Raw genomic sequence first — 230,686 nt, forward strand, 5'->3', positions numbered from 1 at the left:
TTGCATCAGTTTTTTCTTTATTAAAGCTACGGCTATTTCCTTTTGTATCTTGCCAAGTTAGCTTTAATCTCTCAGCTGTTTGAGCTTCGATACCATAGTAAGTTTGAGCTTTGAAATGTTTGATTTCATCTTCACGACTTGCAATCATGGCTACAGTAGGTGTTTGAACACGACCACAATTTAGTTGGGCATTAAAGCGAGTAGTTAATGCTCGAGTCGCATTAAGCCCGATATACCAGTCAGCCTCTGAACGTGCGACAGCTGAAGCGTATAGATTGTCATATGCTTTTCCTGGTTTTAAATTTGAGAAGCCATCTTTAATTGCTTTATCGGTAACAGATGAAATCCATAGACGTTTAATCGGTTTCTGCATTTTAACTTTATCGATAATCCAGCGTGCGACCAACTCTCCCTCACGACCGGCGTCAGTAGCTATAATGATTTCATTTACATCTTTTCTAAGAAGCTGACTTTTTACAGCGTTAAACTGTTTCCCTGTTTGTTTAATAACGGTTAGTTTTAAACGCTCCGGTAGCATTGGTAAATCTTCTAAATTCCACTGTTTATATTTCACATCATAGCTTTCTGGATCAGCTAATGTAACGAGATGACCTAAAGCCCAAGTAACAATATATTTACTACCTTCAAGATAGCCGTTCCCTTTTTTATCACATTTCAGTACACGTGCGATATCACGTGCAACAGAAGGTTTTTCAGCAATTACAATACTTTTTGCCATATTTAAAAACATCCTTTCAAATTTCCATACGTTAAATATAGCATACATCTTTGTTCTATTCAGTCTTGCTGACGGTTTGAGTTATTTGTGATGAAATATACGTGTGAGAGTTTTACTTATATAAAGGCGAAGAATGGTTGAACCAGGAGAGTTAGGATCTCTATCATTTTATAAAAGTAAAGAACTTGTTATTTTACTAGAATAAGAGTAGACTTTGAAGTAGATGAATAATAAACACATGGGAGTTTGTGGATGCAAACTGAGAGTATGACTAATCCGTCATTGACCATTTGAACCTGTTGGATAATGCCAGCGTAGGGAGAGTGTAAAAGCACATGTTCAGGCACTTTGCGTACGCGCAAAGTGCCTTTTTGTGTATCTCCCATCATTAAAGTTAGGAGATGAATAGAATGAATGTACAAGAAATTAGTAAAATAGTGGAATTGGTGAGAGGGTCTAATCCACTCGTGCATAATATTACAAATGTTGTTGTAACAAATTTTACAGCAAACGGTTTGTTAGCATTAGGAGCATCACCTGTAATGGCGTATGCAAAAGAAGAAGTAGCTGAAATGGCTAGCATTGCGGGAGCCCTTGTTTTAAATATGGGTACACTTCGTCCTGAAGAGGTAGAAGCGATGTTACTTGCTGGTAAATCAGCAAATAAGAATGATGTACCAGTATTATTTGATCCAGTTGGGGCAGGAGCAACTTCTTATCGAACAGAAGTTGCGAGATATATTCCAGCTGAAATCGATTTAGCTGTTATCCGCGGAAATGCAGCTGAAATAGCGAACGTTATTAATGAGAGATGGGAAATTAAAGGGGTAGACGCCGGTGCTGGAAATGGCAATGTCGTAAGTATTGCAAGGCAGGCAGCGGATGAATTAGATACAGTAGCGGTGATTACTGGAAAAGAAGATGTTGTTACAGATGGAGAACGAACGATTCTTATTCGAAATGGTCACCCTATTTTAACGAAAGTTACTGGAACTGGTTGTTTACTAACTTCTGTAATAGGAGCATTTGTAGCAGTAAAAAAGGATTATGTAAAGGCAGCGGTAGCCGCATTAACATTCTATGGAGTAGCAGCAGAAATAGCGGCTTCGAAAACAGTAGAGAGTGGACCAGGAAGCTTTCAAATTGAATTTTTAAATCAGTTAGCGAATACAACTTCAGATGATATTGAGAAGTATGGAAAGATTGAGGTTATACAGTAGGGAGAGGAACTAGATGTCGCGCATTACAATGGATGAAATGTCTAGGTTATTACCAGTATATTTTATTATGGGAAGTAACAATTGTACGAAGGAGCCACTACAAGTATTGAGAGATGCACTAGAAGGTGGTATAACAATTTTTCAACTTCGTGAAAAGGGAGAAGGGGCTTTAACGGGAGAGAAACGTATTGATTTTGCGAAAGAACTACAAGCGCTTTGCAAGGAGTACGGTGTACCATTCATCGTAAATGATGATGTGGAACTAGCCCTCGAGTTAGATGCAGATGGCGTGCATGTTGGACAAGATGATGAAGGAATTACATCTGTTCGTAAAAAAATGGGAGATAAAATTATTGGAGTATCTACACATACAATTGAAGAAGCACGCTGGGCGATTGAAAATGGAGCCGATTATTTAGGAGTTGGTCCAATTTTCCCGACGAGTACGAAAAAAGATACAAAAGCGGTTCAAGGAACGAAAGGTCTAAAGTATTTTAGGGAACAAGAGATTGCAATACCGATCGTTGGGATTGGTGGGATTACAATTGAAAATACAGCTTCTGTTATAGAAGCGGGTGCGGATGGTGTTTCAGTTATTTCAGCGATTAGCTTAGCGGAATCTGCGTATGAAGGTACGAAGAAATTAGCTGAGGAAGTAAATAAGAGCTTGTAGATAAAAGACCATGTAGTATGAAAATACTGCGTGGTCTTTTGTCGTATAAAACAAAATATGCCGCCTAAACTAGTATGTATAAACATAGATTGTTTCGGAGGCGAAAGCATGATTGTATTTCAGGATATTATAGCTGCGTATGAAAAAATGAAGGGCATTGTACATATGACACCATTAGATTATTCAAGTACATTTAGTGAATTATCACAGAATGAAGTGTATTTAAAGCTGGAGAATTTACAAAAGACAGGCTCTTTTAAAGTACGTGGTTCTTATAATAAAATGGTTTCTCTTGAGAAAGGTGATTTAGAAAATGGTGTTGTTGCGGCATCTGCTGGAAATCATGCGCAAGGAGTCGCTTATTCTAGTAATATGCTTAGTATTCCTTGTACGATTGTGATGCCAAAAGGTGCTCCGTTAAGTAAGGTGCTTGCGACAAAAAGGTATGGCGCGCGTGTAGAATTGCAAGGTGATGTATTTGATGATGCATTAGCTTATGCACTAGATTTAAAAGAGAAGACAGGAGCGAAATTTGTACATCCATTTGATGATGAAGCAGTAATTGCTGGTCAAGGTACAGTCGGTCTGGAAATATTACAACAGCTGGAAGATGTAGAGGCTGTTATTTGTCCTATTGGAGGTGGGGGATTAATTGCAGGGGTTGCGATGGCAATTAAAGAACAAAAGCCATCAGTAAAAATATACGGTGTGCAGACACTTGCTTGCCCAGGAATGAAACAATCACTTGAGGAAAAGAAAGTAATAACAGTAGATTCTGCGCCAACTATGGCGGATGGAATCGCGGTTAAAAGGCCAGGTGATTTAACTTTTGAACTTGTACAACGCTATGTGGATGATGTGTTTTGTGTAGATGAAATGGAAATCGCACGAACGATGTTAATGCTTCTTGAACGGAATAAATTGTTGGTTGAAGGGTCTGGTGCGAGCTCATTAGCTTCTTTGCTTTATCACAAAATCCCAATAAGAGAAAAAAAGGTCGTATCCGTACTAAGTGGTGGAAATGTCGATGTAAACTTTATTTCGCGTATTATTGAGCATGGAATGGTTGAAGCAGGACGCTTCATTCACATTGCGACAATGATTAAAGATAAGCCAGGCTATTTGCAACATTTACTTGAGATTGTAACAAGTTTTGAAGCGAATGTATTAAATATACATTTAGAACGGATTGGTACAAAGGTATTTCCAGGATATGCGCAATTGCACTTGTCATTAGAAACGAAAGATAGAAATCATATTGAAGAAATATTGAGTGGTTTAAAAAAGAAAGGGTATGTTGTAGAAGTTATTGATTGAAAAAATTAAACAAACGTTTGATTAAAAAAGCACAAACCCTTATGTATCGTAGGTTTGTGCTTTTATTTAAAACATAATTGAAATTAAGAGCATTCCAATTCCGATAGAAGTAAAGGTTGCGATCAGGCCCGGAATCATAAAGCTATGATTTAAAACATATTTACCAATTCCTGTTGTACCAGTACGGTCAAAGTTAATTGCAGCAACGATTGTCCCGTAGTTTGGAATGAAGAAATATCCATTTACTGCAGGGAACATCGCAATAAGTAATGCCGGCGGAATACCAAGTGATAGTCCGAGTGGCACTAAAGCACGAACTGTTGCTGCTTGGCTATACAGTAAAATAGATAGAATGAATAGTGCAATAGCAAATAGCCATGGTGCACTTGTCACTAAGTGTTGAATTGATCCTTGAATTATATTTAAGTTTCCGTTGAAGAAAGTATCTCCCATCCAAGCGATACCAAAAATAGCAACAACTGCTGTTGCGCCTGCTTTAAAGACGTTACCAGTTACAATGCTTTCCACATTTGGTTTACAGAAAATAATAATAAGAGCAGCAATGGTTAACATGACCATTTCAATTGTGTTTGGCATGGAAAGACGAGCTAACTTCCCGTCAACCATCCATCCCGGACGAAGGGCTTCAAATGAACCAAGAAGTACGACAAGGAAAGTTCCTACTAGGAAAAGGATAACTGATAATTTAGCGCCTTTTACACCCGCAAATTCTTTTTTCTCTTCAAGTTTAGGGATCATTCCCTCTTTTAATCGCTTCAAGTATTCAGGGTCTTCATTTAATTCTTTTCCCATTTTACTAGCAACGAATGCAGCTACCATACAAGCAATAAAAGTAGAAGGGATACTGACTTTTAAAATATCTAACAAGGTGATTTTATAGTCGGCTAACATTGCTAAAAGTGCAACTGTTGCAGCCGATATTGGACTAGCTGTAATTGCCTGCTGGGAAGCGATAACGGCAATTGACATTGGTCGTTCAGGTCTAATTCCTGATTCGCGAGATACTTCGGCGATAACGGGAAGTACAGAATAAGCGACATGACCAGTTCCCGCGCATAGCGTGAATAAATAAGTAACAATAGGAGCAAAAAATGTAATACGCTTTGGATTTTTTCGTAATGCTTTCTCAGCAAGGTAGACAAGGTAATCCATTCCTCCAGCAGCTTGCAAAGCACCGGCAGCTGTAATTACTGATAAAATCATAAGCATTACATCAATAGGAGGGGCTGTAGGTTGTAAGTGGAAGACGAAAACAAGTATTGCCATACCAACGCCACCCATTACTCCTAGACCAACTCCGCCTAGGCGTGCGCCAATAAAAATGCAGAGTAGTAACGTAAGAAATTGTAGCCAAAACATGATAAACTACCTCCGAAATTCGTAAGTTAAGATATATTCGAATAATTTAATTTGAATGAAAATTAAATAAATATCCGTGATAATCCTTATTTTATATACATTTTTTATTATATAACACAAGAAATGTAACATTCACGTACTTTGTTAAATTATTTCGAAAAAATAATCCGTTAAAACTTTATATTTATATGTACAAATGGGTGGACATTTTAATTTTTATGTTGTAATCTTTGAAAGAGAATATTGTAATTCTCATAGAACTCCCATATCGTTCAACTCGTTCAGCGAGAAAGGCAAACTTATGGAAACATGAGGACGCAAAACTACAGGAGCTAAGGTCGAAAGGCTATGCTAGCCAGTTACCGGACGGATAGGGTTGGTCTTGGCCAATGCTTTTACATTGGTCTTTTTTTATTCTCGAACATATTGAGAATCATTTTCAAACAAAATATTCGTATATTTTGTTTTTTTGTTTTTAATTTTGATAATTAAGGAAGGTGAATATTAATGAAAAAGTATTGGCATAAGTTATCATTTCTTCAAAAGAACGTCTTATTAACTGTCTTAGTTATTTTGACGCTTGTTGGAAGTATGGGTGCATTAAGCTTCAACATGTTTCAAAATAGTATGATGTCTTTATTTGAAAGACAGTCTATTGAAACGGGAGAGATAGTGCTAAAAAAACTGGATGTAGAATTAGTTAGAGACATGACGAAAGATCCTACAGCCGAAAGAGTGAAAAAAGAAAAGTTAACAGGGCAATTAGATGAAGTGTCAAAAGAATTGAAAAGTGTTGGACAAACGTATGTTACAGGAGCAAAAGCGAATGAAAAGCGAGAGTTACAACTCGTTGGTTTGACTACAGAGTTAACAAATGCAGTCCCTGTAAAGCCGGGAGATTATTATGAACAACCCGCTCATTGGATGAATGCATACGATAAAGTGATGGATACGAAAAAGGCTCAGATGACAGAAGTATATGAAGATGAATTAGGTTCGTGGGTGACAATATTAGAGCCAATTACAGATGGAGAAAACAATATTGTTGCAATTGTTGCGGCTGACTTAGATGCTTCTATCGTTCCTAGTACAAAGAAGAATTTTGTGATACAGGGTATACTCTTTATTATTATTTCATTAGCAATTGCAACTATTACTCAATTCTTTATCGTACGTCACTCGTTAGCTCCATTAAAAGATTTACGAGAGGGATTACGTAAGATTGGTGAAGGTGATTTAAGTATTAAATTAAAAGAAAGACCAGATGATATTGGAATTATTAATATATATTTCAATAATACGATTGATAAATTTAAAGGGATTATAGATAAAGTAAGACAGACTGCTGAGCAAGTTTCTTCTTCTTCACAAGAATTGTCGGCAAGTACAGAGGAAAACAGTATGGCAGTTCAAGAGATTGCAAGTTCTATTGAAGGTTTAAGAGTAGGGGCACAGTCTCAAGAAACTTCAGTACAACAATGCCTAGGAATTGTGCATGGAATGGAAAATAAGGTAGAAGAGATAACTGGGGCTGCCAAACAAGTTGCAGTTGCCTCAGAAGGTATGGAGCAACATTCAATTGAAGGTAATGAAGTGATTGGACAAATTATTAATCAAATGAGTTTAATCCAAAATGCAGTAAAAGATTTATCTTCCATCATTTATTCGTTGGAAATAAGGTCAAAAGAAATTAGTGATATTGTAACTGTAATTACAGGTATTTCAAATCAAACAAATTTACTAGCTTTAAATGCTTCTATTGAAGCTTCACGTGCTGGAGCAGCTGGAAGAGGGTTTGCAGTTGTTGCTGATGAAGTACGCAAATTAGCAGAACAAACTGAAACGTCAGCGAAAGATATAGCAAAATTAATTAGTGAGACGCAAGCTGAAACAGAAGAGGCTGTAATTTCAATGCAGAAAGGTTCAAAAGAAGTAGAATCTGGAATTACTCTTGTTCAAAGTAGTGGTGCGTTCTTCGAGAAAATTTCAAAGTCAGCACAGTCTGTTACAAATCAAGTTAGGGCTGTTTCTAGTAACTCAAGTGATATTTTACAAAATAGCCAGAATATCCTTCAAGTCGTAAATGAATTATCACATATTGCAAACACTTATGCGAATAGCAGTAGTAATGTTGAAGAGAGTATGAAGGAGCAAGAAATATCAGTACAAGATATTGCAGAATTAGCGACTTCTTTAAGTTGGCTTTCTCAGGAATTACAAGAGCTAATTGGTGAGTTTAAAAGCGAATAAGGAGAAAGTGAAATTCTAATCAAGGGTTGGTTTATCCAGCCCTCTGATTATGAGTTGAACCAATCTGCCCGTTAATACGGGATAAAAAAAGGTGTGGATTTTCACACCTTTATTATATTTAGGAGAGGAATTTACATAAATATGAAATTAGCGATTTCTTATAATGAGATGGTGAAAGAATTTTTAAGGGAAATAGAAGGGAATATTAAAATACCTAAAGATATTCAAGAGATAGAGTTTGGAATAAAAAGAAAAACTATACCATTTACAAAACTGACTCATATTGTAGATTTAATAGGAGCAACTGCAACGTGGTTATATCATATTTCTAAAGAAAAGCACATTATCGTGCTCTATCATACAAGAGGAAGTTTATTTCCTATTACTATTGAAGTTTCTAATTATCTCTCCTATGAAAGTTTGAATTTGCAGATTGTAGAGCAAGTAGAACAAATCCAAGAAATGAATGAGGAAGAAATAGAAAAGTTTCAAAACAGTAATAATCCATCTGAAATGTCACCTATTATTATTGGTGAAATGTATTATGATTTACAAGACAAAAATACGTTGCAATTTGTATTGAATAAAAATATGCAAAGTGTAGAAATGATATTTAATAGTGTTAATTGGAAAGAGAAAACAATTATTCGTTATGCACAACAAATAAATGGTGTTTTAATTGATGCATTACAAAATACAAGTAAGTATATAAATCATTTTAATATTATTACAGAGGCCGAGATGGCACTCTATAATCAAGTGAATGACACGACAGCAGTATATCCTGAAAAAAGTATCATTGATATGTTCTATAAAACGGTTACTCAATTTCCGAATCGTATAGCTTTATCTTCAAAAGAAGGTACTTTAACTTATGAGGAGCTAAATAAAAAAAGTAATCAAATAGCTCATATGTTAATTGAAAAAGGTGTGCAATTAGGCGACTATGTTGGAATATTTATGAAACGTAGTATAGACACAGTGGTAAGTATGGTAGCTATATTGAAAGCTGGCGGGGCGTATGTTCCGATTGATCCAGATTATCCGGAAAATAGAATTCAATACATTATTCAAGATAGCCAAGCGAAAGTTATTTTAATGAAAGAAACGCCTATAACATGTGATGGGGTTCGAACTGTCTCAATTTATGATAGTGAAACTTGTGATGATACGGATGTAAAGCTTTCTACTCATTGTGATGATGTAGCATATATGATTTATACATCTGGTTCAACAGGGAATCCAAAGGGAACGATGTTAGCACATAGAGGTGTTGTTAATCTATATACTTGGATGCAAAGGCAATATGAATTGACAGAAGAGGATGTATTTGCACAATTTCCTTCCTTTAGCTTTGATGCTTCTGTATGGGAGTCATTTGCTTCTTTATTCTGCGGAGGAAACTTGTATGTATTATTAGAGGAGGAGCGCTTGTCTGTAGAGGCATTTGCAAATGCAATCTATAAAGTGAAAGCAACTTCGATCTTGGCGTTGGCGACGATTTTTGTTCGACAAGTAGCAACTTATTTAGCAGAAGAAGATGTATATAAGCTAGCTTCCTTAAAAAGAATTGCTATTGGCGGTGAAATGTTGCCTGTAGAGGTTATTAAATTATGGAGAGAAAGAATAGGTACAAATGTTGAAATTCATAATGTATACGGACCAACAGAATGTACTGTAGTGACGACAACTTATCAAATACCTAGTCAGTTGAATGAGGATGTTGCGAGTATTCCAATTGGTAAGCCATGTGCTAATTATAAAGTTATAATTTTGGATGAAAATATGAATCTTTGTCCAATTGGTGTACCTGGTGAATTGTATATAGATTCAGTAGGATTAGCAAAGGGGTATTTTAATAAGCCTGAAAAAACAGTTGAAGCTTTTATTCCAAACCCTCTTAATCCTATAGTCAATATATATAAAACAGGTGATATTGTTAAACTATTAGAAGATGGAAATATAGAGTTTTTACATCGGAAAGATGATCAAGTAAAGATTAGAGGACATCGTATTGAATTAGGAGAAATTCAAAGTAAAATTTCTCAAGATCATAATATAAAAGAAAATGCTGTTTTTGCTAAGAAGAGTAAGGAAGGTAGCCAATATTTAATTGCATTCTATACAACTTTAAACAAAAAGGAAATACCAGAATTAGTTTATCAGCTACAAGAGCAGTTACCGGATTATATGGTGCCATCTAAACTAATTTATATTAATGAACTACCACTTACACCAAATAAAAAGATTGATGTTAAGAAGTTAGCCCAGTTAGAAGAAAAGTACGAGCCGATCCGTCTACAAGAATATGTTGCGCCTTCTACTAAAGCAGAAAAACAGATAGCGAACGCTTGGGCGGAGGTATTAGGGGTTTCAAAAATTGGAGTGCATGATGATTTCTTTACAATTGGTGGACATTCATTGAAGGTATTACGAGTCTTAACATTGTTAAAAGAAGATTTTTCACACTTAACAATTCAGGATTTCTTTAAAGAAAGAACGATATATGGATTAGCTAGAATTGAGAGAGAAGTAAAAGTAGAGACAGAAGAAGTGTTCCGTGAATATAAGGTGATTCATGAACCGGATACCATTACTTATTCAAATGCTTTGGAAGACATCCACATTTCAAATGTCTTTTTAACAGGAGCTACTGGTTATTTGGGGTCGCACATATTATATGAATTACTGAGAGATACATCTGCTACTATTTATTGTTTAGTAAGGCCGACAAAAGATGTGCAGCAAAGAATTATCGATACATTAGCAAGTTACTTTAATGATATATGTGAAGAGTGGTTACAGCGTATACAGGCTGTACCTGGTGATCTCGGAGAAGAGTATCTTGGGATGAGCGAAGAGGAATTCACTTTAATTAGTTCTAAGATTGATACGGTAATTCATTGTGGTGCAGATGTAAGACATTTTGGAGATGTAAAACAATTTGAAAATGTGAATGTCCAAGGCACGGGCCGTATGCTAGCATTAGCTGAGAATGGTGCTACATTCCACTTTATTTCTACAATTGGTATTCCAATAGATTTAGCGGTAGAGCAATGGGATACATATATGGAAACAGGTGATTTCAATTATAATGTAGAGTTAGAGAATGTGTATTCCGATAGTAAATTACAGGCGGAAAATCTTGTTCGTGAAGCTTTGAAGAGCGGCATACAAGGGAATATTTATCGTGCAGGTAACCTAGCATGTCATTCAGAAACGGGTTCGTTCCAACAAAACATTGAAGGAAATGCATTTTATCGTCTTATTAAAACGATGCTTCTAATTGGAAAGGCACCAAATGTGAAGTGGAAGGTTGATTTTACACCAATTGACTTTGCCAGTAAGTCGATTGTATCGTATTTACAAGATCAAAAAATTGTAGGAGAGACGTTACACATCTGTCACCCATATCAAATTGAATTTGAACATTTTATAAAGCTAATTGAGGAATGTGGATACAATCTTGAAATGGTTCCACTCTCGCAATATATAAATATGGGGCTTATATTAGCGAAGGAAGATGAAGTAATAGCAGAGCTAATTGCTTCTCAAGTTGCAGGAGATGGAGCACAGCAATCCGAAATTGTAATGGGTACTCGTAGAACGAATGAATGGATTAAGAAAAAAGAACTGGTAGTGCCAGCGATTAATAAAGAATTTATTCAGCAATTATTAGCTCATGGTGAAGAAGTTGGATATTTTCCAAAAATAATGAAATGATATGTACGCTTTTGTTTGTTCAATAAAATAAATCATGCTACAATGAAAACGAATTAAGAACCGGGGAGCCAATTGGCTGAGAGGATGTAAGTATACATCGACCCTCAACCTGATCTGGATAATGCCAGCGTAGGGAGTTACTTTAAAGTGATGTAGCATAAGTTATTATAGAATAACTTGTATACAAGGCTTTCCTACATGGTAGGAAAGCCTTTTCTTTTTTTGAAACCATATTTTGTAAGGGGGATTTTATTATGTCACAACAAGTTACAATTTCATTTTCAGTAGTACCACAAGCGAAGAACAAAGATGTGTATTCCGTTGTTGATAAAGCAATTGAAGTTGTACAACAGTCGGGAGTTCGTTATGAAGTAGGGGCAATGGAAACAACGTTGGAAGGAGAATTAGATGTACTTCTTGACGTCATTAAACGCGCGCAACAAGCTTGCGTCGATGCTGGAGCAGAAGAAGTAATCACTTCTATTAAAATTCACTATCGCCCAAGTACAGGCGTAACGATTGACGAAAAAGTTTGGAAGTACCGTGATGAATATGCAAAACCAGAAGCGATCTAAAATAATCACAACAATTTGGCTTATCCTTCTCATTGCTATATGGGAAGGATCTGTTTCATTATTTAAAATTGAGCCGTGGATTTTACCGAAGCCGTCTGCAATTGTGCAAGAGTTAATTGGAATGAAAGATTTACTATTACCAAATACAGTGCAAACGTTACAGGAAGTAATAATTGGGTTGTTTTTTGCAATTTTACTTGGGACGAGTATTGCTATCATTATGGATGTCATCCCTTTATTTCGGATTTTAATGAATCCATTGCTCGTTATTTCGCAAACAATTCCAATCGTTGTGCTCGCACCATTATTTATTATTTGGTTTGGATACGGAATGTTGCCAAAAGTAATGGTTGTTATTCTTGTTTGTTTCTTCCCAATTGCGCTTAGCATTTTAGAAGGTTTCCAAACGGTAGATAAAAATATGCTGAAACTGTTACAAACAATGAAGGCAACGAAATGGCAAGTTTACCAGAAAGTAAAGTTTCCAGCAGTACTCCCATACTTTTTCTCAGGTTTAAAAATTGCTGTTACATATAGTGTGATGGGGGCGATTATTGGGGAATGGCTTGGTGCCAGCGAAGGATTAGGAGTTATGCTTACAAGAGCAACAAAATCCTTTTTAACGGCTCGAGTATTTGGTGTTGCAGCGATTATCGTCATGGTGACATTATGTCTGTACTTTATTGTTGAATTTATGGCAAGAATAACAGCACCATGGATATACAGAAAGGGCGGCAGAAAATGAAAAAAGGTTTAAAAATTATGTTAGCTGCATTATTAGCAGTAACTGTTGCCGGATGTAATCCGGCGAAGAAAGAAGAAAGTTCAAGTAAAGATAAAAAAGTAAAAGTCGTTTTAGATTGGTTTCCAAATACGAATCATACTGGCTTATATGTAGCGCAAACGGAAGATTATTACAAAAAGCAAGGGCTTGATGTAGAAATTATCCAGCCTGGTGATAATGTAACGGCAGAGCAGATGATTGCTTCTGGGAAAGCAGACTTTGCGATAAGCGCACAAGAAAATGTAACATTAGCTCGTGTTGAAGGAATCCCAGTTGTTTCTGTTGGTGCAATTATTCAGCATAATACCTCTGCTTTTGCATCTCTAAAAAAAGATAATATGACGTCACCGAAAGATTTTGAAGGTAAACGTTACGGCGGCTGGGGGGGACCAGCAGAAGAAGCGACGTTAAAGACGATTATGGAGAAACATCAAGCTGATTTTAATAAAGTTGAAAAAATTATTCTTGGACAAACAGATTTCTTTAAATCAATCGGTCGTGATGCAGACTTTGAATGGATTTATTATGGATGGGATGGAATTGAAGCGAAGCGTCAAGGCAAAGAGTTAAATACAATTATGGTAAAAGACTTAGATCCAGCGCTTGATTTCTATAGTCCTGTTATTATTACAAGTGAAAAACATACGAAGCAAGATAAAGATTTTGTGAAAAAATTTATGACGGCAACGACAGAAGGTTATGATTTTGCAATTAAAGAACCGAAAGAAGCTGCGGATATTTTAATTAAAGCTGTTCCAGATGTGAATAAAGAATTAGTACAAGAAAGCCAAAAGTGGTTAAGTACAAAGTATCAAGATGATGCAAAAGCGTGGGGAGTACAGAAGGAAGAGATTTGGACAAATTACATGAATTTCTTATATGACAACAAAGTTATTAAAAAGAAAATCGATGTAAAAGATGCCTTTACAAATGAATTCCTTCCAAGTGAAAAATGAGTGGATTACAAATAAAAGATATTGTAAAAGCTTTCGATGGAAAGAATGTATTAGCAAATATTAGTGCTTCTATACAAGAGGGAGAATTCGTCTCTTTTGTAGGTCCAAGTGGTTGTGGAAAAAGCACTTTGTTAAATATGATCGCGAGTGTTGAAGAGCCAACGAGCGGAGAAGTGTTTTATAACGAGGAGTATGTAAAAAAACAAGATGTTGTTAGTTATATGCCGCAACAAGATTTATTACTACCGTGGCGATCGGCTTTGCAAAATATCGTTCTTCCATTGGAAATCGAAGGGAAGCCTAAAAAACAAAGGCTGACAGAAGGAATGGAAGCATTAAAGCAATTTGAGCTAGATGAATATGCAGATCATTATCCAGATGAGTTATCAGGTGGAATGCGTCAAAGAATTAGTTTCCTTCGTACGTATTTATGTGAAAAGCCAATTATGCTGCTGGATGAGCCTTTTGGAAAATTAGATGCATTTACAAAAATGGAAGTACACAGTTGGCTTTTAAATTCTTGGCATCAAGAAAAGCAAACAATTGTTATGGTTACACATGACTTAGATGAGGCAATTTTACTTTCTGATCGCGTATTTATTTTATCTCAAAGACCAGCATCAATAGTTGGCGAGGTCCAAGTGGAATTACCTAGGCCGCGAACGATGGATATGTTAACATCTCTTGAGTTAAAGAAGGATAAGGAAGAAATTTTAAAAGTATTGGCTCCTTACATGAAAAAATAGAAATAAGTCTTTTAACAGTTTTTTGTATAATTGCTGTTAAGAGGCTTTTTTCTATTGAAGGAGAAAGATGAAATCTATAGGGGAAATAGTGGGTTCATTAACATCGGATAAATTGGAAGAAGGAACAAAAGAAAAAGTAGAGAATAGAATATAACAGAGTGGTTTATACTCTTAAGATAACAAATGTTAAAGGAGTGAAAGGATAAAATGACTTTATCAACTGTTCTTCAAATGGTTTTAGCTTGATACGGGAGAGGTCTGCCCATTTTTAAAGATGAAGCTAAATTGAAGACAGCAGGTAAAGAACCTTAATCCTTTCTTACGATAATATGTAATGGGTAAGGTGTATTCACCTTACCCATTTTTATATGTATAACTAAATAAGGCTTTATACTGTTGTTCTCTCTATTTAGCTTATGGATCATAAGAAAAGGAGAGAGAAAAGATGAGTATATTAACAGTAGAAAATGTAAGTCATTCATATGGTGAGAAAACCATTTTAAATAATACGTGCTTTCGATTATTAAAGGGAGAACATGTTGGGCTAGTAGGGAAAAATGGAATTGGAAAATCAACATTATTACGCTTGTTAACAGGAGAACTTATACATGATGATGGAAAAATTGAATGGTTTCCACATGTGAAGATTGGCTTTTTGCAACAGCATATAGATTTACAAGAAGGCATAACAATTGAAGAATACTTGCAAAGTGCGTTTTCTAACCTGTATGAGTTGGAACGTGACATGTTAAAACTTACAGAAGAGATGGCTGGAGCAGGAGAAGTAGCGAAATTGTTAGTAAGGTATGGAGAGTTACAAACTATATTGGAGAATTCTAATTTTTATCAAATTCATACAGAAATTGAGGAAGTAGCAACAGGCTTAGGCTTGTTTGAAATAGGATTGGAAAAGGATGTTTCAAAGTTAAGTGGTGGTCAGCGGACAAAGTTGTTACTTGGGAAACTCCTTTTAGAAAAAGCGGATGTTTTATTATTAGATGAGCCAACTAACTATTTAGATACAGCACATATAGAATGGTTGCAATCATATTTACAAATGTATGAAAAAGCTTATATTATCATTTCGCATGATGAAATATTTTTGAACAATATTACGAATGTTATTTATCATCTAGAAGAACGAAAGGTTAAGCGCTATGCGGGAGATTATGAAACCTTTTTGCAAAGTTATCAATTACAAAGGAAACAATTACAAGTGGCGTATGCGAAACAACAAAAAGAAATTGCACATTTAGAGGGTTTTATTCAAAAAAATAAAATTCGTAAAGCGAAACAAGCGAAAAGTCGTGAAAAAGTATTAGAGAAAATGAAAAAGGTTGAAAAGGTTAACGATGTACCTCGCGCCCGTTTTGATTTTAATGTTTATACTGAGCCAGTGAGTCGTATATTACAGGTAGAGAAACTGAAAATTGGTTATGGTGAACCGTTATTTCCGGAATTGGATTTTCAAGTGAAAAAAGGGGAAAAGATTGCGATTATTGGTCATAATGGGATTGGAAAAACAACAATGTTAAAAACATTACTAGGACAAATAAAACCGTTAGGCGGCTCAGTTTCTGTTGGGGAACGAGTAAAACCCGCTTATTTTGCACAAGAGGAATTTTCCTCAGAAATAACTGCACTAGAAAGAGTATGGGCAGGGAGACCAGATATGACAAGAAAAGAAATCCGACAAGCATTAGCAAAGTGCGGATTGAAAGAAGAACATGTATTAAAACCTATCCAGTTATTAAGTGGAGGAGAACAAACAAAAGTACGATTATGCGAACTTATCGTAACTAAAAGCAATGTTTTAATTTTAGATGAACCAACTAACCATTTGGATACAGAGACTAAGACGGATTTACAGGAAGCGTTAAAACAATATAAAGGTACAGTTTTAATTGTTTCACATGAGCCCTCTTTCTATGAAGCATGGATAACGAAAATATGGAATATCGAAAAATGGAACGTTTAACAATAATCACAAAGAAAAGGCATTAGCTTTTATGAGCTAATGCCTCTTCTTTGTGATTAACATGATTTTCGAGAACTCTCAAATGAGAATTGTATGAAAAAGAACTCTTATGGTGCGCTTATAAGCGCACCATAAGAGTTCTTTTTCTTTGGTTATATTTATAATAATACTAGATGCCTTTCCCTAATAGGCTACTATCTTTTTTTATATATACAGATAGTTTGAAATGGAATGGAAATGATTCCTATATGTAAAGGATAATGTGATTAGTATGGGAAGACAATAGAACTTAAAGGAAATTCATGTAAAATTCAGATGAACTTCACGCGAACTTCATATTAGAAACTAAATATAATTATAATAGGTTATTATAATATGAATTGTGATTTTTCATAAAATTAAAAGTTTGAATTTAGGATAGAGCACTCAAACCTAAATTCAAACTTTAGTGAAATAATTAATGGAGGTTACGTTTAGTTTTCGTTAATGGATGCATTTACAAGTTCGGCGGGATTGCCTGTTCCTGCCCCTCCGATTGTAACTGATCCACCAGGAGGAATTTCACCATTCCATCCTGCATTCGTAATTACGTAATGATTATTTATTTTACTACTAATTTTAGAATCCCAAACTTGTGTTAAATTGCCGTTATAATCAAATTCTAATTTCCAGTTTTTAATAGGGGTCGTTCCGCTATTTTTAATTATAATTGAGAAGTTGTAACCACTTCCCCAATTTGAAGTGACTGAAAAGGTAGCATTGCCATTTCCACCAGGAGGTGTTGTGTTAGCATCATCTGTTTTTATAAGAATAGAAGTAGGTTGTGATTTGTTACCAGCAGCATCTTTTGCTAATACTGAAAATGTGTATTCTGTATTAGGTTTCAAGTTTTTAATTGTAATGCTATTTGTTGTTGTACTCCACTTCTCTTCTCCGGCAGTAATTTCATATTCAGTAACGCCTACGTTATCAGTAGATGCAGTCCAGTTTAATTGAACTGAGTTTGAATTTTTATTTGTAACAGCAATATTTTTTACGTTTGTTGGTGGTTCAGTATCTTTTTGAGTAATAGGTCCACCAAGTAATTCTTTTACTAGCGTATCAAGTAATTTTGGTCCACTGCAACTATATTTTGGACTTGTACGGCAATCCCCGCTTAGTTCCCAAAACATTGCGCCACTTAAACCCTTTGTCTTTATATAGTCTGTTTTATATTTCATAGATTCATTGTCATCATAGCTAATAAAGGTTCCTGTAGTCGCATTATATAAATAAGGTACTTTCGCTACATCGTTCCATCCGCGAACAAAACCATTTTTATTCACATAATTAGATGCTAAATCACCATAATCGTACACACCTGTGTCACCGGTAGAATAATCATCCCAAGTACCTTTAGAAGCGAGCTTTCCGTCACTACCTGGTTTACAAGGTTGGTATTGCCCATTATTTTCTTTTCCGCAACTTTTCCATCCACGTCCGTAAAAAGGTACACCTAATACGAGTTTATCCGCTGGAACCCCTTCATTTGTATAAATGTCTATCGCACCATCTACGTAAAATTTCGTATCCGCTGCGGGGTCATTTGGATCTTTGTATAGTGCAGCATTATGGTTAGAAGTAGCTTCCCATCCACCGTGGAAATCGTATGTCATAATATTAATCCAATCCAGTATTTGAGAAATCTTCTTTAGCTCTGTATGATCCGCATAACGTTGGCTTGCACCTGACGCGATTGTTAGTAAATATTGTTTACCATCTTCTGCACCAGCTTTCGTTAATGCATTTCGAACATCTTGAAGCAGAAGGGTGAAGTTTTGTTTATCTTCAGGACGATAACTACCACCAGGAATCGTTTCAACACCCGGGTATTCCCAGTCTAAATCAACGCCGTCAAATCCATATTCGCGAAGAAAAGCTACTGTAGATTCAGCGAATACTTTTCTTGTTTTTTCATCAGCGGCCATATCAGAAAAGCGGTTAGACCAAGTCCAGCCACCAACTGAAATAATTGTTTTTAAGTGAGGATACTTAGCTTTTAATCGTTTCAGTTCTCCGAAATTTCCACAGCGGGCATATTTATCACAATCTTCCCAAGTTGTACCCGATCCCGGATAAGATTTTGTGACATCAGCCCATGGTTCACCGAGTACGAGAGTGCCATTAGGGACCTCTTTATTTTGCAGTGGTACACCAGATTCTTTACAGTTCCACGTTTGTTTATTTGGATTATCGGGGTGAGTAGAAGGGTTTCCATGTTTTCCATTCCAGCAAATATCAGCGAAAGCATAGTTTAAATGAGTTAGCTTTGATGCATCAATGTCTGCAACTTGATAATTACGTCCGTAAACGCCCCATGAAGGAAAATACCCAACAATTTTTTGACCTTGCTTTGGTGAATCTGCTAATGCGAAATTTGGAGTAATAAAGTTTGTGAGAAAAAGAGGTAAGAAAAGTAGTAGGGATAGTAATAGTAGCGTGAATTTTTTTGATCTCATAGTCAGTTCTCCTTTCAAAATAAAAGATATATTTAAAGGCATGCGCCAATAAACCAAAGTGAATCTAGACGTATGAAACGTCTAGATAAAAATGATCAGACATCACGAGGTCTATACAAGGGAGCTGGGGGGTGATTAAATCGTAGCAAATACAAGATTTGGTGTAAACGCTTTATTTGATTCACAAAGATTTTCTCAATATTAAATGGCTCTAATACAGACTACACATGAAAATAAAATATTGATTAGGGAGGAAAAGGCTCCTTGTAATTAAATTTGAGAAAAAATTGTATAAAGGCAATTTGTAATAGCGTAGCAAGATGAGAAAATATCATGTAAAATAATAGTAAAAATATGTAAAGGAGCGAATGGTGTGGATGTCTTTTTGAGCATTGCTGAAGAAAAAATTCGACAAGCAATACGGAATGGTGATCTCGATCATATTCCGGGGAAAGGAAAACCACTACAATTAGAAGACTTTTCAATGGTACCTACAGAACTTAGAATGAGTTATAAAATCTTGAAAAATGCAGGTATGATTCCACCAGAAATGGAACTACAAAAAGATATATTAAAAATAGAAGACTTAATTGCGTGCTGTTATGATGAAGTAGAGAGAAAAGAATTACAAGAAGAGTTAACAGCAAAAACGCTGCGTTTTCAGCAGGTAATGGAAAAGAGAAAGATTAAAGATAGTTCAGCTTTTCGTATGTATCAGGGTAAAGTATTTCGTAAATTACGCTAAGAGGGATAAGATGAATACATTTGAAACGATAGAAGAATTAGCGACATATATTGAAGGACAACAATTAGTACTGCTGTTTATTAAAACGGAAAATTGTGGTGTTTGTGATGTTATGTTAAGAAAAGTAAATTGCGTATTAGAGAATTATGATTACGTAGAGAAAGTAGAAATATTACTACAAGACATGCAAGAGATTGCGGGGCGATATGCAGTATTTACAGGGCCAACAGTTTTATTATTTTATAATGGAAAAGAGATCCTTCGTGAATCGCGCTTCATTTCACTTGAAAATTTAGAGAGAACCATTCAATTATTCGAAGATTAAGGGAGGCTTTTATATGGAATTTATTATTGTCATACTATTATTTGTTGTAGTTGGAACGATCGTAACAGCAGTTCGATCAAACAAAAAGAAGGTAAATCTTACAAAACAAAATAACATTCATAATTCATCCAACAGCTCATCACCATTATTTTTCTTTGCTGGATCGGATAATGATAGCTCGCACGATGGCGGTTCACATGATTGCGGAGGTTCTTTTGGTGGAGATAGTGGAGGTAGCTGCGGTGGTGGAGGCGGCGGTGATTGATGAGAATACGCCTTATAGGGGGCGTATTTCTTTTTAAACAAACGTTTGATTAGTTGGCTTACATATGCATAAAAACAGTTAAACAAACGTTTGATTAAATATTTTTAACATGCTAGGGGAAATGAAAAGGGAACCGTATTTCTTACTAAATGAGGATTTAAATTTGGAATAATACATATGATTCGAATGTGGTTTGAAAGTACGTTTTCTTAAATAAGGAGTATAGCCTCTTGCGATAGAGGTTTTTTATTTGTTATTATTAGACTGAACGGTCGGTTTAAAGAGGTGTGAATATGAGAAGAAGCGCAGAAGAGATAAAGAAAGAAATTGCCTATAAAGCAGAAAGTCTGTTTTCACAGAAGGGCTATGCAGCTACATCTATGGAAGAGATTTGTGAAATTACAGAGAGAAGTAAAGGAAGCATTTATTATCACTTTAAAAGTAAAGAAGAATTATTTTTATTTGTAGTGAAACAGCATACGTATGATTGGCTTGAAAAATGGAATGAAAAAGAGAAGTTGTATAGTACTAGTACTGAAAAACTATATGGTCTCGCGGAATATTATGTAGAGGACATACAGCAACCCATTTCAAATGCAATAGAGGAATTCTCTATGAGCCAAGTTGTAAGTAAAGAAATTCTGGATGAACTGTTAGCTTTAACTAGAGAATCATATGTTATGGTTGAGAAATTAATTGAAGCAGGTATACAGTCTGGAGAGTTTCAAGAAGATGATACGCGTGATCTTATGTATATTGTGAATGGATTATTATCGGGGCTTGGAGTACTTTACTACGAGTTAGATTATAAAGAGCTGAAACGTATTTATAAAAAGGCAATAGATGTATTGTTAAAAGGAATGGCAGCTGAATAATAGGTCAGTTGCTTTTCTTACAAAATAAATTAGACCGAACGGTCGGTTTATGAAAGGAGAATGAAAATGAACGCTTTATTTAAAAACCGAGCATTTATGCTCGTTATGGCATCTGATATTTTACAACAATTTGCAATTTGGATCAGAAATATGGCTCTTTTGTATTTCATAATGGAGCGAACGAATAATGATCCAGTTTCAGTTTCTTTGTTATCGGTTATGGAATATGCACCTATTTTTATTTTCTCGTTTATCGGTGGGGCGCTAGCTGATCGCTGGAATCCGAAAAGAACGATGGTTGCTGGGGATGTATTAAGCGTACTATCTATTATAGGAATTGTCTTGTTGCTAAAGCTGGATTATTGGCAGGCTATATTTTTTGCAACACTCATTTCCGCGATTATAGGTCAGTTTTCTCAGCCATCATCTTCGCGTATATTTAAACGCTATGTAAAAGAAGAACAGGTAGCAAATGCGATTGCATTTAATCAAACATTACAGTCGCTATTTATGATTTTTGGACCAGTGGTAGGATCGCTTGTGTACACACAACTTGGTTTATTTACGTCACTATATAGCTTAATTATTTTATTTTTGTTATCTGCTATCGCTCTTTCATTTTTACCAAAATGGGTGGAACAAGAGCAGGTGGCGAGAGGTTCATTAAAAAATGATATAAAAGAAGGTTGGAAATACGTTCTTCATACGAAAAATTTACGTATGATTACGATCACTTTCACCATTATGGGGTTAGCTGTTGGACTAACGAATCCATTAGAAGTGTTTCTTGTAATAGAACGGCTTGGAATGGAAAAAGAAGCCGTTCAATATTTAGCTGCAGCTGATGGAATCGGTATGTTAATTGGTGGTATTGTTGCTGCAGTTTTCGCTTCAAAAGTGAATCCGAAAAAGATGTTTGTATTCGGTATGAGCATATTAGCGATGTCATTTTTAGTAGAAGGGTTATCTACATCATTTTGGATTACTAGTTTCATGAGATTTGGAACAGGTATTTGTTTAGCCTGTGTCAATATCGTTGTCGGTACGCTTATGATTCAACTTGTACCAGAAAATATGATTGGAAGGGTAAATGGGACAATTTTACCACTGTTTATGGGTGCAATGCTAATTGGAACTTCACTAGCTGGAGGATTGAAGGAAATGACGTCACTAGTTATTGTGTTTTGTATAGCGATGTCACTTATTTTATTAGCAATAGGTCCGGTTTTACGTATGCAAATAAAGAAAGAAGATGTTGTTAATCGAGAGGAAATGACGAATTCATTGGTTTCGAAATAGCTATTGTAAGGGGGCAGAACTGTTCCCTTTTTCTATGGCAATCTTTTGACAATGAAATGTACCAACTATATACTGATGTTGTAAAAATAATTTTACAGGTTAGGAGAAACGGTGTGAAAAATCAAATCTATGAATTGCGCACTGCAAATAATATTTCACAAGGTGCATTAGCGGATAAGTGTAACGTATCAAGACAGACGATAAATGCAATTGAGAATAATAAATATAATCCAAGCTTAGCACTAGCATTCCGGTTAGCAGAAGTATTAGGAACAACTGTCGATAAACTATTTTTGTACAAGCTTTAGAGTTTTTAATTGTGGGGCGTTATCGTTAAAAATATAAGAAAAAGATCCCCTTCTTGTGTGAAGGGGATCTTTTTCTTATATTGTTTTAGTTTTCGGATTAGGTGGTGTAACGGACGTATCATTTTCGGGTACTCTAGTTAATAAGAATCCACCGATAATAAATAAGACAATAATACTAAGGACACCAGCGTTTGTTTTTCCTGTTAATTGTGTTGTGACACCAACTAATACCGGACCCATAATTGCCGCGAATTTACCAAAGATATTATAAAATCCGAAGAATTCATTTGCAGATTCTTTCGGTACTAGTTTTGCGAAATAAGAACGGCTAAGTGCTTGAATCCCGCCCTGAGAAGTAGCAACTAACATTGCTAAAATCCAGAAATCAAACGTCGTTTTTAAGAAATAAGCATATGTGCAAATAATGATATAAATGATAATGCCGACATATAGCATTTTTTTACCGGTAAATGTTTCCGATAGTTTTCCATATAATAAAGCAAATGGACAAGCGACAATTTGTGTTACAAATAAGATGATTAATAGATTGGTTGCACTAATACCGAGATCTGTTCCGTAAGCAGTAGACATAGTGATAATTGTATCTACCCCATCAATGTAGAAAAAGTAAGCTATTAGGAACATAAATACAGTTTTATATTCTTTAATATTTTTAAACGTATTAGCAAGGCGCTTGAAGCTCATTGCAATTGGTCTTGGATGACGTTCAATATAGTGTGTTTGCTCTACATTTTTTAGCATTGGTATCGTAAATAGTCCCCACCAAAGAGCTGTTATTGCAAAGGAAATTTGACTAGCAATTCCGACTGATAAGGGGATAGTTCCTTTTTGAGCAAGAATAATAAGAGCAATACAACCGATAAAAGGAATTGTGCTCCCAATGTAACCTAATGCAAAACCTCGCGTAGAAATTCGGTCCATTCTATCTCCAGAGGTAACATCTACTAGAAATGCATCATAAAAAATATTTGCTCCAGCAAAGCCAACTAATGCGAGCATATAGCATCCTAGTAATAAGTACCACTGAGATGTTGGAACAATTGCTAGCATACTTGTAAATACGATACCGAGTCCAAAGAAGAATGTGAAAAATCGTTTTTTAAATCCCTTATAATCAGCAACTGTGCCGAGAATAGGAGCGAGTATAGAAATTAAAAGTGTAGCGAACGAGTTTGCATATCCCCAATAGGCTGTTGAAGTTGCGCCAGATAGTCCAGCTTCTTTTGCAGCTGCTTTAAAGTAAATTGGAAATAATGCAGTTGTAATGACGAGCGAATATACCGAGTTCGCCCAATCGTACAATATCCAGCTTTTTTCTTGTCTGGACATTTTTCTCATATAATGTTCCCCCTTAAATTTGTTCTACTAACAGTGTACAAAAATAAAAATTATAAAAAGAGAAACAGTGATGATTTTTACATAACTTTTACATATATACACAGTTCTTTACAATTGAAGTAAATCCTCTACAATTGCGCCGTCTGTTTCACCTAAGTGCAAACCGAGTAACCTAGCGATAGTCGGACCTTCATCAATCAGTCTCATATACGGAATTGTAACGCCGCTTTGAATGCCTTTCCCAGCAGCCATAAAAATTGTTTCATAGTTAGGTTTTGTTGGAGAGTATCCATGCGTACCAAATGTATATTTTTTACTAGGCGTAACATCTTTTTCAGTAATTTCTTTTATAAAATCTCCTGTATAGTTTTCAGTGAAATAATATCCCTCTTGTGCTTCTAACATAAATAAACAGTTACCATCTGCACCGCAGTCTTTTGCAGCTTCATCATGAAGTATAAATTCAATTCCGTTTTGTTTATTTTGAAGTAGTTCTTCAAGTAGTAGTTGTATTTTTCGAATTGTATCCGTATCATTCTTGTCCTTCACATATACATAGGCAGAGCCGTCGCAACTTTGGCAATAGACCTTCCAATCTACTAATTTTCCTTTTGAATTTATAGATATAAGCCCTTTTTGATGAAATAGTACATTTAATTGAATGGCTTTGTTTTCACTTAAAGCGCTATGGTCGCCAAGTGCAATAATTGTACTTTCTTCGTATATCCCGCTTTCTTTTAATGCGTGAATAATTTTTCCAAGGCGTTCGTCGTGTCTATGGATTGCAGCTACTGTTTCCTCGGACTCGAAGCCATGGTAATGTCTTTGAGTATCTAAATCAGTAAAATGTACAAACATAACATTAGGCTTTTTCGTATGGATTGTATGTACGGCAGAAGCAAGGACGAAATCATCAAGCTCAGGCTGTGACAATCCATTTCGTATATGGCCGAAACGACGATTTAAATCTAATTGATATAGCGGGCTACCGCTAAATAATGAAACTAAAATTTGATTTTGCCACGGTCTATTTGGAAAAATTTCTGGTAAATTGTAATCGATATTTGCTCTTCCAGTAACAGGCCATAGAAGGGCTGCTGTCGTTAAATTTGCTTTGCGTGCTTCATCATATAAAGTTGTCCCGTTAATGGACTTTCGGTACCAATGCCAATCTGGTGACTCACGTCCTGGTTGAAGTAATGTATTGCTGACAACGCCATGCTTATTAGGATAATTACCGGTTACGATTGTTGAGTGGCTTGGATATGTTACAGAAGGATAAATTGGCTCCACTTTTTTCGCAATCGCGCCCCTTTTTATTAAAGTTTGGAAATTAGGTAGTTTTTGTAATATAGGAAAATCTAAAGCTGATAAGCAGTCAAAAGATAAAATAATGACGCGATTTGTTAATGCTTTATCCATAAAGTTTCCCTCCTGATTATATAAAACCTATTCTTATATATTACTATTAATACCTGGTAATAAAAATATATTTTTGAATAAAATTTTGTTATTTATTTTCAGAAAAATTAAACATATAATAAGTATAAGGGAATGAATGGAAGGAGGGAATACTATGGATTGGCTAGATGGATTTGGTATCTTTTACATCATTGGTGGAGTCACCGTTCTCCTTGTATTTTTTATGTCATATTTACTAAAGAAACGTTTTCCAGACAAACAGTTTGATATTATATTTGCACTTAGTTTAGTACTTCTTTGTTTAGCTTTCTTTCCTGTAACAATGATCGCTATTGGTGGTTGGGAAGGAATGGGATACGGATTTATTTGTTTCTTCGTTTTAATTGGTACACTAATTGGTATGGTTGCTCATCAACTTGTAAAAATAGTTCGGAAAAGTTACGTATAAAACAGTGATAATTGAAAATAATGTATAAAAATAAGAAAATTGGCTCTTGTTTTGAAATAAAATTTATATTATGATATTCAACAAATTTATTTTGTTATAACGATGAAAAAGGAATAGTACATGTCTTACCTTTTTGCAGAGAGAGAATCCTTTTGGCTGGAAGATTCTTAAAAGGCGATATGGAACCTACCTTTGAGTTCTGCATATGCAGCGGGAAATTCCCGTTATCAAAAAGAGAGCATACTCAATTTTTTTGTGTATGAATCAGGGTGGTAACGCCGACAAAGCTCGGTCCCTATTTGGGGACGCGGGCTTTTTCTATTTTCTAAAGGAGGAAGAATGAATATGGTAAAAGAACAAGTACAAGCCATTACGAAGATGGAAGAAGACTTTGCTCAGTGGTATACCGATATTGTAAAAAAAGCGGAGCTTGTTGATTATTCAAGTGTGAAAGGTTGTATGATTTTACGTCCATACGGTTATGCATTATGGGAAAATATGCAGAAAGTGATGGATGAAAAATTAAAAGAATCTGGTCATGAAAATGTGTACATGCCAATGTTTATTCCAGAGAGTTTATTACAAAAAGAGAAAGATCATGTTGAAGGATTTGCTCCTGAAGTAGCATGGGTTACTCATGGCGGAGATGAGAAATTGGCGGAAAGGCTTTGTATACGCCCTACATCTGAAACTCTATTCTGTGAGCATTTTTCAAAAATTGTTCACTCATATAATGATTTACCAAAGTTATATAACCAGTGGTGTTCAGTAGTTCGTTGGGAAAAAACGACGAGACCATTCCTTCGTACAACTGAATTTTTATGGCAAGAAGGTCATACGATTCATGAAACGGCAGAAGAATCTCAAATTGAAACATTAAATATTTTAAATTTATATGCTGCTTTTTGTGAAGAGTATTTAGCGATTCCGGTTATTAAAGGGCAAAAAACAGAAAAAGAAAAGTTTGCAGGAGCGAAGGCGACTTATACGATTGAAAGTTTAATGCATGACGGAAAAGCGCTTCAAACAGGAACATCTCATAATTTTGGAACGAATTTCTCTGAAGCATTTGATATTAAGTTTTTAGACCGTAACGGTAAATGGCAATACGTACATCAAACATCTTGGGGTGTATCAACAAGAATGATAGGTGGACTTATTATGGTTCATAGCGATAATAATGGACTTGTAATGCCACCGGAAGTCGCTCCAGTACAAGTTGTTATCGTTCCTATTGCTCAGCACAAAGAAGGTGTGTTAGAAAAAGCAACAGAGTTGCAAGGACGTATTCAGAAGGTTGCACGTGTAAAAATAGATGCTAGCAATAAAACACCTGGCTGGAAATTTAATGAGTATGAAATGAAGGGGATTCCAATACGATTGGAAGTTGGTCCAAAGGATATTGAAAAGAATCAAGTCGTACTTGTAAGAAGAGATACGAAAGAAAAAGAGTTTATAACAATGGATCAATTAGAAGAACGCATTCCAGCACTACTTGAGGAGATTCATCATTCTTTATTTAATAAAGCAAAAGTATTTAGAGATGAGAGTACTTATAGTGTGACGAATTTCGAAGAGATGAAAAAAGCGGCTGATGAAAAGCAAGGTTTTATTAAAGCGATGTGGTGCGGAGAACTAGCTTGTGAAGAAAAACTAAAAGAAGCAGTTGGAGTATCTTCACGTTGTATTCCGTTCGAACAAGAAAGTTTAGCTGACGAATGTATTTGCTGTAGTAAAAAAGCGAAGCAGATGGTGTATTGGGGAAAAGCGTATTAATACTCTTTCTGCTAGATGACAAAAAAGACCTTGGATTGCATAATAAAATGCAATCCAAGGTCCTTTTTAGTTTTATCCCGCTATTTGCGGTCAGTAAAACTCCCACCCAAAAATTCGGCTGGAGCAAAGAAGTTAGGTGGGAGCCCTGCTGCCCGTAAAAGCCCGATTGGTGAAGGCTAATAATCAGTGGGGGATGAACAAAACCCCCACTGATTAAAGTTTCACTTTATAATTTGTTTCATGTATTTTTTAGATGGAAGGATGATGTTTTTATTTTGCGTTTTTACGACGAATAAATAGTAACACACCGATTAGGAATGTTGAAAGCCCAATTAAAATAGATGCAGGATAATGCGTTGCAGTATTAGGCAATTTATTGCCTTGTTTTGTTGCATTATCTTTTGCGTTACCGCTTTGAGAGCCGCTATCGCCTTTAACACGGTTGCCGCCCTGAGAGCCATTACCACCTTGAGAACTGCTGTCGCCTTTAACACGGTTGCCGCCCTGAGAGCCACTGCCACCAGAACCATTGCCACCAGAACCATTGCCACCAGAACCATTGCCACCAGAACCATTGCCACCAGAACCATTGCCACCGGAGCCACTGCCACCAGAACCATTGCCACCGGAGCCACTGCCACCAGAACCATTGCCGCCAGAATCATTGCCACCAGAACCGTTGCCACCAGAGCCATTGCCGCCAGAACCATTGCCACCAGAACCGCTGCCACCAGAGCCATTGTCACCAGAACCATTGCCACCAGAACCATTGCCACCGGAGCCACTGCCACCAGAACCATTGCCGCCAGAACCATTGCCACCAGAACCGTTGCCACCAGAGCCATTGCCACCAGAACCATTGCCGCCAGAACCATTGCCACCAGAACCGTTGCCACCAGAGCCATTGTCACCAGAACCACTGCCACCAGAACCGTTGCCACCAGAACCGTTGCCACCAGAGCCGTTACCGCCAGAACCACTGCCACCAGAACCGTTGCCACCAGAGCCACTGCCACCAGAACCATTGCCGTCAGAACCACTGCCGCCAGAACCACTGCCACCAGAACCGTTGCCGTCAGAACCACTGCCACCAGAACCATTGCCGCCAGAGCCACTGCCACCAGAACCATTGCCGCCAGAACCGTTGCCGTCAGAACCGTTGCCGTCAGAACCACTGCCGCCAGAACCATTGCCGCCAGAACCGTTGCCATCAGAACCACTATCGTCCTGAGAACCATTGTTTCCTGGAGGTTTATTATTATCTTTTGAATTACCTTCTGCTAAAGTATCGTTATTATGTACAATAGCGTTTGTTATTGGATGGAAGTTTTCAGTTGCTGCATTACCAATATTTAAGCCACTAAAAAAGGATAAAGAAAGTGTTGATGCTAAAATGAAGATTTTTGTCATTGTTTTCCTCCTGAAGAAAAAATTATTGTTCCATCTAAAATACACCCCTTTGTAATATTTCATAGGAAAAAGAGTTTTATGCAAAAAAAACTATATATAGAAAAAGGTGGTGTATTTCTAAAGGGAGAAAAGAGTTAATGTAAATTCCTTGCAAATAGTAGAGTGATGGAGAATTTACACTCATAACAGTAGAGGAAGTGGCAACGGATGAAAGAATATATTGCATTTGATATTGGTGGTACGCAAATTAAATATGGAATTGTTTCAGAAATAGGGGTAGTACTAATACATAAAAAGGTCCCAACAGAAATTCACTTGGGCGGGGAACAAATTGTTCAAAAACTTATATGTTTATCAAAAAAGTTAATGACTGAACATACTATTTCCGGAATTGGTATTAGTACAGCGGGAATTGTTGATATTGATAAAGGAGTTATAACGGGAGGTGTGGATCATATTCCGCGTTATGCTAATATTTCTATTGTTGAGAGATTACAAGAAGTATTAAAAGTTCCTGTATCTATTGAAAATGATGTTAATTGTGCAGCCTTAGGCGAGAAATGGAAAGGTACAGGGAGGGGAGAAAGCGATTTTATTATGCTTACGCTTGGAACGGGCATTGGTGGAGCAATTGTTATAAATGGAGAGTTATACCGTGGACATTCGTTTGGCGCTGGGGAATGGGGGAACATGTTAATAGAAGGGAAAACTTTTGAGGAGGTTGCCTCAATTTCTGGATTAATTCATCTTGTACGAAGATATAAAGGTAAAAAGGAGTGGGATGGTAAAACAATTTTCGAATTATATGATAAGGGTGATAGCGGTGTTACTCAAGCCGTGAAGATTTTCTTTAAACATTTGGCGATTGGTATTAGCAATCTTGCTTATATTTTTAATCCGAAAATGATTATTATTGGTGGGGGAATTACTGAAAGAGGAGATGATTTCTTAAATGAAGTGAAGGAAGAGATAGGAACATACTTAAATCAAGAGATTTATAGTAATTGTGAGATTAAACTTGCGCAAAGCGGTAATTGTGCAGGAATGATTGGCTCTATTTACCACTTATTACATCAGTATAAATAAATATAGTATCTGTTTTCATATAATTGAGAATTTATCCTTTTTCTCATTAGATAAATAATGCTACAATATAAGAGAAGAATACAATGTTTTCCGAGTTGGAAAATGCTTTGTAGAAAGGAAGAAACTTCATGCCTATTATTTTAGAAAAAGGACAAAAGATTGATTTAACGAAAGGACAACCGAGAGTAGCGAAACTACAGGTTGGCTTAGGCTGGGATCCAATTGGGCAATCAGGTGGGTTTCTGTCTTCTTTATTTGGAAGTAAACCAAGTGTAGATTGTGATGCATCTGTCGTTATGTTAGAAGGGGATCGTTTTTTAAACAAAAATGATCTAGTTTACTTCGGCAACAAACTTTCTACTTGTGGTAGTATTATTCATTCAGGAGATAATTTAACAGGTGAAGGCGCTGGTGACGACGAAACAATTTTCGTAGAATTACATAAAGTTCCGAGCCGTATTAATCGTTTAGTATTCGTTGTAAATATTTATGACTGTGTAAATCGTCGTCAAGACTTTGGGATGATTCGCAATGCATATATTCGTATTCAAAACCCACAAACAGGTGAAGAATTAGCGCGTTATAACTTGTCAGATAATTATGCTGGCAAAATGACTTTAATTGCAGGTGAAATGTACCGACACGGAAACGAATGGAAGTTTTCAGCAGTGGGAGAAGGAACACAAGATAAAAACTTAAGTGAGATTGTATCACGTTACCAATAAAATAAACCAAGGAGGAATAGTATAATATGGCATCTATTTCATTGAAAAAAGGACAAAAGGTAGACTTAACAAAAACAAATCCAGGTCTTTCGAAAGTTCTTGTAGGACTTGGTTGGGATACGAATCGTTATGACGGACAAAATGATTTCGATTTAGATGTTAGTATCTTCTTAGTAGGTGCTAACGGTAAAGTTTCAGGTGCAGAGGATTTCGTCTTCTATAATAATCCAAAAGGTGCGAATGGTGCTGTAGAGCATTTAGGAGATAACCGTACAGGTGAAGGTGAAGGCGACGATGAAACAATTAAAATAGACTTAAAAAATGTTCCTGCTAACATTGAGCGTATTTGTTTCACAATTACAATTTATGATGGAGAAGGCCGCAGCCAAAACTTCGGACAAGTTTCTAATTCTTTCGTACGTATTATGGATGAAGAAAAGAATGCAGAATTAATTCGTTACGATTTAGGAGAAGATTTCTCTATTGAAACAGCTGTAGTAGTGAGCGAATTATACCGTCACGCAGGTGAATGGAAATTCAATGCAATCGGAAGTGGATTCCAAGGTGGATTAGGTTCTCTATGTAATAACTTTGGTTTAGATGTAGAGTAATAGATTTATATATCCATCAGTGAAACGCGTAATTACTGATGGATATATTTTTAAAAATTAAAATATAGAGGTGAATATATATGGTTATTCAATTGCAAAAAGGACAGAAAATTGATTTAGCTAAAACAAGCCCAGGTTTATCAAGAGCAGTAATTGGTCTTGGATGGGATATTAAATCTTATGATGGTGGATCTGATTTCGATTTAGATGCATCTGCCTTTTTATTAGATGCGAACGGGAAATGTACGAAGGAAACTGATTTTATTTTCTATAATAATTTACAGTCTCCTTGTGAATCAGTTTTACATACAGGAGATAACCGTACAGGTGCAGGTGACGGTGATGATGAGCAACTTGTTGTCGATTTGAAAAAGGTTCCAGCAGATGTTCATAAAATTGCTATTACAGTTACAATTTATGATGGTGAAGGCCGTAATCAAAACTTTGGACAGGTTGCAAATGCATTCGTTCGTTTAGCAAATGAAGAAACAAACGAAGAAGTTCTTCGTTTTGATTTAGGGGAAGATTTCTCCATTGAAACAGCAGTTGTCTTTTGTGAATTATATCGTCATAATGGACAGTGGAAGTTTAGTGCAGTAGGAAGCGGATTCCAAGGTGGATTAGGTGCGCTTGTAAAAGCGTATGGCTTGGATGCATAAGAAGGGAAACGACATTCGTTTCCTTTTTTTGACCTTTCTATAAATCTAGCAAAGAATAGGGGATAAAGGTAAGATGAGTATTTTGCAAGGAATCCTTGATACGTATGCTCAGTTTTTCGACTTGGACATGTGGATTAAAGTGTTACAAGATCCAGTATCTTGGGGGTTAATAGGTACACTTGTTGTACTTGAAGGGTTATTATCTGCTGACAATGCACTTGTGCTAGCGGTAATGGTAAAACATCTTCCAGAAGAAAAACGAAAAAAAGCATTATTCTATGGACTGATTGGAGCTTATGTATTCCGTTTTATTGCAATTGGAATCGGAATGTTCTTAATTAAATTATGGTGGGTAAAAGTGTTAGGTGCACTTTACTTAGCTTGGCTTTCAGTTAAATACTTCATTGATAAAAGAAAAGGTAATGCAGAAGAAGAGGAAGCTCATGGTATGAACCAAAATAGTATTCTCTTCAGAATGTTCGGTGTCTTCTGGGGGACAGTTGCGATGGTTGAATTAATGGATATCGCATTCTCTGTAGATAGTGTACTTGCTGCATTTGGTGTATCGAATGAAGTTTGGATTTTACTATTAGGCGGAATGCTCGGTATTTTAATGATGCGTGGTATCGCTGGCGTATTCTTAAAGTTGTTAGAACGTATTCCAGAACTGGAAACGACAGCATATATTTTAATCTTAATTATTGCAGCAAAAATGCTACTGTCTGTTATTCATATTGAAGTAAGTCATACGCTGTTCTTTATTATTTTAGTTATAGCGTTTGGAGCAACATTTATACTTCACTACATGAAGAATTCTGGACAAGCTAAAGAAGAAGTTGCAGCTACTAAAAATGAACATAAATAATTGAAATGGGTTTGCTCGTTATGCGAGCGCCCATTTTTTATAACTAAAAATAGTTTATAATAGAAGAGAGACTTTATAAAAAACGTAAATGTTTTTGGAGGTGAACTGTTGTGTTTTCACGTTTTACACTTCAACCATGTGCATTAAAAGAAGAATCAGATTTAAAGCAATTTGAAGCGCTTTTAGAAAAACGCCCACAATATGAACTGACAGAGAATGAGATGAAATTTAGTTATATAGCAAGTCGCATTCTTGGTGTTCCGAATGATGTAGATGAATATTTCAATGAACTATTTGATTATAGTGAAGCAAAAGGGATCGAAGTTTTGCATGAACAAAATTTAAATAAGGTGATTGATCCCGAAAAACTACGCCATATTCAAGAAGTTTTTGCATTACATCAAGAAGCGCCGAATGGACTTACAGTAAATAGGCTTGTAGCACATTTGTCTGGAAAACAACTATTACCGCAAGTAGACAATCCTGATTTACAGCATTATATACATACGACGTTTATTTCTGTATTGAAATTGTATGAGAAACAACATAATCAATCTTTAAAAACAGAAGGATTCCGGCGTTTCTTAATCGATATGATTAAATTAAGTGAAAATTACGTAGCGAAGTGGTTCTCTACGATTAATTATAAGAAACAAATGCCACGTATCGTTTGGTACGGTGATGCGACGGAGAGTCGTATATATTTCTTATACTTTCTTATTATGCTCGGCTGTGATGTGCTTTATTATCACCCAGAAGGAAAAGATGGATTTGAGAGTGTAGATGAGGAAGGGAAGACCTTTGTCGTATCTCATTCAGGCCGTATTTCATTGGAACCATTTCCTGATCGGCGTCGTGAACGCGTCGCAACAGTAGCTTATCAAGCTTCAAAAGAAATCGAGCAAGTACTTCACCACGATAATTCATTATTATACAAACCGTGGCAATTCCGTTCGTATACACCTGTAGCCCGTACGCTCAAAACGACGTACGATGAACTCTTTTTAATTACGAAAGAAAAGGCATTTGTACGCCCAACATTCTTTGTTGAAAATAAGCATATTTATATTCCTTCTTTATTTGCAAAAATATCCGGCGTTTCAAAGAATGATAAAGAATATTTTCAGCGATTAAAGGCTGTTACATCATTTGATAACAGTTTATTAATTAATACATTCCCGTTTACGAAAGAACAAAAAGCGAATTTCCAATATCATTATCGAGATGCATTGGACCGCGGGGGAAAGTTACATCCGGATTTAATTATGAACAGCCATTGGTGGCCGCATAAGCGTTTACCAGAAGGATTACAACATGGTATTGCAGAAGCAATGATCCATACGTGTGAAAGTGAAATGTGTAAACCAATTGCGAAAGAGACGAAACAAGATGTAGCGCTGTATGTTTTCGCACAACTCTCTCAAATACCACCGAACATTTTAGAGCAGCTTGAGAAATTTGATTATTCGCAAGAAGTACCGAAAATTGTTATATTTAATAATGAGAAGAGCGGAGAATTAAGTCGTTCTGATGCTGTGTTATTACTATTTTTAAATCAAATTGGAGTAGATGTATTCCACTTTAATCCAACGGGGAGAAACGATATTGAACCGTATATTGAATCAGGAGCATTTGATTCACATTGGCTTGAAGAAGTTAATTTCGATCTTGAATTTCATGGTTCATCAGCCTATAAAAATTTATCACAAACAATAAAAGGACTATTTCGTCCATTTTTATAAGGAAAGGGAGAATACCATATGAATAACCCAGTCGTACTAGATTCGAAAACAGAATTGAATGAGCAAACCGCACAAGATGTTCGCTTGCAACTTAGACAAGATGCAGAAGTGCAACGTATTTATAACGCAGTAGATATTAAAGATCAATTAGAATTAATAGAACTCGGAAAAGAACCTTCTATGGAAATTTCACGTTTCGCTGATCAAATTTTACATACAATGTCTTTATCGAAAGTAGAAGACTCTGGTGAATTATTAAAACAGCTTGGTAAAATTATGGACAGATTTGATAGTAAAGACTTTGCGGAAGAGAAAAGTGGTTTCTTCTCACGTATGTTCAAAAAAGCAGATAAAATGATTGAACAAATCTTTAGTAAGTATCAGACGATGGGTCGCGAAATGGATAAAGTATACGTAGAAATTACGAAGTATCAAGATGAAATGAAAAAATCAATTGGTACGTTAGATGGTTTATATGAGCAAAACTTAAAGTATTATTTAGACTTAGAAAAATACGTAGTAGCAGGGGAAATGTTATTAGAGCGTTTAAATACAGAGTTAGTTCCGATGTACGAAGAGCGCATACGTAATAATGATCAGTTAGCGGGTATTGAATTAGAATCGCTTAAAAACTCTGTTGAAATTTTAGAACAGCGTATTGATGATTTAGAAAAAGCACGTATGGTTGCTCTATTAACAGCACCACAAATTCGTATGATTCAACGCGGTAACAATAAATTAATCGGTAAAATCAATACGGCATTTATTACAACGATTCCTATCTTTAAAAATGGTATCATTCAAGCGGTAAATGCGAAACGTCAAAAGCTTGTTGCGGACTCTATGGCTGAACTTGATCGCCGTACAAATGAATTACTTAAGAAAAATGCACAAAATATCGCAACTCAAAGTGTGGAAGTAGCGAGATTATCAGGTTCTTCTAGTATTAAGATGGAAACACTTGAGGAAACTTGGAACATTATTTCAAGAGGTATGCAAGAAACACAACAAATTGAAGAGCAAAATAAACGTGAGCGTGAAGAAAGCCGCAAGCGCATGGCTACATTAACAGAGAACATCAAAAAAGAATTACAAGGATAAAGAAAAGGCAATGAGGAACAGTCCTCATTGCCTTTTAGTTTCTCTTAACTAATTTAATGATTTCATTCACAACAAGCGGAATGATACTTAACAAGAGAACAAATCCCCAATCGCGTAATGTTAATGCATGCACACCAAATATATTGGCAAGAGGTGGGATGGAGATAATACAAACTTGCATAAGAACACCGATAAGAAGTGAGAAGACTAAATATTTATTTGTAAATATCCCAATTGAAAAAATTGATTTCGTTCTTGAACGTAAGTTAAATGAATGAACGAGCTGAGAAAAACTAAGAACGACAAATGCCATCGTTTGAGCGTGTAATAGCGCGTCTTCATCAATTTGCTCTGGGAAGAGAGGAAATAAATTTGTATCTCCTGTATAGAGCTTTGCCCCAACGATAAAGGCTGTTAAAGTAAGAAGTCCAATTACAACCCCATTGAAAATAAGAAAAGGAACGCTGCCGCTAAATAAGCTTTCTTTCGCATGTCGTGGTTTTTCCTTCATCACATCTGGATCTTCAGGATCAACACCGAGTGATAATGCAGGCAGTGTATCTGTAATTAAATTTACCCACAAAATGTGAATAGGGCGTAGTGGTGTTGCCCAGCCGAGTAAAATAGCTAAAAAGAGAGCTATAATTTCGCCGAAGTTACAAGAAAGTAGGAAGAGAATAGACTTTTTAATATTACGATAAATATTTCTTCCTTCTTCAACAGCTTTCACAATAGATGAGAAGTTATCATCTGTTAAAACTACATCTGCTGCGCCTTTTGCGACATCTGTTCCTGTAATTCCCATTGCTACTCCAACATCTGCTTGTTTTAAAGATGGAGCATCATTTACACCGTCACCAGTCATGGAAACGATATTTCCTTTAGCACGTAATGCTTTTATAATCTTCACTTTATGTTCTGGAGAGACCCTAGCGAATACATTTAAGTGATTAATTTTACTTGCTAGTTCTGTATCTGAAATGGTATCTAATTCAGTTCCAATCATAATTTCAGATATTTCTTCAGCAATGCCAAGTTCTTTGGCAATTGCAAAGGCGGTATCCTTATGATCACCCGTAATCATAACTGTGCGAATACCAGCCTTTTTACATTCTGTAATTGAATCTTTTACTTCTGTACGTGGTGGATCAATCATACCGACAAGACCGATAAAGATGAGATTTTCTTCGAGATGATTTATATCCATATCGTTTAAATCGTATCGTTTATATGCGAATGAGAGTACTCTTAAGGCTTCTTGCGACATTGACCCGGCAGCTTCTAATATTTGATTTTTATCAGAATCTTTTAGGACCTCAAGTTTATTATTTATAAAGATATGGGTACAGTGAGGTAAAAGTTTATCAATAGCACCTTTCGTCATGCTATAGTAGCCTTCATCGTACGTATGTACAGTTGACATCATTTTACGATCAGAATCGAAAGGCAATTCGTTAACACGTTCATGTTTATTTTCTAAATGATCTTTTTGAATGTTAAAAGAGCTTCCGGCAACAAGAAGGGCAATTTCTGTAGGATCCCCTGTTTGTGAGTCGGCACCGTAAGAGGCATCGTTGCATAAAACCATATTTTCTAATAATAGACGGTGTGCATCATTATTTACATTCAAATTTTTTAGTTGGTCGTATGTGCGATCACTATAAAAGTGAGTAACGGTCATTTTATTTTGAGTTAATGTACCTGTTTTATCTGAACAAATAATTGTGACAGAACCGAGAGCTTCAACAGCTGGTAGTTTACGAATGATAACGCTTTGTTTAATCATACGCTGAACACCAATTGCAAGAACGATGGAAACGATAGCTGGTAAGCCTTCTGGAATGGCTGCAACAGCTAAACTAATTGCGGTCATAAACATTTCTAACGTATCCCGGCCCTGTAAAAAACCGATGAGAAACATAGTAGTGCAAATAGCTACAGCGACAAATCCTAAATATTTTCCTACTTGTGCTAAGCTTTTTTGAAGTGGTGTCATATCATCGTCTGCTTCATGTAAAAGGGTAGCGATCTTGCCAATTTGTGAATGCATCCCAGTTTCAACAGCAACACCGATGCCACGTCCGTATGTTACTAACGTCGACATAAAGGCCATGTTTTTTTGATCACCTAATGGTACTTGCTCATCATTTTGCATGGAAGGGTGGTAGACTGCATCTTTATCGACAGGGACAGATTCACCAGTTAGAGCAGATTCTTCAATTTTTAAATTCGCAGTTTCGATAAGTCGTAAATCGCAGGGGATATACCGCCCAGCATCAAGCATGACGATATCACCTGGAACGACGTGCTCAGATGGAATCTCTTTTAGTTCACCATCTCGCTTTACGATAGCTTTAGGTGTTGCCATCTTTTTCAATGCTTCTAAAGCCTGTTCCGCTTTCGATTCTTGGATTACACCGATAACAGCATTTAAAACTACAACGAGCGCGATAATACTTGCATCGGCCCATTCACCTACAAAGGCGGAAATAAGGGACGCGATAATAAGGACATATACGAGGACATCATTAATTTGGGCGAAAATGCGCTGCCATAAAGTACGTTTTTGTTTGGTAGCTAATTCATTATAACCATATTGCTTTAAACGTTCATTTACGATTTTATCTGTTAAACCGTGTTGTTCATTTGTTTCTAGGTCGATTAATGTTTGATTTTTCGTCTTACTGTACCAATTGCTCATAAGTAAGCACCTCCAGTAAAAACAGTTAGCAATGGTAGTGTGGCAATTTTTTTAGAGTAGTATGTATGGAGAAAAAATCTAAGGTGAGGTTCTACTTTCATTGTACAGTAATTTAGAATGTGAGGAGGAAAAGAGAAGAGTTGTCATGAATTTGTTGAAATTAAAAGAGCCTCGAATACGTGAGGCTCTTTGTCATTTTTTAATTAATGTACCTAATTCCTCAGTAATAGCTTGCATTTCACTAATACTGAATGTTTCACGTTTCATAACGTGCTCATAAATGTCACGTAAGTCCTCGTACATTTCTTCGTTAAAACTAGCAGCTCTCATTGCTCCAGCATTAACCATGCGTAATTTTTCTTTAATAGCTTCTACCATATATTCAACGTTTGCTTCTGATTTTACGGATAAATCCACCGAAGTGTCCCCCTTTAAAATAACATAAGGTTATCTTAACATTTTTTTATCATTTTCGTTAATGAAACTTTTCAATCCTATTAAATTAGTAGGGATTTCCTTTATAATTAATAATTGGTTGTTTATACTATATAAGTATATGGTAAGAAATGCACCAAGAAGGGAAGAAACAAAAATATGGTCCGAGTATTGTTTGTTTGTCTTGGGAACATTTGTCGTTCTCCAATGGCAGAAGCAATTTTTCGGGATCTTGTCGTAAAAGAGGGACTCGAAGAGAAAATTGTCATTGATTCTGCAGGAACTGGAGATTGGCATATTGGTCATCCACCACATAAAGGAACACAAAAAATTTTAAAAGAAAATGAAGTCGCTTTTGAAGGAATTAAAGCAAGGAAAGTAGAAAAAGAAGACTTAACAAAGTTTGATTATATTATTGCCATGGACAACAAGAATATAGCAGATTTAAAAAGTTTTGGTAAAACTGGAGGCTATATTGGTAGGCTGTCCGATTTTGTTCCAGACGGTGGCTGGACAGACGTTCCTGACCCTTACTATACAGGGAACTTTCAAGAAGTGTATGACCTTGTAACAGAAGGGTGTGCAAAGCTATTAGCTTTCATTCGAAATGAACAAGGAATATGAGGAAACTTAGAAAGTAATACTTTCTAATATAAGAAATGAAAGGGTGAAGGAATATGGCAAAGAAAAATAATATTGCTCGAAACATTGCGATTGGTGTAGCTGCAGGTGTAGCTGTATCTATGTTAAAGAAAGAAAACCGTGAAAAAGTAAAAAATACGGCAGAAAAAGCAAAAACAAAGATGATTGAAATTGGTGAAAATGCGAAGATAAAAGAAAGAGTGCAAACTGTTACAGATAAAGGACGCGAACTTGCTGATTTAAATGTAGTGAAAGCGAAAGTAGCGGAAATCAAAAAATTGACACCGTCTGTTGTAGAGACGTTAAAAGAAACGAAAGAAATTTTTAGTAAGAAAAAAGTTGAGCGAGAAGAAAAGCCAGAAACGATTGAAATTCAAGCTGTATCTCCAAAGGTAGATGAGCTTAAAGCAGAAGAAGAGCCGGTAGTTGCTGAAGATGGCGGTATGAAAGAAGCACGTGAATTATTTATGAAAGACTCAAATGCAGAGGAAAAAAAAACTGAAGCGTACATTGAGTTAAAGCAAGATAAAGAAGAGAAGAAAAGCGTTTAAACATATATGAGAAAAATTTTAGAAAAAGTGAGAAGAAATCGTACGTTTTCGTTTGGGAAAGATTTATATGACCGGACGATGCGCGATGATGTAGCGGGCTTGGCAGCACAGCTCGCTTATTTCTTCTTGCTTGCGATTTTTCCTGGGCTTGTTTTCTTAATTACGCTTCTTGGCTTTATCGACCTTCAAACAGAAAGTGTGCTCAATTTATTAGAACCGTACGTACCGGAAGATGCAATGAACTTAATTGAAGTAAACGTAGATAAAGTTGTAAACGAACAAAATGGTGGTTTATTATCATTCGGTTTACTATCGATGTTATGGTTTGCTTCAAACGGGGTGAATGCGGTTATGAACGCTTTTAACCGTGCTTATGATGTAACAGAAACACGTTCTTTTATTAAAACAAGAGCGTTATCAATTGTGTTTACATTAGCTATTATTTTTATGATTGTGTTTGCACTAATTGTTCCAGTGTTCGGACAAGTGATTGGAGCAGCTGTGTTTAAAGCAATTGGTTTATCGGATAGTTTTTCTTACGTGTGGAGTATTACACGGTTAGTCGCGAGTTTCTTCGTGCTATTTGCCTTGTTTAGTTTTTTATATACGTTTGCACCAGATCGCAAGTTAAAAAGAAGAGAAGTTATTTCAGGAGCAGTATTTGCTACTGTAGGATGGATTGTGGTATCGTACTCATTTGCTTATTATGTAGATAAGTTTGCGAATTACGCTAATACATATGGTGGTCTCGGTGGTATCATTATTTTAATGTTATGGTTTTACTTAACTGGGTGGGTAATTTTACTTGGCGGTGAAATTAATGGCTTACTCCATCATTATAGAACGGGTGACAATAATTCCCGTAATGAAAAATGAGCTCTTGTTCCATAATAAAAGGGAACAGGGGGGATATTTCATGAGTAATAATAAAAAGAACCACAATAATAAAAGTAATAATAAACAAAAGAGCAGTTCGCATCCAAAGCATAAAACGAGCAGTAGTGCGAACGGTCACAATAGCTACCATTAAAAAAAACGGGTCCTTTATCAGGGACCCGTTACTTATTTCCTTTTAATAATCGTAAGCCATTCAAGATTACAAGAATGGTACTTCCTTCATGTCCAATAACACCGAATGGAAGAGCTAAAAACTGCAAGAAATTAGAACAAATCAGCATTGCAATGACAGCTAAAGAGAAGATAACGTTTTGCTTCACAATACGGTTCATTCGTTTTGATAAACGGATTGCTTGAGAGAGACGAGATAATTCGTTTTTCATAAGAACAACGTCTGCAGTCTCTAATGCTACGTCTGTTCCTTCACCCATTGCAACACCAATACTAGAAGTAGCGAGTGCAGGTGCATCGTTTATACCATCTCCAACCATGGCGACTATGCCGTACTTTTCTTTTAACTGCTTTATCGTTTCAACTTTTGTTTCCGGTAAACATGATGCGTAATATTCTTTTATATTACTTTCATTGGCAATTGCTTTTGCTGTTTCTTCATTATCACCAGTAATCATGATTGCTTCGACACCAATGCTTTGCAAATCACGAATAGCCGCTATCGTTTCTTGGCGAAGGGTATCTTTTAAAGCGATCAGTCCAAGAATACCATCCTCATCACTAATATAAACGACAGTTTTCCCCTCTTTTTCAAGTGAAGCAGAAATGCCATTATGAAATGTCTTTGTTTCTTCTCCAATAAAATCAGCTTTACCAATTTTATAAGATTTGTTTTCTAATATTCCTTTTAATCCAAAACCAGTTACATCTTCAACGTTTTCTGGTTTTTTTATCGTAATGTCGTAAGCATGTTTTGCATATTTAACAATCGCTTCTGCTAAAGGATGTGTAGAGTGACTTTCAATCGCTGCTGTAATAGAAAGTACTTCACTTTCTGCTATGCCTTCTCGAACATATACATCTGTTACAGTAGGTTTTCCTTGTGTTAATGTTCCTGTTTTATCAAAGGCAATCGCCTTTACTGAAGCTAGACGTTCTAAATGAATACCACCTTTAAAGAGAATACCGTTTCTCGCTCCGTTTGAAATTGCTGATAAAGTTGCCGGTGTAATGGCTGCAACTAGCGCACAAGGAGAAGCGACTACAAGTAAAATCATCGCGCGATAAAACGTTTCATTCCAACTCCAATCAAGTAAGAAATGAGGAACAAACATCATAGGCGCAACAACAAGTAGTACACCTTTTACGTATGTTCCTTCAAATTTTTCGATGAATAGTTGTGATGGGGATTTTTCGCTTTGTGCACTTTGAACGAGACGAATAATCTTTTGGAATAATGTTTGATCGCTCGGCTTCGTAATTTTAACTTCAATAGCAACACGTAAATTTACAGTGCCGGCAAATACTTCATCGCCGAATTTTTTCTCATTCGGAATGGGTTCTCCTGTAATAGCAGCTTCATCAATATTTGTTTCACCAGTATGAATTGTGCCATCAGCAGGAACACGCTCACCTGGCTTAATTAAAATAATATCGTTAATTTGTAATTGTTCAACTAGAACACGTTCCTCAATTCCGTTTGAAATACGTAATGCTTCTTCAGGTTGTAGATCAAGAAGCGCTGAAATTTCTTTTTGGCTTTTACTTAATGTATAAGATTCCATTGCTCCGCTTAATGCAAAGATGAAGATTAAAATAGCACCCTCTGCCCAGTAACCAATAACTGCGGCACCGATAGCTGCAAAAATCATGAGCATTTCAACATTTAGCTCTTTCTCTTCAATTGTGTCTTCAATACCTTCTTTCGCTTTTGCAAATCCTCCAATTACATAAGCAAGGATATATAAAGTAATACCTGCACTTATTGCATCATTTTTTGTGAATAACCAACCAGCTAAAATAAAAATACCAGATGCGATTGCAAATATAAGTTCATAATGTTTCTTTAATGTATCCCATAAAGAGGGATTAGAAATATCTTTTTGTGCTTGTAATGTTTTTACTTCTGCGTTCATTAATACTCGCTCCTTCCGAATTCTTATTGAGAAAAAGAATCAAAATCGAAACCCCTATAAAACGACGAAAGCTGCCATCCATAATGGATAGCAGCATTTCTGTTGAATCTGATTTTAATAGTTATTATGTTGTAATTATTCTATAGTATAGCATATGTTTTTCTTAGATGATATGTTTTTGTTTTAGTATAAAGTGAAACTTTAATTAGTGGTGGTTTTGTTCATCCCACGCTGATTAAAAGCCCTCGCCAATCGGGCTTTTACGGGCAGCAGGGCTCCCACCTAACTTCTTTGCCCCAGCCGAATTTGGAGGTGGGAGTTTTACTGCCCGGCGAATAGCGGGATAAACTGAAAACTTGTGTTTTCGCATTTCCTTTGGTATATATGAATATTGTTCATAAAAAGGTCGGAAAGGAAGACATCAAGTTGAAGACAGAGAAATTTTTTACCCATCCGATTGGCGTGTTTATTGCTGCAATAGTGGCAACATTTTTATGGGGAAGCGCATTTCCCTTTATTAAATTAAGCTATGCTGAACTTGGAATTCAGCCACAAGAAGTCGGGGAACAAATATTATTTGCTGGCTATCGCTTTTTCTTATCTGGTGTAATGCTCTTATTATTTTTTAAAGCGTTAGGAAAAGATATGAAGTTCAAAAAAGGAACAGGAAAGCAGTTAGTTCAAATTGGCTTGTTTCAAACTTTTCTTCAATATATATGTTTTTATATTGGAATGAGTTACAGCTCAGGAATTGAAGGAGCGATTATTTCAGGAACATCATCATTCTTTCAAATTTTACTCGCACACTTTTTATATAAAGATGATGCTCTAAATAGGCGAAAAGTAATTGGAGTAGCTATCGGTTTTTGCGGTGTGATTTTAGTGAATGTACCGAGTGATGGAAGTTTATCATTTCATTTTGGAATAGGTAGCTTATTACTTCTTGGGGCAGCCATGATGTATTCGTATGGAAACATATTAGCGAAAGAAGGTAGTAAAACATTAGATATTGGGTATATGACAGCATATCAGATGATTTTCGGATCAATTGGGTTGCTATGTATAGGTGCATCTCAAGTTGGAATGATGCCATTCATATTTAATCTACATGCAATACTTATGCTCATATATTTATCGTTCTTATCAGCAGCCGGATTCTGTATATGGAATACAATTATGAAGTATAACAAAGTAGGGAAAGTCTCGATGTATATGTTCTTTATACCAGTGTTTGGTGTGCTACTATCAAGTCTAATTTTAGGGGAAGCAATCCATTCCTTTGTACTATTTGGTTTAGCGTGTGTCGCAGCGGGAATTATTGTAGTAAATCGTAACCCGGTTAAAAAGAAAGTTGAGCAAGAAAAACAAGTAGCATAGAGAACAGAAAAACGATTAAAATGGAAGAACAGTATTGTTCTTCTTTTTTTACATAGAAAAAGGAGAACGTGATATATGTAACGAAAAAAGATAGAATAAAGCATTTATTGAGGAGAACATATTATGAATGTACTTTACATTGTGTTAGTCGGGCAAATTATTCTTTTTTTAATGGGAGCAATTTATGCAATAGGACAGACGAAGAGAACGAGAAATAATATGCCGTTACCTTTAGCAGTTCGTCTTATTCTTAGTTTTTCTTTAACAGGAAGTGCAATTTGGATATGGTTACAAGATCCATCGGCTGAGTACAGTACGTGGGTTGCACTCGGTATGACTTTATCAACTGTAGGGGATTTATTTATGGCAGGATTAATTCCAATTGGTCATCGATTAATTGGAGGAATGGTTACTTTCGCTCTTGCACATTGTTTCTATGTGAAAGCATTTTTACAAACAGGTATTTCATGGAATGGTTTTTGGATCGGTTTATTCGTATACGGACTCTTTCTAATTATAGGGTGGTTTTTCTTTATTCGAAATGAAAAACAAGACAAACTTTTTACAATAGGCGCTCTAATTTACGGTTTGTGGGTTGGAGGAATGGCATGTTTTGCATTCGCCTTATATTACGAGAATATAGGAATATGGTGGATACCAGCACTTGGTGGTTTACTGTTTGTGATTTCTGATTTTATTATCGGCGTGACAGATATCGGAGGGCGCAAACTGAAGTATGAACCGCTTTGGATTTGGTTTACATATGTCGCAGCGCAGATGTGTATTGTATATGTAGGATTATAAAAAGATACTCTCAAAAATAGTTGATAGACTATTTTGAGAGTATCTTTTTTATTGCTATGCTATTATATTTGTTTGTTTAATTTGTGCAGTATCTTATACTTTCTAAGCATAAATTTCATAGGAAAAGTCCTGTTTGATAGATGGAAAACATAGTATATAAAAATAGTGAATTTATAGGGATTATTATTTTTGTATTTGTAATATTCTAATGTTATAATTCAGAATTTTGTGGAAATTAACCAGTCGGAGTACTTATAATAAAAATAAAAAGATGATGAGATGGTGGAATGATGCAAAAGAAAAAATGTTTGCGTGAATTCTTTGAAATAATTGCAATTGCATGTTTATTAGTGTTTTTGGCAAAAATCTTTTTGTTTTTCCCTACGACTGTAAAAGGAGCATCGATGAGGCCGACGTTACAAGATGGAGATAAAGTAATTATTAATAAACTTGCAAAGAGATTTGAAAGTTATGAGAGAGAGGATATTATTGTCGTGAAGACAGATAATTTCTATGTAAAGAGAGTTATTGGATTACCAGGAGATGTAATTGAGATGAAGAATGATCAATTATATGTTAATCATCAAGTGAAAAATGAAGAGTATTTAAAGAATAATAAAAAACAGGCAGAAAAATTACTTATCAATTTAACTGAAGATTTTGGACCGATTACAATTCCTAAAAATAAAATTTTTGTGATGGGAGATAATCGTTTAGTTAGTAGGGATAGTAGGAACGGCTTAGGGCTCATTGATAGAACAGAAGTATTAGGAAAGTTCATGGCGATATATTATCCATTTGAACATGTGAAAATTGTAGATTAAAAATAAGAAAAACCAAGCGAATTAGTTGCTTGGTTTTTCTTATTTAAACAGTTGGTGTTTTATTTATTGTTTCTTGTGAAGCAATATGTTCATTATTTTGGTCGATATTTAACATGAATTTTCGTTGTAACAATTGCAATTTAAAGAGTGTTAAAGGATCATGATAAGTTTCTGGGTTTGTTCTTAGCTTTGTTAATGTTTGCTCATCTTCTTGTATTTCAAGTTGGGCCGCTTCTACGGTTTGTTTCAATATGCTAAGAGGGTCTTTAAAGAACATCATGATATCCCGTTCTAGCGCACCTTCAAATACTTCAAATTGAAGGAAGAATTGTTTTGAAATCATCTGAGCAACTTCTGTATAATCTTCTGTTTCAATATATTGTTTATATTTATTTGATAGCATAGATTGATTTTTTTGCATATTACCGAATAATTTCCCTGCACTCTTTAAGAAAAATTGTGTCGGTGTAAAGCGTAATAAAATATTGATGTTAGCTACTGTAATTCTATTCGTCATTCTTGCAACATCTCTATCCCAGTCATCTAGTAATTTGAAATCACAAGGAAGTTTAATACGCTCTTCCTCATAGAGCTTATTAAAGGTATCGCTCATTTCATCTAAATAAGCTTGAGCTTGAATGAATTCATTATGAGCAGTTTCAATCCATTCTTGAATAGACCCAGTAAATTTAGGAAGAAGCACTTGCTGTACATGTTTTTGAATTCTTTCATTCATTGCTACATTTAGTTCTTCATGGACCAGTTTGAAATCACTATCTTCTTGAACGAGGTCAGAGCAACTCTGCAACAATTCAGGAATTTGAGAATGTATATCCTGCGTAATCTCTTCTTTCGTTAAGAGATAAGATTCTGTAATAGAACGAATTTTATCTTTTTGAATGGCAGTAAGATTATTAATAAAACCATCAAGTTTTACTAAAATATGTTTATTCCAGCGAACGGATTTCACTAACGTATTTTCTAATTCCACACGCTCATTTACAAGGTATGCAATTGTTTTTTGGATAAACCATAATAATTTTTCAATGCGTTCTTTTTCCACGTTACGCTTAGTAAGGTTAGAAAGAATAGAGTCTGTTACGTTACCTAGCTGTTCACTACTCTCTTGTGAAGGAGAGTAAGGGAAAAAGTGTGCTTCTGGGAAATGCACGAGTATTTTCTTTTTAATGCTGTTCGTGATATTTTCACTAGTATTCGTATCAATTGTTTGTAAGACGAATTTAATTTGTAAATTTGGTACTTGCTCACGAATATATAATAATGTATCGAGCTCTTCATCATGTAATGGTGAAGCTGAATTTAGGACATAGATGAGACTATCTGCTGCCTGTAAGTATTCAAAGTGAGAGCTGTTTTTGTCAAGTTGTCCATGCACAGTAGGTGTGACAAGGAATGAAAACTTATTTTTTCGTAAAAATCTACTTGGTAATTTAACTTCAATACATTTTCTTTCTAGTTTTGACTGAGAAGGTACCGCTAGTATGTTATGAAGTTCGTCAAAGTTTGGTATATTTCGTATATCTAGTTCTGTAAGCTCAGTTATTTCAGTTTGACTATCATCTTTAAATGTAATTGAAGTTGTTATAGCCTCATTTAATATATTTTCTCCTAGTATAGAGTTAATAAAGGCTGATTTATCATAATCGCTAGCTCCTGCTACTAGAAGTTGTGTAACAGTTAAATCGTATAACTCACGAACAAGTAGTGTGAATTGATGACCTAAATCTACATCATTCTTCTCAGCCCATACAGCAATCGTTTCAAATAATGCTGATACGTCTGCCATATCAACATTTGCATGAGCTGATGCATTTGAAAGTAAGGCACCTGCGCTTTTTACGAGTAATGATTCTAGAGTTGTCGGTGAAACTTCATTCCATGCTAATACTGCTGCGGATACAAGTAAAGAATCTTCCGCTCTCATTAAACTAAACCAATTTGTTAATAAATCTGGTACAAGTCCTTGTAATTCGTGCATGAAATGTTGTCCAGTAATCAATTCGAAGTACGTTTCTTGATAGCGAGTAGAAATTTCATTCCAATCGTCATGAGCATCTACTTCAACATGTAAGAATAGGTGATTTATTGTTTGAATCCAAGGGAGATGGAATGATTCATTTTCATAGCTGTTCCAAAGTGAGATAACAAGCTCTTTAAATTGAACTTGATCAATTGTATATAAGGCTTTTAAAGATTCATAGAAATACTCAGGTTTAATTTTTTTAGTAAAGCCTCTGTTCACATAATTGATTAAAGTATCGAACCAGTGTAATGATTTTGTTCGAATTCCTTCTTGAACAGCGAGTTCAATAGCATTATTCCAATCTTCTTGTTTTTCATAGAACGATCGAGCGATTGCAGTAATATTTGGATAGTCTGGTTGAAATGCAACAGCCTCGCTAATCGTCTTAAATGCTAGTCCTAAACGATTTTGCTCTATATAAAGGGAAAGAAGTTGTAGGGAAACTTCCATTGTAAGAGTTGTATCTTCTGTTTGGATAGATGTATAAATTTCTTCTGCTTTTGGCAAGAAATCTAATTCGAAATAAGCATCTGCAATATTCTTCATAGCCCAGAGAGCAAGTTCATTATTTACTTTCTCCCATTTGAATATAGCGGCTTCAAAGTCGTTAGTTTGAAAATAAACTTCACCTTGTGCAAAGCGAATATTAGATATATTGGAGAATTCATTTTTTGATTCATTTATATATGCTTCACCGAGTACTTCCGCTACCGGAATGGAAGAGTCTTCTGTTAAAAATGTTTTATAGTAAATCTTTTGGATAAATTGTTTTTCAATGGTCATGTTCGTTCCCCCTGTATAATTTAGAAAAATGATGTTGTATGTAAAAGGGTGCATGTTACTCTAATAGGTAGAAGTTGCATTATATAGACCAAACTATGTTTTTGCTAGATATATCATTTTTCTTGAGAGTTAAACCGTTGCAAAAAGTAACTTCCCTTTATTGTAACAAAAAAATAAGCCTATGAATTTTTATTTTTTTATCTCGCTATTTATAGGCAGTAAGACTCCTACTCCAAAATTGAGCGAATGCAAGGAAGTTAAGTGGGAGACCTGCTGCCCGTAAAATCCCGATTGGTTCAGGCTAATAATCAGTGGGGATGGATAAAAAACCACCGATTAAATCTCTATTTAAGGAATGGAATAGAAGTAGAGTTCATTATAAAAACAATGTATAGTGAATATGTATACCATGTTTGTCTTAAAGATAGAATGGGCACAATATGGGATAACGATCGTGTATAGGATGTGTCTTCCGAATGGAACAACATATTGGCGAGTTAATCGCACATTATGGATATTTTGGAATTATTATAGCTTTAGCTGGCGGGATTGTTGGATTACCTATACCGGATGAGTTTTTATTGACTTTTATTGGATATAACATTTCAAAAGGAGTTATGTCAGGAACAGCTGCTTTTTTAAGTGGAATGGCAGGTGCAATGCTTGGCATTACATTAAGTTACATATTAGGTTTAAAACTTGGGCTCCCTGTTTTAAAAAAATATGGTCCGAAAGTTAGAATTAAGGAACATCATATTGAAAAAACACATATTTTATTTGAAAAATACGGTCCATTTCTTTTAATGATTGGCTACTTTATACCGGGAGTACGTCATTTAACAGCATATTTTGCTGGAGTTTCAAATTTAACATTGTGGCGATTTTGTTTGTATGCTTACGGTGGTGCACTAATTTGGATAAGTGTTTTTATTGGCTTAGGTTGGAAACTGGGAGAGAAGTGGCGCTTTGTTGAATATAGTTTACATCATTATGGAATATGGATTTTATTAGTTTCGGCAATTGTAATATTGATTGTGTGGATTTACATAAGGAAAAGAAAAAACCGCTAATAATAGCGGTTTTTTTAGCTGAAAGCAATAAATAATACACCAGCTGTAATAAAGACTACACCAATACCGGTCATAAAGTTTAACTTTTCACCTAATATAATCATCGCGAGAATAATGGAAAATACTACACTTAATTTATCGATAGGTGCTACTTGTGAAACTTTTCCTGTTTTTAACGCAAGAAAATAAAATAGCCATGACGAAGCACCAGCGATTCCACTTAATGTGATAAATAGCAGTGCTTTTTTATTTAGGAGGACATCACCGATATTTTGAAATTTACCTTGTATAATAATAACTCCTACCATAAATAATGCCATAATAATAGAGCGAACCGTTGTTGCGACGTTGGCATCGATTCCATCTAAGCCAATCTTTCCGAAAATAGATACGAGGGCAGCAGCAATTGCTGATAATAGTGCGAATAATAGCCATGAACTCATAGTGAAACTCCTCCAATCTTACATTATTATACATGAAAATCATTCTCATGTATAAAAACGAAATAAACCCCCGCCCTATATTTTTAATAAGGTGGGGGTTTATTATACTACTCTGCTATTTCTTCATATAAAAAGTACGTTACATTATAAATATGCTCTACTTCATCATCCGTCATAAATAATAATTCGTCACGTTCAATCCCTTTTTTCTTTTCAATAAACTCAATCATGTTTTTTCGTTCTTCTCTTTTCATCAATTTTAATTTCTCCCCTCAATCTGTTTTAATACAGTTTATTTAAGTTACTGCTATTATATAACAGAATCTTTAGAAAGTTCCACCTATTTTATTGTTTTTTTCAGAAGAACCTTTCGACAAAACAAGCCCACCTAAGGGGGGCTTGTTTTTATTTTATAGTCGTAAAAACTCGGGCTCGGTCGTACCAGCACTATCGATGTAATAAATTGTATCGGGATTGATTTTTATTAGTACGTAATTAGGGTCTTCCGCACCGAGTAACCAGCGTTTTAAGCTATTAGTCCAAAATTTGTTTTTTAATGTTTGATCTTCTTCGATGGAAGCTATACCTTCAACTTCAATGTAATCCTCATCTAATTTCTTTCCTTCACGTCCAAGTAGTACATGTACATTGGGGTTTTTTTCAATATCTGTTATCTTTTTTGAATTTCGATCTGTTGCAACATATAGTACAAAATCTTCGTGGAAAAACATCATAAAGGCGCTATGTGGCTTTTCGTTACGTACAGTAGATAATACACCAGTGCGTTGACCTTGAATAATAGTTGCGATTTTTTCTTTTAAGTGCATATTTTTAGCCTCTTTTCATAATTCATAATTTTTTCTGTCTGGACAAGATAATTTAAATATCTTTCATACTGTTTTCTTTAATCCGATTTTTTAAACGTAATTGTGATGAAATCGGACAAGTTAGGAGATGAATAATAATAATATCGAGGAGAAATACATACGATGGAAGGATGAAAAGCATGTTTAATAAAATATTTCTCATAGTAGCGCTTATAGGTGTACCACTTTCTGTAATCGGAAAAACACTTCATTGGCCACAAACTATTATGTTTGCTGTATACTGCATTACTATTATTGCATTAGCTGGTTTTATGGGGAGGGCGACAGAAAGTTTAGCAATTGTTTCTGGGCCTCGGATAGGTGGTTTATTAAATGCAACTTTCGGTAATGCCGTGGAACTTATCATTTCAATTTTTGCACTCCAGGCAGGATTAACAGAAGTTGTTTTAGCTTCCTTAACTGGTTCTGTACTTGGAAACTTATTACTGGTAGGAGGGTTATCCTTCTTTATAGGTGGCCTTAAGTATAAAAGACAAAGTTTCAATGTTTATGATGCAAGACATAATTCAGCTTTATTAATATTTGCTGTTGTCGTAGCCTTTGTTATTCCAGAGATTTTTTCAATGAAGATGGATGCTGGAAAGACGTATCAATTAAGTATTGGTGTTTCTATTATCATGATCATTATGTACCTTGCTGCATTGCTATTTAAGTTAGTTACGCACCGCGGTGTATATCAACATAAGAGCGATGAAGAAGTACATGAGGAGGAGCCTGAGTGGTCGAAAGGTAAAGCGCTACTCGTTTTAGCGATAGCAACAATTGCGGTAGCTTATGTTTCAGAGGCACTCGTACATACTTTTGAAACGGTTGCAAAGTCATTTGGCTGGTCAGAGTTATTTATAGGGGTTATCATCGTTGCGATTGTTGGTAATGCAGCAGAACATGCATCTGCGATTATTATGGCATATAAAAATAAAGTAAATATCGCAGTAGAAATTGCAGTAGGTTCTACATTACAAATCGCCATGTTTGTTGCTCCTGTGTTAGTACTTCTTTCGATGCTTTTTGCACAAAAGATGCCTCTAGTATTTACAATACCAGAACTTGTTTCTATGATTACAGCTGTTTTCTTAACTATCGCCATTTCAAATGATGGGGATACAAACTGGTTTGAAGGAGGCACTTTATTAGCTGCGTATGTCATTATGGGAATTGGTTTTTATTTATTATGAAAAATAGGGATAACAATGCTTCAGAGGGAAAACACTAAATACAGTAATTTATATACCTTTACGTAGGAAGGAGCCAGACAGGTGAAACGAGTATACAGCATATGTCTTTCAACCATGGTCTCGTTTATTTTATTATTTCCTAACAGTAGTTTTGCAAAGACAACGGTAGAAGTAAAAATGCCTTCATCTGTTTTAAATATTTCAAAGGATAATACATTTCCAAATGACGCACAAGATTTACCGCGTTTACAGCCAAGTAAGTTTGCGCAAGAACTATTGAAAACAGCAAATATTAAAATTGAAAACCCAGATTTAATTCGAATGTTTAATGAAACGACAATTTCGAATGCACCGCTTGCAGTAGGGTACCGAGCGAAAATTTATTTAGGACAATGGGCATTAAATTATGAGTCAATAGACACATCGATTAATTGGGAATATAAGCAAGTAAATCGAAATGTATATGATAATCGCGGAGGGGATCGCTTATACCCACTTCGCTATAAGCAAGAAACCCAAAAGACAATCGAAGGTGATTTAACAGCAGATATGAAAGATACTACAGATGTGAAAAAAATGATGCTTCTAAAAGCGCTTGAAAAAGTACAATTGCCACTTTCATTTAAAACAACCATTGGTTATGGTACCGGACATGAGCGTGTTTATAATATTAGTCCAAGTCAACTTGGATATTTATATGCGTATACACCAGCAGTAAATGAAAAAGGAAAAGTAACATTTGGAGAAGTCTACCTTGTGTTAAAAGGGAATCAAAAAAAGCTTGTCGTGAAAAATATTACATCTCAAGGAATCGGAGCCGCTATTCCAATTCATGATCATTTATTTTTTAAATTTGTTTCTTCATCGCATGCACAATGAAATAAAAAACGTCAGCCTATAAGCTGACGTTTTTTATTTATCCCGCTATTTGCGGGCAGTAAAACTCCCACCTCAAAATTCGGCTGGAGCAAAGAAGTTAGGTGGGAGGCCCTGCTGCCCGTAAACTCCCGATTGGTGTGGGCTAATAATCAGTGGGGGATGAACAAAACAACCACTGATTAAAGTTTCACTTTATAACATAATGTTTGATGTTTTTGATAAGAAATCTTCTTTTGGATAGTAGCTATTTTTTACAAGAACGTTTGGTCCAAGGCATTTCACGGCAGGACAATGGCAACTTAATGATTTTGCTGTTTTTGAGTCACACCATTTGTCGTAAGCTTCTTGTAGTGTATTTGTTTGTACATTACCTAGAAGCGGGACATCACCGAAGTCGGTCACGATAATATTTCCATCGAAAATATTTACGTTCAAACGAGAACGACCATCTGGATCATTGCGGACAGTTACATTTTTACTTTCATGTAATTTCTTTAGTGTAGCTAAATCGTGTTCATTATCACTACATGCATAGAAAGGTAATGTTCCGAATAACATCCACACATTTTCATCACGGATCTCTAATAAATGTTCAACTGCATTTCGAATTTCTTCTTTTGTTAAAATTTCAAGTGTGCTAGCGAAGTCACTCGGATACATCGGGTGAACTTCATGACGTTTACAGCCCATTTCTTCAACGATTTGACGGTGAATATGTTCAATATGTGGTAGAGTTCGTTTGTTTAACATAGTTTCGGCTGATACGAGTACACCTGCCTCTGATAGAGCTTTACTATTTGTAATCATTCTTTCAAATAATTTAGCGCGCTGTTCATAAGTAGGCTTACGCTCCATCATTGCAAATCCGCCTTCAACGAAGTCATCGATTGTTCCCCAGTTATGTGAAATGTGCAATACATCTAAGTAGGGAATAATTTGTTCGTAACGTGCTAAATCTATGGTTAAGTTTGAGTTAATTTGAGTGCGAACGCCTCGTTCATGGGCGTATTTTAAGAGTGGTGTTACATAGTTGTCGACGGATTTTTTTGAAAGCATAGGTTCTCCGCCTGTAATACTTAAAGAACGTAAATGAGGAATCTCATCTAATCGTTTTAATAAAAGCTCCATCGGAAGCGGGTTTGGATCTTTCGGCTGTAATGTGTAACCAACAGCGCAATGCTCGCAACGCATATTGCATAACGTCGTCGTTGTAAACTCAACGTTTGTTAATAGTAGTTTGCCGTACTCTTCAAGGTCCATATACGCTTCCCATGGATCGTAAGAAGGAGTAATCGGCTTCATTATTTGTGATATCGTCATATGAAATACTCCTTTGACTATTGAAATAACAATTTGTCCATTCTCTATAATAGAAGAATATGAGCTTTTTATAAAGTGAAACTTTTTTGTGAAAAAAGAGAGAGGGCTTACATTATAATGAATTACTGTGACGAAATTGATGAAATTACATGCCCATAGCAATCATTTTTGCGGTATAATAAAAGCAACTCGAATTAAAAGGAGAGTGCCTTCATGGGAAAAGCAATTCAAGGTAAAGATTCACAACTAGTATATTTGAAAGAACGTTTAAATATGTTCATTGAAGTAATTGATACGATTGAACCAGAAGAGGTAGAATTAGAAGATGTAGATCGTCTTCTTGCAATGTTAGATGAATTAGAACTGAAATGTGAGCAATTTAAAAAAGACGAATAATATATTAAAAAGGCTGCCACTACAAAATTGGCAGCCTTTTTCTGTACGGATAATAGAAGGAATATAGAAAAAAAGGTATAATCAAGTTGTGAAAAATTTCATTTAACCTTTAATGGCGTGAAATAAATAAACAGCTGAAGAGTATAACAATGGAATTTTCATTTCATAACGTTTTGGTAGCGTTCACAATTGAGGGGGAAGTAACAATGGAAAAGCTTCAAGAAAGCATGTATCAACTAATTGTTGAAACGTCAACGAACTTACCGAAAGATGTTCGTCGCGCAATTCAACAAGCGAAAGAACGAGAAAATGCAGGAACTCGTTCGGCGATGGCACTTGGCACAATTACGAATAACATTAAAATGGCAGATGATAATATCTCGCCAATTTGCCAAGATACAGGGATGCCAACGTTTAAAATTTATACACCAGTTGGTGTGAATCAATTAAAACTGAAGGAAGCTATCTATAGTGCGCTTGAGCGGGCGACAAAAGATGGTAAACTTCGTCCAAACTCTGTTGATTCTCTTTTTGGAGACAATAGCGGAAACAATTTAGGACCAGGTACACCTGTTATTAAGTTTGAACAATGGGAAAAAGATTACATTGATGCACGTTTAATTTTAAAGGGCGGCGGTTGTGAGAATAAAAATATTCAATATAGCCTGCCTTGTGAAATAGAAGGACTTGGACGAGCTGGGCGTGATTTAGAAGGAATTCGTAAATGCCTTCTTCATGCAGTATATCAAGCGCAAGGTCAAGGGTGTAGCGCAGGAGTAATCGGCGTCGGTATCGGGGGAGACCGCACATCAGGTTACGAATTAGCAAAAAATCAATTATTCCGTACATTAGATGATGTAAATCCAGTTCCAGAATTACACAAGCTTGAAGAGTATGTATTAGAGAATGCGAATAAGCTTGGCATTGGTACGATGGGATTTGGCGGAGAAACAACTTTATTAGGTTGCAAAATTGGAGTATATAATCGTTTGCCAGCGAGCTTCTACGTATCTGTTGCGTATAATTGTTGGGCATATCGTCGGCTTGGCGTAACAATTCATCCTGAAACAGGTGAAATTATGGATTGGTTATACCAAGAAGGTGAAGATACACTTCAACAAGACGCTGCGCAAGAACAAACAGAGCAGCGTGAAATCGTATTACAAGCTCCAATTACAGAAGAGCAAATTCGTGAACTTCGTGTTGGTGACGTTGTTACAATTAACGGCATGATGTATACAGGACGTGATGCGATTCATAAACATTTAATGGATAACGATTGTCCAGTAGATTTAAAGGGACAAATTATTTATCACTGTGGTCCAGTTGTAGTGAAAGATGAAAATGACAATTGGCAAATTAAAGCGGCAGGCCCAACGACAAGCATTCGTGAAGAGCCATATCAAGGCGATATTATGAAAAAGTTCGGTATTCGTGCTGTAATTGGTAAAGGCGGTATGGGTGCTAAAACATTAGCAGCTTTAGAAGAACACGGTGGTGTGTACTTAAATGCAATTGGTGGTGCAGCGCAATATTATGCTGAATGTATTAAAGAAGTGAAAGATGTTGATTTCTTACAATTCGGTATCCCAGAGGCAATGTGGCATTTACGTATCGATGGTTTTAAAGCAGTTGTAACGATGGATTCTCATGGTAAAAGTCTACATGCTGATGTTGATAAAACATCACTTGAAAAATTGGCGAGCTTTAAAGAACCTGTATTTAAGTAAAGAGAAGTGCATCTCGAATTATTCGAGGTGCATTTTTTTGGTATATATAGAAAAACATGTTCAGCATGAAAGAAAGCAGGGAAACAGAAACTACAGGTACGATTATATATGGAAAGGAGACTATTTATGAAATATAAATGGTTATATATAGGTCTCATTTTTTCAATTATGATGGCACTTGTTCCAGTTTCAGCATTTGCTTATACGAATACACCACATAACTGGGGAATCCCACGTCCTAAAAATGAAACGGTGCCAGATGCAGGGAAACTATATACAGAATTACTACAAAAAAATGGTGGGTTTTATTTAGGAGATACGAAGAAAAAAGATATTTATTTAACATTTGATAATGGATACGAAAATGGATATACAGGAAAGATTTTAGATGTACTGAAGGAGAAAAAAGTACCAGCAACTTTCTTTGTGACGGGACATTATATAAAAACACAAAAAGATTTATTATTAAGAATGAAAAATGAAGGACATATTATTGGTAATCATTCTTGGAGTCATCCAGATTTTACAACAGTAAATGATGCAAAACTTCGTGAAGAATTAACGAGCGTAACGGAAGAGATTAAAAAAGTTACTGGGCAAAAAGAAGTGAAATATGTACGCCCTCCGCGAGGCGTGTTTAGTGAAAGAACGCTAGCGCTTACGAAAGACATGGGATATTATAACGTGTTTTGGTCGCTTGCATTTCTTGATTGGAAAGTAGATCAGCAAAGAGGATGGCAATACGCTCATAATAATGTAATGACTATGATTCATCCAGGATCTGTTTTGTTACTTCATGCAATATCAAAAGATAATGCAGAAGCACTTGCGAAAATCATTGATGATTTGCGCGAGAAAGGGTATCATTTTAAAAGCCTAGATGATTTAGTAAAAAGCAATCAACCGTAAGCATGTATGCTTGCGGTTTTCTCATGCTATAATGATGTGTAAAAAGGATGGGGAAACGTATGTGGAGCGAACATGTTACGTTAGAATATCCGTACCATTTTGAGGAAGTACTAAAGCGTTTATCTTTCGACCCGTTAAACGTTATTCAATTAGACGAGAAAGTAATTTATGTCCCGCTTTTTATAGACGAAGAACAGATTGTTGTTCGTTTGCAAGGGATTGGTACTGTTCAAAATCCACAGTTTTGGATCTCTAGTCAGGCAGGAGATCAAGAGAAAGTAATGAAACGAATGAAATCCATTTTTCACTGGAATGAACCGTTTCAAAATATACAAAATCATTTTTTAAACACATCATTACGTCCACTATTTGAAACATATGCTTATACTCCAATTATTTTAGAATTTGATTATTTCGCTTGTCTTCTTCGCTGTATTATTCATCAACAAATAAATTTGAAATTTGCTACTGTGCTAACAGATCAATTTGTAAAACGATATGGGACAGAGAAGAACGGCGTTTTCTTTTTCCCAACACCAGAAAGAGTAGCAAACATTTCAATAGAAGAATTGAGAGAGCAGAAGTTTAGTCAGCGAAAAGCCGAATATATAGTAGGATTAGCAAAACATATTGTAGGCGGTAAATTAGATTTAGCAAGGATACAAAATGAAACAGAAGAAGAAGTATCGGCACAATTGTTACCAATAAGGGGTATTGGAGCATGGACAGTGCAAAACTTTTTAATGTTTGGGCTTGGTCGGAAAAATATGTTTCCAAAAGCAGACATTGGAATTCAGCGCGCAGTGCAAGGTGTATTTCAATTAGATAATAAGCCTGATGATGCATTTTTAGAAAAAGTGAAACAAGAGTGTGAACCATATTGCAGTTATGCAGCGTTATATTTATGGAAAAGTATAGAGTAGAGGTGTAATAATGATACAAAAGCAACAAGAGAGTAAGTTGGAAGTTGGTCAAACGTTTCCTGTGACAATTAAACGTCTTGGGATTAACGGAGAAGGCGTTGGTTATTTTAAGAGACAAGTTGTTTTCATTCCAGGGGCATTACCAGGAGAAGAAGTTGTTGCTGAAGCAACGAAAATTCAGCGTGGCTTCGCTGAAGCGAAAGTGAAAAAAGTTCGTAAATCCTCAACACATCGTGTGAAAGCACCATGTTCAGTATATGAGGAGTGTGGTGGCTGTCAATTGCAGCATTTAGATTATAAAGAACAATTAAATCAAAAGCGTGATATCGTTGTACAAGCATTTGAGAAGTACATGAATAACAGTCTGGAAGAGAAAATTCGTCCGACGCTTGGTATGGAAAATCCATGGCATTATCGTAATAAAAGTCAATTGCAAGTGGGGCGTAAAGACGAAAAGGTTATTACAGGGTTATATAAGCAAAACTCACATCAGTTAATTGATATTTCTCATTGCATGATTCAACATAAAGCAACGAATGAAGCGACAAAAGTTGTAAGACGTATATTAGAAAAATTAAATGTTTCTATTTACAATGAGAAAAAACAAAAAGGTTTAGTACGCACAATTGTGACACGTACTGCAGTTCAAACAGGGGAAGTGCAAGTCACACTTATTACAACAAAAGAAGAATTACCAAATAAAGATCAATTTATCGCAGAAGTGCAAAAACAAATGCCAAGTGTTAAATCAATTATGCAAAACGTAAACTGGCGTAAAACATCTGTTATTTTCGGTGATAAAACATTTAAATTAGCTGGAAAAGAAGTAATTCAAGAAACACTAGGTGATTTATCATTTGAATTATCAGCACGCGCATTCTTCCAATTAAATCCAGAACAAACAGTTGTTTTATACGATGAAGCGAAAAAAGCAGCTGCTTTAACAGGAAACGAGAAGATTGTGGATGCGTATTGTGGTGTTGGTACGATTGGACTTTGGCTTGCGAATGATGCAGCGGAAGTACGTGGTATGGATGTAATTCCAGAAGCGATTGAAGATGCAAAGAAAAATGCAAAACGCCACGGATTCACAAATGCAAAGTATGAAGCTGGTAAAGCGGAACAATGGTTACCAAAGTGGGTAAAAGAAGGCTGGCGTCCAGATGTCATTGTTGTCGACCCACCGCGTACAGGTTGTGATGATAAATTACTTGAAACGATTTTAAAAGTGAAACCGAAACAAGTTGTTTACGTGTCTTGTAACCCTTCCTCATTAGCACGTGATGTGGAAACATTAATGGAGAGCTATGAAGTGGAGTATGTACAACCAGTTGATATGTTCCCGCATACTGCGCATGTAGAAAATGTAGTGAAACTTGTTAGAAAGTAACATTCAATAAGGATATGTCCCTCACAAAGCAGGAGCTATGTGAGGGTATATTTTATTTAGCGAATGGAAGTAAGGAGAATATAATGAACAATTATAAATTGACGATTCAATATGATGGTGCGCGTTATAAAGGGTGGCAACGTCTTGGTAATAATGACAATACGATTCAGGGGAAAATCGAAAGTATAATATCTGAAATGGTCGGAAAAGAAATTGAAATTATCGGCTGTAGTAGAACGGATGCTGGTGTACACGCTTTGAATCAAGTAGCTAACTTTCAAAGTGATGAGAAGTTAGTAGAACATAAAGTGAAAAAGTATTTAAATCAATATTTACCAAATGATATTAGTATTACGAGTGTAGAAGAAGTACCAGATCGTTTCCATGCTCGTTACAATTCTAAAGCAAAAACATATCTTTATAAAATTTGGAATGAAGAGCATACGAACCCATTTATGCGTAAATACAGCATGCACGTGAATAAACAATTAAATGTGAAAAGCATGAAAGAAGCTGCGAAACATTTAGTTGGTTCACATGACTTCACTGCCTTTTCAAATGCAAAGTCTAAGAAAAAATCTATGGTTCGAGAAGTGTATACACTTGATGTTTCCGAAGAATCAGGATTTGTACAAATTAGAGTAAGTGGTAACGGATTCCTTCATAACATGGTGCGGAAAATTGTTGGAGCATTAATTGAAGTTGGATTAGGGCAATTAGAGGCGGACGCAATTCCAAACATTTTAGAGGAAAAACAACGTAATCAAATTAATTGTCTTGCTGAGGCGAGTGGATTGTATTTGGAGAATGTTGAATTTTAATAATAAGTAAAAAAATCGAGCTGATAAGGCTCGATTTTTTTGCACTCTGAAATTAAGAAGATTTCTCTTTCTTCATACGTAGCTTCAAATTCCAAAAAGCAGCAAGCATAATAGCTGCAAAGGAGCCGCTAATTGTGCCTAAGAGCTTTGCATGAGGAAAGCTGCTCATATCAATGAATAGCATTATACATAGAATGGTAGGGAAAAGACCTAAGTAGTGTAATAACTTCAACTTCTTATCATTACTCATATACATTGCCCCTTTCTAGCATATTATACGTTTATTATAACATATTTTACCAGTTTCTTTACACTTGGAGAAAGATTCATTTCATATGTGTAAGTGCAATTTTTTAATTCGATATTGTAAGTTTTGTCTACTCAATCCTAAAAATTTTGCGGCTTGTGAGATATTACCTTTATTTTCTTTAAGAATTTGATGGATATATTTCTTTTCCATTTCTTCGATTATACGTTTTAAAGTTTGTGGCGTATCAGTATTGTGACTAGTTAGCGGAGTCTGCATATTCAGTTCCTTTTTTGCTAGTTCGCGAAAGTGCGTTGGCATATGGAACGCTGTAATGATATCTTTATCTTCTATTAAGTTCATGGAGCCTTCAATTATATGTTCTAGTTCTCTCACATTACCAGGCCAATCGTATTTATAGAAGAAGTTATTTACGTTTAAATCTACATCTTTTACGCTAAGATCAAATTGGATATTGTATTTTTCAATAAAGTGTTGAACAAGATATGCAATATCTTCTTTTCGTTCCCGTAAAGGTGGAAGACATAAAGTAACAACGCTTAATCGGTAATATAAGTCTTGTCTTAATCGATTGTGTGCTATGGCTTCAAGAGGATCTTCATTAATAGTTGCTATAATACGAACATCAATTTCTTTTTCTTGTGTGCCTCCGATTCTTCGTATTGTTTTTTCTTGTATAGCACGCAATAATTTAGCTTGAAGTGCTGGGCTTAATGAGTTGATTTCATCTAATAACAAAGTTCCCCCATTTGCCTCTTCAAATAAACCAGGTTTATCTATTGCTCCTGTAAAAGCACCTCGATTTGTACCAAATAGTAAACTTTCCATTAAGGTTTCTGGTATAGCGGCACAGTTTTGCGAAATAAATGGTTTTGTTGAACGCTGGCTTTCATTATGGATGCTTTGCGCAAATAGCTCTTTACCGGTCCCTGTTTCCCCGATTATAAGTATGGAGGATGGCGTACGTATTACTCTCTTTGCTTCTGTAATGACCGATTGAATAGCTCTAGAATCACCAATTATGTGATCAAAGGTAAACTTAGTATTTTGTTTTCGAGAAAGGTTCGTTTTCATTGTTTGCTTTAAATGACTAATCTCTTTTGAAATTTCAATAGCGCCTTTAATTTTTCCATTTTCTATTATAGGAAAAGTATCGTTAATCGTCGTAATCTCTTGTCCTTTATTGTTAAAATACGTTTGTTTTATATTTTTGTTTGTTTTTCCAAGTTTTAAAGCCTCTATAAGAGTACTATTTTTATTTTCTTCAAATGCAAATACTTCTAAAGGATTTTTATCTAGCACATCTAAGCGATCCATTGATTCAATTTCCATCATTTTACGGTTATAGATAATCGTTTTACTTTCCTCATTAATAATATGGATCCCAATATCTAGTTCATTGAGTAAAGTTTCGTATAGCACATTCATTTCAATAATCTTTTTAAAATTGATTTCTTCTGTATGCATGTATTATCTTCTCCTCGTTATACCCTATGAAGACTGACTTTTTATAATTTTATTAAAATTCTTATAAAATCGCAAAATTTTTTTGCTATTTTCTCTTAAAAATTTTCAAATGATAGAAAAATTTTGCGGTTATGCAGATTTTTTTCGTAAGAAATACTAATTTTACATAGGTATTGAGGTTGGTACGTATTTTGCATGAATAGTAGTTAAGATCTCTAAATTTAAAGAGTAGGGGGATTATGAATCTTTATAGTGTATGCAACGTTTCAGTTTCAATTAATAAGAGGGAGGAATTTATAAAGTGAAGACGGTTATAGAAGGCGTGTATAGTCCTTGTTACGGGAAAGTAGAGAAATTATTTGTTACTGAAAGTTCTTACGTATATGAGTGGGAAAAATTAGCGTTAATTGAAACAATAGATAAGCAGCAGGTGGAAATTAAAGTGGGAATCAGTGGTTATATCGAATCATTAGAAGTGGTAGAAGGACAAGCTATCGCTGATCAAAAACTATTAATAACAGTGAGGGATGACCTTTTAATAACAGGTAGTGATTAATAGTAGTAATATGTATTTTGCTCTTTTAAATAATTATTTTTACTATGAAGAATTTTAAAAACGCTTACATTAAATGGGTTTGCAAAGTGAAAAGGGGGGATTTATATGATGGATCAAAACCAGGGATTAAAAAGAGAATTGAAAAGTCGGCACATATTTATGATTGCACTCGGAGGGGTTATTGGTACTGGGCTTTTTTTAGGATCCAGTTATACAATTCATGAAGCTGGACCTGGAGGAGCGATTGTAGCGTATCTTGTCGGTGGATTTGTTATGTATTTAACGATGCTCTGTCTTGGAGAGTTAGCGGTTGCGATGCCTGATGCAGGATCGTATCAAACATATGCTACAAAACATATTTCACCTGCAGCGGGTTATGTAGTGGGATGGATGTCGTGGCTAAACTGGACGGCTACGATAGGCATTGAATTAATTGCAGTTAGTATATTAATGAAACGTTGGTTTCCAGATGTATCATCATGGATTTGGTGCGTAGTGTTTGCCGTATTGCTCTTTGTTATTAATGCGTTATCTTCAAGAAGTTTTGCGGAGGTTGAATTCTGGTTTGCAAGTATTAAAGTAATTACAATTATTGCATTTATCATTTTGGGCGGGGCAGCAATGTTTGGTTTTCTAGATATGAAAGGAAATGAACCAGCGCCGATGTTTTCTAGCTTTACTGATTATGGTGGATTGTTCCCAAATGGATTATCAGCCATTTTAATTACGATGATTGCAGTTAATTTTTCCTTCCAAGGAACAGAACTAGTTGGTATTGCAGCTGGTGAGAGTGAAAATCCAGAGAAAACTATCCCGAAGGCAATTAATAATACAGTTTGGCGCATACTTATTTTCTTTGTACTATCTATTTTTATTCTTGCGGGACTATTTCCTTGGCAGCAAGCAGGAGTGATAGAAAGTCCATTTGTAGTTGTATTTGATAAAATTGGTATTCCTTATGCGGCTGATATTATAAATTTCGTTATTATTACAGCTGTACTATCAGTTGCGAATTCAGGATTATATGCAACTTCCCGTATGCTATGGTCTATGTCTAATCAAGGAATGATTAGCCCGATTTTTGGTAAGTTATCTAAAAACGGTGTTCCTATTTATGCATTGATTGTAAGTACGTTTGTAGGGTGTCTCTCATTACTATCAGGTATTTATGCGGAAGATACAGTTTATTTATGGCTTCTTTCTATTGCTGGGTTTGGAGCGATATTAGTTTGGGCATCTATTGCTTTATCTAACCTATTAGCTAGAAGGACATACGTGAAGCAAGGGGGAGATATTAAGGATTTGAAATTTAAAACACCACTGTATCCATTTGTTCCAATTCTTGCTTTAGTATTAAATTTAACAGTAATTGTAGCTATGGCTTTTATTCCAGAACAAAGAATGGCATTATATTGTGGTATTCCATTTATGATCGTTTGTTTACTGTTTTACCGTGCTACAAGAAGTAAGAAAAGTAAAATAGAACATATCGAAAAGATGAATACAACAGAATTAGAAAGTTTATAGTTGAAATTGAATTTATAATAACAAGGAATTTAGAGACTGTAGAATTGTAAACAGTCTCTTTTTTTGTAAAAATAAAGCTGGAAACATACTATGTATGCAAAGGGGAATTAGCAATGAATCAAGAAGTTTCACAGCTATTAGAACAGATTGATTTACGAAAAGACGAGCTACTAGAACTTACAAAAGCTTTAATTCGCTTTGAAACACCAGCACCACCAGCAAGAAATACAAATGAGGCGCAAGAATTTGTTGCAGAGTTTCTAAAAAAACGAAATTTTAGTATTGATAAGTGGGATGTATATCCGAATGATCCGAATGTTGTTGGAGTGAAAAAAGGGACAGCAAGTGAGTCACATAAAAGTCTCATTATTAATGGACATATAGATGTTGCAGAAGTATCAAAGGACGAACCGTGGGAAACAAATCCGTTTGAGCCGTTTATAAAAGATGGTTGGTTAGTTGGGAGAGGTGCGGCAGATATGAAAGGTGGACTAGCTGGAGCCTTGTTTGCTATTCAACTTTTAGAAGAAGCGGGGATTGAATTACCTGGGGATTTAATTTTTCAATCGGTAATTGGCGAAGAAGTAGGAGAAGCAGGGACACTTCAATGCTGTAAACGTGGTTACGATGCTGATTTTGCAGTAGTAGTTGATACAAGTAATTTACATATGCAAGGGCAGGGCGGCGTAATTACTGGATGGATTACAGTGAAAAGCCCACAAACGTTTCATGATGCAACACGTAGACAAATGATCCATGCTGGAGGACGTCTATTTGGAGCGAGTGCGATTGAGAAAATGATGAAGATTGTCCAAAGCTTACAAGAATTAGAGCGTCATTGGGCAGTCATGAAAACATATGAAGGCTATCCATCTGGAACAACAACAATTAATCCAGCTGTTATTGAAGGAGGACGTCATGCGGCATTTATTGCGGATGAGTGCCGATTGTGGATAACCGTACATTTTTATCCAAATGAAACGCATGAACAAATAATAGAAGAAATAGAAGAGTATTTAGGAAAAGTGGCAGCAGCAGATCCATGGTTAAGAGAGAACCCACCACAATTTAAGTGGGGCGGAGAATCAATGATTGTGGATCGTGGCGAAATTTTTCCTTCTTTAGAAGTAGATAGCGAACATGTTGCTGTCAAAACGCTAAGTTCAGTACATGAATCTATTTTATCTAAAAATGCAATTTTAGATATGTCAGCAACGGTAACTGATGGCGGATGGTTTAGTGAGTTTAACATTCCAGCTGTTATTTACGGACCAGGTACATTAGAAGAAGCTCATTCAATAAATGAGAAAGTTGAAGTTGAGCAGTTAATTGAATTTACAAAAGTAATAACAGCGTTCATATATGAATGGTGTCATACAAAAAATAGATTAGTATATTGAAATTGTACAGGTATGTACTTGTACGCTTTTTTAGTGAACTATTTCAGAGTTGAACATAAACAACTGAAATAGTTATTTATTTTTCTATGTTTTTCGTTTTATTTCAATTAATTTCTCTTTAGCTAATTCAACGGCAATCGCATCATCTAAATAGCCGATTGGAAAAAGATAATCGGGGATAATGTCTGTTGATAAAATGAAATATAGTAAGGCACCCCCAATAATTGCACGCTCTTCGGTTGAAATGGTTTCTGTACAAAATTGTTGGTACATATTTGTTAATTGCTCAATGAAAGGACCAGCACTATCAATTTGTTCTATTTTACTTTTGAAACTCTCGTGAATACGTTTTTCGCCTTCAGTAGTTTGAGCATAGCGCTCGTAATTTTCAAGTTCTTGTTTTACACGAGTTGTTGTGTATTCGAAGTCGAATAGGTTAGAGGATTGTAATGTTTGTTGAATTGTATCGAGAGATGTGTACATATCTGCTTTTTCCTTATTTATGTGTGGAGAGTTAGGGTACATTTCATCAAGTAATAATTGCGGTGGAACTTGTAGACAGTTTGCGAATTTTTGTAAATGGTTTTGCTTCGGTTGTTGTTTGCCATTAATTATTCTTGAAATTGTTGCAGGATCAATATTTGTAAGTGTTCCTAGTTGGCGCATAGATAGAGCGCGCTCCTTTAACAGTTTCTTTATTAATTTACCGAGCCGCTCATTTGGATTTTCATTGGGCATAATGTAGGCACTCCTTTTCTATTGTCTATCGTTGAAAAAATGTTGAGCATTTATTACAAGTATATGAAACAGACAGGCACAGTTGCTCAACATTTTCATAATATGCAACGAAAAGTGAGAAAAGGGGTGACTGTACGATGAGTACGGCAGGTTTATTTTCAATTTTTTTAATCGGGATTGCGTCTAATTTAGATAATGCAGGTGTTGGGATTGCATATGGCATTCGTAAAATTCGAATTTCGTGTCTTAACAATTTTATCATCGCATTTTTTGGATTTTTATTTACTTTACTAGCTGGATTTTTTGGGAATTGGATCGCATTATTTATTTCAGAGTTCACAGCAAACATTATTGGAGCAATCGTTTTAGGAATAATCGGGGTGTTTATTTTATGTCAGCCTTTCTTGAGTCAAAAAGATACCGTAGAATCTAAAGATAGTAGTGTACTTATGGGGGTTTTACGTGATCCAGAAAAAGCAGATTTTGATGGTTCTAAAACAATTAGTTTTTCTGAAGCAATTGTTTTAGGAGTTGCATTGTCCATAAACAATATTGCAGGTGGATTTGATGCTGGAGTAACAAATTTAAATCTTTGGCTTACGGCATGTATTTCTGGAGTTTTTAGTTTTATTTGTATTAGTGGTTTTACGTATGTTGGTAAAAGATTTTTAGCTGAATACTTAGGGAAATGGGCAACTATAATTGCAGGTGTGTTATTAATTCTTATTGGAATTGATCAATTGTTGTAAGAAGGATAGGGAAAACAGTATTCGAGTATTTCCTTGGAAATACACTAAAAAATTGCATATATCGACGTGAAATCTTTTCACGGTAATGAAAGATTGTAAGTATTATACAAATCTTTGGTGTAAAAAGGTTTAAAAAAGTAAAAGCACCTGTATAGGTGCTTTTTAGCGTATATCTTCAATTAGTTGTGCACATTCTTCATCATGCATACTGTACTCACTTAAAACTTGAATACAAAGCCATTTCAGTTCTTCAATACTATGCTCAAGTTCTTCGGGAAGTACATGGTAAATGTCTTCAAGTCCCATTCCGAAATGAATAAGTTCTAATACTTGATCATCGATGTTCCGATCCATTAATAGTTCAAGCACTTCTAAATTGAATATGTATCGGTGAGATTCATCGAGTGAAACAACTTTTAGTTTCAAACTTTCTACAATACTCAATATAAAAAGAAGAATTGTTTTTTCGAGAACAGGTTGTTTCTCCATTTGAAATATGAGTTTCATCTTTTACACCTCCACATACAGCGCTAGGTTGTACTATATTATTCAGGAGGGGGGAGCAAATATGCATAATAAAGAGAACTTTTATTACTGTTTTTTTGAATTGTGTTGATGCCTAGTAGAACGGATTTTTTGTGAAATAAAAAATCCTGCCAATATAGCAGGATAACTTCTAAATTAAAACATACTCCAACCTTCTTGGGCAGAAAGTAATTCAAGAATTTTAAAACCAGCGATACTATTTCCGTTTGCATCTAAAGCTGGTCCGAAAATACCGATTCCCATTTCGCCTTTTACGCAGCCGAAAATGCCGCCCGCTACACCACTTTTTGCAGGGATTCCAACACGAATTGCAAATTCACCAGATTCATTATACATCCCGCAAGTAACCATAAATGTTTTACAAATTTTCGTAATATGTTTAGGGATGATCTGTTTCTTTTTATAAGGATCATATCCATCCATTGCAAAGATTAAACCAATACGTGCTAGGTCGATACAGTTAACCTCAATTGCACATTGACGCGTATATAAATCCATAAGTTCTTCAATATCGTTATCGATGATGCCATTTTGTTTCATATAGTAACAAAGTGAACGGTTTAAGTAAGCTGTTTCTAATTCAGAAGTGGCAACTTTAGAAGAATAACTAATAGTAGGATTGTCTGTTATATCACGCACAAATTGAAGAATGCGTTCCATCTTCACCTCGTTATCATTACCAGCTAGCATACTTGTAATAGCTAATGCACCCGCATTAATCATTGGATTAAGAGGCTTGGAAGAACTTGTTGTTTCAAGCTTAATAATAGAATTAAATGGGTCACCAGTTGGTTCCATTCCAACTTTAGAAAATACATATTCTTCACCACGGTCTAAAAGGGCAAGAGCAAGTGTAATTACTTTAGAAATACTTTGAAGAGTAAATAGTGTTTGTGAGTTACCAGCATGGATATATTCTGTTTCTTTATGGAAAATGGCAATCCCTAGATCATTTGGATTTGCATTTCCTAGTTCGGGGATATAAGTAGCAAGTTTTCCTTTTTTCGTATATGGTTTTACTTGTTCTAACAACTGCTGTAAGTTGTTTGTTTCAATGCACTGCATAGTACCAACGCTCCTATTTCGAATTAACTAAGTTTACTTTTCCCGATATGCTCGGAAATAAATAATAACATGAAAAAGTGGAATGATAAAACGAAAGTTATTTGTGCTATAATAAGTTTTTTTTGTCTGTATATTGTGTAGCTAGCAAGGAGAAATTTCCTTTTATATAACAGTTTGGAAATAGGAAATTTATCCATAAAAAGTTCGAAAATAAAAACTACACATCTATACAACTATATGTTATTATGGTTATGTAAATAGAAAGCGTTTTCTAAAGCGTACTTATAATGATAACGATTTCATAAATTTGATAGGGGGAATTAAAATGTTGCAGTTTTTACAACGTATTGGTAAAGCGTTAATGCTTCCAATCGCCGTACTACCAGCAGCAGGATTATTGCTTCGTTTAGGGCAACCAGATGTATTTGATATTCCTGTTATGGCACAGGCCGGCGCAGCGGTTTTTGATAATTTAGCACTTATTTTTGCAATTGGTATTGCAATTGGTCTTTCAGTTGATGGTAGTGGTGCAGCAGGTCTTGCAGGTGCAATTGGTTATCTAGTTATGAAAAATAGTATTGATGCACTTAGTAAAGGATATTCTACTGCAGAATTACAAGATAAATTAGGTAAAGTTCAAGATTTAATAGGTAATAGCGCAAATGTAGATCCATCTAAGCTTGCAGATACAATGACACAAGTATCTAAGGCAGCCGAATTATCGACTAAAGTGGATATGAAAGTTTTAGGTGGTATTATTGTCGGTGTTATAGCAGGATTACTTTATAATAAATTCCATAAAATTAAACTTCCAGAATGGTTAGGTTTCTTTGCTGGAAAACGTTTCGTTCCGATTGTTACATCGGTTGTGATGCTAATATTAGGAATTCTATTCGCGCAAATTTGGCCAGCAATTCAAAATGGTATCGATGCATTAGCTCATGGAATTGTTAATTTAGGTGCAGTTGGTTCAGGTCTATTTGGTTTATTAAACCGTCTATTAATCCCAATTGGTTTACACCATGTAATGAACACATACTTCTGGTTCGTATTTGGTGACTTTACAAATGCAGCAGGTAATGTTGTAAATGGTGATATCGCTCGCTTCCTTGCAGGGGATAAAACAGCGGGTATGTTTATGACTGGTTTCTTCCCAGTTATGATGTTCGGTTTACCAGCAGCATGTTTCGCAATGATTGCAGCTGCTAAACCAGAAAAACGTAAAATGGTTACAGGTATGTTAGGTGGTCTAGCATTAACTTCATTCTTAACTGGTATTACAGAACCGATTGAATTCTCATTTATGTTCTTATCACCAGTATTATATGGTATTCATGCCGTGTTAACAGGTATTTCTTTATTTGTAACAACATCGCTTGGCATTCACGATGGTTTCACATTTAGTGCCGGTGCAATTGATTACTTCTTAAACTTTGGTATTGCAACAAAACCAGTATTGCTAGCGGGAATAGGTTTAATTTATGCAGTAATTTACTTTGTAGTATTCTACTTCTTAATTAAGAAGTTTGACTTGAAAACTCCAGGTCGTGAAGATGATGATGATGAGTTAGTTGAAGATAGTGAGGCACCAGTTGCAGGTTCAATTGGTGAAACTTACGTAGCGGCTTTAGGCGGAAAAGACAACTTAACAGTTATTGATAACTGTGCAACACGTCTACGCTTACAAGTGAAAGATGCTAGTCAAGTAAACGAAGCGGCATTAAAACGCGCAGGTGCAAAAGGCGTTATGAAATTAAGTAACACAAGTGTACAAGTTATCGTAGGTACAAATGTTGAATCTGTTGCCGATGATATGAAAAAACACGTGTAAATAGTTAGATAAGAGGATATCCAAAAAGATTGATAACAACAGTCTTTTACAGGATATCCTCTTTTTTTGTTAATTTTTTAAAGGGAATCTTACTTTTATAAATTTTCTTTTTCTTTTTTGAACATATAGGTTGGTAATATGTTCGGTGCGTGATACAGTAGTGATGACATAAAATGGAGTGTCCATAATCTGCGGAAATGATTTGAAATAAGTCTTGTGTAGATGAATTAAATTATCGGTAAATAAGGGGAAAAAGGTAATCATGGATCAGGAAAAAAATACTGTTAATGGGAAAGCAAATCGGTCGATTGTATACATAAAAAGAACAATCATTCTAGCCCTACTACTGTCACTTGTATATTTCATGTATACAAAAATTGTTGCGCATAATAAAAAAGAGGAAACTTTAAAAGCAGCAGCAGAAATGAAGAAGCAAGAAGAGCTGAAAAAGAAAGAAGAAGAAAAAAAGAAGCAAGAAGCACAAAAACAAAAAGAGCAGGAAGAACAAGTGAAACAAGCGCAAGCTATAGAGAAACCTGCTGAAGGACCGCCTCAAGAAATTAATGAAAACGCTCAATTGGATCAATATTTACAAAACGCAGGATTTAGTGGAACAGCTGTTATTGTGAAGAACGGAAAAGTTCTTTTGAATAAAGGATACGGTATGGCGAACAAAGAGAAGCAAGTAGCGAATAATTCAGAAACGACCTTTTATATTGGTTCTATTTCAAAAGCATTTGTGGCGACTGCTATTATGCAACTCAAAGATCAAAATAAGTTACAAGTAGAGGATACAGTTGCAAAGTATATTCCAGACTTTCCTCAAGGTAATAGCATTCAGTTAAAACATCTATTAACACATACATCAGGCATTCCGGAATATGAGCAGGGAAAAGAGGATATTTCTCGTGAAGAACTGATAAAGCGGATAGGAAATCAAAAGCGTATCGGGATTCCAGGAGAGAAATGGAAGTATTCCGATTCGAACTACTCTATACTTGCTTACATTGCTGAGAAGGTAAGTGGACAGTCGCTCGAAGAATATATAAAACAACATATTTTTGCGACTGCGGGTATGAAACAATCTGGTTTCGGTACAGCGTTGGAACAAACAAGATTCCCATCAACGGGTTATAAAATAGTGAATAACAATATGACAACACCTAATATTCCGAGCATGTCACAACTATATGGTTGTGGTGATATATATACGAGCGCGCATGATTTATATTTATTTAATGAAGCACTCTTTTCTGGAAAATTAATTTCAAAAGAGAGTTATAATCAAATGTTTACAGCCGTGAAAAAGGATTATGGATTTGGCTGGTATGTAGATCCAGGAAGCTATTCAAATCACGGTGTAATGCCAGGTTGGAATTGCTTAAATGGTTTTAGTAAAAATGGTAGTGTATATGTGGTTTTATTATCTAACATTCAAAATAACATTAAATCATTTGGTAAAGTGAATAACGACATTTATACGATGTTGCGGAATATTGAAGTGTAAGAGGCTATCCTTTTGGATAGTCTTTTTTCATGCTCAGGAAATATATCTACAATTATTACTTAATGTAATACAAAAATAATGAATATGTTCTATAAAATGTATGTCTTACCTATCACAAAAAAAGCCGTTTTGTATACATTAAGATGTATGGATGTAAATTTTTATACTTTAAAAATAATAGGAGGAGAAGCATATGTGTCTGTTCAGAAAATATTGGCATAAATTATCCAGACTGTTTAATAGACAATTAGGCTATTTTTTAGATGACAAGTTACTGCCTGCTGTGGAACGACTTTTATTTTCACAAAACTTTGCGAGATTTATTCAAAGAAATTCTAAGCAAGCTACGGAAGAGTTTATAGAATCAAGTCAATTTCAATCTATTATTTGTAACATTTTAAAAGAATGCAATACATCACCTTTTAAGGAAATTGCAAAGCAATATTTAGGTAAAAACGTAGAAATTACTGTGACAGTTGGACAGTTAACAGGTGTTATTGTAGCAGTTGGTGACGATTTCTTAACGCTGCAAGAAGGAATAGGAACTGAAGTTTTATTACCATTTACAAGTATTATATCAATGAAAGAAGTGTAAGAAAGGAGACTTATATATGTTATTTACTGATGAATTGCGTAACCATGTTGGTGAATTAGTGCAAGTTGTGACAGCTGTTGAAATTGTTGCAGGTATTCTTTTATCTGTGACGGATGGGGCAGTAAGTGTTCGTACATCACCTTCTTATGGACCACCTGAAGATGTACTTGTGCGTATTCCTATTATTGCTTATGTTCGCTTGGAAGGGTAAGAGTGATACAAGTATGAGAATATCAGTTGTTATTCCAGCGCATAATGAAGCAAGTACTTTATCACAAGTTTTAGTAGAAGTGGAGAAGCTGAAGCCGTATGAAATTATTGTAGTAGATAATGGATCGACAGATGGAACGAATGAAGTCGCATTACAGCATAGTTGCCATGTAATTTATTATAAACATTCTCTTGGTAATGATGTAGGAAGGGCAATTGGAGCTAGAGAAGCAAAAGGTGAAATTGTATTGTTTTTAGATGGTGACATCGTTATTGAGAGTAAAGAGCTACAACGTTTCGTGAAAGGAGTTCAGCAAGGGCATCAAATTGTTGTGAATAATTTAACATGGTCTGTTTATTTAAAGATGAGACCACACTATACGACAGTTGGAAAATTCATGTTGAATCGTTATTTGAATAAAAAAGAGCTTGTTGTTGGTTCTTTAATCGCAATTCCACATGCGATGAATCGGGATGTTATTGAGAATCTTGGGTGGTGGAATTTAGCAGATCCAGCACTATTTCAAGCGATGGCGATGTCTAGAGGAGTAGATATTGCCGATATGGCTTCGGTCGATGTAATTCACACGAATAAGGTTCGTCCTGTGCATACGGGTACATCACCTGGTTCTCCTTATCCGAAGGCGACTAGTCGTATTATGGGTGATCATTTGTGTGCTTTGCAATACGTAATCGAAACATATGGTAAACGTGGCGGTTTTTCGGAGGGAAACAGGGATAGAGAGTTTATAGGGAAGTATAAACCAGTTTTATTACAAAAGGAAAAAGCGAAATACAGTGCTATTATACCCGTATCAGAAGAAAAAATGACTATAAGATCTGTCATACAGGAAGTGAAAAAGGCAGGTGTAGATGAAATTATAGTTGTTGCGAATGGAGCAGATGCCGAGACAATTAAACAAGCAAAGCTAGAGAATGTTATTGTAGTTGAATTCGCGAAGGCACTTGGACATAATGTAGCACGAGCGATAGGGGCTATGCATGCTACGGCAGATATTTGTTTATTTGTTGATGGTGATTTTGCTATTCCGGCAAAAAAGCTAATTCCATTTTTGCATGCTATTGAAGACGGAAATGATGTGGCGTTAAATGATTTGCAATGTTTGTTAGATATGTTTCACCCGGCAGATCCAATTAGTATGGGGAAATATTTCGTGAATTTGGTAGCGAAACGACCAGATTTATGGAACAACTCATTAACGGCAGTGCCACATGCTATGCATAAAAAGGTAATAGAGAAAATTGGATATGATTCCCTTATCATTCCACCATTAGCTCAAATGAAAGCTATTTTAGAAGAATGCTCTATTACAGCAGTGGAATTCGTAGATGTTATAAAAACAAATCGAGTACGTCCAGAGCAACATGGGTTTGTAAATGGAAGAATTCCTGCATTCGATCGTATTTTCGGTGATCAGCTTGAGGCGATTGCTTATTTATTACAACATACGAATGGGCGCGGGAGTTTTACAGACGGAGAAAAGGATAGAGATATAATACTACAATTGAGAAGGGAAGAAGAGAATATAGATGAATGCTAGTAGTAAAGTAACCATTATTGGATTAGGATATGTTGGCCTTCCTTTAGCGGTCCTTTTTGCAGAAAGAGGACATGCTGTACTTGGATTAGATAAAGATACTAGGAAGATAGAATCAATAATTAAAGGAGAAAGTTATATTCCTGATGTTTCTTCTAACGTATTACAAAATTTATTGAACGAGAGAAAATTAATAGTAAATACACCAGATAAAGGTGTTGCGGAGTTCCAAAATAGTGAGTATGTTATTGTGACTGTGCCAACGCCAATTAATGAGAATAAAGAACCCGATTTAAGTGCACTCGTTTCAGCCTCCCATTATATACAACAACACCTTCAAGAAGGACAAACCTTCATTTTTGAAAGCTCCACATATCCAGGTACACTGGAGGAAGTTATCATTCCTATTATTTCTCAAACAGGTAAAAAGGTAGGAGAAGATTATTATATTGGGTATTCTCCAGAGCGAATTGATCCAGCGAATAGCCAGTATTCAGTTGAAACAATTCCAAAAGTTATTAGTGGACAAACCGAGCAGTGTAAACAAAAATTACAGGATTTGTATAGCACTATATTTGATGTAGTCGTTCCAGTTAGCTCTCCGAAAGTGGCCGAGATGTGTAAGCTATTTGAAAATATTCAGCGCTTAGTTAATATTTCATTAGTAAATGAGTTAAATATACTTTGTGAAAATTTGAATATTAATTTTTATGAGGTGCTTGAAGCGGCATCTACAAAACCGTTTGGATTTACTCCGTATTGGCCAGGACCAGGAATAGGAGGACACTGTATTCCGGTAGATCCTTTATATTTTCAATGGAGAATAAGAAAGGCTGGAGCAATTAGTCAATTAATTGAGGCAGCACATGTAATTAATGAAGAAATGCCAGCGAAAATAATCGGGAAAGTAAAAGGTGTGGTGCAATCACCCGCAACGGTTTTAATAGTAGGGATTGCATATAAGAAAGATGTAAATGATTTGAGAGAATCACCGGCGTTGCCAATTATTCAATTATTAATAAAAGAAGGATACAAGATAGAATATCATGATCCGTATATTTCTACAGCGAAAATTGGAGATACACTATATCAATCTGTTCCATTAGATGAACAAAGAATTAAACAATCAGATTGTATTTTAATTGTAACGGATCACTCTAGTATCGATTGGAATCTTTTTAAAGGGATTGAGCGATTAATAGATACACGTGGAATCGTAAAGAAGGTGAGTGTATGAGTGAAAAATGTTTAATTACAGGTGGAGCAGGATTTATTGGTTCGCATTTAGCTGAAGAGTTGGTGAAAAGAGGTTATGAAGTTACTATTGTGGATAACTTCTATAAAGGAAAAAATAAATATCATAATGAGTTAATGAAAGAGCTCCGGGTTATTCCAATAAGCGTTTTAGATAAAAATTCAATTTATGAATTAGTGAATCAACATGATGTGGTGTTTCATTTAGCTGCAATTTTGGGAGTCAAAACTACAATGGAAAAAAGTGTAGAGCTTATTGAAACAAATTTCGATGGAACGAGAAATATTTTACAAGCAGCGTTAAAAGGGAAGAAGAAAGTAGTATTTGCATCTACTTCTGAAGTATATGGAAAGGGAGAGCCGCCATTCTCTGAAGAAGGAGATCGTTTATACGGTGCAACTTCCAAAATACGTTGGAGTTATGCAATTTGTAAAACGTTAGAGGAAACATTATGTTTAGGGTACGCATTAGAAGGTTTACCTGTAACGATTGTTCGTTATTTTAATATTTATGGTCCAAGAGCGAAAGATGGTCCGTACGCAGGAGTAATTCCACGATTTATTCGTGCGGCTTTGCAAGGTGACGATATTCTCGTGTATGGAGATGGAAAGCAGACACGCTGCTTTACGTATGTAAGTGATGCGGTCGAGGCAACAATTCGTGCAATGGATGAGAAGGTAAATGGTGAAATTATTAATATAGGTTCTGAGAATGAAAAAAATATAAGGGTAGTAGCGGAAGATATAAAAAAATTAACGAAGTCTATTTCCAAAATTGTGCACGTTCCATTTGAGGAAGTATATCCACATGGATTTGAAGAGATTCCAAATAGAAGACCAGACGTAACGAAATTAAGAGAACTCGTTCAGTTTCAAGCGAAAGTAACGTGGAAACAAGGATTGAAAGAAACTATTAAATGGTTTCGTGAAGAAAACAATGGCTAAGTCGTTATCAGTTATTATTCCCGTATGTAATGAAGTGGATACGATTTCAGATGTGGTTCAATCGGTAAAACCATTGAATCCAGTAGAGATTATTGTAGTAGCAAATGGTTGTAATGATGGTACAGAAGCGATTGCTGAGAGCTTAGGATGTACAGTAATCCAGCATAAAGAGTCACTTGGTAACGACGTTGGACGCGCAGTTGGTGCAAAACATGCGATAGGTGATGTATTACTGTTTGTAGATGGAGATTTTGCTATTCAAACTTCAAAATTACAATTATTCCTTAATCCGATTTTACATGATCAGGCGGACATCGTTTTAAATAATTTGGACGCATTATTTTTAAAGAAACAAAAACCGCACTCCGTGACAGTATGGCGCCAAATATTAAATGCAATGTTAGAGCGTGAAGAATTAAAAATTGATTCTTTATTATCTGTACCTCATGCGCTGACGAAGGAAGTTGTGCAAAGTATTGGAGACGAATGTTTTGTTAATCCTATTGTGGCTCATCTACGCCTAGCACAAAGTAAATGGAGAATTAGTCGTCATTGTGCAATTGACGTTATTACGCCAAATAAATTTCGTCCATTCGAGCATGCTGCATATGGCACGGATCTTTCTCAATCTGAAAAACGAATGATAGGTGATCATATAGAAGCTGTAGCAGAGCGGATATTAGGCAGCGATGGGCGCGGAGGATATTATGATGGAAATAGGAAAAGAGAGAGTGTCTATCATACTCTAAATTTTGAAGATTTTTATCAAGGATGGGGCGTTACATCTAATTTGTATAAAGGAGAGCAATTATCGGTAATTATTCCTGTGCAAAATGAAGAGAAAACAATCGGAAACGTTATAGAAGAGCTTCGCAAAATTGAACCTTTTGAAATCATCGTTGTTGTAAATGGTTCGTCCGATAAAACGGCAACAATTGCAAAAGACAAGGGAGCAACAACAATTTTGTATAAAGAAGCACTTGGAAACGATGTGGGGCGTTCGCTTGGAACTTATTTTGCAAAAGGAGAAATTGTTTTATTTATAGACGGTGATTTTGTTATTCCAGCTAGTGAGCTATATCCCTTTGCAAAAGCTATTGCAGATGGAACTGATGTCGCATTAAATGATTTAAATCATTATTTAGATTTGAGAGTACCACTTCATCTTGTAACAGCATTTAAATATGCATTAAATTTAGCTTGTGATAGAAAAGATTTAGGAGTAGGCTCTCTTATTGCTGTACCTAATGCGTTTAGTCGTACTTGTTTGAAGGAAATAGGGTATAAATCATTATTGTCACCTTGTGTAGCACAAGTGAAAGCTGTACTTTCAGGTTTTGAAATCGCTTGTGTAAGTCGTGTCGATGTTGATAAGATGAACCGTATTCGTCCCAGTGAACATTTTGCAAAAATAGGTCATCCTCCAGCTGTCCTTCGAATTATTGGTGATCATATAGAAGGATTAGAGCAATTAATTGCATTAACAAACAGTCGTGGTGGATTTTACGATGGAAATAGAAAAAGAGATGTTTTATAGTGGTAACAAAAAAAGTGTACAACGTATGTACACTTTTTTGCTCTGTTATAAAAACTATAACAGATTAGGAGATAAGAGTATTACAGCTCTACAATGGGTATCGTTCTTATATTACAAAATAGGACTCGTATATAAGAATACCAAAAAAATACAATTAAAGAAAGGGTTAATTATAAAGAGTTTTATATGAGGTTAACACTATGTATGTAGTAGTTTGCTCAACATTTCACAAACATGTCACAACTATTTCATCCACTTCCGAAAAAAAGTAGTATTCTAAGTGTGTAAGCTGTTATATAAAAAATCGTAGTCCTGTACTAATCAAAAATGGAGGAGATTAGGATGACTCAAGTATTAGAAAATGTAAAAAGCGCGTGGGAAAACTTTAAAGGTGAAAAATGGAAAGCAGAGATTGATGTTCGCGATTTCATTTTAAATAATGTAAACGTTTACGAGGGAGAAGACTCTTTCTTAGCGGAAGCAACTGAAGAAACGAAAAAACTTTGGGATCAAGTAATGGATTTAACAACAAAGGAACGTGAAAACGGTGGCGTTCTTGATATGGATACAAAAATTGTTTCTTCTATTACATCACATGAACCAGGATATTTAAATAAAGATATTGAAAAAGTGGTCGGTTTCCAAACTGATAAACCATTTAAACGTTCTTTACAACCATATGGTGGTATTCGTATGGCGGAACAAGCTTGTGAAGCGTATGGATATGAAATGGATAAAGAACTTAGTAGTATTTTCAGAGACTGGCGTAAAACTCATAATCAAGGTGTATTTGATGCATACACACCAGAAATGAAAGCGGCTCGTAAATCAGGTGTTATTACTGGCCTTCCAGATGCATATGGACGTGGACGTATTATCGGTGACTATCGCCGCGTAGCGCTATATGGTATAGATCATTTAATTGAAGCGAAAAAAGCTGATTATAATTTAACTGGCGGTGTAATGAGCGAAGATACAATGCGTTTACGCGAAGAATTATCTGAGCAAATGCGTGCACTTCAAGAGTTAAAACAGATGGCTGCTTCTCATGGATTCGATATTTCTAAGCCAGCTACAAATGCACAAGAGGCTTTCCAATGGTTATACTTTGCTTATCTTGCAGCAATTAAAGAGCAAAACGGGGCAGCAATGAGCCTTGGACGTACCTCTACATTCTTAGATGTTTACATTGAAAGAGATTTAGCAAATGGTACTTTAACAGAAGAAAAAGCACAAGAAATTGTTGACCATTTCATTATGAAATTACGTCTTGTGAAATTTGCAAGAACACCTGATTATAATGAACTATTCTCTGGAGATCCAACTTGGGTAACTGAATCTATCGGTGGTATGGCGTTAGACGGTCGTCCGTTAGTAACAAAAAACTCATTCCGTTTCTTGCATACATTAGATAATTTAGGACCAGCACCAGAACCAAACTTAACAGTTCTTTGGTCTAAACAATTACCAGAGAACTTTAAAAACTACTGTGCAAAAATGTCTATTAAAACATCAGCAATTCAATACGAAAATGATGACATTATGCGTGCTGACTACGGTGATGACTACGGTATTGCTTGTTGTGTATCAGCAATGAGAATTGGTAAACAAATGCAGTTCTTCGGAGCACGTGCAAACTTAGCGAAAGCATTACTATATGCGGTTAACGGTGGTAAAGATGAAAAGTCAAAAGCACAAGTTGGTCCTGAATACGCACCAATTACTTCTGAAGTATTAGATTATGAAGAAGTTATGCGTAAATTCGATATGACAATGGAATGGTTAGCTGGTCTATACTTAAATACATTAAATGTAATTCACTATATGCACGATAAATATAGCTATGAACGTATTGAAATGGCACTTCATGATACAAATGTTCTTCGTACAATGGCAACAGGTATCGCTGGATTATCTGTAGTAGCAGATTCTTTAAGTGCAATTAAATATGCACAAGTAAAACCAATTCGTGATGAAAATGGTATTGCAGTTGATTTCGAAATTGAGGGAGATTTCCCTAAATACGGTAACAATGATGATCGTGTAGATGAAATTGCAGTAAATCTTGTGAAAACATTTATGAACAAGCTTCGCAAACATAAAACATACCGTAATTCTGTTCATACAATGTCAATCTTAACAATCACATCTAACGTTGTATACGGTAAGAAAACTGGTAACACTCCAGATGGACGTCGTACTGGAGAACCATTTGCACCGGGCGCAAACCCAATGCATGGCCGTGATACAAAAGGTGCATTAGCATCATTATTATCTGTAGCTAAATTACCATATGAAGATGCACAAGATGGTATTTCAAATACATTCTCTATTATTCCAAAAGCACTTGGTAAAGAAGATGATGTACAAGTACGCAACTTAGTATCTATGCTTGATGGATATGCAATAAAAGAAGGACACCACTTAAATATTAACGTATTTAACCGTGAAACATTAATGGATGCAATGGAGCATCCTGAAAAATATCCACAATTAACAATTCGTGTATCTGGTTACGCTGTTAACTTTATTAAATTAACTCGTGAACAACAAATTGATGTAATAAACCGTACAATGCATGAAAGCATGTAAGTGAAAGAAGTATCCCTCCGCTTTTAATATATAGCGGAGGGAGGCTGTTTCAATAAAGGAGGAAGTAACATGGTAAAAGGAAGAATACATTCTGTAGAGTCTTGTGGTACTGTTGATGGCCCAGGGATTCGTTATGTCATATTTACACAAGGGTGTTTATTACGTTGTCAATATTGTCATAATGCTGATACATGGGAAATCGGTAAAGGTAAAGAAATAACAGTTGAAGAAGTGATGCAGGATGTGACATGTTACCTTCCATTTATTGAAGCTTCTGGAGGCGGTATAACAGTTAGCGGTGGAGAGCCACTATTACAGCTAGACTTCTTAACCCAGTTGTTTAAAAAGTGCAAAGAAGCTGGTATCCATACAACAATCGATTCTTCTGGCGGTTGTTATTCTGAAGAACCAGAATTCCAAAATAAGCTAGATATTTTAATGGAGTATACAGATTTAGTTTTATTGGATTTGAAGCATATTGATTCAAAGAAACATCGTAAATTAACAGGGAAACCAAATGAACACATTTTACAATTTGCTCGTTATTTATCGGATAGAAAGAAACCAATTTGGGTAAGACATGTATTGGTTCCCGGTGTTACCGATGGTGAAGAGGATTTGCAAAAATTATCAAACTTTATTCAAAGTCTATCTAATGTTAAGAAAGTGGAAGTGCTGCCATATCATAAGCTCGGTGTTTATAAATGGGAGGCACTTGGACATAAGTATCCACTTGCGGATGTGAATCCACCGACAGAAGAAAATGTTGAACATGCAAAACATATTTTACAAGCAGTCTAACCTAAACATTTGGTTAGGCTTTTTGTTTCTTCATAATAAAATCTAGAGTATATATTTAGAAAAGAGTATACTGAAAAGGGAATATCCATATTTTTGTAAAGAATAAGCGGAGAAATTTACATAATTGTAAAGGGAAATCAAAATAGTAAAAAGAATTAAGAAGTAAAAGAGTGAGTATTATGGAATATAGAACATTTGTAAGTTATTGCGAAAGCTCTTATAGGAAAGTATAATGTAAAGATATGAGCACAGATAGGATTAAGGGGTCAATCTTATATGCTTTGCATATCCACGACAGATACATAGCTAACAGGAAAGTATTAGAATCCGAGTATGTAGTTTTTAAGGAAAATGTTTTTCCTATTGTCGTATATGCAATATGGAGAAACAAAAAGCTAGGAGTGGATTTGTTTGATAAAAAACCCCAAGGTTTTAATATTAACTGCACATTACGGTAACGGTCATGTGCAAGTGGCAAAAACATTAGAACAAACATTTCGCCAAAAAGGAATCGAAGATGTAATTGTATGCGACTTGTTTGGAGAATCACATCCAGTTATAACCGATATTACAAAATATTTATATTTAAAAAGCTATACGGTAGGAAAAGAATTATATCGTTTGTTTTATTATGGTGTAGAGAAAATTTATGATAAAAAAATAGCATCTTGGTATGCGAATTTTGGGAGAAAGCGTTTGAAGACGCTATTACAGGTGGAGAAACCGGATATTGTTATTAATACCTTTCCAATCATCGCTGTACCAGAATTGAAAAAGCAAATAGGTATTTCTATTCCTGTTTATAACGTATTAACGGATTTTTGCGTGCATAAAATATGGATCCATCGAGAAGTAGATCGTTATTTTGTAGCAACCGATCATGTGAAAAAAGTGATGGTTGATATCGGTGTACCCGCAGAACAAATTGTTGAAACAGGGATTCCGATTCGTAGCAGTTTTGAGCTAAAGATAAATCCAGCAATTATATATAATAAATATCAGTTATGTAAGGATAAAAAGATGTTACTAATTGTAGCAGGTGCTCATGGTGTGCTAGGGAGTGTAAAAGAGCTATGCCAGTCATTTATGTCAGTACCAAACTTACAAGTAGTTGTCGTTTGTGGGAAAAACGAAGCTTTAAAGCAGGATTTAATGGAACTACAGGAACAAAGTTCTGATGCTTTAAAAGTATTTGGTTATGTTGAAAACATTGATGAATTGTTCCGTGTTACTTCTTGTATGATTACGAAGCCAGGTGGTATTACATTAAGCGAAGCAGCAGCATTACAAGTACCTGTCATTTTATATAAACCTGTCCCAGGACAAGAGAATGAAAATGCGTTGTATTTTGAAAAAAAAGGGGCTGCAGTTGTAATTCGTGATGATAGTGAAGTTTTTGCAAAAACAGAGGCGTTATTACAAGATGATATGAAGCTTCTTCAGATGAAAGAAGCAATGAAAAGTATTTATCGTCCTGAGCCAGCTGGTCATATTGTGGATACAATTTTGGCAGAAAATCATGCAGAGCCGAATCATATACCTATTAAATCACCAGTTCTTGCCGAATCTTTTACTTAATATGAAACCCTCTTTTAAGCATTTAAAGAGGGTTTTTTTATTGTTGTAAAAAAAATAAACGTGAATTATTAACTTATCCCGCTATTTGTGGGCAGTAAGACCCCTACCTCAAAATTCAGCGAAAGCAAAGAAGTTAGATGGGGATCAACTGCCCGCAAAAGCCCGATTGGTGAGGGCTAATAATCAGTGGGGATAAACAAAACTCCCACTGATTAAAGTTTCACTTTATCCACAAGGGATTACGCTTTCATTAGACAGTAAAATCGGAATATTAACAGCTATATCCACATAATCCACAATTTTTAGAAAAATATCCACAATTCTCACGTTTAGAATTCATTTAAATAAATGAATTCGTAAAATACTTTTGTAATTTATGCACAATTCTACGGTTTTTGTGGATAAGGTTGTCCACAAAAAAAGGTTCCTTATAAATAAGGAACCTTTTTTGCTAATTCATTGGAAAATCTTATGTAATGAAACTGAATAATTAGGGGGGAAACCTTCTAATTATTCAGTTTCACTTTAAATACTTTTTGAGCGATAGCCCGCTGCACGATCTGCTTTTCGAAATTCTCGCTGATAGAGAACTTCTTGTGTACTAGATAATGTGTTTTTTGCTTTATCACGTTTCTTTTTATCCATTACAAATCACCTCGTGTCCTAAAGTCACTATCTATCGTTTCCAAAGACATGGGGTGATATACATATATGTCAAACTAGTAATGATTAATTATTATTTCTGAATTTTTAGATTACGCCTCTTTTAATTGGTTTGCTTCTTGGAATGTTGTATCTCGCATTGTTGCAAGTGTATACTGATCTTTTGGAATTTCATATAAATTATATACTTCTTCATGCGCGTTAATTTCATCATAAACGGCTTTTCTTGTTTCGTTTGCTAGATTTACATATTGTAGTTTTTCGGCAGCTTTAATAGACCGAATATTTATTTTACGAATACGCATAAAAATCGTTTCAATATCTAATTCATAGAAAAGTTCGCTAAAAAATGAATCTTTCGCCAATTTATTATATCCTTTACCATGATATGGTTTGCCAAGCCAAGTTCCGAGGAATCCAGCTTTTTCTTGCACATCAAATAAAGTAATTGTGCCGATGGGGTTACCCCATTCATCTAAAATTGTGCGTGAGATTAATTCTCCACGCTCTTCGGCTTCGATTGTTTGTTTCGTTAAAAATAAATATTCTTCATAAGAATAGGCCTTTTGACGCACAAAAGGGAAGACAGCAGGATCCACCATTAATTCGTATAGAACGTGGCTGTCGTGTAAGTCGCGTTTTTTCAACACACTAACTCCTCCTCACACGAGGGTAGCATGACGAAAAAGCACCCACCCTCGAAATTTTTATATCAATCTTTAAAAAATTTCGGGGTGGGAATCGAACCCACTAGAACCAGTTTCTAACGCTGGTGGCGCACCATTTGCCTTCCCCATTCATCAATTTGAAAATGATAATCACGACACAAATTGATTATGGTTTCATTCAGTTTATAATCGTATAATACTGTATCTAGTCAAAAAAATAAACTAGTTTTTTTTATTTTTTTTGTAAATTATTTTTCCGTCAATCATAGTGAGTACAGGCTTGGCTAAATAATGGAAAGGATGATGTGTCCATAACACGAGGTCAGCATCTTTTCCAACATCAATGCTTCCAATTCTATCCTCCAAACGTAAATTTCGAGCTGGGAAAATAGTGATTCCTTCCAACGCTGTTTTCTCATCTAATCCTTCTCTTACTGCAATGGCAGCGCAAACATTTAAATATTGAATTGGTGTATAAGGGTGGTCGGTTGTAATAGAAACTTCTACTCCATTTTTCGATAAAATATGATAAGTATCCCACGTTTTGTTTTTTAATTCAATTTTCGAACGTCGCGTAAGAGTAGGTCCAACTGAAACTTTTAGATTGTGTTTCGAAAGCTCTTCAACAATAAAGTGTCCTTCTGTACAATGTTCAATACGTAAATCAAGATTGAATTCTGTCGCAAAGCGTAAAGCTGAAGTGATATCATCTGCGCGGTGAGCGTGGATACGTACCGGTATTTCTCGGCGGAGTGCTTTTAAAATAGGTAGCATTCGAAAATCAGCTTCATGCCCGTAGTGTTGTGCGTCATAGAATGATTCACGAAGTAACCCCATAATTCCCATACGTGTTATTGATTCTTTTGTGCCGTTGCTATGGAACTTTTTAGGGTTTTCTCCAAAGGCAATTTTTAAACCAGCAGGTTCCTGAATAATCATATGATCAATACAAGTTCCAGCAGTTTTTATTACGCAAGTAGTACCGCCGATAATGTTTTGGCTTCCGGGCATCACGTGAACAGTCGTAACACCATTTTGTACAGCGTCTTGAAATGCAATATCAAAAGGATGAATCCCGTCTAAAGAACGGATATGTGGTGTTGAAACTTCGGATGTTTCATTTGCATCATTACCAGCCCAACCAGTACCTTCATCGTAGAGGCCAAGGTGAGTATGAACATCAATAAATCCAGGCAAGAGATGAAGAGCTCGTGCATCTATAACGGTCATATCCTGAGTAGTATCAATATGAGGTTTGACCGCGGCAATGCGTTCTCCTATAACGAGTACATCTCCTTGAAACTTTTGGGATGTAATAGGATATACAATGGCTTGTTTGAGCAATATTTTCATAGAGACCTCATTTCCGTCACCTTGTAATGTGTAGAATAGGTTTAGACAAAGTAACTGAAAGGTTTTTCGTGTAGTAATGCTCCGGTGTTTAAAAAGTAAGAAGTCTTGGAGGAGATAGACTACCCGTAAAACTGTATTTTAAAAGTACTACATTGTATGCAAGAGGATATTTTGTAATGCATGGTTAACTGTTGGAAATGTGTATTGATATCCATGTTTAATAGCTTTATTGGGTAATACATGTTGCCCTTCTAATACAAGTATACTCATCTCACCGAGTAAAGCGCGAAGTACAAATGAAGGAACAGGTAGCCAATGAGGTCGCCTAGTTATAGTGGCAATAATTTCACCGAACTCTTTCATCCGTATTGGCGTTGGCGCTGTAATATTAAAAGGTCCGTCAATTTCTTTTTTGTGAATGATGAAATCAATCATGCGAACGACATCGTCTATATGAATCCATGATAACCATTGGTTTCCAGATCCAAGTGTACCGCCGATATATAATTGATAGGGAAGTAGCATTTTTGGAAGAGCTCCTCCATCTGCGCCCAATACGACTCCAAATCTTGTGTAGACAGTTCTTATTCCAATGGAGCGGGCTTTAGATGCTTCTTGCTCCCACAAATATACTGTGTTTGCTAAAAAGTCATCTCCTGAAGTCTCTTGCTGTTCTGTAAAAGATTCGGTTTCAGATGTCCCATAGTATCCAATGGCACTTGCATTAATAAATGTGTGTGGCTTTGTTTCAAGGGTTTGTAATTGTTTAATGAGTCCTTTTGTTGTTTGAATTCTACTGTTTAAAATTAATTCTTTTTGTGTTTTTGTCCATCTACTATTAATAGATTCTCCAGCTAGATTAATAACTACATCGATAGAGGAGAGAGGGAAGGTCTGTAAATCCGGTGTCCACTGTACGTATTGAAGGTTAGTGTGTGAAGTTTCAGTAATTTTTTTTCGAGTAAGAATGTAAACAGTAAATCCCTTTTGAATAAAAAAACTAGAAAGGGATTTGCCTATAAAGCCAGAGCCACCAGAAATTGCGATTTTCACAATCATTTCCTCCTCATTATATATATTCTTGAAAAGAAAAAACGTTCCTTGACTATGTTAAAATAATAGAGAGGTGAGAGTATGACTGTCATTACAAAAATAGAAGTGCAAAAACGATCGAAAGAACGATTTAATATTTATATTGATAAAGGTCAAGGTGAAGAGTACGGGTTTAGTGTGAATCAATCAATCTTAATGAAACATGGGTTACAAAAAGGCTTAGAAATTGATGAAGTAGCGTTAGGGAATATTTTGTACAATGAAGAGGTACAAAAAGCATATTTACAAGCGATTTCCTATTTATCCTATCAAATGAGAACAAAACAAGAAATAGAAGATTTCTTACGAAAAAAAGAAGTGGGACAGGCCATCATCTCTGAAGTCGTTTCGAAATTATTACATGATCGATATATTAATGATAAAGAGTACGCTATTTCATACGTGCGAACGCAAAGTAATGTGAATCAAAAAGGTCCAACTGTTATTAGGAGAGGGCTATTAAGTAAAGGTGTTCAGGATTTAATCATTACACATAGTTTACAAGAGTATCCAAAGGAGAAGCAAATGGAGAATGCTTTGTTTCTTATAGAAAAGAAGAAAAAATCTTATCAAAAGCATTCATTTTTACAAATGAAGCTAAAGTTAGATGAAATGCTTGTTCGTAAAGGATATTCTAGAGATGTGATTCAAATTTGCTTGGAAGAATTGAAAGACGAAAAAGATGACGAACAGCAACAAGAAGCGTTACACTATCATGGGAATAAATATTATGAGAAATATAAGAAGTATGATGGTTGGACATTCGAAAATAAGGTGAAGCAAGCGTTATATCGAAAAGGATTCTCTATTGATGAGATAGATATATTTTTACAAATGAAACGTGAAGAGGGATGAGGAAATAAGATGGGTACGCCAAAACGCTACAGTGAAATGACACCACATGAGCTAAGGGAAGAAATTGGGGTTTTGAAGGAGCAAGCAGTAAAGGCTGAGCAACTTGGAATTGTAAATGAATTCGATGTATTAATGAGAAAAATGGCTATGGCTCGTGCTTATATGATAGATATAAATAAATTCCATATTGGTGAGACATATGAATTAGTAGAAGAACCTGGTGTGGTATTTAAAATTACGTATTTCAATGGGGTATTTGCTTGGGGATATAAGCAACATGATAATGAAGAGATTGGAATACCAATTTCCTTGCTGCAGGAAAAATAAAAACCAGAGAGTGAATATCTCTCTGGTTTTCATCTTTGGTAGGCGTTAAAGGAGATAGGAGATTCTAAAATTGGCGTTTTTTACATTCGTTTGCCAGTATAATGAGAGACTGGGTTTGTTGCGTCTGTCCATTAACTTGCGCTTTCGCATGTTTTGGACGAGTCCACGTATGGTTAAATAATTCAGAACGACGATCTAAATGGTCACGGTAGCTCATCTTTATCACCTCGTGTAGGAATTTAATTTGTACTACTCTTCCTGCTGATTTGCAGCACGCATACGCTCTTGTGGGTGCGTGTTAATTGTGCCGTTAGGTCGTTTCGAAGCGAAGCGTGATTTCGCTTTCGGTTGACCGTCGATTTTGCTGTTGTTTTTTGACTCAGACCAAAATTCGGCTTGTCTACCCATTAAGAACGCCCCCTCATTATCAGTCGATACCCCTTTAAGAAGTATCACTTATAGAATGTGCAAAATAGAAGAAACTATCCTTTAGAAATTAAGGGAATAAATAGGTAAAAGGAGAATAGAACATGAATGATATTTATGAAACATTAACGAAAGAATTATTAGATAAAAATGACAACCTTTCTTACGCACAAGCTCGTGCATGGGTTGAATTACTGTGGGAAGACTTCCGAACAACTTATGCTAAATCAGGTCGTTACCAAGGTGAGGAAATGACTGAACAAGTGGTACGAACATGGGTTAATAATCATGGAGGGCGCCTTCATGAAATGCGTACAAATAATCCGAAGTATAGCCATTTAATCAATCAAGAAGATCATTTGAAACATTAAAAAAAGCGACGTAGGTCGCTTTTTTTAATGTGGAAGCAATTCCAGTTTCTTTCGAAGTTTCTCTTCGCTGAAAATCCATCCTGTATATGAACTAATAATATTTAAATTTTGATCGAGCTGAACGATTGCGACGAATGGATAATAATCTTTACTTCGATACCGCAAATCAATAAATCGAACTTCATAATAGTTATCATAATCGAAAATATCCCAGCGATATACAGGCGAGAAAGATAAGAAAGCAGATATATTTTCATCTCGCACAGCGGCTTGCATAATGGCGGTATTCGGGAACGGTACGCGATTAAATTTATCGTATACAAGGATGTTACCGCGGTGCCATCTTGCTACGTAGTAATGTTCAGTTGTAACGACGGCTAAATGATAATGATAAAATTTGTAAGAAGGAGAAATAATTACTTTCTCTACATTTTTGAAACGTTTGTATACTACACTTTTAATATTTCGATGCATCATAATGCGGCCGATGTAGTAAACAAACATTAATATATACGCTGCTAAAGCAGTATAGCCTTTATGTGCTCCGACAAGCATACAGGCGATAGCTAGTATATGGATAAAGAAAATGACAGTATCAAATGTATTAATTATGCCGAGCGCTACCCATTTTTTTGTGAAGGGCCTTAATGCCTGTGTACCATAGGCATTGAAAATATCCACAAAGACATGAAGAAAGACGGCAATAAATGACCAAAGTAGTAGATGCAGATAGGGAGCGTCTGAAAAGAAGGCGAAAGAGATGCCACTTATAAGCAGTGACCAAAGGATCACTGCAGGGATGGAATGAGTAATCCCGCGATGATTTCTTATATATTTAGCGTTATTACGCAATTTTAAAACTGTATCGATGTCAGGAATATTGGAACCGGCAATTGTTGCAAGCATCACTGCTTGTGGCCCAATATCACTTTGTGCTATAGCTGGATCTAATGTTGCCAAACTGCCTAGAGTAACGCCCATAACAAGGTGAGTGGCTGTGTCCATAGAAATCCACCTCCGTTTTTTATTAATGTAACTCTTTTTATTCGATACCTCAAGTCCTTTGCCTTCTATTTCCTATGTCATCTTACTTAAATTTTTTCCTAAAATCTTTATAATAGTACGTATATGCAAAAAAATGAGGGGGATCAAGTTTGACACTTGAAATATTAAATGAGTTTAACATAGAACAGTTTCAAAATGATTTAATTGGTTGGTTTGAAAAAGAACAACGTGATTTACCGTGGCGAAAAAATAAAGATCCATACCGTGTTTGGGTTTCAGAAATTATGTTACAGCAAACAAGGGTAGAGGCTGTAAAACCATATTACGCAAATTTTATGGGGAAGTTTCCTACGCTTGAAGCGCTAGCAACTGCCGATGATGAAGAAGTATTAAAAGCATGGGAAGGCTTAGGTTATTATTCTAGAGCACGAAATTTACATGCTGCAGTAAAAGAGGTAAAGGAAGTATACGGCGGGACAGTACCGAGCGATGTAAAGAAAATTGAAAAATTAAAAGGAGTGGGACCATATACAAAAGGTGCCATTTTAAGTATTGCATATGGCATACCAGAGCCAGCGGTTGATGGAAATGTTATGCGCGTATTATCTCGTATTTTATCAGTGTGGGATGATATTGCAAAACCGAAAACGAGAAAAGTTTTTGAAGAGATTGTGCGTGAAATTATTTCTATAGAAAATCCATCTTATTTTAACCAAGGTTTGATGGAATTAGGGGCATTAATTTGTATACCGAAAAATCCATCTTGTTTACTTTGTCCTGTACGTGAACATTGCAGAGGGTATGCTGAAGGTGTTCAAAAAGAACTACCAGTGAAGAGTAAAGCGAAAGCACCTACAATGGTACCGCTCGTTGCGGGAGTACTTCAAACTGAAGATGGCCGTTACGTAATTAATAAACGCCCAAGTACGGGATTACTGGCTAATATGTGGGAGTTCCCGAATATTGAACTAAGTGAAGGTATTCGTAATCAAAAACAACAGCTTACGGATTATATGAAGGAGAGCTTTGATCTCTCTGTTTCTATTGATGAATACGCGATGAATGTACAACATACTTTTACACATCGTACTTGGGATATCTTCATATTTTACGGAAAAGTAACAGGTAATATTGTCGAAACGGATACATTAAAGTTTGTATCGAAAGAAGCGTTTGAACAGTTACCTTTCTCGAAATCACATCGTACAATTTACGAAAAGTGTGTTGAGAAAATTACAATGCAGTAAAGTGAAACTTTAATCAGTGGGGGTTTTCTTCATCCCCCACTGATTATTAGCCCTCACCAATCGGGCTTTTATGGGCAGCCCGACCCCAACCTAACTTCTTTGCTTTCGCTGCATTTTGAGGTGGGGTCTTACTGCCCGGCAAATAGCGGGATAAATAATAAAAACGTGTTCCAGAACTTTGGAACACGTTTTTTTATATTGAAAATAAATTTGTATTTTGAGGTTGAAAATCCACGCGTTTATAATCCGCCCCGTGACTCGATTTCTTTAACAACTTCTTTATAAATCGTTTGTCCCTCTACATTTAGATAAGGCATAATTTGCTGAAATGAATGATGAAAATAAGCTAATTCATCCTCTTTCCATTCATTTTTGGAAATCATAGTTAGCTCAGTCATATCACGTCCAGTATACATATTCCCACCTCCATCATATGTAGTTTGAATGAGTGATAAGAGATATATACGTGAATTTTTAAAAAGAAAATTAGGGATAACTTCTAAGTGAATTGGTTACATTATTGATTGTGGAGGTGAGAAAGATGAGTAAAAAACAACAAGGTTATAATAAGGCAACTTCTGGTGCTAGCATTCAAAGTACAAATGCTAGCTATGGTACAGAGTTTGCAACTGAAACGAATGTACAAGCAGTAAAACAAGCGAACGCACAATCAGAGGCACAGAAAGCACAAGCTTCTGCTGCTCAAAGTGCAAATGCTAGTTATGGTACAGAGTTTGCAACTGAAACAGATGTGCATGCAGTGAAAAAACAAAATGCACAATCAGCTGCAAAACAATCACAATCTTCTAGTTCAAACGAGTAATGAAAGAAAAACACTTCTCCAATTTGAAGTGAACCCGAATAGTGGTACATGAAAAAAACACCTCCTGAATTCGCATACTAAGTATGCAAATTCAATGGAGGTGTTTTTTCGTATGACGACAAGAGTTCATTACCCAGAAGAAACAAAGTGGAAAGTAATTGAAATGAAGAAAGATGGTTATTCAAATCGTACAATTATGGAGAAACTCGGAATTAAAAATGTTTCCCAAATTAAGACATGGATGAAATGGTATCGTACAGATCAAACGTATCGTTTTCAACAACCTGTAGGAAAACAATATTCTTATGGAAAAGGACCAAAAGAGCTCAGTGAATTAGAACAACTGCGTTTAGAAAATAAGCATCTAAAAACAAAATTACTTGTATGGGGAAAGTATCTGGAAATCGAAAGGGGCTGAAACCAGAAACTGTAGTTACTTTATGGAAAAATGTAAAAACAAAAATAACGATAAAAGAATTGTGTAACGTATTAGAATTACCCCGTTCCACATTTTATCGCTGGTTACAACGAACGGAAGATCGGAAAGATGATATAGAAGAGAAAGTAAAGGACGTCTGTCTTAGGCATAAATTTCGGTATGGATATCGAAGAGTGACCGCTACTCTTCAAAAAATGGGACTGTGTGTCAATCATAAAAAAGTATTACGAATCATGAGACAAAATCACATTCTTTCAAAAGTACGTCGAAAGAAAAAGAAATATATCAATGGTGCGGAACCAATGGTAGCCCCTCATCGATTGGAGCGTGAATTCGATGCATCCAGACCAAATGAAAAGTGGTTTACAGATGTGACGTATCTCTTATTTGGAGAGCGTACCTTGTATTTATCAACGATCATGGATGCCTTTAATCGTGAAATTATTAGTTGTGTCATCAGCGAAACACAAACACTGACATTAGCGATGAAGACATTGAAACAAGCAATGAGAGGGCGAAGAGTAAAAGATGTTCTTCTTCACTCGGATCAAGGAAGTATTTATACAGCAAAAGAATTTCAAGCGTATGCCAAAGAAAACGGCATTATCACCAGCATGTCCCGGAGAGGAAATTGCCATGATAATGCCGTCATGGAAAGCTTCTTTGGTCATTTGAAAAGTGAAGCTTTCTATTCACAAGAGATAACAAAAGTATCCAACACAACTGTGCGAAAAATTGTGCTAGAATACATTCATTACTACAATTGTGTGCGAATTCAAGAAAAATTAAACCACCTATCCCCTAAAGAATTTAGGGAACAAGTGGTTTAGGTGTTTTGATTGGTGTCCCGTTTTCGGGGTTCACTTCAATTCGAGAGAAGTGTTTTCTTTGTGTGCGTGTCACTGTAATGAAAATAAAGGGAACGACATAACTTCTAATAAGTCAACAAATATAGTCAAAGGAGAAAGAAGTTCACGATTAGAAAATATGTAATAGGAATTATAAATGGCGAATGAATTAAAAAGGGGGTAAGTGATGAACGATTTTGATAAGTTGGTAGGAGAGCAGTTGGAAACGATGGATGAGCTTTTAAAGTTACAATCACATTTAGAGAAGTATCAGCAAATTGAAATGAGTGGAAGGGATACGTGCGATAAAAAAGAATTGCATTTTATCCGTCAAGAAATATACAGAACAGAAATAGCATTAAAACTTTTGCATGAAAAATTTGAACAGCAAACGAATAATGTGATTCAATCTTTTGAAACCGAAAAAATAATTTCAAATTAAGGGTGAGATATGTTGTTGATTTTAGGTGAAAAGTCCTTTCTTAAACAGAGGTGAGGGGGCTTTTCTTTTTGTTATATCTTCGTTTAATCTTCTAAAATACGTATTGCTAATTCATAGGAAATGTTCCTTCGTTAAAAGGGTTAGTGATGGGGTATTCAATAATACAAACTTCATTATATTCCTCATGAAAACAAGTGTCCTATCGCTTTAGTTTTAAAATTTTGACAAAAAAGTTATAATAGAAAAAAAGTGAATGCAGTTCAAGGGGTAGTTAAGACAACTTAAGAAAAGCATTTGCGGTTGAAAGAAGGGAGCATATATGGGATTTCCCAAAGAAGGAGAAAAGGTACAAATACATAGTTATAAACATAATGGCTCCATTCATAGAATGTGGGAAGAGACAACAATTTTAAAAGGGACGCAGAGCCTTGTGATCGGAGCAAATGATCGTACAGTAGTTACGGAATCAGATGGTCGAACATGGGTTACTCGCGAACCTGCGATTTGTTACTTCCATGCTAATTATTGGTTTAATGTAATTGGAATGCTGAGAGAAGAAGGAGTATATTATTATTGTAATTTAAGTTCTCCTTTTGCATATGACTCTGAAGCATTAAAGTATATTGATTACGACTTAGACATTAAAGTGTACCCAGATATGACATATACACTTTTGGATGAAGATGAGTATGAAAAGCATAGTCAAATCATGCAGTATCCACCTGTTATTGATACAATTTTAAAACGAAATGTAGCACATTTAACACAGTGGATTCATCAAAGAAAAGGTCCATTCGCACCGGATTTCGTAGATATGTGGTACGAAAGATATTTAATGTACAGAAATTAAAACAAACCTGCAGGGAATTTCCCGGCAGGTTTGTCCTATTAGAGGGGGGATTATGTGCAAGGTATAAAAAGATATTTACAATTTGTTAAACCATATCGATGGCTTATTGCTATTACAATTATTATTGGTCTTGTGAAGTTCGGTATCCCGCTTATTATGCCATGGTTATTAAAGTATATTATTGATGATGTTATTCAAGGCACGGGATCGCTTCAAGAAAAAACGTCTCAATTAATAACCGCAATTGGGATTGCTTTTTTTATTTTTGCAGTAGTAAGACCGCCGATAGAATATTATCGTCAATATTTCGCGCAGCGCATTGCCAATACAATACTATACGATTTACGAAAATACATTTTTGGGCACTTGCAAAAATTGAGCTTACGTTATTATTCGAACACAAAAACAGGGGAGCTTATTTCACGTGTAATCCATGATGTAGAACAAACGAAGGACTTTGTAATTACTGGTCTTATGAATGTCTGGTTAGATACTGCAACAATTGTTATTGCCATTATCGTTATGTTTTCTATGAATATAAAATTAACCTTTGTTGCTTTATTAATCTTACCTATTTATGTAGTTGCAGTGAAATATTTTTTCGGGCGCCTTCGAAAATTGACGAAAGAGCGCTCGCAAGCGTTAGCAACTATGCAAGGGTATTTACATGAACGTATTCAAGGGATGCAAGTGACACGTAGTTTTGCATTAGAAGAGTATGAAAGAGGACAGTTTGAAAAGAGAAATAATGAATTTTTAACGAAAGCACTAACTCATACGAGTTGGACGGCGAGAACGTTTTCGGTAGTGAATACGTTAACGGATTTAGGGCCGTTACTTGTTATTGGTTTTGCGGCATATGAGGTAATTCAAGGGTCGTTAACACTGGGTACGATGGTTGCTTTTGTTGGATATATGGATAGTTTATATAGTCCGCTTCGTCGCCTTGTTAATTCATCTACAACATTAACACAGTCTTTCGCCTCGATGGATCGAGTGTTTGAATTGTTGGATGAAAAATACGATATTGTTAATGTGCCAAATGCGGTGCAAACGAAAAGGCTAGATGGGGAAGTTATATTTGATAATGTTTCTTTTCGTTATAATGCGGATGAAAAAGAAATATTGCATAATCTGTCATTAACTATGCGCCCGGGAGAGAAGGTTGCGCTTGTAGGGGCAAGCGGAGGAGGAAAGTCATCTCTTGCTAGTTTAATTCCGCGTTTTTACGATGTTTCTGAAGGTGCAGTTTATATAGACGGGATAGATGTAAGAAAGTATAATATGAGAAATTTACGTAGTCATATTGGAATTGTGCTACAAGATAATTTATTATTTAGCGATACAATCGGGGCTAATATTTTATATGGCAATCCGAAAGCTACAGAGGCGGAAGTGATTTCAGCTGCCAAAGCTGCACAAATTCATAATTTTATTACAGAGTTGCCAGAGGGCTATGATACTGTCGTTGGGGAACGTGGTGTGAAATTATCTGGTGGACAAAGACAGCGTGTAGCAATCGCACGGGTTTTTCTAAAGAATCCGTCTTTACTTATATTAGATGAAGCAACTTCCGCTTTAGATTTAGAAAATGAACGATATATTCAAGAGGCACTGCAAACGTTAGCTGCAGATCGGACAACAATTATTATTGCACATCGATTAGCGACGATTACGCATGTTGATACAATTATTTATGTTGAAGATGGTGAAATAAAAGAAAAGGGTTCTCATGAAGAGTTAATGAAAAAGAGGGGGTTTTATTACAATCTATATCAACTTCAGCATATAACAGAAACAGCTCCTTTAGCGTAAAAGGAGCTGTTTTTTTATTCGTCTTCTTTTTTATCTTCGATTTGGAGTTCGCTTTCTGGTTTATGGTATGTGTAGAAGCTATCCACAAGTAAATCTAAATGCTCTACTTCCTCACTGTAGTTAATAATTGAAGAAATAAGAGGGAAGAGGTGTAACCATATTTTATATGCTTCCTCATCGTCTTTATTTTGATAATCCATAAAGATATCAATCAATTCTTGTTTACCGGTTTCAACTTCATCAAGCATCTCAACGGATTGTTGTTTCTTTGCTTTACCAATAAATTTTAATAACACTTGTTCGTGATAATGCGTTAATGAATCAAGTTCGTTTTGAATAGATTCCTGAAACTCTTCTGGCATATAGCGCAGTTCATTTTCGGTGCGATGTAATGATTTTAACGTGCTTAAAGCGCGGCTTGTTGTCGCTAACATTTGTCTGAATAAAACGAGCTTACGAATTTTCGCGAATTGTATTTTTTTCGTATAGCTTCTTTCTTCTTTATACAGCAAATAGTAATGATTTAGTTTAATCATTTTTTCTTTCATGCGATCGATATCGGTTTTTAGCGTTGTAAAATCAGAAGCTTGCCTACTGTTCATACGAATCCATTTAACAATTTCCTCTGTATTATCAACGATGCGATGGTAAAGTTTTGTTTCATATTTTGGCGGCATAAATACTAAATTTACAAGCGAAGCCGCAATAATTCCAATCATAATCGTCGCGAATCGAAGTAAGGCAAAATTAAAGAAATCTTCGCCTTGATACTCCATAATGGCGATAACTGTTACTAAAGCGAGTGATATTGTTTTTTCTAAGCGTAATTGTAAAGTAAGAGCAATTACTAATATACACGTTAATCCAATAATAAAAGGATTATGTCCAAAAGCAGTAGCAAATACGATAGCGAATACAGCACCAATTACGTTTGCTTGAATTTGCTCAAGAGCAGTTAAATACGAGCGGTATACAGACGGTTGAACAGCAAAGATAGCTGAGATTCCCGCAAATACAGGACTCGGTAATTGAAGTAAAATACAAGCAAATAAAGCTAATGTAATGGCAATACCCGTTTTTAAAATGCGAGCACCAAGTTTCATACCCTTATTGATATCCTTTCTCTTGTCATAATGAATGTACAACATGATACTATACATTCATTACAATATGTTAGCAAGTGATATTTTAGTGACGTTAAAAAGTTTAATAAATAAATTACAATCAATTTATAATTTCTCCAAATTCTCTTTAAACATCTATTCTTTAATAAAAAAACCTGCTGAATTTCAGCAGGTTTCAAATTGTTATTCTAGATTACTATGCGATGCTCGCTTCGTCAATTTTTTTATGAAAATAAATATTGTACATGTCATTCGGTTGAAATAGATGGATCCGCCTGTTCTTTTTTCGGGATAATTTCATAGAAGTGAAGCTGGATATCATCTAATAATGGTGTTAACAAAGCGACTTCTTCATATTGTTCGTGCTCATTTAATACACGAATGTAGTCTAATAATAATTCATTCACATCTTGCAAACCATTTTTACTAATTGGCTGCAATGTTACATTTGCACCTTTAGCAATTCTTCTTTTTAAAGCGTGTTCTGTTAAACCTAAGTTTGGCTCATGATGTAAATAAACAACACCACCAGTCATGCCGGCACAAATCCATGGACCAGGATCTCCTAAAACAAGAGCGCGACCATTTGTCATATATTCAAAAGCAAATCCTTTTATATTAGAATATACTCCGATATTTCCTTGTTCTTTTTCGCGGAGTGGTTTTGTAATTCTGCCTCCAATTATCATATCTGCTCCAGAAAGGCGAATGCCAGCACGAGCATCAGCGTTACCTTGCACGTATAATGCACCTTTTTGAGCACCGTATCCAAATCCTTTTCCGACAGAACCGTTATAATATGTTCCATCTGTTCCTTTTGCTTTCGTTATATAAATGCCACCGCCAAATGAAGTTTTTCCAATTCCATCTTGCGCGCCACCATTTACGTGTATAAATAAGTTCTCGCTATTGTACGCGCCTAATCCGTTTCCAGGAACAGATCCGTTTGTATACTTTAATGTAAGTGGTTCAAGATGAGTGTTTTCATATAATTTGCTACGAATACGATAACAGGATTCTAGACCGCCCATTACGCGTTGCTCTACGCCGACGCTTACTAATTCTTTTGACTGGAGAGAATTTGTTGTTTCAAATTGTTTTTCTTGTACAGATGCCGTTATTTTCACAGATGAATCTTCTATCGTTTGTATTAAATTACGTAAGTCTAATAAGTCCTTGCCTCGAGTTTGTTCTAATAAATCCGATCGTCCGATAATATCTTGTAAGTTTGTGTAACCGAGCTGCCCTGTTAAACGTTTCAATTCTGTACCGAAAGTAGTGAATAGGCTTAATAGCCCTGTAACTGCGCTTTCTAATTCACGTGGAACGAAACGGCGCAGTCCATGTTCTTTCGCTTGAGCTTCAGATTCAATTTGTGTTGCAATTCCGACGTGGCACGTATCAAGATGACAACCACGGCAAGTTGTACAGCCAATTGCAATCATTGATAATGTGCCAAATCCGATCCGGTTTGCTCCGAGGAGCATGATTTTTAAGGCGTCATTTACACTTCGAATACCGCCATCTGCCCAAATCTCTACTTTATGTCTCATATTTGCTTCTAGTAACGCATTGTGAGCAGCTTTAACACCAATCTCTACAGGAAGACCAACATGTTGCAATGCGTGAATACGCGCAGCACCTGTTCCGCCATCAAATCCACTAATGTTAATAAAGTCAGCGCCAGCTTTTGCGATACCGACAGCAATTGTTCCGATGTTAGGAACGACAGGAACTTTTACAGCTACTTTTGCAAGATGATTAGCCGTTTTAATTTCTGTAATCATTTGAGCCAAGTCTTCAATTGAATAAATATCATGGTTGTTAGAAGGTGAAATTAAATCCGAACCAATTGTAGCATTACGTGCTTCCGCAATTTTGGCAGTCACTTTTGAACCAGGCAAATGTCCACCTTCACCAGGCTTTGCTCCTTGACCTATTTTAATTTCAATTAAATTTGATGAATTTAGTAGTTCAGCGTTTACTCCAAATCGGCCAGATGCAACTTGTTGTCCGCGTGTATGTGGGTACTTACCAATCATATCTTTAATTTCGCCGCCTTCACCGTTCAAACTAATCATATTTAGCTGATCGGCAGCTTCTGCATACGCGCGAAAGGCAATTTCATTTTGAGAACCAAATGACATAGAACTAATAATAAATGGTAAATCATGATTGTGAATGCCGATGGACACTTCTTCAGTCGGAACTACATGCTGTGCTTGTTTTGTTTGAACAAGGTGCCTGATTGCGATGGGAGTGTTTTCTTCTAATTCACTTAACTTGTCACGGTAATCATCATAAGAGTTTCCTTTTGCAACATCACCAATTGCTTTCCAAATCCGCGGGAATATATGAAATGATTTTCGCATTCTAACTTTTGGATTGTTAAAATCCTCAGCTCGAATTTTTGCATCTTCAGCAAGTGATTCAAGTGAAAAAGCTAAATTATTTGAACCGCAGAAGTTTGTAATTTGTAATATATTTGCGATTTCCTCATGTAATCCAATAGAGGAGAAGAGGCGACCGTAACCGCGTAATTCATGAATTCCAATCGTTGAAATTACTTTCTCTAGTCCTTTATTAAGTGCGGTATACAAATTAGTAATTGGTACTTTTGTTTCATCATTTACCGTTGCGAACAATAAATATGGATTAATACCATCTGCCCCTAATCCGTATAGCGTGACGATATCGTGTAAGGAGCGAAGGGCACCGGAACGTATAACGAGAGAGCATTTCCGGCGTAATTTATTTTCAGTTAATGCTTGATGTACTTTAGCAGTAACTAGATGTGGGTCAATCCATAACAGTTCATTTTGATGAGATTTAGCGTCATCTAATAATAGTAGGGAAGCACCATTTTTAACGGCTGCTATCGCTTCGGAACTAATTCGATTTAATGCGATTTGTAGAGTTTCTGATGGACTAAATGTAACAGAAATTGTAGAGACAGAGCTATGAGTAATGAATAGCTGTATAAGTTGTTCGTACGTAATCGTGTGTAAGTCTGCCGCGATAGATTGAGCTAAATTCCCTTCTAAAATAATGGGTGAAAGCATCTCGATTACAAATGGTTGTTTAGAGTTATCTAATAAACCCGGACGCTCTCCGAGTACAGTACGTGTGGAGAAGTGTTCAACTTCTCGATCGCGATCGATTGCTGGATTTGTAACAACGGCTACACTTTCCTTAATGAAATCAGCAATATTTCGTCTATCTGTATCAAGTGCGGCAAGTGGTGAGTCATGCCCAAGTGACCGAATTGGTTCGACGCCTTTTGTCGCCATTTGTTCAAGGAGCTGAATATGTTCTCGATCCCAGCCAAAAGCGACGTATTGATTCGTTTCAACTTGAACCGAAGCACATAATCCCTCAGTTTCTTTCGTTTCAGGGATAGATAAGTTTACATGATAATTGGTAACATCGATTCGTTTCTTAAAACGGTTATATACTTCAATTTGATAATTGTCGTATTCATAGAGAACGAGCTCATCTTGTTGATTCCATTTTAATCCAACTTTTTCTCCAGGAGCGAGTGGTTTCGGCTCTGCTACATATTCAGTTGGTGATACAACTCCAGGTTCAGAAGAGAAAATATAGGAGCTCTCTGTCTCTACTTTCCAAACTGGGCGTAATCCAAGGGAATCGACACTGAAAACAGCTTCATCTTTATAACGTGAAATAATACCAGCTGGACCTTGTGCGAAATGCCCCCAAGCCTCACGTATATAAGTGTATAAGTTTTGTAAGTTTGTTTCGTAAAGTTTTATTTCATTAATAATTGGTGGAAATAATATATCCATTGCTTCAAATAAACTGTAGTTATACTGAACGAGAAGGGTTTCTAAGGTGCGGTTTAAATCTTGGGAATCACTGCCCCCGGCAGTAAGTGGTACATTAATCATTTCAGCTTGATCGCGTAATTTTGCAATCGTGTTAATTTCGCCATTATGTCCGAGAATGCTAAATGGTTGTACACGAAAAAAATTAGATAACGTATTAGTAGAATAGCGATTATGTCCTAGTGTCATAGTTGAAGCGATAAGTGGGTGTTGTAAATCATTGTAATAAGCAACGAGTGTATCGCCAGCACCGAGAACTTTATATACAACATGTTCATGACTTAATGAGGCAACATGAATTGCTTCATTTTCTTCGATTTTTATTGTTACAGAAAATAATGTTTGTTCAATATTTTTAACTTCACTTTCGGCGATAAGGGCAATTTGCCAAAATAAAGGTTCTTCTTGTTTACCAAGAGGACCGAGTGCATCTGAGTTTATTACATCATCATTTTCGAGAACAATTGTAAAGCTTTCATTGTTTAGTTGCGTACGAATGTAATCTTTTAACTCAGCAATGTTTTCTTTTTTGTTTAGAAAAAAATGTCCAACGATAAAGTGGGGATGATCCACAATCGTTGGATTATATCCGCTACTTTTCAGTTTTTCATTCCAAAGTGCTTTTGGCATGTCGATATGAATTCCGATACCATCTCCTTCGCCATTAATGAAACCAGCTCTATGATTCATTTTGACTAGCGATTGTATACAAAGATCGATGTTTTCTTTTGTAGGAATTCTTCGTTTTTCCATAACGGAAACGATTCCACACGCATCGTGTTCTGCATTTTTATAATTCCGAAATAAAGACGGTGTCCATTTATTTTTTTTGTTGAGCATCCGTCAATCCCCCCTCTGGAAAATGAATTTTGAATAATCTTACTATTTAAGGCGTGAACTGCCTTGTATACATGGATAGTAAGGATATAAAAGAATATAAAACAGATAATTATGAATAATTATACTATTAATGAGGGATTTATGAAATAGAAAAAAGGAAAAAAGAAAGATGGGCTTTCTTTTTTCCTTTTGTAATGAAGAGATTATTTATTGTTCGCTAGGGTAGAAAATGCTCTGCCAACAGCTTCAATTGTATATTCAATATCTTCTTTTGTATGTTCTGTCGTTAAGAACCATGCTTCATATTTAGAAGGTGCTAAATTAATACCTTCTTGAAGCATCAGCTTGAAGAATCTACCGAACATTTCACCATCTGTATTTTTGGCTGCATCGTAATCTTCAATTGTATTTGTTGTGAAGTATACAGTTAATGCACCCTTTAGACGGTTTACTGTAATATCGATGTTATGTTTTGTAGCTTGATCTAAAATTCCTTTTTCAAGCATTGCGCCAAGTGCATCTAATTTCTCGTATACGCCTTCTTGTTGAAGTACTTCTAGGCAGGCAATCCCTGATGCCATAGAAGCAGGGTTCCCAGCCATTGTACCAGCTTGGTATGCAGGGCCGAGCGGTGCAACTTGTTCCATAATTTTTTTCTTACCACCGTAAGCACCAATTGGAAGTCCACCGCCGATAACTTTACCAAGTGCTGTTAAATCTGGGGTTACGCCAAGTAAGTCTTGAGCGCCGCCATACATAAAGCGGAAAGCAGTAATAACTTCATCATAAATTACTAGTGCACCAGCTTCGTGAACAAGTTCATTAACTTTTTCAAGGAAGCCAGGTTTTGGCTCAACAATACCGAAGTTTCCAACGATTGGCTCTACAAGGATAGCTGCTACTTCATGTCCCCATTTATCTAACGCTTCTTTTAAAGTTTCTACATTATTAAATGGAACAGTAATAACTTCTTGAGCGATACTTTGTGGCACACCCGCTGAATCAGGAATTCCAAGAGTAGAAGGACCCGAGCCAGCTGCTACAAGTACTAAATCGGAATGACCGTGGTAACAACCAGCGAATTTCATAATTTTTGTGCGGCCAGTGTAAGCACGAGCAACACGAATGGTTGTCATAACGGATTCTGTACCAGAGTTCACGAAGCGGACTTTATCTAAAGCGGGCATTGCTTCTTTTAACATTTTTGCGAATTTTACTTCTAATGCTGTTGGAGTACCGTATAGTACGCCGTTTTCAGCCGCTGTTTTAATTGCTTCTGTCACGTGTGGGTGAGCATGTCCAGTAATAATAGGGCCATACGCTGCTAAATAATCGATATATTTATTTCCATCTACATCCCAGAAATAAGCACCTTTTCCGCGTTCCATTGCAACAGGAGAACCGCCTCCAACTGCTTTAAAAGAACGGGAAGGACTATTAACACCACCAACGATATGTTCTAAAGCTTCTTTATGTAACGCTTCTGATTTTGTGAAATTCAATACAATTCATCTCCTTACAAAAATCTATGTATTATTCTAACATGTTTTTTGAAAAGACGTATTGTTTGTGATAGAAGGAGCAGTTGGGTAAACTATTCGTTGTGACATTTAGGAAGGGGGTCCGATTATGAAATCGGTAATTGAGGTACAAGGGTTACGTAAAGAGTTTACAGCTTATTCAAGTCGTCCGGGATTAAAGGGTGCATTTCGCGATTTATTAAATCGTAATTATAAAATAGTACCAGCAGTAAATGATGTTTCTTTTACTGTAAAGCAAGGTGAAATGGTTGGTTATATTGGTGAGAATGGTGCTGGTAAATCAACGACGATTAAAATGCTTACAGGGATTTTGACTCCGACATCAGGACAAATTACAGTGAATGGAATGAATCCACACAAACAGAGAGAAGAATTTGTAAGAACAATCGGCGTTGTGTTTGGTCAGCGTTCCCAGCTTTGGTGGGATATTGCTGTACAAGAATCATTTCGTTTATTGAAGAAAGTGTACGGTGTATCAGACGCTCAGTATAAGGAACATATGGAACATGTTATTGAAACGTTAGATATCGGTCCTTTGTTAGATAAACCGGTACGGAAATTATCTCTTGGTCAAAGAATGCGTTGTGAATTGGCAGCGGCGTTAATTCATAATCCGCCGTTATTATTTTTAGATGAGCCAACAATTGGACTAGATGTTCTTGTGAAATTGAAAATACGAGAATTCTTAAAAGAGATGAATGAACGTTATAAAACAACAATTTTATTAACGACACATGATATTACTGATATTGAAGCTTTATGTGAACGCGTCATCATGCTTGATGAAGGGAATATTATGTATGACGGATCTTTAGATAATCTTCGTACGCAGTGGGGAGTAGAGAAAGAAATACATTTTCAGTTTGTTGCCCCAGTTTCATACCAGGAGTTATCAATGGTTATGCCAGATAGCCATGTTGTTTGGTTAAAAGCGAAAGAAGAAAACGCATGGGTTGCAAAAATACCGAATGAAGAAGTTATCATTTCTATGTTGATTTCTAAAGTAGTACAAGCCTTTCAAATTAAAGATTTGAAAATTAACGAAGTGTCTACAGAGGAAATTATTCGTAACATTTATGAAGAAGGTATTATGCATGGGTAAGTATATTGAAATGATTCGGATTCGCTTTTTAATGATGCTTGCTTATCGTACAAATTATTACAGCGGGATTTTAATTTATACGATTAACATTGGTGCGTATTATTTTTTATGGCAAGCAATTTATAGCGGGAAAGAGAATATTGAAAGTTTATCTATTTCACAAATGACTACGTATATTGCGATCGCATGGATGGCACGCGCTTTTTATTTCAATAATATAGATAGAGAAATTGCGATGGAAATTCAAGAAGGACGTGTGGCGGTAGAGCTAATTCGTCCGTACAACTATTTAGGTATGAAAGTTATGCAAGGGCTTGGAGAAGGCATATTTCGTTTTGCTTTCTTTTCGATTCCGGGCATGGTTATTGTTACGTTATTATTTTCATTACAAATTACAACGAATTTTCAAACATGGTTATATTTCTTCCTATCTTTAATATTTAGTTTTATCATTAATACACAAATAAATTTAATGACAGGAATGCTTACATTCTTCTTATTTAATAATAGTGGAATTATGTATGCGAAACGTGTTGTTATCGATTTATTTTCTGGTTTATTATTACCGATTAGTTTTTATCCGTTATGGGCCCAAAAAGCAATGGTGTTTTTACCGTTTCAAGCAATTAGTTATATTCCAAGTATGATTTTCTCTGAAGGTATACAAGGAAGTAAGTTATATGAAGCTTTATTATTTCAAGTGATTTGGGCAATTATACTTATTATTCCAATTGTACTGATGTGGAAAACGGCGAGAAAACGTCTAATCGTACAAGGGGGATGACGAGATGATATATATAAAATTATTTTTGCAATATGCAAGTCAATATATAAAAACAAAATTGGAGTATCGTGGCGATTTTATCGTCGGATTACTTTCAGATTTATCACTACAAGCTGTTAATTTAATCTTCATTCTCGTTGTGTTTGGGCATACCCAAGCACTAAAAGGGTGGAGCCGAGAAGAAGTAATCTTTATTTATGGGTTCTTTTTAGTACCGTTTGCCATTTTTTCAGCTTTCTTTAATATATGGGACTTTAATGATCGTTACATTATTAAAGGAGAAATGGACCGTATATTAACGAGACCGATTCATAGTTTATTTCAAATTATATTAGAAAGAATGGAACTTGAATCTTTAATTGGAGCTATTACGGGGATTATTGTGATGGGTTATGCAGCAATGGAGCTGCAATTATCTTTTTACTGGTATGATTTCTTCTTATTCCTACTCATGGTAGGGGGAGGGGCACTTGTGTACGGCGGGATATTTGTTACGCTTGCAAGTTTTGGCTTTTGGTCGGATGCGAAAAGTTCCATTATGCCGCTTATGTATAACATAGGGAATTATGGACGCTACCCTGTTGATATTTATAACCGTGTTATTCGCTTTGTTTTAACGTTTGTTTTACCGTTTGCATTTGTTGGGGTATATCCAGCAGCATACTTTTTAAGAAAAACAGAGTGGAATAGCTATGCTTTCGCAACTCCAATTGTTGGTGTTATCTGTTTTACTATTGCAATTACCCTCTGGAATCAAGGGGTTAAACGATATCGTGGTGCAGGAAATTAATTATAGAAGCTTGTTCGTTTCTAAGGGATAAATCAGCTACAGTCCTCATACATATAAAACGAGGTGGAGGACATGTTATGGGGATTTATTCTATTAATTGCAGCAATCGCTATTTTGAGAAGTGTCCAATTATTATGGAGTTCATATTCAAATTCCAATCGTTTCTTTTCGCTGTACAATTTAGCTACGTTGTTTTTGATTTATACAACGGTACTGATTGCGTTTGGATTAAGTTATGTTGTGCTAGAGGAAATGGGTTTTGCAGTTTTGAAAGAAGATGGGGATAGGCTAAGTGCTCATTCCTTTCAGCTCGTTGAAATATGTTTATATTTTAGCGCGGTTACTTTATTGTCCGTTGGATATGGTGATATAGCTCCGATTGGAATCGGAAGATGGATTGCAATTGGAGAAGCGCTAATTGGATATACATTACCGTTTGCCTTTGTGATGAGATCTGTAATAGACAATGAAAAATAAGGTCGCATTTGATATAGTAAAAGAAAAGAGAAGGAGTGATAACAATGATTACAGTAGGAGAAATGGCACCAGAATTTACATTAGAAGGAAGTAACGGAGAACAAATTCGCTTAGCTGACTTTCGCGGTAAAAATGTAGTCCTATATTTTTATCCGAAAGATATGACTCCGGGATGTACAACTGAAGCATGTGATTTTCGTGATGCATATGGATTATTTCAAGAGAAGGATACGGTTATACTTGGTGTAAGTCCAGATTCAGCAAATAGACATATGAAATTCATTGAGAAGCATGAGCTTCCATTTGTACTTTTAGTAGACGAAGATCATAAAGTAGCAGAATTGTACGATGTTTGGAAGCTGAAAAAGAACTTCGGAAAAGAGTACATGGGAATTGAGCGTTCTACATTCCTTATTAGTAAAGACGGTGAGCTTGTAAATGAGTGGCGTAAAGTGAAAGTGAAAGGGCATATTGAGGATGTTCTTTCTTATATAAAATAAATCTATATTAATGAGGAGAAAAAATACATATGTAAGGCATGCGTCTATACATATTTTCTTGCGATACATAAAGTGAAAGTGTAGGGCATACCTCCTCAGATGATAGTATTCCAAGTGCGATTATGTCGCACTTTTTTCTATGTAAATGTATAGGGAATGGGGGAAGATACATAAGAATAAGGCTATATACGAAAATAAACCACATACTTATAGTAGAAATATTGACGATTTATAAGAAAAAGAGTACACTCTTTATAAGAATTATAAAATAATAATCCGTATAGAATCGGGGTGCATGACGGTGGTCAAAGAAGAATTAAAAGAAGCGCTAGAAATGCTGAAAAATACGGGTGTACGCATTACTCCACAGCGTCATGCTATTTTAGAGTACCTTGTGGAATCTATGACGCACCCAACAGCGGATGACATTTATAAAGCATTAGAAGGTAAGTTTCCAAATATGAGTGTTGCAACTGTCTATAATAACTTACGTGTGTTTAAAGAAGTTGGACTTGTAAAGGAATTAACTTATGGGGATGCTTCAAGTAGATTTGATTATGTTACAAGTCAACATTATCATGTGATTTGCGAAAAATGTGGTAAGATTGTTGATTTTCCTTATGGAGGATTGGAACAGCTTGAAGAGGAAGCTGCAAAAACGACAGGCTTCGTTATTAATAGTCATCGCTTAGAAATTTATGGCGTTTGTCCAGAGTGTCATAAGGCGTAATATATAATAAAGAAAGAGGCTGACGGCTATACGTCGACCTCTTTCTTTATTATATATGGGAATCGTGTTAGACTCATGAGGATTTAAAATGTTAAGTGAAGAATCAAATTTAATAAGAACAAATACAAGAGGTGATTTCTTAGTTAAGAAATCACCTTTTTAATGAGATGAAACTTCTTTAGTTTTGTAAGCTCCATATACCTATGATTTATAACTCTTCTTATTATATTTCTCATCAAATTCTTTTCCTTCTAGATTTCGATCAAGTGTTAAAGGTTGATTGCAATGCATACATGCGTCGACACGACCGAGCATTTTTGTTGGTTTATCGCAGCTTGGACAAATAATTTGTATCGTTTTTGTAGATAACATACCAATCCAAAAGTAAACAACAGTGCTAGCGATGACAGCTAAAAAACCAACCATCATAAAGGTTGTCATAATAATGATGTTTTCGCGAAAAAAGACACCTAAGTATGCAATGAAGAGGCCGATAAATACTAAACTCAATGCAAAGGTTCGGATTTTATTAATTTTGTTCGAATATTTAATACCCATTCCCACCACACTCCTATAGGAATAATATAACACACAATTTAGAATGTTTTATGAAAACGAAGGTGATGATTAAATTTATCACTTATTAAAGAACAGTAGTGCTTTCTTTTAAGATGCAATACAGAAAGAGATTAGGTGGAAGGAGCATGTCTATAAAAGAGGAGTAGTAATTTTCTTCTATAAGTTAATTTAGTTTTTTAACGGGATGTGAAATTTTTTCAGAAAAAGTATTGACCCTATATATACTGCGTGATATATTAATAAACGTCGCTGATGCGGAAACGCAGTAAACGACAAAAAAGAAATTTAAAAAACTTAGTTGACATCGAAAAACGAAGATGTTAACATAAGGAAGTCGCAATTGAGCGGCGAAGTAGTTCTTTGAAAACTGAACGAAACAAACAACGTGAACGTCAATTTTTATTTTTAGATGCTAGACAAACTAACTTTATTGGAGAGTTTGATCCTGGCTCAGGATGAACGCTGGCGGCGTGCCTAATACATGCAAGTCGAGCGAATGGATTAAGAGCTTGCTCTTATGAAGTTAGCGGCGGACGGGTGAGTAACACGTGGGTAACCTACCCATAAGACTGGGATAACTCCGGGAAACCGGGGCTAATACCGGATAATATTTTGAACTGCATAGTTCGAAATTGAAAGGCGGCTTCGGCTGTCACTTATGGATGGACCCGCGTCGCATTAGCTAGTTGGTGAGGTAACGGCTCACCAAGGCGACGATGCGTAGCCGACCTGAGAGGGTGATCGGCCACACTGGGACTGAGACACGGCCCAGACTCCTACGGGAGGCAGCAGTAGGGAATCTTCCGCAATGGACGAAAGTCTGACGGAGCAACGCCGCGTGAGTGATGAAGGCTTTCGGGTCGTAAAACTCTGTTGTTAGGGAAGAACAAGTGCTAGTTGAATAAGCTGGCACCTTGACGGTACCTAACCAGAAAGCCACGGCTAACTACGTGCCAGCAGCCGCGGTAATACGTAGGTGGCAAGCGTTATCCGGAATTATTGGGCGTAAAGCGCGCGCAGGTGGTTTCTTAAGTCTGATGTGAAAGCCCACGGCTCAACCGTGGAGGGTCATTGGAAACTGGGAGACTTGAGTGCAGAAGAGGAAAGTGGAATTCCATGTGTAGCGGTGAAATGCGTAGAGATATGGAGGAACACCAGTGGCGAAGGCGACTTTCTGGTCTGTAACTGACACTGAGGCGCGAAAGCGTGGGGAGCAAACAGGATTAGATACCCTGGTAGTCCACGCCGTAAACGATGAGTGCTAAGTGTTAGAGGGTTTCCGCCCTTTAGTGCTGAAGTTAACGCATTAAGCACTCCGCCTGGGGAGTACGGCCGCAAGGCTGAAACTCAAAGGAATTGACGGGGGCCCGCACAAGCGGTGGAGCATGTGGTTTAATTCGAAGCAACGCGAAGAACCTTACCAGGTCTTGACATCCTCTGAAAACTCTAGAGATAGAGCTTCTCCTTCGGGAGCAGAGTGACAGGTGGTGCATGGTTGTCGTCAGCTCGTGTCGTGAGATGTTGGGTTAAGTCCCGCAACGAGCGCAACCCTTGATCTTAGTTGCCATCATTAAGTTGGGCACTCTAAGGTGACTGCCGGTGACAAACCGGAGGAAGGTGGGGATGACGTCAAATCATCATGCCCCTTATGACCTGGGCTACACACGTGCTACAATGGACGGTACAAAGAGCTGCAAGACCGCGAGGTGGAGCTAATCTCATAAAACCGTTCTCAGTTCGGATTGTAGGCTGCAACTCGCCTACATGAAGCTGGAATCGCTAGTAATCGCGGATCAGCATGCCGCGGTGAATACGTTCCCGGGCCTTGTACACACCGCCCGTCACACCACGAGAGTTTGTAACACCCGAAGTCGGTGGGGTAACCTTTATGGAGCCAGCCGCCTAAGGTGGGACAGATGATTGGGGTGAAGTCGTAACAAGGTAGCCGTATCGGAAGGTGCGGCTGGATCACCTCCTTTCTATGGAGAATTGATGAACGCAGTTCATCAATAAACGTTGACTTGTTTTGTTTCGTTCAGTTTTGAGAGAACTATCTCTCAAGTTTAAATGTATGTTCTTTGAAAACTAGATAACAGTGTAGCTCATATTTTTTTAATTTTAGTTTGGTTAAGTTAGAAAGGGCGCACGGTGGATGCCTTGACACTAGGAGTCGATGAAGGACGGGACTAACGCCGATATGCTTCGGGGAGCTGTAAGTAAGCTTTGATCCGAAGATTTCCGAATGGGGAAACCCACTATACGTAATGGTATGGTATCCTTACCTGAATACATAGGGTATGGAAGACAGACCCAGGGAACTGAAACATCTAAGTACCTGGAGGAAGAGAAAGCAAATGCGATTTCCTGAGTAGCGGCGAGCGAAACGGAATCTAGCCCAAACCAAGAGGCTTGCCTCTTGGGGTTGTAGGACATTCTATACGGAGTTACAAAGGAACGAGGTAGACGAAGCGACCTGGAAAGGTCCGTCACAGAGGGTAATAACCCCGTAGTCGAAACTTCGTTCTCTCTTGAATGTATCCTGAGTACGGCGGAACACGTGAAATTCCGTCGGAATCTGGGAGGACCATCTCCCAAGGCTAAATACTCCCTAGTGATCGATAGTGAACCAGTACCGTGAGGGAAAGGTGAAAAGCACCCCGGAAGGGGAGTGAAAGAGATCCTGAAACCGTGTGCCTACAAATAGTCAGAGCCCGTTAATGGGTGATGGCGTGCCTTTTGTAGAATGAACCGGCGAGTTACGATCCCGTGCGAGGTTAAGCTGAAGAGGCGGAGCCGCAGCGAAAGCGAGTCTGAATAGGGCGTTTAGTACGTGGTCGTAGACCCGAAACCAGGTGATCTACCCATGTCCAGGGTGAAGTTCAGGTAACACTGAATGGAGGCCCGAACCCACGCACGTTGAAAAGTGCGGGGATGAGGTGTGGGTAGCGGAGAAATTCCAATCGAACCTGGAGATAGCTGGTTCTCCCCGAAATAGCTTTAGGGCTAGCCTTAAGTGTAAGAGTCTTGGAGGTAGAGCACTGATTGAACTAGGGGTCCTCATCGGATTACCGAATTCAGTCAAACTCCGAATGCCAATGACTTATCCTTAGGAGTCAGACTGCGAGTGATAAGATCCGTAGTCAAGAGGGAAACAGCCCAGATCGCCAGCTAAGGTCCCAAAGTGTGTATTAAGTGGAAAAGGATGTGGAGTTGCTTAGACAACTAGGATGTTGGCTCAGAAGCAGCCACCATTTAAAGAGTGCGTAATAGCTCACTAGTCGAGTGACTCTGCGCCGAAAATGTACCGGGGCTAAATACACCACCGAAGCTGCGAATTGATACCAATGGTATCAGTGGTAGGGGAGCGTTCTAAGTGCAGTGAAGTCAGACCGGAAGGACTGGTGGAGCGCTTAGAAGTGAGAATGCCGGTATGAGTAGCGAAAGACGGGTGAGAATCCCGTCCACCGAATGCCTAAGGTTTCCTGAGGAAGGCTCGTCCGCTCAGGGTTAGTCAGGACCTAAGCCGAGGCCGACAGGCGTAGGCGATGGACAACAGGTTGATATTCCTGTACCACCTCTTTATCGTTTGAGCAATGGAGGGACGCAGAAGGATAGAAGAAGCGTGCGATTGGTTGTGCACGTCCAAGCAGTTAGGCTGATAAGTAGGCAAATCCGCTTATCGTGAAGGCTGAGCTGTGATGGGGAAGCTCCTTATGGAGCGAAGTCTTTGATTCCCCGCTGCCAAGAAAAGCTTCTAGCGAGATAAAAGGTGCCTGTACCGCAAACCGACACAGGTAGGCGAGGAGAGAATCCTAAGGTGTGCGAGAGAACTCTGGTTAAGGAACTCGGCAAAATGACCCCGTAACTTCGGGAGAAGGGGTGCTTTCTTAACGGAAAGCCGCAGTGAATAGGCCCAAGCGACTGTTTAGCAAAAACACAGGTCTCTGCGAAGCCGTAAGGCGAAGTATAGGGGCTGACACCTGCCCGGTGCTGGAAGGTTAAGGAGAGGGGTTAGCGTAAGCGAAGCTCTGAACTGAAGCCCCAGTAAACGGCGGCCGTAACTATAACGGTCCTAAGGTAGCGAAATTCCTTGTCGGGTAAGTTCCGACCCGCACGAAAGGTGTAACGATTTGGGCACTGTCTCAACCAGAGACTCGGTGAAATTATAGTACCTGTGAAGATGCAGGTTACCCGCGACAGGACGGAAAGACCCCGTGGAGCTTTACTGTAGCCTGATATTGAATTTTGGTACAGTTTGTACAGGATAGGCGGGAGCCATTGAAACCGGAGCGCTAGCTTCGGTGGAGGCGCTGGTGGGATACCGCCCTGACTGTATTGAAATTCTAACCTACGGGTCTCATCGACCCGGGAGACAGTGTCAGGTGGGCAGTTTGACTGGGGCGGTCGCCTCCTAAAGTGTAACGGAGGCGCCCAAAGGTTCCCTCAGAATGGTTGGAAATCATTCGTAGAGTGCAAAGGCATAAGGGAGCTTGACTGCGAGACCTACAAGTCGAGCAGGGACGAAAGTCGGGCTTAGTGATCCGGTGGTTCCGCATGGAAGGGCCATCGCTCAACGGATAAAAGCTACCCCGGGGATAACAGGCTTATCTCCCCCAAGAGTCCACATCGACGGGGAGGTTTGGCACCTCGATGTCGGCTCATCGCATCCTGGGGCTGTAGTCGGTCCCAAGGGTTGGGCTGTTCGCCCATTAAAGCGGTACGCGAGCTGGGTTCAGAACGTCGTGAGACAGTTCGGTCCCTATCCGTCGTGGGCGCAGGAAATTTGAGAGGAGCTGTCCTTAGTACGAGAGGACCGGGATGGACGCACCGCTGGTGTACCAGTTGTTCTGCCAAGGGCATAGCTGGGTAGCTATGTGCGGAAGGGATAAGTGCTGAAAGCATCTAAGCATGAAGCCCCCCTCAAGATGAGATTTCCCATAGCGTAAGCTAGTAAGATCCCTGAAAGATGATCAGGTTGATAGGTTCGAGGTGGAAGCATGGTGACATGTGGAGCTGACGAATACTAATAGATCGAGGACTTAACCATATAATATGAAGCAACGTTATCTAGTTTTGAGAGAATATAAAAAACTTATTGACTTTTTGAGTAGATAAGTTATAATGATGATTGTCTCAAAAGAATAATGTCTGGTAATGATGGCAGAGAGGTCACACCCGTTCCCATACCGAACACGGAAGTTAAGCTCTCTAGCGCCGATGGTAGTTGGGACCTTGTCCCTGTGAGAGTAGGACGTTGCCAGGCAATATTATTCCGCAGTAGCTCAGCGGTAGAGCTATCGGCTGTTAACCGATCGGTCGTAGGTTCGATTCCTACCTGCGGAGCCATTGGAGAGCTGTCCGAGTTGGCCGAAGGAGCACGATTGGAAATCGTGTATACGTCACAAGCGTATCAAGGGTTCGAATCCCTTGCTCTCCGCCATAAGGAATTTATAATATTTGGCCCGTTGGTCAAGTGGTTAAGACACCGCCCTTTCACGGCGGTAACACGGGTTCGAATCCCGTACGGGTCACCACTTTTGGAGGATTAGCTCAGCTGGGAGAGCACCTGCCTTACAAGCAGGGGGTCGGCGGTTCGATCCCGTCATCCTCCACCATATAAATTATATGAATAATATTGTCGCGGGGTGGAGCAGTACGGTAGCTCGTCGGGCTCATAACCCGAAGGTCGCAGGTTCAAATCCTGTCCCCGCAACCAAATGGTCCCGTGGTGTAGTGGTTAACATGCCTGCCTGTCACGCAGGAGATCGCCGGTTCGACCCCGGTCGGGACCGCCATTTTAATAAGGCTCGGTAGCTCAGTCGGTAGAGCAGAGGACTGAAAATCCTCGTGTCGGCGGTTCGATTCCGTCCCGAGCCACCATTTTAATAAAATATGCCGGCTTAGCTCAATTGGTAGAGCAACTGACTTGTAATCAGTAGGTTGGGGGTTCAAGTCCTCTAGCCGGCACCATGTAAGTTTCGGAGGGGTAGCGAAGTGGCTAAACGCGGCGGACTGTAAATCCGCTCCTTCGGGTTCGGCAGTTCGAATCTGCCCCCCTCCACCATTTTACATAGGGGCATAGTTTAAAGGTAGAACTGAGGTCTCCAAAACCTCCAGTGTGGGTTCAATTCCTACTGCCCCTGCCAAATATATAAACACAACATGGCGGTTGTGGCGAAGTGGTTAACGCACCGGATTGTGGCTCCGGCATTCGTGGGTTCAATTCCCATCAGTCGCCCCATTTTTATTTTTTTAAAATTACAAATAAATCAATGGATACTTACATATAATTAAGTAAAACTTCGGTGGGCTATAGCCAAGCGGTAAGGCAACGGACTTTGACTCCGTCATGCGCTGGTTCGAATCCAGCTAGCCCAGCCATTTTTGCGGAAGTAGTTCAGTGGTAGAATACAACCTTGCCAAGGTTGGGGTCGCGGGTTCGAATCCCGTCTTCCGCTCCATTTTAACTTCATATGGCGGCATAGCCAAGTGGTAAGGCAGAGGTCTGCAAAACCTTTACCACCGGTTCAAATCCGGTTGCCGCCTTTCTTTTATGCCGATGTGGCGGAATTGGCAGACGCGCACGACTCAAAATCGTGTTCCTTCGGGAGTGTCGGTTCGACCCCGACCATCGGTATCACGAACGGCGTAACATCAAGGCTCTACACTAATTGTGTAGAGTTTTTTTGTGTTTTCTTCACACTACAAAATAAGCACTAATAGTGCTTATTTTGTAGTGTGCGGTGAGTAAGTGACGAACTTTAGATACAGTTGGAAGAAACTATGAAGTATTAAAAGGATAAAATTTCAGTAGAATATTACATATACAAGAATTTTTTCGAGCACTCTAGAGAGAATCTCTCCACCCTGGTGACATGAAGTTAAATCCGATACCACCAGTTGAAATTACCACATTATCAGCTGGTAATTTCGTAATTTCGAAAAACTTCTTTTCAAACTCTTCTCTGTTGTACTTGTACATAGTTGAGTGACAAGACCATATTTGCGTTGAAGTACTCAACCAGTCCCCTAATTCCTTTAATTTAGGGAACGACTCAAATTGAATTGGACCATCCAATTTTATGAATCTCACTTGATAGATAGTTGGGTTTAACTTCTCTCCTATTCCTTTAAAACCATGTGATTTTTTCTCATTTGAATGTGTCATAATTCTCCCCCCATCTTTTCTTCAAATTTTTTCCTATTTTAATTATACAGCAATAGAAAGTAATTAAGGAAATATTATGGGATTAGTAGAGGAATGAAAAGGAATAACTTTAGTTTGATAATGAATAGTTCATAACATACTACATAACAAATCTTTAAAAGGACATGGCAGCTTTGCCCTGTTTATTATTGTTTAGCGAGAAATAATAAAATAAATCATCACAGTAATAAATGAAATATGATAAATTTAATCAAGGGAGAGAAATGAAAGTAAAAGGTGTCAGTTATTTAATATGATTCCATTTTGGCTCCATTTCATTTTAATTTATCATGTTTAAAGAAGCTCAAAATTTTTAAAATGGTTTAAAATAAAGGATTTTAAGGGTAGCACTCTATATAAATGTCACCTAAAAAGACCCTAACAGAAATGTTAGGTTTTTTTTTGTTAAATTATGCTATGTGATTCTAAAATTCGTAATAAACTTAGGAATTCATGTATAATATAACTTGTCGAAAGAACAAAATGATAGTGATTTATATTGTGTCTGTAATATGAATCAAAAATGAACTTTTTATATTTCTTTTAAAAATGTGTTGAATACACATTATATTTCATATTAATATTTTTATGTAGATTTAAAATGGGAAAGAGAGTGGAAAGTATGGGCCGTAAATGGAACAATATTAAAGAAAAAAAAGCATCAAAAGATGCAAATACAAGCCGTATATACGCGAAATTTGGACGTGAAATTTATGTGGCAGCAAAACAAGGCGAGCCAGATCCAGAATCAAACCAAACGTTAAGAGTTGTATTAGAACGTGCGAAAACATACAACGTGCCAAGAACAATTATTGACCGTGCGATTGAAAAGGCAAAAGGCGGTTCAGAAGAAAACTATGACGAGCTTCGTTATGAAGGCTTTGGACCAAACGGATCTATGGTAATTGTAGATACACTGACAAATAACGTAAACCGTACTGCAGCAGATGTACGAGCTGCATTTAGCAAAAACAGTGGTAACATGGGTGTAAATGGTTCTGTGGCTTACATGTTTGATGCGACAGCTGTTATCGGTCTTGAAGGTAAAACATCAGATGAAGTTCTTGAAATTTTAATGGAAGCAGATGTAGATGCACGTGACATTCTAGAAGAAGAAGATTCTGTTATCGTTTATGCTGAACCTGATCAGTTCCATTCAGTACAATCTGCACTTAAAGGTGCTGGTGTTGAAGAATTTACAGTTGCAGAATTAACAATGCTTGCACAAAGTGATGTAGAACTTCCTGAAGATGCTCAAGTGCAATTTGAAAAAATGGTTGATGCATTAGAAGATTTAGAAGATGTACAGCAAGTTTACCACAACGTAGACTTAGGGGAATAATATAAGACAGAAGACCCTTTCCTTTAACGGATAGGGTCTTTTTTTATGGAGTTAATTAAGGTGGTAAAGTATTAAAGGTATTTTGTAGCTGCTAGGGAATATGGTTATAGGTTTGTATTTTAAATAATCATATTTCTAGGAGGTATTTCTGTGGAACATAAAACACCAAAGCATATTGTTGCCGTAGCAGGATATTTAACAAATGAAAAAAATGAAGTGTTATTAGCTAAAGTACATTGGCGAGCTGATACGTGGGAGTTGCCAGGAGGGCAGGTAGAAGAAGGAGAAGCACTCGATCAAGCTGTTTGTAGGGAGATGCTTGAGGAAACGGGCTTAACGGTGAAGCCACTTGGAGTTACAGGCGTTTATTATAATGCTTCTATGCATATTGTAGCTGTTGTTTTTAAAGTAGCATATGTTAGTGGTGAAATAAAAATTCAACCTGAAGAAATACAAGAAGCTAAATTTGTTGCTTTAAACGAAGAGAACATTGATGAGTATATAACGCGTCCTCATATGAAATCAAGGACACTTGATGCGATGAAAGCAATGCATTTCATTCCATACGAAACATGGGAAGTTCAGCCATATAATCTTATAGGAAGGCTGTAAAGTTTAGGTTAGTTATTTGAGGATAGCTCAAATTGCTGACCTTTTCTTTATGTATACTGTTTCAGAAAAAGGTCACAATAATAAAGTGTAGGCTAATAATTAGTGAAGGAAGTAGGACTACCACCTAATTTCCTAGCTTTAGCCAAGTTTTAAGGGAGAAGTCTTACTGCCCACAAATAGCGAGATAATCCGAAAGCTAGTATTGATTTATGGAACGTTTGTTCTGTATAATGGTGATATATCGTATATAATTAGATTGCTAGATGTTTAAAAGAATAAATGTATAAACTGATATAATAAAAGAATAAAGTGAAATTAAGGAGAGTCCTATTTCCCATGAATAGTGTGATAAGGAAATATATATTCAATATTTCATATGAATAGTAGATAAAAAGGGACTGTGATACAATACATTTTTACACCTTACAATGTTGTAAGGTAGGTGTAAGAGAAATCGATGGGATATTCTTTTACAACAAGGTATTCTTAAATTAAGAGTTATATGCTGTGTGGAAAAGAGGTGTTCGAGATGAAAGAACGAGTATTATCTAGAGTGAATTATCATCAAAAAGTTGCATTAAATCCATTAACTAAATTTCTTTATAAAGCCATTATATTATTATTATTGTTAAGTTTTGCATTATTATTCGTTGGAAATGTAATGATTGAGCGAAGTGATATTAGTAAATTACATGTACCCGCTAAGTTAGAGGTGCCAGAATCATTAACACACGCATTTATTGCGACGGAAGATAAAAGGTTTTATCATCATAACGGTTTAGACTATATAGCAATTATTCGAGCTTCTATTGAAAATATAAAAGCTGGTGGTGTTGTGCAAGGAGGAAGCACGATTACACAGCAGCTATCTAAAAATGCTTTTTTATCTAATGAACGTACATTTTCTCGTAAGTGGAAAGAAATTTTTTACACGAAAAAGATTGAACGTACATTCACAAAGGATGAGATTTTAAAATTATATGTGAGTAATATTTACTACGGAGAAGGAGCATGGGGAATTGAAAAAGCAGCAAACCTTTACTTCGGTAAAAAGGTGGATCAATTAACGTTGGCTGAAAGTGCAATGATGGCTGCTGTAGTAAAAGCACCGGCTTATTACTCACCTGCACAAAATTATGATAAAGCAGTTGAGAGACGGAATGTAGTTTTAAGGCTAATGGAGAAAGAAGGGTATATAAATCATGATGAATATGTGCAAGCAGTTAGTGAGAAATTAGTAATTCGTCATGATATAAAAACAGAGCAATCCATGTTAAAAAATGCCCGTGAAAAAGCAGTAAGTTAAAAGAAGTTCCTACATAGGGGCTTCTTTTTTTGAATAATTTGTGACAAAAGACGACACAATATCGTCACAAATGTTGTATTTTTGTAATTTATGTGAGCGTGTTCATTGCGTGACCTATGCAAGTATTGATATTATGTGTATTGTGTACAATGATGTATACAGAATATGAAATTAAAGAGGAATGTATATGAAATCATCAAACAAACTCATGGTTCTTGGTATAGTTTTTTCTATCGCAGTATTGATTGTAATCGGGACGATTGTGTATAGCATCATAAATGACAAGAAAGATAAAGGGAATGAGATGTTTGCTTATTCTACGCAACAATCTTTAGGGAAAGATGATGCTCCAGTTAAGGTAGTTGAATTTGGAGACTTTAAATGTCCTGCTTGTCGTACTTGGGATGTAACAGTATTACCACGATTAAAAGAAGAGTATATTGATAAAGGTAAAGTGCAGTTATATTTTATTAACTTCCCGTTTATCGGAAAAGACTCTGATTTAGGTGCAGCTGCCGGTGAAGCAATTTATAAACAAGATCAAGATTCATTCTGGATTTTCTATGATGAGATTTATCAAAATCAAAAGAAAGATACGGAAGAATGGATTACAGAAGAATTACTTCTTAATATTGTGAAAGATAAGCTTCCGAAAATTAATGTAGAACAGTTTAAAAAAGATTTACACAGTAAAGAAATGAAAGACAAAGTACGTAAAGATTCAGATCGTGCTCAAAAATTAAAAGTTCAAGGTGCTCCTTCAGTATATATAAATGGGAATCTTGCAAACCCTGATTTCGATAGTATGAAGAAGGCGATTGATAAAGAATTGAAAAAGTGATGAGGTATCTCATCACTTTTTCGACTTTTTTCGATAAATTTCTTGCTTCGATTTTTTTTACATGCTATACTACGTTACATAAGTTATTTCAATATCTTATATTTATTTCATATTTGCGGGTGTAGTTTAGTGGTAAAACAAGAGCCTTCCAAGCTCTGGTCGAGAGTTCGATTCTCTTCACCCGCTCCAAATTTTATTTAATATTTTTCTAATAAATTGTGATCAACGCAGTGTTTCGTTTCTAAGATAAACGAAGCATTGCGTTTTTTAATGTATTATCCGAAAGAAATCTCCTTCCTGAGGCGTGTGAAAGACGATAGTCTAGCGGTAGGTGGGAGATGAATTTCGGTTTGGCGTAGCCAAACATTTGGTTTTCCTATTTATTTCGCCCCTGATATAATCAGTCTTATAAGAGGTAAAGTTTGGTATAACAATGAAAGTAGATAATAATCGTGTAATGTTCAGGTTGTGTGATCACCGTCATAGCTTATGGGAAATGAAGCGGAAAATGAGGTGAACGGATATGATAAAGCATAATAAGGCGTACAAATTCCGTTTGTATCCAACAGAAGAACAAGCACATCTTATACGTAAAACGTTCGGATGTGTACGCTTTGTTTATAATAAAATGCTGGCTGAACGGAAAGAAATATACGAAGCATACAAAGAGAACAAGGAAGAACTAAAGAAACAAAAATTTCCTACTCCTGCGAAATACAAGGCGCAGTATGAATGGTTGAAAGAAGTCGATTCCTTAGCATTGGCCAACGCGCAATTAAATTTGCAAACTGCGTATAAGAATTTTTTTAGTGGGCAAAGTGATTTCCCTACATTCAAAAGTAAAAAGAGTAGAAAATCCTATACAACGAATCGAGTAAACGGAAATATTATGTTATTTCATGGTTATATCAAATTACCGAAATTGAAAATGGTGAGACTGAAGCAATATAGGGAGATACCGCAAAACCATATCATCAAATCGTGCACAATTTCGATGACACCAACTGGGAAGTATTACGTGTCTATTTTGACCGAATATGAAAAAGAAATCACTCCAAAAGAAGTAGAACGTGTAGTTGGATTAGACTTCGCAATGGCTGAATTGTACGTGAGTAGCGAAGATGAGAAAGCCAATTATCCTCGCTTTTATCGTCAGATGTTAGACAGATTAGCGCAAGCGCAACGAGTATTAGCAAGACGTGTGAAAGGTTCAGAGCGCTGGAATAAACAACGGATCTGTGTAGCGAAGTTGCATGAAAAGGTCGCCAATCAACGTAAAAATTTCCTTCATCACAAGTCTAAAGAATTAGCTACGAGTTTTGACGTTGTAGCAATCGAAGACTTACATATGAAAGGAATGTCACGAGCACTTCGCTTTGGTAAGAGTGTAGCGGATAACGGTTGGCGGATGTTCACGACATTTTTAGCATATAAGCTACAAGAACAAGGAAAACAGCTTGTAAAAATAGATAAATGGTTTCCTTCTACAAAGATGTGTAGTCGTTGTGGGAATAAAAAAGAAATGCCATTATGTGAACGCACGTATGCGTGTTCGTGTGGACTCATAATCAGTCGTGACTATAACGCAGCTATCAATATCAAAAAGGAAGCCATGCGGTTATTAGCATTGATATAAATCGTGAGAAATAACCTTTGGAACAAGGGAGTTAGCTCGGCTGTCCTAGGACAAATTCGTTAGCTAGCAAAAGTAGCGATGAACCGAGAAGCCCCCCACTTCGGGGTAAGATCGTAAGAGATACTAAGTGGTGGGTAGTTCACTGTTTGAAAATCATAATTGTATGCGAAAATAGAAGTGAAGAATATTATTCCAAAAGTGAATTGATAACTAGTATAGTCGTTACATAAGGGATGGATTCATCGGTGGAGGTGATTGAAAATGGACTTTGAACAATTAAAGCAAGATGTAATTGCGTATAGTAAAACGATTGGTATAGATAAAATAGGCTTTGCCAGTGCTTCACCATTTGAGGAATTAAAGCAGCGCCTAATCCAGCAACAACAATTGAATTATCAGTCTGGATTCGAAGAGCCTGATATAGAGAAGAGAACGAATCCACAGCTATTGTTACCTGGTGCGAAATCAATTATTGCGATTGCTTTAGCATACCCTTCAAAATTAAAAAATGCACCATTAAGTAAACGAGGGGAACGACGTGGGATTTTTTGCCGTGCTTCTTGGGGCCAAGATTATCACCTTGTTCTACGAGATCGTTTGCAAAAGTTAGAGGCGTATTTAATCGAAAAGCTGCCGGATATAGAAGTGAAATCAATGGTTGATACAGGGGAGCTAAGTGATCGAGCTGTTTCAGAGCGTGCCGGTATTGGATGGAGTGGTAAGAACTGCGCTATTATTACGCCGGAATTTGGTTCGTATGTATACTTAGGAGAAATGATTACGAATGTTCCATTCCCTCCTGATCGGCCAATAGAAGATCAATGTGGAAGTTGTACGAAATGTATTGATATTTGTCCTACAGGTGCTTTAGTACAAGGCGGGCAGTTGGACTCGAAGAAATGTATTGCATTTTTAACACAGACAAAAGGGTTTCTGCCTGAAGAATATCGCGATAAAATAGGAAACCGTATATATGGATGTGATACGTGTCAGACTGTTTGTCCGAAAAATAAAGGAATGGATTTTCATAACCATCCTGAAATGGAGCCTGACCCTGAGTTAGTTAAACCGTTATTAACACCACTTTTAACAATTAGTAATCGTGATTTTAAAGATAAGTATGGAATTATGTCTGGTTCATGGAGAGGTAAAAAACCATTGCAACGAAATGCTATTTTAGCACTTGCGCATTTTAAAGAAACAGCAGCAATTCCTGATTTAATCGGTGTTATGAAAGATGATCCAAGACCAGTACTTCGAGGAACAGCAGCATGGGCACTCGGGGAAATTGGTGGAGATGGAGTAGGAGAAGCGATTGAAAAAGCGATGGAACGTGAGAAAGATGAAGAGGTTCTTCATGAAATGAATCGTGGACTTGAATTGTTAGCACAGAAAAAAGAGTAGATAATATCTCCCTTTTTCATATTGTAATATGGGAGGGAGACGAAATGGTTGTAAAAGCGAATATTGAAAAGCAAGTGCAACAGTTTTTAGCATATATAACAGAGAAACGAACGGATGTAGATGGTATTGCAGTAGATTTGTTACAAATGGTACAGAGAAAGAAACAATTGTTTCAAAAGCGTAGTGCACATATAGTGAAAGCAACTGCAGATATTTCTTTCATTAGACAATTAAATAGTAATGAGCATCAAGAAATTGATTATCAAATACACTTGAAATATTTAATTAAGCATAAAGAATTATTTTATATCGAAGAGGAACAATTAAAACGACGAGTTTGTTTAAAAAATAGTTGTATAATAGATGATTATGCTCTTGAAGTGTCAGAAGAAATAGGAATAGGTGAAACGTTAGAACGGGAAGTCACGAAAGAAAAATACGGTTCATATCAATATAATCGTTTAGAGGCAGTGAAATATGCAGAGCGTTGGTGGGATGATCGCAATTCTGCATACCGTAATTTTCCGGATAATTGTACAAATTTTATTTCACAATGTCTGCACACTGGAGAAGTACCGATGAATGGACACCCTAACATTCGTAAAGGGTGGTGGCAAAGGGGAAACCAGTGGAGTTGGAGCTGGGCTGTAGCACACTCTTTTTATTGGTATTTGTCAGGTGCTACAACAGGGCTTCGAGCAGAAGCAGTAGAAAGGCCAGAAGACCTTATTCTTGGCGATGTAATTGCGTATGATTTTGAGGATGATGGTAGGTGGAATCATACGACAATTGTAGTAGCAAAAGACGCAGATGGTATGCCACTTGTAAATGCACATTCAGCGAATAGCCGCAGGCGTTATTGGAACTATGAAGATTCTAGTAAATATACACCACAAATGAAATATAAATTCTTTCATATTATTAATGGGTAGAGATTTTTCGTTCAAGTGGTATAATACGTAGTAGATAAAAAATAGAGGTGAATATCGCGTGGGAGTACATGTTGTTTTATATCAACCAGAAATTCCAGCAAATACAGGAAATATTGCACGTACTTGTGCAGCAACTGGAACAGAATTACATTTGATTAGACCGCTTGGATTTTCAACGGATGACAAAATGTTAAAGCGTGCAGGATTAGATTATTGGCAGCACGTAAAAGTTACGTATTATGATTCAATCGAAGAATTTTATGAGAAAAATAAAGATGGTGAATTCTTTTATTTAACAAAGTATGGCGAGAAAGCCCATACAGCATTTGATTATAGCAAACGTGAGAAGGATTACTATTTCGTATTTGGAAGAGAAACAAATGGATTACCAGCTAATGTAATTGAAGAAAACTTCGATCATTGTTTACGTATTCCAATGACGGATAAAGTACGTTCATTAAATTTATCTAATACAGCAGCAATTTTAATTTATGAAGCGTTCCGTCAACAAAATTATCCAGGATTAGATTTAGAAATCGTTTATTAAAAGTCGCCATTTGGCGGCTTTTTTATTTTTTTAAAAAATATGTAATCATACATTTTAAAAAAGGTACGTATTCATATAGAATGAGATATATGAATAAAAATAGATAAGACGGGTTGAGATAAATATGAAGGAACAATATAATAATCAAAATACCTTTTTAAGTATGATAGATATGGATTTAGTAAGACAGGGATTGTTACATGCTATTCAAGATTTAGTGTTTATTGTGAAAGTTATTGATGATGAAACTTTTAAATATATTTATGTGAATAAAATAGGAATGAATCACGCCAGGCTAGGGAAAGAATGTTATGGGAAAACTTTTGCAGAAGTATTACCAGAAGATACGGCAAGGTTATTGCAAGGACACTATGCAAAAGTAATGAGAGAAGCGAGAGCAATTACATTTTGTGATGTAATTAGTTTGCCAACTGGTGATATACATTATGAATCTTCACTTAATCCAGTATGTGATGTAAATGGAACATGTCAGTTTATTATTTGTATTACTAGAGATATTACAGCACAGGTTAAGAAAAAAGTGGAAATAGAAGAAAAACAAATGTTCTTTAAGTCATTACTAGAATATAATAATGATTCCATTATATCTGTAGATTCTATTGGAAGAATTACATATGCAAATCCAGCGACTTATGAAATTTTTGGGTATCGATATGAAGAGTTAAAGGACCAATTTATTTTTCAGTTTATAAATAAAGAATATGAAAAAACTTTTCAAATTATATTTAAAAATGCTTTACAGGGAAGAGCAAAACAAATTGTTGCAAAGAAATATATTCATAAAGAAGGATATGAACTTTATATTTCCGTGAGGACAATCCCCATTATTGTGAATAGTGAAATCGTCGGGGTGTACATTGTTACGAGGGATGTTACGAGGCAAGTATTAAATGAGATGAAAACAGAATATTTGGCTTACTTTGATCAGTTAACGGGGTTAATGAATAGAATATCATGTACAAATAAGCTAAATGAATTTTTAGCTGAGAATAAAGAATTCGCATTGGTTTTTATAGATTTGGATGAATTTCACCTTATTAATGATACATTTGGTCATAAAGAAGGGGATCAAGTCTTAAAAAAAGTTACTGAATGCTTACGAGACCTAAAAATAGAAGAGATGCATTTATTTAGAGAACATGATGATCAATTTGTTATGTTAATAGAAAATATAACGAGAGAATACGTAGAGGAAGTTGCACAAACAATATTAAAAAAAATTAGTGGGCATTTTGTAATAGAAGAAGAGGATGTTTATTTGAGTGCATCAATTGGGATTGTAATGGCCCCAGAAGATGGAATGGATGAAAAAATCCTTTTCCAAAGAGTCGACGCAGCTTTGGAAAAAGCAAAGGAAAAAGGAAAAGGGTATTATCATTTTTATTGTTGTGGATTAGATTGTGAACGTGAACAAAGGTTTATAATAGAAAATCAGTTACATCGTGCTATAGAGAAAAATGAATTTTCCCTCTATTATCAACCTCAAATTAATATTGAAACGGGAAAGATAGCCAGTATGGAAGCCTTAATAAGGTGGGAGAATAAGGAGCTAGGTTTTGTCTCGCCCAATCAATTTATCCCACTTGCTGAAAGAACAGGGTTTATTATTAAACTTGATGAATGGGTAGTACATCAAGTTTGTGAACAGATACGTGAATGGTTAAATAAAGGATATGAGGTTGTACCAATCGCAGTTAATATTTCAGCTAGACATTTTCGTTCTATTACATTAATAGAGATGATTACACGTGCTTTAAATAAGTACAACGTTCCCCCTCATTTATTAGCAATAGAAGTTACAGAAGGGGCTCTTATACATAAAGATGTATCAAAAAGAGTGTTATTGCAGTTAAAAGAACAAAATTTAAAGATTCATTTAGATGACTTTGGAACGGGATATTCATCTTTAAGTTATTTAAAAACATATCCGATTGATACGTTAAAAATTGATCGTTCTTTTATGGAAGGTATATATAAAGATGAAAGGGATACGAATATTACGGCTGCAATTATTCATTTAGCACATACTCTAGGGTTAAATGTAATTGCAGAAGGAGTAGAAAAGGCGGAACAAATACAATTTTTAAAGGAAAAAAATATAAAAATAGCACAAGGTTATTTTTATAATCGCCCTTTATCGATATACGATGTGGAAAATATTTATTTTAAATAGTGTATAAAAAACAAGAAAAAAAGTGATGTGCTGAAAAGCACATCACTTTTTTTTTGTACCTGGCTTATCGTTATAACCAGATGTGAAAATAGCTGTAAGAAATGTGAGCGATACACCTAAAATTAATAATAACTTCATACTAATTTCCTCCTTACTTTTTCGGTTTACGAATCCTATTTGTGAATCGAAATGTATGTAAGGTTCCTAGAAGAAAAGAATTTATTTACAATGAATAGCAGCGTGAAAACTTTAATACCTTTATTATACAGAATTTTCTTTGAATTTTGGAGAGAATTTTATAGCGCTATTGTATATTTCGTTTTGATTTAAAGAATGTTTAAGGACATCCTAGCATACCTTTTATAATAATCCGATTGAACAAGGAGATGGGGGAGGAGCTATAATGGATATTCTAAAGAAAATTGAACAATATCGGGAAGCAGAAGAACGTTTACAATGGGAAGGTACGTTTGCGGAGTATTTGGAGCTTGTGAAAGAAAGACCATGGGTGGCTCAAACAGCACACTCTCGCATTTACAATATGATAAAAGATGCTGGAATTGAAGAAGTTGATGGTAGAAGAAAATATAACTTCTTTAGTAATCAGCTATTTGGATTAGAGGATGCTTTAGAACGCCTTGTGGAAGAATATTTTCATCCATCTGCAAAACGATTAGATGTTAGGAAACGTATTTTGTTATTAATGGGGCCTGTTAGTGGGGGGAAATCAACATTAGTTACGATGTTGAAACGAGGATTAGAAACATATTCACGAACAGATCGTGGAGCGATTTTTGCAATAAAAGGATGCCCAATGCATGAAGATCCACTTCATTTAATTCCACAGCATTTACGGAATGATTTCTTTGATGAATATGGAGTAAGGATTGAAGGGAATTTATCACCATTAAATGTTATGCGTCTAGAGCAAGAATATGGGTCAAGAATTGAGGATGTAGTTGTAGAGCGTATTTTTTTCTCTGAAGATCGCCGTACAGGAATTGGTACATTTAGTCCTTCTGATCCAAAATCACAAGATATTGCCGATTTAACAGGTAGTCTAGACTTTTCTACAATTGCAGAATACGGTTCGGAATCAGATCCTCGTGCATATCGATTTGATGGAGAATTAAATAAGGCGAACCGCGGCATGATGGAATTCCAAGAGATGTTAAAATGTGATGAGAAATTTTTATGGCATTTACTATCGCTTACACAAGAAGGGAATTTTAAAGCAGGAAGATTTGCGCTTATTTCAGCAGATGAATTAATTGTAGCGCATACAAATGAAACAGAGTATCGCTCATTTATAGCAAATAAGAAAAATGAAGCATTGCATTCACGAATTATTGTAATGCCGGTTCCATATAATTTACGGGTTAGTGAAGAAGAACATATTTATGAAAAAATGATTCGTGAAAGTGATGTGTCCAATGTTCATATTGCACCGCATACACTTCGCGTTGCAGCAATGTTCACTATTTTAACTCGTTTAAAAGACCCGAAGCGTCCAGATATTGATTCAATTAAAAAGATGCGTTTATATGATGGAGAAACGGTAGAAGGATATAATACGATTGATGTAGAGGAGCTGCAACGCGAATATCAAGATGAAGGTATGAAGGGGATTGACCCTCGTTATGTCATTAACCGAATTTCTTCTACAATTATTCGAAAAGAGGTACCATCTATTAATGCACTAGATGTACTGAGATCGTTAAAAGACGGATTGGATCAGCACCCGTCAATTAGTAGTGAGGACCGAGAGCGCTATATGAATTTCATCTCATTAGCGAGAAAAGAATACGATGAAATTGCTAAGAAAGAAGTACAAAAAGCATTTGTTTATTCATACGAAGAATCAGCTAAGACACTTATGGATAATTACTTAGATAACGTCGAAGCATACTGCAATAAATCAAAATTACGTGATCCGTTAACTGGTGAAGAAATGAGCCCAGATGAAAAACTTATGCGTTCGATTGAAGAGCAAATTGGAATTTCAGAAAATGCTAAAAAGGCATTCCGTGAAGAAATTTTAATTCGCATTTCTGCTTACGCACGTAAAGGGAAACGCTTTGATTATAATTCACACGAACGTCTTCGTGAAGCGATTCAGAAAAAATTATTTGCCGATTTAAAAGATATAGTGAAAATTACAACATCAACGAAAACACCAGACGAAAATCAGCTTAAGAAAATCAATGATGTTGTTGCACGCTTAATTGATGAGCATGGCTATAATTCTTCATCTGCGAATGAATTGTTACGATATGTAGGTAGTTTGTTAAATCGATAGTTTGATAACAAAACGCTGTCTCTTATTCTTGGGGCGGCGTTTTGTTATCTATTGATATTTGTAAAAAATGTCATAGCTTGTCCGAATATAATAAATTAAGATGCGATTTTATGAATTTCTTGTCAATTATTTTTACAATATGCATATGATAGAGTAACCAACCATTCATACAAAAAAGCCAACACAATACAATATGTTGCAAAACGAAAATGTGTGCAACAATGCATTGTGTTTCTTTCTTATCAACGGCTGAATGTTTCTTTCTTATTATGTGAGTGGCAAAATTTTGTTTAGGATGCTCGGAGTATTGTATGAAAAACGCTATATATGTTTATGGGATGATTTTCGATGAACAGTTATTTTTCAAATATTCTAGTTACGCACACTAGAAAACAAAATTATAGATTGCTGTTCATAGGGGAAGACAATTACAGTAAGGAGGGAAAGGAATGAGCGAAGAAAACCAACCAAATTACACGATTTCACAGGAAAACTGGTCCCTCCATCGCAAAGGATATGACGACCAACAACGCCATCAAGAAAAAGTGCAGGAGGCAATCAAAAATAATTTACCAGACCTTGTAACAGAAGAAAGTATAGTTATGTCTAATGGCAAGGATGTTGTGAAAATACCGATTCGTTCTTTAGATGAATATAAGATTAGATACAATTATGATAAAAACAAACACGTTGGGCAAGGAAACGGTGACAGCAAAGTTGGTGATGTTGTTGCAAGAGATGGATCAGGTGGTCAAAAGCAGAAGGGACCAGGAAAAGGGCAAGGGGCAGGAGATGCAGCTGGAGAAGATTATTATGAAGCAGAAGTCTCAATTTTAGAATTGGAGCAAGCGTTTTTCAAAGAGTTAGAGTTGCCTAATTTAAAGAGAAAAGAACTGGATGAAAACCGGATTGAACACATTGAATTTAATGATATTAGAAAAACAGGATTATGGGGAAATATCGATAAAAAACGAACGATGATATCTGCATATAAACGAAATGCAATGCGCGGTAAAGCATCTTTCCATCCAATTCACCAAGAAGATTTAAAGTTCCGTACTTGGAATGAAGTGTTAAAGCCAGATTCAAAAGCTGTTGTATTAGCGATGATGGATACGAGTGGATCGATGGGGATATGGGAGAAGTATATGGCACGTAGCTTCTTTTTCTGGATGACAAGATTTTTACGCACAAAGTATGAAACCGTAGACATTGAGTTTATTGCTCACCATACGGAAGCGAAGGTCGTCACAGAAGAAGAGTTTTTCTCAAAAGGGGAAAGTGGCGGAACGATCTGTTCTTCCGTATACAAAAAAGCACTTGAGTTAATCGATAATAAATATTCACCAGACCGTTATAATATTTATCCATTCCATTTTTCAGACGGTGATAATTTAACTTCGGATAATGCTAGATGCGTAAAGCTTGTGGAAGAGTTGATGAAGAAGTGTAATATGTTTGGGTATGGGGAAGTGAATCAATACAACCGCCATAGTACACTTATGTCAGCCTACAAAAACATTAAAGATGAGAATTTCAGATATTATATTTTAAAGCAAAAAGCAGATGTATTTCATGCAATGAAAAGCTTTTTTAAAGAAGAATCAGGAGAGAAAATGGCATAACCCCTTGTAAAAGGGGTTATTTTTTGTAAACTTTTTATCCCGTATTAACTGCCCGTAAAAGCCCGATTGGTTCAACTAATAATCAGAGGGGGATGGACAAAACCCCCTCTGATTAAAGTTTCACTTTATTTTTTTTTAGTTGACAATGATATTGAAAATCATTATCATTTATTCGAGAAATGATTACATTTCGATTTATATATTTCGGAGGAGATGTAAAGTTGAGAAAGAATAAAAGAAAACATATAAATGCAATGATTATAGCTGCGGCGTTATCACTGCCGTTTGCTGTGTATTCGACACCTGCTTTAGCGGCAGTAGCAATTGAGGCGAATAAAACGGGACAAGGTTTAGAAGATGGTACATATGACGCTGTTATTAAAGCATATAAAGATAAAACGAATGAAGAGTCTATGGCAGCTATTTATATAAAGGATCCGAAATTAACAATTGAGAATGGAAAGAAAATTATAACGGCAACGTTAAGTGATAGTGATTTCTTTCAATACTTGAAAACAGAGGATATTCATACTCCTGGTGTGTTTCATGATGTGAAAGTAATATCTGAGGATAAAAAGAAAAATGGGACGAAGGTTATTCAATTCGAAGTTGGAGAATTAGGAAAGAGATATAATATGCAAATGCATATTTTCATTCCAACAATGGGATATGACAATAAATATCAAGTGCAATTTGAAGTAAATGCGTTAAATTTAGAAAACAATGTGCCAAAAGAGCAAAATAAAGAAGACAAAGTAGAACAAGATGAAAGTGCAAATGTAATACTAGATAAGCAGTTACAAAAACATATCAATAAATATAACTTAGGTAGAGATAATTTAAATGCGCCAATAACAAAGAAAAATTTATTACAAGTGAAATCTTTAATCGTAGTTGAGGCAAAAAGTAAAGGAATAAAAGATATAAGCGGTTTGGAATATATGATGAACTTAGAAAGCTTAACGTTGGAAGAAGTTAAGCTAGAAAATATGCAATTTATCTCGGATTTGAGACAATTGAAATCATTAAGTATAACTTACAGTGAGCTTGAAGATATTGGACCTTTAGCACAATTAGAGAATCTTGAAACAGTAAGTTTAAGGAATAATAAAATTTCTGATGTGAGCCCTTTGAGTCAGATGAAAAAGATGAAAATATTAGATGTAAATAACAATCATATAAAGGATATTAAACCATTATTTACAATAACATCTTTAAGAACTTTAACTGCAGCAAATAATCAAATTAGTAATGATAACCTTAAGGGCATTGAGCAGTTGAGAAATGTGAAGCAACTCTCACTAAGTAATAATGGACTTACTAATATTGAGCATATTACCGCAATGAAAAAATTAGCGGACTTAGATCTTTCTAAAAATGAATTAGAAAATATAACACCTTTATCAAAGCTATCTACGATACATGCGCTTAATTTAGAGGAAAACTATATTTCTGATATAACACCACTTAGTAAATTGACAGGATTGTATAATTTAAAACTAGGCTCGAATGAAATTCGTGATGCAAGACCAGTTCAAGAGTTAGGAAAAAGGATGTATATCGATATTCAAAGGCAGAAAATCTTTTTAAATGACTCACAAGTAAACGATGAAGTTAAGGTACCTGTATATGATTTAAATGGAGAAGTTCTCGAGACTGTTAGAATGAAGAGTGAGGGCGGAACAGTTAGTAACGGTACAATAAAATGGAGTACGCCAGGTGAGAAAATGTATGAATTTATGTTAGACATAAATCCTGATGAAAACCGTATAAAGTTTAATGGGACAGTAATTCAAAATGTCGTTGAGAAGTTGGAAGAAGTAAAAGAACCAGCAAAAGAGGATAAGGAACAAAATGAAAATGTGATATTCGATAAGAGTTTACAACAGCATATTAACAAAGATAATTTAGGTAGAGAGGATCTGAATGCACCTATAACAAAAGAGGATTTATTACAGATTAAAACATTAAAGGTACTTGAAGAAAAGGGTAAAGAGATTAAAGATGTGACTGGTTTAGAGCACATGATGAATTTAGAAAGCTTAACTTTAGAAGGAGTAGGCTTGAAAAATATAGAATTCATCTCGAAATTGAAGCAATTGAAAGATGTAAATTTATCTTATAATCAAATTGAAGATATTGGACCAATATCTAACTTGGGACATATTGAAAAATTGAATTTAAGCAATAATAATATAAAAAATATTAAACCGTTATTTACAGTATCCTCATTAAAAAATTTAGCACTATCAAATAATCAAATTAGTAATGTTGATCTTCAAGGAATAAATCAGCTAAATCATTTGGAGGCATTATTCGTAAATAATAATGCAATTAGTAGTTTGGAAGCAATTAGTCAGATAAACAAACTAAATGTACTTGAAATTGTAGGAAATAAATTAGAAGATACAACACCGTTATCTTCACTGAAAAATTTACAGTGGCTAAATCTTACTGATAATCATATTAAACATGTATCGGTTCTTGGTTCAATGTTAGACTTACTTAGCTTGAAATTAGCTGGAAATGAGATTCGTGATGTAAGGCCCCTAATACAATTAGGTCAGTGGGGAACAATTGATGTTAGAAGGCAAAAAGTCATTTTAGATGATGTAAAAATAAACAAAGAAGTAAAAATTCCTGTATATGACTTAGAAGGAGAACGAATTGAAAAGGTTACGCTAAAGAGTGCAGGTGGAACGTTTACTGATGAGGGAATCATTTGGAGCACTCTAGGAGAAAAAATATATGAATTTGATTTAGATGCAGATCATTATGAGACTGGCATATTATATAGTGGAATCGTCGTGCAGAATATAGTAGAAAAATTAGAATCGATAGAAGAAGTAAAAGAACCAGCAAAAGAAGTTGAAGAACCGAAAGAAGAAATAAAAGAGCCAGTAAAAGAATTTGAAGGAACAAAAGAAGAGGTAAAAGAACCAGCAAAAGAAGTTGAAGAACCGAAAGAAGAAGTAAAAGAGCCAACAAAAGAAGTTGAAGAACCGAAAGAAGAAGTAAAAGAGCCAACAAAAGAAGTTGAAGAACCGAAAGAAGAAGTAAAAGAGTCAACAAAAGAAGTTGAAGAACCGAAAGAAGAAGTAAAAGAGCCAACAAAAGAAGTTGAAGAACCGAAAGAAGAAGTAAAAGAGCCAACAAAAGAAGTTGAAGAATTGAAAGAAGAAATAAAAGAGTCAACAAAAGAAGTTGAAGAACCGAAAGAAGAAATAAAAGAGTCAACAAAAGAAGTTGAAGAACCGAAAGAAGAAGTAAAAGAGCCAACAAAAGAAGTTGAAGAACCGAAAGAAGAAGTAAAAGAGCCAACAAAAGAAGTTGAAGAATTGAAAGAAGAAATAAAAGAGTCAACAAAAGAAGGTAAAGAAGTAGAAAAAGTAACAAAACCAGTTGAAGAAATAAAAACAGAAAATCAAGTAATAAAAGAAGCTTTAGTAGGGAATCAAAGGATAAAAGAGAACACAGTGAAGAGCAAAAGTGAGAATAAAGAAGACGGGAATAAACAGTCCCTGGCTGCAACGGGTGGGCAAACAAATACGGTTTATATACTTTCCGGATTGGCATTCGTTTTGTCATCGTTAAGTATGTTTGTATTTAGAAAGAAATTGTTTGAGAAATGACTTTAAATTAAATACCGTTAAATTTATTTAGTTAATTAATTATATTGAAATTTTTCTCCGATAAGACATTATCATAGCAATTTCACTTCGAAATACGCTTACGATAATGTCTTTTTTGAATGAAAGAGAGTCAAAAAAGACATTATGTAAGAAGGATATTGATAGAGGTAATGTAAATGTATTAGGGAGGAGGATTGAACTATGTTTGAGTACGAATAATGAGAATGCCATGAGATTATATAAAAAATTAGGGTTTCACGAAAAGGCTTGTTTTCAGTGCTATACAGTAGATTAAATAATAGCAAAGCACCTCTTTAATTAAGAAGAGGTGCTAATTATTACATAACTTTTTTGATTTTTTGTGGTACTTGTTTCGTTTGGGTAATGATATCTTCTTTACGTAATTCTTTAAAGAGCGACGTGACCATTAGAACGACTACAATAGAGAATGGTAAAGCTGCTATGATCGCTGCGATTTGCAGTGCATTTAACCCACCAGCTTGCAAGAGAATAGCTGCAATAGCTGCTATCGTTAATCCCCAAATAAGCTTTAAGCTGTTTTTCGGTGATAAATTACCATTACTCGTTTGCATAGCAACAACAAATGTTGCAGAATCAGCAGAAGTAACGAAAAATGTCGCAACTAAAATTAAGCCGATAATGGTTAAGAAAGTTGAGAATGGTAAGTGTGAAATGACAGCGAATAGCCCAATTTCAGTACCATTTTTCGCAATTTCATCAGCGATTCCAAGTGATTGGAACATTTCCATATGAATAGCTGTACCGCCAAAGACAGCGAACCAAAATGTACAAATGAATGTTGGGATTAATACGACGCCAATAATAAATTCACGAATTGTACGTCCGCGAGACACACGAGCAATGAAAGTACCGACGAATGGAGACCAAGAGATCCACCAACCCCAGTAGAAAATAGTCCAATTTTCAATCCAAGAAGAAGATTCTTTACTAAAAGCACCTAAATTTAATCCCATGCTTGGTAGTGCTCCAATATAAGAACCTAGTGTAGAAGTAAAATACTTCATGATAAAGACAGTTGGTCCTAAAATTAAAAAGGAAACGAGTAATATTCCGGCGAGGGAGAAGTTTAAGTTACTCAAATATTTAATCCCACGATCTAAGCCAGTTTGTGCACTTGTTAAATAGAGTACAGTGAAAATGGCAATAAGTACGAGTTGTGTACCAATTGTATTATTGATAGAAGGGAATAAATAGCTTAATCCTCCAGCGATTTGTTGTGCACCGATTCCGACAGAAGGTACAATCCCAAATACAGTTGCTAAAACAGCTAAAATATCGACTGTTTTTCCAATAGGAGAATTTTTCGATCGATTAAATAATGGAGTAACTGTAGCACCAATTGTACTACCTTTTTGTTTTCGGAATGTAAAATATGCAATTGTTAGAGCGACCATTGCATAAAGTGACCAAGGGAAGAGACCCCAGTGGAAAAATGAATATTGCATAGCAAGTTTAGCGCTTTCCTCAGTTCCAGGTTCGCCAGTAAGCGGTGCTCCAAAGTGTGAAATGGGTTCAGTAATTCCATAAAAGAGAAGTCCGATCCCCATTCCTGCTCCAAATAACATGGAAAGCCAAGAGAGGTAACTATATTTCGGTTTTTCATCATCTTTACCAAGACGAATGGATCCATATTTTGAAAATGCTAAATAACCAGCTAAAAAAATCATTGTGGTCATAAGTAGAGAGTAAAACCAACCAAACTTATTGAGGATAAATGAGTTTAAAGAAGAGGTAACGCTTTGTAAATCATAGCCTTGTATCCAGCCTGCTGGAATTACACCCCATATAATAAATAAGGTTGTAAGCAAGATGGAGATATAGAATACACTGTTTTCTTTTTTTATCATAGAATCCCACCTTTATTTAATAAAGTTAACAATTATATTAATCATAACAATAAATCTAATAATTGTCAAAAAATTCATTTTTTATGATAGCTATGTATAAGGAAAATCTTGTTCACGATATGGTCAAAATGTAGGAAGAAATAATATGAAATATTGCATTTTATATCATTTTATCCAGATAATATGTTAATTTCGTGAATGGAATATTTAAATAGGGGGCAATGATATGAACAAGAAATCGAAGTTTAATAAAGTGATGCTTAGTATTAGTACAATGGCTCTATCGTTAGGAGCAATTCAAACTCATGTGTCAGCAGAAGAAAAGGTACCGTATAACGTGTTGAAAACGAAACCGGTTGGAATTGAAAAGCCAGTAGATGAAGTTGGACATATTTCAAAAGTTGATGAAACATTATCATTTCAAGAACGTTTAAAAACAGGGGACTTTTCACAGCGACCAGCATCTATTATGAAGAGTCCAGAAGTAAAGCAAGTTAAAGAAAGCTATTCAATGGCTGATTTAAACAAAATGAATGATCAAGAATTAATTGAAACGTTAGGCAGTATTAAGTGGCACCAAATTACAGACTTATTCCAGTTTAATGAAGATGCAAAAGCCTTTTATAAAGATAACGGAAAAATGCAAGTAATTATAGACGAATTAGCTCATAGAGGTAGTACATTTACGAAAGATGATTCAAAAGGAATTCAAACGTTTACTGAAGTGTTACGTTCAGCTTTTTATCTTGCATTTTATAATAATGAATTAAGCGACTTAAATGAAAGAAGCTTCCAGGACAAATGTTTACCAGCGTTAAAAGCTATTGCGAAAAATCCCAACTTTAAGCTTGGAACAAATGAGCAAGATACAGTCGTATCTGCATACGGAAAATTAATTAGTAATGCATCAAGTGATGTTGAAACGGTGCAATACGCATCGAATATTTTAAAACAATATAATGATAATTTTAATGCATATGTAGACGATCGTATGAAAGGACAAGCTGTATACGATATGATGCAAGGCATTGATTATGATATACAGTCTTACTTAAATGAGGCTCGTAAAGAAGCGAATGAAACGATGTGGTATGGAAAAGTAGATGGTTTTATTAATGAAATAAATCGTATTGCTCTTCTAAATGAAGTAACGCCAGAAAATAAATGGCTCGTTAATAATGGAATTTATTTTGCTAGTCGTTTAGGTAAGTTTCATAGTAATCCAAATAAAGGATTAGAGGTTGTTACACAGGCAATGCATATGTACCCGCGTTTAAGTGAGCCGTATTTTGTTGCAGTAGAACAAATTACAACAAACTATAATGGGAAAGATTATAGCGGGAATACGGTAGATTTAGAGAAGATACGTAAAGAAGGAAAAGAGCAATACTTACCAAAAACGTATACATTCGATGATGGATCTATTGTATTTAAAACTGGGGATAAAGTGTCAGAAGAAAAAATCAAGAGATTATATTGGGCTGCGAAGGAAGTAAAAGCGCAATATCACCGTGTGATCGGAAATGACAAAGCTTTAGAACAAGGTAATGCAGACGACGTATTAACGATAGTAATCTATAATACTCCAGACGAATACCAGTTAAATAGACAATTGTATGGATATGAAACAAACAACGGTGGAATTTATATTGAAGAGACAGGGACATTCTTTACATATGAGCGTACGCCAGAGCAAAGTATTTATAGTTTAGAAGAGTTATTCCGTCATGAGTTTACTCATTATCTTCAAGGGAGATATGAAGTTCCCGGTTTATTTGGAAGAGGAGATATGTATCAAAATGAAAGATTAACTTGGTTCCAAGAAGGGAATGCAGAATTTTTCGCAGGATCTACTCGTACAAATAACGTTGTACCAAGAAAGAGCATCATTAGTGGATTATCATCTGATCCTGCAAGTCGTTATACAGCAGAGCGTACACTATTTGCTAAATATGGTTCTTGGGATTTCTATAACTACTCGTTCGCATTGCAGTCTTACTTATATACTCATCAATTTGAAACGTTTGATAAAATTCAAGATTTAATTCGTGCGAATGATGTGGGAAATTATGATACGTATCGTGAGACTTTAAGTAAAGATTCTAAGTTAAATAAAGAGTATCAAGAGTATATGCAGCAGTTAATTGATAATCAAGATAAGTACAATGTGCCGGAAGTAGCAGATGATTATTTAGCTGAACATGCACCAAAAGCACTAACAGAAGTGAAGAAAGAAATTAGTGAAACGTTGTCTATGAAAGATACAAAAATGACAAAGCATACATCTCAATTCTTTAATACATTTACATTAGAAGGCACGTTTACAGGTAGTGTAACAAAAGGTGAGTCAGAAGACTGGAAAGCAATGAGTAAAAGAGTAAATGAAGCTTTAGAACAATTGACGCAAAAAGAATGGAGTGGCTACAAAACGGTTACAGCATACTTCGTTAATTATCGTGTGAATAGTTCAAATGAATTTGAATATGATGTAGTCTTCCATGGTATCGCAAAAGATGACAGAGAAAATAAAGCTCCGACGGTTAATGTAAACGGACCTTATAATGGGTTTGTAAAAGAAGGAATTCAATTCAAAAGTGATGGATCAAAAGACGAAGATGGAAAAATCGTTTCTTATTTATGGGATTTTGGAGACGGCAGAACAAGTAAAGAAGTTAATCCAGTACATGCATATGAAAGAGAAGGAACTTATAAAGTAGCGTTAGTAGTAAAAGACGATAAAGGAAAAGAGAGTAGAAGCGAAACAACTGTTACAATTAAAGATGGAAGTGTAACAGAATCAGAACCAAATAATCGTCCAGAAGAAGCAAATCGTATTGGGTTAAACACTACTATAAAAGGTAGCCTTATCGGTGGGGATCACACCGATGTTTATACATTTAATGTCGCATCAGCGAAAGATATCGATATTTCTGTTTTAAATGAGTATGGAATCGGGATGACATGGGTACTTCACCATGAATCAGATATGCAAAATTACGCAGCTTACGGTCAAGCTAATGGAAATCATATAGAAGCAAAATTTAATGCAAAACCAGGTAAGTATTACTTGTATGTATATAAATATGATAATGGCGATGGAGCGTACGCATTATCAGTAAAATAAGTGCTTTTCCAATGTATGTTTAACTTTACTTTTTGTGGAAAATAGTATATTATATAGATATACAATATATCGGTTATTTACTAGGAGGAGCCTGTCACAATAGGTTTCTCCTGTTCTTTTTTAGAGGCCTGTCTTACAGGCTTTTCTTTAAAAGGTAAATAACTGAAAATTAAGAACGATAATCTTTGAAAGAGGTGGGGCATACATATAACAAAAAAGGGATTGTTTAAGAAAGGGGGATAAGAAATGGTCTTGTTTGGTTATCCACTTGAAACAATTTATTTATATGGATTTATTATTGCTACTATACTCACTGTTATTTATATTTTCTTTGGAGATATATTTGAATCAATATTTAGTTTTGGGGGCGGATCTGTATCCGTTGTTACTTTACTACTTAGTTTCTTCGCCATGTTATGTGGACTTAGTTATATAGGAGAATATTTATTTTCCTTTAATAGTACTATTATTTTTGCTGGTTCATTTGCTATATCTTTTATCGGTGTTTTCATAATGAAAATATTAATTTTAAAACCGATTGCAGAAGCAGAACAAAATACGGTGCAACGTATGGATGAATTCATTGGTCGCAAGGGAGAAGTCATTACGACAATTCCTACAGAAGGATTTGGAGAAGTGTTAATCTCCTCTCCATTTGGAAGTAATGCAATACCAGCGAAAACAATTGGAAAGAAAGATATTTCACAAGGAACCGAGGTCATTATTGAGGGAGTTCAAGATGGTGTTTTACTTGTACAAAACATCGCTTATTCTTTAAAGAAACCAAAATTATAAGGGGGAATTTACATGACGATTCCATTAATTATCGGTGGAGTTTTACTCGCAATTTTACTTCTACTCATTTTAGTATTCATTACGAAGTATCGTACAGTTGGTCCAGATGAAGCATTAATTGTAACAGGGAACTGGCTTGGTGGTGGAAAGAATGTTGTTATCACTGATGATGGAAAGAAGATTAAGATTATCCGCGGTGGTGGTACTTTCGTTGTTCCAATTATGCAACGGGCAGAACTTCTTAGCTTATTAAACTACAAATTAGAAGTTGGAACACGTGATACGTATACGAAACAAGGTGTACCGATTACAGTAAACGGTGTTTCTATTATTAAAGTAGGATCGACAATTGAAGAAGTTTCTACAGCAGCTGAACAATATTTAGGAAAAGAAACGGAAGAGTTAAAAGTAGAAGCAAAAGAAGTTTTAGAAGGGCATCTACGTGCTATTTTATCTTCTATGACAGTAGAAGATGCTTATAGTAATAGAGAGCAATTCGCACAAAAGGTGCATGAAGTAGCTTCTACTGATTTGAAGAAGATGGGACTTCGCATCGTTTCCTTTACAATTAAAGAAATAATGGATAAAAACGGCTACTTAGATGCACTTGGTCAGCCGCAAATTGCAATGGTTAAGCGTGATGCAACAGTTGCGAATGCAGAGCGTGAAAAAGAGGCACGAATTGAAAAAGCTCGTGCTGAGAAAGAAGCAAAAGAAGCAGAATATCAACGTGATGCACAAATCGCTGAAGCTGAAAAACATAAGGAATTAAAAGTACAATCTTATAAGAGGGACCAAGAACAAGCTCGCGCAGATGCAGATCTTTCTTACGAATTACAACAAGCGAAAGCGCAACAAGGTGTTACAGAAGAGCAAATGCGAGTTAAAATCATTGAGCGTGAAAAGCAAATTGAGTTAGAAGAAAAAGAGATTGCGCGTCGTGAAAAGCAATACGATGCAGAAGTAAAGAAAAAGGCAGATGCAGATCGCTATGCTGTTGAACAATCAGCTGAAGCGGAAAAAGTAAAACAAATGAAAAAAGCAGATGCGGATCAATATAAAATTGAAGCAGAAGCAAGAGCACGTGCAGAAGAAGTTCGTGTAGAAGGTTTAGCAAAAGCAGAAATTGAAAAAGCACAAGGTCAGGCAAAGGCAGAAGTACAAAAGGCGCAAGGTACAGCGGAAGCAGATGTTATTAGGTTAAAAGGTTTAGCAGAAGCAGAAGCGAAACAAAAAATTGCAGAAGCATTTGAATTATATGGGCAAGCCGCGATTATGGATATGGTTCTTAAAATGCTTCCGAGTTATGCGAAAGAAATTGCGAGTCCGCTTAGCAACATTGATAAAATTACAGTCGTTGATACAGGCGGTGGTGGAAAGAATAGCGGCGCCGGAAAAGTTGCAGGCTATGCGACAGATTTAATGGCAACAATGCAAGAAACTTTAAAAGCCTCTTCTGGTATTGATTTAAAAGAATTACTAGAAGGATTCGCTGGAAAAGGTGCCGTGCAGCAACTATCAAACGATAAACCTGTAGTATCAGTAGTAGAAGATGAGAAGAAAGAAATAAACAAAGATAAAGAATAGCAAGATGAAAAGAACCTCTAGTAAATGGGATACTAGAGGTTCTTTCGTGAAATGTAATATTTCGAATAATGTACATTTTTATATATTGTTTTAATTATTTAAATTCTATAGAATGAAAAAGGTATGTAACAATACTTTAAATGTAGAGAAAGATGAGGGAAAAGAGAAAGAGGGTCTCATCAATACATTTAAATCGTATGATTTGTATAAAGAGATTAAATGTAAAGCAATTGCATTTAAAACGGTATGGAGGGGTAGGAATATGTTTCAAGGAAAATTAAGGAGTAGAAGCTTAAAAACAAAGTTACTTGTATCATTTATTATTATTTTGATTGCACCAAGTATTGTAATTGGTTGGACGTCTTATCAGCAGGCGAAGACAAATTTTAATGAAACAATTTTGCAATCAGCAAAAGATAACGTGAAGGTTTTAAATAATGTAATTAATAAAGAGTTAGATAGTAAGAAAGTAGACGCAGCATATTTTACAAAATTATTCACTGGAGCGAGCTATCAAGCAGATCAGCTTCAAAACGTGCAAAATAAATTAGAAGAATATAATAAATTACATCCAGAAATGGAAGCAATCTATACTGGATCTAGTAATGGACAATTTATTCAATCACCGGTACTTCAAATGCCAGAAGGGTATAATCCTACAGAAAGAGATTGGTATAAAGAGGCAGTGAAAAAAAGTGGTGAAGTAATTATCACAGCTCCATATAAATCAAAAACGACAGGAAATATTGTTGTTACAATAGCAAAACAAAATGAAGATAAAAGTGGCGTTCTCGGTATTGATTTAATTATTAATGATATTGTAAATACTTCAAAAATGGTTAATATCGGTAAAGAAGGGTATGTTGCAATTTTTGATCAAGATAAAAATGTAGTAGCACATCCAGCGTTAAAGCCGGGGGAGAAGGTAGAAGAGAAACTTGAAAAAGAGTTGTACAAGCAGGAAATAGGTGATTTTAAATTCTCATTAGATGGTGAGGATCGTAATATTACCTTTAAAACAAATAAGCAAACTGGATGGAAAATAGCAGGAATTATGCCTTCAAAAGAAATAATTGAAGCGGCTGAACCTATTTTCTATAAAACATTAACTGTTATTGGTATCTCGTTAATAATTGGTGGAATTATAATTTACTTCATAATCGCTTCTATTATTAAACCGTTAAAGCAACTTGTTATATCAGCGAGGAAAATTAGCGAAGGTGACTTAACGGAATCAATTGCTGTTCGTTCGAGGGATGAAATTGGACAGTTAGGTGAAAGTTTTAATGAGATGGCGGCATCATTACATGATGTAATTTCAAATATTAATACTTCAGCTGGTCATGTAGCAGCTTCTTCGGAAGAATTAACGGCTAGTATGAAGCAAGCAAGTGAAGCGACGGAACAAATTACAAGGGCGATGGAACAAGTATCGAGTGGGGCAGAAATACAAACGCGGGAAGTTGAAGAAGGAGCGACTCTGTTAGAAGAAGTTACAGAAGGAATTCAGCGTGTTGCGGATAGCTCTTCATTAGTATCCACAGCCTCTATGTATACGAAGCAAAAAGCTGAAGATGGTGGAAAGTTAGTTGAACAAACTGTGAATCAAATGCAATTAATTCATGAGTCTGTGTCACAGTCAGACGAAGTCATTTCTTTATTAGATGATAAGTCGAAGCAAATTGGAGCTATTCTAGAAGTGATTCAACATATTGCACAGCAGACAAACTTATTAGCATTAAATGCTGCAATTGAGGCTGCAAGAGCTGGAGAGAAAGGAAGAGGTTTTGCAATTGTAGCAGATGAAGTACGTAAACTAGCGGAACAATCGGGACAGTCTTCTACGGAAATTGGAAAGTTAGTGAAAGAGATACAATTTGATATAAAAGAAACTGTAAGTTCTATGAATCAAGTTGGGACAGAGGTACAATCAGGGCTTGTAGTTGCAAATGAGGCGAAGCAAAGCTTTGTAGAAATATTGAAATCTACAAATGATACAGTTGTACAAATTGATAGTATGGTAGATGTAGCGAAGCGAATGACGATAGATACAAAACAAGTAAGTGCATCTATTAATGAAATTGCAGCAACGATTGAAGAAAATGCAGCAAGCGTTCAAAATATTGCTGGCTCCTCTGAAGAACAAGTAGCTTCAGTAGAAGAAATAAATTCAGCAGCAGTTCACTTATCGCGAATGGCTGAAGAATTACAAGAGATGATTGGTAAATTTAAAGTGTAATAACAAGCATTAAGAAACGAGGTAGTAATTTTACTTCGTTTCTTTTTTTATCCCGCTATTTGTGGGCAGTAAAACTCCCACCTCATAATTCGGCTGGAGCAAAGAAGTTAGGTGGGAGTCGGGCGGCCCGTAGATGCCCGATTGGTGAAGGCTAATAATCAGTGAGGGATGAACAAAACCCCCACTGATTAAAGTTTCACTTTATGAAGATAAAGATAAAGAAATATATAGTAACCGTGTTATGATAAAAGGTGATAATTAAAAAAACTGTATTTTCTTTAAATTCTATCTTTAGCCATGTTAGGGGAATGATTTTGAAATTGAAGAAATTGAAACTACAACCGAGAATTACATTAACTATTAGTACACTTATTCTTGCTGTGCTTCTGTTAACGAGTTATTTATTTTACTACATATTATCTGAAACGGTAGAAGACCAAATCGGAAAAAGAGCGTTGCATGTTGCGAAAACAGTTGCTGCTATACCGGAAATCCAGGAAGCTTTTCAAAAAGAAAATCCAGCTTCTATTATTCAGCCAATTGCAGAAAAAATTCGAATCGAAACAGATGCTGACTTTATTGTAGTTGGAAATAAAGATGGTATTCGTTATGCACATCCTAAGCGAGATAAAATAGGAGAAGCTATGGTGGGCGGAGATAACAAAGGGGTTCTATTAGAAGGGAAATCTTACGTTTCGAAAGCAACGGGATCATTAGGGCCTTCATTACGCGGCAAAGTTCCGATTCGTAATCAGGATAATGAAATTATTGGCGTAGTATCTGTTGGTTTTTCCATGGATGATATTCATGGAGCGATAGAAGTGTATGGAAAGCGTGTGTTTTGGATTACAATAACAGGTCTGTTAATTGGGATAATAGGCTCTGTATATTTAGCAAAAAGTATTAAGCGGATGATGTTTGGAATGGAGCCAGAAGAAATTTCATCTTTATACGAGGAGCATAGTACAGTTATTCAATCTGTACGTGAAGGAATTGTAGTAATCGATAAAAATGGTATGGTTAGTTTAGTAAATCAAGCGGCATACGATATCCTTTCTTTAGATAAACAACAAAATATAATAGGGAAATTTATTTTAGATGTTATTCCTAATTCATCGATACTGGATGTACTTCAAACCGGAGAAGAACAATTTGATCGCCAATTAAATATAAAGGGGCAGGATGTTATTGCTAATCGTCTACCTATTAAAGTTAATCATAAAGTAACTGGTGTAGTATCCAGCTTGCGCTTGAAATCTGAGATGGATCAATTAACAGCGGAATTATCTCAAACACGGCAATATACAGAGGCATTACGGGCGCAAACACACGAATATAACAATTTATTGTATACGCTTTCAGGTCTTATTCAATTAGAGTCTTATGAAGATGCTTTAGAGCTTATTCATAAGGAAACGGCAGTATATCAAGAGTTCGTTCAATTTATTATGAAACGAATTCAAAATCCATGGTTAGGTGGGATTTTAATTGGATTTTATAATAGGGCGCGAGAGTTGAAGATTGAGTTTATGTTAGATCGGGAAAGTAGTTTAGAAGAGTTAAGTCCGCATATTGAGAGTAATTACGTTGTTTCTATTTTAGGGAATTTGATTACGAATGCATTTGAAGCAATTGAAAGAAATCACGAGCATAATAAGAAAGTAAGAATGTTTGTAACAGACATTGGCGAAGAAATATTAATTGAAGTGGAAGATTCAGGACAAGGTGTTCATGATGAAATAATTACAAGCATATTCTATAAAGGTTTTTCGACGAAGGCGGGCGAAAAACGTGGATATGGATTAGCGAAAGTGAAAGAGTTAGTGGAAGATTTAAATGGAAGTATTGCGATTGAAAAAGGGGATTTAGGTGGTGCTTTATTTATCATTGCATTACCGAAAGAGAGAGGCGAATTGTAATGAATGAGGGGATTGAAGTATTGATTGTAGAAGATGATATTCGGATTGCGGAAATTCATCGTCGTTTTACTGAAAAAATTGAGGGGTTTAAAGTAATTGGAACAGCAACGACTGGGGAACAGGCGAAAGAGTGGCTAGAGTTTGTAAAGCCACAACTCGTTTTACTAGATGTATATTTACCTGACATGCAAGGGACAGAACTCGTCACATATATTAGGCATAATTTGCATGATACAGATATTATTATGATTACAGCCGCATCAGAGACGGATGTAGTGTGGCATGCTTTACGAGGCGGGGTAACAGATTATATCGTAAAGCCACTTACATTTGATCGGTTTAAAACAAGTTTAGAAGGTTATCAAAAGAAGATTACGAAGTTAAAGAAAAATGCTCAATTATCTTCAGAACAGATTGAACATCTATGGTCCCAAAGAGGGGTGCAGGCAAATCCAATAGAATATGCGCCAAAAGGAATCGATCCTTTAACGTTAGCAAAAATAAAAAAGCATATGCTAACTATTAATGAAGAGGGAATTACTGCAGAGATACTAAGTTCAATGGTAGGTGTAAGCCGATCAACTGCTAGGCGCTATTTAGAGTATTTGATCTCTGGAAAGAAAGTGCATGCGGAGCTTATATATGGAAGTGTGGGAAGGCCAGAAAGAAGGTATTTCCGCGTTTCTTCATAGGGGATTTTTACAACAATAAAAACAGTAGAGGATTATTACATTTCCTCTACTGTTTTTTCTAGTTTCATCTTATATTGGAATAATTCCAATTACAATTCCAGTAATCAACATAACCATTGTCGTTCCAACAGCCCAAAGTAAAGTGAATCGTTGGTGTTCACCAAAATCAACCTTGGCCATTCCGACTAATAAATAAGTGGAAGCCACGAGGGGACTCAGTAAGTGAACAGGTTGACCGAGTAACGAAGCACGTCCCATTTCTGCTGCACTAATTCCGTAAGCGGCAGCAGCTTTCGTTAAAATAGGTAATACACCGAAGTAAAAGGCATCATTAGACATGAAAAATGTGAACGGCATACTTAGTAAAGCTGTAATAATTGGAAGTTGGGGGCCAAGTGCATCTGGTATAAGAGTAACAACACTTTGAGCCATTGCATCTACCATTTTTGTTCCAGATAGAATACCTGTGAAAATTCCAGCAGCAAAGACGAGAGAAACAACCGCTAATACGTTTCCAGCGTGAGACGCAATACGCTCTTTTTGCTGTTCTAAGTTAGGATAGTTAATCATAACAGCAATAGCAAAAGCGACTGTAAATAGAACAGGTAGCGGCATAACTTCTAGTATGAGACAGACAAGTAATGTAGCGGTCAATAAAAAGTTAATCCATAGAAGTTTAGGGCGTTTATGCACGGCAGCTTCAACAGTCGCAGCTTGCTCATCCATTGTTTGCATTTGTTTTAAATATTGGACATCCATAATTCCTAAACGTTTTCTTTCTTTTTTTCCAAGATAGTAGGCAACGAAAACTACCCAAATTGCACCAGCAATCATTCCTGGTATAAGTGGTGTGAAGAGCTCTGATGCATCAAGTCCAAGAGCACTCATAACCCGAGCAGTTGGTCCACCCCAAGGTGTAAGATTTGTAACACCTGCCCCTAACATAACAACCCCAGCTAATATAAGTGGATTCATTCCAAGACGTTTATATAGTGGATACATTGCGGAAACTGTAATCATATATGTTGTTGTTCCGTCACCATCTAATGAAACGATAATAGTAAGAATAGCTGTACCAACAACAATTTTTAAAGGATCACCTTTTACAAATTTTAAAATTTTACTAATAACAGGATCGAATAAACCGCTATCAATCATAATTCCGAAATATAAAATGGCGAACATAAGCATAATACCAGTAGGTGCTAGCTTTTGAATTCCTTCTAACATCATCGGGCCCATATTGGCATAAAAGCCACCAATTAATGCGAAAATAATTGGAACTAATATTAATGCTACTAAGGCTGACATACGTTTAGTCATAATCAAAAACATAAAGACGAATACCATTGCAAATCCAAGTAATGCTACCATGTAATCTCCCCCTCAAAAAATGATTGCGCTTTCAATATAAAACGAAAATTCAGATAAAAGGTTTTTTATTTATAATAAAAGGTTCAATTCGAATGGTAAATAATTAAAGAAATAACATCATTAGAAACATAATCTTTATTTTGATCATTTTGTTCATGAGGTAATTTTGAATTTTTAAAAAGATAAATGCCTTCGTACAAGAATGGTAGAATAAGGTGAAAACGAGAAGCGCGTGAAGTAGGGAGTAGATTTTGAATGGAAACAAGAATAGAAGAGATTTATAGTTCATGTAAAGGAAAAGTAGAGGAGATTTTTATTAATGAATCCTCTTACGTATATGAATGGGAAAAATTAATGATGATCCGAAAAAATGATGGTGAGCTTGAGAAAATCGGGATAGGGATCAGTGGAAATATAAGATTAGTAAATGTAGAAGTTGGACAGGAAATTGATACGGATACATTATTAGTTAAGCTGGAAGATGATTTATTAATTACTGGTTGTGAATGATGAGGGATGTGTAGAAGTAACTGCACATCTCTTTTTTGTTCCATATATTACAAAAAGAACATTGTTTTTTCACAAATCTCACACAACCTTCTGCTATTCTTTTCGTGGAGTATACGGTTTTTAGGGAGGAATATTAATGAGGGTAAAATATGTCGTACTTGTTATATGTGTATGTTTCATCTTTATGGCAGTAGGATGTGGAAAACAGGAAATAAAAGCTGTGGCAATTAATGAGAAACATGATAAATGTGATATTTGCCAAATCGGGGTAATGGATAATCAATTTGCAACAGAAATCATTTTAGAAAGTGGAAAAGCGTTAAAGTTTGATGATATCGGTTGTATGTATAAATGGATGGAGATCAATTCAGGTGAAAAGACGAAAGAAAAATTTGTTCGAGATTATGATTCGAAAGATTGGGTTTCGTTAGAAGATGCTACTTACGTATATGATAAAACAATAACGACACCGATGGCTTATAATGTCATTTCATTTAAAAATAAAAAAGATGCAGAGAGTTTTGTATCTAACTATAAGGGGAAAGTTCTTTCGTATAAAGAGCTATCAGAGCATAAATGGGAAATGAATAAAGAGATGATGGGGAAACCGAAAACAGGGAATCACGGTGGGCATCATTAATAATAGAAAAAGACAACTATATAGTTGTCTTTTTCTATTATTACTCAGGTGCAAATATAGAAAAGGTGTAAAATTTTTAGAAGAACGGTTACAATGGAATATAGTAACCTAAAGCAATCATTTATGTACTTTTTAGAAATATATACAAATGCGGTAAAAACGTGCTAAACTAATTGCTTCATAATGTTAATGATGAGGCCATCAGGCGTATCATTCCAATAGGTTGAGAAACATAGTATAAGTTTAAGATAATCCGATTAAAGAAGGAATCTAAAGGGCTTATGGATAAATGTACTCAAGAAGAGTTATTGTATGTGATGGAGGAATGGTTAAGAAAACATTATCTTTCATAGGAGCTGTAGTTGTGAGAAAACAAAAAATTTTATTATGTATGTTATTAGGACTTTTAATGACGGTAGTGGCTTGCGATAAGCAAGAGGAGCCAGAATCAAAACCGGTTCATGTGAAAAACGAAAAGAAAAAAGAAAAGCATAAAGAACAGGAAGAATCTAAAGAAGAAAAAAGTATAAATTTAATGGACAAACAGTTGCTACTTTCTGCGACGCTTGGAGACACAGAAACAGCTATGAAGCTGATCCAAGATGGAGCGAATATCAATGTAGAAGGTGACAACGGAGAAACGCCTGTCCTTGCAGCGACGTATCAAAATCATGTAGAGACAGTTAAAGCATTAATTGATGCGGGTGCTGATATTGAAATTCAAGACGAAAAACAAAGCAATCCATTTCTTTATGCAAGTAGAGAAGGATATACGGATATTGTAAAAGTATTAATTAATGCAGGAGTTAATACGAAGGAAACGACTAAGTCAGGTGGAACAGCACTTATTTCTGCATCTGAGCGTGGCCATGTAGAGGTTGTTAAAGAATTATTAGAGCATACAGATATTGATGTGAATTATAAGAATGAACGTGGTGGAACAGCTTTATTAGAAGCAATTGTATTAGGAAATGGTAGTGAAAGTCATAAGAAAGTAATTCAAATGCTTATTGACCACGGGGCAGATGTAAATATGGCCAATAAGGAAAATATTACGCCGCTGCAATATGCTGAAAAAAGAGGTTTTAAAGATATTGCGAATATGTTGAGGATAGCTGGAGCGAATGAAGTAGTACAGCCGCAACCACAACTGGCGGAATAACAAGCTGAAGAAATAAAAAGCACGAAATAATCCCATTTAGATAGACAGAATGAAGAAGTCATTTTAGTATGATGGATTCAGTAATGTGTATTTAAATGGGATTTTTGTTTTGAAAAAATGGATGGATGCTATATCGAGAAGGCTACAAATAGTAATTAAGGAGGGTATAAATGCGATTTTCAGAACTTGAGTTAATAGCAATTCAGGCAGAAGTTTTATTTGTTCATAATCAAGTGGGAAGAATAAAGTGTGTAAATGAAAATGGAAATCTGAAAGCACCACGTTTTTTTCTTAGCAGAACTCGTGAAGGGAATATAACGAGGTATCATTATAAACTGAATGGTGAAATGATAAGTAAGATTGAGAAATTAATTCGAGAATGCTCAAATCACATTGAGATAGCAAAGATCATTAAAGTATTAAATGAAGAGAGAACGGTGGAGAATATTTGGGTGGGTCCTGCTTTCATGTTCCCTAATAATTTACATAAGCCAACTAGAACAATACAAATAACAGAGAAGAATAAAGAGCTTTTGCGAGAAAATTTTTCTAATCTAATAGAACAGATGGAATGGAGGCGACCTTATTTTACAATTGTAAAAAATGAAAAGGTAGTTTCTATATGTTGCAGTGCCAGAAGTACGCCCGTAGCTGCTGAGGCAAGTGTGGAAACTTTAGTGGAGTTTCAAGGGAATGGATATGGTGCTGATGTCGTTACAGCCTGGGCGATCGTGAGTCAAGCACCGATTTGTTTAATGGATGAACCACTTTCGAATTTAGATGCGAAATTACGTGCCCAAATGAGGATTGAAATTAGAGAAATTCAGCAACGATTAGGAATTACGATGATTTACGTTACTCACGATCAAATAGAAGCAATGACTATGGGAGATCGTATTATGGTTTTAAATAAAGGAAGTATACAACAAGTTGGAACACCGCTTGATATATATAACGAACCAGCAAACGAATTTGTTGCAAGTTTTATAGGTTCTCCTTCTATGAATATAAATGATGGGGAAGTGGATAAAGAAAAAGGCATATTACATATAGGGCAATTGCAAATTCCATTATCTATTGGACAGTTAAAGCAATTACCAGAAGGAATAATTCGAATCGGCATGCGTCCTGAGCATATTGCATTGTCTGAGGAAGGACAAGAAGTTACGCTGCAATCTGTAGAAGTATTAGGGAATGAATCTATATTAAACTTTGCGGTAAATGGAACAACTTGGGGTGCGAAAGTCATCGGACAGTTACTCCTGAACAAAGGTGACAAAGTAAAATTATTATTCTCGCAAGAAAGACTATGCTTCTTTCATCAAAATACGAATGAACGATTAAAAGTGGTGGCTGAAGAAGAGTTGAAAGTGGTGGCGAAATAATGATTGAAGTAGGTAAGTTACCAGTTCAAACAAAAGTGTCAAAAAAGAAGAGTTTATGGGGCAGAACGAAAGATTTAAGAATAGGATTATTGTTTTTGGCGCCATCTATTTTGTTATTTTCAATTTTTCTTTTCTATCCATTGTTTAGGACGATCTACTATAGCTTTTATTTAACAGATATACACGGAGAAGCTAATCTTTTCGTTGGCTTAGAAAATTATCAATATTTATTTTCGGATCCTGCTTTCTATAAAAGTATAAAGTCAACTTTATTATTTGTTTTATATACAGTGCCTACTAGTATTGTATTCGCCGTATTTCTTGCATTAATTGCAAATGAAAAAGTAAGAGGGATCGGGTTATTCCGAGTACTGTTTTCTTCAACGATGGGAATATCAGTAGCTGCTAGTGCAGTGATTTGGCTATTTTTATTTCATCTAAGTGTAGGGTTATTTAATAATATATTAGCCTCTATGAATCTTCCGGCAATCGCATGGTTAACGAGTCCGGACTGGGCGCTGTTTTCTGTATCGGTTACAACGGTTTGGGTGAATACAGGATTTGCATTTTTAGTTATATTAGGTGGTTTACAAAATATTGATACGTCTTTATATGAGAGTGCATCTATAGATGGTGCTAGTTATTTACATAAGCTTCGCCGCGTCACATTACCGATGCTATCACCAACTTTATTTTTTATCGTGACAGTAACGTTAATTAGTGCATTCCAAAGCTTTGGACAAATTGATATTTTAACGCACGGTGGACCGAATGATGCAACGAATTTAATTGTGTACTCGATTTATAAAGAGGCATTTGTAAATCATCAATTTGGAACAGCAAGTGCACAAGCGATGGTATTATTTATTTTCATTTTTATTGCTACATTGATTCAATTTAAGTTTGCTGAGAGAAAGGTGCATTATAAATGATCGTTAAACAGTGGAAACAAAATTTCCTATTATACATGCTGCTCATTATTAGTGCAGTAATGGTGTTTTTTCCTGTACTGTATGCGTTTTTAATAAGCTTTATGACACCAGACGATATTCAAATGAGAAGGTTATTTCCAACTCAATTTACTTTTGATAATTTCATTAATATTTTTCAAAAAGTACCTCTTTTTACATACTTATATAACAGTTTAATTGTATCGACAGTTGTTATGCTTGGACAACTTATCGTATCCAGTTTAGCAGCTTATGCTTTTGTTTTTCTTCAGTTTAAAGGTAGAAACTTAATTTTCTTCTTGTTTATTTCAACAATGCTTATTCCGTGGGAAGCAACGATGGTACCGAACTTTTTAACGATTCAAAACTTCGGATGGATTAATAGTTTTGCTGGGATGACGGTGCCGTTTTTTGCAACAGCTTTCGGTATTTTCTTACTACGTCAACATTTTATGACACTTCCGAATGAACTGAAAGAAGCTGCTTTTATTGAAGGGATTGGAAATGTAAGGTTTTTATTCAGTGTTGTAATTCCGTATTGTAAAACGAGTTTTATTACGCTTGGAGTATATAGCTTTTTAACAACGTGGAATATGTATTTGTGGCCGCTCTTAGTAACCACTGATGAAAAAGTAAGAACGGTTCAAATTGGTGTAAAGCAGCTTCAATCTCAAGAAGTTGCAACTGATTGGGGCAGTGTAATGGCCGGTGTTACGGTTATCGTCATTCCAACGTTGATTTTACTATTTTTAGGGCAAAAGCAATTACAAAAAGGATTAACAAAAGGTGCAATTAAATAAGCATACATAGGAAAAGGTGGGATTGAGATGAGTTTATTGAAAAAAAGTGCTGCTCTTTTAATGGCAGCCACAATGGCATTGACCGGCGCAGCTTGTTCAAATAGTAAAACAGAGGGGAAACCTGAAGCACAGGCAAAAGTAGCTCCAGTTGAAAAGAATGGTGATAAAACTGTAATTCGTTTCTGGCATGCAATGGGTGGAAAAACACAAGGTGTACTAGATGGGCTTGTTGCAGACTATAATAAGTCGCAGAATAAATACGAGATAAAGGCAGAGTTCCAAGGAACATACGAAGAGTCTTTAACGAAATTTAAAACGATGTCTGCAACGAAAGAAGCGCCAGCTCTTGTTCAATCGAGTGAAATTACAACGAAGTATATGATTGATAGCAAAAAGATTACGCCTATCGATAGCTGGATTAAAAAAGATAAGTACGATACATCAAAATTAGAAAAAGCAATTACGAACTATTATTCAATTGATGAAAAAATGTATTCTATGCCGTTTAATTCATCTACACCAGTATTAATTTATAATAAGGATGCTTTCGCGAAGGCTGGATTAGATCCAGAGAAAGCTCCGCAAACATATGATGAGTTAAAAGAAGCGGCGAAAAAGTTAACGATTAAAGAAGGCGGAAATGTAAAGCAGTATGGATTTTCAATGCTGAATTATGGTTGGTTCTTTGAAGAGTTGTTAGCGACACAAGGTGCTTTATATGTAGACAACGAAAACGGCCGTAAAGATGCTGCAAAGAAAGCGGTATTTAACGGAAAAGAAGGTCAAAAAGTATTTGGGATGTTATATGAATTAAATAAAGCTGGTGCACTTGGAAAGTATGGAGCAAGTTGGGATGATATTCGTGCTGCGTTCCAGTCTGGACAAGTCGCTATGTATTTAGATTCTTCAGCTGGTGTTCGTGATTTAATTGATGCATCTAAGTTTAATGTAGGCGTTTCGTATATTCCGTATCCAGAAGATTCGAAACAAAATGGTGTTGTTATTGGCGGTGCATCATTATGGATGACTAATATGGTTTCAGAAGAAACGCAGCAAGGTGCTTGGGACTTTATGAAATATTTAACGAAGCCAGATGTACAAGCAAAATGGCATACTGCAACAGGATATTTCTCAATTAATCCAGATGCATATAATGAGCCGTTAGTAAAAGAGCAGTATGAAAAGTATCCGCAGTTAAAAGTAACGGTAGAGCAATTACAAGCAACGAAGCAATCTCCAGCAACTCAAGGTGCATTAATTAGTGTATTCCCAGAATCAAGAGATGCAGTCGTAAAAGTATTAGAAGCAATGTATGACGGGAAAAATAGTAAAGAAGCGTTAGATGAAGCTGCAAAAGCAACAGATAGAGCAATTAGTATTTCAGCTCGTACGAGTCAAAAATAAGAGAAAGCCGCATCCTTTTTCAGGATGCGGCTTTCTTTATTGGGAGATAAGGGATCAAAGAAATGATGAAGTCTTATCTCTTTTATATGAGTAAAGGGTCTAGAATGAATTTTGTCTTTTTCATTATTTGTTTAACTCCATTGCAACTTGTTTCCCATTTACAAAAACCTCTGCCACCGCTACTACAACTTCCATCACTTTTTTCATATCTCATCTCTCCTTGTTTTTTGTTTCATTTCTTACTTTTAGTATAAGGAAATGCAGTAATTGCAACCATCGAATTGGATGACAAGAGACTTACATTGTTGTAAGGATAATAGTTTTAGTTTGTAATAAATGTGATTCAGAAGTTTCTGTCGTTTTGAATTATAATTAGAAAGAGAATGGTTTAGAAAGAAGGGGAAGAAATGAAGAGAATACTTGTTATTAGTGATATTCATGGAGAAATAGAAAAGTTCGAACAATTATTGGAAGAAGCTCACTACGATGCAAAACAGGATCAACTAATTTTGTTGGGGGATTATGTAGATCGTGGTCCAAATGCGCGTGCAGTAATTGAAAAGGTAAAAGAGTTAAAAGAAGCGGGAGCCTTCGTTCTAAAGGGCAATCATGAAGATATGATGATTAAGGCGTTAACGACAGATGAGGAACGTTCATGGAACCATTGGGTAAAAAGGAATGGTGGGGATAAAACGTTATATAGCTATGGATTTGTAGAAGAAGACATTGCGGTTAATGAGGAAAACTTCAAAAAACCGATTTTACAATCTCATATATTAGAGGAACATGTAACGTTTATTCAAGAATTAGATCATTACATTGAAACAGAAGAGTATATCTTTGTACATGCTGGTGTTGAGCCGATGAATCGAGTTTCTGAATCAGAACCATATACATTAATGTGGATCCGTAATGAATTTCATAATGGATATAGCGGCGAAAAGGTTGTTGTATTTGGCCATACGGAAACAAAAACGCTTCATGGTAGTGAGAATTGCGGAGTGTATTTTGGTAGTAATCGTATTATTGGAATTGATGGCGGGGCTGTGTATGGTGGTCAGTTAAATTGTTTGGAGTTGCCAAGTAAAAAGGTATATGTAGTAAAAAATTGAAAGAGATAAGAGGAATCTTATTTCTTTCAATTTTTTATTAAGCAAAATTTAAGAAAGAGCCTTTATAATAAAGGTTCAAAATTTTATATCGAGCAAAACTTTAGAAGGAAATAGTTGAAAATGAAATTACATAATATGATTACATTATTTCGTTATGAAGAGAAGAGATGCAATAATAAAGAGAGTTGAAATAGATTGTGGAAGGTGAGAATATGCGCTTACTTGTAGTAGAAGATAATGCCTCGTTATTAGAGTCTATCGTACAAATTTTACGTGATGAATTTGAAGTGGATACGGCAATGAATGGGGAAGACGGCTTGTTTTTGGCGCTGCAAAACATTTATGATGCAATTTTGCTTGATGTGATGATGCCAGAAATGGACGGATTTGAAGTGATTCAAAAAATACGTGATGAAAAGATTGAAACGCCAGTCCTGTTTTTGACAGCGAGGGATTCTTTAGAAGATCGAGTGAAAGGATTGGACTTTGGTGGAGATGATTATATTGTTAAACCGTTTCAGGCCCCTGAATTAAAAGCGAGAATTCGTGCATTACTACGCAGAAGTGGTAGTTTAACAACACAGCAGACCATTCGCTATAAAGGGATTGAATTGTTCGGAAAAGATAAAGACATTCAAGTAGATGGACAAGGTATTAAGCTGACATTAAAACAATATGAGCTACTAGAGTATCTCATTCAAAATAGCGGGAAGATTTTAATGCGTGAACAAATTTTTGATCGTGTTTGGGGATTTGATTCTGATACGACAGTAGCAATTGTAGAAGTGTATGTACATCATTTACGTAAAAAATTAGAACCATTCGGTTATCAGAAAGATATTCAAACCGTTCGTGGTATTGGATATATATTAAAAGAACAATGAGAAAGGGAAGCATGTTTCAAAAGACACGTATTCGTCTAACTATATTGAATTCGTTAGTATTTATCCTATTAATAGGTGTATTAGGTAGTATTATTTATTCGTACACATACAAGCGTACTTATAATGAAGTGGATCAATCTATAAAAATGATAACTCAGTATAGAGAAAAATTTGATGTTAAAATGCCACCACCAAGAAAACGTATAGAGAATATCAAAATTCGAGACCCACGGATAACTATAATAACTTGGAATGGAAAAATAGTGGAGATAGAAGGCGATAACCATAAATTTCGCTCTAACTTTGAAGGGGATTTGGAAAAGTTTTCTCCAAAAAAGGTAGGGGATTTGCAAGATATTGAAGTGCAAGGACGATATTTTAGAACGTTTGCGTTTCAAGAAGATGGAAAAATAGTTCAAATTGTACGTGATACAACAGCTGAAGAAGAAATGCTAAATACTTTATTTTTAATTCTCATAATAGGTTGTAGCATAGGCAGTCTATGTGCAATAGGTATCGGTTTTTTCCTAGCTGGCAGGGCACTCATACCTATTCAAAATTCATGGGAGAAACAGCAGCAATTCGTTTCCGATGCATCACATGAATTAAGAACACCGCTTGCAGTTATTCAATCAAAAACGGATGTATTATTCCAGTCCCCATCCGCTACGATAGAAGAAAAAGCCGTGGATATCTCTACAATTTCAAAAGAATGTAGGCGGCTATCGAAACTCGTTAGCAATTTATTGTTGTTAGCACGTTCGGATTCTAATCAAATTGAGATGGAAAAGAAAACATTTGAACTGGATAAGTTGTTAGAAGAAATTATAAATCCATATAAAGAAATTGCCTCTTATCAAGAAAAAGCGATGATATTAAAAGTAGAACGTGATATAACGTTTATGGGTGATAGAGAGAGAATCCATCAAATGATGGTCATATTGTTAGATAATGCGATGAAGTATACGAATGAAGATGGGCATATTCAAATTGATTGCACACAAACGAGTAATTCAATTCGTATACGGGTGAAAGATAATGGGATAGGAGTTAAAGAAGAAGATATTCCAAATTTATTTGATCGTTTTTATCAAGGAGACAAAGCAAGAAGTATGTCAGAAGGAGCTGGGTTAGGTCTTTCAATCGCTAATTGGATTGTAGAAAAGCATTATGGAAAAATATCGGTAGAGAGCAAATGGGGAGAAGGAACTTGTTTTGAAGTGATTTTCCCAAAAAATCAAAGATTATAAGTGAGAAGACGACCTTGTTTTTACAAGGTCGTCTTTTTTAAGGGAAAGTTAAGGAATAACTTGTAGCATGTATTACATAATGGAAACTTGTGATGGAAAGAAAAGATGTAAGTTTTTTTGAATGAACTGGATAAATCATAAGGTTATTTCTAACAGAGATGAAGTTTATGTATAGTATAAAAAAATTTATGGGAAAGCTGGAAAAAGAAAGCGTGAGAGGGAGGAAGAAGTCTTGAAAAAGAAAATGATGACGGTATTCACTATTGGAGTAATGAGTTTAAGTATATTAGGGGGTGCCTCCCCTTCTGGAATGACAAAAGGAAAGACAGATTACACGCAGCGTAGTAAAGAACAATTAAATGATGGGAAAATACATGCAATGCATACGGAAGAAAAAGCGGAAAAGTTAGGCATTGAAACGGATGGGAAAGAACAAATTACGTTAGAAAAAGAAATTCATGAGACGGAAGTAGGAAGAGAAGCTAATCAATTAGGTATCTCGGCAGAAGGGAAAGATGTTGGAATTCTTTCAGAAGAAATTTATGAAACAAAAGTGAGGAAAGAAGCGTTGAAACTAGGAATATCTATAGAGAATACGTCGATTGTAAGTTTAATTGATCAAATTAATAAGATTAAAATTAATAATGAAGCAGAAAAGCTTGGTGTTTCAACTGAAGGAAAAGAAATAGAAGAGATTGAGGAAGAAATCTACGGAACGAAAGTTAGAGAAGAAGCAGAAAAGCTAGGTATTGCTCAACAAGGAAAAGAGATGGAAGAGTTAGCACAAGAAGTGTACGAACAAAAAGTACAGGAAGAAGCAAAAAAATATCATATTGATTTATATGGCAAAGATATATATCAAGTATTAAGAGAAATAAATGAGCAAAAGGTAATAGAAATAGCAGATGAGCTAGGTATGGATAGAACGAATTTGAAGATTCAAGATTTAGCGGAGAAGATAAATCTTGAACAACCTGAAAAGGGAAAAGAGCTTAAGTTTGTTCCTATGGTTCAAACAGATGCTGATGCGTTTTATTCGTATTTAACGAATTAAAAAGGGCGTGAGAGTGATACGAAAATGGAAGTGGTATATATGTATGGCCTTACTATGTATAGGGGTATGGGGTGCATATACAAATGGAATTACAAAGTATGTAGAGAAAGTAAAGGGGTTACTATTTTCAAGTGTACAAAGTCAAAAACGAATAGAGTTTAGTAATAACGATGAAAAAGTCATGTTATCAAATGTGCCTTTAATTCAGCAATTACCAGAGTTAGATAGAGGCTGCGAAGTAACAAGTTTAGCGATGATGTTACAATACGCAGGTGTTTCTGTAGATAAGATGAAATTAGCAAATGAAATAAAAAAAGTTAATTTTATGGAAGATGGTGTACGTGGGAATCCGAATGAAGGATTTGTAGGGAATATTTATACCTTTTCTGAATCCGGATACGGTGTATATCACGGACCACTTTTTCAGTTAGCAAAAAAATATTTACCGAATAAAGCTGTGGACTTAACAGGGAAGAGTATAGAAGAAATTTATAAGAGTGTAAAAGCAGGGCACCCGGTAGTCATGATTACGAATGCAACATATGCTCCTTTAGATGAAGATGAATTTACTACATGGGAAACAAATAGTGGGGATGTTTCTATTACGTATAATGAACATTGTGTTGTACTTGTTGGGTACGATAAGGAATCTGTATATATTCGAGATCCCCTCGATGATAGCTTAGATGTAAAAGTGCCAAGAGGAAAATTTGAACAGGCATGGGTGCAGATGGGGAGTCAGGCAATTAGCTATGTAAATAACTCCAAATAAATTAGGAAGAAGAGCATGAACTATATAACTATAAGGTGAAGGATAAAGATTTAAGGAATTGTAAGAGAAGTTTTGCAGATTTTTTTGAAGAGAAGCTGTTAAAAAACAAGAGAACTTTAGCTTATTATATATGCTAAAGTTCTCTTGTTTTTTAGGATTAAAATGTTTAGGAGAAGTGGATATGTAAAAATGCATAATTGACGAAAAAATTACATGTTATCATTATATATTGTTTTATACATGTTGATTGTGTAAAATTACACAAGTGTTCTATTACATAAAGGAGGCTTATTATGCAAAATATATTTAACTGGGTTAAAAGTATGAGTATCAATAAAAAATTAATCATTTCATTTTTTATTATTTTAACTATACCAGGACTTATTATCGGTGGTGTTTCATATCAAACTGCCAAAACAAATTTTGAACATCAAATGACCGATAAAGCAAAGGAGAATATTTCAGTTTTAAATACTGTTATTTCTCAAAATATAGAAGAGAAATTTGTTGATGCGACGTACTTTGCAGACATCTTAACAGAGGATACATATCCAAACGGACAAGAAGAAATAGTAAGAACGAAGTTAGCGCAATATATAAAACTTCATCCAGAAGTAGAAGGTATTTATATTGGAACACAGGCGGGAAAGTTTATAAGAGAACCATTTATCCAAATGGCTGATGGGTATAATCCAACAGATAGATCTTGGTATAAAGAAGCACATGAAAATAAAGGGAAAGTAATTGTTACTGCACCATATCAATCAGCATCTACTAAAAATATGGTAGTGACAATTGCTAAAGAAGTAAAAGATGGTAAAGGTGTTATAGGAATTAACTTAAATTTAGATAACATCTTAAAAATTTCCAAAATGATTAACATTGGTGAAAAAGGTTATGCCGTTATTTTAGATCAAAATAAGCAAATTGTTAGTCATCCGTCTAGAAAACCAGGTGCAAAAGTTACTGATCCGTGGATTAAACCAATTTATGAAGAAAAACAAGGAAATGTGTCTTATACAGAACAAGGTGATAAAAAGAATTTAATCTTTGAAACAAATGAGAAAACAGGATGGAAAGTAGTTGGAGTTATGTTCGACGAAGAAATTACCCAAGCTGCGAATCCAGTGTTTTATAAGACTTTGATTGTCATTGCTATCGCTATTGTATTTGGTAGTGTACTAATTTATTTCATTACAAAGTCTATTACAAGACCATTAAGAAAAATAGCTGACTCGGCACATAAAATTAGTAAGGGAGATTTGACAGAGAAAATTACAATCCATTCCAAGGATGATATAGGGAAATTAGGGAATTCATTTAATGAAATGTCTGCCTCTTTACAAGATGTGATTACTCAAATTAGTTTTTCAGCAGAACATGTCGCTGCATCGGCTGAAGAGTTAACAGCGAGCGTACAGCAAGCAAATGATGCGACAGATCAAATTACAATTGCAATGGAACAAGTATCAGGTGGGGCTGAATCACAAAGTCAAGGTGTTGAAGAAGGTGCGGCTACATTACAACAGGTAAATACAGCAATTCAAGATGTAACTGGAAGCGCGGAATCAATTTCTATCTCCTCATTACATGCGAGAGAAAGAGCTGAAGAAGGGGAAGAATTGGTTGAACAAACAGCAAAACAAATGCAGTCTATTTCTAAATCGGTATCCGAGTCAGATGCTATTATTAAACTTCTTGATGAGAAATCAAAGCAGGTAGGAGCTATTTCTGAAGCAATTCAAAATATTGCTACTCAAACGAACTTATTAGCTTTAAATGCGGCTATTGAGGCGGCAAGAGCAGGTGAGCAGGGAAGAGGATTTGCTATTGTAGCTGATGAAGTTAGAAAATTAGCAGAGCAATCAGGAGAATCATCTGGAGAGATTGCAAATTTAATTGCAGAAATTAAGGCTGATATTGAACATACTGTTAAGGCAATGGATAATGTGAGTGGGGAAGTTCAACAAGGCTTAGATGTTGTAACAAAAACGAAAGTAAGTTTTACAGAAATTTTAAGTTCTACTACTCATATTGTTTCTCAAGTTAATCAAATGGTAGAAACAACGAAGAGAATCGCTGGAGATGCAAATGAAGTGACAAACGCTATTGATGAAATTGCAGCGGCTGCAGAAGAAAATACAGCTAGTATGCAAAGTGTTGCAGCTTCAACAGAAGAACAAGTAAATTCGATGGAAGAAATTAGTTCGGCTTCGCAAAACTTAGCTGAGATGGCCGAAGAACTACAAGCAATGACTAGTAAATTTAAAGTATAATAACAGCAAATAAGTAAGGTGAAAATAATATCACCTTACTTATTTTTCTATTCAGTAATTAGGGGAGTCATTAACGGGATGAAAAAAAGAAAAAGACTATGGAATTTATGGAAAACGATTACATTGTTAGTTTGTACAGTTGTAATTTTTTCTTTACTTGTGACAGATATATTAATTAGTCATAATGTAGAACGGACAACGGAGGAAAGCCAAGCAGAGAAAGCGAAAACAATTGCACACATTGTGGCGAATGATTCAGTTGTAATCAATGGTTTGATTGGGAAAGCAGATACTTCAGCAATCCAAACGTATACAAATAGAATATTAAAAAATACAGGTGTTCAATTTATTGTAGTTATGGATATGGATGGAATAAGAAAATCTCATCCAAATCCTCAAAAAATAGGTCATCATTTTATTGGGGGAGATGAAGGACCTGCATTGAAAGGGAAGGAACATGTATCGCTAGCAGAAGGAACTTTAGGTATTTCAATGCGAGTGTTTGTACCAATATTTTCTGAAACAGGTGAACAGCTTGGAGCAGTAGCTGTCGGTATTTCAGCAGATAATGTAAAAGAAAGAGTTAAGCAAAGTAGACATATTATTTATATTGGTGTCGGAGTTGGAGTATTAGTTGGGATTATAGGAGCAATATTGCTAGCTAGACATATAAAGAAAAGTTTATTTGGTCTTGAGCCGCATAGGATAGCAAAAATTCTTGAAGAAAGAAATACGATGTTGCTTTCGGTGAAAGAAGGTATTATTGCTGTAGATAAAGAGGCGAATGTAACTTTAATAAATAATGAGGCAAAACGATTATTTAAGAAAAGTGGACTTGAAGAAGACTTTATTGGTAAAGATGTTGAATTGTATATGCCAAATTCACGTATAAAAGAAGTGTTGCAAACAGGCGAGGTACAATTAAACGAAGAACAAAATATTTACGGGATTACGATTGTCACAAATCGTGTTCCTTTATATGTAAAAGGAGAAATAGTTGGCGCGATCGCAACATTTCGTGATAAAACAGAAATTAGAAAATTAGCAGAGGAACTAACTGGTATTAGGCTATATGCGGAAGCGTTACGGGCACAATCTCATGAATTTATGAATAAAATGCATGTCGTATTAGGGCTAACACATATGAAACAGTATGAAGAATTGCAGAAATATGTAAGTAGTATGGTATCAGAGCATCAATATGAAATTGGTGGGGTTATGAAAAGAATAAAAAGTCCAGTATTTGCTGGTTTTTTACTAGGTAAACTTAGCTATGCTAGGGAGAAAAATATAAAGTTAATTATAAGTGAAGATTCTTACTTGCCGGAAATATATGATGAAAGTATTACTCATGAACTTATTACGATTGTAGGGAACTTAATAGATAATGCATTAGAGGCAGTGATACATTGCAAAAAGAAACAAGTTGAAGTTGGGATACAATATCAGAATGCATTAACTATTACAGTACAAGATACGGGGAAAGGTATAGAAGAAGACGCAGTGGATGCATTATTTACAAAAGGTTATTCCACAAAAGGGGATAATCGCGGTTATGGTTTGTATCTTGTAAAAGAAAGTATACAGCGAATAAATGGGGAGATTCACATTTCCTCCTTATTAGGAGAGGGAACAACGATAACAATTGAAATACCTAAAGGTAGGGATGAGAAGCAAATATGATTAAAGTTTTGATTGTAGAAGATGATCCGATGGTTGCGATGTTAAATACGCATTATTTAGAGCAAGTGGGAGGATTTGAACTTGTTCATGCAGCTAAATCAGTAAAAGAGGCGATAGAAGTATTAGAGAAATCACGAGTAGATTTAGTATTACTTGATATTTTTATGCCTGAAGAGACTGGATTTGAGCTGTTAATGTATATTCGGAATCAAGAAAAAGAAATTGATATTATGATGATTTCAGCTGTACATGATATGGTGAGTATTAAAAAGGCATTACAATATGGCGTAGTAGATTATTTAATTAAACCATTTACATTTGAACGATTTAAAGAGGCATTAACTGTATATCGAGAAAAACTTACTTTTATGAAAGAACAACAAAAAATTAGTCAATCGGAATTAGATTCATTAATTTTGCAAAAAGAAAAAAGAGAATCTTTTGTTAATAAAGAACTTCCAAAGGGATTAACGAAGCAAACATTGCAATTAATTTGGAAGAAAATCGAATCACTTAATGGACAAGCATTTACAACTGATGAAATGGCGCAATTAGTAGGGGTTTCGAGAGTTTCTATTCGAAAGTATGTAATGTTTTTGACTGAAATCGGAGTATTAGAGAATGAAATGGTGTATCAAAATGTGGGAAGACCGGTGAGTAAATTAAGGTGTATTGACCGGAATAAAATAGACTTTTACGTATAAGCGGCTTATTATAAGTCGCTTATACTTTTTTTAATTACAAAACCAATTACAAAACTTACAAAAACTATTTTTACTATTGAAAGCGTTTTAATATTGTTATTAAGAAAACAAGGGGGTGCCATATGGGAATTCAAAAAAATGTGGAAGCGATATCATTTTCTGAAGGCAATGAATTGAAAAGTGAATCTTTCGCTTCTAAAATTATGAACGTTAAAATCGGTGTTATACCTTTACCGTTATATGTAGTATTGGCTGCTATTATTTATGGAGCATCTGTATATAATAAATTACCAGCAGATATGATTGGTGGTTTTGCAGTTATTATGATCATGGGTATTTTCTTAGGTGATATTGGAATGAGAATTCCAATATTAAAAAATATCGGTGGTCCAGCAATTCTCTCATTATTTATTCCATCGTTACTTGTATTTTTTAACTGGATGAATCCAGCTTCAATGGAAGCTGCGACTATGTTAATGAAAAAATCGAACTTTTTATATTTATATATTTCTTGTTTAGTAGTTGGAAGTATTTTGGGAATGAACCGTAAAGTGTTAGTGCAGGGGTTCGTTCGTATGTTTATTCCTTTAGTAGTAGGAACGTTAGCTTCTGTAGCAGTGGGCTTATTAGTCGGTTCACTATTTGGATTTGAAATGAAGCAGACATTTTTCTTTATCATCGTACCAATTGTGAGTGGTGGTATCGGAGAAGGGATTTTACCATTGTCGCTAGCTTATAGTGATATTTTAAATGAATCATCAGCAACGTTTGTATCACAGCTTATTCCGGCAGCTATTATTGGGAATATGTTTGCAATCGTGAGTGCAGGGTATATGAAGCGTTTAGGTGAGAAGAGACCTGAGCTTAGTGGTAATGGTGTATTAGTAAAAACAGACAATCAAGCAGATTTATTAAAGGAGCAAAATACAGAAAAACCAATTGATTTCTCATTAATGGGAGCAGGATTATTGATTGCATGTACATTCTTTATTTTCGGAGGATTCGCTTCTAAGTTTATCGGTATTCCAGGAGCAATCATTATGATTTTTTCAGCGGCAATTGTGAAGTACTTTAATCTAATGCCAGCAAAAATGGAGCAAGGAGCATTCCATTTATATAAATTCATTTCAAAGAATTTAACATGGCCATTAATGGTCGGTTTAGGATTGCTATATATTCCGTTAAAAGACGTAGCAGCAGTTCTTTCGGTAGGATATGTTGTTGTGTGCGCATCGGTTGTTCTTACAATGGTAGCGTCAGGTTTTCTTGTAGGGAAAGTGATGAAAATGTATCCAGTTGAATCAGCGATTGTAACTGGATGTCATAGTGGTTTAGGTGGAACTGGAGATGTTGCTATTTTATCAGCTTCAAATCGTATGGAATTAATGCCGTTCGCACAAATTTCAACGCGTTTAGGTGGGGCTGCAATGGTCGTAACAGCGACAATTTTATTAAAAATGTTTTCATGATCAAACAAGCTAGCTATATTCATATAGCTAGCTTGTCAAATTAAGGGGAGATTATAAGTATGTTAGAAAAACAAATTAATGAAAGATCATTGTTATTGCATAAAGAATTAGTAGGGAAAATTGAAATTACAAGTAAAGTAGAAGTGAATACAGCGGACGATTTAAGTTTGACTTATACACCGGGGGTAGCAGAGTCTTGTAAAGCAATTGCGGCAGATGAGGAAACAGCTTATGACTATACAGCACGTGGTAATATGGTTGCAGTTGTTTCAGATGGAACTGCAGTACTTGGTTTAGGGAATATTGGACCGAAAGCGGCTATGCCTGTTATGGAAGGGAAAAGTATTTTATTTAAGACATTTGCGAATGTAGATGCTTTCCCGTTATGTTTAGGGACGACTGATGTGGATGAAATCGTTACCCTTGTTAAAAATTTAGAGCCTACATTTGCAGGAATTAATTTAGAGGATATTGCAGCACCACGTTGCTTTGAAATTGAAAAACGATTAAAAGAAGAAACGAATATTCCTGTATTTCATGATGATCAGCATGGGACGGCTATTGTTGTTTTAGCAGCTGTTATTAATGCATTAAAAGTTGTAAGTAAACAAATGGACGATGTGAAAATTGTTATTAACGGTGCGGGTTCGGCAGGAATTGCAATTGGAAAATTATTATTAAAAGCTGGCGCAAAACACATTACGTTAGTTAGTTTAGAAGGTATTGTTTGTGAAGGTGAAACATGGATGAACGAAGCGCAAATCGAAGTTTCAAAGAAGACAAATCGAGAATATGTACGTGGAACATTAAAGGAAGCGATTCATCAAGCTGATATTTTCATCGGTGTATCTGCTCCAAACGTATTAACGAAAGAACTTATACAGACGATGAACGAGAAACAAATTGTGTTTGCAATGGCGAATCCAATCCCAGAAATATTCCCAGAGGACGCATTAGCAGCTGGAGCTGCTGTAGTTGGAACTGGTCGTTCTGATTATTCAAATCAAGTAAATAATGTATTAGCGTTCCCTGGTATATTCCGTGGTGCATTAGACGTACGCGCGACTGATATTACAGAAGAGATGAAATTAGCAGCAGCATATGGGATCGCTAACATAATTACGGACGAAGAGCGTAATGCGAATTATGTAATTCCAAATCCATTAGATAAAAGAGTTGTTCCAAGTGTTGCAGAAGTAGTAGCGAAAGCAGCCATTGATTCAGGTGTGGCACAGATTACGAAAATGCCAAGTTATAAATAGTCAAAAGCAGCGCCTTAAAAAGGCACTGCTTTTTTTGAGATAAGAAATCAAAATAATGAAGAAGTGTAAATTTATTCAAGCCCCTTTCATTATTTATTTAACTCCATTGCAACTTGTTTACCATTTATTAAAACCTCAGTTACTGCTACGATCACTTCTATCATTTTTTTCATCTCTCATCTCTCCTCGCGTCATTTCTTACTTTAAGTATAAGAGAAGAGAGATAATCCACCTATCGAAGTACGTGACGTAGAAATTACATTGTTGTAAGGAAGTGTTTCAGTTTTGTCACTTTATTCGGCATTGATTACAAATTGATCATAATATCTTTCATTCACATATATGTTTAATACCCATAATCCAGATGAAGGTAGTGACATTACGAGAGGGAGTTCCTTTACGGTTGTATCGACTGTATTTGAAGTAGTCCAAGTTTGTTTGGAGGTTTCTTTTTGAAAGAGTACTGGTGTTGGAGTTGTAGTTCCTTGTTTTAACGCGATAATAGATAGTTTTCCAGTTGGCATTTCAGGATCCAGGAAGAACCACATTATTTCATTTTGCTCATTTGCGATAATAGAGCTATCAGCCATTGCAATTTTTCTTTCAATGCCTTTTAACGGTATTTTTCCTTCTACGAATGATGGTGCTTCTTCCCAATTTACATCTTTTAAGACACTAAGGTGAAAAAAGGAAGGTGCGTTAATTTGAGAGGATGACGTTTCTATTACTTCTTTTTTAGGTGCTGTTGAATCGGGTTGCGATTGCGCGCAGCCAGTAATGAGGAAGGAGAAAAGTAGCATAGTTCCGATTTTTTTCATGGTGCCACACTCCTAATTTTTATTGTTAGTATAATTGTATTTGCTAGCAGGCGGGACAATTCCTTTAAATCATAAAAAGAGGTCGTAAGTTTTGTACGACCTCTTTTGACATTTTCTATCCCAATTGTTGAGGGCTAATAATCAGTGGGGGATGGAACCCCCCACTGATTAAAGTTTCACTTTATATTTGTTCAGTTGAAAAGGTTGGTTCTCTCTCTTTTTGAGGCATTGTTAAGAAAATAACAGAAAGGACGATACATACTCCGCCTAATAATTGATATGCTCCAAAAGATTCATTAAGCCAAGCGATTGAAACGATGGCAGCTACAAGTGGTTCAATGCTAGATAAAATACTTGTTTCTGTTGCTGCTAAATATTTAAGACTCCCGATATAAAGAAGGAAAGAAAGAGTGCCACTTATAATGATAAGAATAAGCATAGAAAAAGTTTGAAGTGTGAAAGTTTGCGAAATCTGATTCCACCCAAAAGAACGATTACAAATAAGCAGTGCAATCCCTCCAATTAACATCCCCCAGCCAATTACTATAGTTGTTCCGCATTCTTTAATAAGGGAAGCCGGATGAAGGGTATAAAACGCAAAACCAATCGCTGTTAATAGACCGAAAGTAATAGCTGCTTTAGATAAAACAATATTTTCAATTGAACCGTTTGTAATAATAAAGTATGTCCCTGTTAGAGCAGTTATAATTGCGAGTATTTGCATAGAAGCAGGGAATTTCTTTTGCTCAAACGCAACGTAAATGGTAATAAGAACAGGGCCTAGAAATTGAAATAGCGTTGCCGTTACGGCATTACTAATATGAACTGTTTCGATAAAAGCGTACTGCGCACCAAGCATGCCAAGAATAGAGAAAATAATAAGCTGTATAGAATGTCTAGGGTGTCTCCAAATTTGAAATATGTTTTGTTTCTTTATTAGTAAGAAAGACAAAATAAATACTCCTGCAAGCAACAAGCGAATTGTTAAAAAATCAATTGATGATACGTTCGTATGTTGAAATAGCCATTGAATCATCGGTCCAGATAATCCCCATAATGTGGCTCCTGTAATAATCATAATGAGTCCGATACGTCTACTTTTGTTCATGATCATGCATCTCCTCTTTAGTATTTGATTTTTTATGTGTGACATGATAAAAGGAATTATATATAAAATCTGGTACTGTAAAAAGTATCAGATTTTAGTTTTATTAAGGGGTCAGATATTATGTTAGAATTAACGCCTAATTTAAATATGAATAGTAAGAAGGCATTGTATGTGCAGTTGTATGAGTATATAAAAAAAGAAATTAAAGATGGAACGATTCTATCTTTTACGAAATTACCGGCTAAGAGGAAGCTAGCAACATATTTACAAGTAAGTAAAAATACAGTAGAGGCAGCTTATGAGCAACTTCTTGCCGAAGGATATATTGAGTCGATTTCTAGAAAAGGTTATTTTGTATGTGAAATCGAGCAAATGATTCATGCGGAAGGTAGCGAAGAGGTAATAGGGGAAGTACCTTTTCAAGAGCAGGTGTATAAATTTGACTTCACTCAAACGGGTGTGGATACTAGCACTTTTCCGTTTCATGTATATCGAAAAATTACGAACGAGGTATGGCAATTTGAAAATAAAGATTTACTTTTTATTGGACATCCGCAAGGGGAGGTAAGTTTACGAGAAGCAATCGCGAGCTATTTGTATGAATCTAGAGGTGTGCGATGTTCGGCTAGTCAAATTGTAATCGGAGCTGGTACGCAAATATTAGTGAAGTTGTTATTTCAATTGTTAAAAGGAAGTGGTTATGCAGTTGAAAATCCAGGCTACCACCGAAAGATGGTTGTTTTTGAACAGGGTGAACAAAATGTTCAAATGTTATCTTTAGATAAAGATGGTATTTGTATTTCAGAGTTAGAAAATAGTTCAGCTAATATTGTGTTTGTTACACCTTCTCATCAGTTTCCATATGGGATGATTATGCCTATCACGAGAAGGATGCAGCTTTTACAATGGGCGAAGAAAGAAGAAGGTAGGTATATTGTTGAAGATGATTACGATAGTGAATTTCGTTATTCGGGAAAACCTATACCGGCACTGCAAGGGTTAGATACAGACGGGAAAGTTATTTATATGGGGACGCTATCTAAAGCATTGTTGCCATCATTACGGATGAGCTATATGGTGTTACCAAAGAAATTGATTAAAAAGTATCAACAACAATATTTATTTTACACACAAAGCGTTTCAAGAATGGATCAAGAGATCATTAGGAAATTTTTAAATGACGGGCATTGGGAAAAACATATTCATAAAATGCGTGTTGTGTACCGAAAGAAGAGAGACCGTCTTGTTTCGGTATTAGAAAAATATTTTTCTAATCGCATTGAAGTAATAGGGGAAGATTCCGGCCTACATATTTTATTAAAAGTGCATAATGGGATGGAAGAGAAAGAATTAATGGAAGCTGCAGCTGAAAGGAGTATTAAAGTGTATCCTGCTTCGATATATTATAAGGAAGAGACTTCTCCCAAAAGTACAGTATTGCTTGGATTTGCGACTTTATTAGAGGAAGAAATTGAAGAGGCCATTCAATTATTATATACAGCATGGTTTACAAGAAAGTAAAAAACATCCTCATAAATGGAGGATGTTTTTTTATTATTTTTCTTCATCTAGGAAAAGAACCATATGCTCTTCATCCCAATATTGTCCGTTATATTTTAATGAACGTTCTTGCACGCCAAATGTTTTAAAGCCTAATGACTCATAAAGTTTTTTTGCACCATCGTTTCCGACAACAACATCAAGCATAACTTGCTCTACTTCTAAAGATTTAGCAAGCTCAAGACATTCTTTAATAAGTGCTTTTCCCGCTCCAAGTCCGCGTGCTTTTGGAGACACGTATACTGAACCGATTTTTGCTTTATGTTCTTGTTTTACATATGGTTTCGTTTCCAGTGTTGCAACTCCGATTAAAGTGCCATCTTTAAATGCACCTAGTGTATAGTTCTCATCTTGTGCTAATTTTTGAGCTTTATATTCAATAGCACACTCTTTATTAATAATATCTTCATAAGAAGAGCTGAAAGCTTCCGGATTTTGTTTTAATCCTTCTACTCGAAGTTCTAAGTAAATTTCTGCTTCGTCTTTTGTTAATACATGGATATCCAATTGTATCACCCTCCAAATCTTTGACAGTTATACCTATATTTTATATTGAAATAAGAATAATTTCAAAAGCTTAGCTTATAATAGTTGGTTTTATAAATAAAATAGCACCAGTAGTGTTGACTACCACTGGTGATTTCACGCATATATTATACAAATGGTAATTCAATTATAAATTCTGTTCCGACTTCTAATTCGCTTTTAACTTCAATAGAACCATTATGAAGTTCTACAATCTCTTTTGCAACAGCCAGTCCGATACCTTTTCCACCTGTAGCTCGTGTTCTGGATTTATCGACACGGTAAAAGCGATCAAAAACATGTGGGATATCTTCTTTTGGAATACCTTCACCTTCATCTTGTACACTTATTGTAAAAGTATTCGCACTGGTTAGTACACGTATTATTATAGAAGTGTTTTCTGGTGAATGTTGATAGGCATTGTGTAATAAATTTAACATAACTTGTTCCATACGTCTTTCGTCTATGCAAACTTCTAAATCATCTTTGCAATGTACATGGAGTTGCATTTGTTTGTTTGTTAATGTTGTTTTTGTTTTTTCAACCATTCGTTCTAAAAATGGTTTAAGAATTACTTTTTGTTTTTTTATAACAAACTGGTGTTGCTCTAATTGTACAAGCATAAATAAATCTTGTACGAGATCGGTTACACTATCCGTTTCGTCTTCAATGATTTGTAAGTATTCTTCACGTTCTTCTTTCGTTAGAGAATCTCTTTTTGCTACCTTTGCATAACCTTTCATATAGGTTAATGGAGTTAGTAATTCATGCGCTACACTAGCGAGAAATTCGTTTCGTTCTTTTTTCATATACGTAAGTTCACTAGATAAATCTTCAATCGTTTTTGCTAAGCTTCCAAGTTCATCATTTCGTTTAATTCCTAATTGAATCGGCTTATTTAATTTTGACATTTTTTCTGTCGCCCGCTTCATTTTTATAAGCGGTTCTGTAATAACACGAGAAAAAACAAAGACAGAAATAGTAGTTAAAATAATTGTCAAAACACTAATGATAAGAAATTGATTCATGAGTTTAAGCAACATATTTTCTAAGAAAGATGTCTTTAATAACATATATAACTTACCTTGAAATCCTTGAATTTCCAGCGGGCTTACTGTTGAGATGAATTTTGATTTTTTCCAGTTTTTTTCAACGATTAATCCACCTTCTGGGATAGTCTCAGTTTTACAAGTAAGTTGTTTTTGCATTTCTTTCGTTACGGGTTCTGAGGTAGAAATAATTTTGCCGTTATTGTCTGTTATAATGATAGCTATATCAGAGTTAGCAATTAATTCTGATTCAACTAAGTGTTCAGCCTCAGTGTTGATATCAAACTCGGGGTACACAGCACGTTTAGGCCGTTTACTGTGTTCAGCGCTTTCTGTGAGTTGCCTTTCTTTAGAATATGCACCCCACTTCGCGCGGTTTTTAATCATTTTACTATAGCGATTTCCTTTCTCTAAAAGAGCAAGAGTTTCCTCTTCAATGCGTATGTTTGAAAGGTTCTTATAAAAAGATACGAAGGCAATTGTTTCAATACATAAAGCTAATATTAAAAAGTATGTCCCAACTTTAAGGGAAAGTTTGCTCATTTTCTCACCATACCTTATTTCATATAGAGTGAAACTTTAATCAGTGGGGTTTTATCCATCCCCACTGATTAAAGTAATTATTCACTTTTCCATTTATATCCGACTTTATAGACGGTTTCTAAGTAATCTTCAACTGGAAATTCTTTTTTGCGTAATTTATCACGGATATTACGAATATGTGAATCGATAGTTCTGTATTCGATGTCTGTTTGATATCCCCAAATTTTTTCAATTAAATCATCACGGCTGTAAGCACGGTTTGTATTTTGTAAAAAGAGTCCAAGTAACGAGAATTCAATAGGAGTTAGTGAGATTCTTTCACCATAAACTGTAACAGTATGTTTCGTTTTATCCCACTCAATACCATTGAAGCTAACAAAGCCATCTTTCTTCGTACGGCGTAATATAGCCTCGATTCGCGCAACTAATACATGCTCATCGAATGGTTTTGTAATATAGTCATCTGCTCCCATGGTCAGGCCTTTGACCATATCATAATTTTGGTTGCGAGCTGTTAGCATAATAATTGGAACGTTGGAAATTTGCCGAATTTGATAGCAAGTATCCCACCCATCCATATTCGGCATCATAACATCTAATAAAATAATATCGAAGTCCTTTTGTTCGATTAATTCTAGCGCTTCAAGGCCAGAAGTAGCTTTCATACAAAAATAGCCACGAGGGCTTAAGAACAGATCTAACAATCGTAACATACGTTCTTCATCGTCTACTAATAAAATTTTCACCATAATCTTGTGCACCCCAAACTATTCATTCTACTTGTATAGTTTACATGAAAATAATAAAAAACTCTTTTTATGTGATTGAATGGATGGCTGATTTTTTCAATCAGGGCAATTGACATAAAAAATGCACTAGTTTTGCACAACTATTTTTTATAATAGAAAACGTAGCGACACAAATACCCTATGTTGCGACATAACGTCATGTCATTTTATTTATAAAATGACAATTCCATTCTATTGTGTATGTGAGATAGAGAGGGTTTTCGTATTCACCTCGCATCGGATAAGAAAAATTTCCTATCTCACACTTTTTTTAATATAAAGGGGATTGTACACATGAGTAAAAAAGTAGAACGTTTACAAAAAGAAAAGCAAGATCGTAATGCGATTGTAATGTGTGTTGCGGTATCTATGCTTATTATGATAAGTTGTGTAAATAAATTTTTCGGGATTTTATAATAGAAAAAAAGCTTATTGCTTCTTAAGAAGCAATAAGCTTTTTTAATGTGTTCTATATAATAAACCAGGGTAGAATTGCCAGTCCAGAAGTTACAATTGCTGTAGCAAATATTAAAAAGATAGCTTGTTTGTTTTGTTTCATGTTACATTCTCCTCTACATATCAATTGCATGCTATACGTTCATTTAATAATTAGCGGGGGACGGATCCTCCTCGCTGAGTGAAGTTTCACTTTATATTTTTAGTATAACGAATGGAAAGGATTGGAACGATCGATAAAGGTGACATGAAGATTACATTGTTGTAATGAAAAAAGCATCTTAATTAATAAGAAGATGCTTTTGAAAAATTATATTAAAATGTTAATTATTTAAGAATAAAACCATATGCTCTTCGTCCCAATATTGGCCATTATGTTTTAAGGACCGTTCTTGCACACCGTAAGTTTGGAAGCCGAGGGACTCATATAATTTTTTTGCAGCAGTGTTATCAGCGACAACATCAAGCATAAGCTGTTCTACATGTAATTTATCGGCATTTTCAATAATCGCTTTAATTAAAGCTCGTCCTGCACCGAGGCCACGCGCTTTTGGAGAAACAAAAACTGAGCCGATTTTTGCCTTATGCTCTTGCTTAATAAATGGCTTTGTTTCTAGAGTAGCAATACCGATTAAATCATTATCTTTGAAGACACCTAGAGTATACTTATCCGGATTGCTTAATCGCTTTGCCATAGCAGCGACAGGGTTTTCCTGTTTAAGAACATCTTCATAAGAAGAGCTAAAAGCCTCAGGGTTTTTCATTAAACCTTCCATACACACTTTCAAATAAATTTCTGCATCCTCTGTTGTTAATAAGCGAATTTCCATAGTTGTAACCTCCTAGATTGATTCAAATTTAATTCATTAACTTTGTAAGATTAAGTTTAGTTAAATGTATTCTGTGACTATTCTTTCTTAATTTGTAAAAGAATGAAAAGATTATGCTACTATGTTTTCATTTTATTTATCCCGCTATTTGTGGGCAGTAAAACTCCTACCTCAAAATTCGGCTGGAGCAAAGAAGTTAGGTGGGAGTCGGGCTGCCCGTAAAAGCCCGATTGGTGAAGGCTAATAATCAGTGGGGGATGAACACCTCCCACTGATTATAGTTTCACTTTATGTAATGAAATTATATATTAACTTTATTAACTATTCAAGGTTTTAATATATTACATTTTTATAACTAAAATTCCCACTTTGTAAAGGAGTCATTTTTATCCAAATATTCGTGGGAGTCGGATTGCCCGTAAAAGCCCGATTGGTTGGGCTAATAATCAGTGAGGAGGGAAAAACCTCCACTGATTAAATTTTCACTTTCTTTTACGTATTCAATCGTTTATTTTGTAGCCATCGATTCGTTCCGGATGTGTATAAATATTGCAAGATCCATTTCGAATAAATCCTACTACGGTAATACCTAAATCGTGGGCGAGTTGCAGGGCTAGTTTAGTTGGAGCTGATTTAGATAGAACAATTTCGCAACCTATTTTTGAAACCTTTAACAAAATTTCAGATGAGATGCGTCCGCTAAACGCAATGATTTTCCCTTGAACAGAGATATTGTTTCGTAAACAATGACCGTATATTTTATCTAGCGCATTATGTCTTCCGATATCCATTCTTGATAAAAGAATGTTATTTCGATCACATAAAGCGGTATTATGCACACCACCCGTTTGGCGAAATGTAGTTGAAGATTGTTGTAAGGAAGTCATTAGGTGAAAACATTCTTCCGGAGTAATAGTTATATGTATATCATGTAACTTTTTTGCTTTTGCTGCATCGTTGACGAAAACAAAACCTTGTCTACTTTTCCCGCAACAAGAAGTTACGTACCGTTTATTATATAAAGTTTGATAGAGCGGATTAATTTTTGATGATTTTACATGGACAATTCCGTTTTCTTTTTGGATCCATAATTCTTCAATATCTTTATAAGAAGAAATAATTCCTTCAGAAATTAAAAAACCGGTTACCATATCTTCAATGTAAGTAGGAGTGCATACAACTGTTACGTATTCTTCGCTATTTAATTTAATTGTAATGGGAGATTCCGTAACAACCTCATCGGTTTGTTTTGAAAATGTACCAGATTGATAACGTACAATTGTATATGTTTCTTGAATAGGCCCCATATTAAATTCCCCTTTATATGTATTTTTCTCCATATTTATCATAAAACATCGAAAAAACAAAAGCATCTACTAACAAGAAGATGGCAGATTATTTTGGTTATTATTGTATATGTACGATATAATAGATTTGTAGAATAGCGACATTTTCAAGCTTTCTTAGTTATACCTTATAACATCTAGAATCGACTTCCAAAGGAAAGTATTTCAACAGGGCGCTTCAAAAATATGTACAACACAATTATGAAAACGGATTCATAATTGTGTTGTACAGTTAGTTGTAAGGAGAGGGGAAACTATGACAGAACAGACAGTCCGTGTAACCGTTGATGGTAAAGAATTTTTCGTATCAGGTGAAAAGACGATACTCCAATTGTTTAACGAAAGTAATTTAGAACATCCTCAAATTTGTCATGTACCAGAGGTAGATCCTATTCAAACTTGTGATACATGTATTGTAGAAGTGAATGGAAGTTTACTACGTGCCTGTTCGACAAAGTTGGAAGATGGCATGCATATTGAGAGGCAATCGGAACGTGCAAAGGAAGCACAAACTGAAGCGATGGATCGAATATTAGAGAATCATTTATTGTATTGTACAGTATGTGATAACAATAATGGTAACTGTAAAGTCCATAATACAGTACATATGATGGAGATTGAAGAACAGAAATATCCATATGAACCGAAAGTAAGTGCATGCGAAGTGGATACGTCGCATCCATTCTATCGATACGATCCAAATCAATGTATTGCTTGTGGGCAGTGTGTAGAAGTATGCCAAAATTTACAAGTAAATGAAACTTTATCGATTGATTGGAGTTTAGACCGTCCACGTGTTATTTGGGACAATGGTGTGAGTATAGATGACTCGTCTTGTGTTAGCTGTGGGCAATGTGTAACAGTTTGTCCTTGTAATGCATTAATGGAAAAAACGATGCTAGGAGAAGCTGGATTTATGACTGGTTTAAAACCAGATGTGCTAAATCCAATGATTGATTTTGTAAAAGATGTAGAGCCTGGATATAGCAGTATTTTAGCAGTTTCAGAAGTAGAGTCCGCGATGCGTAAGACGAAAATTAATAAGACAAAAACAGTTTGTACATTTTGTGGTGTAGGTTGTTCATTTGAAGTATGGACGAAAGATCGTCAAATTTTAAAAGTGCAACCTGTTTCAGATGCACCGGTTAATGGTATTTCCACATGTGTAAAAGGAAAATTCGGATGGGACTTTGTGAACAGTGAAGAGCGTATTACAAAGCCGTTAATTCGCCAAGGGGATATGTTTGTTGAGGCTTCATGGGAAGAGGCTCTTGAAGTTGTTGCATCTAATATGCAACATATTAAATCAGAGTATGGTAGCGATGCGTTTGGGTTTATTTCTTCTTCGAAAGTAACAAATGAAGAAAACTATCTTATGCAAAAACTAGCTCGTCAAATATATGGAACAAATAATGTAGATAACTGTTCCCGTTATTGCCAATCTCCAGCAACAGACGGTTTATTTAAAACTGTCGGTATGGGCGGAGATGCTGGAACAGTGAAAGATATTGCTGAGGCAGGTCTTGTTATTATTGTTGGGGCAAATCCAACAGAAGGACATCCTGTACTTGCAACTAGAGTGAAGCGTGCTCATAAATTACATGAACAAAAACTAATTGTCGCAGACCTTCGTAAACATGAAATGGCGGAGCGTGCTGATATATTTGTTCACCCGAGTCAAGGGACGGATTATGTATGGCTTGCTGGGATAACGAAATACATTATCGATCAAGATTGGCACGATAAAAAGTTCATAGCTGAAAATGTAAAGAATTTTGATGAATATAGCAAAATGCTAGAAAAATATACGCTTGATTATACTGAGGGAATTACAGGGATTTCTAAAGCTCAGTTAAAAGAAATGGCTCGTATGGTATATGAAGCAGATGGTACTTGTGTACTTTGGGGAATGGGTGTAACTCAAAATACAGGAGGAAGTACAACGTCAGCAGCAATTTCAAATTTACTTCTCGTTACAGGTAACTACCGTCGTCCTGGTGCCGGTGCGTATCCGTTACGCGGGCATAATAACGTACAAGGTGCTTGTGATATGGCGACATTACCGAACTGGCTTCCGGGTTACCAAGCTGTTTCAGATGATGTGCATCGTGCGAAATTTGAAAAAGCATACGGTACTACGATTCCGAAAGAACCGGGATTAAATAATATCGCAATGTTACTTGCGGCCGAAGAAGGAAAACTGCGTGGTATGTATGTTATGGGAGAAGAAATGGCTTTAGTAGATTCAAATGCCAACCATGTACAACATATTTTAGCGAATTTAGACTTCCTTGTTGTTCAAGATATGTTCTTATCGAAAACAGCTCGTTTCGCCGATGTTATTTTACCAGCAGCACCAAGCTTAGAAAAAGAAGGAACGTTTACGAATACAGAGCGCCGTATTCAAAGATTGTATGAAGTATTGAAGCCACTTGGTGATTCTAAGCCAGATTGGTGGATTTTACAAAAAGTAGCTCGTGCACTGGGCGGAGACTGGAATTATGGAAGTCCAAGTGAAATTATGGACGAAATTGCATCGCTTGCACCGTTATACTCTCAAGCGACGTACGACCGTCTAGAAGGCTGGAATAGTTTATGTTGGGGTAGCCATGATGGTAGTGATACACCATTATTATATGTAGATGGATTTAACTTCCCAGACAAACTAGCACGTTTATCACTAGATGAATGGGTTCCGCCAGTTATAGCACCAGATGAGTATGATTTACTATTAAATAATGGCCGTATGCTAGAGCATTTCCATGAAGGGAATATGACGAATAAGTCGGCTGGTATTTTATCTAAAGTGTCTGAAGTATTTGTTGAAATTTCACCTGAACTTGCTAAAGAACGCAATGTGAAAGATGGTGGTCTTGTAGAGTTAGCATCACCATTTGGAAAAATCAAAGTACAAGCGCTTGTTACAGATCGCGTAACTGGAAATGAGTTATATTTGCCGATGCATGCGACAGTAAATGAAGAGGCAATCAATATTTTAACAGGAACAGCAACAGACATTTATACGTGTACACCAGCTTATAAACAAACAATGGTGAAACTGCGCGTATTACGTGAAAAAGGAAATCGTCCGTTACCATCTTCAAACCCGAGAGATAAAAAACGTCATCCGCAAAATGGTGTTGAAATCGAGCGAAAGTGGCAAAGAAAACAATACGTATCACTTGTGGACCAGAATTAGGGGGCGGAGATAATGGCAAAAGAGATTACTTTAATTAAAAAGAAGATTGTAACAGAAGAAGAAAAAAAACAGCAAGTAACAGATGAGTTGTTAAATGATCTAGCTGAAAATAGAGAAGCAGTAGAAGAGACGATGCAGCTATTAGCGCAGTTGCAAAAAGCTGGAATTTTAGATGCAGCAATTAGTTTACTTGCTGCAAAAGAAGATGTTTCCAAAATAGCTGTTGAACAATTGAATCGTGAACCAGTAAAGAATGCATTAAACAATATGATGGGGGCAGGAGAGGCATTATCTTCAGTGGACCCAGAAATAACGAAACAAATAACATCTAGTTTAGTCACTGGATTACAATTTGCAACAGAGGAATTAAATAGTGGTAAAAAAACAAAAGTGATGGATTTCTTTAAAGTGTTAAAAGATCCAGATATCAATAGAGCAATTACATTCGGTTTTAGCTTCTTGAAAGCATTTGGTCAAGGGTTAGAGAAAAAATAGAGTAAATGAAAAAGTGATGGCAAGTAGCCATCACTTTTTCATTGTATGTATAAGAGTGTTCATGTTAAGCGGAATATATTATTATTAAAAAGATGGGTTGGAAATGGAAATATGGAATCCATCTCAAATATCGTTTTAGAATGTGGAGGAATATATGCAACACCGTAAAAGACTATCTATACCAGGGGTAATGGGACATTCCTTTCAAACAGTTAGATTTGCTTTTTGGAATGTATTAACCTTTCAACTTGCTTATAAATTATTAGCAGCGATTGTATTTGTCCCGCTATTTGGGATCATTTTTAATAAGTTATTGTATTTTGGTGGTTATGCAAATGCGACGAATGATGAATTATTAGCGTTTTTAAAGACACCATACGGCATTTTGGCAATCATAATTTTATCATTGTTAGCACTGTTTCTTATCTTTACGGAATTTGCGGTGCTTATTATCATTTCGTACTTCGCTCATAAAAGACAAAAGGTGAAATTACGTCCGATTTTATATAAAACCGTAACGTATTTACCTACTCTTTTCACATATTGCTTACCAGGATTTATTTTATATGCTGTCGTATTGTTACCTCTTTTAAATCTTGGATATGAAACGGCATTAATTCCGCAAATTCAAATTCCTAACTTTATTACAGGAGAACTGTTTAAGACAACGATGGGACAAGTTGGTTATTACACGTTCTTTGCTGTAGTTGCGTATTTGAACCTTCGCTGGATTTTTGTTCTACCTATTGTTGTTTTAGAGCAAAAGCCGTTTCGCACAGCAGCACGTAAAAGTGCAATGTTAGTAAAAGAAAGTTTTTTTAAAGTACTATTCTTTTTAGTAGGATTTTTTATTTCAATAGGGATTGTGTACGGTGTATTTTTTGGAATGTATTTATTGTGTCTATGGGGCATGTATGAATTTACAAATCCACAGGGAACATTTGCATTATTAGCAGAATCAACAATGTCTGTATTTTTAACGAGTACATTGTATTTATTTAGTTTTATCGTGACACCATTTTATATTATGGCAATAACACGATTGTATTTACAAAAGGTTCCGGTTGAAGATGTTTTATTAGAAGAAGGATTAGATTATTCGAAAACAAAAGCAGATAAATGTTTCTTCCAAAAACATCGTTGGAAATTTATTGGTGTATATATTGTAGGAATTATTACTGCCGGAATGGTCGTTGCCTTCATTGTAACGTTTATTTCAAATTCATATAAAGAACCAATTATTATGGCTCATCGTGGTTATATTTCAAAAGGTGTAGAGAATACGAAAGAAGCTCTGCAGGGGGCTATTGATGCCAAAGCAGACTACGCTGAAATTGATGTACTGCAAACAAAAGACGGTGAACTAGCAGTTATACATGATTTGAAGCTAAAACGTCTTGCGAATGCTAATGTTCACGTGTCAGATTTAACGATGGAGGAGTTAAGACAGCTTACCCTTAGTCAAGATGGGTTTTCAGGACAAATAAGTACACTTGATGAGATCATTAAGCTGGCAAAAGGAAAAATCAAACTTAATATTGAAGTGAAGCTTCATGGTGGCGAAAAAGATTTCGTAAACAAAGTATTAAAAGCGATTAAAGATAATGAATTTGAGAAGCAATGTGTCATTCAAACGTTACACTATCCGCTTATTAAAGAGTTTAAACGTGCAAATCCAAATATAAAAGTAGGATACATACTGTATGCGAGTAGAGCTAACTTAAAGAATGTGAAGGCTGATTTTTATGTAGCAGAAGAATACATGTTAAATAAGAAATTAGTAAAAGAAGCAAGGAAGCTAAACAAGCCAATTTACGTATGGACAGTAAATGATATGGAAAGTTTAAAGGCATATTATAAGTTAAACGTGGATGGTATCATTACCGATTATCCTGAAGACGCACGTGAAACAATTAAGATGTTAAAAGAGCAAGAAGATCGTGAAAGTGATATGTTTGATAAAATTAGTGAGACGACAGAAGATCTATTTTCAAAGTTATTTATAAGTTATCCAGCTGCTGGCTAAATGCTAGTAGCTGTTTTTTTTATGGAAAGAATATATTTCTAAAGTATTGTACAAAGTAATAAGTGTATACGTAACTACTTAGTTTTTTTGCATTGTTACATTATTGTCAAATAATAAATAATTACTATGCGTTTTGAATGGATATAATGTAAATAGAGTGATAGATAATGAGATGGTACAAATAACCCAATAGAATCAATGTTTCGTATATTTACACTATTCTAAATATATAAACTTTAAAAAAATGGTATGTTAGCGTTTTCATAATTTTTAAGTTATGCTAGAATAAGGACATAAGTTATTAATTATTACAAAAAGAAAAAAGAATTCCTTTTTTCTGTTAATTATAAGGGGGCATTTCATTATGCGTATTGGGGTACCAGCAGAAATTAAAAACAACGAAAACCGTGTGGCAATGACACCAGCAGGTGTTGTACATTTAGTTCGTAACAATCACGAAGTATTCATTCAAAAGGATGCAGGTGTAGGATCTGGTTTCACAGATGCTCAGTATGTTGAAGCGGGAGCAAAAATTGTTGATACAGCTGAAGAAGCTTGGAACATGGAAATGGTTATGAAAGTTAAGGAACCAGTTGAAAGCGAATACAAACACTTCAGCGAAGGTTTAATCTTATTCACATACTTACACTTAGCTCCAGAACCAGAATTAACAAAAGCGTTAATCGAGAAGAAAGTTGTTGCTATCGCATATGAAACAGTACAATTAGAAAACCGTTCATTACCATTACTTGCACCTATGAGTGAAGTAGCTGGTCGTATGGCTGCACAAATCGGTGCGCAATTCCTTGAGAAAAACAAAGGCGGTAAAGGTATCTTACTTGCAGGTGTTCCAGGAGTTAAACGTGGTAAAGTAACAATTATCGGTGGTGGACAAGCTGGTACAAATGCTGCTAAAATTGCAGTTGGACTAGGTGCGGATGTAACAATCATCGACTTAAGTGCAGAACGTCTTCGTCAATTAGATGACATTTTCGGAAACCAAGTAAAAACTTTAATGTCTAATCCTTACAATATTGCAGAAGCTGTAAAAGAGTCTGATCTTGTAATCGGTGCAGTATTAATCCCAGGTGCAAAAGCGCCAAAACTTGTAACAGAAGAAATGATTAAATCAATGGAACAAGGTTCTGTTGTTGTAGATATCGCGATTGACCAAGGTGGTATTTTCGAAACAACTGACCGTATTACAACTCATGATAACCCAACTTATGAAAAACACGGCGTTGTTCACTATGCAGTTGCAAACATGCCAGGTGCGGTTCCACGTACATCAACTCTTGCATTAACAAACGTAACAGTACCATATGCAGTACAAATTGCTAACAAAGGCTACAAAGAAGCTTGCCTAGGCAACACTGCATTATTAAAAGGTATTAATACATTAGAAGGCTATGTAACATTCGAAGCAGTTGCAGAAGCTCACGGTGTAGAGTACAAAGGTGCTAAAGAATTATTAGAAGCAGAAACAGTATCTTGCTAATAGAAGCATTATACAAAACAAAATCGAACAATATATAAAACAACATGATAAGAGCTAAGAGATAATACCTCTTAGCTCTTCTTGGTAAAAGGGGGCATTCATCGTGGCCAACCTATTTAAAAAGAAATCCGTTACGCAATTGTTAGGGGAAAGTAAAAGTAAAACTTTGACGAAAACGCTAGGGGCATTTGACCTAACAATGCTAGGGATTGGTGCGATAATTGGTACAGGAGTTCTAGTATTAACTGGATTAGTAGCAGCAAGAGATGCTGGTCCAGCAGTTATTTTTTCATTTATGATTGCAGCAATTGTTTGTGGATTTGCAGCTTTATGTTATGCAGAGGTTGCATCTGCACTTCCTGTTTCAGGTAGTGTGTACACATATTCATATGCAACAATTGGTGAGTTTGTTGCCCATTTAATGGGATGGACATTGCTATCCGTATATGTCGTAACGACTGCCGCAGTAGCTGGCGGATGGACAGGTTATTTCAATAATTTAGTGAGTGGATTGGGACTTGAAATTCCTAAAGCATTGTTAACGATTCCATCGCAAGGTGGTATGGTGAACTTACCCGCAGTTATCATTACGTTGGTGATAACTTGGTTATTATCACGAGGTACAAAAGAAAGTAAGCGTGTGAATAACATAATGGTATTAATTAAAATTAGTATTGTTGTTTTATTCATTGCAGTTGGTGTATTCTACGTGAAACCAGAAAACTGGATACCATTTGCACCGTACGGCTTAAGTGGAGTCTTTGCCGGAGGAGCAGCAGTATTCTTCGCTTTCTTAGGATTTGATGCATTAGCAACTTCTGCTGAAGAAGTAAAAAATCCGCAACGTGATCTACCGATTGGTATTATTGCTTCATTAGTCATTTGTACAATCATTTATGTTGTAGTTTGTCTCGTTATGACAGGTATGGTTTCTTACAAGGAATTAGATGTACCTGAAGCGATGGCCTATGTACTAGAAGTTGTAGGACAAGATAAAGTGGCTGGTGTAATTGCTATTGGAGCTGTAATTGGTATTATGGCTGTAATTTTCGCATACATCTACGCTACGACACGTGTATTCTTCGCGATGAGCCGTGACGGTTTATTGCCAAAATCTTTTGCGAAAATTAACAAGAAGACAGAAGCACCAACATTTTCAGTTTGGTTAACAGGAATTGGTAGTGCTTTAATTGCTGGATTTATCGATTTAAAAGAATTGTCAAATTTAGCGAATATTGGAGCGTTATTAACATTCGCGATGGTTGGTGTAACTGTCATCATTCTTCGTAAAACGCATCCGAAATTACAACGTGGATTTATGGTACCATTTGTACCAATCTTACCGATTATTTCAGTTGCATGCTGTCTATTCTTAATGGTAAATCTACCGTTAAAAACATGGATATACTTCGGTGTTTGGTTGGCAATAGGAGTAGTTGTATACTTTGTATATTCGAAAAAGCACAGTCATTTAAAAGAAGATGGAAGTTCGCAAGATAGTTTAGAAAAAGCTAATTAAAGGGATATAAGATAGTAAGCCTTGTGCGTCTAGGGAGCGCGCAAGGTTTTTTCTTTTGGGGAAATAAAGGGGGTCAATGTTACTTTGTCGAACTTTTTATGTCGGAATATGAAAAAAGAGGTGGAAAGATGGAGACGAAAGTTGTCGTTGGAGCAGAGGGATATAACAATAATCCAGGTTGGTTACATACGAATGAAGAAGAATTAAATTTATTAAAAAGAGAAACGTGGATTAATAAATTTCCGTCTAATTCTTTATCAGTAATTTTGGCTGAGCACGTATGGGAGCATTTATCGTATGAAGAAGGTATAGAAGCAGCTAAAGTTTGTTATGAGTTTTTAGAAGATAGTGGATATATTCGCTGCGCAGTGCCGGATGCATTTTTCCCAAATGAAGAGTATCAGCGTGGTGTGCAAGTGGGAGGACCTGGCCCGTTAGATCATCCAGCTGCAAGCCATAAAATTGTACATAACTACAAAACGATTATATCTATGTTTGAAGCTGCAGGTTTTCAAGTAAAGCTTTTAGAATACTGTGATGAGAATGGCCAGTTTCATTATAGTGATTGGGAAGAGAACGGTGGATTTATTTATCGATCGAAACGTTTTGATCATAGAAATCAAGATGGTAAATTAGGATTTGCTTCGTTAATTGTGGATGCAGTAAAAGTTAATAAAGTGAAACTTTAATCAGTGGGGGCTTCATCCCCCACTGATTATTAGCCCTCACCAATCGGGCTTTTACGGGCAGTTAATCTCCCACCTAACTTCTTTGTTCCAGCTGCATTTTGAGGTGGGAGTCTTACTGCCCGTTAATGCGGGATAAATAAGAAGGGATGCACGGTAGTTTTCGTGCATCCTTTTTGTATGAAGAGCATGATAGATGCGGAGAATATTTATATGTTTATTTTGAAATATGAACGAAATGTTTTAAAAAATGTATGAGAATTCATTGACACATATGAATGGACGCTCATATAATAAAGGTATAATACATATGAATAATTGTTCATATGTTCAAATAAAGAGGTGAGCTGTGATGGCTGAAAATAAAGTAGAAACGCAACAGGAAGCATGTTCTCAAACGGTAATTCACGAGGAAATCGTGGATCAAGTAAAACAAACAATTCCGACTGATGAAAGTTTAAGTAAAGTAGCAGAATTATTTAAAGTATTAGGTGACCGTACACGTACGAGAATATTACATGCATTATTTGAAGCTGAAATGTGTGTTTGTGATTTAGCTTATTTATTAGGAATGACGCAATCTTCAATCTCACATCAGCTTCGTGTATTAAAGCAAGCGAAGCTTGTAAAGAACCGTAAAGAAGGAAAGGTAGTTTATTACTCATTAGCTGATCAACACGTAATTCATATCTTCGAGCAAGCGTTTGAACACGTAAACGAGGAAGAATAAAAAGGCGAGGAGGGAGAACGATGGCAGAAGCATTAGTGAAAAAGAAACTTATGCTAGAAGGTTTAGATTGTGCAAATTGTGCAATGAAAATTGAAAAAGGTGTTGGGAATATAGAAGGGGTAACATCTTGTTCCGTAAACTTTGCAACAAAAACGATGCTTTTAGAAACACCGCAAAATAAAGAAAATCAAGTTGTTACGGAAGCGAAGCAACTTGTTACAAAATTAGAGCCACATATTAAAGTGCAAGAAGAGCAAAAAATAAAATCAGTAAAAGAAGTATTTGTATTAGAAGGCTTAGACTGTGCAAATTGTGCAATGAAGATTGAAAATAAGGTAAAGGAAATGCCAACAATTTCAGAAGCGACTGTTGATTTCGTATCAAAGAAATTACGAGTAGAAGTTGCAAATAAACGAGAACTTGAATCGACTGTACAAAATATAAAAAATGTTGTTCAAAAGTTAGAGCCTGATGTAAAAGTTGTTCGTGAAGAGGAAAAAGGACACGACCATGATCATGGTGATGGAAATGTGAAAAAGATGATAGGAAGATTAGTAGTCGGTGGAATTTTGACAGGAATTGCTGCGTTAGCCGGATTACCGCAAATGATAACAATTCCATTATTCGTCCTTGCTTATTTATTAATAGGTGGAGATATCGTTTGGAGAGCGGTAAGAAACATAACTCGCGGCCAAGTGTTCGATGAAAACTTTTTAATGGCAATTGCAACTTTAGGAGCTTTCGCGATTCAACAATATCCAGAAGCGGTAGCAGTTATGCTATTTTACCAAGTAGGGGAACTGTTCCAAAGTATTGCAGTAAATCGTTCTCGAAAATCAATTACGTCATTAATGGATATTCGTCCTGACTATGCGAATGTGAAAGTTGGAAACGAAACGAAACAAGTATCACCAGAAGATGTGCAAATTGGTGAGTATATTATCGTAAAACCAGGTGAAAAAGTACCGTTAGACGGGAAAGTAGTTGAGGGAACATCAATGATGGATACTTCAGCGTTAACAGGTGAGTCTGTACCGAGGGAAGTAGAAGTTGGTAATGACGTATTAGGTGGTTTTGTAAACCAAAATGGTGTATTAATTGTCGAAGTTACAAAAGAGTTTGGTGAATCCACTGTATCGAAAATTTTAGACTTAGTACAAAATGCAAGTAGCAAAAAAGCGCCAACAGAAAACTTTATTACAAAGTTTGCACGTTATTATACTCCTGTTGTAGTTATAACAGCAGCAATAATGGCATTTATTCCACCACTTATTTTAGAGGGTGCTACATTCTCCGATTGGATTTATAGAGCTTTAGTGTTCTTAGTAATCTCTTGTCCATGTGCGCTCGTTGTATCGATTCCTCTTGGATTCTTTGGCGGTATTGGTGGGGCATCTAAAAGTGGTATTTTAGTAAAAGGAAGTAACTATTTAGAAGCATTGAATGATGTGAAATATATCGTTTTTGATAAAACAGGAACATTAACAAAAGGTGTCTTTAAAGTTACGAAGATGGAGCCTAGTGAAGGTATCACAGCTGAAGAGCTATTAGAATATGCAGCATTTGCAGAAGTATATTCAAATCATCCGATTGCACAATCTATTCGAAGTGCATATGGAAAATCAATCGATGAAAATGCTATTGAAGACTATAGTGAAATTTCTGGTCATGGTACGGTTGTAAAAGTACAAGGAAAAGAAATTTTCGCAGGTAATGCTAAATTAATGAGCAAAGAAAACATTACATTTAAGCAACCAAATACAGTAGGTACACTAGTTCATGTTGCTGTAGATGGTAAATATGCAGGTTATATTGTTATCTCTGATGAAGTAAAAGAGGATTCAAAACAAGCAATTCAAAAGTTAAAAGAACTAGGTATTAAGAAGACAGTCATGTTAACTGGTGATGCAAAATCAGTCGGGGAAGCTGTTGGTAAAGAATTAGGTTTAGATGAAGTTCATGCCGAATTATTACCACACCAAAAAGTAGAAGAAATCGAAAAAATTGATGCAGCAAAACGCGGTAAAGAAAAGATTGCATTCGTCGGTGATGGTATTAATGATACGCCAGTACTAGCAAGGGCAGACGTTGGTATTGCGATGGGCGGCTTAGGGTCAGATGCAGCAATTGAAGCTGCTGACATCGTTATTATGACTGATGAGCCTTCAAAAATTGTGACAGCAGTAAAAATTGCAAAACGTACACGTAGCATCGTATGGCAAAATATTATATTTGCATTAGGGGTAAAAGGGTTAGTGTTATTACTCGGCGCCTTTGGTATTGCAACAATGTGGGAAGCAGTCTTCTCAGATGTTGGTGTGACGTTACTTGCAGTATTAAATGCAATGCGTGTACTACGAGTAAAAGATTTATAAAAAAGAGGACGCAATGGCGTCCTCTTTTTTATTGGTTATTTTGTTGAAATTGACTCAACAAAATAATTTAATATATAAATTTGCAAAAAATATAATATTCTTCTTATTATTTTAATATATTTTTTACAAATATCCATATAGTATTGAAAAATGGAGAAGTGGGGGAGGGACAAAACCCCACTGATTAAAGCTTCACTTTATTTTTGTATGTTTTTTTCAACCTGTTCTCGAACAGTTTGAATATAATTCATTTTATGATCCCAACATTCTTGGCTTAAATCGACAGGGTACTCTTCTGGGTTTAAAGTTCGCATATACTCTTCCCAAAATAGTGAGAGGCTGCGTTCATTATACTTTTGAATATCTAATATATTAGGTAATTCATACGCTCTTTTACCGTTAATGAAAATATCTTGATGTAGTTCGCGTGCTTCAAAGCTTGTTACGAATTTACTTATATATGTATGAACTGGATGAAACATTTTTAAACGCTCTTCTTTTCCGGGTTCTTCTGACTCTAAAGCAATATAATCGCCCTCTGCATGATCGTTAACACGGTTAATAATACGATAAACTCGTTTAAGTCCTGGGGTTGTAATTTTTTCAGGATTAGATGAAATCTTAATCGTATCATTTAATTTTCCGTCAGTATCTTCAATAGCGACTAGTTTATAAACAGCCCCTAATGCTGGCTGCTCAAAGGATGTAATCAGCTTTGTACCAACACCCCATACATCAATTTTTGCCCCTTGAGATTTCAAGTGCATAATCGTATATTCATCTAAATCGCTAGAAGCGATAATTTTTGTGTTTGTAAATCCAGCTGCATCAAGTTGTTTTCTGGCCTCCTTTGATAAATATGCCATATCACCACTATCAAGGCGAATGCCATAAAAATCGATACGATCCCCGAACTCTTTTGCAACACGAATCGCATTTGGAACACCAGATTTTAATGTGTCGTATGTATCGACAAGAAATACACATTTTTTATGTGTTTCAGCATATTTTTTAAATGCAACATATTCATCGCGATATGCTTGAACGAAAGAATGGGCATGTGTGCCAGCTACAGGGATGCCAAATCGTTTCCCTGCGCGAACGTTACTTGTAGATGAAAAACCACCAATAAAGGCAGCTCGTGTTCCCCAAAGGGCAGCATCAAACTCATGAGCTCGTCTTGTACCGAACTCTAAAAGCTCATCATTATTTGCAGCGTGCTTCATACGTGCAGCTTTTGTAGCAATTAATGTTTGGTAATTTACAATATTTAAGAGGGCGGTTTCAATTATTTGTGCCTCGCCAAGCGGTGCATCAACACGTAATAATGGTTCGTTATTAAAAACAACTTCGCCTTCTTGCATACTACGAATCGTGCCAGTAAATTTCATGTTTTGTAAATAATGAAGGAAGTCTTCTTCAAATTGCAGCTCTGCTAAATAAGCGATGTCACTTTCGGTAAAGCTGAAATTTTCTATGTACTCTACAATTTTTTCAAGACCAGCAAAAACAGCATAGCCGTTTTCGAATGGAAGCTTTCGAAAGTATAGATCAAAAACAGAACGGCGAGTATGAATACCATCTTTCCAATATGTATAAGCCATGTTGATTTGATATAAATCTGTATGTAAGGCGTAACTATCGTCTTTATAATGATTCATTGCGAAAACACCTCCGTAATTTGATTATAGTATACCAATTTTTCCCCTTTCGTAGCAAAGAAGTAATAGGGGATTGAAGTCAAGAGAGAAAAAAATGAAATAATGCATATTTTTTAGAAAATTTACATTTATCAATTTATATTTCTCTAGATTTTATGTATTATTAGAGTAGTGGGGGTAATGAGAATGGAGGAGGACAATGCAACAAACATTAGAAAAAATAGGCAAGCAAGTTTTTTATAAACGGCTACAGCAAAAAATGACACAAGAAGAATTATGTCAGGGCATTTGTTCTGTCTCATACTTAAGTAAGATCGAAAATGGAAAGATTGAAGCATCAGAAGAAATTCTACAATTGCTCTGCACAAGACTAGAAATTGCTGTGACGGACTTGAGAGATGTAGAAGAAGATGTGAAAGTGAAGTTGGACGAGTGGTTGAATGCATTAGTTCATTTGGACAAGCAACAAGTAGAGCGCATATACGAAGAGTTGCAAGGTGAAATGAAGCATGTGTTGGATTTTGAAATTATAAATTATTATAAACTGCTGTATACACGTTATTTAATGATGAAGCGGGATCTCCCTGCTGTTGAAGAAGAATTGGACGGATTGAAGAAAGTGTATAAGAAATACTCGCCTTTTCAGAAGATGTTATATACGTATAATAAGGCATTATTATATTCTGTGCAGTACAAATATACGCAGGCATTAGAATATCTGTTAAAGACGGAATCGATGGCAAAAGAGTTAGGATATTATGAAACAGGAATATATTATAATTTGGCATTGACATATAGTCAGATGGAAATAGACCATATGACATTATATTTTGCTAATGTGGCATTAGAAGGTTTTAAAAGTGAATATAAATTTAGAAATATAATTAATTGTAAGTTTTTAATTGCGTTTAGTTATACTAGAAAAAAACAATATAATGAAGCTATGGAAATCTATAATCATATCATAAGAGAAGCAACTTCTTTTGCTGATAAAGATAATATTCTTTCTATTGCTTTAAATAATATTGGTTATCTGTACTACCGACAAAAAAATTATGCCAAGGCGAAAGAGTATTATATAGAATGCTTAAAGTATAAAAAAGAAGAGGATATGAATTATATTGATGCCATGTATGAGCTCTCATTACAGTGTATTCAATTAGGAGAACTTGAGGAAGCGGCTGAATGGATTGAAAAAGGTATCCTTGCTGCAAGGAAAGATGATAGATACAAAGGGATGTTATATTTATTGTTAAATTTAAGATATAAATATTTTGAAGAAAGAGACCTCTATAAAAAATTTCTAGAAACAGAAGTAGTTCCTTTCTTTAAAACAGAGGAAAATATAAAAGATTTAAAGAAAGTATACTTAGAACTAGCTGAATACTTAGAAGAGTGCTCAGATTTTAAAGAAAGTAATCGCTATTATAAATTAGCGATTACTTTATTAGAAGAGTAAAGAGGAGGGATAGTATGAAAAAGTTAATTGCAGGAACATTTGTGGTTATGGCAATTGCAGCTGTAGTATTGGATATTCAGTATGCTTGGAAGCCGGATACTCTAGGGCAAGAAGCTAAAACAGTTGAACAAATTAATTTATAAAAAAAACCCTTTCCCAACGGAAAGGGTTTTTTTTCAATATTTGTTCCTCAAAATTCTACAACACTTGAGAAAGAAATTAATTGAATTTTTAGTATATTAATAGTGGAAACATAATGATAATATGAAACTACTCTTTTTCAAAAATTTTTTATTAGGGGGAATGTTAGATGAAAAAGAAGAGTTTAGCGTTAGTGTTAGCGGCAGGAATGGCAGTTACTACGTTCGGAGGGACAGGCTCTGCATTTGCGGATTCTAAAAATGTACTCTCTACTAAGAAGTACAATGAGACGGTACAGTCACCTGAGTTTATTTCTGGTGATCTAACTGGAGCGACTGGTAAGAAAGCGGAATCTGTGGTGTTTGATTACTTAAACGCAGCAAAAGGTGATTATAAGCTAGGGGAAAAGAGTGCACAAGATTCTTTCAAAGTAAAACAAGTGAAAAAAGATGCTGTAACTGATTCAACAGTAGTACGTATGCAACAAGTTTACGAAGGAGTACCTGTATGGGGGTCTACTCAAGTAGCTCACGTAAGTAAAGATGGTTCTTTAAAAGTATTGTCTGGAACAGTTGCGCCTGATTTAGACAAGAAGGAAAAGTTAAAAAACAAAAATAAGATTGAAGGCGCAAAAGCAATTGAAATTGCGCAACAAGATTTAGGAGTAACACCTAAATACGAAGTGGATCCAAAAGCGGATTTATATGTATATCAAAATGGTGAAGAAACGACATATGCATACGTTGTGAATTTAAACTTCTTAGAGCCAAATCCAGGAAACTATTACTATTTCATTGAAGCGGAAAGCGGTAAAGTGTTAAATAAATATAATAAACTTGATCATGTAACGAATGATGATAAGTCACCAGTTAAGCAAGATGCTCCTAAACAGGATGCGAAAGCGGTTGTAAAGCCTGTAACAGGAACGAATAAAGTGGGAACTGGTAAAGGTGTATTAGGAGATACGAAATCGCTTAATACAACGTTATCTGGATCATCTTACTACTTGCAAGATAATACGCGCGGAGCAACAATTTTCACATATGATGCGAAAAACCGCTCAACATTACCAGGAACATTATGGGCAGATGCAGATAATGTTTTCAATGCAGCGTATGATGCAGCGGCAGTAGATGCTCATTACTATGCAGGTAAAACATATGATTACTATAAAGCTACATTTAACAGAAACTCTATTAATGATGCAGGAGCACCATTAAAATCAACAGTTCATTACGGAAGTAAGTATAATAATGCATTCTGGAACGGTTCACAAATGGTATACGGAGATGGTGATGGTGTAACATTCACTTCATTATCTGGTGGCATTGATGTAATTGGCCATGAATTAACACATGCTGTTACGGAAAATAGCTCGGATTTAATTTATCAAAATGAATCAGGAGCGTTAAATGAAGCAATTTCTGATATTTTTGGTACTTTAGTAGAATTCTATGATAACCGTAACCCAGATTGGGAGATTGGTGAAGATATTTATACACCTGGTAAGGCGGGAGATGCACTTCGTTCTATGAGTGATCCAGCGAAATATGGTGACCCAGACCATTATTCTAAGCGTTACACTGGTTCAAGTGATAACGGTGGCGTTCATACAAACAGTGGTATTATTAACAAACAAGCTTATTTATTAGCAAATGGTGGTACGCATTCTGGTGTAACTGTAACTGGTATCGGTAAAGATAAATTAGGTGCGATTTACTACCGTGCAAATACACAGTATTTCACGCAATCTACTACATTTAGTCAAGCACGTGCTGGTGCAGTACAAGCTGCAGCTGATTTATATGGTGCTAGCTCTGCAGAAGTAGCAGCAGTTAAGCAATCATTTAGTGCTGTTGGTGTAAACTAAGGCTTTAAGGGATAGTTATTAATAAAATACCTCAAAAATAAAGAAGGAGCCTATGCTCCTTCTTTATTTTTTTCTCCATTTTTTCCACAAATAAAATAATCCAACACAACCTGAGATTGTAATAATCCATTTCGCTTCATTTGTTCCGTTAATGACATGATATGCAGAATATACTTCAATCAATAAAGCCGGTATTTTCCCTATTGTGCTGGCAATACTGAAAGAGAGTAATGACATTTTGCCTAGAGCTGCAAATAAAGTAACGATACTGGACGGAATGAAAGGAATAAAACGAAAAGATAGGACTAGTAGAAATGCCTCTCTGCCTTCTACGTAAAGAAGGCGTTCTACCTTTGGATACGTATTTACTTTATCGTGAGTGAACTTTTGAAGGCCTATACGATAAATATAAAACGAGATAATAGCCCCTAATGCCTCACCTGCGATCGAAATGATTGTGCCATTTGTTACACCGAAGAGCTGTATATTAATGGCGGTCAAAAAAATACTAGGGATAAAACCTAAAAGACTGATGATGATGTTGATTAAGATACTAAGTGGAATTGCGATTGAATAATAGTCTGTTAAGAAGTTATGAATTGTTTCAGCCATTCTTTAAAATCCTTTATCTTTTTTTGCATTACACCATATTTACATTGTATAGGCAAGTGCAAATTTACATAATGTAGAAAACAGTTGATAGAAAGGGATTTGTATACCTTATATAGGTATTGGGTATATGAAAGCAGGGGTATATTTAGTTTGTTTAAAAAACACTCCATAAATCCTGTATTTAAAGGGTTTATGGAGTGTTTCGATTGGTGTTTTAATCTGGGAAATAATTATAAAAACATGGGGGTATATTTTAAAAAGGGCGAAAAACAGTGATTTGATGAAAGGGGGGGAGAAATATAGCAAAATGAATGAGGATTTTAAAACTGTATACATTTTTTCTTTGTGAAATTGACTTTTAGTGGAGTTACGATAATAATCATGGAAGAGGTGATACGATGAAACGATTAAGTAGTCTTTTCTTGAGTAGTTTATTGGCACTAATGCTGATTTTAAGTGGATGTGCAGGAAAAGAACAAAAAACAGAAAAACCAAAAGAGGATCATTCTACATCAGTAGAAAAAATTAGTGATAATATTTTAGATGAAATGGAAGGGCCACCTAAAAATGGTCATACGATTGAAAGGCATGTAGGCAAATCGGAAGAGGATTTGAAGAATCGTTTGAAGACAGATAAAGTTTCAGCGGCAAGTACATACTATGATAAGGAAACAGCGACAAAGGCTGTGAAAGATAGTTTAAAACAACATGATAAAGAAATTCAGGATTGGTTGAAAAACTCTAAAGAGGCTCGTCTTGTATTGAATACAACTCATTCATTCCCAGTTGGAAAAACAGTAATAAAGAAAAATATGAATGTAAAAGACAAACTAGTAAAGACTGTTACTGTTTTAGCGAGAGATAAATCAGGAAATCTAGGATTTAAGATTATTACTTCTTATCCATCAGATAAATAAAGGGGGGAGTATATATGTATCCAACATTACAATACTTTCTTAAATCGTACTGTACGTTAAGTATTCATGAGGATGAAATAGTAAGCGTAATGGAAGAGTTTATAGAGCAAGAGGACGAAGAGATTGTTTTGAAATTACGCGATGAATTAGTAAATATGAAGAAAAAGAACGCGTGGGAAGAAGCGTGCGTATTAGCTGCGAAGCAAGGCAATCGTGTGTGGTCTTTAGAAGAAACGAAAGATCATCTGGAAATTTTTTTACTATTATTGCAAAAGAAAAAGGCGTGAGTAGATCACGCCTTTTTGTATACGCTTTTTGAAATTTGTCCGTTTGATATTATCTCATTGTTTTGGGGCACTTTTATATACGCTTTTTGAAATTTGTCCATTTGAGAGTACTTCACCGTTTTGTGTTACTTTTTTATACGTAACCGCTGTTATTTTATCACCAGTATTACTAATTACTTGAGAAGAAACTTCAACATTTTTACCAGTATTTGTACCGAAAATACGTGTAGTAATACTACCGCCATTTGAAAATGCTTGAATGTAAATATGCTTACCTGTATTGTTTTTAAATTTTAAATCCGGACCATAATCTGCCACTGCTGCATCCTGCCCAAGTGGTAAATAATTTACGGGCATAGAATGATTGCTTCGAGAAACAATTCCTAAATCTGCCCTTAAAGCTGCGCTGTATAAAGTACTACTTACTTGGCAAACGCCTCCGCCTGCACTTTGTATAACTTTACCTTGTGAATATACTGCTGCGGATTTATAACCATGTGCAGCATCAGTTACGCCAACACGGCCATTAAAACTAAACGTTTCATCAGGTGCTACAATAACTCCACTTAACGTATTAGCTGACTTATTTACGTTATAGGATTGATTTCCATTACGGCCAGCCATTGGGGTAGAATATTCAGCAATCACTTCTTTAATCCCCATTTGTTGTATATCTTCTGTAGAACGTTCAGGTTTTATTAGTGTAACTGGTAATACAACATCGGGTGTGCCAGAAGTAATAGCTGCGCTTGTTAAATCGGTTAATTTTCCTTTATCAATTTTTTCTCCATTTTGACTTTGGCTAATATTTACTGTAGAGCCTTCAACACTTAATTCGGCGTTGACAGGATTTTTTAATGTTTCATTATATTTATCCTTTATAAAGGTTTCATAAGTTGTTGTATTTAATTGTGGTGTTAATTTATAGTCACGTTTTACTTCACCGTTTTCAGCTTGCTTACGCATGTTGTAACGATTCATTACGTTCCCTTCTTGTTCTTTAAAGATATTGTCGACAATATCCTTCTCTTTATAATCTACTCCTAAATCTTTCCACGTGTAATTTTGCTTATCATTTTGGAATACGTAGTTAAGAGATTTTTGATTTAATTCATTCATCTTTTGATTAACAAGGGCTTGAATATCTGCTTTATTTTTTCCATCAAGAGAAATACCTTCAAATGTAGTGTTTGGTAGTGCAGTTGTATTTAGTTGATTATTTAATTTGGATACATATTGATATCCACCAATACCACCAACACAAAGTAATATGCCACCAGCAATAGCGGAACCAATCAGTATTTTGCTTAGCTTCATTTATTTCCCCCCAGAAAAATTTGTATAAATATATGTATTACATTTTTTGTATAAAAATGATGAAAATAACATTATGTACGTCCTAGTATACTATTATTTTCACTACGTGTGTAATGTTTTCATAAAAAATGTTACACTGCTGTAATAATTGTCTCTTTTTGTCACAATATGCATGAGAAATATGTTGAAAATTATAATAAAAAGGCTGCTTAGAAAAATCTAGCAGCCTTTTTATTATAATTTTTTATGCTCATTTTTATTCGTAACACCGAGATGTTCTTGAAGTGTTGTCGATATATCATTAACACTCTTTTCGTTTGGAACGTAATAATAAATACCACCTATATATTTATCAGTACCTTCCACTTGCAATTTATCCATTTTTAAATTTGAATCCATTGAATTTTTTGCAATAGTCATCATATCATCAAAAGTTAAATTTGTTTTTAAGTCTGTATCGACAGCATCTAATAGGCTTCCGATTTTATTAATGGAATTGAGAGATAGGGCTTTTTCAGCAATAGCCTCTAAAACAAGTTGTTGTCGTTGACCACGCATATAATCACTATCAATATGACGCGTTCTAGCTAGTGCAAGTGCTTCTTCTCCATTTAAATGTTGACGCCCTTTTTTTAGGTGAATTGCATCTGCTTCGTCGCTACTATTTTGTTCTGTGAACTCAACTGGAACGTCGACAGTTATACCACCTAGAGAATCAACAATCTTGATAAAGGATTTGAAATTAAATTTTACATAGTAATCAACTGGTACATCTAAAAATTTTTCTACTGTATCAATTGTGCTGTCTACACCACCAAATACATGTGCATGTGTAATTTTATCATATTTATCACGTGATTTAATGAAGACGCGTGAATCACGTGGAATGCTGACTAGTTTAACAGATTTATCATTTTTATTAATTGTTGCAAGTAGTAATGCATCTGTACGAGTCGCTTTTCCGTAACCTTTTTCCCTGATATCACTTTCATCAACACCCATGATCAGGACAGAAATATTATCAGTCATAGGTTTAACAGCTTTTTCACGTTTGCTGGATTTATCTCCTCGGCCGAGTTCAGAATAAGCGTTGCTTAAGACGGATTTTGCTTTACTGTATATATGGAAGGAATAGCCTCCTGCTCCCATTGCTACAATAAGTAAGGGAATAAGAATGAACCAAAGTAGGCGCTTTTTCTTTGAACGTCCTTTTTTGGCTCGAGTTTCGTTGTTAATGTCGGATTTCATCATTTTTTCTCCTTTAAAACAATCAAAGTGTATACATCTAGAAGCGTATTAAAACACATAAAAAATATTTTACGCTAAATAAAAGGTATTGTACATGTATAAAAAATAGATGTATTGATTATTTATCCCGCATTAACGGGCCGTAAAACTCCCACCTCAAAGTCCAGCGAATGCAAGGAAGTTAGGTGGGAGATAACTGCCCGTAAATGCCCGATTGGTTCAACTAATAATCAGTGGGGGATAGCCCCCTCTGATTAAAGTTTCACTTTATAAGACATCTATTCGTTATTGTATACAAAAGACAGGGATAAGAAAATGATAAAATTTTACCTAATTAAAGCATAATACTTACAATAATCGCAGATAAAATACTAACAAGAGTAGCGCCGTATAGTAATTTTAGGCCGAAGCGGGCAACAACATTTCCTTGTTCTTCGTTTAACCCTTTTACCGCACCGGAAATAATTCCAATGGAAGAAAAGTTGGCAAAAGAAACGAGGAAGACAGAAATAATACCAACTGTACGGATAGAGAGAGTGCTGGAAATTTTACTAAGATCCATCATTGCTACAAATTCATTTGTTACAAGCTTTGTTGCCATAATGCTACCCGCTGTGACAATTTCAGAACTTGGTACGCCGATAAGAAATGCAATAGGGGCGAATACATAGCCTATTAATTGTTGGAAAGTAATGCCGAATATAATGAGGAATAGGTCATTAATGCAACTCATTAATGCGACGAATCCAATGAGCATAGCACCGACGACAATTGCTACACGAAAACCATCAAGAATGTATTCTCCAAGCATTTCAAAGAAACTTTGTTTTTCCCCTTTTATTACCAAAATGTCTTCATCATCGTTAACGTCGTAAGGGTTAATAATGAGTACGATAATAAAACCACTAAATAAATTGAGAACGAGTGCGGTTACTACATATTTTGGTTCAATCATTGTCATATAGGCACCGACAATGGACATAGATACTGTTGACATAGCAGAGGCGCAAAGTGTATATAGTCGATGTTTTGGAATTTGGGCTAATTGTTTTTTAACCGTAATAAAAACTTCTGATTGGCCGACAATAGCGGAAGCGATGGCGTTGTAAGATTCTAATTTCCCAAGACCGTTTATTTTACTAAGAAAGAAACCAATCCAACGAATAAAGAATGGTAGTATTTTGAAATGTTGTAATATGCCAATTAAGACGGAGATAAAGACAATCGGTAATAATACGTTAAGGAAAAATGGCATTTCCCCTTTATTTGCAAGACCGCCAAATACAAAGTTTATACCACTGGCAGCATACTCAAGTAGCCTCGTAAACAGGCTAGAAATTACCGTAATAAGTATGAGACCAATTTCTGTATTTAATAATAAATAGGTTAAAATTAATTGTATAATAAGCATGATAAAAATTGGTTTAAATTTAATATGTTTCTTATTGTTGCTAGCAATATAAGCAAGGAAGAAAACAACGATAAGTCCCACGAAAAAAGTAATAAATTTCATAGTAAGCCCCCTAAAAGAGATATTCTGCTATATATGTTTTTCATTTCAAGGGAGAATATGCATCTTTGGTAAAGAAAGGAATAGAGAGAGCATGAATATATGTAGAGTGCACCACGTTGCAATTATTTGTTCGAATTATGAACTGTCAAAGGATTTTTATACCCGGATATTAGGTTTTAAAGCGATAAATGAAGTATATAGAAAAGAACGAGATTCTTATAAGTTAGATTTATGTGTAGGGGAAGAGTATCAAATTGAATTATTTTCATTTCCTAGTCCACCTGAGCGCCCAAGTTTTCCAGAAGCAGCTGGACTTAGACATTTAGCATTTGCTGTTACAAATATAGAAGAAGCTGTAAACCATTTAAAACAATGCGGTGTGGAGACTGAAGCGATACGTATGGATGAAATTACGGATAAAAAATTTGTCTTTTTCCAAGATCCTGATGGCTTGCCTTTAGAATTGTATGAGGCTTGAAATTGGTGAATTTTATATAGGGTTGCTTTCAAATAAATGAAGAAACTAAAGTGAAACTTCTTTTTTAAAGGAGGTGTAACTTTAGCTAAGAAAGCTAAAGGACATATGTGGATATTTTAAAATTACTGATGGTAGCCATCCTTATTGCGTTAACAGCATTTTTTGTGGCTGTTGAGTTTGCAATTATTAAGGTGCGTAGCAGTCGTATTGATCAACTCGTTAGTGAAAAACGACGAGGAGCATTGGCAGCTAAAAAAGTAACTTCGAATTTAGATGAGTATTTATCAGCATGTCAGTTAGGTATTACAATTACTGCTTTAGGGCTTGGGTGGTTAGGAGAGCCCACTATAAAACATATAATCGAGCCGTTGTTTTTAAAACTACACCTATCTCCTGCAATTGCAAGTACAGTTTCATTTATTATTGCATTTGCAGTTATTACGTTTTTACATGTTGTCATTGGTGAACTTGCTCCGAAGACGCTCGCTATACAAAGGGCAGAGCAAGTTAGCTTATTATTATCGAAGCCAATTATTTACTTTTACCGAGTAATGTATCCGTTTATTTGGGCTTTAAATGGTTCTGCAAGGCTTGTAACAGGGTTATTCGGATTACATCCGGCTTCTGAGCATGAAGTAGCTCATTCGGAGGAAGAATTACGATTAATCTTATCTGAGAGTTATGAGAGTGGAGAGATTAATCAAAGGGAATTTAAATATGTAAATAATATTTTTGAATTCGATAATAGAGTCGCAAAGGAAATTATGGTACCTCGTACGGAAGTTGTAGGTTTATATGAGGACGAACCATTTGAAACACATATTAAAATAATCGCACAAGAAAAGTACACGAGATATCCCGTATTTGGTGAAGATAAAGATGAAATTATTGGGATGGTTAATGTAAAGGATTTATTTATTCGTTATATGGATGGTAATCGAGACGAGGGGTGCTCGATTACGCCATATACAAGACCAGTTATTGAAGTGTTAGAAAATATCCCTATTCATGATTTGCTATTACAAATGCAAAGAAAACGAATTCCATTAGCTGTATTATATGATGAATATGGTGGTACAGCGGGGATCGTTACACTAGAAGATATTTTAGAAGAAATTGTTGGAGAAATCCGAGATGAATACGATGAAGATGAACACCCGCCTATAGAGCATATAAGTGAAGGGTGTAAAATCGTAGAGGGAAAAGTGCTTATTAGTGAAGTAAATGATTTATTTGGCATACACTTAATCGCTGATGATGTAGATACAATTGGTGGCTGGATTATGGTACAAAAGCAAATCGTTGCTGAAGGAGATATTATTGAAAAACACGGCTTTTCTTTTAAAGTTCTTGAAAAGGATATGCATCAAATTAAGCGAGTTGAAATAAAGAAAGTAGAAGAATGAATGGATTTTCTATTATATAAACTTTAATAAAAAGTATATATAGAAAAATAAATGTTTGCGCTTTCAAAAAAGGTGCTATATAGTGAAAGTGGATACTGAAGAATTCATTTAATGATACTCGTATTTTATAGGGCGAATTCTTTAGATAAGGATTTAGAATGAAAAGTATAGGTGATGAAAAATGATAGCAACGAAGGATATACGTATAGAAAAAGATTTTTTAGGTGAAAAGGAAGTACCGAGTGTAGCTTATTATGGTGTACAAACATTACGTGCCGTAGAAAACTTTCCTATTACAGGATACCGCATTCATCCGTCACTCATTACGGCAATGGCAATTGTAAAAAAAGCGGCAGCGCTTGCGAATATAGATACAGGTTACTTAGCTAAAGATATCGGACAAGAAATTGCAGAAGCGGCACAAGAGATTGTTGATGGAAAGTTCCATGATCAATTTATCGTAGACCCGATTCAAGGCGGAGCAGGTACTTCAATTAATATGAATACTAATGAAGTAATTGCTAATAGAGCGCTAGAACGTATGGGATACGAAAAAGGTGAATATGCGAAAATTAGCCCAAACACTCATGTGAACATGGCTCAATCAACAAATGATGCGTTCCCAACTGGGATTCATATAGCAACTCTTATGATGCTGGAAGAACTTCTTGTTACAATGGAAGAACTTCACTCTGCTTTTCATGATAAAGCAAAAGAGTTTGATCACGTTATTAAAATGGGGCGTACGCATTTGCAAGATGCAGTTCCAATTCGCCTTGGGCAAGAATTTGAAGCATATAGCAGAGTGCTAGAGCGTGATATAAAAAGAATTAAACAGTCTCGTCAACATTTATACGAAGTTAATATGGGTGCGACAGCTGTCGGTACGGGATTAAATGCAAACCCTACTTATATAGAACAAGTTGTGAAGCATTTACGAACTTTTAGTGGTTTCCCTCTTGTTGGTGCAGAGCACTTAGTTGATGCGACGCAAAACACAGATGCATATACAGAAGTATCTGCAGCACTAAAAGTATGTATGATGAATATGTCTAAAATTGCAAATGACCTTCGTATTATGGCGTCTGGTCCACGTGTTGGGTTGGCGGAAATTCAATTACCAGCTCGTCAACCAGGTTCATCTATTATGCCGGGGAAAGTAAATCCAGTTATGGCAGAAGTAATTAACCAAGTTGCTTTCCAAGTAATTGGAAATGACCATACAATTTGCTTAGCGTCAGAAGCTGGACAATTAGAGTTAAATGTAATGGAGCCGGTATTAGTATTTAATTTAATTCAATCCATCAGTATTATGAATAACGGTTTCCGTGTATTCCGTGAATACTGTATAAAGGGAATTACAGCGAATGAAGAGTTGCTTAAGCAATATGTTGAAAAAAGTGTTGGAGTTATTACAGCAGTGAATCCTCATATTGGTTATGAAGCAGCTTCTCGCATTGCACGTGAAGCAATTGCGACAGGAAAATCTGTTAGGGAGCTATGTTTAGAACATGGTGTACTTACAGCAGAAGAGCTTGATATTATTTTGGATCCATACGAAATGACGCATCCTGAAATTGCTGGTGCTTCTTTATTAAAGACTAAAAAAATGTAATGTAAAAAGCACCGATCCATTTGGATCGGTGCTTTTTTTTAGAAGATATTAAATACAGAGTTAAGTTGAAGTAAGCTAATAATAGCTAAGAAGATTAAACTATATTTCATTACTATTTTAAATAGAGCAGATTCTTGACCAACTAGTCCAACTGCTGCACAAGCAACTGCTACAGATTGTGGTGAAACCATTTTTGCGATTGTACCACCAACTACGTTTAATGAAACGAGAGTAGATGGTACGATGTTTAACTGATCGGCAGTTACTGCTTGAAGTGGTGCGAATAATGAACCACTTGATACGACTGAACCTGTAATGAATACGCCAATCCATCCTAAGATTGGAGAAAGAACTGGGAATGCATTTCCTGTAGAAGAGAATGCAAGTCCAAGTGTAGATGACATACCAGAGTAGTTTTCTACGTAAGCTAAAGCGATAACGCTACAAATTGTATATACTGGAACTTTTAGTTCTTTTATTGTTTCGATCATTAATTCTTTAATCATTTTGCCGTTTACACGGTAGACGATAAGTGAAACGATGATTGCTAATACAATCGCAGTAGTTGTAGAAGAGAATACATCTAGTTTGAAAATCGCTGCGAAAGGTGTATCAGCCTTTGTAATTGGTGCAGTTTTCATAACCGCATTATGAAGACCAGGGAATTGAATGTTAAATACTAAGTTTGCCAATGGACCATCCGGAGCAAATAAAGCTTTAATTGGTTTTAAATTAAAGATTGTTACAAATGCAGTTAAGAATACGAATGGGGACCAAGCATATAAAATTTGATTGAATGTATGAGATTCTTTTTCTTCTTGTTTTTCTTCTTTAGCAGAAGATTTTGGTTGCCAAACACGTAAGAATAATGTAAGAGCGACCATACTTACGACTGCTGCGAAAATATTAGTAAGTTCAGCGCCTAAGAAGTAAGTCACAAGGAACTGAGTAATTGCGAAAGAAACACCACTTACAAGAATACCTTGCCAAGTTTCTTTAATGCCTTTAAATCCATCTACCATTGAAACAAGTAAGAACGGTAAAACAATGCTAATGAATGGCAAAATGTAAACAGCTTGACGACCGACAGTTAATGCATCTAGCCCAGTTAATTGTGCAGGTACTGTAACTGGAATACCCATAGCACCCATAGCACCACCAGCGATATTAGCTACTAAGCAAATACCTGCTGCTTTTAATGGATTAAAGCCCATACCTACAAGTAATGCAGCTGTAATAGCAACTGGAACACCGAAACCAGCTGCACCTTCTAAGAAAGCACCGAAAGAATAAGCGATTAATAATACTTGTAAACGCTGATCATTTGTAATACTTGAAATGCTATCACGAATGACATTGAATTGTTCTGTTTTAACAGTTAATTTGTAAAGGAAGATAGCTGCGATAACGATAGTACAAATTGGATAAAATCCAGATAAAACACCGAATCCGGCAGATGCTACAGCTACAGTTGCGGGCATTTTATAAACAAATATAGCAAGAATAATAGCGACGATCACACTATAAAGCCCAGCCATGTAACCTTTCATTTTGAATCCCACTAAACAAATAATGAAGCAAAAAATTGGGAGTGCTGCGATTAGTGCAGATAACCAAATATTGTTTAATGGGTCATAAATTTGTGTCCAAGTACTCATAATAATGACAACTCCTATCTATTATATGTGAAGAAATTCACATTATTTGTGAAACTATTCACAATCAACTTACATGCTTAGTATATTCTCCTTCAACACTATTGTCAACGTGAAAAAGTATAATTATTCCATAATAGTATTAAAAGTAACATTTTGTTCATAAAGTAGACAAAAAGCGTAATCAAATTGATTTGATTACGCTTCTATAAATTATTTACATATTCTTTCATTTTTTCATATGTCATTGGTCCTACATGCTTATATTGAATGACACCGTTTGTATCGATGACAAAAGATGTTGGAATGCTGATGATTTGATATGCGGCACTTGCCTGGCCTTTCTGATCTAATAGGACGGGGAAGGTATATTTGTTTTCTTCAAGAAATTGTTTTACATTATTCGGGTCTTTTTCAGTAGCTGTCGCATTTATAGCGACAATTTCAATCCCCATATCTTTAGTATCGTGATAAAACTTTTCCATATCAGGCATTTCTATTTTGCATGGACCACACCAGCTTGCCCAAAAATTCAATATTACTTTTTTTCCTTTATAGTCTGTAAGGCGAACTTCTTGACCAGTGGTTGTTTCCAGAAGGAAATCGAGTGCAGCATTGCCAACTTCAGTTCCAATGGGGATGTTTGATTTTGAAGCTATATCTTCTTTTTTGTCTAATAGGAAGTGATTGATAATAGTCCAGCCAACCGCAATGCTAATTAACGCAAAAATAAACCATTTTTTAATATTACATCATCCTCCTTACTTAAATTTCCTTTTTATCGTAACAAAGTGGTTAAATATGGTCAAATTACTTTACGATAGGTTATCAATTATGGACGATATTTTACAATATCATTACTGTACATTTCAGTAAGGTGAAAATATAACAAAAAGCCTGATAAAACAACGTTTGTAAGCAAAGTATTGCTAGCCCTTTGTTTTGCTTTTTTATTGTATCATATAGTATAATATTCAAAATCAGGTGGGATTTTTTCTTGAACTGTGTGCTGATAAAAGTCGGAAAATTTTCTCAGCATTATAGGTTGATAAAGTTATGTCGTAACAGGAAATATAAGAACAGATATATAAATAAATAAAGAGAAAATAAAAAATGAAAATGAGGGGAATTTTATGAACCAAAACCAATTTGACTGTCGTATTTCAGAAGAAGACGTACAGATGTTAAGAGCATTAGCTCATCCATTGCGTCTACGTTTAGTAATGGAACTGATGCAGCGTGGAACATGTAATGTAACACAATTACAAGAGGTATTAGAAATTCCGCAATCAACTGTTTCGCAGCATTTAACGAAATTAAAACAAAATAAAGTAGTACGCTTTGAGAGACGCGGGTTAGAAGTGTACTATCAAATTCATAACGATAAAGTAAGTGAAGTAGTAAAAACATTATTTTCTTAATTTTTGAATATTATGGAAAGAAGACGTGTGAAATATACGTCTTTTTTTATTTGGAAAGGATCTAATAATAGGAAGATTTGAGAGCGTATATATTAGCGCGTTAGAAAGAAACAAACTATCGGTTGAAGTGCTAAATTGACGGAATATATTCTGAAGGGATATGAAAAGATAGAAAGGAGTGTTGTAAGCCAAAGGAGGAATAATATAATGGATGTAAAACGTGTGAAACAGATATTATCTTCTTCAAGTAGAATTGATGTTACATACGAGGGAGTCCCCGTATGGATTGAGAGTTGTGATGAGCAGAAGGGTAGTGCTCAAGTGTATGACGTATCCAACCCAGGAGAGAGCGTTCACGTGGATGTCACGGCTTTAGAAGAGATGTAATAGAAAAGACGCTTCTAATTGTAGAAGCGTCTTTTCTATTACATCATATGTGCAATTTTCTTAGAGAACATAAGAAGTACTAATCCTAGCACGATTACGATAACACCGATGCTTGCGAATACTTCTAAATATCCTAAAGATTGAGTGAAAGCAGCTAATTGTCCTGCTAATAAGTTTGCAAAGCCAGTACCAGCTAACCATACACCCATTAATAAAGATGCTAATTTAAGAGGTGCGATTGCACTTACCATAGATAATCCAATTGGTGATAAGAATAATTCACCGATTGTGTGGAACATGTAAGTGAATACAATGAATAGTAAGTTTGCTTTCATTGTAATGTTACCTTCATCGCTACCAGTTTTTAGAACGGCTAAAGTTAAAACTAAGTACCCGATTCCTAGTAAAATCATACCAAAAGCCATTTTTGTAGGGATTTTTAAATCACCATTTTTTGTTTTTGAAAGTTTAATCCATAATGCAGAAACTGGTAATGCTAGTAAGATAATGAATAGTGGGTTTACAGATTGGAACCAAGGTGTTGGAATTGTAAATCCACCAATTGTACGATCCACGAACTTATCTGTGTAAAGTGTTAAAGAACTACCAGCTTGTTCAAATCCAGCCCAGAAGAATACAACGAAACAAGTTAAAATTAAAATTGCAGTTGTACGCTTTTTCTCTTGTGTTGTTAAAGGTTTTTTCTCAATAGGTTTTGCATTTTGTTCTTTAGATTTTTTACCGACAACAGTTGTTCCAGCTGATCCTAAGTAACGAGGTGCTAATAAGTTAAATGCAATCTGTCCAATGATCATACCGATACAAGCTGTTAAGAAACCGTATCTATAATCTGTGAAATAACCGCAAATGAATGGAGCGATAAGAGCTCCTAAGTTAATTCCCATATAGAAGATAGTGAAGGCACTATCACGACGAGAATCGTTGTCGCTATATAATTGACCTAATAAAGTCGAAATATTTGGTTTGAAGAATCCGTTACCGATAACTAATAATCCTAATCCTAAAAATAGTCCAGTTTTCGTGTTCATTGAAAATAGTACGAAGTTACCAAGTGCCATAATGATACCGCCGATGGTAATGGCGTGTCGTTTCGTAATGAAATGGTCAGTTAGCCAACCACCAATAATAGGTGTGAAGTATACTAACATTGTGAAAATACCGTAAATCTGTACAGCAACTGCTTTATCAAAGCCTAAACCGCCACTTACTAAGCTCGTTGTTAAATAAAGAACTAATAAGCCACGCATTCCGTAATAACTAAATCTTTCCCATGCCTCTGTAAAGAACAACAAATATAATCCTGGTGGATGTTTTTTTGGTGATTGTTGCTCTCCAGCTTTGTCTAATTTTAAAGCTGCATCCATGTTTGTTTCCCCCTAATCCTGTATAACGGATATTTATGTAATTATTTTAATTCACAAAATATTTAGAAGTCAATAGAATTATATGGAAATAGCAAGAAAATTTATGAAAAAATCTATTTTTCTTCAACCGTTATTATATTTTCCCCTGAAAACAAGATAATAAGCGTTTTCAAATGTAGTAATTGAATTCTAAAATAAAGTAAAATAGTGATAAATCAGAAAATTTAGATTAAAATATTTATTCTGATATAGAGAAAATATACTATATTTACTTTTATAATATAACATATCGGGAATAAAAATACAAAATGAAATAATGTGACACTTCAGTGAAATGAAAAAACCAGCTCCATAAAAGAGGGAGCTGGTTAGAATGAAATTATTTAACAAAGCGTTTTTCAATGTCGTCTAGTAGTAAGTTAGCAGCCATTACACCGCCAGCTGTATTCCAAATAACGTCGTCAACTTTGTATGCTTTTCCGTTCTTTACTGCATTTAAGTTTTTAAAGAGAGGGTCGTTTATATATTCTTTTTCTAGTTCAGAACCTTTTTTCTCATTACCTTTATCGAATGTGAAGTAGAATAATACATCGCCATCCATTGCCGAAATACGCTCTTTAGATACGTTACGTTCTGCGAAATCATCTTTGTTTTGATCTCCAGGACGTTTAAATCCAAGTTCTTTTAAAATAACACCAGAGAATGTATCGCCATGATAAATACGAACATCACCAGGCATAAAACGTACCATAGAAATTTCTTGATTTACTTTATCGCCAAGTTGGCCTTTCAAATCTTTCATACGTTTTTCGTAATCAGCTAAAACCTTTTGACCTTCTTTTTCTTTATTTAAAGCCTTTGCATAAAATGTGAAGTTATCTTTCCATTCACCGCGTAATGTTTCAGAGAACACAGTAGGTGCGATTGCTTTTAGTTGCTCGTACACTTTTTCGTGACGCATTTTGTTACCGATAATTAAGTCTGGTTTTAAAGAAGCAATCGTTTCAACGTTAACTTGTCCTTCGTCGCCAACAACTTTTACATCTTTCATTTTGTCCTTAATATGCGGATACCACGGATCACCAGTCCAAGACTTTACAGCACCAACGGGTTTCACACCTAATTCAAGTAAAGCTTCAGTTCCTTCATTCGTTAAAATAACTACACGTTTTGGATTAGCAGGAACTTCTGTTTTACCCATTGCGTGTTCAACGGTAATCATTTCTTTTTTATTATCTTCTTTTGTTGATTCTTCTTTGTTATTTGATTTTCCACAAGCACTTAAAAGAAGTGAAAAAGCTAGTAGAAATACAAATACTGTAAACGATTTCTTTTGCATGAAATTCATTATGTACCCCCTACATGTTGAGAATATTTTTCAATAGCAAGCATGATATTAAGCCTTTATCTTTTGATTGTCAATATATATTACTGAAAATAGTTCTCATTATCGTTGACAATGAGAATTAAGTTGAAATACACTTACAACGTATCATTATACATTGAAGGGGAAACGCTGCATGTTATTAAAAACAAATCAAGCAAAATGGATTGGATTATTTGCTGGAATCATTGCAGTCGTTATTTGTATTTGGGGAAGTATTATTTTCGGATATACAAATACGAGTTGGAAATTAGCTTTAGATGCTTTTTTCCATTTTAATGGTTCAAATGAGCATATTATTATTCAAAATGTGCGTCTACCAAGGGCGTTAATTGCAGCAAGTGTTGGTGCTAGTTTAGCCATTGCAGGTTGTTTAATGCAAACTTTAACAAAGAATCCGCTTGCTTCTCCAGATTTTATTGGATTAAATTCAGGCGCTGCGTTCTTTATAGTTGTAGCAATTGTACTCTTTTCCGTGACATCATTATCAGCTTTCACATGGATTGCCTTTTTAGGAGCGGCAGTTGCAGCAGTACTTGTATTTGCCTCTAGTTCTTTAGGAAAAGAAGGGACAACGCCTCTTAAGTTAACATTAGCAGGTGTAGCGATAAGCGCTTTATTTTCATCATTAACACAAGGGTTACTTGTATTAAATGAAAAAGCATTTGAAGAAGTGTTATTTTGGCTTGCCGGATCTGTGCAAGGAAGAAAGTTAGAGATTTTACAATCAGTATTCCCGTATTTATTAATAGGCTGGATTGCATCTTTTATGATGGCAGGGAAAGTAAATACATTAATGATGGGGGAAGATGTCGCAAAGGGGCTCGGACAACGAACGATTTTAATGAAATCATTCGTGTTACTTATTATTGTACTGTTGTCTGGTGGTTCAGTTGCGGTTGCTGGTCCAATTGGATTTATTGGCATCGTTACTCCTCATTTCGCAAGAGCTCTTGTTGGGGTAGATCACAGATGGAGAGTACCCTATAGCGGATTGTTAGGTGCAATACTATTAATCTTGGCTGATATAGCAGCAAGATATGTCATTATGCCACAAGAAGTACCAGTAGGGGTTATGACAGCATTTATCGGGGCCCCATTCTTTATTTATATTGCACGTAAGAGAGGGCTTAGCAAATGAAGAAGTATATTCCGTTTCGTATTGGAAAAGGCGAGCTCTCGTTTTTAATGTATAAACGAGCTTGTCTCGTCTTATTGAGTTTACTAGTTGTTTTAATAGGATTATTTTTTGCGAGTGCAGGTATGGGGGATATGAAAATTGCTCCTTATGACGTATGGCAAGCGATTACTGGAAATGGTGATGCGATGTCAAATATGGTTGTAAATAAATTTCGTATGCCGCGTATTTTAATTGCTATCCTCGTAGGAATTGCGCTTGCGGTAGCGGGCTGTATTTTACAAGGGCTCGTTCGAAACCCGCTTGCTTCTCCTGATATCATCGGAATTACGGGCGGGGCAAGTGTTGCAGTTGTACTCTTTTTAGCTATATTTAGTGATAAAAACAATGCGTTAACAGTAAGCATTCATTATATGCCGCTAGCAGCTTTTGCTGGGGCAACAATTGTAGCGTTTTTTGTATATTTATTTGCCTGGAAAAATGATGGATTATCACCGATTAGTCTTGTTTTAATTGGTGTTGGATTTTGGGCATTAACGAAAGCAGCAACAACTTTATTTATGTTGTTAGCGCCAATTTATCAAGCAAGTCAAGCGAATGTATGGATCACAGGTACTGTTTACGGTTCTTCATGGCAAAACGTTATGATACTTGCGCCGTGGGTTCTTATTTTAACGGTAATATCATTTATAGCGGCTAGACATTTAAATGCTCAAGAGTTAGGGGATGATATTGCGGTAGGACTGGGTGTTCCTTTAACGAAGTCACGCGTATTCATGTTATTACTTAGTACAGCTTTAATTGGCGGGGCAGTTGCCTTTGCAGGAGGAATTGGATTTGTTGGTTTAATGGCACCTCATATTTCGCGAAGATTAGTTGGCTCTTTCTACGGTGCATTGCTCCCAGTTGCGGCGATTATCGGTGCAATTCTAGTACTCGCTGCAGATTTAATTGGGCGTACAGTTTTCACACCACTCGAAATTCCAGCAGGGGTATTTACATCAGCAATTGGTGCACCTTATTTTATTTATTTACTTTATAAAAGTCGGAATTCATAAAGGGAGATGAATATGCAAAAAGCATTGGAGACGAAACGCTTGACGCTGTCGTATGGTGAAACGATTATTATTGATGAGCTGAATTTAGAAATTCCAAAAGGGGAAATTACAATCTTCATCGGTTCTAACGGTTGTGGGAAATCAACTTTATTACGTTCACTAGCTAGATTATTAAAGCCAACAACCGGTGACATTTTGTTAGATAATCAAGCAATTCAAAGTATGCAAACGAAGCAAATCGCTCGTCAAATGGCGATTTTACCGCAAGGGCCACAAGCACCGGAAGGACTTACGGTATTACAACTTGTAAAGCAAGGACGTTATCCATATCAAACATGGCTGAAGCAATGGTCCGAAAAAGATGAGGAAATGGTACAAAAAGCGCTTGCTGCAACGGGTATGACAGAATTTGCTGAGCGTGATGTTCATGCCCTTTCAGGTGGACAACGTCAACGTGCTTGGATTGCAATGACCCTTGCACAAGATACAGATATTATTTTGCTTGATGAGCCGACTACATATTTAGATATGACGCACCAAATTGAAGTGTTAGATTTATTATTCGAATTAAATGAAACAGAGCAAAGAACGATTGTTATGGTATTGCACGATTTAAATTTGGCATGTCGTTATGCAGACAACATTGTAGCTATTCAAGATAAACAAATATATGCGCAAGGTAAACCAGAAGAAGTTATTGACCAGAAGTTAGTTCGGGATGTATTCCGTATGGAGTGTCAAATAAGCGCTGATCCGTTATTTGGGACACCGCTCTGTATCCCGCATGGAAGAGGAAGACGTGTACTTAAAGAGGCTGTTCAGGCGATGAGATAACGAAAAAAGACGATGAGGATTCATCGTCTTTTTTATTTTCGGCAAGAAAATAATAGAAAAAGGGGAATACGTAAACGTCGTTCATATTCTTCTTCATCTTGAAAACAGTTTCGATTTGGTGTAGCTTCTTTTAAGCTTGTAATCGTAAATCCGGCTTGTTGTAATAATGTAAAATATTCTTCCGTAGTCCGGTGATATTTAATAACTTCTTGATCAATCCATGGCTCAACTCGTTTTCCTGTTTCGAAATAATCATCGACGAGCCAACTAGTTCTTTTACCACTCGTTTGCAAGCTTTTAAATGAAGAGGTAATAACGGGATGTTGAACGCTAAAGGTGAAGGTTCCGTTTGTTTTTAAAGTTTGAAACACATTTTGAAAAATGATATCAAGGTGTTCAATATAATGTAAGGCGAGTCTAGATGTTACTAAATCAAAAGTAGAAGGAGGGTATGTGTAGTCTTTGAGGTTTAAAAAATGAACGGTGCCATTTTTATCCCGCATTAACGGGCAGTAAGACTCCCACCTCAAAATTCTGCGAATGCGAAGGAGTTAGGTGGGAGATCAACTGCCCGTAAAAGCCCGATTGGTTCAACTAATAATCAGTGGGGGATGGACAACCCCCCCACTGATTAAAGTTTCACTTTATTTTCTAGTTCCTTTGTAGCTTTTTCATACATAAGCTCGGAGCCTTCAATACCAGTGTAAGAGTGGCATCCATGTTCTAATAATTCTTCGCCGAATTTAGCATCACCACAACCTAAATCGAGGATTTGTTTTCCTGTTACATTGCCAATGAGCTGAAAGAATGCTGGTTTTTCAAGGGATTCGTTTGGACTATTTTCTCGATATCTTCGCTGCATATATTGCTCTAAAAACGATTCGTTATTATATACATCAGATTCAGTAAAAGCCATTTTAAAAGCCTCCTAAATATTTTTTTAATTCTATCAAATATGAAAAGTAAATGATAGATTTCTTGTAATGAATCATATATAATCTAAAATTGTAAGCGGTTTCTTTAAACTATTTTTCTATAATAAATTCTGAAAACGTGTTAAGCTAGTAGAGGGATTATTAGAACTATTAAGATAATAATCCGCTTACATGAACGATGGGAGGCTTCACGATGTCTAGTAAAACACTTGCAAACTTTTTAGAAGAAAATTTAGAGGATTTAAAATCAAAGGGGCTTTATAACGTAATTGATCCGCTTGAAAGTCCAAATGGACCGATTATTACAATTGGCGGAAAAGAATATATTAACTTATCTTCAAACAACTATCTTGGATTAGCGACTGATAATCGCTTACAAGAAGCAGCAATTGGTGCAATTCATAAGTACGGCGTTGGAGCAGGAGCTGTTCGTACAATTAACGGTACTTTAGATTTGCATATTAAATTAGAAGAAACAATTGCAAAGTTTAAACATACAGAAGCAGCAATTGCTTATCAATCAGGATTTAACTGTAATATGGCAGCGATTTCAGCTGTTATGGATAAAAATGATGCGATTCTTTCAGATGAATTAAACCATGCATCTATTATTGATGGTAGTCGTCTATCAAGAGCGAAAATCATCGTTTATAAGCATTCTGATATGGAAGATTTACGCAAAAAAGCAATCGAGGCAAAAGAATCAGGTCTTTATAATAAATTAATGGTTATTACAGACGGTGTTTTCTCAATGGATGGAGATATTGCAAAATTACCAGAGATTGTTGAAATTGCAGAAGAGCTGGATTTAATGACATATGTAGATGATGCACACGGTTCAGGTGTACTTGGCAAAGGTGCAGGTACTGTAAAACATTTCGGTCTTTCTGATAAAGTTGATTTCCAAATTGGTACATTATCAAAAGCAATTGGGGTAATTGGTGGATATGTAGCTGGGAAACAAAACTTAATCGATTGGTTAAAAGTGCGTTCACGTCCATTCTTATTCTCAACAGCTTTAACACCAGCTGATGCAGCTGCTTGTATGAGATCAATTGAAATTCTAATGGAAAGCACAGAGTTACACGATCGTTTATGGGAAAATGGTCGCTATTTAAAACAAGGGTTAAAAGAACTTGGCTTTAACATTGGAGAAAGTGAGACACCAATTACGCCTTGTATTATTGGTGATGAAGTATTAACACAAGAATTTAGTAAACGTCTAAATGAAGAAGGCGTATACGCAAAATCTATCGTATTCCCAACCGTAGCAAAAGGAATGGGACGCGTTCGTAATATGCCTACAGCAGCTCATACGAAAGAAATGCTAGATGAAGCAATTCGTAAGTATGAAAAAGTAGGGAAAGAAATGGGTATCATTTAAGTAACGACATCTTTTGAATAGCTTGCAAATGGGGAGTGGGAAAAATGAAAAAAATTCTAGTAACCGGTTCTTTAGGGCAAATTGGTTCTGAACTAGTAATGAAACTTCGTGATGTATACGGCGCATCAAATGTTATTGCAACTGATATTCGTGAAACAGATAGTGAAGTAGTAACGTCTGGTCCATTTGAAACGTTAGATGTAACAGATGGACAAAAATTACATGATATTGCAAAGCGTAATGAAGTAGATACAATTATTCATTTAGCGGCTTTACTTTCAGCAACTGCAGAAAAAAATCCGTTATTTGCTTGGAATTTAAATATGGGCGGACTTGTAAATGCATTAGAAGCAGCACGTGAATTAAACTGTAAGTTTTTCACGCCAAGTTCTATCGGTGCATTTGGTCCATCAACGCCAAAAGATAATACACCACAAGATACAATTCAGCGTCCTACTACGATGTATGGGGTAAACAAAGTAGCAGGAGAATTATTATGTGATTATTATCATCAAAAGTTTGGCGTTGATACGCGCGGTGTACGTTTCCCTGGCTTAATTTCTTACGTAGCTCCTCCAGGAGGCGGAACAACTGACTATGCAGTTGAAATTTATTATGAGGCGATTAAAAAAGGTACATACACCTCATACATTGCAGAAGGAACATACATGGACATGATGTATATGCCAGATGCTTTACAAGCAATCATCTCATTAATGGAAGCTGATCCAAATAAACTAGTTCATAGAAATGCGTTTAACATTACAGCAATGAGCTTTGAACCAGAGCAAATTGCAGCATCAATCCGTAAACACATTCCGAACTTTACAATGGATTACGCAGTAGATCCAGCTCGTCAAACAATCGCTGATAGCTGGCCGAACTCTATTGATGCAACAGCAGCAATGAAAGAGTGGGGCTTTAAAGCAGAATATGATTTAGACAAAATGACAACTGATATGTTAGCCAAGTTAAAAAAAAAGCTTGCAGCTGAGTTAGTGATGAATTAATAGGAAGAGCCGATTCTTAGGAATTGGCTCTTAATTATTTTAGGAAGGGAGAAAAGCAACATGCAAAGAGTTGATGTTGTATATGCATTAGTACACGATAGCGAAAAAGATAAAATATTAATGGTACATAATATAGAACAAAACGTTTGGTCATTGCCAGGCGGGGCTGTTGAAAAAGGTGAAATATTAGAGGAAGCACTAGTAAGAGAAGTGAAAGAAGAGACAGGTTTAACTGCCGCACTCAGTGGACTTGTCGCATTAAATGAGAAGTTTTTTGAAGAGAAAGGACATCATGCATTATTTTTTACATTCCGAGCAAATGTAGTAACAGGTGAACTTCGTGCAGAAGATGAAGGAGAAATTTCCGCAATCGAGTGGGTGGATCGAACAATCGCGAATGAGCGATTCCCATACTATGATGGAGGGTTCGAATTATTATTAGAAGTTTCCATTCCATACAAGTTTCAACCAGAAACAAAGTAAGTTAACGAAGAAAAACAGGAGCCTGGGGGCTCCTGTTTTTCTATTCAATCGTCTTCAGTAATAGTTTTTTCAACAATGGTTTAATCTTCAGGCGCAAATCTTCAGCATGATTTGCAACTAAGAAGTGATGGTTATAAATGTTTTTCATTAGTTGATAAGTCGCTTCTTTCACTTCGCCTTCTTCGATAAAGATGCCGATTACTTCCATACCACTTTTACGAGCAAGTTTGACTGCTTCGTGCGTATCTAAAATTCCGTCTTGTTGATAGTCTAGTGCAGAAGGTTCACCGTCTGTAAAGACAAGTAAGAATTTATGTTTTTCTGGTCTTTTCGCAAGCTTTTCGGAAACGATACGAATAATATACCCGTCGCGGTTATCTTCTTCTTCGCGAAGTTGCATAATTTCTGGACCGACGTTTGGTAACGTTGAGTTTTTATACGTAACAACTTCATGGATAACGTTCGGTTTATCTTCAGGTTTAGCACTAGAAGCATCTTCCCAAAATCCACTAATAGCGTGCGGGATTTTTAAAGATTTTAAAGCTTCATGGAATAGGACCACACTCTTCTTCGTTTCTTCCATTTTGTTATACATAGAACCAGAGCAGTCCACTAATAGTTGGAATGCAACGTCGAGCTCTTGTGATTCTTGTCCTTTTTTATAAAACATACGCGGCTGCTTTTCAGTATAAATACGAAGGAATTTCTTACGAAGCCTTCCGTAATATTTATCACTGTTTGCATTCGTTTTGTTTTCAATTGTTTTTTCGATAATTTTCTTTAATTCTTTTACATCTTTATTAACGACTGATTTGATAGCTTGGTAATCTTTTTTCTCATCAGGATTTGATTTGCGAGCTTCTTTAAATGTATGAGAAGCTCCCACATTATACTTGCCGTATGCACCGTCATTTTGGCTAGAAGCATGAGACGCTCTTGCTTCCTCTGTATCAGCACCATCAAAGTTAGATTGTGTACTTTTTTGGGAAGTACCTTGTACAGAACCAAGTGCTTGGTCACCATCTTCTGATTCACGAGCAGTATCACCCATCATATTTGTTTTTGTTCCGCTTTCTAAATCAAAGCGTAAAAAGTTCTCGTTTTCATTGTTTTTATTTTCACGGTGCCATGTCGAGAAGCTTTCATCCATTTTGTTTTTGTTATCATCGTCATCTAGGAGCTGCGTATCATCATTTGCTAATTTTTCAGCGCGACTGTCTTTCTCATCTGCAATCACAGATAAATAAAGCGGTGCATGTCCGAAATAATTATTAAGCATATCACTTTCAAGAAGTCCTTCTAAACGATAGCGAATTTTCTCAACAATATACATAATATCTTCCGTATTACGAGCTTGGAATGTTTCATGCAAAATTGATTCAATTTGCTCGAAATATTCATTATTAAACATTTCATATTTATCACTCGTTAATGAAAGATAGCATAGACAAAATAGACGATCACCGTGATAGTTACGAACACGATTTATTTCATTTTGTGAGCCAAAGTAATTGCGATACATTTCTTTTCGGCGTTTAAAAATATGTTTTGTGCCAGGACGTAAATTTTTGACGATTTCCTCAACACGTAAATCTTCTAATAGAACAAATAATTGTGTTAAAAACTTTTTTAGAGGCGATTCTTGTAACTCAATCGCATAAGAACGAATTAAAGTCATGTCCGAGTAATGTTTATTACCAAGTGCCTTTAAGAACACTTCGCTTTTTAATCCGATTACTGTATCCTCTTCTTTTCGATCATCCCAAAAGTGACTAATGACAACCTTTTTTTCAATTTCGTCGTAGTATGCTTTATAGCCATACTCAAGATAGGCATCGTCTTCTTTTAGAAGAGCATACATTAAGTTTTCCATTTGTAGAAACAGCGACGCATCAATTTTTTTGTCACTAAAAATTTGTCTCATGAATTATCCCTCAAAGAAATAACTTTCTGCTAATTCACGGACAGTCATTTGTTCTGTTTCATCGTTTAATTTTGCGATAATACTACGTTCAATTGCACGCATAACAGGAATATATACACCTAAATCACATGCATCGATAATGCCACGAATACTAGCTGCTTCTTCACTTACGCGCCCATCACGAGCTAAAGGCATAAGATCGCTTGCGAATGCAACGAACTTTTCAATTGTTGCAACATCATTTAATTTTGATTCAGATAGTAATAGTTCTTTTAATGTATCACCTTGAATGTAAGGAACTTCAATAATAACGAAACGGTTTTTTAACGCTTCGTTTAGTTCACTTGTCCCAACATAACCTTCGTTAATCGCAGCAATTACGCGATATTCGTCATCACCGTATACAACTTCTTGTGTAAATGGGTTTGTAATCATTTTACGGTAATCTAACGCACCATGAAGAAGTGGTAACGTTTCAGGTTTTGCCATATTGATTTCATCAATATAAAGGAAATGACCGTTTTTCATTGCCTTCATAAGAGGACCGTTAACGAACGTAACTTCAGATGCGCCGTCTTTTGTTTGTAATGTGTTGTATCCTAAAATACCTTCTACATCTAAGTCGACAGAACAGTTAATGCTATGCATTGGTTTTTGGAATAAAGAAGAAAGAGTTTCCGCTAGTACTGTTTTACCACTACCAGTTGGTCCTTTTAATAGAATGTTTTTACCAAGTAAAAGTGCTGTAATGGCATCTTCAATAATGCTGTTATCAGATGCTTTATATATTTTCTTGCCAATTAAATGTGCATTTTCACCAGCTTCTTGTTTATTCTTTTCATGAATTGTAGAAAGCTGCTGTTTTAAATCAGAATGTATATGAAATTGTTCTAACATGTATTTCCCACCTAACATTATTTTCATAAAGTAATACATCTTATGATAACTTGTTTTAATATGGTATGCAAAGAAAAGGAGAAGGGGGAAATATAAAAGAAAAAGCAATCAATATCACATTGATTGCTTATAGTAAAGGAGAAATGAGTCGCATAAAGGACTCTAATATTCTTTTTTTGATACTTCTTTTTTGGAACGAGTTCCATTTAATTTCAGTGGAGTGTTTAAAGTCTTCTTCAAAATCATGTTTAATATCATGAACGGTTTCTGATTCATATAGTACGCTAATAATTTCATAATTCAATTCAAAGCTACGTACATCCATATTTGCTGTTCCGATTGTTGCAATTTTATCGTCAACGAGTACAATCTTTGCGTGCATAAATCCATCTTTATAACTGTAAATAGAAGCACCAGCTTTTAAAAGTGGAGTGAAATAGGATTGAGATGCTTGATCGCTAATAATACTATCACTCTTACCAGGATATAAAATGCGTACATCTATGCCAGATATTGCACTTAAGCGTAATAATGTTAAAGTTTCTTGATCCGGAATAAAGTATGGTGTAGCGATCCAAATAGATTTTTTGGCTGAGCCCATAACAGCTAGTAATGTATTACGAATACTTTTATCATCTGAGCTTGGTCCACTTGCTACAATTTGCACCGCACCTTCTGCATCCGGAATTTCTTTTCCTGGGAAGTAGTGTCTATTCATAAATTGATCCCAAGAATAAGTATTCAATCCACTAGACGCATAAAGCCAATCTTCTAGAAAGATGGCTTGTAATTTATACAATGCTTTTCCTTCTATTTTTAAATGACTATCACGCCAAACAGGGAATTTTTTTGAGCGACCAAGATATTCATCACCGACGTTGAGCCCTCCGGTAAAACCAATTTCTCCATCTACAATGACGATTTTACGGTGATTACGATAATTAACTGTCTCGAGTAACCAAGCTGAAAAAATAGGGTCAAATTCGACAATTTCAATTCCAGCTTTTTTCATAGGTTGTAAAAATCGTCGTCTTAACGTATTACTTCCGAGTCCATCATAAAGGAAGCGTACAATAACACCATCTTTTGCTTTTTGTATTAAAGCATCTCGCACTTTTGTACCAATCTCATCAGATTTATAAATATAGTATTGAATATGTATGTGATGTTTTGCATTCTCGATTGCGTTCAAAATTTCTGAAAAGGTTTGATCACCGTTTGTTAAAAGTTTTGTTGTTGTTCTATCTGCGGCAGGCCCGCCTCCGAATTTTTGTACGACTTCTGTTAAATGTATAGAACGTTCATGTAATGGGACTGTGAGTGATAATTCTAGTCGTCTTCCTTCTAATATTTCGCGGAATAACTTTCTTTGTTCTTCTGAACGATGAAGATGTTTTTTTCTTCTCCAACGGCTACGCCCGAAAATAGAGTATAAAAGTACACCTACAACAGGAAGAAGTGCTAATACTAAAAACCACGCTAAGGTACTTTGGGGTGATCTATTTTCGATAAAAATAACGAATGAAATTCCTACGATTGTGATGGACCATAGAGCACCAACAAACGTATATAACGAAATAACCGATGTATTTAATAGAAAAAGAACGATAGATACGATTGTAAATATTAATAATAATTGAACGATAGGTTTCTTCATTTCTATAAAATTCCTCAAATCTTTCTTAAATATAGACTTCTTATATAAAAGGTGTAATCTGACATTCTTATTATAAAGTGTTTTGTTTTTTTTACAAAATATAGACATTTTCCCCATGCTTTCCGCATTTGTCCTACATACAGTATATTATTACATTTTTATATAGAAAAGGGGATGAATAAAATGTACGATCTTCCATTTGGTGGATTTGTACATTCTCCATTTTTAGGAGGAGGATTCTTTCCTGGAAGGGGCTTTACTTAGTCCTGCGTTTGATTATGGCGGATATTGCTATCCATACTATACGGATTATTAACAGTATCCTTATTATTCATACAACACATATTAAAGTAGGGAAATTGAAAAGGAGAGGAAGAGAAATGAACTATATGCTAAATCACGGAGGATATTATCGTAATCATCATGGTGGGGGAGGGCATAATCACCATGGAGGACACAATCATTATGATCATCATCATCATCATCACGGTGGTGGATGGGGCTGGGGTGGCGGCTCGTGGGGCGGAGGATTTTTCCCAGGAAGTTTTGCTGGAGGCTACTATCCAGCACCGTACCCAGTAACATACCCAGCACCATATCCAATGCCATACCCGGGTTATCAGCAAATACCATATCAGTATTAAACTAAAAAAGAGGATATCCTCTTTTTTAGTTTAATAATTTATTTATAAAATATTTCCAAAAACAAGGTGAAAATATGTTAATATTTTGTTATTATAATTCAATATGTTAAATGCAAATTTTGGCTTTATCCCGCTATTTGTGGGCAGTAAAACCCCCACCTCAAAATTCAGCTGGAACAAAGAAGTTAGGTGGAAGCCCTGCTACCCGTAAAAGCCCGATTGGTGATCAGTTGGGATGAACAAAACCCCCACTGATTAAAGTTTCACTTTATATTATTATTCGTGAATCGTTGCATTTTGTATGTTAATCTCTATTTCATTATGTATCGGCAGTTAGATTTACATCTTAACATTTAATGAAATAAAAGAGGTTAGGTGTGAGGTCGTATTAGTAGGGAGCAGAGGCTAATAGTGATGAAATTGTCACTTTACAAATTCAAAGAATGTAAGAGAATACTGTATAATAAGCTTAGATAAGTAGAGAGATGAGAAGCTTCTACTATAATTAAAACAGCACCATATTGCTTTTTTTTATAAATAATATTATGTTATTTTAATCGGCCTATTTAGAAAAAAATTGTGATTTATCCCGCATTAACGGGCAGTAAGACTCCCACCTCAAAATTCGGTGAATGTGAGGAAGTTAGGTGGGAGATAAAAGCCCGATTGGTGAAGGCTAATAATCAGTGGGGGATGGACAACCCCCCACTGATTAAAGTTTCATTTTATGTAAAGGCGTATTGTTAGAAAATGAAATATCTCTATTTCTATGAAGAGAAACGAGTTGTGTTTTAGTCAGATAGGAAGCAAGGAGAGGTGCGCATGCTAGAACAAAGAGGTCATGCATTATATGACTCTTCATTGCAAGATTTAAAATTAGCATTAGATGAGTCTTCAATTGTTGCTATTACAGACCGAAATGGTCTTATTACATATGTGAATGATAAATTTTGTAAAATCTCAAAATATAAAAGAGAAGAGTTAATAGGAAAAGATCACCGTATTTTAAATTCCGGATATCATCCGAAAGCATTTTTTCAAATCCTATGGAAGCGTATTTTGAGTGGAAAAGTCTGGACAGGGGAAATTCGAAATCAAGCAAAAGATGGTACGTATTATTGGGTTAAAACAACAATTGTTCCATTTTTAAATGAAAAGGGAGAACCTTATCAATTTATTGCAATTCGAAATGATATAAGTAGTAGGAAAGAAGCAGAACAAAGATTACGATTAAGCGAAAGTCGTTATAGGGAACTTGCTTATCATGATGCGTTAACAAGTTTACCGAACCGTTTACAGTTAATTACGACTGTAAATAAGATGATTGCAGAGAAAATAGAGTTTGGCATGATTTACTTTGATTTAGATCGTTTTAAATTAGTGAATGATACGTTAGGTCATATGATAGGAGATTTACTTTTAAGCGAAGTTGCTTCACGGTTGCATTATGTGCTAGGAGAGAAAGATGTTCTGGCTAGGCTTGGTGGCGACGAATTTGTGCTGTTAACAAAAACTCATACACATGATGAGATGAGGCAGTTAGCGACATCCGTGTTATCATGCTTTCAAGCGCCATTTATGCTTGAAGGTCATGAAGTATATATTTCAGCTAGTCTAGGACTTTGTTCCTATCCGCAAGATGGAAAAGACGTTGAAACGTTATTAAAAAATTCGGATTTAGCCATGTATAGTGCGAAAGAGCAAGGAAGAAATGCGGCGTGCTTCTTTACAGATGAATTACGTGCGAAAATAAACCGTAGAATGAAAATAGAATTTGCTTTGCAAAAAGCGATTCGTGACGAAGAATTAAAAGTGGCATTACAACCCATTATTGATTTGAAAACAAAGAAATGTACTGGTATTGAGGCTTTAGTACGCTGTAAGACAGAAGAAGGTCCTATTTCACCAAGTGAATTTATCCCTGTAGCTGAAGAGTGTGGACTTATTATAAAACTAGGAGACTGGGTACTAGAAAAGTCATGTCGACTGTTTAAAACTTTACCAGATTATCAAGAGGGACTGAAGTTATCTGTTAATTTATCAATACAACAATTGATGCAAAAGCGATTTATTTTATCTGTTCGTAGTATATTGAAGCGAACAGGGTTTCCGCCAAATCGTTTAATATTAGAAATAACAGAAAGTATAGCTGTACGTCATTTTGATTATATTATTGCTACATTACAAGAATTAAGAAGTATGGGAATTTTAATCGCTTTAGACGATTTCGGAACAGGGTATTCCTCATTATATTATTTAAAACAACTACCACTTGATATTGTGAAAATTGATCGTAATTTTATTCGTGAGTTTCATTATGATCATGCACAACCAGAGCGAACGATTGTAAAATCGGTTATTGAAATCGCCCATAGTTTAAATTTATTAGTGGTTGCTGAAGGGGTAGAAACGGTAGAACAAGAAAGTTTATTAAAATCAATGAGTTGCGACTTTGTACAAGGTTTTTATTATGCGAAACCGTTAGATATAGGGGAACTAAAAGAAAAGTTATTAACTGATTTTTAATAAAAAAAGAGAAGCGAAAAGCTTCTCTTTTTTATTGTTTTTTTTGTGAATCTTTCATTAAAACTGGATAAAGAATAAGACCTAATACAAACAAACCAATGCCTAAGAAGAATGTTTTTAAATCCGCAGTTCCCGTTTTAATAACCCATATAGAATATAAAAATGCTAATGCAGTAATGATTCCATCTTTTATTCGAGATCCCGGCATTATATCATACGTTTCCCCCGTAATAACTAATTTTAACTGATACAAGGTAGAAACAAGGTACGGGATTAAATATGCTAATGTTGCTACAACAATAGCGAAATTATATGCTTCTGAAACAGTACCAGAAATCGTTGAGAATAAGAAAATTTGCGTCATCACATTTGTAATAAATAATGATTTTGAAGGACTACCTTTTTTATTTGTTTTACTGAAAAACTTAGGGAAAAGGCCATTTTTAGCAGCCTGGTAAGGTACTTCTGAGCTAACAACGATCCATCCTACAGTAGAGCCGAATAAAGATACGAGTGCAAGTAAGGCCATTATATAAGCACCTTTAGTACCAATTGCTAAATTTAATGCATCTACTAATGGTTTTTGAGACTCTTTTAAAGCGTCTTGTGGAAGAGCGCCCATTGTTAGTAGAGTAATTGCCATGTAAATAAGAAGAGCGATGATTAATCCGAAAATCGTAGCTTTCTTAACATCGTGCTGAGATTTTGCACGGTTAGAGAGCATAACTGCTGACTCAATACCGATAAACGCCCAAAGTGTTGCAATAGCAGCGGAATTTATTTGTCCACCCAACGAAATAGGTTGTCCAGCTTCATTCATAAATGTTTGACCGTCCCCGAAATTAGAGGCATTGAAAATGAATAATGTGATTACAATAAACATTGTAAATCCGATGATTTTTGCGATTGTTGCCAGAAGGTTCATATTTCCGGCTCTATCAATATTTTGAGAAAGAATATATTGAATTCCCCATAGCATCATACTACATACTATGAAGGTTAAAGCTTTTCCAAGTTCTAATGAAAATCCGTTTGTTGAAAAGAGAATTTGCTTACTTTGTAAAACTGGGAAGAATGTTGATAAATATCCTGCAAAGGAAATAATTACAGATGCTGTAGCAGCCCAGTTAGCAGCCCAGTATCCCCAAGCCATACTATATCCTGCAACTTTACCTGTCTTTTGAGAAGTAAACATTGCTTGGGCGTAACTTTGTGGTCCTGCTTTTAATTCTGGTTTACGAATTGCTAAATTTCCAAATACGAGTGCAATCATAAATACACCAAGTCCTGTAATACTCCATGCCAGTGTAGATCCCATTGGACCTGATACGTGTGCTAAATTTGCTGGGAGCATAAATACGCCACCGCCAACCATATTCCCGATAACAAAAGCTGTTAAAATCCATAATCCCCATTTTTTCGTTTCCATTTTTGTTAACTCCTTTGTAGTAAGTTTTGCTTAAACATCATTTTTTACTAGCATTTTTGGCAATAAAAAAAGAGCCATGTAGATAAAAAATACCTACATGGCTCTTTGCCAAAGCGTAGGTACAACGGGAATAACCCTTGTACCTACGCGTAATTTTTCCGCTAGGTTTCAAGGGTTAAGTATGATGATGATGTTTTTGTGCAAATGTAACTACAGTTGTATAAGTAAGCATAGTTCTTTGCTCCCTTTCTCCTCTGATTTTGAAGTTAGTATACTACATGTTTTTTTGAATGAAAAGAAAAATTTATAAAAATACGTTTTAGAGACTAAATATTTACCTATAGTTTTCTTGTACTGGAAAATAAGTGAGAGATTGGCAGAAGAGTATAGCGTGGTATAATATATATAGAACTAGAAGGTGACAAGGGGCTATTGTAGATGATGAGTAAGTATGAACAAATTTATACAGAAATCAGCAAGTCTATTGATAATAAACAATTAAAAGAAGGATGTAAAATCCCATCAGAAACGGAATTAATGAAGCAGTATGAGGCAAGTAGGGGTACTGTAAGAAAAGCTGTAGATTTATTACAAGAGCGTGGATATGTTCAAAAAATACACGGAAAAGGTGTTTTTGTATTAAAGCGCAAAAACATTGAATTTAACTTTGGTGGTATTGTAAGTTTTCAAGAAGAAAATGAACGTTTAGGACGTCATTGTATTACAGAAGTCGTGGAAATAGAGAAAATGAAAGCGACACAAGATGTAGCAAAGTTATTAAACGTGAAAGAAAAAACGGAAATAAATCATATTAAACGTGTACGAAATATTGATGGAGAAAAAGTAATTTTAGATATAAACCATTTTGTATCGGAATATATTCCAGGATTAACGAGAGAAATTGCAACTGCATCGATTTATAAATACATTGAGAAAGAATTAGGGCTACATATTAGCTATTCACAGCGGGTAATTGAAGTGCAACCATGTACAGAGGATGACCGAAAGTATTTGGATTTAAATGGAACAGACTATGTTGTCGTTGTAAAAAACTTTACTCATTTATACGATGGGAGTCAGTTCGAATATACGGAATCACGTCACCGTTTAGATATTTTTCACTTTTCGGATGTGGCGCGAAGAAAATAAAGAGATGGAGCGAAATAATCGTTCCATCTCTTTATTTATCCCGCTATTTGTGGGCAGTAAAACTCCCACCTCAAAATTCAGCTGGAGCAAAGAAGTTAGGTGGGAGATCAACTGCCTGTAAACGCCCGATTGGTGAAGGCTAATAATCAGTGGGGGATGAACAAAACCCCCACTGATTAAAGTTTCACTTTATAAAAAAATCACCAACTTATATATACGAGTGTTGACTAACTTATATATACGAGTTAATATGTAAGTGTAAACGGTATCAAAAAAAGAAAAGAGGGACGGGAATATGGGGAAAGACTATCGTAAAACAGCAAAAGAAGTGTTGCAGTATATTGGTGGGAAAGACAATATTGAACAAGCTGCGCACTGTGTAACGAGGCTACGTATCGCTTTAAAAGATGAAAATAAAATAGATAATGATAAATTACAGTCTGTTTCATTAGTAAAGGGAGCGTTTCATAACGCTGGGGTATTTCAAATTGTAATTGGTCCAGGTGATGTCGATCGAGTATACGCTGAATTGATAACGCTTGCAGGTATGGAAGAATCGACAGTAGCTGACGTAAAAGGTTCAGGAGATAAAAAATTAAATCCAGTTCAAAAGTTTGTAAAAGTATTTTCAGATGTATTTATGCCGATTTTGCCAGCAATTATTACGGCAGGTTTACTAATGGGGATTAATAACCTGTTAGGGGCAAAGGACTTATTTTTTGATGGGAAAAATTTATTAGAAGTATATCCGAACTTAGGTGGGCTTTGGGATTTAATTAATATGATGGCCAATACAGCATTCGTATTCTTACCGGCACTTGTTGGTTGGTCAGCAACGAAGCGCTTTGGTGGTAGTCCAATACTAGGGATTGTTATGGGATTAATGCTTGTGCATCCGGCCTTATTAAACGCGTGGGATTATGGAAAAGCAGCGACTGGTTTAGAGGGACAAAAGATTGAGTACTTCGATATTTTAGGGCTATTCCAAATTGAAAAGGTAGGGTATCAAGGTCAAATTTTACCCATTTTAGTAGCAGCATTCGTATTAAGTAAAGTTGAAATCTTCTTAAAGAAACATGTGCCAAACGCAATTCAATTATTAGTTGTACCAATTACAACAATCGTTGTAACAGGTGTGTTAGCGTTAGGAATTATTGGTCCAGTTACACGTCATATTGGCGATTTATTAACGGCTGGATTAGTTGGCGTATATGAAACGGTACCAGTAGTTGGAGCAGTATTATTTGGAGCATTATATGCACCGCTCGTAATTACAGGAATGCATCATATGTTTATTGCAATTGATCTACAGCTAATTGCACAGCACGGCGGTACATTTATTTGGCCGATGATTGCTCTTTCTAACATTGCACAAGGTAGTGCGGCACTAGCGATGTTCTGGATTTCTAAAAATCAAAATGATAAAAGTATGGCATCAACATCAGCAATCTCAGCGTACTTCGGTATTACAGAGCCAGCGATGTTCGGTGTGAATTTAAGAAATAAATTCCCGTTCTATGCAGCGATTATTGGGTCTGCTATAGCAGCGATATTTATTACATTAAATGGTGTATTAGCACCAGCAATCGGAATTGGCGGATTGCCAGCATTTATTTCTATCATTCCGAAATCGATTCCAATGTTTATTGTAGGGATGATAATCGCAGTAGTAATTCCATTTACATTAACATGGTTATTTGCGAAACGAGTAAAACAGAAGTAGGAGGAAATTAAGCATGAAAGATTGGCATAAAAGTGTAGTATATCAAATTTATCCGAAGAGCTTTAATAGTTACTATAATAAAGAAACCGGTGATATAAAGGGAGTTACAGAGAAATTAGATTATTTAAAGGAACTTGGAGTGGATTATATTTGGTTAACACCGATATACCGATCACCACAAAATGACAATGGATACGATGTAAGTGATTATTACAGCATTGATCCATCTTACGGGACGATGGAAGAGTTTGAAGAGCTTTTAAAAGAAGCGAAAGTACGTGACATTGAAATCATGCTTGATATCGTTGTAAATCATAGTTCAACGGAGCATAAGTGGTTTAAAGAAGCAAAAGAAGATAAGAATAGTCCGTATCGAAATTATTATATTTGGCGTGATGAAAAGAATAATTGGCAGTCTAAATTTGGAGGATCTGCTTGGAAATATGATGAGAAAACAGGGCAATATTTTTTACATCTATTTGATGAGACGCAAGCTGATTTAAACTGGGAAAATGAAAAGCTTCGTGAAGAAGTGTACGATATGATGCGCTTTTGGTTGGAGAAAGGTGTAAAAGGATTCCGCCTTGATGTTATTAACTTAATTTCAAAAGATCAAAGATTTTTAAGTGATGAAGGCACCACGGCTACAAGTGATGGGCGTAAATATTACACAGATGGTCCACGCGTCCATGAATATTTACAAGAGATGAGCCAAAATGTTTTTGAAGGGAAAGATGTAATTACAGTTGGAGAAATGTCATCTACGACAATTGATAATTGTATTAAATATTCGAATCCTGAGCGCAATGAACTAAGCATGACGTTTAGTTTCCATCATTTAAAAGTAGATTATCCGAATGGTGATAAGTGGACGAAAGCTGATTTTGATTTCATTAAATTAAAAGAAATTATGTCTAATTGGCAAATTGAAATGCAAAAGGGCGGAGGATGGAATGCGTTATTCTGGTGTAATCATGACCAGCCTCGTATCGTTTCACGGTTTGGTGATGATGAGAAGTACCGGAATGAATCTGCGAAAATGTTAGCGACAGCTATGCATATGTTGCAAGGAACGCCTTACATTTACCAAGGTGAAGAAATCGGTATGACGAATCCTAAATTCGAGTCCATCGAGCAATATCGTGATGTAGAATCGTTAAATATATATGATATAAAGCTAGAAGAAGGATTATCAAAAAAAGAGATTATCGGGATTTTAAAACAAAAATCTCGTGACAATTCCCGTACTCCGATGCAGTGGAATGAAGAGGTGAATAGTGGTTTTACAACAAGTACACCTTGGATTTCTGTGGCTGAAAACTTTAAAGAAATAAACGTGGAAAAAGCATTGGAAAATGATAGGTCTGTATTTTATCATTATAAAAAGTTAATTGAACTTAGAAAAACGTATGATGTAATTACAAAAGGGAAATATGCTGTTTTAGATGAAAATGACCCTAAAATTTGGGCGTATACACGTACTGTAAATAATGAAGTATTACTTGTTATAAATAACTTCTATGGTGAAGAAATAGTGTATTCTGCACCAGTTCATGTCCAACTAGAGGGAATGAAGCAAGAAGTATTATTATCGAATTATAAAGATTCAGGTGAGGATATTACAAGTCTTAGCTTAAGACCGTATGAGTCAATTGTATATCGATATACGAAATAAAAAGATTGTATGCCTGAGTGGCATACAATCTTTTTATTTTAAGACACCACTATATAAAATACTTACTTCTACTTCGGGCTTGAATTTCACTTTTGCATAATCTTTATTCCAATTTTTTTTCTTCCATAATTCAGGATGATAAGCGATAAGATGTCTACCAATCCCGAAAGCATCACAATTTGCTTTTTGTA

Annotated in this window: 193 protein-coding genes, 16 tRNA genes, 3 rRNA genes, 5 pseudogenes, 3 riboswitches and 1 other annotated feature (2 of these 221 cut by a window edge); of the genes and pseudogenes, 160 read left to right on the plus strand and 57 right to left on the minus strand. The window is 35.7% G+C overall.

Annotated elements, in window-relative coordinates; genetic code table 11:
• Positions 1-739, minus strand: partial view of a DNA topoisomerase III gene (gene topB / locus QCI77_RS02205; protein ID WP_113770347.1) — the start only. The gene continues 1,451 nt to the left of window position 1, outside the view; 739 of the gene's 2,190 nt are visible here — the first part of the coding sequence; its start codon is at positions 737-739; its stop codon lies off the left edge, out of view.
• A gap of 228 nt (positions 740-967) precedes the next feature.
• Positions 968-1,077: riboswitch (TPP riboswitch) on the plus strand.
• A gap of 72 nt (positions 1,078-1,149) precedes the next feature.
• Between topB and thiM the strand changes: the two genes are divergently transcribed.
• The 3 genes from thiM to ilvA all read left to right on the plus strand — a co-directional run bounded on the left by thiM (position 1,150) and on the right by ilvA (position 3,949).
• Entirely contained in the window at positions 1,150-1,959 is an 810-nt protein-coding gene (gene thiM / locus QCI77_RS02210; protein WP_113770348.1) for a hydroxyethylthiazole kinase, read from the plus strand.
• 13 nt (positions 1,960-1,972) lie between these two features.
• On the plus strand, positions 1,973-2,632 hold the full coding sequence (thiE, locus tag QCI77_RS02215) for a thiamine phosphate synthase (protein WP_113770349.1): 660 nt from the start codon (positions 1,973-1,975) through the stop codon (positions 2,630-2,632).
• A 108-nt stretch (positions 2,633-2,740) separates the two neighbouring features.
• Entirely contained in the window at positions 2,741-3,949 is a 1,209-nt protein-coding gene (gene ilvA / locus QCI77_RS02220; RefSeq protein ID WP_113735337.1) for a threonine ammonia-lyase, read from the plus strand.
• 66 nt (positions 3,950-4,015) lie between these two features.
• Here ilvA and QCI77_RS02225 read toward each other — a convergent pair whose 3' ends face one another.
• Entirely contained in the window at positions 4,016-5,329 is a 1,314-nt protein-coding gene (locus QCI77_RS02225) for an anaerobic C4-dicarboxylate transporter family protein (protein WP_016097007.1), read from the minus strand.
• 282 nt (positions 5,330-5,611) lie between these two features.
• Positions 5,612-5,696, plus strand: a riboswitch (cyclic di-GMP riboswitch).
• Between the two features lie 140 nt (positions 5,697-5,836).
• Here QCI77_RS02225 and QCI77_RS02230 point away from each other — a divergent pair.
• The 7 genes from QCI77_RS02230 (at position 5,837) to QCI77_RS02260 (ending at position 16,341) form a co-directional block, all read left to right on the plus strand.
• Entirely contained in the window at positions 5,837-7,579 is a 1,743-nt protein-coding gene (locus QCI77_RS02230) for a methyl-accepting chemotaxis protein (RefSeq protein ID WP_353824458.1), read from the plus strand.
• A 141-nt stretch (positions 7,580-7,720) separates the two neighbouring features.
• Positions 7,721-11,302, plus strand: a complete 3,582-nt coding sequence (locus QCI77_RS02235; protein ID WP_353824459.1) for a non-ribosomal peptide synthetase family protein — start codon at positions 7,721-7,723, stop codon at positions 11,300-11,302.
• Positions 11,303-11,353: 51 nt separating this feature from the next.
• A riboswitch (TPP riboswitch) is annotated at positions 11,354-11,455 on the plus strand.
• A 101-nt stretch (positions 11,456-11,556) separates the two neighbouring features.
• Positions 11,557-11,877, plus strand: coding sequence for an MTH1187 family thiamine-binding protein (locus tag QCI77_RS02240; protein WP_000082898.1), 321 nt, complete (start codon positions 11,557-11,559; stop codon positions 11,875-11,877).
• Positions 11,849-12,622, plus strand: a complete 774-nt coding sequence (locus tag QCI77_RS02245) for an ABC transporter permease (protein ID WP_002091231.1) — start codon at positions 11,849-11,851, stop codon at positions 12,620-12,622. Before QCI77_RS02240 ends, QCI77_RS02245 begins: the two co-directional genes overlap by 29 nt.
• Positions 12,619-13,617 carry an ABC transporter substrate-binding protein gene (locus QCI77_RS02250; RefSeq protein WP_353824460.1) on the plus strand — a complete coding sequence of 333 codons (999 nt, stop codon included), beginning with the start codon at positions 12,619-12,621 and terminating at the stop codon, positions 13,615-13,617. The genes QCI77_RS02245 and QCI77_RS02250 overlap by 4 nt, the downstream gene beginning before the upstream one ends.
• Positions 13,614-14,363 carry an ABC transporter ATP-binding protein gene (locus QCI77_RS02255; RefSeq protein ID WP_113770357.1) on the plus strand — a complete coding sequence of 250 codons (750 nt, stop codon included), beginning with the start codon at positions 13,614-13,616 and terminating at the stop codon, positions 14,361-14,363. Before QCI77_RS02250 ends, QCI77_RS02255 begins: the two co-directional genes overlap by 4 nt.
• A gap of 445 nt (positions 14,364-14,808) precedes the next feature.
• Complete coding sequence (locus QCI77_RS02260; protein WP_113770358.1) at positions 14,809-16,341, plus strand: ABC-F family ATP-binding cassette domain-containing protein; 1,533 nt, start codon at positions 14,809-14,811, stop codon at positions 16,339-16,341.
• Between the two features lie 473 nt (positions 16,342-16,814).
• On the opposite strand, the gene QCI77_RS02265 is transcribed toward QCI77_RS02260, so the two are convergent.
• A complete protein-coding gene (locus QCI77_RS02265) occupies positions 16,815-18,839 on the minus strand; it encodes a glycosyl hydrolase family 18 protein (RefSeq protein WP_063218575.1) in 2,025 nt (674 codons plus the stop codon).
• Between the two features lie 373 nt (positions 18,840-19,212).
• On the opposite strand from QCI77_RS02265, the gene QCI77_RS02270 reads away from it, so the two are divergent.
• The 6 genes from QCI77_RS02270 (at position 19,213) to QCI77_RS02300 (ending at position 22,656) form a co-directional block, all read left to right on the plus strand.
• Positions 19,213-19,584, plus strand: coding sequence for a DnaJ family domain-containing protein (locus QCI77_RS02270; protein ID WP_113770360.1), 372 nt, complete (start codon positions 19,213-19,215; stop codon positions 19,582-19,584).
• Between the two features lie 10 nt (positions 19,585-19,594).
• Positions 19,595-19,909, plus strand: coding sequence for a thioredoxin family protein (locus tag QCI77_RS02275; RefSeq protein ID WP_002063639.1), 315 nt, complete (start codon positions 19,595-19,597; stop codon positions 19,907-19,909).
• A gap of 13 nt (positions 19,910-19,922) precedes the next feature.
• Positions 19,923-20,174 carry a hypothetical protein gene (locus tag QCI77_RS02280; RefSeq protein ID WP_000394370.1) on the plus strand — a complete coding sequence of 84 codons (252 nt, stop codon included), beginning with the start codon at positions 19,923-19,925 and terminating at the stop codon, positions 20,172-20,174.
• A gap of 293 nt (positions 20,175-20,467) precedes the next feature.
• Positions 20,468-21,049 carry a TetR/AcrR family transcriptional regulator gene (locus tag QCI77_RS02290; RefSeq protein WP_002124986.1) on the plus strand — a complete coding sequence of 194 codons (582 nt, stop codon included), beginning with the start codon at positions 20,468-20,470 and terminating at the stop codon, positions 21,047-21,049.
• A gap of 66 nt (positions 21,050-21,115) precedes the next feature.
• The gene (locus QCI77_RS02295; protein WP_113770361.1) at positions 21,116-22,348 is read left to right on the plus strand and encodes an MFS transporter; all 1,233 of its coding nucleotides are present in this window, start codon (positions 21,116-21,118) and stop codon (positions 22,346-22,348) included.
• A 56-nt stretch (positions 22,349-22,404) separates the two neighbouring features.
• Positions 22,405-22,656 (plus strand): helix-turn-helix transcriptional regulator, encoded by a 252-nt coding sequence (locus tag QCI77_RS02300; protein ID WP_080784653.1) that lies wholly within the window; start codon positions 22,405-22,407, stop codon positions 22,654-22,656.
• A 75-nt stretch (positions 22,657-22,731) separates the two neighbouring features.
• Here QCI77_RS02300 and QCI77_RS02305 read toward each other — a convergent pair whose 3' ends face one another.
• Together QCI77_RS02305 and QCI77_RS02310 are read right to left on the minus strand one after the other, a co-directional pair.
• Positions 22,732-24,015, minus strand: coding sequence for an MFS transporter (locus tag QCI77_RS02305; RefSeq protein ID WP_113770362.1), 1,284 nt, complete (start codon positions 24,013-24,015; stop codon positions 22,732-22,734).
• Between the two features lie 108 nt (positions 24,016-24,123).
• Positions 24,124-25,437 carry an alkaline phosphatase family protein gene (locus QCI77_RS02310; RefSeq protein ID WP_113770363.1) on the minus strand — a complete coding sequence of 438 codons (1,314 nt, stop codon included), beginning with the start codon at positions 25,435-25,437 and terminating at the stop codon, positions 24,124-24,126.
• 154 nt (positions 25,438-25,591) lie between these two features.
• Between QCI77_RS02310 and QCI77_RS02315 the strand changes: the two genes are divergently transcribed.
• Both QCI77_RS02315 and proS read left to right on the plus strand, forming a co-directional pair.
• On the plus strand, positions 25,592-25,885 hold the full coding sequence (locus QCI77_RS02315) for a YesK-like family protein (RefSeq protein WP_002124993.1): 294 nt from the start codon (positions 25,592-25,594) through the stop codon (positions 25,883-25,885).
• Between the two features lie 93 nt (positions 25,886-25,978).
• Positions 25,979-26,185, plus strand: a binding site (T-box leader).
• Between the two features lie 45 nt (positions 26,186-26,230).
• Positions 26,231-27,661 carry a proline--tRNA ligase gene (proS, locus tag QCI77_RS02320; RefSeq protein WP_113770364.1) on the plus strand — a complete coding sequence of 477 codons (1,431 nt, stop codon included), beginning with the start codon at positions 26,231-26,233 and terminating at the stop codon, positions 27,659-27,661.
• A gap of 270 nt (positions 27,662-27,931) precedes the next feature.
• Here proS and QCI77_RS02325 read toward each other — a convergent pair whose 3' ends face one another.
• Positions 27,932-29,071 carry a cell wall anchor protein gene (locus QCI77_RS02325; protein WP_353825752.1) on the minus strand — a complete coding sequence of 380 codons (1,140 nt, stop codon included), beginning with the start codon at positions 29,069-29,071 and terminating at the stop codon, positions 27,932-27,934.
• A 207-nt stretch (positions 29,072-29,278) separates the two neighbouring features.
• On the opposite strand from QCI77_RS02325, the gene QCI77_RS02330 reads away from it, so the two are divergent.
• The 7 genes from QCI77_RS02330 to QCI77_RS02360 all read left to right on the plus strand — a co-directional run bounded on the left by QCI77_RS02330 (position 29,279) and on the right by QCI77_RS02360 (position 35,860).
• Positions 29,279-30,157, plus strand: a complete 879-nt coding sequence (locus QCI77_RS02330) for an ROK family protein (protein WP_002140255.1) — start codon at positions 29,279-29,281, stop codon at positions 30,155-30,157.
• Between the two features lie 128 nt (positions 30,158-30,285).
• A complete protein-coding gene (locus tag QCI77_RS02335; RefSeq protein ID WP_002091200.1) occupies positions 30,286-30,882 on the plus strand; it encodes a TerD family protein in 597 nt (198 codons plus the stop codon).
• A 26-nt stretch (positions 30,883-30,908) separates the two neighbouring features.
• Complete coding sequence (locus QCI77_RS02340; RefSeq protein WP_002010225.1) at positions 30,909-31,493, plus strand: TerD family protein; 585 nt, start codon at positions 30,909-30,911, stop codon at positions 31,491-31,493.
• A gap of 80 nt (positions 31,494-31,573) precedes the next feature.
• Positions 31,574-32,152, plus strand: coding sequence for a TerD family protein (locus QCI77_RS02345; RefSeq protein ID WP_002091197.1), 579 nt, complete (start codon positions 31,574-31,576; stop codon positions 32,150-32,152).
• 73 nt (positions 32,153-32,225) lie between these two features.
• Entirely contained in the window at positions 32,226-33,017 is a 792-nt protein-coding gene (locus QCI77_RS02350) for a TerC family protein (protein WP_002169235.1), read from the plus strand.
• Positions 33,018-33,127: 110 nt separating this feature from the next.
• Entirely contained in the window at positions 33,128-34,759 is a 1,632-nt protein-coding gene (locus tag QCI77_RS02355; protein WP_289402971.1) for a YceG family protein, read from the plus strand.
• A gap of 18 nt (positions 34,760-34,777) precedes the next feature.
• On the plus strand, positions 34,778-35,860 hold the full coding sequence (locus QCI77_RS02360; protein ID WP_002029585.1) for a toxic anion resistance protein: 1,083 nt from the start codon (positions 34,778-34,780) through the stop codon (positions 35,858-35,860).
• Positions 35,861-35,894: 34 nt separating this feature from the next.
• Here QCI77_RS02360 and QCI77_RS02365 read toward each other — a convergent pair whose 3' ends face one another.
• Positions 35,895-38,561, minus strand: coding sequence for a cation-translocating P-type ATPase (locus QCI77_RS02365; protein WP_353824462.1), 2,667 nt, complete (start codon positions 38,559-38,561; stop codon positions 35,895-35,897).
• A 192-nt stretch (positions 38,562-38,753) separates the two neighbouring features.
• Positions 38,754-38,978 (minus strand): DUF1128 domain-containing protein, encoded by a 225-nt coding sequence (locus QCI77_RS02370; protein WP_002010236.1) that lies wholly within the window; start codon positions 38,976-38,978, stop codon positions 38,754-38,756.
• A gap of 177 nt (positions 38,979-39,155) precedes the next feature.
• Here QCI77_RS02370 and QCI77_RS02375 point away from each other — a divergent pair, with 177 nt between their 5' ends.
• Genes QCI77_RS02375 through QCI77_RS02385 form a run of 3 tightly spaced genes read left to right on the plus strand, consistent with a single transcriptional unit; the run spans position 39,156 to position 41,065 of the window.
• Positions 39,156-39,620: a low molecular weight protein-tyrosine-phosphatase gene (locus QCI77_RS02375; protein ID WP_131246605.1), complete on the plus strand. Its 465-nt coding sequence runs from the start codon at positions 39,156-39,158 to the stop codon at positions 39,618-39,620.
• A 53-nt stretch (positions 39,621-39,673) separates the two neighbouring features.
• Positions 39,674-40,189: a DUF4075 domain-containing protein gene (locus tag QCI77_RS02380; RefSeq protein WP_088031671.1), complete on the plus strand. Its 516-nt coding sequence runs from the start codon at positions 39,674-39,676 to the stop codon at positions 40,187-40,189.
• A gap of 6 nt (positions 40,190-40,195) precedes the next feature.
• A complete protein-coding gene (locus QCI77_RS02385; protein WP_060749399.1) occupies positions 40,196-41,065 on the plus strand; it encodes a YihY/virulence factor BrkB family protein in 870 nt (289 codons plus the stop codon).
• A 182-nt stretch (positions 41,066-41,247) separates the two neighbouring features.
• On the opposite strand, the gene QCI77_RS02390 is transcribed toward QCI77_RS02385, so the two are convergent.
• On the minus strand, positions 41,248-43,173 hold the full coding sequence (locus QCI77_RS02390) for a heavy metal translocating P-type ATPase (RefSeq protein WP_353824463.1): 1,926 nt from the start codon (positions 43,171-43,173) through the stop codon (positions 41,248-41,250).
• Positions 43,174-43,599: 426 nt separating this feature from the next.
• Here QCI77_RS02390 and QCI77_RS02395 point away from each other — a divergent pair, with 426 nt between their 5' ends.
• The 3 genes from QCI77_RS02395 (at position 43,600) to lepB (ending at position 46,178) form a co-directional block, all read left to right on the plus strand.
• Entirely contained in the window at positions 43,600-44,550 is a 951-nt protein-coding gene (locus QCI77_RS02395; RefSeq protein ID WP_353824464.1) for a DMT family transporter, read from the plus strand.
• A 123-nt stretch (positions 44,551-44,673) separates the two neighbouring features.
• Entirely contained in the window at positions 44,674-45,354 is a 681-nt protein-coding gene (locus QCI77_RS02400) for a lysoplasmalogenase (protein WP_002029577.1), read from the plus strand.
• 287 nt (positions 45,355-45,641) lie between these two features.
• The gene (gene lepB / locus QCI77_RS02405) at positions 45,642-46,178 is read left to right on the plus strand and encodes a signal peptidase I (protein ID WP_002029576.1); all 537 of its coding nucleotides are present in this window, start codon (positions 45,642-45,644) and stop codon (positions 46,176-46,178) included.
• A gap of 43 nt (positions 46,179-46,221) precedes the next feature.
• Here the strand turns inward: lepB and QCI77_RS02410 are convergent, their stop codons facing one another.
• Positions 46,222-49,005, minus strand: a complete 2,784-nt coding sequence (locus QCI77_RS02410) for a tetratricopeptide repeat protein (protein WP_002125014.1) — start codon at positions 49,003-49,005, stop codon at positions 46,222-46,224.
• A gap of 476 nt (positions 49,006-49,481) precedes the next feature.
• Here QCI77_RS02410 and QCI77_RS02415 point away from each other — a divergent pair, with 476 nt between their 5' ends.
• Complete coding sequence (locus tag QCI77_RS02415) at positions 49,482-50,075, plus strand: DedA family protein (protein ID WP_002029574.1); 594 nt, start codon at positions 49,482-49,484, stop codon at positions 50,073-50,075.
• A gap of 14 nt (positions 50,076-50,089) precedes the next feature.
• On the opposite strand, the gene QCI77_RS02420 is transcribed toward QCI77_RS02415, so the two are convergent.
• The 3 genes from QCI77_RS02420 to QCI77_RS02430 form a co-directional block, all read right to left on the minus strand.
• Entirely contained in the window at positions 50,090-50,518 is a 429-nt protein-coding gene (locus tag QCI77_RS02420; RefSeq protein ID WP_002029573.1) for an EamA family transporter, read from the minus strand.
• Between the two features lie 107 nt (positions 50,519-50,625).
• On the minus strand, positions 50,626-50,772 hold the full coding sequence (locus tag QCI77_RS02425; RefSeq protein ID WP_000817786.1) for a BH0509 family protein: 147 nt from the start codon (positions 50,770-50,772) through the stop codon (positions 50,626-50,628).
• Between the two features lie 156 nt (positions 50,773-50,928).
• A complete protein-coding gene (locus QCI77_RS02430; RefSeq protein WP_353824465.1) occupies positions 50,929-51,345 on the minus strand; it encodes a pyridoxamine 5'-phosphate oxidase family protein in 417 nt (138 codons plus the stop codon).
• 179 nt (positions 51,346-51,524) lie between these two features.
• Between QCI77_RS02430 and cax the strand changes: the two genes are divergently transcribed.
• Positions 51,525-52,580 (plus strand): calcium/proton exchanger, encoded by a 1,056-nt coding sequence (gene cax / locus QCI77_RS02435; RefSeq protein ID WP_016103262.1) that lies wholly within the window; start codon positions 51,525-51,527, stop codon positions 52,578-52,580.
• Positions 52,581-52,661: 81 nt separating this feature from the next.
• A complete protein-coding gene (locus QCI77_RS02440) occupies positions 52,662-53,459 on the plus strand; it encodes a YfkD famly protein (RefSeq protein WP_002125017.1) in 798 nt (265 codons plus the stop codon).
• A gap of 192 nt (positions 53,460-53,651) precedes the next feature.
• Here the strand turns inward: QCI77_RS02440 and yfkAB are convergent, their stop codons facing one another.
• Positions 53,652-54,779, minus strand: coding sequence for a radical SAM/CxCxxxxC motif protein YfkAB (gene yfkAB, locus QCI77_RS02445; protein ID WP_002125019.1), 1,128 nt, complete (start codon positions 54,777-54,779; stop codon positions 53,652-53,654).
• Positions 54,780-54,992: 213 nt separating this feature from the next.
• Here yfkAB and QCI77_RS02450 point away from each other — a divergent pair, with 213 nt between their 5' ends.
• The 6 genes from QCI77_RS02450 to truA all read left to right on the plus strand — a co-directional run bounded on the left by QCI77_RS02450 (position 54,993) and on the right by truA (position 60,948).
• Positions 54,993-55,175 carry an SE1561 family protein gene (locus tag QCI77_RS02450; RefSeq protein ID WP_002010264.1) on the plus strand — a complete coding sequence of 61 codons (183 nt, stop codon included), beginning with the start codon at positions 54,993-54,995 and terminating at the stop codon, positions 55,173-55,175.
• A gap of 206 nt (positions 55,176-55,381) precedes the next feature.
• A complete protein-coding gene (gene fumA, locus QCI77_RS02455; RefSeq protein WP_088293327.1) occupies positions 55,382-56,905 on the plus strand; it encodes a class I fumarate hydratase in 1,524 nt (507 codons plus the stop codon).
• Positions 56,906-57,031: 126 nt separating this feature from the next.
• The gene (gene pdaA / locus QCI77_RS02460; protein WP_088031664.1) at positions 57,032-57,814 is read left to right on the plus strand and encodes a delta-lactam-biosynthetic de-N-acetylase; all 783 of its coding nucleotides are present in this window, start codon (positions 57,032-57,034) and stop codon (positions 57,812-57,814) included.
• A gap of 59 nt (positions 57,815-57,873) precedes the next feature.
• Positions 57,874-58,737 (plus strand): DNA-3-methyladenine glycosylase family protein, encoded by an 864-nt coding sequence (locus tag QCI77_RS02465; protein WP_050000837.1) that lies wholly within the window; start codon positions 57,874-57,876, stop codon positions 58,735-58,737.
• A gap of 10 nt (positions 58,738-58,747) precedes the next feature.
• Entirely contained in the window at positions 58,748-60,127 is a 1,380-nt protein-coding gene (gene rlmD / locus QCI77_RS02470) for a 23S rRNA (uracil(1939)-C(5))-methyltransferase RlmD (protein WP_353824466.1), read from the plus strand.
• Positions 60,128-60,210: 83 nt separating this feature from the next.
• Entirely contained in the window at positions 60,211-60,948 is a 738-nt protein-coding gene (gene truA, locus QCI77_RS02475) for a tRNA pseudouridine(38-40) synthase TruA (protein ID WP_002125027.1), read from the plus strand.
• A gap of 52 nt (positions 60,949-61,000) precedes the next feature.
• Here the strand turns inward: truA and QCI77_RS02480 are convergent, their stop codons facing one another.
• The gene (locus QCI77_RS02480; RefSeq protein WP_002140273.1) at positions 61,001-61,198 is read right to left on the minus strand and encodes a hypothetical protein; all 198 of its coding nucleotides are present in this window, start codon (positions 61,196-61,198) and stop codon (positions 61,001-61,003) included.
• Between the two features lie 81 nt (positions 61,199-61,279).
• Positions 61,280-62,683, minus strand: coding sequence for a sigma-54 interaction domain-containing protein (locus QCI77_RS02485; protein ID WP_353824467.1), 1,404 nt, complete (start codon positions 62,681-62,683; stop codon positions 61,280-61,282).
• 301 nt (positions 62,684-62,984) lie between these two features.
• Between QCI77_RS02485 and QCI77_RS02490 the strand changes: the two genes are divergently transcribed.
• The 3 genes from QCI77_RS02490 to QCI77_RS02500 all read left to right on the plus strand — a co-directional run bounded on the left by QCI77_RS02490 (position 62,985) and on the right by QCI77_RS02500 (position 66,166).
• On the plus strand, positions 62,985-63,239 hold the full coding sequence (locus tag QCI77_RS02490) for a biotin/lipoyl attachment domain-containing protein (RefSeq protein WP_002010281.1): 255 nt from the start codon (positions 62,985-62,987) through the stop codon (positions 63,237-63,239).
• 105 nt (positions 63,240-63,344) lie between these two features.
• The gene (locus QCI77_RS02495) at positions 63,345-64,766 is read left to right on the plus strand and encodes an amino acid permease (RefSeq protein WP_002139532.1); all 1,422 of its coding nucleotides are present in this window, start codon (positions 63,345-63,347) and stop codon (positions 64,764-64,766) included.
• Positions 64,767-64,879: 113 nt separating this feature from the next.
• Positions 64,880-66,166 (plus strand): acetylornithine deacetylase, encoded by a 1,287-nt coding sequence (locus tag QCI77_RS02500; RefSeq protein WP_113770743.1) that lies wholly within the window; start codon positions 64,880-64,882, stop codon positions 66,164-66,166.
• An 84-nt stretch (positions 66,167-66,250) separates the two neighbouring features.
• On the opposite strand, the gene QCI77_RS02505 is transcribed toward QCI77_RS02500, so the two are convergent.
• On the minus strand, positions 66,251-66,904 hold the full coding sequence (locus QCI77_RS02505; RefSeq protein WP_002169221.1) for a helix-turn-helix domain-containing protein: 654 nt from the start codon (positions 66,902-66,904) through the stop codon (positions 66,251-66,253).
• Between the two features lie 137 nt (positions 66,905-67,041).
• Between QCI77_RS02505 and ytaF the strand changes: the two genes are divergently transcribed.
• Positions 67,042-67,653: a sporulation membrane protein YtaF gene (ytaF, locus tag QCI77_RS02510; protein ID WP_353824468.1), complete on the plus strand. Its 612-nt coding sequence runs from the start codon at positions 67,042-67,044 to the stop codon at positions 67,651-67,653.
• A 162-nt stretch (positions 67,654-67,815) separates the two neighbouring features.
• On the opposite strand, the gene QCI77_RS02515 is transcribed toward ytaF, so the two are convergent.
• Both QCI77_RS02515 and glsA read right to left on the minus strand, forming a co-directional pair.
• The gene (locus QCI77_RS02515) at positions 67,816-68,160 is read right to left on the minus strand and encodes a DUF3969 family protein (RefSeq protein WP_002125038.1); all 345 of its coding nucleotides are present in this window, start codon (positions 68,158-68,160) and stop codon (positions 67,816-67,818) included.
• A 174-nt stretch (positions 68,161-68,334) separates the two neighbouring features.
• Entirely contained in the window at positions 68,335-69,264 is a 930-nt protein-coding gene (glsA, locus tag QCI77_RS02520) for a glutaminase A (RefSeq protein ID WP_353824469.1), read from the minus strand.
• Between the two features lie 325 nt (positions 69,265-69,589).
• On the opposite strand from glsA, the gene nagE reads away from it, so the two are divergent.
• From nagE to QCI77_RS02580, 12 genes are all read left to right on the plus strand, one after another.
• Positions 69,590-71,095, plus strand: coding sequence for an N-acetylglucosamine-specific PTS transporter subunit IIBC (gene nagE, locus QCI77_RS02525; protein WP_113770741.1), 1,506 nt, complete (start codon positions 69,590-69,592; stop codon positions 71,093-71,095).
• Between the two features lie 262 nt (positions 71,096-71,357).
• Complete coding sequence (locus QCI77_RS02530; protein ID WP_353824470.1) at positions 71,358-72,602, plus strand: serine hydrolase domain-containing protein; 1,245 nt, start codon at positions 71,358-71,360, stop codon at positions 72,600-72,602.
• A gap of 193 nt (positions 72,603-72,795) precedes the next feature.
• Positions 72,796-73,197, plus strand: a complete 402-nt coding sequence (locus QCI77_RS02535; protein ID WP_016103463.1) for an LSm family protein — start codon at positions 72,796-72,798, stop codon at positions 73,195-73,197.
• A 16-nt stretch (positions 73,198-73,213) separates the two neighbouring features.
• Positions 73,214-73,408 carry an LSm family protein gene (locus tag QCI77_RS02540; protein ID WP_002029614.1) on the plus strand — a complete coding sequence of 65 codons (195 nt, stop codon included), beginning with the start codon at positions 73,214-73,216 and terminating at the stop codon, positions 73,406-73,408.
• Positions 73,409-73,421: 13 nt separating this feature from the next.
• The gene (locus QCI77_RS02545) at positions 73,422-74,969 is read left to right on the plus strand and encodes a glycosyltransferase family 2 protein (RefSeq protein ID WP_113770739.1); all 1,548 of its coding nucleotides are present in this window, start codon (positions 73,422-73,424) and stop codon (positions 74,967-74,969) included.
• A complete protein-coding gene (locus tag QCI77_RS02550) occupies positions 74,959-76,203 on the plus strand; it encodes a nucleotide sugar dehydrogenase (RefSeq protein WP_353824472.1) in 1,245 nt (414 codons plus the stop codon). Before QCI77_RS02545 ends, QCI77_RS02550 begins: the two co-directional genes overlap by 11 nt.
• Positions 76,200-77,165 (plus strand): NAD-dependent epimerase/dehydratase family protein, encoded by a 966-nt coding sequence (locus QCI77_RS02555; protein ID WP_113770737.1) that lies wholly within the window; start codon positions 76,200-76,202, stop codon positions 77,163-77,165. Before QCI77_RS02550 ends, QCI77_RS02555 begins: the two co-directional genes overlap by 4 nt.
• Positions 77,158-78,702, plus strand: coding sequence for a glycosyltransferase family 2 protein (locus QCI77_RS02560; protein WP_113770736.1), 1,545 nt, complete (start codon positions 77,158-77,160; stop codon positions 78,700-78,702). Before QCI77_RS02555 ends, QCI77_RS02560 begins: the two co-directional genes overlap by 8 nt.
• Positions 78,674-78,892, plus strand: coding sequence for a hypothetical protein (locus tag QCI77_RS02565; protein ID WP_088031338.1), 219 nt, complete (start codon positions 78,674-78,676; stop codon positions 78,890-78,892). Before QCI77_RS02560 ends, QCI77_RS02565 begins: the two co-directional genes overlap by 29 nt.
• 152 nt (positions 78,893-79,044) lie before the next feature.
• On the plus strand, positions 79,045-81,294 hold the full coding sequence (pflB, locus tag QCI77_RS02570; RefSeq protein ID WP_353824473.1) for a formate C-acetyltransferase: 2,250 nt from the start codon (positions 79,045-79,047) through the stop codon (positions 81,292-81,294).
• Positions 81,295-81,363: 69 nt separating this feature from the next.
• On the plus strand, positions 81,364-82,095 hold the full coding sequence (pflA, locus tag QCI77_RS02575; protein ID WP_002010313.1) for a pyruvate formate-lyase-activating protein: 732 nt from the start codon (positions 81,364-81,366) through the stop codon (positions 82,093-82,095).
• Positions 82,096-82,506: 411 nt separating this feature from the next.
• Positions 82,507-83,673: a diglucosyl diacylglycerol synthase gene (locus tag QCI77_RS02580; protein WP_002139554.1), complete on the plus strand. Its 1,167-nt coding sequence runs from the start codon at positions 82,507-82,509 to the stop codon at positions 83,671-83,673.
• A gap of 525 nt (positions 83,674-84,198) precedes the next feature.
• Here the strand turns inward: QCI77_RS02580 and QCI77_RS02585 are convergent.
• The 4 genes from QCI77_RS02585 to QCI77_RS02600 all read right to left on the minus strand — a co-directional run bounded on the left by QCI77_RS02585 (position 84,199) and on the right by QCI77_RS02600 (position 87,410).
• Entirely contained in the window at positions 84,199-84,318 is a 120-nt protein-coding gene (locus tag QCI77_RS02585) for a YfhE family protein (RefSeq protein ID WP_000358484.1), read from the minus strand.
• 110 nt (positions 84,319-84,428) lie between these two features.
• Positions 84,429-84,986, minus strand: a complete 558-nt coding sequence (locus QCI77_RS02590) for a GNAT family N-acetyltransferase (protein ID WP_113770734.1) — start codon at positions 84,984-84,986, stop codon at positions 84,429-84,431.
• Between the two features lie 240 nt (positions 84,987-85,226).
• Positions 85,227-86,357, minus strand: coding sequence for an amidohydrolase (locus QCI77_RS02595; protein ID WP_002010318.1), 1,131 nt, complete (start codon positions 86,355-86,357; stop codon positions 85,227-85,229).
• 147 nt (positions 86,358-86,504) lie between these two features.
• Complete coding sequence (locus QCI77_RS02600) at positions 86,505-87,410, minus strand: TIGR01777 family oxidoreductase (protein ID WP_353824474.1); 906 nt, start codon at positions 87,408-87,410, stop codon at positions 86,505-86,507.
• Between the two features lie 81 nt (positions 87,411-87,491).
• Between QCI77_RS02600 and recX the strand changes: the two genes are divergently transcribed.
• Positions 87,492-88,304, plus strand: a complete 813-nt coding sequence (gene recX, locus QCI77_RS02605) for a recombination regulator RecX (RefSeq protein WP_002029629.1) — start codon at positions 87,492-87,494, stop codon at positions 88,302-88,304.
• A gap of 9 nt (positions 88,305-88,313) precedes the next feature.
• Positions 88,314-88,631, plus strand: coding sequence for a YfhH family protein (locus tag QCI77_RS02610; protein WP_002010323.1), 318 nt, complete (start codon positions 88,314-88,316; stop codon positions 88,629-88,631).
• Between the two features lie 64 nt (positions 88,632-88,695).
• On the opposite strand, the gene QCI77_RS02615 is transcribed toward QCI77_RS02610, so the two are convergent.
• Both QCI77_RS02615 and QCI77_RS02620 read right to left on the minus strand, forming a co-directional pair.
• On the minus strand, positions 88,696-88,848 hold the full coding sequence (locus QCI77_RS02615) for a YpzG family protein (RefSeq protein WP_002010325.1): 153 nt from the start codon (positions 88,846-88,848) through the stop codon (positions 88,696-88,698).
• A gap of 32 nt (positions 88,849-88,880) precedes the next feature.
• Positions 88,881-89,039 carry a small, acid-soluble spore protein K gene (locus QCI77_RS02620; RefSeq protein WP_002010326.1) on the minus strand — a complete coding sequence of 53 codons (159 nt, stop codon included), beginning with the start codon at positions 89,037-89,039 and terminating at the stop codon, positions 88,881-88,883.
• 122 nt (positions 89,040-89,161) lie between these two features.
• Between QCI77_RS02620 and QCI77_RS02625 the strand changes: the two genes are divergently transcribed.
• A complete protein-coding gene (locus QCI77_RS02625) occupies positions 89,162-89,428 on the plus strand; it encodes a YfhJ family protein (RefSeq protein WP_002010328.1) in 267 nt (88 codons plus the stop codon).
• A gap of 24 nt (positions 89,429-89,452) precedes the next feature.
• Here the strand turns inward: QCI77_RS02625 and QCI77_RS02630 are convergent, their stop codons facing one another.
• Positions 89,453-90,433 (minus strand): metal-dependent hydrolase, encoded by a 981-nt coding sequence (locus QCI77_RS02630; protein ID WP_002125060.1) that lies wholly within the window; start codon positions 90,431-90,433, stop codon positions 89,453-89,455.
• A gap of 149 nt (positions 90,434-90,582) precedes the next feature.
• Here QCI77_RS02630 and mutY point away from each other — a divergent pair, with 149 nt between their 5' ends.
• Positions 90,583-91,680, plus strand: a complete 1,098-nt coding sequence (gene mutY, locus QCI77_RS02635) for an A/G-specific adenine glycosylase (RefSeq protein WP_002091125.1) — start codon at positions 90,583-90,585, stop codon at positions 91,678-91,680.
• Between the two features lie 239 nt (positions 91,681-91,919).
• Here the strand turns inward: mutY and QCI77_RS02640 are convergent, their stop codons facing one another.
• Complete coding sequence (locus QCI77_RS02640; protein ID WP_002091123.1) at positions 91,920-92,096, minus strand: hypothetical protein; 177 nt, start codon at positions 92,094-92,096, stop codon at positions 91,920-91,922.
• Positions 92,097-92,221: 125 nt separating this feature from the next.
• On the opposite strand from QCI77_RS02640, the gene QCI77_RS02645 reads away from it, so the two are divergent.
• The 5 genes from QCI77_RS02645 to QCI77_RS02665 all read left to right on the plus strand — a co-directional run bounded on the left by QCI77_RS02645 (position 92,222) and on the right by QCI77_RS02665 (position 96,897).
• Entirely contained in the window at positions 92,222-92,503 is a 282-nt protein-coding gene (locus QCI77_RS02645; protein ID WP_002125062.1) for a gamma-type small acid-soluble spore protein, read from the plus strand.
• Between the two features lie 112 nt (positions 92,504-92,615).
• A protein-coding gene (locus QCI77_RS02650) for an IS3 family transposase (protein WP_088121373.1) occupies positions 92,616-93,772 on the plus strand; the annotation gives its coding sequence in 2 pieces (ribosomal slippage) (positions 92,616-92,868 and positions 92,868-93,772; 1,158 coding nt in all).
• Positions 93,773-93,977: 205 nt separating this feature from the next.
• Positions 93,978-94,232, plus strand: coding sequence for a YgaB family protein (locus QCI77_RS02655; RefSeq protein WP_002010338.1), 255 nt, complete (start codon positions 93,978-93,980; stop codon positions 94,230-94,232).
• Positions 94,233-94,551: 319 nt separating this feature from the next.
• Entirely contained in the window at positions 94,552-95,082 is a 531-nt protein-coding gene (ntdP, locus tag QCI77_RS02660) for a nucleoside tri-diphosphate phosphatase (RefSeq protein WP_000506630.1), read from the plus strand.
• A 54-nt stretch (positions 95,083-95,136) separates the two neighbouring features.
• Positions 95,137-96,897 carry an ABC transporter ATP-binding protein gene (locus QCI77_RS02665; RefSeq protein ID WP_002091119.1) on the plus strand — a complete coding sequence of 587 codons (1,761 nt, stop codon included), beginning with the start codon at positions 95,137-95,139 and terminating at the stop codon, positions 96,895-96,897.
• A 14-nt stretch (positions 96,898-96,911) separates the two neighbouring features.
• Here QCI77_RS02665 and QCI77_RS02670 read toward each other — a convergent pair whose 3' ends face one another.
• The 3 genes from QCI77_RS02670 to hemL form a co-directional block, all read right to left on the minus strand.
• A complete protein-coding gene (locus tag QCI77_RS02670) occupies positions 96,912-98,000 on the minus strand; it encodes an aromatic acid exporter family protein (RefSeq protein ID WP_002063696.1) in 1,089 nt (362 codons plus the stop codon).
• Positions 98,001-98,269: 269 nt separating this feature from the next.
• Entirely contained in the window at positions 98,270-102,706 is a 4,437-nt protein-coding gene (locus QCI77_RS02675; RefSeq protein WP_088031334.1) for a glutamate synthase-related protein, read from the minus strand.
• A gap of 203 nt (positions 102,707-102,909) precedes the next feature.
• Complete coding sequence (hemL, locus tag QCI77_RS02680; RefSeq protein WP_353824475.1) at positions 102,910-104,208, minus strand: glutamate-1-semialdehyde-2,1-aminomutase; 1,299 nt, start codon at positions 104,206-104,208, stop codon at positions 102,910-102,912.
• Positions 104,209-104,335: 127 nt separating this feature from the next.
• Here hemL and QCI77_RS02685 point away from each other — a divergent pair, with 127 nt between their 5' ends.
• The 6 genes from QCI77_RS02685 to perR all read left to right on the plus strand — a co-directional run bounded on the left by QCI77_RS02685 (position 104,336) and on the right by perR (position 108,630).
• Positions 104,336-105,349, plus strand: a complete 1,014-nt coding sequence (locus QCI77_RS02685) for an ABC transporter ATP-binding protein (RefSeq protein WP_002010347.1) — start codon at positions 104,336-104,338, stop codon at positions 105,347-105,349.
• Positions 105,342-106,133 (plus strand): ABC transporter permease, encoded by a 792-nt coding sequence (locus tag QCI77_RS02690; protein ID WP_000521522.1) that lies wholly within the window; start codon positions 105,342-105,344, stop codon positions 106,131-106,133. Before QCI77_RS02685 ends, QCI77_RS02690 begins: the two co-directional genes overlap by 8 nt.
• A gap of 4 nt (positions 106,134-106,137) precedes the next feature.
• Entirely contained in the window at positions 106,138-106,923 is a 786-nt protein-coding gene (locus QCI77_RS02695) for an ABC transporter permease (RefSeq protein ID WP_002125070.1), read from the plus strand.
• Between the two features lie 72 nt (positions 106,924-106,995).
• The gene (locus QCI77_RS02700; protein WP_002125072.1) at positions 106,996-107,400 is read left to right on the plus strand and encodes a potassium channel family protein; all 405 of its coding nucleotides are present in this window, start codon (positions 106,996-106,998) and stop codon (positions 107,398-107,400) included.
• A gap of 44 nt (positions 107,401-107,444) precedes the next feature.
• A complete protein-coding gene (bcp, locus tag QCI77_RS02705) occupies positions 107,445-107,900 on the plus strand; it encodes a thioredoxin-dependent thiol peroxidase (RefSeq protein ID WP_353824476.1) in 456 nt (151 codons plus the stop codon).
• A 301-nt stretch (positions 107,901-108,201) separates the two neighbouring features.
• Positions 108,202-108,630, plus strand: coding sequence for a peroxide-responsive transcriptional repressor PerR (perR, locus tag QCI77_RS02710; protein WP_000237831.1), 429 nt, complete (start codon positions 108,202-108,204; stop codon positions 108,628-108,630).
• A gap of 201 nt (positions 108,631-108,831) precedes the next feature.
• Here the strand turns inward: perR and QCI77_RS02715 are convergent, their stop codons facing one another.
• A complete protein-coding gene (locus tag QCI77_RS02715; RefSeq protein ID WP_002125074.1) occupies positions 108,832-109,188 on the minus strand; it encodes a YgzB family protein in 357 nt (118 codons plus the stop codon).
• Positions 109,189-109,636: 448 nt separating this feature from the next.
• Here QCI77_RS02715 and QCI77_RS02720 point away from each other — a divergent pair.
• The 18 genes from QCI77_RS02720 to QCI77_RS02805 all read left to right on the plus strand — a co-directional run bounded on the left by QCI77_RS02720 (position 109,637) and on the right by QCI77_RS02805 (position 115,846).
• Positions 109,637-111,188: ribosomal RNA gene (locus QCI77_RS02720) — 16S ribosomal RNA — on the plus strand.
• A 146-nt stretch (positions 111,189-111,334) separates the two neighbouring features.
• A 23S ribosomal RNA gene (locus tag QCI77_RS02725) occupies positions 111,335-114,256 on the plus strand.
• A gap of 100 nt (positions 114,257-114,356) precedes the next feature.
• Positions 114,357-114,472, plus strand: a 5S ribosomal RNA gene (gene rrf, locus QCI77_RS02730).
• Together the 16S, 23S and 5S rRNA genes with 15 tRNA genes alongside form the textbook arrangement of a ribosomal RNA operon.
• 8 nt (positions 114,473-114,480) lie before the next feature.
• A tRNA-Asn gene (locus QCI77_RS02735) sits at positions 114,481-114,555 on the plus strand.
• 2 nt (positions 114,556-114,557) lie between these two features.
• Positions 114,558-114,649 (plus strand) — tRNA-Ser (locus QCI77_RS02740).
• Between the two features lie 19 nt (positions 114,650-114,668).
• A tRNA-Glu gene (locus QCI77_RS02745) sits at positions 114,669-114,743 on the plus strand.
• A 5-nt stretch (positions 114,744-114,748) separates the two neighbouring features.
• Positions 114,749-114,824, plus strand: a tRNA-Val gene (locus tag QCI77_RS02750).
• Positions 114,825-114,848: 24 nt separating this feature from the next.
• Positions 114,849-114,925, plus strand: a tRNA-Met gene (locus tag QCI77_RS02755).
• A 3-nt stretch (positions 114,926-114,928) separates the two neighbouring features.
• Positions 114,929-115,004: transfer RNA gene (locus QCI77_RS02760), tRNA-Asp, on the plus strand.
• Positions 115,005-115,013: 9 nt separating this feature from the next.
• Positions 115,014-115,089: transfer RNA gene (locus QCI77_RS02765), tRNA-Phe, on the plus strand.
• A gap of 14 nt (positions 115,090-115,103) precedes the next feature.
• A tRNA-Thr gene (locus tag QCI77_RS02770) sits at positions 115,104-115,179 on the plus strand.
• A gap of 10 nt (positions 115,180-115,189) precedes the next feature.
• Positions 115,190-115,273 (plus strand) — tRNA-Tyr (locus QCI77_RS02775).
• Positions 115,274-115,281: 8 nt separating this feature from the next.
• Positions 115,282-115,355: transfer RNA gene (locus QCI77_RS02780), tRNA-Trp, on the plus strand.
• A gap of 19 nt (positions 115,356-115,374) precedes the next feature.
• Positions 115,375-115,450: transfer RNA gene (locus QCI77_RS02785), tRNA-His, on the plus strand.
• 65 nt (positions 115,451-115,515) lie between these two features.
• Positions 115,516-115,590, plus strand: a tRNA-Gln gene (locus QCI77_RS02790).
• Positions 115,591-115,595: 5 nt separating this feature from the next.
• Positions 115,596-115,670, plus strand: a tRNA-Gly gene (locus QCI77_RS02795).
• Between the two features lie 14 nt (positions 115,671-115,684).
• A tRNA-Cys gene (locus QCI77_RS02800) sits at positions 115,685-115,755 on the plus strand.
• Positions 115,756-115,764: 9 nt separating this feature from the next.
• Positions 115,765-115,846: transfer RNA gene (locus tag QCI77_RS02805), tRNA-Leu, on the plus strand.
• Positions 115,847-116,056: 210 nt separating this feature from the next.
• Here QCI77_RS02805 and QCI77_RS02810 read toward each other — a convergent pair.
• The gene (locus QCI77_RS02810) at positions 116,057-116,377 is read right to left on the minus strand and encodes a DUF3884 family protein (RefSeq protein WP_353824477.1); all 321 of its coding nucleotides are present in this window, start codon (positions 116,375-116,377) and stop codon (positions 116,057-116,059) included.
• 661 nt (positions 116,378-117,038) lie between these two features.
• Here QCI77_RS02810 and QCI77_RS02815 point away from each other — a divergent pair.
• From QCI77_RS02815 to QCI77_RS02875, 13 genes are all read left to right on the plus strand, one after another.
• The gene (locus QCI77_RS02815; RefSeq protein WP_002113875.1) at positions 117,039-117,758 is read left to right on the plus strand and encodes a YebC/PmpR family DNA-binding transcriptional regulator; all 720 of its coding nucleotides are present in this window, start codon (positions 117,039-117,041) and stop codon (positions 117,756-117,758) included.
• 150 nt (positions 117,759-117,908) lie between these two features.
• Positions 117,909-118,370 carry an NUDIX hydrolase gene (locus QCI77_RS02820; RefSeq protein ID WP_193647608.1) on the plus strand — a complete coding sequence of 154 codons (462 nt, stop codon included), beginning with the start codon at positions 117,909-117,911 and terminating at the stop codon, positions 118,368-118,370.
• A gap of 529 nt (positions 118,371-118,899) precedes the next feature.
• A complete protein-coding gene (locus QCI77_RS02825; RefSeq protein WP_002113878.1) occupies positions 118,900-119,676 on the plus strand; it encodes a transglycosylase domain-containing protein in 777 nt (258 codons plus the stop codon).
• Between the two features lie 187 nt (positions 119,677-119,863).
• Positions 119,864-120,517 (plus strand): DsbA family protein, encoded by a 654-nt coding sequence (locus QCI77_RS02830; protein ID WP_193647607.1) that lies wholly within the window; start codon positions 119,864-119,866, stop codon positions 120,515-120,517.
• Positions 120,518-120,632: 115 nt separating this feature from the next.
• Positions 120,633-120,706: transfer RNA gene (locus tag QCI77_RS02835), tRNA-Gly, on the plus strand.
• Positions 120,707-121,040: 334 nt separating this feature from the next.
• Entirely contained in the window at positions 121,041-122,153 is a 1,113-nt protein-coding gene (locus QCI77_RS02840) for an RNA-guided endonuclease TnpB family protein (RefSeq protein WP_353824478.1), read from the plus strand.
• Between the two features lie 261 nt (positions 122,154-122,414).
• Positions 122,415-123,557, plus strand: coding sequence for a tRNA epoxyqueuosine(34) reductase QueG (gene queG / locus QCI77_RS02845; protein WP_353824479.1), 1,143 nt, complete (start codon positions 122,415-122,417; stop codon positions 123,555-123,557).
• A 44-nt stretch (positions 123,558-123,601) separates the two neighbouring features.
• Entirely contained in the window at positions 123,602-124,489 is an 888-nt protein-coding gene (locus tag QCI77_RS02850; protein ID WP_002091098.1) for an amidase domain-containing protein, read from the plus strand.
• 58 nt (positions 124,490-124,547) lie between these two features.
• A complete protein-coding gene (gene trmL, locus QCI77_RS02855) occupies positions 124,548-125,036 on the plus strand; it encodes a tRNA (uridine(34)/cytosine(34)/5-carboxymethylaminomethyluridine(34)-2'-O)-methyltransferase TrmL (protein ID WP_000538149.1) in 489 nt (162 codons plus the stop codon).
• A gap of 124 nt (positions 125,037-125,160) precedes the next feature.
• On the plus strand, positions 125,161-127,230 hold the full coding sequence (locus tag QCI77_RS02860) for a sensor domain-containing protein (RefSeq protein ID WP_353824480.1): 2,070 nt from the start codon (positions 125,161-125,163) through the stop codon (positions 127,228-127,230).
• 403 nt (positions 127,231-127,633) lie between these two features.
• Positions 127,634-129,529 (plus strand): PrkA family serine protein kinase, encoded by a 1,896-nt coding sequence (locus QCI77_RS02865; RefSeq protein WP_113770604.1) that lies wholly within the window; start codon positions 127,634-127,636, stop codon positions 129,527-129,529.
• 449 nt (positions 129,530-129,978) lie between these two features.
• Positions 129,979-131,154: a sporulation protein YhbH gene (gene yhbH / locus QCI77_RS02870; protein ID WP_353824481.1), complete on the plus strand. Its 1,176-nt coding sequence runs from the start codon at positions 129,979-129,981 to the stop codon at positions 131,152-131,154.
• Between the two features lie 221 nt (positions 131,155-131,375).
• Entirely contained in the window at positions 131,376-134,786 is a 3,411-nt protein-coding gene (locus QCI77_RS02875) for a leucine-rich repeat domain-containing protein (protein WP_353824482.1), read from the plus strand.
• Positions 134,787-135,124: 338 nt separating this feature from the next.
• On the opposite strand, the gene opuD is transcribed toward QCI77_RS02875, so the two are convergent.
• Complete coding sequence (gene opuD / locus QCI77_RS02885) at positions 135,125-136,675, minus strand: glycine betaine transporter OpuD (RefSeq protein WP_353824483.1); 1,551 nt, start codon at positions 136,673-136,675, stop codon at positions 135,125-135,127.
• A 226-nt stretch (positions 136,676-136,901) separates the two neighbouring features.
• Here opuD and colA point away from each other — a divergent pair, with 226 nt between their 5' ends.
• The 7 genes and pseudogenes from colA (at position 136,902) to QCI77_RS02915 (ending at position 147,031) form a co-directional block, all read left to right on the plus strand.
• Entirely contained in the window at positions 136,902-139,799 is a 2,898-nt protein-coding gene (gene colA, locus QCI77_RS02890; RefSeq protein WP_353824484.1) for a collagenase ColA, read from the plus strand.
• 246 nt (positions 139,800-140,045) lie between these two features.
• The gene (locus QCI77_RS02895) at positions 140,046-140,594 is read left to right on the plus strand and encodes an NfeD family protein (RefSeq protein WP_002134284.1); all 549 of its coding nucleotides are present in this window, start codon (positions 140,046-140,048) and stop codon (positions 140,592-140,594) included.
• A gap of 12 nt (positions 140,595-140,606) precedes the next feature.
• Entirely contained in the window at positions 140,607-142,181 is a 1,575-nt protein-coding gene (locus tag QCI77_RS02900) for a flotillin lipid rafts scaffold protein FloT (protein ID WP_002029662.1), read from the plus strand.
• A 262-nt stretch (positions 142,182-142,443) separates the two neighbouring features.
• Positions 142,444-143,481: pseudogene (locus QCI77_RS30865) on the plus strand (HAMP domain-containing protein); the annotation flags it as partial.
• Between the two features lie 120 nt (positions 143,482-143,601).
• Complete coding sequence (locus tag QCI77_RS30870) at positions 143,602-144,420, plus strand: methyl-accepting chemotaxis protein (protein ID WP_483298990.1); 819 nt, start codon at positions 143,602-143,604, stop codon at positions 144,418-144,420.
• 308 nt (positions 144,421-144,728) lie between these two features.
• Positions 144,729-146,339 (plus strand): ATP-binding protein, encoded by a 1,611-nt coding sequence (locus tag QCI77_RS02910; protein WP_353825753.1) that lies wholly within the window; start codon positions 144,729-144,731, stop codon positions 146,337-146,339.
• The gene (locus QCI77_RS02915) at positions 146,339-147,031 is read left to right on the plus strand and encodes a response regulator (protein ID WP_016101865.1); all 693 of its coding nucleotides are present in this window, start codon (positions 146,339-146,341) and stop codon (positions 147,029-147,031) included. Before QCI77_RS02910 ends, QCI77_RS02915 begins: the two co-directional genes overlap by 1 nt.
• A 69-nt stretch (positions 147,032-147,100) precedes the next feature.
• On the opposite strand, the gene QCI77_RS02920 is transcribed toward QCI77_RS02915, so the two are convergent.
• Positions 147,101-148,405 (minus strand): CitMHS family transporter, encoded by a 1,305-nt coding sequence (locus QCI77_RS02920; RefSeq protein ID WP_002188234.1) that lies wholly within the window; start codon positions 148,403-148,405, stop codon positions 147,101-147,103.
• Positions 148,406-148,660: 255 nt separating this feature from the next.
• Here QCI77_RS02920 and QCI77_RS02925 point away from each other — a divergent pair, with 255 nt between their 5' ends.
• From QCI77_RS02925 to QCI77_RS03010, 19 genes and pseudogenes are all read left to right on the plus strand, one after another.
• Positions 148,661-148,915, plus strand: a complete 255-nt coding sequence (locus QCI77_RS02925) for a hypothetical protein (protein ID WP_002029671.1) — start codon at positions 148,661-148,663, stop codon at positions 148,913-148,915.
• A gap of 136 nt (positions 148,916-149,051) precedes the next feature.
• Positions 149,052-149,555 carry a nitrous oxide reductase accessory protein NosL gene (locus QCI77_RS02930; protein WP_002140312.1) on the plus strand — a complete coding sequence of 168 codons (504 nt, stop codon included), beginning with the start codon at positions 149,052-149,054 and terminating at the stop codon, positions 149,553-149,555.
• A gap of 289 nt (positions 149,556-149,844) precedes the next feature.
• A complete protein-coding gene (locus QCI77_RS02935; protein ID WP_002029673.1) occupies positions 149,845-150,717 on the plus strand; it encodes an ankyrin repeat domain-containing protein in 873 nt (290 codons plus the stop codon).
• 170 nt (positions 150,718-150,887) lie between these two features.
• Positions 150,888-151,457: pseudogene (locus tag QCI77_RS02940) on the plus strand (GNAT family N-acetyltransferase); the annotation flags it as partial.
• A gap of 261 nt (positions 151,458-151,718) precedes the next feature.
• Positions 151,719-152,102: a TOBE domain-containing protein gene (locus QCI77_RS30875; protein ID WP_483298991.1), complete on the plus strand. Its 384-nt coding sequence runs from the start codon at positions 151,719-151,721 to the stop codon at positions 152,100-152,102.
• Positions 152,102-153,034, plus strand: coding sequence for a carbohydrate ABC transporter permease (locus QCI77_RS02950; RefSeq protein WP_353824486.1), 933 nt, complete (start codon positions 152,102-152,104; stop codon positions 153,032-153,034). The genes QCI77_RS30875 and QCI77_RS02950 overlap by 1 nt, the downstream gene beginning before the upstream one ends.
• On the plus strand, positions 153,031-153,852 hold the full coding sequence (locus tag QCI77_RS02955; RefSeq protein WP_002125118.1) for a carbohydrate ABC transporter permease: 822 nt from the start codon (positions 153,031-153,033) through the stop codon (positions 153,850-153,852). Before QCI77_RS02950 ends, QCI77_RS02955 begins: the two co-directional genes overlap by 4 nt.
• Positions 153,853-153,879: 27 nt before the next feature.
• Positions 153,880-155,256, plus strand: coding sequence for an ABC transporter substrate-binding protein (locus QCI77_RS02960; RefSeq protein WP_353824487.1), 1,377 nt, complete (start codon positions 153,880-153,882; stop codon positions 155,254-155,256).
• A 407-nt stretch (positions 155,257-155,663) separates the two neighbouring features.
• A complete protein-coding gene (locus tag QCI77_RS02965) occupies positions 155,664-156,368 on the plus strand; it encodes a metallophosphoesterase family protein (RefSeq protein WP_113770593.1) in 705 nt (234 codons plus the stop codon).
• A 212-nt stretch (positions 156,369-156,580) separates the two neighbouring features.
• Positions 156,581-157,252, plus strand: a complete 672-nt coding sequence (locus QCI77_RS02970) for a response regulator transcription factor (RefSeq protein ID WP_002091066.1) — start codon at positions 156,581-156,583, stop codon at positions 157,250-157,252.
• A gap of 11 nt (positions 157,253-157,263) precedes the next feature.
• A complete protein-coding gene (locus QCI77_RS02975; RefSeq protein ID WP_044444449.1) occupies positions 157,264-158,502 on the plus strand; it encodes a sensor histidine kinase in 1,239 nt (412 codons plus the stop codon).
• Between the two features lie 232 nt (positions 158,503-158,734).
• Positions 158,735-159,556, plus strand: a complete 822-nt coding sequence (locus QCI77_RS02980) for a hypothetical protein (protein ID WP_033708233.1) — start codon at positions 158,735-158,737, stop codon at positions 159,554-159,556.
• A gap of 43 nt (positions 159,557-159,599) precedes the next feature.
• Entirely contained in the window at positions 159,600-160,328 is a 729-nt protein-coding gene (locus QCI77_RS02985) for a C39 family peptidase (protein WP_002125127.1), read from the plus strand.
• Positions 160,329-160,762: 434 nt separating this feature from the next.
• Positions 160,763-161,665: pseudogene (locus QCI77_RS30880) on the plus strand (HAMP domain-containing protein); the annotation flags it as partial.
• 120 nt (positions 161,666-161,785) lie between these two features.
• Complete coding sequence (locus QCI77_RS30885; RefSeq protein ID WP_434476221.1) at positions 161,786-162,604, plus strand: methyl-accepting chemotaxis protein; 819 nt, start codon at positions 161,786-161,788, stop codon at positions 162,602-162,604.
• A gap of 78 nt (positions 162,605-162,682) precedes the next feature.
• Positions 162,683-164,287, plus strand: a complete 1,605-nt coding sequence (locus tag QCI77_RS02995; RefSeq protein WP_002188243.1) for a sensor histidine kinase — start codon at positions 162,683-162,685, stop codon at positions 164,285-164,287.
• Positions 164,284-164,991 (plus strand): response regulator, encoded by a 708-nt coding sequence (locus tag QCI77_RS03000; protein ID WP_002188244.1) that lies wholly within the window; start codon positions 164,284-164,286, stop codon positions 164,989-164,991. Before QCI77_RS02995 ends, QCI77_RS03000 begins: the two co-directional genes overlap by 4 nt.
• A gap of 122 nt (positions 164,992-165,113) precedes the next feature.
• Positions 165,114-166,460: a 2-hydroxycarboxylate transporter family protein gene (locus tag QCI77_RS03005; protein ID WP_016121435.1), complete on the plus strand. Its 1,347-nt coding sequence runs from the start codon at positions 165,114-165,116 to the stop codon at positions 166,458-166,460.
• 59 nt (positions 166,461-166,519) lie between these two features.
• The gene (locus QCI77_RS03010) at positions 166,520-167,722 is read left to right on the plus strand and encodes an NAD(P)-dependent malic enzyme (protein WP_016101857.1); all 1,203 of its coding nucleotides are present in this window, start codon (positions 166,520-166,522) and stop codon (positions 167,720-167,722) included.
• A gap of 293 nt (positions 167,723-168,015) precedes the next feature.
• Here QCI77_RS03010 and QCI77_RS03015 read toward each other — a convergent pair whose 3' ends face one another.
• Complete coding sequence (locus tag QCI77_RS03015; protein WP_002029695.1) at positions 168,016-168,540, minus strand: DUF4871 domain-containing protein; 525 nt, start codon at positions 168,538-168,540, stop codon at positions 168,016-168,018.
• Between the two features lie 181 nt (positions 168,541-168,721).
• A complete protein-coding gene (locus QCI77_RS03020) occupies positions 168,722-169,648 on the minus strand; it encodes a DMT family transporter (RefSeq protein ID WP_002140321.1) in 927 nt (308 codons plus the stop codon).
• Positions 169,649-169,768: 120 nt separating this feature from the next.
• Between QCI77_RS03020 and pdxR the strand changes: the two genes are divergently transcribed.
• Positions 169,769-171,169 carry a MocR-like pyridoxine biosynthesis transcription factor PdxR gene (pdxR, locus tag QCI77_RS03025; protein ID WP_353824488.1) on the plus strand — a complete coding sequence of 467 codons (1,401 nt, stop codon included), beginning with the start codon at positions 169,769-169,771 and terminating at the stop codon, positions 171,167-171,169.
• A 33-nt stretch (positions 171,170-171,202) separates the two neighbouring features.
• On the opposite strand, the gene QCI77_RS03030 is transcribed toward pdxR, so the two are convergent.
• The 3 genes from QCI77_RS03030 to QCI77_RS03040 all read right to left on the minus strand — a co-directional run bounded on the left by QCI77_RS03030 (position 171,203) and on the right by QCI77_RS03040 (position 174,074).
• Positions 171,203-171,715, minus strand: coding sequence for a GNAT family N-acetyltransferase (locus tag QCI77_RS03030; RefSeq protein WP_002029700.1), 513 nt, complete (start codon positions 171,713-171,715; stop codon positions 171,203-171,205).
• Between the two features lie 146 nt (positions 171,716-171,861).
• On the minus strand, positions 171,862-173,325 hold the full coding sequence (locus QCI77_RS03035; RefSeq protein ID WP_002188251.1) for a sensor histidine kinase: 1,464 nt from the start codon (positions 173,323-173,325) through the stop codon (positions 171,862-171,864).
• Positions 173,326-173,402: 77 nt separating this feature from the next.
• Positions 173,403-174,074 (minus strand): response regulator transcription factor, encoded by a 672-nt coding sequence (locus QCI77_RS03040; protein WP_002010439.1) that lies wholly within the window; start codon positions 174,072-174,074, stop codon positions 173,403-173,405.
• A 333-nt stretch (positions 174,075-174,407) separates the two neighbouring features.
• On the opposite strand from QCI77_RS03040, the gene QCI77_RS03045 reads away from it, so the two are divergent.
• Complete coding sequence (locus QCI77_RS03045; protein WP_002029704.1) at positions 174,408-174,530, plus strand: hypothetical protein; 123 nt, start codon at positions 174,408-174,410, stop codon at positions 174,528-174,530.
• A 362-nt stretch (positions 174,531-174,892) separates the two neighbouring features.
• Here the strand turns inward: QCI77_RS03045 and QCI77_RS03050 are convergent, their stop codons facing one another.
• Positions 174,893-175,399 carry a GNAT family N-acetyltransferase gene (locus tag QCI77_RS03050; RefSeq protein WP_002010444.1) on the minus strand — a complete coding sequence of 169 codons (507 nt, stop codon included), beginning with the start codon at positions 175,397-175,399 and terminating at the stop codon, positions 174,893-174,895.
• Positions 175,400-175,899: 500 nt separating this feature from the next.
• A complete protein-coding gene (gene fdhD, locus QCI77_RS03055; RefSeq protein ID WP_353824489.1) occupies positions 175,900-176,706 on the minus strand; it encodes a formate dehydrogenase accessory sulfurtransferase FdhD in 807 nt (268 codons plus the stop codon).
• 295 nt (positions 176,707-177,001) lie between these two features.
• Here fdhD and fdhF point away from each other — a divergent pair, with 295 nt between their 5' ends.
• The 9 genes from fdhF (at position 177,002) to QCI77_RS03100 (ending at position 189,273) form a co-directional block, all read left to right on the plus strand.
• Positions 177,002-179,944, plus strand: a complete 2,943-nt coding sequence (gene fdhF, locus QCI77_RS03060) for a formate dehydrogenase subunit alpha (RefSeq protein ID WP_113770587.1) — start codon at positions 177,002-177,004, stop codon at positions 179,942-179,944.
• A 12-nt stretch (positions 179,945-179,956) separates the two neighbouring features.
• The gene (locus tag QCI77_RS03065) at positions 179,957-180,439 is read left to right on the plus strand and encodes a helical membrane plugin domain-containing protein (protein ID WP_002140332.1); all 483 of its coding nucleotides are present in this window, start codon (positions 179,957-179,959) and stop codon (positions 180,437-180,439) included.
• A gap of 45 nt (positions 180,440-180,484) precedes the next feature.
• Complete coding sequence (locus QCI77_RS03070; RefSeq protein ID WP_012260287.1) at positions 180,485-180,607, plus strand: hypothetical protein; 123 nt, start codon at positions 180,485-180,487, stop codon at positions 180,605-180,607.
• A complete protein-coding gene (locus QCI77_RS03075) occupies positions 180,594-182,465 on the plus strand; it encodes a glycerophosphoryl diester phosphodiesterase membrane domain-containing protein (protein WP_256486380.1) in 1,872 nt (623 codons plus the stop codon). The genes QCI77_RS03070 and QCI77_RS03075 overlap by 14 nt, the downstream gene beginning before the upstream one ends.
• A 364-nt stretch (positions 182,466-182,829) precedes the next feature.
• Positions 182,830-183,963 carry an alanine dehydrogenase gene (gene ald / locus QCI77_RS03080; protein WP_002010453.1) on the plus strand — a complete coding sequence of 378 codons (1,134 nt, stop codon included), beginning with the start codon at positions 182,830-182,832 and terminating at the stop codon, positions 183,961-183,963.
• A gap of 103 nt (positions 183,964-184,066) precedes the next feature.
• Positions 184,067-185,482: an amino acid permease gene (locus tag QCI77_RS03085; RefSeq protein ID WP_113770586.1), complete on the plus strand. Its 1,416-nt coding sequence runs from the start codon at positions 184,067-184,069 to the stop codon at positions 185,480-185,482.
• A 128-nt stretch (positions 185,483-185,610) separates the two neighbouring features.
• Positions 185,611-186,171: a class I SAM-dependent methyltransferase gene (locus QCI77_RS03090; protein ID WP_044444461.1), complete on the plus strand. Its 561-nt coding sequence runs from the start codon at positions 185,611-185,613 to the stop codon at positions 186,169-186,171.
• Between the two features lie 349 nt (positions 186,172-186,520).
• A complete protein-coding gene (locus QCI77_RS03095; RefSeq protein WP_002010461.1) occupies positions 186,521-186,898 on the plus strand; it encodes an ArsR/SmtB family transcription factor in 378 nt (125 codons plus the stop codon).
• 20 nt (positions 186,899-186,918) lie between these two features.
• Positions 186,919-189,273, plus strand: a complete 2,355-nt coding sequence (locus QCI77_RS03100; protein WP_353824490.1) for a heavy metal translocating P-type ATPase — start codon at positions 186,919-186,921, stop codon at positions 189,271-189,273.
• 197 nt (positions 189,274-189,470) lie between these two features.
• On the opposite strand, the gene QCI77_RS03105 is transcribed toward QCI77_RS03100, so the two are convergent.
• Positions 189,471-190,934: a nicotinate phosphoribosyltransferase gene (locus QCI77_RS03105; RefSeq protein ID WP_002169184.1), complete on the minus strand. Its 1,464-nt coding sequence runs from the start codon at positions 190,932-190,934 to the stop codon at positions 189,471-189,473.
• Between the two features lie 199 nt (positions 190,935-191,133).
• On the opposite strand from QCI77_RS03105, the gene QCI77_RS03110 reads away from it, so the two are divergent.
• The 3 genes from QCI77_RS03110 (at position 191,134) to QCI77_RS03120 (ending at position 194,404) form a co-directional block, all read left to right on the plus strand.
• Positions 191,134-192,393 (plus strand): tetratricopeptide repeat protein, encoded by a 1,260-nt coding sequence (locus QCI77_RS03110; protein ID WP_002010467.1) that lies wholly within the window; start codon positions 191,134-191,136, stop codon positions 192,391-192,393.
• Between the two features lie 14 nt (positions 192,394-192,407).
• Complete coding sequence (locus QCI77_RS03115; protein WP_000733136.1) at positions 192,408-192,536, plus strand: NprX family peptide pheromone; 129 nt, start codon at positions 192,408-192,410, stop codon at positions 192,534-192,536.
• 167 nt (positions 192,537-192,703) lie between these two features.
• Positions 192,704-194,404, plus strand: a complete 1,701-nt coding sequence (locus QCI77_RS03120; protein ID WP_113770582.1) for a M4 family metallopeptidase — start codon at positions 192,704-192,706, stop codon at positions 194,402-194,404.
• Between the two features lie 63 nt (positions 194,405-194,467).
• Here QCI77_RS03120 and QCI77_RS03125 read toward each other — a convergent pair whose 3' ends face one another.
• Positions 194,468-195,016: a TVP38/TMEM64 family protein gene (locus tag QCI77_RS03125; RefSeq protein ID WP_113770581.1), complete on the minus strand. Its 549-nt coding sequence runs from the start codon at positions 195,014-195,016 to the stop codon at positions 194,468-194,470.
• Between the two features lie 398 nt (positions 195,017-195,414).
• Between QCI77_RS03125 and QCI77_RS03130 the strand changes: the two genes are divergently transcribed.
• Both QCI77_RS03130 and QCI77_RS03135 read left to right on the plus strand, forming a co-directional pair.
• On the plus strand, positions 195,415-195,933 hold the full coding sequence (locus tag QCI77_RS03130) for an RNase A-like domain-containing lipoprotein (protein WP_002125157.1): 519 nt from the start codon (positions 195,415-195,417) through the stop codon (positions 195,931-195,933).
• A 14-nt stretch (positions 195,934-195,947) separates the two neighbouring features.
• On the plus strand, positions 195,948-196,220 hold the full coding sequence (locus tag QCI77_RS03135; RefSeq protein WP_002091014.1) for a hypothetical protein: 273 nt from the start codon (positions 195,948-195,950) through the stop codon (positions 196,218-196,220).
• A 54-nt stretch (positions 196,221-196,274) separates the two neighbouring features.
• Here QCI77_RS03135 and QCI77_RS03140 read toward each other — a convergent pair whose 3' ends face one another.
• From QCI77_RS03140 to QCI77_RS03150, 3 genes are all read right to left on the minus strand, one after another.
• Positions 196,275-197,537, minus strand: coding sequence for a VanW family protein (locus tag QCI77_RS03140; RefSeq protein WP_002010475.1), 1,263 nt, complete (start codon positions 197,535-197,537; stop codon positions 196,275-196,277).
• Positions 197,538-197,771: 234 nt separating this feature from the next.
• Positions 197,772-198,788: an LCP family glycopolymer transferase gene (locus QCI77_RS03145; RefSeq protein ID WP_002029713.1), complete on the minus strand. Its 1,017-nt coding sequence runs from the start codon at positions 198,786-198,788 to the stop codon at positions 197,772-197,774.
• 331 nt (positions 198,789-199,119) lie between these two features.
• Positions 199,120-200,298 (minus strand): NupC/NupG family nucleoside CNT transporter, encoded by a 1,179-nt coding sequence (locus QCI77_RS03150; RefSeq protein WP_000668860.1) that lies wholly within the window; start codon positions 200,296-200,298, stop codon positions 199,120-199,122.
• Positions 200,299-200,389: 91 nt separating this feature from the next.
• Here QCI77_RS03150 and gloA2 point away from each other — a divergent pair, with 91 nt between their 5' ends.
• The 3 genes from gloA2 (at position 200,390) to aspA (ending at position 203,797) form a co-directional block, all read left to right on the plus strand.
• Positions 200,390-200,776 carry an SMU1112c/YaeR family gloxylase I-like metalloprotein gene (gloA2, locus tag QCI77_RS03155; protein ID WP_001017670.1) on the plus strand — a complete coding sequence of 129 codons (387 nt, stop codon included), beginning with the start codon at positions 200,390-200,392 and terminating at the stop codon, positions 200,774-200,776.
• Positions 200,777-200,883: 107 nt separating this feature from the next.
• Positions 200,884-202,182, plus strand: a complete 1,299-nt coding sequence (locus tag QCI77_RS03160) for a hemolysin family protein (RefSeq protein WP_353824491.1) — start codon at positions 200,884-200,886, stop codon at positions 202,180-202,182.
• 181 nt (positions 202,183-202,363) lie between these two features.
• Positions 202,364-203,797, plus strand: a complete 1,434-nt coding sequence (aspA, locus tag QCI77_RS03165) for an aspartate ammonia-lyase (RefSeq protein ID WP_002029742.1) — start codon at positions 202,364-202,366, stop codon at positions 203,795-203,797.
• Between the two features lie 38 nt (positions 203,798-203,835).
• On the opposite strand, the gene QCI77_RS03170 is transcribed toward aspA, so the two are convergent.
• Positions 203,836-205,455 (minus strand): lactate permease LctP family transporter, encoded by a 1,620-nt coding sequence (locus QCI77_RS03170; protein ID WP_002029741.1) that lies wholly within the window; start codon positions 205,453-205,455, stop codon positions 203,836-203,838.
• 203 nt (positions 205,456-205,658) lie between these two features.
• Positions 205,659-206,198 (minus strand): redoxin domain-containing protein, encoded by a 540-nt coding sequence (locus tag QCI77_RS03175; RefSeq protein ID WP_309145079.1) that lies wholly within the window; start codon positions 206,196-206,198, stop codon positions 205,659-205,661.
• 387 nt (positions 206,199-206,585) lie between these two features.
• Between QCI77_RS03175 and QCI77_RS03180 the strand changes: the two genes are divergently transcribed.
• Both QCI77_RS03180 and QCI77_RS03185 read left to right on the plus strand, forming a co-directional pair.
• Positions 206,586-206,873: an ArsR/SmtB family transcription factor gene (locus QCI77_RS03180; protein WP_001075217.1), complete on the plus strand. Its 288-nt coding sequence runs from the start codon at positions 206,586-206,588 to the stop codon at positions 206,871-206,873.
• 207 nt (positions 206,874-207,080) lie between these two features.
• On the plus strand, positions 207,081-207,260 hold the full coding sequence (locus tag QCI77_RS03185) for an acid-soluble spore protein H (protein ID WP_002010492.1): 180 nt from the start codon (positions 207,081-207,083) through the stop codon (positions 207,258-207,260).
• A gap of 38 nt (positions 207,261-207,298) precedes the next feature.
• Here QCI77_RS03185 and QCI77_RS03190 read toward each other — a convergent pair whose 3' ends face one another.
• Positions 207,299-208,645: a peptide MFS transporter gene (locus QCI77_RS03190; RefSeq protein WP_353824492.1), complete on the minus strand. Its 1,347-nt coding sequence runs from the start codon at positions 208,643-208,645 to the stop codon at positions 207,299-207,301.
• A 379-nt stretch (positions 208,646-209,024) separates the two neighbouring features.
• Entirely contained in the window at positions 209,025-209,993 is a 969-nt protein-coding gene (locus QCI77_RS03195; RefSeq protein WP_016101841.1) for an ABC transporter substrate-binding protein, read from the minus strand.
• Between the two features lie 172 nt (positions 209,994-210,165).
• Between QCI77_RS03195 and QCI77_RS03200 the strand changes: the two genes are divergently transcribed.
• The 3 genes from QCI77_RS03200 to QCI77_RS03210 are packed head-to-tail and all read left to right on the plus strand — an operon-like array spanning position 210,166 to position 213,059.
• A complete protein-coding gene (locus QCI77_RS03200) occupies positions 210,166-211,170 on the plus strand; it encodes a FecCD family ABC transporter permease (protein ID WP_002188269.1) in 1,005 nt (334 codons plus the stop codon).
• Complete coding sequence (locus QCI77_RS03205) at positions 211,167-212,225, plus strand: FecCD family ABC transporter permease (RefSeq protein WP_113770579.1); 1,059 nt, start codon at positions 211,167-211,169, stop codon at positions 212,223-212,225. Before QCI77_RS03200 ends, QCI77_RS03205 begins: the two co-directional genes overlap by 4 nt.
• 12 nt (positions 212,226-212,237) lie before the next feature.
• Positions 212,238-213,059 (plus strand): ABC transporter ATP-binding protein, encoded by an 822-nt coding sequence (locus QCI77_RS03210; protein WP_002167083.1) that lies wholly within the window; start codon positions 212,238-212,240, stop codon positions 213,057-213,059.
• Positions 213,060-213,091: 32 nt separating this feature from the next.
• Here the strand turns inward: QCI77_RS03210 and QCI77_RS03215 are convergent.
• Positions 213,092-213,553, minus strand: a pseudogene (locus QCI77_RS03215) (methyltransferase domain-containing protein); the annotation flags it as partial.
• Between the two features lie 152 nt (positions 213,554-213,705).
• Positions 213,706-213,975 (minus strand): annotated as a pseudogene (locus QCI77_RS03220) (class I SAM-dependent methyltransferase); the annotation flags it as partial.
• 212 nt (positions 213,976-214,187) lie between these two features.
• Between QCI77_RS03220 and QCI77_RS03225 the strand changes: the two are divergent.
• Genes QCI77_RS03225 through QCI77_RS03235 form a run of 3 tightly spaced genes read left to right on the plus strand, consistent with a single transcriptional unit; the run spans position 214,188 to position 216,871 of the window.
• A complete protein-coding gene (locus QCI77_RS03225) occupies positions 214,188-215,378 on the plus strand; it encodes a glycine C-acetyltransferase (protein ID WP_000095918.1) in 1,191 nt (396 codons plus the stop codon).
• A gap of 44 nt (positions 215,379-215,422) precedes the next feature.
• Entirely contained in the window at positions 215,423-216,388 is a 966-nt protein-coding gene (locus QCI77_RS03230; protein WP_002188273.1) for an L-threonine 3-dehydrogenase, read from the plus strand.
• Positions 216,389-216,448: 60 nt separating this feature from the next.
• Positions 216,449-216,871 (plus strand): NUDIX hydrolase, encoded by a 423-nt coding sequence (locus tag QCI77_RS03235; protein WP_113770577.1) that lies wholly within the window; start codon positions 216,449-216,451, stop codon positions 216,869-216,871.
• A gap of 40 nt (positions 216,872-216,911) precedes the next feature.
• On the opposite strand, the gene QCI77_RS03240 is transcribed toward QCI77_RS03235, so the two are convergent.
• From QCI77_RS03240 to QCI77_RS03250, 3 genes are all read right to left on the minus strand, one after another.
• Complete coding sequence (locus QCI77_RS03240) at positions 216,912-218,795, minus strand: vWA domain-containing protein (protein ID WP_113770576.1); 1,884 nt, start codon at positions 218,793-218,795, stop codon at positions 216,912-216,914.
• A 3-nt stretch (positions 218,796-218,798) separates the two neighbouring features.
• Positions 218,799-219,692, minus strand: coding sequence for an ATP-binding protein (locus QCI77_RS03245; protein ID WP_000892986.1), 894 nt, complete (start codon positions 219,690-219,692; stop codon positions 218,799-218,801).
• 127 nt (positions 219,693-219,819) lie between these two features.
• On the minus strand, positions 219,820-221,349 hold the full coding sequence (locus QCI77_RS03250) for a cardiolipin synthase (RefSeq protein WP_088294032.1): 1,530 nt from the start codon (positions 221,347-221,349) through the stop codon (positions 219,820-219,822).
• Between the two features lie 380 nt (positions 221,350-221,729).
• Between QCI77_RS03250 and QCI77_RS03255 the strand changes: the two genes are divergently transcribed.
• Both QCI77_RS03255 and QCI77_RS03260 read left to right on the plus strand, forming a co-directional pair.
• The gene (locus QCI77_RS03255) at positions 221,730-221,993 is read left to right on the plus strand and encodes a hypothetical protein (protein ID WP_353824493.1); all 264 of its coding nucleotides are present in this window, start codon (positions 221,730-221,732) and stop codon (positions 221,991-221,993) included.
• Between the two features lie 822 nt (positions 221,994-222,815).
• Positions 222,816-224,519: a putative bifunctional diguanylate cyclase/phosphodiesterase gene (locus tag QCI77_RS03260; RefSeq protein WP_002010499.1), complete on the plus strand. Its 1,704-nt coding sequence runs from the start codon at positions 222,816-222,818 to the stop codon at positions 224,517-224,519.
• A gap of 31 nt (positions 224,520-224,550) precedes the next feature.
• Here the strand turns inward: QCI77_RS03260 and QCI77_RS03265 are convergent, their stop codons facing one another.
• Entirely contained in the window at positions 224,551-225,948 is a 1,398-nt protein-coding gene (locus tag QCI77_RS03265) for an amino acid permease (protein ID WP_002010500.1), read from the minus strand.
• A 438-nt stretch (positions 225,949-226,386) separates the two neighbouring features.
• Here QCI77_RS03265 and treR point away from each other — a divergent pair, with 438 nt between their 5' ends.
• The 3 genes from treR (at position 226,387) to treC (ending at position 230,495) form a co-directional block, all read left to right on the plus strand.
• On the plus strand, positions 226,387-227,097 hold the full coding sequence (gene treR, locus QCI77_RS03270) for a trehalose operon repressor (protein ID WP_002010502.1): 711 nt from the start codon (positions 226,387-226,389) through the stop codon (positions 227,095-227,097).
• Between the two features lie 295 nt (positions 227,098-227,392).
• Positions 227,393-228,820, plus strand: coding sequence for a PTS system trehalose-specific EIIBC component (gene treP / locus QCI77_RS03275; protein ID WP_088294037.1), 1,428 nt, complete (start codon positions 227,393-227,395; stop codon positions 228,818-228,820).
• 13 nt (positions 228,821-228,833) lie between these two features.
• Complete coding sequence (treC, locus tag QCI77_RS03280; protein WP_353824494.1) at positions 228,834-230,495, plus strand: alpha,alpha-phosphotrehalase; 1,662 nt, start codon at positions 228,834-228,836, stop codon at positions 230,493-230,495.
• 33 nt (positions 230,496-230,528) lie between these two features.
• On the opposite strand, the gene QCI77_RS03285 is transcribed toward treC, so the two are convergent.
• Positions 230,529-230,686 carry the 3' portion of a Ger(x)C family spore germination protein gene (locus tag QCI77_RS03285; RefSeq protein WP_353824495.1) on the minus strand. Its footprint extends 967 nt past the window's final position, so 158 of the gene's 1,125 nt are visible here — the last part of the coding sequence; its start codon lies beyond the right edge, outside the window — the gene reads right to left on this strand; the stop codon is at positions 230,529-230,531.

Origin of the sequence: Bacillus cereus group sp. MG9 (assembly GCF_040459995.1) — a bacterium.
In the GTDB taxonomy this organism is placed as follows: Bacteria; Bacillota; Bacilli; order Bacillales; family Bacillaceae_G; genus Bacillus_A; species Bacillus_A mycoides.

Excerpts from the sequence above, each read along its gene's own strand:
- thiM (WP_113770348.1), top strand. The coding sequence starts at position 1,150 with ATGAATGTACAAGAAATTAGTAAAATAGTGGAATTGGTGAGAGGGTCT.
- thiE (WP_113770349.1), top strand. The coding sequence starts at position 1,973 with ATGTCGCGCATTACAATGGATGAAATGTCTAGGTTATTACCAGTATAT.
- ilvA (WP_113735337.1), top strand. The coding sequence starts at position 2,741 with ATGATTGTATTTCAGGATATTATAGCTGCGTATGAAAAAATGAAGGGC.
- QCI77_RS02225 (WP_016097007.1), bottom strand. The coding sequence starts at position 5,329 with ATGTTTTGGCTACAATTTCTTACGTTACTACTCTGCATTTTTATTGGC.
- QCI77_RS02230 (WP_353824458.1), top strand. The coding sequence starts at position 5,837 with ATGAAAAAGTATTGGCATAAGTTATCATTTCTTCAAAAGAACGTCTTA.
- QCI77_RS02235 (WP_353824459.1), top strand. The coding sequence starts at position 7,721 with ATGAAATTAGCGATTTCTTATAATGAGATGGTGAAAGAATTTTTAAGG.
- QCI77_RS02240 (WP_000082898.1), top strand. The coding sequence starts at position 11,557 with ATGTCACAACAAGTTACAATTTCATTTTCAGTAGTACCACAAGCGAAG.
- QCI77_RS02245 (WP_002091231.1), top strand. The coding sequence starts at position 11,849 with ATGAATATGCAAAACCAGAAGCGATCTAAAATAATCACAACAATTTGG.
- QCI77_RS02250 (WP_353824460.1), top strand. The coding sequence starts at position 12,619 with ATGAAAAAAGGTTTAAAAATTATGTTAGCTGCATTATTAGCAGTAACT.
- QCI77_RS02255 (WP_113770357.1), top strand. The coding sequence starts at position 13,614 with ATGAGTGGATTACAAATAAAAGATATTGTAAAAGCTTTCGATGGAAAG.
- QCI77_RS02260 (WP_113770358.1), top strand. The coding sequence starts at position 14,809 with ATGAGTATATTAACAGTAGAAAATGTAAGTCATTCATATGGTGAGAAA.
- QCI77_RS02265 (WP_063218575.1), bottom strand. The coding sequence starts at position 18,839 with ATGAGATCAAAAAAATTCACGCTACTATTACTATCCCTACTACTTTTC.
- QCI77_RS02275 (WP_002063639.1), top strand. The coding sequence starts at position 19,595 with ATGAATACATTTGAAACGATAGAAGAATTAGCGACATATATTGAAGGA.
- QCI77_RS02280 (WP_000394370.1), top strand. The coding sequence starts at position 19,923 with ATGGAATTTATTATTGTCATACTATTATTTGTTGTAGTTGGAACGATC.
- QCI77_RS02290 (WP_002124986.1), top strand. The coding sequence starts at position 20,468 with ATGAGAAGAAGCGCAGAAGAGATAAAGAAAGAAATTGCCTATAAAGCA.
- QCI77_RS02295 (WP_113770361.1), top strand. The coding sequence starts at position 21,116 with ATGAACGCTTTATTTAAAAACCGAGCATTTATGCTCGTTATGGCATCT.
- QCI77_RS02300 (WP_080784653.1), top strand. The coding sequence starts at position 22,405 with ATGTACCAACTATATACTGATGTTGTAAAAATAATTTTACAGGTTAGG.
- QCI77_RS02305 (WP_113770362.1), bottom strand. The coding sequence starts at position 24,015 with ATGAGAAAAATGTCCAGACAAGAAAAAAGCTGGATATTGTACGATTGG.
- QCI77_RS02310 (WP_113770363.1), bottom strand. The coding sequence starts at position 25,437 with ATGGATAAAGCATTAACAAATCGCGTCATTATTTTATCTTTTGACTGC.
- QCI77_RS02315 (WP_002124993.1), top strand. The coding sequence starts at position 25,592 with ATGGATTGGCTAGATGGATTTGGTATCTTTTACATCATTGGTGGAGTC.
- proS (WP_113770364.1), top strand. The coding sequence starts at position 26,231 with ATGGTAAAAGAACAAGTACAAGCCATTACGAAGATGGAAGAAGACTTT.
- QCI77_RS02325 (WP_353825752.1), bottom strand. The coding sequence starts at position 29,071 with ATGACAAAAATCTTCATTTTAGCATCAACACTTTCTTTATCCTTTTTT.
- QCI77_RS02330 (WP_002140255.1), top strand. The coding sequence starts at position 29,279 with ATGAAAGAATATATTGCATTTGATATTGGTGGTACGCAAATTAAATAT.
- QCI77_RS02335 (WP_002091200.1), top strand. The coding sequence starts at position 30,286 with ATGCCTATTATTTTAGAAAAAGGACAAAAGATTGATTTAACGAAAGGA.
- QCI77_RS02340 (WP_002010225.1), top strand. The coding sequence starts at position 30,909 with ATGGCATCTATTTCATTGAAAAAAGGACAAAAGGTAGACTTAACAAAA.
- QCI77_RS02345 (WP_002091197.1), top strand. The coding sequence starts at position 31,574 with ATGGTTATTCAATTGCAAAAAGGACAGAAAATTGATTTAGCTAAAACA.
- QCI77_RS02350 (WP_002169235.1), top strand. The coding sequence starts at position 32,226 with ATGAGTATTTTGCAAGGAATCCTTGATACGTATGCTCAGTTTTTCGAC.
- QCI77_RS02360 (WP_002029585.1), top strand. The coding sequence starts at position 34,778 with ATGAATAACCCAGTCGTACTAGATTCGAAAACAGAATTGAATGAGCAA.
- QCI77_RS02365 (WP_353824462.1), bottom strand. The coding sequence starts at position 38,561 with ATGAGCAATTGGTACAGTAAGACGAAAAATCAAACATTAATCGACCTA.
- QCI77_RS02375 (WP_131246605.1), top strand. The coding sequence starts at position 39,156 with ATGGTCCGAGTATTGTTTGTTTGTCTTGGGAACATTTGTCGTTCTCCA.
- QCI77_RS02380 (WP_088031671.1), top strand. The coding sequence starts at position 39,674 with ATGGCAAAGAAAAATAATATTGCTCGAAACATTGCGATTGGTGTAGCT.
- QCI77_RS02385 (WP_060749399.1), top strand. The coding sequence starts at position 40,196 with ATGAGAAAAATTTTAGAAAAAGTGAGAAGAAATCGTACGTTTTCGTTT.
- QCI77_RS02390 (WP_353824463.1), bottom strand. The coding sequence starts at position 43,173 with ATGAACGCAGAAGTAAAAACATTACAAGCACAAAAAGATATTTCTAAT.
- QCI77_RS02400 (WP_002029577.1), top strand. The coding sequence starts at position 44,674 with ATGAATGTACTTTACATTGTGTTAGTCGGGCAAATTATTCTTTTTTTA.
- lepB (WP_002029576.1), top strand. The coding sequence starts at position 45,642 with ATGATGCAAAAGAAAAAATGTTTGCGTGAATTCTTTGAAATAATTGCA.
- QCI77_RS02410 (WP_002125014.1), bottom strand. The coding sequence starts at position 49,005 with ATGACCATTGAAAAACAATTTATCCAAAAGATTTACTATAAAACATTT.
- QCI77_RS02415 (WP_002029574.1), top strand. The coding sequence starts at position 49,482 with ATGGAACAACATATTGGCGAGTTAATCGCACATTATGGATATTTTGGA.
- QCI77_RS02420 (WP_002029573.1), bottom strand. The coding sequence starts at position 50,518 with ATGAGTTCATGGCTATTATTCGCACTATTATCAGCAATTGCTGCTGCC.
- QCI77_RS02425 (WP_000817786.1), bottom strand. The coding sequence starts at position 50,772 with ATGAAAAGAGAAGAACGAAAAAACATGATTGAGTTTATTGAAAAGAAA.
- QCI77_RS02430 (WP_353824465.1), bottom strand. The coding sequence starts at position 51,345 with ATGCACTTAAAAGAAAAAATCGCAACTATTATTCAAGGTCAACGCACT.
- cax (WP_016103262.1), top strand. The coding sequence starts at position 51,525 with ATGTTTAATAAAATATTTCTCATAGTAGCGCTTATAGGTGTACCACTT.
- yfkAB (WP_002125019.1), bottom strand. The coding sequence starts at position 54,779 with ATGACGATATCACAAATAATGAAGCCGATTACTCCTTCTTACGATCCA.
- QCI77_RS02450 (WP_002010264.1), top strand. The coding sequence starts at position 54,993 with ATGGGAAAAGCAATTCAAGGTAAAGATTCACAACTAGTATATTTGAAA.
- fumA (WP_088293327.1), top strand. The coding sequence starts at position 55,382 with ATGGAAAAGCTTCAAGAAAGCATGTATCAACTAATTGTTGAAACGTCA.
- pdaA (WP_088031664.1), top strand. The coding sequence starts at position 57,032 with ATGAAATATAAATGGTTATATATAGGTCTCATTTTTTCAATTATGATG.
- QCI77_RS02465 (WP_050000837.1), top strand. The coding sequence starts at position 57,874 with ATGTGGAGCGAACATGTTACGTTAGAATATCCGTACCATTTTGAGGAA.
- rlmD (WP_353824466.1), top strand. The coding sequence starts at position 58,748 with ATGATACAAAAGCAACAAGAGAGTAAGTTGGAAGTTGGTCAAACGTTT.
- truA (WP_002125027.1), top strand. The coding sequence starts at position 60,211 with ATGAACAATTATAAATTGACGATTCAATATGATGGTGCGCGTTATAAA.
- QCI77_RS02480 (WP_002140273.1), bottom strand. The coding sequence starts at position 61,198 with ATGAGTAATGATAAGAAGTTGAAGTTATTACACTACTTAGGTCTTTTC.
- QCI77_RS02485 (WP_353824467.1), bottom strand. The coding sequence starts at position 62,683 with ATGCATACAGAAGAAATCAATTTTAAAAAGATTATTGAAATGAATGTG.
- QCI77_RS02495 (WP_002139532.1), top strand. The coding sequence starts at position 63,345 with ATGATGGATCAAAACCAGGGATTAAAAAGAGAATTGAAAAGTCGGCAC.
- QCI77_RS02500 (WP_113770743.1), top strand. The coding sequence starts at position 64,880 with ATGAATCAAGAAGTTTCACAGCTATTAGAACAGATTGATTTACGAAAA.
- QCI77_RS02505 (WP_002169221.1), bottom strand. The coding sequence starts at position 66,904 with ATGCCCAATGAAAATCCAAATGAGCGGCTCGGTAAATTAATAAAGAAA.
- ytaF (WP_353824468.1), top strand. The coding sequence starts at position 67,042 with ATGAGTACGGCAGGTTTATTTTCAATTTTTTTAATCGGGATTGCGTCT.
- QCI77_RS02515 (WP_002125038.1), bottom strand. The coding sequence starts at position 68,160 with ATGAAACTCATATTTCAAATGGAGAAACAACCTGTTCTCGAAAAAACA.
- glsA (WP_353824469.1), bottom strand. The coding sequence starts at position 69,264 with ATGCAGTGCATTGAAACAAACAACTTACAGCAGTTGTTAGAACAAGTA.
- nagE (WP_113770741.1), top strand. The coding sequence starts at position 69,590 with ATGTTGCAGTTTTTACAACGTATTGGTAAAGCGTTAATGCTTCCAATC.
- QCI77_RS02530 (WP_353824470.1), top strand. The coding sequence starts at position 71,358 with ATGGATCAGGAAAAAAATACTGTTAATGGGAAAGCAAATCGGTCGATT.
- QCI77_RS02535 (WP_016103463.1), top strand. The coding sequence starts at position 72,796 with ATGTGTCTGTTCAGAAAATATTGGCATAAATTATCCAGACTGTTTAAT.
- QCI77_RS02540 (WP_002029614.1), top strand. The coding sequence starts at position 73,214 with ATGTTATTTACTGATGAATTGCGTAACCATGTTGGTGAATTAGTGCAA.
- QCI77_RS02545 (WP_113770739.1), top strand. The coding sequence starts at position 73,422 with ATGAGAATATCAGTTGTTATTCCAGCGCATAATGAAGCAAGTACTTTA.
- QCI77_RS02550 (WP_353824472.1), top strand. The coding sequence starts at position 74,959 with ATGAATGCTAGTAGTAAAGTAACCATTATTGGATTAGGATATGTTGGC.
- QCI77_RS02555 (WP_113770737.1), top strand. The coding sequence starts at position 76,200 with ATGAGTGAAAAATGTTTAATTACAGGTGGAGCAGGATTTATTGGTTCG.
- QCI77_RS02560 (WP_113770736.1), top strand. The coding sequence starts at position 77,158 with ATGGCTAAGTCGTTATCAGTTATTATTCCCGTATGTAATGAAGTGGAT.
- QCI77_RS02565 (WP_088031338.1), top strand. The coding sequence starts at position 78,674 with ATGGAAATAGAAAAAGAGATGTTTTATAGTGGTAACAAAAAAAGTGTA.
- pflB (WP_353824473.1), top strand. The coding sequence starts at position 79,045 with ATGACTCAAGTATTAGAAAATGTAAAAAGCGCGTGGGAAAACTTTAAA.
- pflA (WP_002010313.1), top strand. The coding sequence starts at position 81,364 with ATGGTAAAAGGAAGAATACATTCTGTAGAGTCTTGTGGTACTGTTGAT.
- QCI77_RS02585 (WP_000358484.1), bottom strand. The coding sequence starts at position 84,318 with ATGGATAAAAAGAAACGTGATAAAGCAAAAAACACATTATCTAGTACA.
- QCI77_RS02595 (WP_002010318.1), bottom strand. The coding sequence starts at position 86,357 with ATGAAAATATTGCTCAAACAAGCCATTGTATATCCTATTACATCCCAA.
- recX (WP_002029629.1), top strand. The coding sequence starts at position 87,492 with ATGACTGTCATTACAAAAATAGAAGTGCAAAAACGATCGAAAGAACGA.
- QCI77_RS02610 (WP_002010323.1), top strand. The coding sequence starts at position 88,314 with ATGGGTACGCCAAAACGCTACAGTGAAATGACACCACATGAGCTAAGG.
- QCI77_RS02615 (WP_002010325.1), bottom strand. The coding sequence starts at position 88,848 with ATGAGCTACCGTGACCATTTAGATCGTCGTTCTGAATTATTTAACCAT.
- QCI77_RS02620 (WP_002010326.1), bottom strand. The coding sequence starts at position 89,039 with ATGGGTAGACAAGCCGAATTTTGGTCTGAGTCAAAAAACAACAGCAAA.
- QCI77_RS02625 (WP_002010328.1), top strand. The coding sequence starts at position 89,162 with ATGAATGATATTTATGAAACATTAACGAAAGAATTATTAGATAAAAAT.
- QCI77_RS02630 (WP_002125060.1), bottom strand. The coding sequence starts at position 90,433 with ATGGACACAGCCACTCACCTTGTTATGGGCGTTACTCTAGGCAGTTTG.
- QCI77_RS02640 (WP_002091123.1), bottom strand. The coding sequence starts at position 92,096 with ATGTATACTGGACGTGATATGACTGAGCTAACTATGATTTCCAAAAAT.
- QCI77_RS02645 (WP_002125062.1), top strand. The coding sequence starts at position 92,222 with ATGAGTAAAAAACAACAAGGTTATAATAAGGCAACTTCTGGTGCTAGC.
- QCI77_RS02655 (WP_002010338.1), top strand. The coding sequence starts at position 93,978 with ATGAACGATTTTGATAAGTTGGTAGGAGAGCAGTTGGAAACGATGGAT.
- ntdP (WP_000506630.1), top strand. The coding sequence starts at position 94,552 with ATGGGATTTCCCAAAGAAGGAGAAAAGGTACAAATACATAGTTATAAA.
- QCI77_RS02670 (WP_002063696.1), bottom strand. The coding sequence starts at position 98,000 with ATGAAACTTGGTGCTCGCATTTTAAAAACGGGTATTGCCATTACATTA.
- QCI77_RS02675 (WP_088031334.1), bottom strand. The coding sequence starts at position 102,706 with ATGCTCAACAAAAAAAATAAATGGACACCGTCTTTATTTCGGAATTAT.
- QCI77_RS02685 (WP_002010347.1), top strand. The coding sequence starts at position 104,336 with ATGAAATCGGTAATTGAGGTACAAGGGTTACGTAAAGAGTTTACAGCT.
- QCI77_RS02690 (WP_000521522.1), top strand. The coding sequence starts at position 105,342 with ATGGGTAAGTATATTGAAATGATTCGGATTCGCTTTTTAATGATGCTT.
- QCI77_RS02695 (WP_002125070.1), top strand. The coding sequence starts at position 106,138 with ATGATATATATAAAATTATTTTTGCAATATGCAAGTCAATATATAAAA.
- QCI77_RS02700 (WP_002125072.1), top strand. The coding sequence starts at position 106,996 with ATGTTATGGGGATTTATTCTATTAATTGCAGCAATCGCTATTTTGAGA.
- bcp (WP_353824476.1), top strand. The coding sequence starts at position 107,445 with ATGATTACAGTAGGAGAAATGGCACCAGAATTTACATTAGAAGGAAGT.
- QCI77_RS02715 (WP_002125074.1), bottom strand. The coding sequence starts at position 109,188 with ATGGGTATTAAATATTCGAACAAAATTAATAAAATCCGAACCTTTGCA.
- QCI77_RS02810 (WP_353824477.1), bottom strand. The coding sequence starts at position 116,377 with ATGACACATTCAAATGAGAAAAAATCACATGGTTTTAAAGGAATAGGA.
- QCI77_RS02815 (WP_002113875.1), top strand. The coding sequence starts at position 117,039 with ATGGGCCGTAAATGGAACAATATTAAAGAAAAAAAAGCATCAAAAGAT.
- QCI77_RS02825 (WP_002113878.1), top strand. The coding sequence starts at position 118,900 with ATGAAAGAACGAGTATTATCTAGAGTGAATTATCATCAAAAAGTTGCA.
- QCI77_RS02830 (WP_193647607.1), top strand. The coding sequence starts at position 119,864 with ATGAAATCATCAAACAAACTCATGGTTCTTGGTATAGTTTTTTCTATC.
- QCI77_RS02840 (WP_353824478.1), top strand. The coding sequence starts at position 121,041 with ATGATAAAGCATAATAAGGCGTACAAATTCCGTTTGTATCCAACAGAA.
- queG (WP_353824479.1), top strand. The coding sequence starts at position 122,415 with ATGGACTTTGAACAATTAAAGCAAGATGTAATTGCGTATAGTAAAACG.
- QCI77_RS02850 (WP_002091098.1), top strand. The coding sequence starts at position 123,602 with ATGGTTGTAAAAGCGAATATTGAAAAGCAAGTGCAACAGTTTTTAGCA.
- QCI77_RS02860 (WP_353824480.1), top strand. The coding sequence starts at position 125,161 with ATGAAGGAACAATATAATAATCAAAATACCTTTTTAAGTATGATAGAT.
- QCI77_RS02865 (WP_113770604.1), top strand. The coding sequence starts at position 127,634 with ATGGATATTCTAAAGAAAATTGAACAATATCGGGAAGCAGAAGAACGT.
- yhbH (WP_353824481.1), top strand. The coding sequence starts at position 129,979 with ATGAGCGAAGAAAACCAACCAAATTACACGATTTCACAGGAAAACTGG.
- opuD (WP_353824483.1), bottom strand. The coding sequence starts at position 136,675 with ATGATAAAAAAAGAAAACAGTGTATTCTATATCTCCATCTTGCTTACA.
- colA (WP_353824484.1), top strand. The coding sequence starts at position 136,902 with ATGAACAAGAAATCGAAGTTTAATAAAGTGATGCTTAGTATTAGTACA.
- QCI77_RS02895 (WP_002134284.1), top strand. The coding sequence starts at position 140,046 with ATGGTCTTGTTTGGTTATCCACTTGAAACAATTTATTTATATGGATTT.
- QCI77_RS02900 (WP_002029662.1), top strand. The coding sequence starts at position 140,607 with ATGACGATTCCATTAATTATCGGTGGAGTTTTACTCGCAATTTTACTT.
- QCI77_RS30870 (WP_483298990.1), top strand. The coding sequence starts at position 143,602 with ATGGAACAAGTATCGAGTGGGGCAGAAATACAAACGCGGGAAGTTGAA.
- QCI77_RS02910 (WP_353825753.1), top strand. The coding sequence starts at position 144,729 with ATGATTTTGAAATTGAAGAAATTGAAACTACAACCGAGAATTACATTA.
- QCI77_RS02915 (WP_016101865.1), top strand. The coding sequence starts at position 146,339 with ATGAATGAGGGGATTGAAGTATTGATTGTAGAAGATGATATTCGGATT.
- QCI77_RS02920 (WP_002188234.1), bottom strand. The coding sequence starts at position 148,405 with ATGGTAGCATTACTTGGATTTGCAATGGTATTCGTCTTTATGTTTTTG.
- QCI77_RS02925 (WP_002029671.1), top strand. The coding sequence starts at position 148,661 with ATGGAAACAAGAATAGAAGAGATTTATAGTTCATGTAAAGGAAAAGTA.
- QCI77_RS02930 (WP_002140312.1), top strand. The coding sequence starts at position 149,052 with ATGAGGGTAAAATATGTCGTACTTGTTATATGTGTATGTTTCATCTTT.
- QCI77_RS02935 (WP_002029673.1), top strand. The coding sequence starts at position 149,845 with ATGTACTCAAGAAGAGTTATTGTATGTGATGGAGGAATGGTTAAGAAA.
- QCI77_RS30875 (WP_483298991.1), top strand. The coding sequence starts at position 151,719 with ATGAATATAAATGATGGGGAAGTGGATAAAGAAAAAGGCATATTACAT.
- QCI77_RS02950 (WP_353824486.1), top strand. The coding sequence starts at position 152,102 with ATGATTGAAGTAGGTAAGTTACCAGTTCAAACAAAAGTGTCAAAAAAG.
- QCI77_RS02955 (WP_002125118.1), top strand. The coding sequence starts at position 153,031 with ATGATCGTTAAACAGTGGAAACAAAATTTCCTATTATACATGCTGCTC.
- QCI77_RS02960 (WP_353824487.1), top strand. The coding sequence starts at position 153,880 with ATGAGTTTATTGAAAAAAAGTGCTGCTCTTTTAATGGCAGCCACAATG.
- QCI77_RS02965 (WP_113770593.1), top strand. The coding sequence starts at position 155,664 with ATGAAGAGAATACTTGTTATTAGTGATATTCATGGAGAAATAGAAAAG.
- QCI77_RS02970 (WP_002091066.1), top strand. The coding sequence starts at position 156,581 with ATGCGCTTACTTGTAGTAGAAGATAATGCCTCGTTATTAGAGTCTATC.
- QCI77_RS02975 (WP_044444449.1), top strand. The coding sequence starts at position 157,264 with ATGTTTCAAAAGACACGTATTCGTCTAACTATATTGAATTCGTTAGTA.
- QCI77_RS02985 (WP_002125127.1), top strand. The coding sequence starts at position 159,600 with ATGGCCTTACTATGTATAGGGGTATGGGGTGCATATACAAATGGAATT.
- QCI77_RS30885 (WP_434476221.1), top strand. The coding sequence starts at position 161,786 with ATGGAACAAGTATCAGGTGGGGCTGAATCACAAAGTCAAGGTGTTGAA.
- QCI77_RS02995 (WP_002188243.1), top strand. The coding sequence starts at position 162,683 with ATGAAAAAAAGAAAAAGACTATGGAATTTATGGAAAACGATTACATTG.
- QCI77_RS03000 (WP_002188244.1), top strand. The coding sequence starts at position 164,284 with ATGATTAAAGTTTTGATTGTAGAAGATGATCCGATGGTTGCGATGTTA.
- QCI77_RS03005 (WP_016121435.1), top strand. The coding sequence starts at position 165,114 with ATGGGAATTCAAAAAAATGTGGAAGCGATATCATTTTCTGAAGGCAAT.
- QCI77_RS03010 (WP_016101857.1), top strand. The coding sequence starts at position 166,520 with ATGTTAGAAAAACAAATTAATGAAAGATCATTGTTATTGCATAAAGAA.
- QCI77_RS03015 (WP_002029695.1), bottom strand. The coding sequence starts at position 168,540 with ATGAAAAAAATCGGAACTATGCTACTTTTCTCCTTCCTCATTACTGGC.
- QCI77_RS03020 (WP_002140321.1), bottom strand. The coding sequence starts at position 169,648 with ATGAACAAAAGTAGACGTATCGGACTCATTATGATTATTACAGGAGCC.
- pdxR (WP_353824488.1), top strand. The coding sequence starts at position 169,769 with ATGTTAGAATTAACGCCTAATTTAAATATGAATAGTAAGAAGGCATTG.
- QCI77_RS03035 (WP_002188251.1), bottom strand. The coding sequence starts at position 173,325 with ATGAGCAAACTTTCCCTTAAAGTTGGGACATACTTTTTAATATTAGCT.
- QCI77_RS03040 (WP_002010439.1), bottom strand. The coding sequence starts at position 174,074 with ATGGTGAAAATTTTATTAGTAGACGATGAAGAACGTATGTTACGATTG.
- QCI77_RS03045 (WP_002029704.1), top strand. The coding sequence starts at position 174,408 with ATGAGTAAAAAAGTAGAACGTTTACAAAAAGAAAAGCAAGATCGTAAT.
- QCI77_RS03050 (WP_002010444.1), bottom strand. The coding sequence starts at position 175,399 with ATGGAAATTCGCTTATTAACAACAGAGGATGCAGAAATTTATTTGAAA.
- fdhD (WP_353824489.1), bottom strand. The coding sequence starts at position 176,706 with ATGGGGCCTATTCAAGAAACATATACAATTGTACGTTATCAATCTGGT.
- fdhF (WP_113770587.1), top strand. The coding sequence starts at position 177,002 with ATGACAGAACAGACAGTCCGTGTAACCGTTGATGGTAAAGAATTTTTC.
- QCI77_RS03065 (WP_002140332.1), top strand. The coding sequence starts at position 179,957 with ATGGCAAAAGAGATTACTTTAATTAAAAAGAAGATTGTAACAGAAGAA.
- QCI77_RS03070 (WP_012260287.1), top strand. The coding sequence starts at position 180,485 with ATGTATAAGAGTGTTCATGTTAAGCGGAATATATTATTATTAAAAAGA.
- QCI77_RS03075 (WP_256486380.1), top strand. The coding sequence starts at position 180,594 with ATGCAACACCGTAAAAGACTATCTATACCAGGGGTAATGGGACATTCC.
- ald (WP_002010453.1), top strand. The coding sequence starts at position 182,830 with ATGCGTATTGGGGTACCAGCAGAAATTAAAAACAACGAAAACCGTGTG.
- QCI77_RS03090 (WP_044444461.1), top strand. The coding sequence starts at position 185,611 with ATGGAGACGAAAGTTGTCGTTGGAGCAGAGGGATATAACAATAATCCA.
- QCI77_RS03095 (WP_002010461.1), top strand. The coding sequence starts at position 186,521 with ATGGCTGAAAATAAAGTAGAAACGCAACAGGAAGCATGTTCTCAAACG.
- QCI77_RS03100 (WP_353824490.1), top strand. The coding sequence starts at position 186,919 with ATGGCAGAAGCATTAGTGAAAAAGAAACTTATGCTAGAAGGTTTAGAT.
- QCI77_RS03105 (WP_002169184.1), bottom strand. The coding sequence starts at position 190,934 with ATGAATCATTATAAAGACGATAGTTACGCCTTACATACAGATTTATAT.
- QCI77_RS03110 (WP_002010467.1), top strand. The coding sequence starts at position 191,134 with ATGCAACAAACATTAGAAAAAATAGGCAAGCAAGTTTTTTATAAACGG.
- QCI77_RS03115 (WP_000733136.1), top strand. The coding sequence starts at position 192,408 with ATGAAAAAGTTAATTGCAGGAACATTTGTGGTTATGGCAATTGCAGCT.
- QCI77_RS03120 (WP_113770582.1), top strand. The coding sequence starts at position 192,704 with ATGAAAAAGAAGAGTTTAGCGTTAGTGTTAGCGGCAGGAATGGCAGTT.
- QCI77_RS03125 (WP_113770581.1), bottom strand. The coding sequence starts at position 195,016 with ATGGCTGAAACAATTCATAACTTCTTAACAGACTATTATTCAATCGCA.
- QCI77_RS03130 (WP_002125157.1), top strand. The coding sequence starts at position 195,415 with ATGAAACGATTAAGTAGTCTTTTCTTGAGTAGTTTATTGGCACTAATG.
- QCI77_RS03135 (WP_002091014.1), top strand. The coding sequence starts at position 195,948 with ATGTATCCAACATTACAATACTTTCTTAAATCGTACTGTACGTTAAGT.
- QCI77_RS03140 (WP_002010475.1), bottom strand. The coding sequence starts at position 197,537 with ATGAAGCTAAGCAAAATACTGATTGGTTCCGCTATTGCTGGTGGCATA.
- QCI77_RS03145 (WP_002029713.1), bottom strand. The coding sequence starts at position 198,788 with ATGATGAAATCCGACATTAACAACGAAACTCGAGCCAAAAAAGGACGT.
- QCI77_RS03150 (WP_000668860.1), bottom strand. The coding sequence starts at position 200,298 with ATGAAATTTATTACTTTTTTCGTGGGACTTATCGTTGTTTTCTTCCTT.
- gloA2 (WP_001017670.1), top strand. The coding sequence starts at position 200,390 with ATGAATATATGTAGAGTGCACCACGTTGCAATTATTTGTTCGAATTAT.
- aspA (WP_002029742.1), top strand. The coding sequence starts at position 202,364 with ATGATAGCAACGAAGGATATACGTATAGAAAAAGATTTTTTAGGTGAA.
- QCI77_RS03170 (WP_002029741.1), bottom strand. The coding sequence starts at position 205,455 with ATGAGTACTTGGACACAAATTTATGACCCATTAAACAATATTTGGTTA.
- QCI77_RS03180 (WP_001075217.1), top strand. The coding sequence starts at position 206,586 with ATGAACCAAAACCAATTTGACTGTCGTATTTCAGAAGAAGACGTACAG.
- QCI77_RS03185 (WP_002010492.1), top strand. The coding sequence starts at position 207,081 with ATGGATGTAAAACGTGTGAAACAGATATTATCTTCTTCAAGTAGAATT.
- QCI77_RS03190 (WP_353824492.1), bottom strand. The coding sequence starts at position 208,645 with ATGGATGCAGCTTTAAAATTAGACAAAGCTGGAGAGCAACAATCACCA.
- QCI77_RS03195 (WP_016101841.1), bottom strand. The coding sequence starts at position 209,993 with ATGAATTTCATGCAAAAGAAATCGTTTACAGTATTTGTATTTCTACTA.
- QCI77_RS03200 (WP_002188269.1), top strand. The coding sequence starts at position 210,166 with ATGTTATTAAAAACAAATCAAGCAAAATGGATTGGATTATTTGCTGGA.
- QCI77_RS03205 (WP_113770579.1), top strand. The coding sequence starts at position 211,167 with ATGAAGAAGTATATTCCGTTTCGTATTGGAAAAGGCGAGCTCTCGTTT.
- QCI77_RS03210 (WP_002167083.1), top strand. The coding sequence starts at position 212,238 with ATGCAAAAAGCATTGGAGACGAAACGCTTGACGCTGTCGTATGGTGAA.
- QCI77_RS03225 (WP_000095918.1), top strand. The coding sequence starts at position 214,188 with ATGTCTAGTAAAACACTTGCAAACTTTTTAGAAGAAAATTTAGAGGAT.
- QCI77_RS03230 (WP_002188273.1), top strand. The coding sequence starts at position 215,423 with ATGAAAAAAATTCTAGTAACCGGTTCTTTAGGGCAAATTGGTTCTGAA.
- QCI77_RS03235 (WP_113770577.1), top strand. The coding sequence starts at position 216,449 with ATGCAAAGAGTTGATGTTGTATATGCATTAGTACACGATAGCGAAAAA.
- QCI77_RS03240 (WP_113770576.1), bottom strand. The coding sequence starts at position 218,795 with ATGAGACAAATTTTTAGTGACAAAAAAATTGATGCGTCGCTGTTTCTA.
- QCI77_RS03245 (WP_000892986.1), bottom strand. The coding sequence starts at position 219,692 with ATGTTAGAACAATTTCATATACATTCTGATTTAAAACAGCAGCTTTCT.
- QCI77_RS03250 (WP_088294032.1), bottom strand. The coding sequence starts at position 221,349 with ATGAAGAAACCTATCGTTCAATTATTATTAATATTTACAATCGTATCT.
- QCI77_RS03255 (WP_353824493.1), top strand. The coding sequence starts at position 221,730 with ATGAACTATATGCTAAATCACGGAGGATATTATCGTAATCATCATGGT.
- QCI77_RS03260 (WP_002010499.1), top strand. The coding sequence starts at position 222,816 with ATGCTAGAACAAAGAGGTCATGCATTATATGACTCTTCATTGCAAGAT.
- QCI77_RS03265 (WP_002010500.1), bottom strand. The coding sequence starts at position 225,948 with ATGGAAACGAAAAAATGGGGATTATGGATTTTAACAGCTTTTGTTATC.
- treR (WP_002010502.1), top strand. The coding sequence starts at position 226,387 with ATGATGAGTAAGTATGAACAAATTTATACAGAAATCAGCAAGTCTATT.
- treP (WP_088294037.1), top strand. The coding sequence starts at position 227,393 with ATGGGGAAAGACTATCGTAAAACAGCAAAAGAAGTGTTGCAGTATATT.
- treC (WP_353824494.1), top strand. The coding sequence starts at position 228,834 with ATGAAAGATTGGCATAAAAGTGTAGTATATCAAATTTATCCGAAGAGC.